Below are 223,641 nucleotides of genomic sequence, written 5' to 3'. Positions count from 1 at the left end.
CAAATGGCCTTGCCCAGCGCATGGCGGTAGGTCAGCGGCTTTCCCGAATGGTGGCGAAGGGCGCTCACGGGCTTCGGCCGTTTGCCGCGCAGTTTGAATATCGCCCGGCGCAGACGCCCGCGCCACGCCATCCAGGCACCGTCGTTCGAGCCGAGGTAGACGGAATCGCACCGGAACTTGCGCCCGATAACCTCGCGCAGGCGGCGTGCCTGGGTCGACTTGCCGACACCATCCGGGCCGATCAGCGCAATTATCGCGCCGCGCGGCAGCAGCCTGCGCTTGGAAATGTCGCGTGTCGAAGAGCCGCGCGTCAAGCGCCGCCCGATTGCAAAGGCGGCCTTGCGCAGGCCGGAAACAAGCGGATCGATTGCCGGCAGCAGCAGACGGCCCGTCACGCCATAGCCGGCAGCGGACCGCACCGCCGAACGCATCGCCCGCACCGCGCTCGCCGGGATCTCGAAGCCGCTGTAACTGCGGCGAACGGGACACGCGATGCTGGCATCCCCGATCTGGTAGATGAAGTCGTCAATCTCGGCGCCCGGCGGGGCCGATGAATTGATCAGGCCTGCAGTCACGCGGTCCAGCCAGACCCAGCCGGTCACGCTGTAGGCAGGCAGCCGGAAGATCGCGCGCAAGATGGCAATCCGTGCCGCCTCGCGCGGCGAGACCACGGGTATCTGCGCCCCGACCACATTCACGGTCTGCCATTCGGCGATATCGGCATGGTCCAGGGCCAGATAGTGCTTGTGAAACTTCGGCCCGATCCGCAGCCCGAAGGATACGTCAAGGTGAACGGCGGTGCCTTTGGGGTCGGGCACGAACCAGTCCTCCCGCCCCGGGACCGCGTTGTCATAGAGCGGGTGGCAGGTCCCCTTGATCGCGCAGAGCCCATCCATCGCGGCAAGAAAACCTTCCCGGTCTTCGGGATCGACAATCAGATCGAAATCGCCGTCGCCTGCCGCATCCCGCGTGAGCTGCTTGACGTTCTTGTAGACGCCGTAGCGCACGTCTTGCGCCGCCAGTTTCTCGACCAGCTTCCTGACGATGGCGGCGGGCTCTGTCCTGATCATCGGCGCAGCTTCCCCAAACGCTCGATGATGAGGTTGTGCAGCCAGTCGCCGATATCGCCCAGCAACCTGCGGAACACGAACCAGATTACCGCGACCACCGCAGCAGCCACCAGTCCGCAGATGGCGAGGATGACAAAGTCCGACAAGCTGGCCCGGCGGGCCGCCTCGGCCGCTAGCCAGACCGGCAGACAGACGAGGATCGCGGTTCGCAACTGCTGCAAGTGAACCTGCAGGTTCTCCCGCCAGCTGACATTGAGGATGCTCTGGGCGAGTTGGTGCATCATCAGAAAATTGCCCAGCACCGCAAGGCCAACACCGGTCGCCACCCCGGTCAGCCCCCAGCGTGCACCAACTACCGCACCCGTCGCCACCAGACCGGCATAAATCCACTGCCGAATGGCTCGTGCGCGCATCGAGCCCATCGCCAGCGAGACGGAATCGCCAATCTTGTAGCCTGTCCGGAACAGCAGCGAGGCGATCAGGATCTGGAACGGCAGGATCATCCCGATCCAGCTGTCGCCCAGAAGAAAGCGGACCAGTTCGGGCGCGATGATGATCAGGATACCGCTGGTCGGCAGCGTCAGCAGCGCGATCATGCCCATGGCGCGCAGATAGGCGCGGGCGACGCGGTCCTTCTCGTTCTGGATCGATGCCATTGTCGGGAACAGCACCGAGGTCAGCGCCTTGCCGAACATCAGCGCGGGCAGCATCAGGAACTGGTAGGCGCGGTTGTAATAGCCCAGCGCCTCGGCCCCGAGCATCCGGCCCACGATCAGGTTATCGACCTGGGTGGCGACGAAATTGCCCGTCTGCCCGAGCGAGAAGCCCACCCCGGGGCGGAGCAGATCGCCCATCACTGCCTTGTCTGGCCAAAGCGAAATCGGATGGCGCTTGATGATGAATAGCGTTGCCGTGCGCCATACCACCTGCACCATCGACCCGATCGCCAGCGCCCACGGCCCGTAACCGTAATTCGCCAGCGCCAGCGCCACCACGCCGAAGCCGACCAGATAGCTGCCGATATCGGCCAGGCTTAGCGCCTTGAAGCGCAGCTCGCGTTCGAGCAGCGCGAGCGGGATCGACGCGACACTGCCAAGCAGCAGCGTGAACGACAGGAACTGGACAAAGGGCGTCAGTTCGGGCGTGCGCATCCAATAGGCGAACAGGTCTGCGCCGAGAAAGATCGGGACGATCAGCAGGCAGCCGGCCCAGAAAGCGATCGCGAAGGAGGAACTGATGTGGCTGCGGGTCAGATCCTGTCGCTGCACCAGCACGCGGTTCACACCGATCAGGCCAACGCGCTCGGTCAGGCTGAGGATCACCGTGGCGGCCGCGATGATGCCGAAGTCGCGCGCTTCGAGGCTGCGGGTCAGCAGGATCAGGATCACGCCGCGCATGAGGAAGTTTCCGCCGACAGCAAAGAACTGCCAGGCGATCCCGTTGACCGCACGGTCGGTAAGCGACTTGCGGCTCATCCCGGTTGTCTCTTGTGCCGTGGCCAGCCGCCGCCGCTCATCGAAATTCCAGAGCCCCCAATGCGATCGGCCCACCAAGCGGTAGGATCACGAAACAAATGAACCAAAGCTGCGCCCTGCGCTCTCATAGCCCGATGTAAGGGCGAGTCCACCAGTCCGATTGACCGCCAGTGCCAAGCTGGGACGCGTGCCACGTATAGCGCGCCCCGTCATATCACCTAAATGACTTATCTGCCGTTTTTTGTCATATTTGTCAGATAGCTTAAGGCGCTCCGCAGTCGCCCCTTGGGGAATGCTGTCCATCATACCCCCATGCTCCCGCGCAGATTTATTCGCAGTTAAGCCAAAGTTAGCTACGCTTGTTTGGGCCGGATTAACCCAATCCGCCAAGAATCAGCGACGAACCATAAAAGGATCGCTGTCATGCAAGTGTCAAACATCGCCAAGGGCCTTTGCGGCATCGCTGCCACCGTGATGGTGATCAGCCCGTTCGTGACCGAAGCCAAGCCGCGCCGGATTGCGGTCAGCAGCGACGGGACCGGCACCACCGTTACCGACACCAGCACCACGACAACGACGAGCACTTCGACTTCGACTTCGACCTCGGGCACCACCACGACCGATACCGCGAGCACCTCGACCTGGACCAGCGGCACGGTCGACAACAAGTATTACCCCACGCTCAACCCCACCCTTACGCCCGCCGAAATGTCTTTCGCCGGCCGCCGCTGGCGCACCAATATGGGCGCTTCGTGGATCACGGATATGCCGCACTCGCTGCGGATGAGCAGTTCGGGCAGCCGCGTGCGCTTCGAAGTCCGCAACACCGCCAATGATCGTTCGATCAACGATTCCTCCGACAAGCGCCGCGCCGAACTGAGCGGCAGCCTGCTGGGCGACAGCACCCGCCTGCCCAACGGCCAATCGCTGTGGGGCGCGTTCTCGACCATCCATGCGCCGTGGGCGGACCCTGCGGGCATGAGCAAGCTTACCGGCGGGGTCTATGGCCAGATCCACATGGGCAGCTTCGGCGGTTCGCCCGCGGTCGCCTTCCGCCGCCGTCAGGACGGCAGCTTCCGCATTACCACCCGCGGCGAATTCAACACCGCCGGCACGGTGCGTTACCAGGCCCCGCTCACGTTCGGCGAAGTGCATGACATCGTCTACAACGTGGTGCTCCACCCGACGGCAGGCAGCCTCAAGGTGTGGGTCGATGGCCGCCAGGTCGTCAACGTCGCCAACGTCTCGATCGGCAGCACGCAGGGCGGCAGCTACTGGGCGTTCGGCGCCTATTTCGCCGGCGGCGTGACCAGCCCGGTCGTCGCCGAATATGCCAACCACGTGTACCCCTCGACCACCAGCCTGAGCGGGCGGGTCACCAGCCGTCCGGCCTGGCCCACCAGCTGATCGCGTTTACCCCTCCCCGCCCCCTGCCCCACTCCGGGGCAACCCGCGCGCCGCCATGTTGCCAACCGCCAAGGTTGGTCACATAGTGGAGACCCGCCGGGAAGCCCCGGAGCAGAGCGCATGGGGAGCGCGTTTTTGGTGATCACCTTGATACTTGCGGGCCTCGCAGTGCTGAGCCTCGCGATCTTCCTCTATCCCTATCTGATTTACCCGCTGGTGCTGCGCCGTTTGCCCCAGCGCCCCGTGGCGCAGGCCGAGGTGCCGGTGCGCCTGTCGCTGCTGTTCTGCGCCTATAACGAGGCCGCCTCGCTGCCCGAAAAGCTCGCCAATCTGCGCGCGCTCAAGCAAGCCCACCCGACCATCGAGATCCTCGCCTTCGACGACGGCTCGGCTGACGGCACCGCCGATCTGATCGCGGCCCAAGGCGATCTCGTCCACCTGATCCGCGGCGGCGGGCGCAGCGGCAAGGCCTGCGGGATGAAGCAGCTCGCTGCCGCCGCAACCGGCGACATCCTCGTCTTTACCGATGCCAACGTCATCCTCGATGCGACCGCGCTCGAAAAGCTGGTCCCCTATTACGGCGATCCGGCGGTCGGCGGGGTCTGCGGCACGCTCGTCTATTCCTCCGACCCCGGCAGCGCGACCGCCGAAGTCGGCTCGCTCTACTGGCGGCTGGACGAGATGCTGCGCGGGCTGGAATCGCGCACAGGCAACGTGATGGGCGCAGATGGTTCGATCTTCAGCATCCGCCGTTCGCTCTACCCGACCTTCCCCGACACCGTGCTCGACGACTTCACCGTGTCGATGAGCGTGGTCTTCGCCGGTTTCCGCCTGATCAAGGCGCCCGACGTGATCGCCTACGAAAAGAGCGTGTCGCGCCGTGACGAGGAACTGCGCCGCAAGATCCGCATCGGCGCACGCTCCTATCACACCCATGCCTACCTGCGCCCGCAACTGCGCCAGATGAAGGCGATCGACCGCTTCAAATACACCTCGCGCAAACTGCTGCGCTGGTTTGGCGGGGTGTTCCTTGCGCTGTCCGGTGTGCTGGCGCTGGCGGCACTGGCGAGCATTTCCTTCGCGCTGGCGGCGGCGGCGCTGGCGTTGGGCGCGGTGGTCGCGGCGGCGGCGCTGCGCATGGAGCGCGGCCCGCTCGCCAAGATCGGCGACGCGGTGCTGGCGACCTTCGCGACGCTGATCGGCATCATCAAGGGGATGCGCGGGCAAACCATGGTCACCTGGGCGCCTGCCAAATCGCGATGAGCAGCCCTGCGCCGGGCACGCCTGCGGCCCCTCTCACCATCAGCTACGCCTTCTCGCAGTTCCCGCTGCCGACCCAGACCTTTGCGATATCCGACATCGCCGCCTTGCAGGAGCTGGGGCACAAGGTGGTGGTGCACACCATGAAGCCGCAGGGCTCGGCGGGGGTTATGGCCGGCGCGCTGGCCGCGTTGCCACAGCCGCTCGCAATCCTGCGCCCGAACTGGCGAGCCGCGACGCGTTGGCCTGCCCTGCTATGGCGTTACCGCGCGGCGGTGTGGCGGCTGGCGAGGCTGATCCTGCCGCAGCTGCGCCGTGCACCCGTGGCGGCTCTCACTGCGCTCGCCTGCATGCCGCGCGCGCTCGAACTCGCCGAGGAGGTGCGCGCGCATGACAGCGCGGTGCTCCACCTGTTCTGGTCACGCCACGCCGCGCTCGCCCTGTCGGTACTGCGGCAGAGCGGCTGGACGGGGGTCCGCACGGCCTTTGTCGGGGCCTATGATCTGGTCGCCGACGATTTCCTGATGCAGCTCGCGCTTGACGAGGCCGAGGCCGCCTTCAGCCACGCCGAAGCCAATCGCGATTTTATCGAAGCGCGCGCCCGCCCCGGCCTGCCGCTCCACATCATCCATCGCGGCATACCGCTGCCGCAGCTCGATCCCGCCACCCCGCGTGACGAGACGATGTGGCTGACCGCATCGGCGCTGGTGCCCGAAAAGAACGTCGAAGCGGTGCTGCGCCTGTTTGCCGAAGCGCGCCGTCAGCGCCCCGAATTGAAGCTGACCGTGTGCGGCGACGGGCCGGACCGCGCACGTTTGGAAGCGCTGGCGATCGAGCTGGGCTGCGAGGCGGCGGTGCGCTTCGCCGGACACGTCGACCGACAGGCGCTGTTCGGCCTGATGCACCGCGCAGGCACCTTCCTGCTGCTCTCCAAGAAGGCGTCCGAACGTCTGCCCAATGTCATCAAGGAAGCACTGTGGAGCGGCTGTGCGGTGATCGTCTCGCCGTCAGAGGGGATCGAGGAGCTGGTGCCTGATCGCGGCATCGGGCTGGTGGTCGATCCCGATGATGCGACCGCCTGCGCGCAGGCGGTATCAGTGGTGCTGGAAGAAAGCCCGGAGGCCGCTGCCGCCCGCCGCGAACGTGCCCGTGAGCTTATCTCCAGCCGGTTCTCGAACATCGACAGCATGGCGCGCTATGTCGCCGCGTGGCAGGCGCTCGGTGCGCCTCGGACGATCGGTCAGCGCCAGCCGTAACTGTATTGCCCGGTCTCCTCGTCGGCGGGAAAATCGGTCTCATCGCCCTCTTCAAAGTCCGTAATCGCCGTGCCATCCCGCGACAGCAGCGGCGCGGCGAGCGCGGCGACGGTGAACCAGAACGGAGTGTCGTTCCAATACGGCCCGAAGTTATGGAACATAATGTGGATGATGTACGGGATGAAGAAGATGATCACGTGCCGCGATCGCAGCAGCAGGTGCACAGCCAGCGGCATGACCAGCAGCAGACCGATACCGTAGACGTTGAGCATGTTGAGCACGTAATTGTGCAGCTGCGTGTCCTTCAGCACCGACGGGTTCTCCATCGTGTAGAGGTCCTGCCAGAACTTGGTCCAATGGTCGGTTGGATTGAACCCGAAGCCGTAACCCAGCGGGTTGTCGGCAAACAGCAGCAGGCCCATCGCGAACAGCGAACTGCGCCCGGTGGCGGAATTGTCGTCGGTCCGCACGATGCGCGGCTGCGCGGTCTGGAACGCATCGAGCAGCATCGGCCCGACCAGCACCAGCACAACGCCGCCCAGCATGATCATGAACGCCAGCCATGATCCCGGACGGCGCACCGCATAGACAAGGAAGAACAGCGCCGCACCGAGGATCGGCGATCGCGTGCCCGAAACAAACGCAGCAATGCACATCACGCCGAGCGCGCCAATGATGATCAGATCGGCGCTCGGCAGGCCCTTGGTCAGGCGATGTTCCTGCTCGCGCGCGGCAGCAAAGACCGCAAAGGCGAGGCACACATGGTTTGAAAACTGGATCGGCGAATAGGCGACGCCGACCGGCCGGCCACGCAACAGCTGCGACAATTCGAACGGGTCTTCGCGCTGGAGCCGGCCGAGCGTTTCGCGCAGATTCCACGCCGCATCGATATCCAGCAGCTGCATCAGCGCGATCAGCGCACTGCCGCCGACCACCGCGGCGAACATCAGCGCGGTGGCCTTCATGCCTGCGATTTCCGCCAGTACCACCGCGGCCAGCACGGTGATGGCGATCTGGATGTGAACTTCGCTCACGGACTTGATGATCGCGTCGATCTCCACGCCGTTCGCGAGGCTGACGAAACTGCCCAGCAGAGCCAACCCCGCCGCCAGCCAAAGCACCGGCGCGAACCGGGCGATCGCCTGCTTGATGCGCTCGGGGTAGATCACCACCATCAGGCCCAGCAGCCCGGCGGTAAGCACCGCACGCACCGGCAGACCGGCCACCTTCCACGAAATCAGCCCGACATTGAGCGCCAGCAGCACGCCGATGATGACGGCTGCAATGTTGCGCTCAAGCGGCGTTACGTGCGCTGGCACAGGCGCTGACCAGGGGGCCGCAGTGGCCATGTCAGTACTGGTAATAGCCCCGGCTGCCGTACTTCACACCGGCTTCGCGGGCCTGGAACTTCGTCAGGATCGAAGCGGTCGGCACATTGGAAGGCAGACGCGAAACGGCGATGCGCGCCTGTTCGGTCTCGATCCGTCCGGCTTCGATCACGAACACCGCCACCTCGGCGTGACCGGCCAGCAGGATCGCATCGGCGATCCCCAGCACCGGCGGGCCATCGATGATGATCACATCATAATGCTCGCCCAGCGCCGCCAGCGTCGCGCCGACAGTATCGGACGAAAGCAGCCCGACCGGATCCTGTTCGGACTGGCCGGCGATGATCAGATCGAACCGCTGATCATCAAGCTTCTGCACCGCGCCTTCGATCGTGGTCGTGCCCGCCAGCAGATCGGCCATGCCCGGCCCGATCCGCGCGCCCAGCATCGCCGCGAGCGAGGGGCGCCGCAGATCGCCATCGATCAGCAGCACGCGGTCGCGCATCGCGCCATAGCTGCGCGCCAGGCCGATCGACGTGGTCGACTTGCCTTCACGCGGGGTGCAGCTGGTTACCAGCACCACCTTGGGCAGCTTGTTGCCCGCCAGCTGGTGCAGCGCCACGGCAGCCGAATAATAGGCTTCCGACTGCGGCGAACGCGGGTTGAGCATCTCGACATCGACCCGCTGCTTCAAGGGGACGGCCGGAACCATGCCGATGTTCGGCAGATCAAGCGCATGCTCGGCTTCGTCGGCCGTCCGCACCACGCTGACCGAGCGTTCGCGCAGCAGGCCCACGCCCATCGCCGCCGCCAGACCGAGCACCGCGGCCAGCGCCATGTTGCGCGGAATATTGGGCGAGCTTGCGTTCTTGGGCGGTTCAGCGCGGTCAACCACGAGCACGTTCTCGCCCGGCGAGCCCGATGCTGCGGCCACCTGCTGGTAGCGTTGCAGCAGCCCGTCATAGAAAGCGCGATTGGCTTCAACTTCGCGCTCGAGCGCATTGTAATCGACCGAACGCTCGCGCTCGGACATGGCCGAGTTGCGCAGCGCGTCGACCGCCCCGGCGAGCTGGCGTTCGGCACGCGCAGCGGCGTTGTAGCGCACTTCGTAACCGCGCTTGATGTTGCTCGCGAGGCGATTGATCTCGGCGTCGATCTGTTCGATCTTGGCGGCGGTTGCCGTGACGCCAGGGTACTTTTCGGTATAGACGTCGGTCTCGGCCGCCTTGACCGCCTCGAGCTCGCCGCGCTGGCGGATCAGATCCTGCATCGCCCGGTTGTCCTGCACTTCGGGCAGTGCCAGCGCCGGGGTCGCCTGCACCTGCGACCACGCCTGCTGCGCCTCAATCCGGCGCGAGGTGGCAAGCGCCAACTGGTCGGCCAGCACGCCGGCCTGCTGCGCGCGCAGCGAACCGCCGCGATCCTGCCCGGGGACGATCGCCGTGGTCAGATCGGTGCGCCGGGCATAGGCCAGCATCGCACGTTCCGAATCCTGCAGCTTGATCTTGGCTTCGGCCAGCTGGGTTGCGAGGAACTGTTCTGCCTGGGATGCGGTGGTGCTCTTGTCGACCAGATTGGTCGACGACAGCGCATCGGCATAGGCATTGGCGAGCTGCGCCGAAACAACGGGATCGCGGCTGGAAACCGAAATCCGCGCGAGGCGGGTGTTGACCCCGAGTTCGACCGACACGTTCTCCTGGATCGCGTCAATCACATCATCGCGGCCGAGATCCGCGCCCTCTTCAAGGCCGAGCGCCTCGAGAATGCGCGGCGTGGCGCTGGCGCGAACACTGGCTTCGACCGTTTCAGCCATGCTGTGGCTGAGAATGCGGTCGACCTGGGTCTGGAGAAAGCGTTCCGATTCCTGCACCGCGGGTTCGGGATCGAGATCACGGTCAGGCAGAACGCGCGGCACCTGCTGGTTGAGCTGCACGGCCGCCGTGGCGCTGTAAGTGCGCGGGGTCAGGAAAGTGACGAGCGCGCCCAGCGCCAATGCCACGCCCAGCACCCCGAGCAGCACCATCCGCTGCCGATACGCACCGGCCATGATCTTGGCCATCGAGAAGGCCGGCGCGGCAGCACGGCGGCGACTGGCGCTGCCCTGCGTGGTGTTCGGAAATCGCGTTGCCCCGCTATTCATTACAGTCTCCTGGTGATCCCGGTCGTCACAATTGCCACGGATGGTCAGTCAAGGTTGAAACGGAAAACATTAAAGATCGGCTGTTGGACGTAGGTGCGCCAGGCCGACGCAACGTTGTCGAGCCCGACGACAACCTTGTCGCCCGCGATGATCGCCGGATCGGGATCAAGCCCGGCACGGATGCGACGCAGATTGAAGCGCGCACCCTGCTCCCGCCCGCCGACAGTCCGGAACACGAAGATCTGGTCGCTATCGCCGAACTCGCTCGGGCTGCGCGCCATCGCCAGCGCTTCAAGCAGCGTAGTGTGGCCGCGCAGGTCATAGACGCCGGGCTGCGCAACAGCGCCTTCGACGATGACCTTCTGGGTGATCGAATTGACTGCCACCGACACCTTGGGATCGCGCAGATATTCGCGCAGCGCCTGCGTGATCTCGGCCGCGACCGTCTCGCCGGTCTTGCCGTGCACCGACACCGTGCCGAGCAGCGGCAGGGCAAGCTTGCCCGACGGATCGACCTGGGCATCGACGACGCTCAGGTCAGGCTGGCGGAACACCACCACGCTCACCCGGTCCAGCGGCCCGATCTTGTACTCGCTCTGGTCGAGCGGCGCGGCGGCGGCCGGGACGATCGCATAGGCCGCGGCCCCGGTCGGAAGCTCGCTCTTGGTGGCACACCCGGTGACCAGCACGGCCCCCGACAGACACAACACAAATCGCTTCATTGTCATCCCAGAATCCCGACTAGCTGGCATCACGGCGTGCGCCATGGACTGCCCCTTGAACGTCCACCAAACCCAATTTCCCAACCCAGAGACCTCAACGAGCGCCATGCGCTTCTTATTGTTGAAACTTGGTCAATGCGCCCCGTCGGCTTTCAGCACGGCAGGGATCGTCTTGAGCAGGATCCACAGATCCAGCGCAAGACTGGCGCGGCGACTGTAACAGACGTCTAGCGCCACTCTGCGGCGATAGGTCGTCCCGTTCCGCCCGCTGACTTGCCACATCCCGGTCAGGCCTGGCTTCACGCGGCAATAGGCGGCGATGCGGTGGCCATACATGACCGCTTCCGAAGGCACGATCGGACGCGGACCGACGATGCTCATGTCGCCGATCATCACGTTGATCAGCTGCGGCAATTCATCAAGGCTGCTGAGCCGCAGGAACTTTCCGAGCAAGGTAATGCGCGGATCATGGGTGAGCTTGCGGAGCGTCTCCCACTCGAGCCGCGCGACCGGATCGGCCGCCAGCAGATCGGCGAGCCGTTGCTCGGCATCGACCGCCATGGTGCGGAACTTGTAGACATGGAACAGCTTGCCGTCGCGGCCGATCCGCCTTTGCTTGAAGAACACCGGACCGGTCATTCGGATCGCGATCGCGATCAGCAACATCAGCGGCGCAAAGAAGGCCAAGGTCGCCACGCAGATCAGCAGATCGAGCGCGCGCTTGGTGAACGAGCCGGCATAGCCATTGTCGCCCGGCGGCCGCGCAGGATCGAACGCGTTTTTCGCAGTCATCGCCAGACGATCGGCATGATCGCCGTCGTCGCTGGCTGCTTCGATGAACTGAGTAGGCGCATTAACACTGAACAAACCGCGCACTCCCCCCTATCACCGCTCCATATTAGTGAAATTTGGCCAACTGTCTTCCCCCCATGCGGCAAAACAGTGGCAAACTTCACCCGGCGCGGCGGGTCAGTTGCGGTAAAAACAGCGACGCAAACGGACCCCATTGCCCTGATGAAGGGGTATTAGCATCGCCAAGTTGCATGGCAGATGAACCGCCTGCAAAGAGTGCTGAAGGAGAGTTAAATTACGCCTAATCAGCGGGTTACACCAGAGCTGTGGCACGCCCGATATCGGCCGCCGGGCAAAGCACCCCCGCCTCGGGCAAGCCCGTGGTGGCGAAGGTGCACGCTGCGTGACGACCATTTTCCGGACATGGCGGCTTGTGAGCCGTTGTCCCATCTTTGGACAACCGGCGGTTAACCGGTTTACCGGAAACCGGTCCGAGACCCCGCCAGCGGCAGGAGTTTACAGCTGGATGCGGGAAAGAATCGCGAGCCAGACGCTGGCCCCGAAGCTCAACGCAACCACGAATCGCATGGGACGCGGCCACTTGGGGGCATCCGGCGAATCATTCGCCCCGATGAGCGGCCCCGAGCCGCGATATTGTCCGATGGTGGCGGCGAGTCTGCTCGCTCCGAAACCGCCAACGCGCGCAAATGTCGTGCGGCGCACGTAATCCTTGCTCATTCCTAGGCTCCCCGATGCGCCGATCTTTGTTTTTACATGGCAACTGACCATGCTTGCCGGCTGTATCTTTTGCTTTTTACCGAATCATTACACGACGATAAAGTTCCAACTCCACCGCAGATTTTCTGCCTCGCCTGGCGATCTTTTCCATTAGCCCGCGAAGAAATCGAGACATTTTGCGAAGCCTAACCATGCGGGCCACGCACTTTTGAGAACGTTCAACAATGGGACTGGGAATAAACTGATTCCTCTTATCAGGGAAGAGCGGGTGACAAAGACTTGCAAATAATCGAGTGTCAGCGGCACATGTCGTTGAAAGGGGGGCAATCTTGCCATGGAAAGCGTTGGTGCCGCATCGTGCACGCCGTCGTCTGCCGACGATAGCGAAAGCGTTGCCCGCCAGCAGCCTCCCCTGCCGCGCCGAATCTCGGTGGTTGGCGCGTCCGGCAGCGGGAAGTCCTACCTCGCCCGGAAGCTCTCGCACGAACTCGGCATCCCGCACTATGAGCTCGATCGTCTCCGCAACGACGTGGACGGCACGCGATTGAGCGATGACCGGTTTGCCGCGCGGGTTGCCGAGCTGCTCACGCAGGACGAATGGATCATCGACGGCCACTACCGCAGCGTGCGCCAATTGATCTGGAACCGCTCGACCTCGATTGTGTGGCTTGATTACCCGCTCAGCCTTATCGGAGCGCGGCTGCTGGACCGCTATCGCAACAAGCGGCGGCGGGCGCAGACCCAAACCTCCGAAGCGCCCGTAGGCGAGCCGGCCGAGTTTGCGAGCTGGTCGAGCCGGATTGGCCGCCTGTTCCGCGCTCTCAGGGAGCCGCGGGAATATGCAAGCCTGTTGGATGCCGCCGAAGCGCGCGGAAGCCACATCATTCGTGTGCGCCAGCCCGAACAGGCAGAGCAGCTTCCGGCCTCGTTGGCCCTGCTCGGCCGCAAACAGCTCGCGCCGCTCGGTCGCTGGGATCTCCGGCAACAGCGCATGATCGAGCTGTTGGGCGTTCCCGGCTCCGGCAAGAGCACGATCGGCGACAAGCTGGTGTCCGACCTGCAATGCCGCGAACGCCGGAACATCGTGGAAGAGTGGCGCAGGCAATCGCTGCCGGTGATGGTGTGGTATATTCTGCGCGGCTTGCTGGATATTCCCGCAGTGGTGGGTGCGGTCAAATTTGCCCGATGCGCCGGATTGACTTCGCACAGCGCGCTGGGCCGGTTGGTGCGGATGGTGGCCAAGCGCCACTGGGTGCGAACCCGCGAAGGTACCCTGCTACTCCATCAGGGATATCTGCAGGACATCTGGTCGATGCTGACCTTCGACGAGGGCAAGCCGATCGACAATCTCTGTATCGCCCGGTTCCTGCGCGCGATGTATCGCGGTACCGATCCGACCTTCATCTACCTCGACATCGATGTCGACACGGCGACCCAGCGGATCGTTGCGCGCCAGCATGGCAACAGCCGCCTTGATGGGTTGGCGAAAGACGATATCCGCAGGCGCCTCAATGACCGGATCTGGGTGGCTGATATGATCTACACAGCAGCCGAAGCCTCCGGCATGTCCACGCGGCGGATCGACGGACAGTCGAGCGTCGAGGCCGTCTACACCGAAGCGATGCGCGCACTGGCAGCCCGGGGCTTCGCTCCCCCCGTCGCGAAAAACGCACAACAGGCTTGAAGCCCCCCCCCCCTTCGGCTGCGTTTAAAGCGGCATGACACGGGTTTCCTTTCCGCTTTCCCGCCGCAGCCTGATGCTGAGCGCTGGCACCGCTTCGGTATTTACCGCGTTACCTATTTTAACGGGCCTTTCGCGGTCTCGATCTCAGCCCATCGCCATCGGCCGGGCCGCCATCCATAGCGCCATCGCAATCATCATGAGGTTCTCTGTCAGCGATATGAAGCCCAGGGGCACGTTACTGTCGCCGCCGACGCAGGCGCACTTGAGCTCGCGGCGGTCGATGTAGACGGCCTTGAACACGCTCGCCGCGCCCACCGTGCCGATGAACAGCGCCAGCGGGATCGACAGCCAGTCGAGCGCGCCCGCCACCATCAGCACGCCGGCGGTTCCTTCGGCAAAGGGATAGATCCGGCCATAAGGCACCCACCGCTTCGCCAGCAGGTCGTAATTGAGGAACATGGTCGCGAACTTCTCGACATTCTGGAGCTTGAGGAGCGCCAACACGACCATCGAAAAGGCGACAAACCACTCGGCGACCCGCAAGGTGAATAGGGTGCCATCCACCGCATAGCCCGCCGCCGACGCCATCAGCGCAGTCATAGAGAAGAGCGCGATCACCGGGCGGTAGGTGGTGGCAGAGGGGTCTGCGACCTTTAGGCCGAAATAGCGGCGCAGATCATCATAGCCGCCGATCCGCTCACCATCGATGAAAGTCTGCGGCGTTGTCGCAACCCCGTGCTCGTCCTTGAAACGGTCGGTTTCCACGCGTGAGGTGAGGTGGTGATCCTCCACCGTATAGCCTCTCGATTGGAGCAGATGCTTCGCCTTGAGGCCATAGGGGCAGGTGTGGTCAGGCATCACCATGCGGTGAAGGACGGCGGTTTTCGCTGTTTTGGTCATGGCATTTGTTCCCTTGAAGTTTGCCGGATGACCCGTATATAAGTCCCGTACTGTAGTACGGTTTCAAGAGGCAATCATGAAAATCGGTGATCTGGCGCGTTCGGGCGGTGTTTCTGTCGAGACAATTCGCTTCTATCAGCGTCGCGGGCTGCTTTCCGAGCCGCCACGCGGTAGTGGGGCACGGCGTTATACGCTAGGAGATCTGGAGCGGCTGCGCTCGATTCGCGCGGCGCAAACGGCGGGCTTCACGCTGGAGGAGATCGCCACGCTGCTCGATCTGGACCACGATGATCGCGCCGCCGCCCGCGCGCTGGCCGAAGCGCGGATTGCCGCGATCGACGAGAAGATCGCAACGCTGAAGACGATGCGCGCCGCGCTCAAGAATCTTGCGGCGGACTGCGCCAAAAGCGGGGACGGGCCATGCCCGATCCTCGATGCCTTCAGCATTCCGCCCAAACCCAATTCGGGTGGCAACCAGACCCGTAGCCGCAGCGTATAAGTCACCATGACCATTCCTTCTCTCTCACGCCGCAGCTTTGTCAGGGCTGCCGGAGCCGCCTCGGCCTTTGCCGCTATGCCCGCCTGGGCGCAGGGGCATTCGCTGCACGCCATGAAAGGCGGCGCGCCGATCCGCGTCGGTTTCGACGAGGTGCGCGGCCCTGTGATCGATCTGTCGGTCGGCCACGGCCCGCGCGTGGTTCAGGGGCGCAAGGGCCACGGCATCGCCGTCAATGGCAGCGTGCCGGGGCCGCTCATCCGCCTCACCGAAGGCCAGAACGTCCGCCTCAACGTCACCAACAATCTGGACGAGGATACCTCGATCCACTGGCACGGACTGCTGCTGCCGTTTCACATGGACGGAGTGCCGGGGATCAGCTTCCCGGGGATCAAGCCGGGGCAGACCTTCACCTACGAATTCCCGATCCGGCAGACGGGCACCTACTGGTACCACTCGCATTCCGGTCTTCAGGAACAGCAGGGCCATTACGGCCCGCTGATCATCGATCCCGCAGGGGCCGAGCCGGCGGAGTATGACCGCGACTACATCCTCGTCCTGAGCGAGTTCACGCCGCTCCATCCGCACTTCATCATGGACCGGCTGCGCAAGGGCGAAGGCTATTTCAACTACCAGCAGACCAGCTGGAGCGACGAATATCCCCTCACCGCGGCAGACCGGCGGATGTGGGCCGAAATGCGGATGCCCGCGACCGATATCGCCGATGTGACCGGCTCCACCTACACCTACCTCGCCAACGGACGCGGGCCGAAGGAAGGGCTGGAATACCTGTTCAACCCCAGCGAGCGTGTGCGCCTGCGCGTCATCAACGGTGCGGCGCAGACCTTCTTCAACCTGCGCATCCCCGGCCTGCCGATGACGGTGATCGCCGCCGACGGCCAGAACGTGAAGCCGGTCGAGGTTGACGAATTCCAGATCGGCACGGCGGAAATCTACGACGTGATCGTCACCCCGCGCGCCGAGGATGCATACACCATCATCGCCGAGAGCATGGACCGTTCCGGCATGGCGCTGGCGACGCTCGCCAGCCGCCCCGGTGCGCGTGCAGCCATCCCGCCGCCGCGCAAGCCCCCGCTGCTTAACATGGGCGATATGGGGATGAACCACGGGGACATGGGCGAGGGCCACAGCATGGACGGCATGAAAATGCGCGACACGCTGCTCCTGCCGCCCGATGTCGAAATCGGCCCCGGGATCGACATGGTTGCGATGGCGCCAGTCGACAAGCTGGGTGACCCCGGCCTCGGGCTGCGCGATGTGCCCCACCGCGTGCTCAACTACCGAATGCTCAGCGCGCTGGAGCCCAACCGCGACACGCGCGAGCCTTCACGCCTGCTGGAGCTGCATCTCACCGGCAACATGGAACGCTACATGTGGTCGTTCGACGGCAAGATGTATTCCGCCGTCAGCGACGATCCGATCCGCTTCGCGTGGAACGAGCGGGTGCGGGTCAAGCTGATCAACAACACCATGATGGCGCACCCGATCCACCTGCACGGGATGTTCTTCGAGCTGGTGAACGGCGAGGATGCCGCCCATCAGCCGCGCAAGAATGTAGTGATCGTAAAGCCGGGGGCGAGCGCCCAGTTCGATCTGACCGCGAATGAGCCGGGTGACTGGGCCTTCCATTGCCACCTGCTTTACCACATGCACGGCGGGATGATGCAGACCGTCACGGTCTTGGGGCCGGAGGGCGCGAAGTGAGAACCGCCCTTGCCTTTCTGGCGCTGACCGGCGCAGGCCCGCTCGCCGCGCAGGATGCCCATCAGCATCACGACCACGCGCCGCCCGCGCAAGCCGATCCACACGCCGGCCACGACATGGGCGAGCCGGCCCCGCCCGCCTCCCCCGGCCCGACGATGGAGACCCCGCCCCCGCCCGAAGCCGGCAGCGGCCCGCCGCGCGCGGCCGATGCAATCTGGGGCGCAGAGGCGATGGCCGCCTCGCGCGAGGAGCTGGCCAAAACCCACGGCGATTTCCCGGTGTTCTGGTTCCAGGGCGACCGCATGGAGGCGCAGGTGCGCGAGGGCACGGATGCCTATCTCTGGGACATTCAGGGCTACTACGGCGGCCCGACAGAGCGCCTGTGGTTCAAGAGCGAAGGCGAAGGCGCGTTTGGCAGCAAGCCCGATGATGCCGAGGTGCAGGCGCTCTATGCCAAGGCGTTCATGCCGTTCTGGGACTTTCAGGCCGGCATACGCCACGACATTGCCGGGCCGGACACCACCCATGCCGTGATCGGCGTGCAGGGCCTTGCGCCCTACATGTTCGAGGTGGACGCCGCGCTGTTCGTGAGCACCCGCGGCGATGTGACCGCGCGGATCGAGGCAGAGGTCGACCAGCGCATCACCCAGCGCCTGATCCTCCAGCCACGCGTCGAGGCGAACCTCTCAGCGCAAGACATTCCCCTGCTCGGCGTCGGCGCGGGGCTCGACCAGATCGAAATCGGCGCACGGCTGCGTTACGAGTTGAAACGCGAATTCGCGCCCTATATCGGCATCGAGCAATCATGGCGCACCGGCAACGGCGCTGATTTCGCCCGCGCGCGCGGCGAGGATCCGTCGGTCACCAGCCTGGTTGCCGGCATCCGCTTCTGGTTCTGATTTACCCCCGAGGACACTTCCCCCATGCGTATCCCCGCTTTCGCCGCCGCTCTCGCGCTCGCCGCGCTGGTTCCTGCCGGACTTGCCGCCCAGGTGCAGATGGCTACGACCACCAGCCCCGAAGCGGGCTCGACGGTCAAGGCGCCCAAGACTGTCGCGATCACCTTCGCCAAGCCGGTCAATCAAAGCACGGCGGCGGCCAGCATCATCATGACCGCGATGCCGGGCATGGCGAACCACGGCGAAATGCCGATCCGCAACGTCACACCTAGCTGGAGTGCGGACGGCAAGACGCTGACGCTCACGCTCAGGAAGCCGCTGCCCACCGGCACCTACGAGGTGCGCTGGCAGGCGACGGGGACCGACGGCAAGCGCTTGAACGGCGCCTTCACCTTCAAGGTGAGCTGACGCGCCGCAGCCCCGTGCGGCTTACTTCGCGCCCATGATCGGCGGCGCGGCCGGAACCGGCGTTCCGGTCAGGATCGCGGTTTCCTCGTTGGCGAGGATGCCCACCACCTGCGTCCACACCGCGACATTCTGGCGCAGTTGCACCGGATCGATCTTGTCGAGCGTGTCGTCGGGCGTGTGGTGCAGGTCGAAATAGCGGGTGCCATCCTGCTGGAGATCGACCAGCGCGCCCTTCTGGTCACGCACAATGTTGAGATCGGCCCCGCCGCCCGCGACATCGGTGCCGCTCGAAACGCCGAAGCGCACGACGGCAGCGGCGATTTTCTTGTGCAGCGCCGGATTGCTGGTGCGGAAATTGCTGTCGAAGCGCCAGATGCGGTCCGCGCCGAAATCGCTTTCGAGGCCGACCGCGATCGGCTCGTCGATATGCGCCTTGCTATAGGCGACCGAGCCGAACAGCCCGACCTCCTCGGCACCCGCGAACAGCACGCGGATGGTGCGCAGCGGTTGGCCGACCACGCTCACATTGCGGGCAGCGGCAGCGATGATCCCGCAGCCAGCGCCATCATCGATCGCGCCCGTGCCATTCCACCAGCTGTCGAGGTGACAAGCGAGCAACACGGGCGGAAGCGTGGGATTGCGCCCCACGATCTCGCCCACCACGTTGCCGCTCTCGGTTTCCCCAAGGAAACGCGGGGTCAGCACCAGCTTCATCGTGATCGGCTTGCCATCCGCACGGCGAAACATGCGTTCGAGGTTCGCCGCATCGGGATTGCTCAGTGCGCCTGCGGGCGTGGGCTTTACGCCTTCGGGAAAGTCCGTGCCGCCGGTGTGCGGATTGCGGTGGCTATCGGTGCCGACCGACTTGATGACGGTCGCGACCGCCCCCTTGCTCGCCGCGATACCCGAGGCGACCCAGCGCGTGGGGCCAGCAAAGCCGTACTGGCTGCCGTCCTGCGTGCGGGTCATCGTGTTGCTAACGAAAGCGATCTTGCCCTTCAGGCTGCCCTCGGGCGCGGCGACCAGATCGGCGACGGTCTTGAACATCACCACCTCGGCGGTGATCCCGTCCGGCCCAGTCGAGGCAGTGTCACCCAGCGGCGCGATGGCGAAGCTCTGCGGAAAGGGGCTGACGATCTCCGCCTTGCCCGGCTCACCCGGCACCCAGGTCGACATCATGAAGGGTTCGATCGCGATGTTCTGGAAGCCCTTGCGCCGCAGCCATTCGGCAGCCCATGCACGCCCACGCGCTTCGGCCTCGGTTCCGGCCTGCCGCTGACCGACTTCGGTGGTGATCCCTTCAACGAAATCCCACGCGTGGACGTCTCCGCCCAGCGCATTGTCGGCAGCCTGTTCCAGCGTCGGGCGCGGGGATGGCGTGTTGGCGAAGGCCGGAGCGGCGAGCGAGAGCGCGATCAGCGCAGCAAGAGGCTTGGTCATGGCCGCAGGTGCTAAGCCTGCCCCGCGAGCCTGTCTAGCCGCTTGCCCTTGTCCCTCCCCTTCCCTATCTGCGCTTCCAAACCTCCCCACCCGATTATTCGATCCCGAAGGACTTAACCGATGGCCGCGCAATACGCCTTTGTCATGAAGGGCATGACCAAGACCTTCCCCGGCGCCCAGAAACCGGTGCTGAACAACATCTCGCTCCAGTTCTATCAGGGCGCGAAGATCGGCATCGTCGGCCCCAATGGCGCGGGCAAATCGACCCTGATCAAGATCATGGCGGGGATCGACAAGGATTTCACCGGCGAGGCTTGGCCGGGCGAGAACATCACCATCGGCTATCTCGAGCAGGAGCCCGAGCTTGATCCGACCAAGACCGTGCTCGAAAACGTCAAGGACGGCGCGCGCGGGATCGCCGACATGGTCGATCGCTTCAACGAGATCTCGGCGTTGATGTGCGAGCCGGATGCCGATTTCGACACGCTCGGCGCGGAAATGGGCGAGCTTCAGGACAAGATCGACGCGGTCGATGGCTGGACGCTCGACAACCAGCTCGAAGTGGCGATGGAAGCGCTGCGCTGCCCGCCGGGCGACTGGCCGGTGAAGGACCTGTCGGGCGGCGAGAAGCGCCGCGTCGCGCTCACCCGCCTGCTGATCCAGAAGCCCTCGATCCTGCTGCTGGACGAGCCGACCAACCACCTCGATGCCGAAAGCGTCCTGTGGCTGGAAAACCACCTCAAGGAATATGCCGGCGCGGTGCTGATGATCACCCACGACCGCTACTTCCTCGACAACGTGGTGGAGTGGATCCTCGAGCTCGATCGCGGCTCCTACTATCCCTACGAAGGCAACTACTCGACCTATCTCGAGAAGAAGGCCAAGCGCATGGAGCAGGAAAGCCGCGAGGAATCCGGCAAGCAGAAAGCGCTGCAACGCGAACTCGAATGGATCCGGCAGACCCCGGCCGCGCGCCAGACCAAGTCCAAGGCGCGTATCCGCAAGTTCGAAGAGCTCCAGAACAGCCAGGAAAACCGTCAGGTCGGCAAGGCGCAGATCGTCATCCAGGTGCCCGAGCGCCTTGGCGGCAAGGTGATCGAGGCCAAGAACATCTCGAAGGCCTATGGCGACAAGCTGCTGTTCGAAAACCTCAGCTTCACCCTGCCCCCCGGCGGCATCGTCGGGGTGATCGGGCCAAACGGCGCGGGCAAGTCGACCCTGTTCAAGATCCTCACCGGCAAGGAACAGCCCGACAGCGGCACGATCGAGATCGGCTCGACCGTGCGGCTGGGCTTTGTCGACCAGAGCCGCGACCATCTCGACCCGACCAAGAACGTCTGGGAGGAAATCTCCGACGGGCTCGATTATATGAAGGTCAACGGGCAGGACATGAGCACGCGCGCCTATGTCGGCGCGTTCAACTTCAAGGGCGCGGACCAGCAGAAGAACGTCGGCAAGCTATCGGGCGGTGAGCGCAACCGCGTGCACATGGCCAAGATGCTTAAGGCCGGCGGCAACGTGCTGCTGCTGGACGAACCGACCAACGATCTCGACGTCGAAACCCTCGCCGCGCTTGAAGACGCGATCGAGAACTTTGCAGGCTGCGCCGTGGTCATCAGCCACGACCGCTTCTTCCTCGACCGTCTGGCAACCCACATCCTCGCCTTCGAAGGCAACAGCCATGTCGAATGGTTCGAAGGCAACTTCGAAGCCTACGAGGAAGACAAGCGTCGCCGTCTGGGTGATGCGGCGGATCGTCCGACCCGCCTCGCCTACAAGAAGCTGACCCGCTGAGCTTCCGGTTACCCCTGCGCCAAGGCGCGGGGGTGATCCTGTGGCCGGTTTACGGCGAGACCCAGCGCCCCTGCCATTCGTCGCTCGTGCGCGTGAACTGTGCGCGGACGTGGCCGGTGTGGGCGAGATAGAGCCAGTCGAACGCGGTCAGCGTGATCATCAGCAAGGCGAAATTCTCGCGGGCGGGAATGATCTGTTCGTCGTCCGGCTCCACGCCCTCGAATTCGGCGGGCAGGCCCGATGTCGGCACATCCGAAGCCGTGCCTGGCCCGTCACCCAGATAGCAGCGCCGCGCGAAATTGGTGCTCGCCGCCCAGGCCGCATCGACCTGCGGGCCGGTGGTGAGGATCTGGCCCTCGCCGTGCGCGCGGATCTGGATCTTGGCGCCCTTGTCATAGAACAGTACCGCCATGCGCGGATCGGCGGCGATCACCTGCGCCTTGGGCGAGCGAAGATCGGTGTGTAGCCGCAAGGTCCACGCCCGGCTGTCGAAGGCACGCAGCACCATCACCCGCGCATCGACATCGCCCGTCACGATCACCGGCGTATGCATCGGCGACTTGCGGTCTTTGGCTGCGCGGATCAGGCGGTTGGTGCAATCGGCGCGGACATCTTCGAGCGTTTCGAACATGGCCGCCCCCTTCTCCGTTATCCCCTGCCAGTCAAGCGCGACCACCCGCCGCGCCGTGTGCGTTCATTATTTCGACGATTTTTCTGAATTTCGGCAAGCCGGTTCATCCGCGCGACAGTCTGTGCAGGTTAACTCCGACTCCTCAACTAGCCGCTTGTGGTGGGCCGGCGATTCTGGAGGCACACTCGATGATGAAACTTTATGCCAAGGGCGGATCGCTGGCGGCGCTCGCTGTCGCGCTGGTCGCCGCGATCCCGGCAGCGCCACTCGCAGCACAGGATATCTCCAATTCGGCCATCGAGGCGCGCGCGCAGGCGCGGGCCGACCGGCAGCAGATGCGGATGGACAGCCGCGTGGTGCGCGAAGCCGCCCGCGCCGAACGTCCCGCGCCGCCCCCGCAGCAGCAGCGTTCCGCGCCGGCACCGTTCGAAGCGCGCCCCAGTGCTCCCGCTCCGCGCGGCTTTGGTGGCGATGTGATTGCGCGCGCCCAGCGTGCCGACCGCGCCCAGCCGGCCGAACGTGCCGAGCGGATCGACCGGCGCAGCGAACGCCGTGCCGATCAGGTCGAACGCCGCAGCGAAGATCGCGCCGAGCGGGTCGAATGGCGCGGTGATCGCCGCGCCGATGTGCTCGACCGGCGTGGTCGCGACGTCGCTGCCGACCGGGTCGAGCGGCGGGCCGATGATCGGGCCGAAGTGATCGAACGTCGGGGTGACCGCAGGGCCGACCGCGTCGAGGATCGTGGTGACCGCCGGGCTGACCGGGTCGAAGATCGTGGTGATCGCCGGGGTGATCGCGGCTTCGGCAGCGACATCCGCCGCGCAGTGCGCGAGGATCAGGCGCGTGATGCCCGCGGCTATATCGTGCGCGATGCGCGCGGTAATATCGTGCGCGATGGCCGCCGCGACGACGACCGCCGGGACGGCTGGCGCCGGGATGGACGCCGCGACGACTGGCGCGGTGATCGCCATAACTGGCGGCGCGATGACTGGCGCTGGGATTGGCGCGGCTATGACGGCTGGGACCGGCGCGATTTCCGTCGCTGGGATCGCCGCTGGCGGGGCGACCGCCGGTACGATTGGTCCGATTACCGTCGCGACCATCGCTTCCACTATCGGCCCGGCCCCTATTTCGCGCCGTTCCGTTCGCACCGCTACAACCGTCTGGACATCGGCTTCTATCTCGACAGCCTGTTCTTCCAGCCGCGGTTCTTCATCAACGACCCGTGGGCCTACCGCCTGCCGCCGGTTTACGGGCCGTATCAGTGGGTGCGCTACTATGACGACGTGCTGCTGGTCGACATCTACAGCGGCGAAGTGGTGGACGTGATCTACGACTTCTTCTGGTAGATCATCGCCAGACAAGAAAACCCCGCCGGAGCGATCCGGCGGGGTTTTTCTTTGGGCGCTCAGCCCTTGGCGGTGCCGAAGGGCAGCATCCGGAAGAGCGTGCCGTCCTTGTCGATCAGCGTGTGCTTGAGCGTTGCCAGAATGTGCACCGCGATCAGCACCAGCAGTGTGGTGCCCGCGAGCGCGTGGGTTTCAAAGATCTGTTCGGCCATCGCTTCGTTGGGCGCGACCGGCAGTTTGGGCACTTCGACGATGCCCCATACGCTGATGCCGCTGTCGAACATCGACATTGCCAGCCAGCCCGCGATCGGCATCACCAGCAGCAGGGTGTACATCGCAAGATGCGTAACCTTGGCGAGCATCCGTTCCCACCCTGCATGACCTGCCACCGGCGGCGGCGGCGGGTTCATCAGCCGAGAGGCCAGCCGGACAGCCATCAGCGTGAAGATCACCACACCCAACGCGAAGTGGTTGCCCATGATCTGGCTTCCTTCCTCGCGCGTGGCGGCGTGTTCGGCAGCTTCGGCGATCCGCCAACTGGCAATCACCGCGATCCCGACCAGCCAGTGCAGCGTCATCGCCAGGCCCGAATACTTGGTTTTGGTATTGAGGCTCATCCCGTCCCTCCGTGTTCCTCGGTGGTCGAGACTAGCATTCGGCCACCGGAGCGCAAGGGAGCGCGAGGGGCTCAGGCTTTCGCCAGCGCCTCGGCGATCAGCTGGCGGGTCGGCGCAATCCCGTAGAGCGCGATAAAGCTACCCATACGCGGGCCTTGCTCGGAGCCGAGCAGGGTTTCGTAGAGCGCCTTGAACCAGTCCCGCAAGTTCTCGAACCCGAACTCGGGCTGCTTGCCGATTTCATAGACGATGGTCTGCAAATCCTCGGCGCTCATGTCGGCAGGCGCTTCGGCAAGCGCGGCATCGAGCGCCCACAGCGCCTGCACCTCGCCATCCACCGGCGCACGCTTGACCAGCGTCGAGGCGACGAAATCGCGGTTATAGGCCAGCGCCTTCATCACCAGCGTATCGAGCGCCGGGTGCGCGGCCGGATCGGCATCGGCGACATAATTGCCGAGGTACGACCACACCGCCTCGCGCGTCGCGCCCGCGCCGAGCACGCCGACGAGGTTGAGCAGCAGGCTGAACGGGACCGGCAGGCTGTCACCCGCGCCCGGCGCTTCGGCGCCTTCGTGGTGCGCGTTGGTGCGCAGCAGATGCCACACCGGATTGCCGAGCTGCTTGTCGATATCCTGCCCCGGCAGAGCGGCGCGGAACTGCCAGTAATCGTCGATCGCCTTGGGGATCACGCCCGCGTGGAGCTGCTTGGCGCTCTTAGGATTGGCGAAGATGTAATAGCCGAGGCTCTCCTCGCTGCCATATTCGAGCCACTGCTCGATCGACAGGCCGTTGCCCTTGGACTTGGAGATCTTCTCGCCCTTGGCATCGAGGAACAGCTCGTAGATCAGGCCTTCGGGCTTGTGGCCACCGAGCACGCGGGCGATCTTGCCCGACTGGATGCCGGAATCGGTCAGATCCTTTCCGTACATTTCGTAATCGACGCCAAGCGCCACCCAGCGCATCGCCCAGTCGACCTTCCATTGGCACTTGGCCATGCCGCCGAGGGCCGATTGTTCGACAACGGAGCCGTCCTCGTCGGTAAAGCGGATGATCCCGGCGGCGGCATCCACCACTGCGATCGGCACCTGCAACACCGCGCCGGTGGTGGGCGAAATCGGCATGACCGGCGAATAGGTCTGGCGGCGTTCCTCGCCCAGCGTCGGCAGCATGATGTCCATGATCGCGCCGAAATTGGCGAGCACGCCCTTCAGAGCCTCGTCGAACCGGCCCGAATTGTAGCAGTCCGAGGAGCTGACGAATTCATACTCGAACCCAAAGCGGTCGAGAAAATCGCGCAGCATCGCGTTGTTGTGCGCGGCAAAGCTTTCGAACTTCTCGAACGGATCGGGGATGCGCGACAGCGGCTTGCCAAGGTTCGCATCGAGCAGCGCCTTGTTGGGCACATTGTCGGGTACCTTGCGCAGGCCATCCATGTCATCGCTGAAAGCCACCAGCCGGGTCGGCTGGCCGGTCAGCGCCTCGTAGGCGCGGCGGACCAGCGTAGTGCGCAGTACTTCCTGAAAGGTACCGATATGCGGCAGGCCCGAGGGGCCATAGCCGGTTTCGAACAGCACCCCGCCCGGCTTGCCCTGCGGCATCCGCTTGGCGAGGCGCTGGGCCTCCTGAAACGGCCAGGCCTTGGAATTGTGGGCAGCGGTGATGAGGGCGTCAGCTGAGATCGTCATAACGAGGCGGCTATTAGGGATAGCGGACAGCCATGCAAGCGTGCGTTTACATCGCGCGCGCGCTCGCCCATCGTGGGCGGCGTGACTGCCCCCGCTTCGCTCCCTGATCCGCTCAACCTGCCAGCGCTCCATGCGAGCCACGGCGGGCACTGGCTACGCGCCTCCGATTGCGTGACCAATGCCGTGTCGAAAGGCGATGCGATCATGGCTGCCGCCGATACGCCGGTGCTGCTGATCAATGCCCCGCTGGTGGCGAGCCGTCTGGGCTATCCCGATCTCTCCGGCCTCGATCTGCTCGAAGCCTTCGCCTTCATCCACCCCGCAAGGTTCTGTGTGCCGACCCCGCGCGGGCTGGCCGAGGCGCTCGACCTGCCAATCCCCGATGGCGATGCGGCGGTGCCTGAATTGCTCCAGCGGGCGGCGGGCGCGCTGATTGCGGTGTGCCGTGATCCCGAATGGTTCGAGCGCGAAGGCGCTTGGAGCGCGCTCCAGACGCTCGAGCGGCTGCGCTGGCCCTGGGCGCAGGTGTTGAAGCCCCACATCGCCAAGCCCGAGAAGGCCGAGCGCTGGCTGTTCTCCCGCTTGCCCGAGTGGGAAGAAGCGGGCGAGCGGCCCGCCCCGCAGCAGGTCGAACTCTCTCCCGAGACCGTGCAGGCCCAGCTCGCGCGGCTCACCGGAGAGGGTGCCGAACGGCGCGAGGGCCAGCGCGCCTATGCTGCCGATGTCGCACGCATCTTCGCAGCACGACCCGCGCCGGGACGGCCGTTTCTGGCATTGGCGCAAGCGGGCACCGGGATCGGCAAGACGCTGGGTTATCTCGCCCCGGCCTCGCTGTGGGCGGAGCAATCGGGCGGCACGGTTTGGGTGTCGACCTTCACCAAGAACCTGCAACGCCAGCTGCGCGCCGAAAGCCGCCGTGCATGGCCCGCCCGCCGCGCCGACGGCACCCCGCCGGTGGTGGTGCGCAAGGGCCGCGAGAATTACCTCTGCCTGCTCAACCTCGAAGACGCGCTGCAAGGCGGGTTTGCCGGACGCGCGGCGATCCTCGCGCAGTTGGTAGCGCGCTGGGGCGCCTATACCCGCGACGGCGACATGATCGGCGGCGATCTGCCCGGCTGGCTCGGCACGCTGTTCCGGAAGCGCGGAATTGCTGCCCTCACCGACCAGCGCGGCGAATGCGTCTATGCCGGCTGCCCGCATTACCGGAAGTGCTTCATCGAGCGCGCTGCAAGGGATAGCGCACAGGCCGATCTGGTGATCGCCAATCACGCGCTGGTGATGGTCAACGCCGCGCGCGCCCGCGATCCGAACCAGCGCCCCACACGGCTGATCTTCGACGAAGGTCACCACGTGTTCGATGCGGCGGATTCGACCTTCGCGGCCACGCTCTCGGGGCAGGAGACCATCGAACTCAGGCGCTGGATCATCGGCCCCGAACGCGAGGCGCGCGGCCGCCGGCGCGGGCTGTCCGCACGGCTGGCCGATCTGGCGAGCTATGACGAAGCCGGAGCCGAAGCGATCACGGCCGCGTGCAAGGCCGGGCAGCTCCTCCCGTCGGACGGCTGGCTCCAGCGCCTCGCCGAAAACAGCCCCTTCGGCCCCATCGAAGCGCTTCTCGCAGCCGTCCGCACCGCGACCTATGCCCGCGATGAAAGCGGCGGGATCGAAGCCGGATACGGGATCGAGACCGAGGCGGCGGGCCTGCCGGGCGAAGTGATCGAGGCCGCCAGCGCCGCAGCCGAAGCGCTCGCCAGCATCCGCGTGCCGCTGATCCGGCTCGGCGGACGGCTGGAGGCGATCCTCGCCGATCCGCCCGACTGGCTCGACGCGCAGGGCCGCGCCCGCATCGAAGGCGCGCGCTTCGCGCTCACATGGCGGATCGATCTCCTCGCGGCATGGGAAGCCCTGCTCGACCGGCTCGGCGGGCCAGCTGATCCGGAATTCGTCGATTGGCTCGCGGTCGATCGCTCCGAAGCGCGCGAGTTTGATGTGGCGATCCACCGCCGCTGGCTCGATCCGATGAAGCCCTTCGCGCGCGTCGTGCTCGAACCCGCGCACGGCGTGCTGCTGACCAGCGCCACCCTGACCGACCGCACGCATGATGACGACCCCTGGGCGAGCGCCATCGCCCGTTCGGGCGCGGCGCATATCGAAAGCGCGCCGCTGCTGTCTTCGGCGAACAGCCCGTTCGATTATGCTGCACGCGCCGAGGTGCTGATCGTCACCGATGTGAAGAAGGGCGATCTGCCTGCGCTCGCCGGTGCCTATGCGCGGATCATCGAGGCGTGCGGCGGCGGGGTGCTCGGCCTGTTCACCGCAATCCGGCGGCTGCGCGCAGTCTATGGCCGGATTGCCGACCGGCTCGCGCGGGCGGGCCTCCCGGTCTATGCCCAGCACGTCGATCCGATCGACACCGGCACGCTGGTCGATATCTTCCGCGATGATCCGCGCGCCAGCCTGATCGGCACCGATGCCCTGCGCGACGGGGTAGACGTGCCGGGCCATTCGCTCAGATGCGTCGTGATGGAGCAGGTGCCATGGCCGCGCCCCGACATCCTCCACAAGGCGCGCCGCGCGGCGGGTGGCGGCGCTGCCTATGACGACCGGATTATCAGAGCCAAACTGGCGCAGGCCTTCGGGCGGCTGATCCGCAGCAAGGACGATGCGGGCCATTTCGTCGTGCTCTCGCCCGCCTTCCCTACCCGCCTGCTGTCGGCCTTCCCCGATGGCACGCCCGTCTTGCGCGTAACCCTCGATGAGGCTTTACAACGGATCGCGGAAGGTGTTGGGGGCAGGAACGCCCTCCACCCCTCGCCCGACGCTCAGGGAGCCGATTTGCTGTGAAAATCCTTGGTCTCCTGCGTCACGCCAAGTCGGACTGGGACGATCCGCATCAGCGCGATTTCGATCGCGGGCTGAACGCGCGGGGACGCAAGGGCGCCGAGTTAATCGGGCAGCATATCCGCGATCACGGCATCAAGTGGGATCGGCTGATCGCCAGCCCCGCAGTGCGCGTGGTGCAGACGCTGGAAGCCGCGCTGCCGGATCATCCGGTGATCTACGACCAGCGGCTCTACCTCGCCAGCTTCGACACCATTGTCGAGACGATCGAGGCCCACGCGGGCAGCGGCGATGATGAAGCCAAGGCGATCCTCATTTCCGGCCACAATCCCGGCCTGCAGGACGTGCTGCTGGAGCTGGTCGCACCGGGCAAGGAAAACGCCCTGTTCAAGGAAGCGGTGGTGAAGTTCCCGACCGCCGCCTACGCCGTGCTCGAATGCGAGATCGAACATTGGGCCGATCTCAAGCGCTATTGCGCCGAGGTGGTGCATCTCGCCCGCCCGCGCGATCTCGATCCGGAATTGGGACCGGAAAACTAGACCAGCTTGCGCGGGCCGGGGCCTTCGCCAGCCAGCACGTCGTCGGGATTCCAGATCGCGCAGTGCGAGAGGCTGAGACAGCCGCAGCCGATGCAGCCGTCCAATCGGTCGCGGGTGCGTTCCAGCTCGGCGATGCGGCGATCAAGGACATCGCGGATCGCGCGGCTGATCGCCTGCCAGTCCTTGGCCGTGGGGGTGCGCCCCTGCGGCAGCTTGGCAAGCTCCGCCTCGATCTCGCCGAGCGTCAGGCCGAGCCGCTGGGCGATCAGGATGAAGCTCAGCCGCCGGATATCGGAACGCAGGAAGCGCCGCTGGTTGCCGCCGGTCCGCATCGGCTCGATCAGACCGCGCTCCTCGTAAAAGCGGATCGCCGACACGCTGAGCCCGGTGCGGCGCGCGATTTCGCCGATGGGAACAAGGTCTGACGGCTTGAGGCGGACGGACATGAGGGGTCTTCCGATAAGAGCTTGACCTCAAGTTAGGTTGAGATTGCACCTTGGGCAAGGACAGTGATTCGCACGGCCAAGCGGGCGGCGGATTACCCAATCGAACCGGAAGGATAGAATGCCATGCCCACAGGCCAGCTTGAACACGTCAACATCACCGTCAGCGATCCCGAACGCGCGTCCGCGCTGCTCCAGCGGCTCTGCGGCTGGCACGAACGCTGGCGCGGCCCATCGCAGCTCGGCGGCTGGACCATCCATGTCGGCGGAGAGCTCGATTACATCGCCGTCTACACCAAGGGTGCGCCGGTCGAACGCTTCGGCAAGGGCGCGCCGCTCAACCATGTCGGGCTGGTGGTCGATGATCTCGACGCGGCCGAAGCGGTGGTGGTGGAGGCCGGGCTCGTCCCCTTCAACCACGCCGATTACCAACCTGGCCGCCGGTTCTATTTCTTCGACTGGGACGGGATCGAATTCGAAATCGTGAGCTACGGCTAGAACAGCCCCGGCTGGTGGGCCGCGCCCTTCGCCCAGGGCTGGCTGGTGCGGTCAATCGTGATCGCACCCGCCCACGGCCGGCACAGCGCCAGCGCATCCTGCGGCGCGCCCGACAGCCAGCTTGCATGGTCCTGCGGGGCGAGCAGCACCGGCATACGTTCATGCACGCTTGCCGCATCGGTGCCTTCGCTGTGCGTCATGACCATCGAATAGCAATCGCCCCACTCGTCCGAGGATCGCCACACGCCCGCCGCGGCGAACAGCGGGGTATCGGGCAGCGACAACCAGGTGCGGGTCATCTGCCCTTTGGGTCCTTGCGCTTCGGCCCATGCGGTGATCGGGATCAGGCAGCGGCGATGTTCGAAGGAATGGCGCCAGAAGAAGGTGCCGAGTTTGTCGGTGCGCGCATTGTTCACCGGCTTGGGCTTCAGTTTCTGGCCCTGCTTGCCGGTCAGCACGAGCGGAAAGCCCCAGGCCATCGCCCGCACCTGCCCCTCGGCCACCACCAGCCCGGGATAGCCGGGATAGACCTCGTCCCCGAAATTGGCGCCGCCCGCCGCGTCCACCGCATCGAACCAGCCTGCGACTTCGCTTCGGGTCTTGGTCATGCGGTAGAGGTTGCACATCGCGGCTCAGGTCCCCGCGTTCGCCACCACGAAACACGCCGCCGCCATCAGTGCGCCGGCCCAGCGGTTCGACCGGAACCGGTCGAGCGGATTCGCCGGATCATCCGCATCGAGCGTCGCCACCTGCCACGCCAGATGCCCCGCGACCGGCAGCAGCGCGAGCAGCGCCAGCGGATCGCCGCGGTAAAGCCAGATGCCCAAGGCCCACAGGCCCACCGCCGCCGCGTAGAAGCCCGCGATCCCCGCCTGCACCCGCGCGCCCATCGCCAGTGCCGAGGAGCGGATGCCGACCATCGCGTCATCTTCGCGGTCTTGCAGGGCATAGATCGTGTCGTATCCGATCACCCAGGCGATGCACCCGGCATAGATGCAGGCCAGCGCGTCCCAGTTGTCCCAGCGCAAATGCGTCCAGCCGACCAGCAGCCCCCAATTGAACACCATCCCCAGCCACGCCTGCGGCCACCACGTGATGCGCTTCATGAAGGGATAGGCGGCCACCAGCGCCAGGCTGCCGAGCGCGACAAGCTGTGCCTGCCAGCGCAATTGCAGCAGCACCATAAGCCCGACGAGGCACAGCGCCACCAGCCAGATCCACGCCGCACGCTTCGATACCCGCCCGCTTGCCACCGGGCGCAAGGCGGTGCGCGCCACCTGACGGTCGAGGTCGGCATCGACAATGTCGTTATAGACGCAGCCCGCCCCGCGCATCGCGATGCTCCCCAGCAGCAACCAGCCGAGCAAAGCGAACTGCGGCCCCGCGCCCGCCAGCCACACGCCGAACACACAGGGCCAGAACAAGAGCCACCAGCCGATCGGCCGGTCAAACCGCGCCAGCTGCGCCAGATCGCGGGGAAGCTGCGGCAGCCGCGCCACCAGCCCGCGGTGTTCGCTATCGGGGACGACGTGATCGCTCACGCGGCCTCCTCAGCCCGCGCGGCGCGCCAGCCGACTATCGCCAGCACCAGCATGGTCACGTTCCCGGCAAAATCGAGCATCCCGATGCTGGTCAGCACCGGCACCTCGTAATGGAACCAGTAGTTGAAGCCGAAGAACGGCAGCAGCAGCACGGCGAAAACGGCAAAGCTGCGCGCGTTCCACCGGGTCACCAGCGCCATCAGCCCGAACAGCACCGCCTGCGAGCCGAAGCAGGCGATGGTGAAGCGGTTGATGAAGCTCGTGTCACGGTAGGCCTCCGTGAAGGCGAGTTCGATCACGCTCGCGGGCGCGAACAGCGACCATCCGCCAAGGATCAGGAACACGGCGGCGATCAGGAATTGGGCTGTACGCGCGGACATGACTTGCTCCCTAGCGCCCCGAGCGCCTAGTGCAAAGCCATGCCCGCAACACCCGCATGGCCTCCGAAAAGCGCCCCGCGCCTGTTCCTCGCCGAGGAACTGGGTGAAGGCCGCATGGTCACGATCGATGGAGCGCAGGCGCATTACCTCGGCAAGGTGATGCGGGTGCGCGAAGGCGATGCAGTGATCCTGTGCGACGATGTGACCGGCGAATGGGCCGCGCGCGTGACCGAAGCGGGCAAACGCGACGTCACGCTTGAAGTCGTCCAGCAGCTCCGGGCGCGTGAGGCGGTGCCCGATCTGTGGCTGTGCCCCGCCCTGCTCAAGAAAGACCGTTTCGACCTGATCCTCGAGAAGGCGACCGAACTGGGCGTGGGCCGGATCCAGCCGGTGCTCACCCGTCGCTGCGTCGCCGACAAGCTCAACCACGAACGCGCCCGAGCGATCACCATCGAGGCCGCCGAGCAATGCGCCCGCACCGCGCTCCCGGCACTGGCCGAACCGGTCAAGCTCGATACGCTGCTGGCGGGCTGGCCGGAGGATCGCGCGTTGTTCTTCGCTGACGAGAACGGCGGAGACAATGCCGCCGCCGCCTTCGCCGCCCATTCGGGCGCGGCGGCGATCCTTATCGGCCCCGAAGGCGGGTTCGACGAAGCCGAGCGCGCCGCCATCCGCGCTCACCCGCAGGCACGCACGATCAGCCTCGGCCCGCGTATCCTGCGCGGCGAGACCGCCGCCATCGCCGCGCTCGCCGTTTGGATGGCGCGCGCGGGCGACTGGTAACCACCGGACAGCCCCCCGCGAACCGGCACAACAGTTCCGCTTCACCCCGCCAAACGCGAATTTGCCTTCCCACCGGCAGACCAGTTTTCTAAGGCAACCTTCCAGAGAGGGCCTCATCCTATGAGCACACGCGAAGCCAGCACGGCGGACGATCCGATCATCGAGAGCTTCGACCAGCTACTCACGCCGATGATGCGCGGCGAAAAGCCGCCCGCGGACTGGCGCATCGGCACCGAGCACGAAAAGCTGGTGTTCAAGACCGCCGATCACCGCGCCCCGTCCTATGACGAACCTTGCGGCATCCGCGACCTGCTCAAGGGCATGGAGCAATTCGGTTGGGCTCCGGTCGAGGAAGGCGGAAACGTCATCGCCTTGAAGGGCACGGACGGCGCGGTCAGCCTTGAACCGGCAGGGCAACTCGAACTTTCGGGCGCACCGCTCGAAAACCTGCACCAGACCTGCGCGGAAACCGGGCGGCACCTCGCGCAGGTGAAGCAGGTCGGCGAGAAATGCGGCGTGGGCTATCTCGGCCTCGGCATGTGGCCCGACAAGACGCGGGCCGAGCTGCCGATCATGCCCAAGGGCCGCTACGACATCATGCTGCGCCATATGCCGCGCGTCGGCAGCATGGGCCTCGACATGATGCTGCGGACCTGCACCATTCAGGTGAACCTCGATTACCAGTCCGAAGCGGACATGGTGCAGAAGTTCCGCGTCGGCCTCGCACTGCAACCGCTGGCGACCGCGCTGTTCGCCAATTCGCCCTTTACCGAAGGCAAGCCCAACGGCTTCCTCTCCTACCGCTCGCACATCTGGTCCGATACCGATCCGGCGCGCACGGGGATGCTGCCCTTCGTGTTCGAGGACGGCTTCGGCTATGAGCGCTGGGCGCGATACATGCTTGATGTGCCGATGTATTTCGTCTTCCGGGACGGCAAGTATATCGATGCGGCCGGGCTGTCGTTCCGCGATTTCCTCGACGGAAAGCTCTCGGTTCTGCCGGGTGAGCGCCCGACGCAGAGCGACTGGTGGGATCACCTTTCGACCGCCTTCCCCGAGGTACGGCTCAAGAGCTTCCTCGAAATGCGCGGCGCGGATGGCGGACCGTGGAGCCGGATTTGCGCCCTGCCCGCCTTCTGGGTCGGGCTGCTCTACGATCAGGGCGCGCTCGATGCGGCATGGGATCTGGTCAAGGGCTGGACGATGGAAGAGCGCGAGGCGCTGCGCTCCGCCGCGCCGAAGATGGCGCTCGATGCGCCTGTCCCTGGCGGCCACACCCTGCGCGATATCGCCCGCGAAGCGCTGAAGATCGCCCACAGCGGGCTCGCGGCGCGCGCACGGCTGAATGCGGCGGGCGACAACGAGACCGGCTATCTCGATACGCTCGACGAGATCGTTGCCAGCGGCAAGGTGCCCGCCCAGCGGCTGCTCGATGCCTATGACGGCGAGTGGAACGGGGATATCACCCGCGTCTACGAACAATCATTCTGACGGGAGGAGAGGCACGATGCTGATCGTATTGGCCAAGGCGCAGGTGAGCGCCGACGGACTGGCAGCGGCAAAGGCGGCGATTGCCGACATGGTGGTGGCATCCAACGCGGAGGACGGCTGCATCGCCTATGCCTTCACGCAGGACCTTGGCGACCCGACGATCATCCACATCGTCGAGAAGTGGCAGGATGAAGCCGCGCTCGCCGCGCACTTTGCCACGCCGCATATGGCCGCCTTTGGCGCAGCGATTGCGGGGCTCGATTTCAAGGTGATGGAAGCGGTGAAGTATCACGCCGATGATGGCGCGCCGGTGATGTAATCCTACTCCGCCGGGAAGGGGTGCGCCTCTTCCGGGCGGGTTGCGGGATGGCGGGAAATCATCCGCCGCAGCCTCACGAGCGGCGCGGTGATCGGGCCGTGGACTTCCATCCACGCGTGATAGGCGCGGTATTTGGGGTCCTCGGCGAGCAGGTGCGCTTCTTCGGTGCGCGCGCGCCAGTAGTAGATCGCGTTGACGATCAGCAGGCAGACGCAGTTACGCAACCCATCTAGCATTGATCCCGAGGTCACCAGGAAGGGCAACACCGAGGCCCACCAGAACAGGTTCTTCGACAGATAGGCGGGATGGCGGGTGAAGCGGTAGGGGCCGTTTGTCAGCACCCCGCGGTAGGTCAGATTGGAAAAGCGGATCCCGAAAGCCACCGTTGCCCAGGCGTAAATGCCTGTAAGAAAGACCAGAAGTCCGCCCCACGCCCACAGCAGGATCTCGCTCCCGGCGAACCAGTGCGCCCAGCCGGGGGTGGCGATTTCATAGCTCAGCACCTGATCATTGGGGCCAATGATGCCGAGCACGAAGGGCGGATAGCACATCAGCGCCGCCAGCCATCCGGCGAGCAGCGGGTTGCCCGAGCGGATGTGCGCGTCGAGCGGACGCAGGGTGAAAAGGTAGCCCACCGTGCCGATCATCACGTCGATCAGGAACAGCGCCGTCACCAGAAGCATCGCAAATTGCACAGGATTTCCAAGGAATTGCGCGGGGTCTGCGGAGACCACCTGGGCAAACCCTGGGGGCAGGATCGAGATCATGAAGGCCCCGAAAAAGCCCTTGATCGCCCAGGCGCGCCAGTGCTTCGCGATTGGCGCGGCATCCCATGTCTCGCGCCCGATCACGCCCAGCCCGAGCAGGCAGGCGCCGAAATGCCACGTCCCGTCGCGCGGTTCGACAAGGTGGCGATCGAGCCAGATTACGTAAGGAATCGAAAGCACTACCATCGGCACCAGCGCCGCGGCGAGCACCTCCATCGCGAATTCGTAGGCCCCGTTCCAGTACCAGCGGGCAAGGCCATAGAAGGCGGCGAGCAGCGCCCATGTGGCCCATAGACCCACCAGCTTGACCACCGAGATCGGCATCGCTTCGGCCGGGGGGCGTTTCAGCTGCCAGTCGATCCCGGTCGAAGGGCGCAGATGCACCTTGTCCACCAACACCGACCAGACCGCCATCGGCACAGCACAGAACAGCAGCCCCGCCAGCGCCGCGTAAGGCCCGGACAGCACCCCGCGCTCACCTGAGAGCGGCCCGCCCAATCCCAAAGCATCGGCGATGGCAGGGTAGGATCGGCACACGGCAATCCATACCAGCAGCCCCGCCAGACCGACCAGACCGACCCCCGCCGAAACATCGCTCTGGGGCGGTGCGGCAGGCACGGTTGGATCATCAGGGCGCAAGGCGGACATCATGGCCCCGCCCTACCGCAAAAGGGTTAACAGCTTGGGCCCCGTCGCGGCAAAACGCGGCAAGGCCAGCCTAAGGGGGGTCTAGCAGGGGTCTAACCCGGGTCTAACCGGGGTTTGCGGGGGTCTGCAGGCACGCGTCCTACAGACCCCTGTAGGCGATCACTTCCAGGCGTGGATCGTGCCGCTGTCATCCAACAGGTAGAGCATCCCGTCAGCCACCACCGGCGCGAGGCTGACCGGCTGGCCGATATCGGCGAACATCTGCGCCGAGCCTTCGCCCGCGCTCACCCGCCACACCTCGCCGCGCGAGCTTGCCACCCACAGCTGGCCGCCGGCGAGCACCGGGCCGGTCCAAAAGATCGGGCCCTTCTTGTCTTCTTCGTCCTTGTAGCGCTGCAGCTGGGTGATCCAGCGCACCCGACCGCTCGACCGGGCAATCGCCAGCAGGCGCGCGTCATCGGTCAGGGTGAAAATCCATTCGCCCGCAATCGCCGGCGTGGAGATGCCCGCGAGATTCAATTCCCAGATACGCTGGCCGGTGATCAGTTCATAGGCGGCCATGCGCCCGCCCTGCCCGAGCGCATAGACGCGGCCGGAATCGATGATCGGATCGGCATCGATATCGGTGATCGTGCCGACCGTGGTCGAAATGTTGGTGCGCGCCAGCGCGTCCGACCAAAGCGTGCGGCCGTTTTCATAGCGATAGGCCGACAGCTCGCCACTGGAATAGCCCGCAACGATCGTGCCCTGACCCGCAGCGGGCGCAGCCACGCCGAACACGCCCGACTGGGTCGTCGACCCGGATTCGTCCCACACCAGCGATCCATCGTTCATGTTGAGCGAAATCAGCTGGTTGTCCTGCGTCATTACGAAGATCTGGCCGAAGGCGATGGTCGGCGAACCGCGCAGCGGGCCGGCCGGCTTGACCTTCCACAGCACTTCGCCCGTATCGGCGTTGAGCGCCTTGACCTCGCCCACGCCGTTGGTGGCGTAGAGCTTGCCCGCTTCATAGCTGACACCGCCGCCGAACGCGGACGGGGTCTGATCCTTGGTCATTTCCTCATCGTCACGCGACCACAGCCGCTCGCCCGTGTTCTTGTCGAAAGCGACAATCACCCCGTCGGTGCCCTCGGCGAACAGCTTGTCGCTGCCCACCACAGGCGAGGCGGCAAGCCGCATCCGGTTGCTCGACCCGGCGACCTGCGCGGTCCACACCTTGGCCGGGTTTTCCGCCAGCGACAGGTGGCCGTAGGACTTGCTGGCCGAACCGCCGGGCTGTGCCCATTCGGTGTTGGTGCGCGCGGGCGGCAACACCACGGTGATTGCAGCCAGCGCCGGATCGACCTCGGCCCCGCTTTCGATGCGCGAGAGGATCGGCAGGCGATTGCCGATGGTCGGCGTGGTCTTATCGTCCCCGCCGCCGAACAGGCCGCCTTTGCAGCCCGTCAGGCCCGCCGCCATGATGCCCGCCAACAGGGCAGCGCGCGCAAGTTTCATCTGTCTCATCCCGTCCGTATATCCCGATCCGTCGCCTTACTCGGCAGCGCCAGCCGCCGCAGCGGCTCCGGCCGCCCCGTCATTGCCCGAAGCGGTTTCCACCCCTTCGTCCTTCAGCAGTTTCTCGACATCGACCACCGCATCAACGCCCATCAGACCCGCCATCTGGCGGCTGCGCGAACGCAGCGTTTCGGGCAGATTCTCGTCCTTCGCGATTGCGGCGAACAGGCGCCCGGCTTCGGCGCGGTTGCCGTTTTCGAGGTGCGCCATTGCCACCATTTCCGCAGCGCTGCCGAAATAGGGATTGCCCGGCTTGGCGAGCGGGCCAAGCTCGGCGATCACGGCGGCGGGCTTCATCGTGTCATACCCGGCGCTCACAGCGCGCACGCGGGCCAGATCGCGCAGCGCGGGCGGCGTATCGGCATCGGCGGCAATCGCCTTGTAGAGCGCGATGCCCTTGGCCGTATCGCCCTCTTCCAGCGCAGCCGCAGCCTGCACAAAGCGCGCAGCAGCCCGCGCACCGGCGGACGAACCATCGGCCAGCAGCGGCGCAACCTTCTCGCTCGCGGTCTTGAAATCCCGCTGGTCGGCCGCATCGAGCGCCGAAATCAGGGTTTCGCCCTGCTTTTCCAGATCGGCTTCGCGGTAGTGATCCCACACCAGATAGCCGCCCAAGCCGGCGACCAGCAGCATGATGCCGCCAAACAGCTTGACCCCGTGGTTCTTGAGGAAGCCGAACAGCGCATCCTCGCGCACCGCCTCGTCGATCTCACGGATCAGAACCTCGTCCTCGTGCGATGGGGCCGGAGTGCCGGCGGGAGGGGTGGGAATGCGCGCCATGGGGGCCAGTGGTCCTCGTTCAAATAAAGGCTGCGCGTGGCGCAAGCCGGTTAACGCGGCTCTTTAGGCAGGTGCCGCCGCCGGTGCAATGGCGGGCGCGCTCCTGTGCCCGATGCCGTGCCGATCTGGCGCGGTGCGATTGAACCGCAGATGAAGCGCCGTTGCTCAGAAGTCGCGCCCTGCCGCAGCCGCATAGACGGCATGGTAGCGCGCCTGCATCGCGGCGAAATCATATTCCGCGCGCGCCCGTTCGCGGTTGGCGGTGCCGAGCGATGCCCGCAAGGCGGGATCGGCGGCAAGGCGGGCGAGGATTTCGCCCAGCGCCGCAACATCGCCGCGCGGAGTTATGAGCGCGCGGTTGGGCTCGGCCAGCATCGCGCGGATATCGCCGACATCGGGCGCGGCCACGGGAAGCCCCGCCGCCATCGCCTCGACCACGGACAGCGGGAACTGTTCCGATTGGCTCGACAGCGCAAACATATCGAACAGGCCGACGACACCCGCCGGATCAACATTGCCAGGCAGATGGACGCGAGCGGCGATGCCGAGTGCTTCGGCCTCGGTCAGGATCGCCTCGCGCTCCGGCCCTTCGCCGCAGATGACGAGGTGCCATTCGGGCGGCAGGCTCTCGAACGCCGCGACCAGATCGCACAGGTTCTTGACCGCGCGCAGGCCCGCCAGCGTGCCGACCCAGAATTCACCCTCCCCCTTCCTGATCGGAAGGGCCGAGGGATCGGGCTTGCGGGCGAAGGCGGCGGTATCGATCCCGTTGGCGATCCGTTCGAGTTTCGACGGCGGCACGTGCCAGACCTCGCGCGCGGTGCGCTCCAGTCCGGTCGAAGGCACCATCACCCGCGCCGCTCCGGCCAGCGCTGCACGGCGGTAGAGGTTGCGGGTGGGCTTGAGGCGGTCGGCCTCGTCGGCGTTGAAGCCGTCTTCGTGATGCACCAGCGGCGGCAGGGCGAAGCTCGCGGCGAACAGGCGGTGGGCCATCACCGCATCCATCGCGCCCCAGTTGTAGGTGCACACGAGGTCAAACCCGCGCATAGCCCGCGCGATTCCCGCCAGCCTGCGGGGCGTCGGCCAGCCGGTGAGCGAGGGGAAATCGGCAGGGAAGTGCGCGCCCACATTGGGGTCGATCAGCGCCCGCGCTCCCAACGCCTGCGGCATGGCCGAGACGATGGTGTGCTGCGCCCGCCCGCCCCAGGCGTTCATCAGCCGGACCGCGCGCACCTCCTTGCCCCCGGCATCGAAGGTCGAATGACAATGGAGGACGCGCAAGGGAGCGGCGGGCGTTCCGCTCATTCCACTCCGTCCAGCAGCGCGTGGATGGCGCTGCGCACTTCGGGCTCGTCAAGCGTCGGGGCATGGCCAACGCGCGGCACGGTGATCGCCCGCATGGCCGGATTGCGCGTGCCCATCTGCTTGACTGTCTCCTCGCTCAAGAGATCGGACAGCGCCCCGCGCACCAGCAGCATCGGCACGCCCTTGAGCGCGTCAAAGGCCGGCCACAGGTTCGGCGGCGCGGCATTGCCGGGCCGTGCGAAGGGCTCGGCAATCGCCATGTCATAGTCGAAGCTGATGCGCCCGTTCTGGGTGACCACCATAGTGCGCTTGGCCATTTCGAGCCACTGGTCGAGATCGAAATCGGGGAAGGCCGCGCCGTGCGCCTCGGCCAGCCCGCGCGCGGCGTGGACCCAGGTGGGATAGCTCCGTCCCTGCCCGACATAGCCCGAAATCCGCCCGATCCCCGCCGGATTGAGCTCGGGGCCGATATCATTCATCACCACCGCCGCGATCCGCCCGGGCCTGGCCGGTGCCATCAGCATCGTCATCAGCCCGCCCATCGAGGTGCCGATCGCGATAAAGCGGTCGATCCCCTGTTCGGCGAGCAGCTTTTCGACATCGGCGACATAGGTCACCGGCGAATAGGTGTCCGAATCCTTCGCGTAGTCGCTCATCCCGCGCCCGCGCATCTCGGTCACGATCACCCGGCGGGTGGCGGCGAGATCCTCGGCCAGCGATGCGAAATCGCGCGCGTTGCGGGTCAGGCCGTGCATGCACAGCACTGGCAGCTTGGTGCTGCCCTCGGGCCCGGGATAGTTGCGGTAATGCAGGGTCAGCCCGTCATCGCTGGTCCAGTACCGGTCTTCGTAAGTGGCGGCCATGAGCCCTGATGCTTCCCTGTGATCCTGTGACCGGAGCGCCTTGCACCCGGCCCTGCTTGCCTCCACTATCGCGGGATGAGCGATGCTGTGCAACACCCGGATTTCCCGCCCGCCTATCGCGCCGATCCGGCGATCCTGTCGCTGGCGGACTGGCTGGGCGATCCCGTTGCCGCCGCAGACTTCCCCGAAACCCGCCTGCGCTTCCGCAATGACCGCGCCGCCGCGAGCGTCGGGCTGGCGGGTCTGACGGACGAGCAATGGACCGCCCACTTCGGCCGCTTCACCCCGTTGCCGGGCAACCTCCCCCAGCCCCTCGCGCTGCGTTACCACGGCCACCAGTTCCGCGTGTACAATCCCGAGATCGGCGACGGGCGCGGGTTCCTGTTCGCCCAGATGCGCGGGGCCGATGGCCGGTTGATGGACCTTGGCACCAAGGGTTCGGGCCAGACCCCGCACAGCCGCAGCGGCGATGGCCGCCTGACCCTGAAGGGTGCGGTGCGCGAAATTCTTGCCACCGAAATGCTCGAGGCGCTCGGCGTCAACACCTCGAAAACCTTCAGCGTGATCGAGACGGGCGAGCCGCTGTGGCGCAATGACGAGCCTTCGCCCACCCGCTCGGCCGTGATGGTGCGCCTGTCGCATTCGCACATCCGCATCGGCACCTTCCAGCGGCTGCTGGCGATCGAGGATGCCGACGCGATGGCGCAGCTCATCAGCTATTGCCTCGCCCAGTTCCCCGGCCCGCCCCCGCCCGCAGATGCCCCTGCGCGCGAGGAACCGGCGATCCGGCTGATGCATAATGTGGTCGAACGCATGGCCGATCTCGCCGCGAGCTACATGGTCGCAGGCTTCGTCCACGGCGTGCTCAACACCGATAACATGAACATCACCGGCGAAAGCTTCGACTATGGCCCGTGGCGCTGGCTGCCCGCGTGGGAGCCGGGCTTTACCGCAGCCTATTTCGACCACGGCGGGCTCTACGCCTTTGGCCGCCAGCCCGAAGCGCTGCACTGGAACTGCGGCCAACTGGCCGTCGCGCTGCGCCTGCTGGCGGACACCGCGCCGCTGGTCGCCGCGCTCGAACGCTTCGGGCCGCTCTACATGGAGGCAGTGGCGCGGCGCTGGTGCTGGCGGCTGGGCGTGAAATCGCGGGGGATCGAGGAAGACACCCAGCTCGTCGCCGGATGTGAGGCGCAGATGCGCGCCGGCGCGGTGCAACCCGATGCCTTCTTCTTCGCCCATCGCGGCGGGCGCGGCCTTGCTGAAGCGCTGCACGATTACGAGCCGGTCGAGGATACGCATGACTACTGGGCCGACCCTGCCCCGCAGTCGATGCTGATCGAAGAGGTCGAGGCGATTTGGGCGGCCATCGACGAGGGTGACGACTGGGCGCCGCTCCACGCCAAGGTTGCCGCGCTGCGCCGCATGGGCGCCGCCCACGGCACGCCGCCCCGCCCCGCAGGAGATGCTGCCGGGCACGTCGACCTCGGTTAACGTCCTTATCCGTCTGACCCCTATCTTTTCAGATGCATCCGCGATAACCCGCCGCGCGGGATCGGCAACGATTGGGGCAGGCGGGACTCGGCGGCGTGAGCGACAACATCCTCGTTTCTTATGAACCGGCGAGCGGCGAAGAGCTGTGGCGCGGCGAAATCAGCGATATCGACGCGGCCGTCAGCACCGCGCGCCGTGCCTGGCCGGGCTGGGCTGCGCGTCCGCTGACCGAGCGGATCGAGGCGCTGCGCCTGTTCGCCAACGAAGTCCGCCGTCAGGGCGATACGCTTGCCGAAATGATCGCGCGCGAAGCGGGCAAGCCCCTGTGGGAAGCGCGCACCGAAGTGGACGCGGTGGTCAACAAGGTCGATATCTCGGTGCAGGCCTATGCCGAACGCACCGGCAAGAAGAAGTTCGACGCCGGGCTCAATGCCAGCGCCGCTGTGCGCCACAAGCCGCACGGGGTGATGGCGGTGCTCGGCCCCTATAATTTCCCCGCGCACCTGCCCAACGGCCACATCGTGCCCGCGCTAATCGCGGGCAATGCGGTGGTGTTCAAGCCTTCGGAAAAGACCCCAGCGGTGGGCGAGGCGCTGGTCGCCTGTTTCCACACCGCCGGCGTGCCCGAAGATGTGATCCAGCTGGTGGTCGGCGGGCCGGAAGAAGGCAAGGCGCTGGTCGCCCATCCGGGTATCGACGGGGTGCTGTTCACCGGATCGGCCAACGCCGGGATCGCGATCAACCGCAAGCTCGCCGCCAATCCGGGCAAGATTGTCGCGCTGGAAATGGGCGGCAACAATCCGATCGTGGTGATCGACACGCCCAAGCTGGCCGATGCTGCCGCACTGATCGTGCAGAGCGCCTTCACCAGCGCCGGACAGCGCTGCACCGCCGCGCGCCGGTTGATCGTCAAGGACAGCGTCTATGATGATCTGATGGCCGCGCTGCTGCCGCTGACCCGCAAGCTGATGGTCGGCGATCCGCTGGGCGAGCCGCAGCCCTTCATGGGCCCGGTGATCGACAATGATACCGCCGATCTGCTCGCCGAAAGCTTCGTCGCGCTGATGACAGCGGGGGGCCGTCCGCTGCTGCACATGCGCCGCACCGTGCCCGATCTGCCGTTCCTCACCCCCGGCATCATCGATGTGACCGACGTGCCCGACCGGCCCGACATCGAACTGTTCGGCCCGATCCTGCAAGTGATCCGCGTGCCCGATCTCGATGCGGGCATTACCGAGGCGAACAATACCCGCTTCGGCCTTTCGGCCTCGCTGATCGGCGGCAGTCCGGATGATTACGGGCGGTTCTGGGCCAATATCCGCGCCGGGATCATCAACTGGAACGGGCCGACCAACGGGGCCTCGTCCAAGGCGCCGTTCGGCGGGATCGGGCTTTCGGGCAATCACCGCCCAGCGGCCTATTACGCCGCCGATTACTGCGCCTATCCGGTCGCCAGTACCGAGATGGATCAGCCGCGCGCTTCGATCAACGTCGGCTTGCGACCCTGACCAGCCGGTCTGCCGGAGCGCGGTAGAGCAGGTCGACCCCGCTCATCCCGTTGGCCAGCGTGCGGGCGTGGACCACCAGCGTTTCGCCGGCGCTGTTGCGTGCAATGAGGCTGTCCTCGGGCTGATCGAAGCGCGCAGCCGACAGCCCGCCGCGAACCGCGCGGGCATAGTGGTATTGCAGCACATCCTCGGGCAGCGCCGGGGTCTGGTATCGGATGATGCGGATGCGGCACCCGGCGGTGTCGGCCCCGCCCGCCTGCACGACCATGCCGCGCGGCATGATCGCGGCGACCTGCGGGAGCGTCGCGGCGAGCGCGAAGTTCTCGTCCAGCCCCGCCGCGCAATCCTCCGGTGCGCCGAGCGCCGCCATCAGCGCCGCCGGGCTCGCTTCGGGGCCCAGCCGTTCCCCGCCCGGCACCGGGCTGGGCTGCGGCAGATCGGGAATGGTGCCCTGTTCGAGCAGCTCGAGCCGCGCCGCCGCGCGGGCATCGGCAGCGGCGCTATCATCGGCGGGGAACACCGGAAGCGCCGCTGAATCGATAAAGCCGATGGCGGCATTGGCTTCGTTGCGGCTGGCAAGATCGGGGTCGCTCATCAGCGGATCGTGGAGCGCGCGGGCGATCACCGGATCGACCGCAAACACGGCGGCCTGGACATCGGGCTGGGCTTTGGGCTCGGCGCAGGCAGCCGCCAGCGGCAGCAGCAGCGCTGCCGGGATCAGGTTCAGCCAAGAGGAACGACGCCGGCACATAGGCCAAGGCTGCCCTAGGAGAGTTAATTTCGGCTTATCGGGCATGGTAAAACGCCTCCGGAATCCCAGGGGAATCCGGAGGCGCCGTTTCGCAGGGCGGCAGCCCCGCGCCCGCGACCATTTGGTGGGAATGGCCGCAAGTCGTTGTCGTTCACCTATAGAGCGTCCAATCTGAACGAATCGCCCGCATGGCTGACAGCCGTGGTTCATTTGCCGCTCGGCTTGCGCGGCACGGCGGCGCGCCCTACGGGCAGCCGACCATGAGCGCATCTTCCCCCAACTCGACGCCCCCCGCCGCGTCCGGCCTGCTGCCGGCGATCGGGGCCTATGTGATCTGGGGCTTCCTGCCGCTCTACCTCATCCTCGTGAAGAGCGTGCCGGCCTTCGAATTCGTCGGCTGGCGGATCATCTGGACGCTGCCGCTGTGCCTTGTGATCGTTGCCGTGCGCCGCCAGTTTCCCGAGCTGCTCGCCGCGCTCACGTCGCCGCGCAGCCTGCTGGCGCTGCTGGCGAGCTCGGTGCTGATCGGGATCAACTGGTTCGTCTATATCTGGGCGATCATGGAGGGTGAGGTCTATGCGACCAGCATCGGCTATTACCTTAACCCGCTGATCAACGTGCTGCTGGGCACGCTGCTGCTGGGCGAACGCCTGTCGCGCCGCCAGTGGCTGGCCGTCGCCATCGCCGCAGCCGCGGTGGTGCTGCTGGCATCCGGCGCGCCCACCAGCCTGTGGATCAGCCTGACACTCGGTTTCAGCTTCAGCCTCTATGGCCTTGTTCGCAAACAAGTTTCCGTCGGATCACTGCCCGGCCTGACAATCGAGAGCGCGATCCTGCTGCCGATCGCCGCGAGCATCGCGGGCTGGTATGCGCTGAGCCCGGCAGGTTCAGCCTTCGGGCAGGATGCGTGGATGAGCGGGCTGATCATCTTCTCGGGCGTCGTCACCGCAGTGCCGCTGCTGCTGTTCGCTATCGCCGCGCGGCGGATGGATTATTCGACGCTGGGCTTCATCCAGTATCTTTCGCCCACGATCGTGTTTTTCCTCGGCCTGTTCGTGTTCCACCAGCCGCTCGCGCCCGCCAAGCTGGCGAGCTTCGTGCTGATCTGGGTAGCAGTGGCGATTTTCGTCTTCGACCTCTGGGCCAAGCGGCGCGGCGCTTAGCCGAGGAACTTCCACCCCAGCGTCTGCCCGGCGTGCCAGGGGACGATTTCCTCGCCGGTCACGTGCAGAACGGGCGGCACAGCCACTTCGGCACGCTCCAGCGTCACCCTGTCTTCATTGACCGGCAACTTGTAGAACGCCGGGCCGTGGAGCGAGGCGAAGCCTTCGAACTTGTCGAGCGCGCCTTCCTCGTCGAACACGGTGATATAGCTTTCGAGCGCATAGGGCGCGCCGAAGATCCCCGCACAGCCGCAGGCGCTTTCCTTGTCCTTCCTGAGATGCGGCGCGGAATCGGTGCCGAGGAAGAACTTGGCGCTCCCGCTCGTCGCCGCCGCGCGCAGGGCTAGGCGGTGCGTCTCGCGCTTGGCGACCGGCAGGCAGTAATTGTGCGGCTGGATCCCGCCCACCAGCATGGCGTTGCGGTTGATGTGGAGATGCTGCGGGGTGATCGTCGCCGCGACATTCGCGCCCGCCGCCATCACGAAGTCCACCGCGTCGGCGGTGGTGATGTGTTCGAACACGATCCGCAGCTTCGGGAAGGCGGCAACAATGCCGCGCAAGTGCCTCTCGATGAATTCTTTTTCGCGGTCGAACACGTCGACCGAATGATCGGTCACCTCGCCGTGGATGCACAGCACGATGTCTTCTGCCTCCATCCGCGCAAGCACCGGATAGAGCTTCTCGACATTGGTCACCCCCGCCGCCGAATTGGTGGTGGCGTTGGCGGGATACATCTTGGCGGCGGTGAACACCCCTTCGCCCGCGCCGCGCGCCAGATCATCTGCGTCGGTGTTGTCGGTGAGATAGCAGGTCATCAGCGGCTCGAACCGCTCGCCTTCCGGCACGGCGGCGCGGATACGGTCGCGATAGGCCGCGCCCAGTTCGGTCGTGGTCACCGGCGGGGTGAGATTGGGCATTACAATCGCCCGCGCGAATTGCCGGGCCGTATAGGGCACAACATCTTGCATCACCGCGCCATCGCGGAAATGGAGGTGCCAGTCGTCGGGGCGGCGGATCGTGAGGCGGTCGGTCATGCCTTCCCCTTAGCCACGTGCCGCCCTATCTGTCACGCATGAGTGCAAGCCTTCTCACATCCCGCGCGCTGATCCGCCTCTCCCCGCTCGACGAGAGCGAGGATGTTGCTGCCTTCCTGCAAGGCCTCGTCACCAATGACGTGAAGGGCCCGCTGCCCTGCTATGCCGCGCTGCTGAGCGCGCAGGGCAAGCACATGTTCGATTTTCTGGTCTGGGGCGATGGAGCCGATCTGCTGCTCGATTGCGAGGCCGCCCATGCCGACGAGTTGGTGAAGCGCCTGTCGATGTATCGCCTGCGCCGCAGAATCGCGATTGCGCGTGACGAGGCGCTGGGCGTCCACTGGAGCCTTGTCCCGCATGGCAGCGCCCTCCCCGATCCGCGCCTCGCCGCGCTCGGCCACCGCTGGCTCGGCGCACCGCAAGGCGAAAGCGCCGATTCCACGTGGACGGCGCACCGCCTGTCGCTCGGCGTGCCCGAGGGGCGGGCCGAGCTGGGCGATATCCTGTGGCTCGAGACCAATGCGGTCGAGCTCAACGGCGTGAGCTTCACCAAGGGCTGCTATGTCGGGCAGGAGAACACCGCGCGGATGAACTGGCGGCAGAAGGTCAATCGCCGGCTGGTGGTGGTGCCGCTGGCAGCATCGGACGAAGCGCGGCGCTTGACGGCCTATCCCGAGCTTGGCCTTGCCATCGATCACCTGCGGGTGGAGAGCCTCGATCCTGCCAGCCTGCCCGAATGGCAGCGCGCAGGCGTGCTTCCGGCCGAAAACTAGGCCTGTAGCTGTTCGGCGAGGCTCGCTTCGAGCATGTCCGAGGCGCGTTCGCGCGCCGCATCACGCGGCAAGCCAAGCGACTTCGCCAGCGCCCCGCCGATCAGCGCATCGCCCAGCGCCATCAGCACCAGGGTCAGCGTGTCGCGGTGGATCCGCTGGTCGCCGCTGGCGTGATCGGCTTCGCCCGGCGCGAGTTCATCGACAAGCTCGTGAATGGTCGAGATGATCGGATCGAGCGCATCCTCGTTGCCGGTCAGCAGCATCCAGCTGGTGAGGGCGCCCGCACCCTCGCGGTCGAAGGCATCGAAAGCGAGATCGACCACCTCGCGCGGGCTGCCAAGGCCTGCGCGGCTGGCGCGAACGGCTTCGATGATGGTCTCGCACACGGTGCGCGCAAGATGTTCGGCGAGGGCCTTTTGGAGCCCCGAGGCCGATCCGAAGTGGTGCAGCAGATTGGCATGGGTACGCCCGATCCGCCCGGCGACCGCCTTCAGGGTTACCGACTGCGGCCCCGTCTCGATCAGCAGCGCGCGCGCTGCCTCCAGCGCCGAGCTGCGCGATTCCTCGGGCGTTAACCTCTTGCGCTGAACCATACGGCCTTGCCCCTAGTCGCTTTTGCAGGTGCGAACAAGCCGCACCCCCGCCCGCCCCGCTCAGGCGGCGCGGGCGAAGGTGGCCGGGTCCATGTCAGCCTCCAGATCGAGCGCATATTCGACCGAATCGACCATGCCTCCGCGCGCCAGGCTGTGGCGCTTGGCGATCTGTCCGGTGGGCGCAAAGCCGAGCTTCCTCAGGACCTTGCCCGATGCCGGATTGTCGATGAAGTGGCCCGCAACCACGCGGCGGTGGCCGAGCGTGCGCGCGATCTTGAGCACCGCGCCCGCCGCTTCGGTGGCGTAGCCGCGCCCCCAATGCTCGCGCGCGATCCAGTAGCCGAGCTCGGGCTGGCCGTCATGCTCGCCCATTCCGGCGCTGCCGATCACGCCCTTGCCGGGGATCGTGACGAGGAAGTGCGGCAGGCGCGTATCCTGCGGGAGCGCGGCAAAGGCGCGCGCATCATCGATACGATAGGGCCACGGCGCGCGCGCAAGATTGCGCACGATGCCCTCGTCGCCGATCCCTGCGAGAATCGCGCCGCAATCCTCGGGGAAAGCGGGTCTCAGGAACAGTCTTTCGCTGCGATGGAACACAAGCGTTCTCCCTACCTCGCCCCGCGCTGCCACTAGCGACAGCGCGTGACACTTTCATTGCCGCGAACCTTTGGAATTCCGCGGTTTTTCGAGGGAGAATGCAAAAAGGGAGACGGACCCCCTCTGGTGAGGACGGTCCTGTCTCCCTCAAGTGGTCGGTCTTTCACCGACCGGGACCGTCCTTACCGGACGATCCCTTTATCGAATCGTCCGCTTACTCTGCGGCTTCGGCCATCGCGTCTACGCTGACGTATTTGCGGCCGAGCTTGCCCGAGTGGAATCGCACCACGCCGGCATCGAGCGCATAGAGGGTATGGTCCTTGCCCATGCCCACGTTCACGCCCGGGTACACGCGGGTGCCGCGCTGACGGATAATAATGTTGCCGCCGATCACTTCCTGACCGCCGAACTTCTTCACGCCAAGGCGACGACCGGCCGAATCACGACCGTTACGCGACGAACCGCCTGCTTTCTTATGTGCCATGGTTCAGTCGCTCCTTATTCGGCCGAGGCAGCCGCTTCAGCGGCTTCGGTCTTGGTCTTCTTGGCAGCGGCCTTCTTGGCCGGCTTCGCTTCGCCCGCGCCAACGGCGGTGATGCGCAGCAGGGTCATCTGCTGGCGGTGGCCGTTCTTGCGACGATAGTTGTGGCGGCGACGCTTCTTGAAAACGATCACCTTCTCGCTCTTGGCCTGCGCGATGATTTCCGCCGAAACGGTCACCGACTTGGCATCGGCAAGGGTCTCGCCTTCACCGGCCAGCAGGACATCGCCCAGCGTGATGGTGTCGCCGGCTTCGCCCGCGAGCTTTTCAACGGCAATCTTGTCTCCGGCGGCAACCCGATATTGCTTGCCGCCAGTGCGCACTACAGCGAACATGGCTTTATACTCTCAAGTCTGTGCTGGTCCGGATGGTCAGGCAATGCCTTGCCAACCGAACGGCAATGCGAGGCTTGCGAAGGTGCAGCCCCGGAAAGATGCGTGCCGTTAGGGGAAAGGCGCTGCCAAGTCAACGCCCGAGCGGGCCGTCCGATGCCAAAAAGTAGGATGCCGGATTCTGACAGTCGCCTTTGCCAATGGCAGGTGGCATGGTAACGCAATACGGGATCTTTATGAACGCGCGTCTGAAACATTTTGCGATTGTCGGGCTGATGGCGGGCCTTTCGGCCTGTTCGGCCAATGGCGACCGCTATCCCTCGCTTGCGCTCCGCCCGTTCGAGACTGCGCCGCCCGCGCCGCCCGCTGCAAAGCCTGCCGAACCGATTCGCCCGCTGATCGACGATGCGGGCCTTACCGCGATCCTTTCGCGTGCGAGCAGCGCCCATGCCGCCTTCTCCGGCAAGGAAGCCACCGCCCTGCGACTCGCGCGCGCTGCCACCGGACAGTCGATCGAGAGCAACGCCCGCGCCGCCGCGCTGGTTGCGATGGCTGAACTCGCCTCCGCCCGCGGGACGACCGCAACCGTTCTCGCCGAACTCGACGATCTGGCCGCCCGCAGCGCCACGACCTTTGCGCCGACGCAGGGGATTGATGCCGCCCGCGCGCAGGTCACCGCCATGGTCGCCGCCGAAGACGCGGCGATGGCAAAGCTCTGGGAGGTGATGGGAACGTGAACCTCGCGTGCAGCACCTGCCCCGTCAAGGACACCGCCGCCTGTGCGGTGCTGACCCCTGAAGAACGCGAAGCCATGGCTGCCGCCGGGCGCACGCGTGTGCTCAAGCGCGGCGAGATGCTGTTCGCAAGCGGCGACGAGGAAGCCGCCTGTGCCACCCTGCTGACCGGCGCGCTCAAGGTTTCGGCGGTCGATCAGGACGGCAACGAACAGATCCTCGCACTGGTGCACCCGGCGGGTTTCATCGGCGAGCTGTTCGCGCCTTTCGCGCATCACGATGTCGTGGCGCTGACCGAAAGCCGGCTGTGCACCTTCGCGCGCCGCGATATCGAGCGCGCCATCGAAGATTATCCCGCGCTTGCCCGTGCGTTGCTGCGCCGCAGCCAGGCGGATCTACTCGCCACCCGCACGCTGCTCGAATTGACCGGCCATGCCAGCGCGGAGGCGCGCCTTGCCGCCCTGCTCCACGATTTCGCCGCCGCCGCGAGCGACAGCTCGTGCCATCTTGCCCCCGCCTTCGAATTACCGCTGACCCGCGGCGAGATTGCCAGCATGCTCGGCCTGACGATCGAAACCGTCAGCCGCAAGCTCGGCGAATTGGAGGACATGGGTGCGATCCGGCGCGAAGGCAAACGCGGTATCGTGCTGTGCGATGCGGCGCTGCTCCACGAAATATCGGGGCGGTAAGCCAAGGCCCACCGCCCCGCAGTCGGGGAGCAAACTTGTAGAGCGCCGGTCAGGCGACGATTGCGGCGATCACCGCGATCGACAGACCCCAGACCACCAGCAGCACCGGCAGGATCAGCACCTGAATGGTCGCATCCTTGGGAGCGAGACGGCCGGTGTGGGTCATCACGCCGCGCGTTTCGAATTCGCCGAGCGTCTGCGGTTCGGACGCATTGCCCGCCAGCCGCGTCCAGATCGCCGGAACGCCGAAGCCCGCAGCAATCAGCAGCACGATGATCGCCATCGGGATTGCCAGCACCGGATTGGCAAAGGCGCTGCCGACGATCACCAGAAAGCCGAGATAGCAGGCAATGGTCGCGGCATAGAGCGCGGTCGGCAGGCCGAAATTGCGGTCCTTCTCGACCTGATGGCGCGCCGCGACTTCGCCCGGCTGGCCCACCAGGCGGGCCTCGCCGCGGGCGAGATGATCGTGAAGCATGTGGCTCATGAGTGATCCTCCTTGTGTTGGAGGATGATTAGCGGGCCGGCGGCGGGCCTGCTTTGACGCGGATCAAATCACCGCTGCCAGCGCGCCAGATCGCTATGATCCTGTTCGCGCGGCTCGATCCAGTGCCAGCCGTCCGCCCGCTTCTCGCGCTTCCAGAACCAAGCGGCGCTTTTCAGGTGATCCATGCAGAAATCGACCGCGTCGATCGCGTCGCGGCGGTGGAGTGCTGCGGCCGAGACACAGACGATTGGCTCCCCCGGGCGCATCATCCCGACCCGGTGGACCATCAACAGCCCCATCAGATCGAATCGCTCGAACGCACGGTCGGCCAGTTCGTGCATCCCCGGCAGGGTCAGCGGTTCGTAATGCGTCAGTTCCAGCGCCTCTACGCCTTCATCGTAGCGAACCTCGCCAACGAAGGTGCACACCCCCCCAAGGCCGGGATTGGCATTGGTGAACGGCCCGATCAGCGTGCCGGGAATGAACATCTGATCGAGCAGGCGGATATCGCGCATCGGCATAGAGTCAGCCACCCGAAACGGGGGGCAGCAGGGCGATCTCGTCGCCCGCGCTGGCCTGCAATGCGCTCTTGTCGGCCACCAGCGCGCCGTTCAGCGCCGCACGGTTCCTCGGATCATCCAGCACCGCCGCCAGGGCTTCGGGAAGGCCTGCCTTGAGGCCCGCCCAGTCAAGCGGCGCAGCAAGCTGGAGCGTCGGCGCGCCCGCCAGATCGGCAAGCTTGCCAAGCAGCACGATGGTGACCACGCGTCCTAGCCCCCCGTCATCGACATATGCCGCGCCAGCGCCGGATCGGCCCCGCGCGTGTCCATGCGGAAGTGGTGCATCTCGGGCTTGATCCTGAGCGCTTCATCGAGCGCGGCGGCGAGGTTAGCCTCCGGCGCGTCAGACCGCAGCGCGGCGCGCAAATCGACCCGCTCGCCCCCGCCGAGGCAGGGATAGAGCTGGCCGGTGGCGGTCACCCGCAGGCGGTTGCAGCCCGAACAGAAATTGCCCGTGTGCGGCGTGATGAAGCCGAGCCTGCCGCCGGTTTCGGCGATCTCATCATAACGTGCCGGCCCGCCGGTCGAATAGGCAAGCGGCTTCAAAGTCCAGCGCTCCTCAAGCCGCGCGCGCACGGTATCGAGCGGGAGATACTGGTCGAGCCGTTCTTCCTCGACATCGCCCAGCGGCATGACCTCGATCAGGGTCACGTCATGGTCCTGCTGATGCGCCCAGGCGATCAGATCGGGCAGCTCGTGCTCGTTGGTGCCTTTGAGCGCCACCGCGTTCAATTTGACCTTGAGCCCCGCCGCCTTGGCCGCAGCAATCCCTTCGAGCACCTGCGGCAAGCTGTCGCGCCGGGTCAGCGCGGCGAAGGTTTCGCGGTCGAGCGTATCGAGCGAGACATTCACCCGCTTCACCCCGGCCTTGGCCAGCGCCTCGGCATGGTTCGCAAGCTGGGTGCCGTTTGTGGTCAGCGTCAGCTCGGTCAGATCATGCCCGAGCCTGCGGCCGAGCGCGGTGAACAGATCGATGATGTCGCGCCGCACCAGCGGCTCGCCGCCGGTGATGCGGATCTTGGTCACCCCGCGGGCGATGAAGCCGGTGGCGAGATCATAGAGCTCCTCGAGGCTCAGGACTTCCTTCTTGGGCAGGAAGGTCATGCGCTCGGGCATGCAATAGGAACAGCGCAGGTCGCAGCGATCTGTCACCGACAGGCGCAGATAGGTGATGCGCCGCTGGAAGCGGTCGATCAGCGGCGGCGCGGCCTCGGCGGCATCGCGCAGCACGATCAGATCAGGCTTGCGGGGAGAAACAGGCGGCACATTATCATTCATGACACACGAGATAATGCCCTGTCACGCCCGGCGCATCTGACAAAAAGCGTAACGTTGCCTCAAGCGCTTCGCCGGGATTGCCCGCAACCACATTGACCCGCTGCGGCGTGGCGGCGCGCGCCAGATCGCGGGCCAGCGCGAGGCGCCAGTCGCGGTGATCATGGGCGGCGGGCGGGAGGATGATTGCCAATGCGCTCACCCCCGGCTCGGTCAAGGCGTCGCGCGCAGCGACGAGGTGGTGCATCATGAAGGCTTCGGCCGCATCGATGGCGGCCTCGGGCAGCGCGGCGATGGCGATCTGCCGCATCATCGCCTTATGCGCCGTGGCCTGCCGGGCGTTCGCGGTGGAGGGTAATACCGATCTGCTCGCCCGCTTCGGCAATCGCCAGCTTGACGATCTTGACCGTCACCGCCTCGACCTTTGCGTCCTGCACGAACAGCGTCTGGCAGATGTGATCGGCGACCGCCTCGATCAGCGTGAAATGCACGCCCTTGGGCAGCCCGCCTGAGGCCGCGAACTTCAGGTCCATGTAGTTCTTGGACGCATCGAGCGGCGTTTCGGGATCATAGCGATCCGCGATCGCATAGCGCGCCGCAATCGAGATGCGCAGCGGCTGCGGCTTGCCGGTTTCTTCCGAATAGATGCCGGTCAGCACGTCGACGACGAGATCGTTGACTTCAAGGGTAAGCGAATCACTCATGGGGGGCCTTTAGCGGGGATTGCTCCAACGCGCGAAGATTGCGGTCGGCAGCAGCCTACCGCCCTCTCCTTCCTCCCGCACCGCAAGGTCGCCGTGTTCGATCTGGCCGGGCAGACCACGCAGCGCCTCTTCCAGAAGCCCGGCAATCGCAAGGCTGCTCATCCGCACGGCATAGACGGTGAGGAAGAGGAAGCGGCTCTCGCTATCCAGCAGCTTGGCGCAATCGGCGATAAGGCCGGGGAGGTGTTCCTCCAACCGCCACACCTCGCCATCTGGCCCGCGCCCGAACTTGGGCGGATCGAGGATAATCCCGTCATAGCGCCGTTCCCGCCGCACCTCGCGCGCGGTGAACTTCGCTGCATCGTCAGTGAGCCAGCGGATCGGGCGGTCTGTCATGCCGGACAGCGCAGCATTCTCGCGCGCCTGCGCCACAGACTTTTTCGAGGCATCGACGTGCGTCACCTTGCCGTGGCGCGACAGCGCCAGCGTGCCGAGGCCGGTATAGCCGAACAGGTTCATGGTCTCGGCAGCGTCCATCCCGTCGATCTGGCCGCGCATCCAGTCCCACACCGGGGCCATGTCGGGGAAGAATTGCAGGTGACGGAAGGGAGTCGGGCGGGCGGTGAAGTGCACCTCGTTCCACGCCAGCTTCCAGCCTTCATCGGGCAGTGAATGCGTAAACTGCCAGCGCCCGCCGCCGTCCTCGTCCGATCCGGGGATGAACTCGCCCGCCGCCGGCCATTCCGGCAAACGCGGTTGCCACATCGCCTGCGGTTCGGGGCGGATGAAGCTGTAGGGGCCGAACGCCTCCCACTTGCGCCCCGCCCCGCTGTCGAGGAGGCGGTAAGAGTCCCACCCGGTGCATTCCATCACCAGCGGTTGCTGGATGAGGTGTGCCATCAGCGCTGTGCGCCCGCCGCGTGGCCCAGCACGTGATCGCGGGTGGCGGCATAATCGCCCGCCAGCTCGACCATGCTCTCCTCGCGCCCGAACAGGTCGCCGACCCGCGCGGGCAGCGCCGGACGGACGCCGGTGGCGCGTTCAACCGCATCGCGGAACTTGGCGGGGTGTGCGGTGGCAAGCGTTACCAGCGGCACGCCTGCCGGCACGCCGCCCGCGCCTGCGATCACCTGCGCGCAGTGCAGGCCAACGCCGGTGTGCGGATCGATCACCTGCCCCGCATGGCGATAGGCCCATTGCAGCGCCCGCGCGGTTTCGGCTTGGTCGGCCCGCGCGCTGGTGAACAGCGCTGCGGCACCTTGTCCTTGCGCATTGGTGAGCTGCATCGTCTTGGAGGCTTCGAAGGCGCGCATCTGTTCGGCCAGAGCCGCGCCATCGCGTCCGCCGCAATCGAACAGCAGGCGTTCAAAGTTCGAGGACACCTGAATGTCCATCGAGGGGGTGATGGTCGGGGTTACGCCGCCCGCCGAATAGTCCCCGCTCGAAAGCGCGCGGTGGAGAATGTCGTTGATGTTGGTGGCGACGATCAGCCGCTCGATCGGCAGGCCCATCTTGGCCGCGACATAGCCCGCGAACACGTCACCGAAATTGCCCGTCGGCACCGAATAGGCGACCGTGCGGTCAGGCGCGCCCAGTTGCAGCGCGGAGGCGAAGTAATAGACCACCTGCGCCATCAGCCGCGCCCAATTGATCGAATTGACCGCGCCGAGGTTGAGGGTCTGCGTCACGTCCGGATCGGTGAACATCCGCTTCACGTGCGCCTGCGCGTCATCGAAGCTGCCCTCGATCGCGAGGTTGTGGACGTTGGGCGCGAGCACCGTGGTCATCTGGCGGCGCTGCACATCGCTCACCCGGCCCTTGGGATGGAGCATGAAGATTTCCACGCGGTCGAGCCCGGCCACCGCCTGGATCGCGGCCGAGCCGGTATCCCCGCTGGTCGCGCCGACGATGGTCAGCCGCTCGCCCCGGCGTTCGAGGAAGGTCTCGAACAACCGCCCGAGCAGTTGCAGCGCCACATCCTTGAAGGCCAGCGTCGGACCGTGGAACAGTTCGAGCAGCCAGTGCTGCTGATCGAGCTGAACCAGCGGGGTGACAGCGGCATGGCCGAAGTCGCCATAGACCTTGTGGCACAGGCCGAGCAGCTCGTCCTCGGTCAGGCTGCCCGCCACGAAGGGTGCCATGATCCGTGCGGCGAGATCGGGATAGGCAAGGCCGCGCATCGCCCTGATCTCGGCTGCGCTGAAACGCGGCCATTCGACAGGTACATAGAGGCCGCCATCGCTGGCGAGGCCCGCCAGCGTCACCCCTTCGAAATCGAGCGCCGGCGCGCTCCCGCGTGTCGAGACGTATTGCATGGGAGCGCCGGTTAGCCGCGACGGCGCCTTAATGCCAGCACGTAGATGACCAGAGCGGTCGCGGCGAAGAAGAACCACTGCACGGCATAGGCGAGGTGGTTGTTAGGCAGATCGCCCGGATCGGGGGCGGCGTTGGCTTCGAGGCCAGCGAGCGGCGGATCGGCGACGATCTTGAATCCGAGCTCACCAGTCGGAACGACGGTGCCCGCGACGAAGCCGCCTTGCCACTCCACCGCATCGGGCGAGCGCGACCAGCCAAGCACGACGTCAGCGGGCGCAAGGACATAGTCCGGCAAGTCAGGAGCAGTCTTTGCAACCTCGGCGAACTTGGCGATTTCCTCATCAGTCATGCGTGCCGAACCCGAGTGCTTCGCGAACACCTCGTCAAATTCTCTGGCGGCGTCTTCGGTCGTTGGCCATTTTCCTCCGATCGTGCAGCGCGCAACATGCACCCAGCCATTCTGGCCTTTTGCGTTACGGCCAGACACCGTCGTTTGAGCGGTGGGATCGGCGCAGTATTGGATCGTTTTGGTGAAAGCCGCTTCGGGCGAGGGAGGCGAGATGAACTGAAACCCTTCCTGCGCCTGCGCCGCCTCATACCGCGCGATCAGCGCCTCTTTCTCGGTTTTGCGCTGGAGCTGCCAGATGCCGAGCCCCACCATCGTCAGCGCGGCGGCGATCACCACGATCGTCGAAAATATCGGCACACGGCGGGCGGTCATTGGGCGCGTTCCTCGTATTGGTGATAGACCCACATGGTCTTGTAGAGCCTGAGACCCCCGATCACGGTGCCGACTGTCAGCGGTGCCCAGAACACGAGGCTGGCCCACAACGGCGGGCGGAGCCACTCGTCAACGCCCAGCGCGGCGAGGATCAGCACCAGCGCCAGCACCATCGTCACCACGCCGACGAACCGGCCGCCCCGTTCGAGGCCCAAGATGTCGAGCCGGCAGGCCGAGCATTCGTCGGCAAGCTGTGCGGGTCCCTGAAACAGCGTCGGCGCGCCGCAGCGGGGGCACAAACCGGAAAGGGCAGCCGAGACCAATCCCGGCTGCCCCTTCTGTTCATCCGGACCGGAAGGCCCAGCGTTCATCAGTGGTATTGGGCGCCCCAGCCGCCCCACACGTAGACGGCAACGAACAGGAACAGCCACACCACGTCAACGAAGTGCCAGTACCACGCGGCCGCTTCGAAGCCGAAGTGCTGGCGCGGGGTGAAGTGGCCCTTGTAGGCGCGGAACAGGCAGACCGAGAGGAAGATCGTCCCGATCAGCACGTGGAAACCGTGGAAGCCGGTCGCCATGTAGAAGGCGCTCGAATAGGTGTTGCCGCCGAAGCCGAACGGCGCGACCGAATATTCGTAAGCCTGGATCGCACTGAACAGCGCGCCGAGCGCGATGGTCGCCCACAGGCCCTGCTTGAGGCCGGTGCGGTCACCATGGATCAGAGCGTGGTGCGCCCAGGTCACCGTGGTGCCCGAGCACAGCAGGATCAGGGTGTTGAGCAGCGGCAGCGCGAAAGGATCGAGCACTTCCATGCCTTCGGGGATGAACTGTGCGATCGCCCCATCCTGACCGAACAGGCTGGTGGTCGCACCGGTCTCGTGATCGAACTGCAGCGCGGTCGGGAACAGCGCGAAGTCGAAGAAGCTCCAGAACCAGCCGACGAAGAACATCACTTCGGAGGCAATGAAAAGGATCATCCCGTAGCGCAGGTGCAGCTGCACCACCGGAGTGTGATCGCCGCGCTGGGCTTCGTTCACGATGTTCTTGAACCACATGAAGAAGGTCGCGATCAGGCCCGCAAGGCCTGCCCACATCACGACGCTGGAGGCCGCACCGAACAGGTCGGGGTGCCAGCTAAGCACCATGCCGCTGGTGAAGGTGAGCGCCGAAATCGAGCCGATCAGCGGCCAGATATCGGGTTCAAGAATGTGGTAATCGTGGTTTGCCTTGCCAGCCATTGGTCGTTCCCGTCCCTGGGTTGTGCGTCAAAGGTTCAGTTGGTGCCCGAGGCCGCCGGGTTTACCGGCTCCTTGGTGCGGTGAAAAGTGTAGCTGAGCGTGATCTGCTCCACGCCCTTCATGTTCGGATCATCCAGCATCGCCGGATCGACGAAATAGAGCACCGGCATGGTCACTTCCTGCCCGGGTGCGAGCGTCTGCTCGGTGAAGCAGAAGCACTGGATCTTGTTGAAGTACTTGCCGGCCTGCTCGGGCTCGACATTGAAGGTCGCCATGCCGGTGATCGGCTGGGTGCTGACGTTCCTGGCGACATAGGTCGCAATATCGCGCTCGCCGATGGTGACCGTGTCGGTCGCCTGCGAAGGCTCGAAGCGCCACGGCATATCGCTCGCGGTCGAAGCGTCGAAACGGATCGAGATTTTTTGCCCCGTTGCCGCTGCCGCCGCGCTTGCCGCCTTGCTCTCGCTTGCGATCATGGTCGTCCCGCCGAAGCCGGTGACCTGGCAGAACAGACGGTAGAGCGGCACCGAGGCATAGCCGAGGCCGAGCATCGCCAGCGCGCCCGCAAACGCCATCAGCCCGACGCGCAGATTGCGCCGGGCGGTGTCGTCAGCCACGGGTGCGAGGCTCGCCATCAGCCGCCCTGCCCGATCCGGACCATCGTGATCGCGTAGAACAGGATCACGAAGAACAGCAGCGTGCCCGCAACCACCAGGTTGCGCGCCTTGCGGCGGCGGAGGAATTCGGCCTCTTCTTCGGGCGTCATGCGATCCACCCCTGATAGGCGGCGATGCGGTCGGCCACGAGCGCGGCGAACAGCACGAAGAGATAGACGATCGAATACTTGAACAGCCGCTTTTCGGGCAGCATCGCGTCGGTCTCGGCGCGCATCCGGGTCGCAACCGGCAGCGCCAGCGCGACGAACAGGGCCGAGAGCACCACAGCGACCGAGCCGTAGATCCAGCTCGTCCCGCCAATCGCCCAGGGGGCAATCGCGATCGGGGCGAGCAGCAGAGTGTAGATCATGATCTGGCGGCGGGTAACCTTCTCGCCCGCGACCACCGGCAGCATCGGGATGCCGACCTTGGCGTAATCCGACTGCACGAACAGCGCGAGCGCCCAGAAGTGCGGCGGGGTCCAGAAGAAGATGATCGCGAACAGCAGCAGCGGCATTGCCGTGATGTCGCCGGTCACCGCAACCCAGCCGATCAGCGGCGGGAACGCGCCCGCGCCGCCACCGATCACGATGTTCTGCGGGGTGCGCGGCTTCAGCCACATGGTGTAGATGACAGCGTAATAGATGATCGCGCCCAGCAGCAGCGCGGCCGCCAGCCAGCCCACGGCAAGGCCCATCAGCACGATCGACACGCCCGACAGGAAGATGCCGAAATCGCGCGCATCCTCGCGCCGCATGCGCCCGCCCGGAAGCGGACGGTTCATGGTGCGCTTCATCCCGGCGTCGAGATCGGCTTCCCACCACATGTTGAGAACCGCCGAACCGCCCGCACCCATGGCGATGGCGAGGATGGCGGTGAAGCCCAGCACCGGATGGATGTTGCCGGGAGCCGCCAGCACGCCGCAGATCGCGGTGAAGATCACCAGCGTCATCACCCGCGGCTTGGTCAGCGTGAAGAAATCACGCCACTCCGTGGGCATCATCGCGGCAGTCTGGGGGGCAGTGCTGGCCATGTCCGTGTCGGTTCCATTGCGAAGGAGCGCGAGACCAAGCCCGCGCCCCTCCCGTTTGCTTTTGCTCCCGTGAAGGAGCCGATCAGGCCCCGTCCTTAAGCAGTCGCCGGACGGTGATCGTGATAGTCGTGCGCGTCGGTGATCACCGGCAGCGTTTCGAACTGGTGGTAGGGCGGCGGGCTCGGCAGGGTCCATTCGAGCGTCGTCGCGCCTTCGCCCCACGGGTTGGCTTCGGCCTTCTTGCCGGCAACCAGCGCGTAGAGGATGTTGACGAAGAAGAACACCATCGAGCCGGCCATGATGTAGTACCCGTAGGTGCTGATCTGGTGCCAGAAGGTGAAGGCTTCTGCGTAGTCCGGATAGCGGCGCGGCATGCCCTGCATCCCGAGGAAGTGCTGCGGGAAGAAGATCACGTTCACGCCGATGAAGAAGGCCCAGAAGTGCAGGTGCGAGAGGAACTCGCTGTGCATCCGGCCGCTCATCTTCGGGAACCAGTAGTAGAAACCGGCGAACAGCGAGAACACCGCACCCATCGACAGCACGTAGTGGAAATGCGCCACCACGTAGTAGGTGTCGTGCAGGTTGTCGTCGATGCCGCCGTTGGCGAGCACCACGCCGGTCACGCCGCCCACGGTGAACAGGAAGATGAAGCCCATCGACCACACCATCGGCGACTTGAACTCGAGGCTGCCGCCCCACATCGTCGCGATCCAGCTGAAGATCTTCACGCCGGTCGGCACCGCGATCACCATGGTGGCAGCGGTGAAGTACATCTTCGTGTTCACGTCGAGGCCCACGGTATACATGTGGTGCGCCCAGACGATGAAGCCGACCACACCGATCGCGACCATGGCGTAGGCCATGCCGAGGTACCCGAAGACAGGCTTGCGGCTGAAGGTGGCGACGATCTGCGAAATCATGCCGAAGCCCGGGAGGATCATGATGTAGACTTCGGGGTGGCCGAAGAACCAGAACAGGTGCTGGTAAAGCACCGGATCACCGCCACCGGCCGGATCGAAGAAGGTCGTGCCGAAGTTGCGGTCGGTCAGCAGCATGGTGATGGCCGCGGCCAGCACCGGCAGTGCCAGCAGCAGCAGGAAAGCGGTAACCAGCACCGACCATACGAACAACGGCATCTTGTGCAGGGTCATGCCCGGCGCGCGCATGTTGAAGATGGTGGTGATGAAGTTGGTCGCCCCCAGGATCGAACCGGCGCCTGCAAGGTGCAGCGAGAAGATCGCGAAGTCGACTGCCGGGCCAACCGACCCGCTGGTCGACAGCGGCGCGTAGACCGTCCAGCCGGTGCCCGCACCAGGGCCGGAACCGCCAGGGACGAACAGCGAGAACAGCAGGCTGAAGAAGCCAGCCACCGTCAGCCAGAACGAGATGTTGTTCATGCGCGGGAAGGCCATGTCCGGCGCGCCGATCATCAGCGGCACGAACCAGTTGCCGAAGCCCCCGATCATCGCCGGCATGACCATGAAGAACACCATGATCAGGCCGTGCGCGGTGATGAACACGTTCCACATGTGGAGCGCGGTGTTCAGATCGTTGCCGCCACCCATGAACTGGGCCCACCATTGCAGGTACTGGATGCCGGGCTCGGCCAATTCGACGCGCATGATGCCCGAAATCGCGCCCCCCACGATCCCCGCGATGATCGCGAAGATCAGGTACATCGTGCCGATGTCCTTGTGGTTGGTCGACATGAACCAGCGGGCGAAGAAGCCCGGCTTGTGATCGGCGTGATCGTGGGCGTCGTGCCCGTGATCGTGGCCGTGGGCGTCGAAGCCTTCTGCGGTGGTTGCCATGGTCAGCTACTCTCTGGGTTTATTCGTATGTCGGGTTCAGCGGGCGGCGGCCGGAGCGGCAGCAGCGGTCGCGGCAGCGGGCGCCGGAGCGGCCGCAGCATCGGCCGGCGCAGCAGCAGCGGGAGCTGCGGCTGCTTCGCCGGGCATGGAGCCGCCCTGCGCCTTGACCCATGCGGCGAACTCGGCGGGCGGCAGCGCCTCGACCGCGATCGGCATGTAGCCGTGACGTGCACCGCACAGCTCGGAGCACTGGCCGTAATAGACGCCCGGCTCCTTGATGGTCAGCAGCTTCTCGTTGAGACGGCCGGGAACGGCGTCCATCTTGAACCACAGTGCCGGCACCGAGAAGGCGTGGATCACGTCGGTCGCAGTGGTCTGGATACGCAGCGGCACGCCCGCAGGCACGACCATGCGGTTATCGACCGCCAGCTGGTGCGGCTCACCGCGCTTCAGCGCCTCGGCCTCGTCCAGCATGTTCGAGATCACTTCGATGTCGCCGTGATCGGGGTAGGTGTAACCCCAGTACCACTGGTAGCCGGTCGCCTTGATGGTGACGGCATCGGCCGGCGGGGTTTCGTACTGGCGCGCAAGCAGCGTGATCGAAGGCACGGCGATGATCACCAGGATGATCACCGGCACAATCGTCCAGACGACTTCGATCAAGGTGTTGTGCGTGGTCTTCGACGCCACCGGATTGGCGCGGCGGTTGAAGCGCACCACCACGTAGAGCAGAAGGCCAAGAACCAGCAGGCTGATCACGGTGATGACCGGCATCAGGATGACGTCGTGCATCCACAGCGCGTATTCGCCGTTGTCCGAATACTGGTCCTGGAAGGTCATGCTCTTGATCGGGTCGTCCGCGTAGGACGTCGGCATGCCCTTGCCCTCGGTCGGGGCCATCGGGGTGTAAGCGCTCGCGGCATCGGCCGGAGCGGCAGTATCGGCAGCGGGAGCCGCAGCGGCGGGCGCAGCCGTCGCTTCAGCGGTGGCCGCAACCGGAGCGGGCGCGGCGGCATCCTGCGCCGCCACAGTCATCGGCGCGAACGCCGCGAGCCCGGCAGCAACCGCCGCCAGAATAGCCTTTTTCATACGGGTGTCCCTCTGACCCATGATCATGTGTCCAAGTGGTTCGAATCTGATCCCATACTGCCCACCGCTCGGCCCCCTCGAGACCCACCGCAGACAGCGTTTGGCCGACCCTAGGGTCAGCTTCATCGTCGCCCTTAGCCGCGCTTGCCGAGGGCCTCAAGCGCTTCTAGGGAGAAAATTATGCAAGGAGCCATGTCCGGCGCGCAAGTCGGCAGCTTTCCGTATGTTTCTTAAGGAGTTCGCTAGTGAATCAAGATGAAGTCCTGGCGGAATTCCGCAGCTCCGGTGCGCTGCTGGAAGGCCATTTCAAGCTCTCATCGGGCCGCCACAGCGGGCATTATCTGCAGTGCGCCCGCGTGTTGATGAACCCCGCGAGGGCCGCGCGGCTGGCCGAAGCGGTGGTCGCCGGCATCCCCGCCGAAGTGCGCGAACAGATCGATGTCGTGGTCTCTCCGGCGATGGGCGGGATCATCATCGGGCACGAAGTCGGCCGCGCGATGGGGCTCGATGCATTGTTCCTCGAACGGCCCGACGGCGTATTCCACCTGCGCCGCGGATTCGCACTGGCCAAGGGCGCCAAGGTGCTGATGGTCGAGGATGTGGTCACCACCGGCCTTTCCAGCCGCGAAGCCATCGCCGCCGTGGCGCGCGAAGGTGGCGAAGTGATCGCCGAATGTGCGATTATCGACCGTTCGTGCGGTTCGGTCGATCTGGGCGTGCCGTTCTACCCGCTGCTCGCCATTGATTTTCCGACTTATGACGAATCCGACATCCCCGAGGCGCTGGCGGCCGTACCGGTAACCAAGCCCGGTAGCCGGAAGGAATGATTCTGACCCACGCCCCCTCCCACCTGCGCCTCGGCGTCAACATCGATCACGTCGCGACCATCCGCAACGCGCGCGGCGGGGATCATCCCGATCCGGTGCGTGCGGCGGAGATTGTTGCGGCAGTCGGCGGCGACGGGATCACCGCGCACCTGCGCGAAGACCGTCGCCATATCCGCGACGAGGATCTGGCACGCATTCAGGCGGCGACCAATCTGCCGCTCAACCTCGAAATGGCGGCAACGCCCGAGATGCTGGCCATCGCGCTGCGCCACAAGCCGCATGCGGCCTGCATCGTCCCCGAAAAGCGCGAGGAGCGCACCACCGAGGGCGGATTGGACGCGGCGGGGATGCACAACACGCTGGTGCCGATCGTCGAGGAACTGCGCGCCGCCGGCATCCGCGTCTCGCTGTTTATCGAGGCGGACGAGCGCCAGCTCGATGCCGCGCTACGGCTCGGCGCGCCGGTGGTGGAATTCCACACCGGCGAATATGCCCACGCCTTCCTTGATGGCGATGCCGAGCGCGTGACGCGCGAGTTGCGCCGCATCACTGACATGGCTGCGCTCGCCGCCAAGAACGGGATCGAGCCGCACGCGGGTCACGGCCTCACCTTCGAGAACGTGCAACCCATCGCCGCCATTCCCCAGATCGCCGAACTCAACATCGGTCACTATCTGATCGGCGAGGCGGTGTTCGTGGGCCTCGAAAACGCGATCCGCCGGATGCGCGAGTTGATGGACGAAGCCCGTTGAGCGATGCCGATCTCCCCGCCCTGACCGGCGAGCAGAAGCGCTGGGCCTTTGCGGCTGCCGCGCTGTTCCTGCTCGCTGTCGGATTTCTCGGCTTTGCCTTGAACACCGGGGTGATGGTGGTGTTCGCGGTCGGTTGGATCGCCTTGCAGATCTTCGGCTATGTCGGCGCGCTCAAGTTCGCCAAGGGCGATTTCGCGCATCCCCTGTTCAAGTCACAGGTGATGCTCCACGTCATGGCGCTGGGATTGCTGGCGGCGGTTATCCTGAGGGCGGTGCGATGAGCGAAAGTCCCAGGGCAAGGCGCCGTCGGCAAGTCGTGGAGAACTGGCGACTTGTGCAAAATGTGCTCTTTGCCGGGATGGTCATGCCGTTGGTCATGCCCTTCCTGTGGGGCTGGCCGGAACTGGTGGCGAAAGGTGAGATGACCTGGCTCCACATAGTCAAGATAGCGGCTGCGTTCTGGGCGTTCAGCGCGTTTGGTGGCGAAATCATCCGCCGCAAGTGCAACTGGGAAATCGGCGAACCCGCCTGCAAATGGATCTGGCAGAAATGATCATCGGCTTCGGATCAGACCTGTGCAGCATCGAGCGGATCGGCAATTCGCTGGCCCGCTATGGCGAGCGGTTCGAGAACCGCGTGTTCACCGATGTCGAAATCGCCAAGGCGCGCCGCCGGCCCTACACCATCGCCGGAACCTACGCGAAACGCTTCGCCGCCAAGGAGGCCTTTTCCAAGGCGGTCGGCACCGGCTTCAGGCGCGGCGTGTTCATGAAGGACATCGGCGTGGTCAACGCCCCATCGGGCGCGCCGACCCTCGCGCTCACGGGCGGGGCGGCAAAGCGGCTTGAAGAAATCACGCCAAAAGGCCATGAGGCGCGCATCCACCTCTCTCTCACCGATGATCACCCTTGGGCGCAGGCCTTTGTGATCATTGAAGCCATCCCTCTCTGATCGGCCCGGTATCATGGAAACCACCCACACCACGCACGCTCCCGAAAAGGTCAACTGGCTGGCGGAAATCCGCGGGCTTGCGATCATGCTGCTGGCGGTGCTCGCCTTCCACAGCCTCGTGGCCAAGCCGTTCTACATCCCCTCGACCTCGATGATGCCGACCCTGTGGGTGGGCGACCGGCTGGTGGTGAGCAAGTATCCCTATGGCTGGTCTTGGGCTTCGGCGAGCTTCCACCTGCTGCCGCGCAGCAGCTGGCGGGTGTGGGGCTCCACGCCGGAATATGGCGATATCGTGATTCCCGTGCACCCGACCCGCGACGAGGATTATATCAAGCGCGTGGTCGCCCTGCCGGGCGACACGATTGAAGTGCGCGGCGGCCAGATCATCCTCAACGGCAAGCCGATCAAGCGCGAGGTGGTGCCGCCTGTGCACCTGCCCTTCGAGCCCGAGCTGATGTGCCGCGGCGTGCCCTGCCTGTCCGCCTTCGATGCCTATCGCGAGTTCGGCCCCGACGGGAAGGAATACTTCGCCCCGCCCACCTGGCGCGAAACCCTGCCCAACGGCGCGACCTATCTGACGATCGACTACACCGACCAGCGGCTCGACAATTACGGGCCCAAGACCGTGCCTCAGGATGCCGTCTTCGTGATGGGCGACAACCGCGACGAAAGCGCGGACAGCCGTGCAGCAGCGGAGGAAAGCGGTCTGGGCGGGCCGGTGCCGCTGGCCAATATTGGCGGACGTGCGGAGTTTCTGACCTTCAGCCTCGACGGGTCGACCACCTGGAACCCGGCGACGTGGTTCTCGAGCCTGCGCGGCGATCGGGCCTGGACCACCTTGCGTCCGGCATTGGCCGAGGGTGCCGCGACCAAGTGAGCTGAAAAGGCGCGCAGCAATGGCCCGCAAGTTCCTCTATTTTGTTGCCTTCTGCATCGTGCTCGTGATCAGCGGGCGGATCGTCTACGAGCTGTTCCAGGACGATCTGGCCGAAATCGCGCTGGTGCCGACAGGACCGTTCAAGCCGGTCAAGCCGCTAGAAGCCAACGCCTACGAGGATACCAAACTGTGGTATTCGCGTCCCGGCATCGGGGTGAAGGACCCGACGCGCTGGCAGCCGGCCTATGCGAATGATCGCGGCCTGCTGCCCACCCCGGCCGATCCGCCCGCACCGCGCTTTGCCGTATTCTTCCTCCACCCGACCAGCTACTTCAACCGCACCAGCTGGAACGCCCCGCTCGAAAACGGCGGCGATCCCGAAGCGGAACGCATCGCCCGCACCTACCTGCGCGGCATGGCGAGCCTATTCAACCCGGCCAGCGAAATCTGGGCGCCGCGCTATCGCCAGGCGACGATGGGCGCGTTTCTGACCGATGCTCCGCAGGCGACGCAGGCGATCGATGCCGCATATGCCGATGTGCTCGAATCATGGCGCTTCTTCCTTTCGAGCGTCGATCCCAAGACGCCGATCGTGCTCGCAGGCCATTCGCAGGGCGCACTGCATCTCAAGCGCCTGCTCGCCGAACAGGTACGCGGATCGGAGGCTGCGAAGCGGCTGGTCGCTGCCTATGTGATCGGATGGCCGGTCAGCCTCGAACATGATCTGCCGGCGATGGGCTTTCCCGCCTGCGCCGGGCCGGAGCAGACCGGCTGCGTGCTGAGCTGGTCGAGCTTTGCCGAACCGGCCGATCCGGCCAGCGTGCTCGGCTATTTCGCTGCATCGACCGCGCTTGACGGGAAGCCCGCGGGCAACGGCCCGATCCTGTGCAGCAATCCGCTCACCGGGGGCTATGGCGGCAACGCCCCTGCCAGCGCGAATCTCGGCACGCTGGTGCCCGAGGACGGCATGGAGGGCGAGCTTGTGCCCGGCCTGGTCCCGGCGCGCTGCGACAAGCGCGGGCTGCTGCTGATCGGCCCGTCGCCCGAAATGGGCAGCTATGTGCTGCCGGGCAACAATTACCACGTCTATGATTACCCGCTGTTCTGGGCCAACACCCGCGCTGATGTGATCCGCCGCACCGCAGCCTGGGGGAAGCCCGAGTGATTTTCGAGGATGCCCGCGCCTTTGCCGGGGCCGTGGGTGAAAGCGGCGGGGTACTGCTCGGCCTCGATCTCGGCACCAAGACCATCGGCACGGCGACTTGCGATGCCGGCTGGCGGTTTGCCACCAACGGCACCACCATCCAGCGCGGCAAGTGGGGCCGCGACCGGGAGACGCTGGCGGAGTTGATCAAGACCCGCAGCGTGCGCGGCATCGTGCTCGGCCTGCCGCGCAATATGGACGGCTCGGAAGGCCCGCGCGCGCAAGCATCCCGCGCCTATGCCCGCAACTGCGCCGAAGCCTTCGGGCTCCCGGTCCTGCTGTGGGACGAACGCTGGTCGACCCAGGCGGCAGAGGCCGCGATGATCGGACAGGACATGAGCCGCGCCAAACGCGCCGCCGCGATCGACAGCCATGCCGCTGCGGTGATCCTGCAAGGTGCGATCGACCGGCTGGCGGGGGGCGTTCTCTAGGTCTGCGCCAGAGCTGCCCGCCGCGCGCGCGCAACGCCTGCCACCATCCGGCTGCCCGATAGCTCGCCTGCCCGCCAAAGCGCGTCCGCTGCTGCCGGATCGTCCGGCAAATCCGCCCGCGCCGCAAAGCTCGCCAGCCGCATCCGGTCACTGGGGTGCCGCGCGCCGACTTGCTCGGCATAGTCGAGCGCATTGGGTGCCCCGCTCGCCACCGCCACGCGCAGGAAGACTTCGCTGACGTTGGGATTGAGCAGCCGCGCCACGGTGCCGCGCTCCAGATCGAAGCCGTATTGATCGAACCACGCCTGCGCCGGATCGAGCCGCATGACATTCACCGAGACCGAAAGGCTTTCGGGCGGGAGCTGGCTGTGCACATCGACATGGCGGCGATAGAGCATCAGCTTGCCTGGCGAGAGGGTGCTGCGCTCGACAAACTGCAGCCGCGCATCCTCGCCCGGATATCCGGCGACGCCCGCGTAGTCATATTCGTAGTAGTCGCTGGCATAGCCCGGCCCGCAATATCCCACGGTCAGAAAGTCGAAATTGTGGTCGTGCGGCGCGTCATAGACGAAGCTTGCCGCGCCGCTGGTCTGGAACACGTGATCGCGCGGGGACGGCCAGATCGCCGCGCGCAGGAAGGCAGCGTTGGCGCGGTTGTCCTTCGGACGGCCGAGGATGATCGCCTGCGGGCCGTAGCCCGAAGCCATCTCGTCCCCTGCCCGCCCCGCCAACCGGTCGATCAGCAGGTCGCCGAGGAACGTACGGTTGTTCGCCAAGCGCCGCAGCCACAGCGCCGCCGCCGCCGTGCTGGCCGGATCATCGGCATCGAACCCGATTTCGCCCAGCGCCTCGATGCATTCGGGCAGCGAGCAGGTTTCGTCGGAGCGGTTATCGATCACCAGCGGCATCACGCGGTCTCCGGTAGCAGGGCGGCCAGATCGGGACGCGTGGCAAGCAGATCGCGGCGCAAGGCGGCTGCCGGAGCGCCGATTGCATCATCGGCCCGCTCGGCCAACCGCGTGAGCAGCGCGAGGCCCTCTGACGCATCGAGCGCCAGCGTCTGGCGCAGCGCCTCCCAGCGCAGATCGCGCGTCGCTTGAGGGTCTTCAGCCAGCCCCGTCATCGTTGCCAACGCAGAACGGTGGCCGAGCGCGCCGAGCACGCCCAGTGCCATCATCTGCTGGCTGGTGCGTTTGCAGCCGCTGATTGTCTTGAGCAGCCGCAAGTCAGCCAGCGCAATCTCGCGCGAGGGTTCCGGACGCGCTGCCTCGCAGGTCAGCTGCAACAGCACCAGCGGACGGGTGATCGCGATGATCTGGCGTGCATCCCGCGTACCGAGCCGCGCCAGCTTGGTGCCCGGCACGCAGGCGATTTCATGACTTTCCAGCCCGTTCGCCGAGAGGTGGTGGACCAGCACCTGCCCCGCGCCAGCGATCGCGATTTCGTGTGCCTCGCCATCCTCGAACAACGCGGCGGGCGGAACGCTGCGCGGCCGCGGCGCAAGGACTGTCAGCGACAGGCCTGCGCGGGCGTGGCCCAGCAGCCGCAGCCGCGCCATGCCCGGCGCTGCCGAGAAGCCGAGGGGCAATTGCGCCAACGGCTCATCTGTAAGCGCGCCCAGCAGCGGAGCGATGAAGGCTTCCGCAAAACACGAGGCTGCAGACAAGTCCGACACCAGCCGGGCCAGCGCAGGCAAGGCGGCAAGCGGCACGCCGGTCTGCCACTGAGCCAAAGCCGCGCTAACTGCAACGACGTCAGGCGAGGCCCGCCAGCGCGCCAGTGCGGCATCGGTGGCAGGTTGCGGAGCAGGCTCGCTCCGCAACCGCACCAATTCGGGGTTGATCTGCATGGTGCAGCTTGCCCCTTGTGCTCCTCAGACCAGCGCCTCGGGCGGGATGATTTCGTAGAGATACATCATGATCTCGACGATCCGGTCGTCATTGGTGCCACCAGCCTGAAGCACCGCGCCGAAGAGCGCCTGCGCGCCCTCCAGCCCGGGGATCTGATCGAGTGCGATCGTGGGAAAATTCATGTGATTGCTCCCCTTCATGAAACAGCGCCCTGCCCCTTGCCGGACGCTGTGACAAAGGTGAGGGCCGCGTCGCTTCCCGCGAAATTAAATGATTGTAACCGCCGCGCTTGCGCTCCTATGCAGCCCGGCATGAACACACCACCTGCCCGGTTCGACGCGCGCGAGGCTTCGCGCTGGTTCTTCCGCCACGGCCATACCGGCTGGCTTGGCCTGAGGTTCACCGATCAGGGCGACAACTGGGTCGAGCTTGAACTGCCGTGGCGCGAGGATCTGATCGGCGATCCCACCCAGCACGTGCTCGCTTCGGGCCCGATCATTAGCCTGATGGACATGGCGAGCGGCATGGCGATCTGGCAAACGCGCGGGACCTTTGAGCCCGTGGCGACGCTTGATCTGCGCGTCGATTACCAGCGCCCGGCGCGCGAGCGGGCGAGCGTTAAAGGCAGGGTCGAATGCTACCGCATCACCCGCTCCGCCGCCTTCGTCCGGGGCGTAGCCTATGACGATGATCTTGACGATCCCGTGGCCCATGTTGCCGGCTGCTTCATGACCATTGGCGCAGATCCGCGCACCGAGAACCCCGCGCTGAAGGGAGCGCTCGGCGATGCCTGATGCAATTGAGCTGCCCGCCTATGCCCGCTCGCTCGGCATCGTGGCCTGCGGCGAGGATGAAGGCGGCATGCCAGTGCTGACGGTCGATTTCGGCCCCAACGTCGAAGGTCGTCCCGCGCATTTCCATGGCGGGGCGACCGCCGGGTTGCTCGAGAATGCAGGCTATGCCGCGCTCCGCTCCGCGCTGACAGCGGCGGGGCGCGATCCGCTGCTCAAGCCGATCAACATCACCGTGCAATATCTCGCGGCGGGCAAATCGCAGGCAAGCTTTGCCGTGGGGCGCATCACCCGGTTGGGGCGGCGCAATGCCAATGTGACGGTCGAGGCATGGCAGGATGACCGCACCCGGCCGATCGCCACGGCGGTGATGAATATCCTGATGGTTTGACGTTCCGACCGCTAAGGCGGTGTCGGACTTGGCGAAGGCACGGGCTTGACCACCACCCCGCCCTGATCGACCCGAAGTTCGACCGGCACCCCGTCCTGCGACAGCGTGACGCCATTGCCGTCAATGCTGAGCGTCGCACCGTCCTGCCCGAGCGGGATCTCCCCGCCTTCGATATCGAGCTGCTGGATCGGGCCTTCGGGATCGGGGGTTTCATCGGCCTTGGGGCGCGGCGCGGCTTCGATCTTGAGCGCACCGCGCATGAAATCGCGCCAGATCCGCGCAGGCGTGCTGCCACCGGTGACACCGCCAAGCGGCGAATTGTCGTCGTTGCCGATCCACACGCCCACCACCAGATCGCCCGCATAGCCCACGAACAGCGCGTCGCGGTAATCCTGCGTAGTGCCGGTCTTGCCGAAATTGGCGATCGGCAACACAGCGTTGCGGCCCGTGCCCCGGTTGATCGCGGCGCGCAGCATCTCTTCCAGATCCTCGTGCGTGCCGCGCGACAGGCTGTCCGAACGCGTGGTCAGCCATTCCCACCAGCTCCGCTCCCCGCGCGGGAAGGCATGGGGTTCGACCGGATATTCGTTGGCGGCGATCCCCGCATAGGCCGCGGTCAGCTCCATCAGCGTCATCGCCGAGGTGCCGAGGGCGAGGCTCGGATCGCCTTCTGCCATCGGCGCGGTGATGCCGAATTCGCGCGCGGTACGGATCACCTTGTCGCTCCCCACGGCCTGCAACAGCCGCACGGCCGCGACATTGCTCGACTGCGCGAAGGCATCCTTCAGCGTGATCTTCTCGGAATAGGATCCGCGCGCATTTTTGGGGCGATAGCTGCCTTGCGTGATCTCGGTATTGGGAATGGTATCGTCGGGTTCCCACCCGGCTTCGAGCGCTGCGAGATAGACGAAGGTCTTGAAGGTCGAACCCGGCTGGCGGCGCGCCTGCGTGGCGCGGTTGAAGGGCGATTTGCCGTAATCGCGCCCGCCGACCATCGCCACGACCTCGCCATTGCGGCGCATCGCCACCAGCGCGACCTGCGCGCCGCCGAGCGGGGCCCGAGCCACCACCCGGTTGGCGAGTGCCTGCAACCGCGCATCAAGCGTGGTCCTCAGCACTTGCCGCGAATAACTCGCCTCCATCCCCTCGCGCGCCAGCGGCAGCGCCCAGTCGGCGAAGTAGGTGCCAGTCGGCAGATTATCGTCGCGCGTCCGCACGTCGATGCGCGGATCGGGCAGCGCGCGCGCCTCAGCCGACGTGAGGTAACCGACATCGACCATCGACTTGATGACAAGGTCCATGCGCGCCTTGGCCTTGTCGTAATGCTTGGTCGGCGCATAGCGCGAGGGTGCCTGGAGCAACCCTGCTAGCATCGCCGCCTGTTCGGGCCGCAGCTTTTCGGGCTGGCGGTAGAAGTAGTGCAGGCTCGCGGCGCGCAGGCCATACTGGTTGTCGCCGAAATAGGCGTTCGAAAGGTAGCGTTCGAGGATCTCGTCCTTGGTCAGCCACGCTTCCAGCCAGAACGCGATCAGCGCCTCGCGCGCCTTGCGGCTGAGGCTCTGCTCGGGGGTGAGGAAAGTGAACTTGGCGAGTTGCTGGGTAATGGTCGAACCGCCGCCATATCCCGTCCACGCTGCGCGGGCGATGCCGCGCGGGTCGATCCCCCAATGCGAATAGAACCGCCGGTCCTCGATGGCGAGGAAGGCCTGCACCACGTGCGGCGGCAGATCGGCAACCTTGACCGGCTCCTCGACAATCGCGCCGCTGCGCGCAATCGGCGTGCCGTCGCTGGCGAGCAGCGTGACTTGCGCGGCGGCGATGGGTTCAAGGCTTTTGGACAGCGGCGCGGTGACTGTCAGCCAGCCGACCAGCACAATGAACAGCGCCAGCGCCGCCATGATCCCGCGCCCCGTCCACCACAGCCGCGAACGATCCCGCCAGTAATCGCGCTGCCACCACCGGAGGCGGCGGCGCTGCTCGACATGGAGCGCCTCGTCCACCAGACCGAGCTTGGCATCCCACGCCGCAAAGTCCGGCTTGCTCGACGCGCGCGGACGGCGCGGCAGATCGTCATCCTCGTCCGGATCGATCGGACGCATCGATTCGTAAAGCGGGTAGAAGCCCGCAGGCAGTTGATCACGCCCACGGCGCTTGGCGCGAAACCGCGAGCCTCTCCAGAATCGGTCGAACAACGCCATGTTGCTGCTGTGTTATCAGCCTAGGACAGTGTCGGGCAAGCGGTCAGAACGATTCCATGAGGCGGCGATAGGCATCCGGCTCTTCAACCTCGTCCAGCATCGGCTTGGCCGGCGTCTTGCGGCAGCGCTTGATCAGGTCCGCCCACATTTTCTCGCGCTTCTGGCGACTGTTGAGCATCGATTTGCGATCGGGCGAAATCCCCGACCGCATCGCTTCTATCGAGGCGAGCGAGGTGTAGGCATTATGCGGCCAGAACAGTTTCCGCCGTCCGGCGTTGGCGGCAGTGAACCAGTCCCACTCGCGCACCAGATCGCCGCAGGTATAGGTTTCAAGCCCGCCGCCGGGGCTGCGCCGGTCGTAGTGGGCATATGCCCCCCGCACCTCGGCGGTGCCTACGATCTTGTTCCCGTCCTTGTCGGTGGCGGCGAAGTAGTAGAGCTTCTCCGCCTGGGCCTTTACCGCGGCATCGATGGCGGGGGACATGCTGCTTTCCTTGAGCCTCAGCGCGATCAGCTTCCCGTCTGCCCCAACCTCGGCGATGTACGTGGCAGAGCCGTTGTGCCCTTCATCCTTCGCGGCTTGCGGGATGTCGATGCTATCGAGCCGCTCGGCGCGGGCTGGTCGCGGGTTTGGCACGGCCAGCATCGGCGCTGGCCTGACGATCGGTGGCTTGGGAAGCGGGGGCGCCTCCTGCGCAGCGAGCGGACAGGCCGCTAACGCCAGCAAGAGAAGCGCACCGCGCATCACCCTACCGCTTCTTCGCTGCGCCTTCGGGCAAGTCCTGGCCGAACACGCGCTGGTAGTACTCGGCCACCAGGGTGCGCTCCGCCTCGTCGCACTTGTTGAGGAACGAGAGACGGAAGGCGAAGCCGACCGAATTGAAGATCGCCGCGTTCTGCGCCCAGGTGATCACGGTGCGCGGGCTCATCACGGTCGAAATGTCGCCGTTGATGAAGCCCTGACGGGTCAGCTCGGCGACCTTGACCATATCGGCGATCAGCTTGTCGTCGGTCTGGGGGGTCTTCGACTTCACGATCTGCTGTTCGACCTCAGGGGCGAGGTAGTTGAGCGCCACGACAATGTTCCAGCGGTCCATCTGCGCCTGGTTGATCGCCTGCGTCCCGTGATACAGGCCCGAGGTGTCGCCAAGGCCGACGGTGTTGGTGGTCGCGAACAAACGGAAATACGGGTTGGGCGTGATCACGCGGTTCTGGTCGAGCAGCGTCAGACGGCCATCGAACTCAAGCACGCGCTGGATCACGAACATCACGTCCGGGCGGCCGGCATCATATTCGTCGAAGGTCAGCGCCACCGGGTGCTGGAGCGCCCAGGGCAAAATGCCTTCCTTGAACTCGGTGACCTGAAGCCCGTCCTTGAGCACGATCGCATCGCGCCCGACGAGATCGATACGGCTGATATGCGCGTCCAAGTTGACGCGGATCGAGGGCCAGTTGAGGCGCGCGGCGACCTGTTCGATATGGGTCGACTTGCCGGTGCCGTGATAGCCCTGCACCATCACCCGGCGGTTGTGGGCGAAGCCCGCAAGGATCGCCAGCGTCGTGTCCGGATCGAACACATAGGCGCCGTCAGTCTCGGGCACGTGCTCATCCTTCTGCGAGAAGGCAGGCACTTGCCAGTCGACATCAATGCCGAACATCTCGCGGACGTCGACGGTGGTGTCGGGCTGCGTGGGCATGGCGTTTTCGCCGGTGACATTGGTCTTGGGAGGGTTTGTCATCGCGGCGTTCGGTTAGAACGCATGGCGCGCGGCTGCAAGCGGTGGTTTGCCCCGTCGCCCTCGCAAATTGACGAGCGCGTCTTCCGCGTCCCCGGTTCGTCCCTATATTCGCATCATGCCCGATCCGGTCGAATCGCTGCGCTTGAAGCTGGTGTCCCAGGTGCGCGGCGTGTTTCACGATGCGGCCAAGGGGCAGCAACCCACCCCGCCTTCGGACGAGGCGCTGTTCATACGCGATACGCCGATCCGGCAGGTGCACGCCGATCTGGTCGGGATGATGACTGGCGGGGTGCGCGCGCTGCTGCTCCAGATGCTCCACCCCCATGCGCTGCAAGGCGTGCTCGACCATTCCAACTTCCGCGAGGACATGCACGGCAGGCTGCAACGCACTGCAAGGTTCATCGCAGTGACGACCTTCGGCCACCGCGACGAAGCGGCAAAGGCGATCGAGCGGGTCAATCGCATCCACGCGCATGTCGGCGGCACCCTGCCCGATGGCACGCCCTATCAGGCGACCAACCCGCGCACCCTTGCGTGGGTTCACGTGACCGAGGCGCAGAGCTTTCTCGCCGGTTACCTGCGCCATGTCCGCCCCGGAATGCCGGGGCACGAGCAGGACGAATATTACCGCCAGTTCGCGGTCATCGCCCGCGCACTTGGCGCCGACCCGGTGCCGGAAACGCGGCTGGAAGCTGACAGGATTTTCCGTGAGTTGCGGCATGATCTTGCCACGTCTGCGCAAGCACGCGAGGTCGCCCAACTGGTGCTGAGCCAGCGGCCGAAGGGCACGCCCCGCGGCGTCCAGACGATGATCACCGCCGATGCCGTGGCGATGCTGCCCGATTGGGCACGCACCATGCTCCATCTGCAACGCCCGGTGCTGACCGCCCTGCCCGCACGCGCAGCTACATGGGGCATGGGCCGCACGCTGCGCTGGGCCTTTGGGCAGGCACCTGCGCGCAAGTAAAGTCTTCGAGGGAGAGGATAATGGCCGAATTCACCTTCTACACCGTCGCCATGAGCCGCGGGCAAATATCGCGCTGGGCGCTGCACGAGGCGGGCGCCGATTACGAGCACGTGGTGTTCGACTGGGCGACGCGGCCGGCCCACTTCAAGGACATCAATCCGATGAACAAGGTGCCCGCGCTGGTGCACCATCATGGCGGGCACGACCACGTCGTCACCGAATGTGCGGCGATCAACCACTACCTCGCCGAAACCCACCCGCAGGCTGGCCTGCTGCCCGACGCGCACGAGAAGGCCGCCTATTTCCGCTGGTTGTTCTTCGCCGCCGGGCCGTTGGAGCAGGCGGTGGTCGGCAAAGCGATGGGCTGGGAAGTGCCCGAGGGCAAAACCGGCATGGCGGGCTTCGGCAGCCTCGACCTCGCGCTCGATGCGCTCGACGGATGGCTATCGCAGAACGACTTTGTGGCGGGAGGCCGCTTCACGATGGCCGACACCTATGTCGGCAGCCAGTTCGTGTGGGGCCTGCGCTTCGGCTCGATCCCCGAGCGCCCGTCGTTCCGCGCCTATGTCGACCGGATCATCCAGCGCCCCGCCTATGCCGAGGCCAATGCTATCGACGCGGCGATTATCAAGGCGGCGCAAGAGAGCGCATGAAAATCCGGCCGGCCCACGAAGGTGACCTTGCGGAATGGGCCGCATTGCGCGCCGCGCTTTGGCCGGATGACGATGCTGCCGCGCACGCCGAAGACATCACCGCAACTTTCCTGACGGGTGACCCCGATCAGGTTGCCTTTGTGGCGGAGGGCGAGGACGGACGGCTACTCGGCTTTGTCGAGGCGAGCATCCGCCGCGACTATGTCGACGGGTGCGATACCTCGCCCGTAGCCTTTGGTGAGGGGGCTTTCATCCTCCCCGAATGGCGCGGCACCGGCGTGGGCCGCGCGCTGGTCGAGGCGGTGGCCGAATGGGGCCGCGCCCGCGGATGCAGCGAGCTCGCCTCCAACGCGCTGCTCGAGAACACGGCCAGCCATGCTTTCCACGAGGCGGTGGGGTTCGAAGAGACCGAGCGGGTGGTGTTCTTCCGCCGGATGCTGTGAGGATTCAGGCCAGCACCGCGCTCTTTCGGAGCAGCTGATAGGCATCGACCACGGCTGTCAACTGCGCCTCATGCCGCCGATCCCCGCCGTTGCGATCGGGGTGATAACGGCGGACAAGTTCGGAATAGCGGCGCCGCAGTCGCGTGCGGTCCGTGTCGGAGCCGAGCCCCATCACCTCGAGCGCCTGCGCTTCCTCACGGCTGAAGCGGCCGGACATGGCATTGCGCGCCTCGCGTTCGGCGCGCGATTTGATGCCGCGGGCACGGGCCGAAATGGCATCGAGCGGATCGGCATAGTCGGCCCAGCGCGGCGTATCGTGGATGCCGGCGGTCGGCCGGAAAGTGCGGCTTTCGGTCTGCCAACCGGCAATCGGCGACTGCGCGAACAGGATTTCCTCGGCGCTCATCCCTTCGAACCAGTCATAGCCGGCGTTGAATTCGCGCACGTGCTCAAGGCAGAACCAGCGCCATTCGCCCGGCCCGTCAAACCCGTGCGGCATCCGGCCCGGCGCGCGGAATTCGCCCGCCTCGCGGCAGGCCGGCGCCTCGCATCGGCGCCCTTCGCTCTCGACGCGGCCATGGAATCGTGGTGAAGGCATTGGCCTTGAGAATGGCGATTGGGCTCCCAAGTTCCAAGCCCGATCTGCCCTTGATCGCTTGCAAAGAAGGAAAGACCCGATGTCCGTCGCCGAGGAAATGCGTGATCTGCTGACGGCGGCCTTCGCGCCGACCCGCCTTGCGATCATCAACGATAGCGCCAAGCATTCGGGCCACATGGGCGACGATGGTTCGGGCGAATCGCACTTCACAGTGGAAATCGAAGCTGCCGCCTTCGCTCCGATGAACCGCCTTGCCCGCCAGCGCGCCGTGATCGCGGCGCTCGGCGACATCGTCGGCCAGCGGGTTCACGCGGTGGCGATCAAGGCGAGCGTGCCGGGGGCGTGAGGATGGTACTACGCATTCTTGGAAGCCTTTTGTTCCTATCGGCAGCGCTTTTCTTTCTATTTGGCGCTTGGATGTCACAGAATCCCGACTTCTACCGGGACTCGCTAGAGAACAGCCGTGTAATCCTCGCCGACATGAGGTTGCTCGGCGAAAAAGCCAGTGCGTTCGAGGGAAATACCGGTCGCTTCCCGACCGTCGCCGAACTGCAAGATCGTGTCGATCCAATGGCACTCCAGTGGATCGGCCCGCAACGTTGGGGGCGAGTTCGCAATGATTGGAAGCTTTCTGGCGCCATAAGCATCGCGTCGCCGCAAGAGACCTGCGCACTTGGCGAGGAAACCAGACTGTCGAAGGACGCACTCCGTTACTACCGCCTTTGTTATTGGCGCGGCGAATGGTTTGAAGAATATGTACCCGCAACCGGCGAACACAGCCTTCCCACTAGCCTTGAGGATTATCTGGCATCACCGTGGCAAACTGCGGCAATTGCCATGCTGGGGCTCGGACTGTTGGCGTGCGCCTACGTGTTGGTGTTCCGTCGTCGCCGTTTGAAAGCTGCCAGATGACCACCCTCAACCCCGCCCTGCGCCTGCGCCGTGCAGCGCGGCTGATCGTGATCGACCCCGATCTGCGCGCACTGATGTTCCGCTATGACGTGCCGGGGCGCGCTCCGTTCTGGGTGACGGCCGGGGGTGAATGCGAACCCGGCGAAAGCTTCGAGGATGCCGCCCGGCGCGAACTCCTGGAAGAAACCGGCATCATCGCCGATCCGGGGCCGCAGATCGCGCGGATGACGCCGGAGTTCATCACAGTCGAGGGCGAGCCGGTGCAGGCCGACGAACGCTTCTTCCTCGTCCGCGTGGACGAGGCGCGGATCGACACCAGCCGCCACACCGCGCTCGAGCAGGCGCTGATGACGCAGCACCGCTGGTTCACGCTCGAAGAGCTGGAAGGCTGGCACGAGGCGGTGTTCCCGGTGGAACTTGCCGACATGATCCGGTCCCAAACAGCAACCTGATTGCCCTTGCCGCACACGCTCGCTAGTCCTCTTGCCCAAACGGGAGAGAGACATGGACTATGCTGGCAAGGTCGCCTGGATCACGGGCGCATCATCGGGCATCGGCGCGGCGCTGGCGCGCGAACTGGCGGCGCGCGGCGCTCACGTGATCCTCTCGGGCCGGGATTCGGCGCGGCTGGCCGAAGTGGCCGCCGATTGTGGCGAAACCCTCATCCTCGCTTTCGACGTGCGTGACGAGGCCGCTCTGGCTGACGCGACCGCCAAGGCCATTGCCTGGAAGGGCCATGTCGATATCGCTTTCGCCAATGCCGGTATCTCGCAGCGCAGCCGCGCGCTCAACACCGACATGCAGGTCTACCGCGACATCATCGCCATCGACCTCCTCGCGCAGATCGCCTTCACGCAAGGGCTGATCCACCACATGACAGAGCGCGGATCGGGCGCGCTCGGGTTCATCTCATCGATCGCGGGCAAGGTCGGCGTGCCGCTGCGCACCGCCTATTGTGCAGCCAAGTTCGGCCTTGCGGGCTATGCCGATGCGCTTCGGGCGGAGCTGTCGCAGACCGGCGTTACCGTCCACACCATCTATCCGGGATCCGTCGCCACCAATGTCTCGCGCAATGCGCTGACCGGCGCAGGCGTCCGGCGCGACCGCTCCGACAAGGCGATCGACAACGGCATTCCGGCGGACGAGGCGGCGCGCACCATGCTCGACGGAATCGCTTCCGGCACGCGCGAAATCATCGTCGCGCAAGGCATGGAAGCGGGCATGGGCGAACTGCGCCGCACCCCGGATTCGCTGTTCGATTCGGTCGCGGCGATGGTCGCGAACGGTTACATGGACAAGCTGGAGCACGAATGATGAGCTTCGACCTCAAGCGGGTTCAGCTGCCCAACGGCATCTCCCTCAACTTCGTCGACGAAGGTCCGACGGATGCGCCGGTGCTGATCTTCCTCCACGGCTTTCCCGAAAGCCACCGCACGTGGCGGCACCAGATCGCGCATTTCTCCGACCGTTACCGCTGCATCGCGCCCGACCAGCGCGGCTATCGCGGCTCGTCGAAGCCGCAGGAAGTCAGCGCCTACACGCCCGACAAGCTGATCGGCGACATCTTCCTGCTGGCCGACGCGCTGGCGATCGGCAGCTTCACCATCGTCGGTCACGACTGGGGCGGCGCGATCGCCTGGGGCGTGGCAATCGGCGGGCAGCACGCACGGGTGAACAAGGCCATCATCGCCAACGCGCCGCACCCGGCGATCTTCCAGAAGCTGCTCTACACCCATCCCGGCCAGCGCGAGGCAAGCCAGTATATCCGCGGCTTCCGCGATCCCGCCAACGACGCGCTGGTCAAGGAGCACGGGCTCACCGCCCTCCTCCTGAAGGAAGTGAAGTGGGATCGGCCCAGCGCAATGGAGCCCGAGGAACGTGACCAGCTGCTGCTCGACTGGCAGAACCGCGATGCCGCCTTCGGGATGCTCAACTACTACCGCGCCAGCCCGATCGACGTGCCGACGATGGACGCGCCCTTTGAAATCCCCGCCGGCTACACGCCGCCGCAGCTGCCCAAGCTGACGATCCCGACACTGGTGATCTGGGCGCTCGACGACCTCGCCCTGCCCCCAGAAAACCTCGAAGGGCTGGAGGACATCATCGATCCGCTCACCATCGTGCGCGTGCCAGATTGCGGCCACTTCGTACCGTGGGAAGCGCCCGATGCGGTCAACGCGGCGATGGAGGCGTTCCTCGCGGGCTAGCCTGCCAGCCACTCCACCCACGCACCATGCGGATGGGCGTGGGACAACAGATGCTCTTCGCCATGATGCACGGCGCCATCCCACAGTCTAACCTTCAATTCGTGCCGGAAGGTCGCGGGGTCTGTCTCAAGTGCGACCCAGCCGATCGGGGCATCAGGCGTTGCCTGCTCGCCCGCGGCCTCGAACGCGGCTGTGATCCGCGCTTGCGTTGCGGCGGGGAGGTATTGCCACATGATCGAATGGAACATCACCCGCGCGCCGCCCGGCTGCGGCGGCCGTGCGAGCATATCGACAGCGAAATCGCCCGCATCGGCGGCGACCAGATCGGGTGGCTGAAGGCCCGCCAGAGCAATCGCCGCATCGATCCGCGTGAGCCGCTCGCCTGCATCGGGCCAGACATAGGCCTTGAGCCGCAACGCACTGGCCGCATCCGCCAGATCGATCGGTGCGATATCGCAGCCTTTCACCGCCGTGATCGCAAAGCCGGAAGGCGGCGCCGGCGGCGATGCGCCGCGCCATTCGGGGATGATCCGCATCGGCGAGCCCCTTGGCCCGACTTCGGTTTCGCCAAGCCGGAAGAAATAGCGATCGAGCATGGTGTTGACGCCCGCGCTCGCCCCCAGTTCGAACAGATCGAAGCGCGGCATCTTTACCCGCTGCGCCAGCCACACCAGCCCGGCCATGATGCTGGCGGCCCGACCTGCCTCGTTGGTCTGCGGAGGCCCGTCGAGCCAGGGTAGCAACTGCGCGTCGAACCGCTCGGTCAGGTCGAGCACCAGCGCATCTACCTGCGCCTGATCGGTGATTGCCCCCGTATAGACCTGCGCCAGCCGGGTGTCGGCGCCCGTCAGCAACAAGTGATGAAAGCCCCCTGCTATCCGCAACGGCATGGCATCTTTCAGCGTCAATCCGGGCCAGTTGGCGATCCGTGCGCCTGTGGCAGTGTTGCTCATCCGCACCCCGGCCAACGCGCGGATCACCCGGGCGGTAGCGGGCGCTCCGTTTTCCTCGGCGTGGCGCGCCTGCCATTCGAGCGCGGCGTTGAAGTCTTCCAAGGCCATGATTCCCGCCTCGCCAGCCGCCATTTCCATTGCCCTTTCCGCCCGTGGCCCCTAAGTGCGCGGGCAATCATGACCATAAGCGGTACTCACGACAATCCCGGACAGCTGACCTTTGCTGTACCCAAGGGGCGCATCCTCGACGAGGCGCTCCCGGTGATGGCGCGCGCCGGGGTGGAGCCCGAAGCGGAATTCCACAATCCCAAGAGCCGTGCGCTGTCCTTCGCCTGCACGCGCCCCGATATGCGCCTGATCCGCGTGCGCGCCTTCGATGTGGCGACCTTCGTCGCCCACGGCGCAGCGCAAGTCGGCATCGTCGGCTCCGATGTGATCGAGGAATTCGACTACGCCGATCTTTACGCGCCGGTCGATCTCGGCATCGGCCTGTGCCGCCTGTCGGTCGCCCGTCTGGTGGACGGCGGGGAAGAACCGCAAGGCGCGAGCCACCTGCGCGTCGCCACCAAGTATCCGAACCTCACCCGCCGCCATTTCGAGGCTGCCGGGGTGCAGGCCGAATGCGTGAAGCTCAACGGTGCGATGGAGCTTGCCCCCTCGCTCGGCCTTGCGCGCCAGATCGTCGACCTCGTTTCGACCGGCAAGACGCTCAAGGAAAACGGGCTGGTCGAAACGGCCACGATCCTCGAGATTTCTGCCCGCCTGATCGTCAACCGCACCGCGCTCAAGACCGACCCCCGGGTCGCCGCGCTCGTCGATGCGTTCCGCCGCGAAGCGGAAAGGCTGGCCGCATGACCCCGATCCTGTCCACGCTCCAGCCCGATTTCGCGCAGAAATTCGCGCGCATCGTCGATGCCCGGCGCGAGGCCGACAGCGATGTCGCGGGCCAGGTATCGAGCATTCTTCAGGCCGTGAAGGGACGCGGCGACGCCGCGCTGGCCGAATTCACCCAGCGCTTCGATGGCTATGCCCTTGCCGACGATGCCGACTGGATGATCACGCGCGAGCGCTGCGAACAGGCCTACAACGAGCTCGCGCCCGACCTGCGCGACGCGCTGGAACTCGCCGCCGCGCGCATCCGCGCCTATCACGAGGCGCAGCTGCCGCAGAACCGCGACTACACCGACGCTGCCGGCGTGCGGCTGGGGGCGATCTGGCGGCCGGTCGATGCGGCGGGCCTGTATGTGCCGGGCGGCCGTGCGGCCTATCCCTCCTCGCTGCTGATGAACGCTATCCCTGCGCGCGTCGCGGGGGTCGAGCGGCTGGTCGTCGTCACGCCGACACCCAAGGGCCAATCGAACCCGCTGGTGCTCGCGGCCGCGCATATTGCAGGCGTGGACGAGATCTGGCGCGTCGGCGGCGCGCAGGCTGTGGGTGCGCTCGCCTATGGCACGCAGCGCATCCGCCCGGTCGATGTCATCACCGGCCCGGGCAATGCCTGGGTCGCCGAAGCCAAGCGCCAGCTGTTCGGCGTGGTCGGTATCGACATGGTGGCCGGGCCTTCGGAGATCCTTGTGATCGCCGATGCCAAGAACGATCCCGACTGGATCGCCGCCGATCTTCTCAGCCAGGCCGAGCATGATCCGACTTCGCAATCGATCCTGATCACCGATGATGCCGGTTTCGCCCGGCAGGTCGAAGACTGCATCGATCTCCAGATCGGCCAGCTTACCACCGCCAAAACTGCGCGGGCGAGCTGGGAAGCGCACGGCGTCATCGTCGTCGTCAACGACCTGCTCGCCGAAGCCCCGGCGCTTGCCAACCGGCTGGCCGCCGAGCACGTCGAGATCGCGGTTGACGATCCCGAGCCCTATCTCAAGGCGATACGTCACGCGGGGAGCATCTTCCTCGGCCGGATGACACCCGAGGCGGTCGGCGACTATGTCGCCGGGCCGAACCACGTGCTGCCCACCGGCCGCCGCGCGCGCTTTTCGAGCGGGCTTTCGGTGCTCGATTTCATGAAGCGCACCAGCTTCCTAGGCCTCGACGAGGCCTCCTTCGCCGCGATCGGCCCCGCTGCCGCCACGCTGGCCCATGCCGAGGGCCTGCCCGCGCACGCTCGATCGGTCGAATTGAGGATCAAATGACCACTCCCGCCCGTTCCAAAGCCCGTTCGGCTGCGCGTCTCGCCGCCGTGCAAGCGCTGTATCAGCAGCACATGGAGGGCACCGCGATGGCGCGGCTGCTCGACGAATTCCACCAGCACCGTCTCGGCCGCGCGATCGATGACGATGCCTTCGGCGATACCGAATATGCCGAGGCCGAAGTGCCGTTTTTCGACGACATCGTGCGCGGCGTCGATGCCCGCCGTGACGAGATCGACACGCTGGTTTCCGGCAAGCTCGCCGGTGGCTGGAGCCTCGCCCGGCTCGACAAGGCGATGCTGCAAGTGCTGCGCGCCGGCACCTACGAACTGCTCGCCCGCGCCGATGTGCCGGTCGCGGTGGCGATCAGCGAATATGTCGATGTCGCCAAGGCCTTCTTCGACGATGGCCAGGCCAAGTTCGTGAACGGAATCCTCGACGCCGTGGCCAAGGACGCGCGGCCGGGCTAACACGCGTTCATGCCCATGAACGAAGCCGAATTCATGTCCGCGCTGCGGGCGCTGCCGCTACATCCCGGGGCGCGCAATCTGGATGATGATTGCGCGCTGATCACGATCGGCGGTGAAACGCTGGTGATCAACCACGAGATGATGGCGGAAGACACCCACTTCCTGCCCGATGCCGACATGGCGGATGTGGCGTGGAAGCTGGTGGCCACCAATCTTTCCGACCTCGCCGCCAAAGGCGCGGAACCGATCGGGGTGCTGCTCGGCCATTCGCTCGGGCGCGATGATGCGCGGTTCCTGAAGGGCCTGCGTGAGGCGCTCGAGACCTATGACATCTCCCTGATGGGCGGCGATACTGTCGCAGCGACGGGGGCCAGCACCTTTGCCATGACCGTGTTTGGCCGCGCCACCCACCATCCGGTGCCAGCCCGTCGCGGCGCGCAGGAGGGCGATGAGGTCTATGTCACCGGAACGATCGGACGCGCGATGCTCGGCTTCGAGGGCGTGAGCGAACACCGCGCTGCCTTCAACCGCCCAGAGCCGCGCCTTGCCGAAGGTATCGCGCTTGCACCGCTGGTCAGCGCGATGATGGATGTTTCGGACGGGCTGCTGCTCGATTGCTGGCGGATGGCGCACCTCAACCGCGTGACCTTCGTGATCGATGCCGAGGCGATCCCGGTTGCCGATCCGGCGCGGCGGGATGACTGCATCCGCTGGGGCGATGATTACGAGCTGCTGTTCACCGCGGCGCCCGATGTCGCGCTGCCCTGCCCCGCCACGCGCATCGGCATGGTGCAATCCAGCGGGATCGCACCGCTGGTGCTGGGCGTGACCCCGCTGATCAGCCCCGATACGCTGGGCTATCAGCACGGCTAGCGGTCATACCTGCCAAAACTGCTGAAACCCGCGCAAAACCGCGCTTTCAGGCGGCAGGAAGGCTTGCCAGCCCTTGCCGAGGCCGTATGACTGTGCGCCTTGCGCCGCGGGGATCGTTCACGGCGCAGCTTTCCCTGCGGGAAAACCATAAGACGAGAGGGGATTACTCGTGGATTTATTGCTCATTTCGATTGGGCTGGGGGTGCTTGCCATTATCTATGGCTTCGTCACCAGCCGGCAGGTGCTCGGCGCGGATGCCGGCAATGCCAAGATGCAGGAAATCGCCGCCGCCATTCAGGAAGGCGCGCAAGCTTACCTCAAGCGCCAATACACCGCGATCGCCATTGTTGGCGTGATCGTTGCGGTGATCGTGGCGATCACGCTCGGCGGGATCCCGGCGATCGGCTTCGCGATCGGCGCGGTGCTTTCGGGCGTGGCCGGGTTCATCGGCATGAACGTGTCGGTGCGTTCAAACGTCCGCACGGCAGCAGCCGCGCAGGTCGGTCTCCAGCAGGGCCTGACCCTCGCCTTCCGCGCTGGCGCCATCACCGGCATGCTGGTGGCGGGCCTCGCGCTCCTCGCGATCGCAGTTTTCTTCTGGTACCTCACCGGTCCTGCCGGCCTTGCGCCGGATAGCCGCCCGGTGGTTATCGGCCTCTCGGCCCTCGCGCTCGGTGCCTCGCTGGTTTCGATCTTCGCACGTCTCGGCGGCGGGATCTTCACCAAGGCAGCAGACGTCGGCGCCGACCTTGTCGGCAAGGTCGAAGCGGGCATCCCCGAGGATGACCCACGCAACCCGGCCGTGATCGCGGACAACGTTGGCGATAACGTCGGCGACTGCGCCGGCATGGCTGCCGACCTGTTCGAAACCTATGTGGTCACCGTCGGTGCCACCATGGTGCTCACCGCCCTCCTGATGAAGGGCGCCGAAAACCTCGCTGCGCTGATGGCGCTGCCGCTACTGATCGGCGGCGTCTGCATCGTCACCTCGATAATCGGCACCTATTTCGTCCGTCTGGGTGGCAGCAACAACATCATGGGCGCGATGTACAAGGGCTTCCTTGTCACCGCCGTGCTGTCGGTGCCGGCGATCTGGTTTGCCACTAGCTTCGCGCTGGGCGACATGGAAACCGCCATTGCCGGTCAGGCCTTCAACGGTCGCACCCTGTTCTATTGCGGCTTCCTCGGTCTGGTCATCACCGGCCTGATCATCTGGATCACCGAGTATTACACCGGCACCAACTACCGTCCTGTCCGCTCGATCGCCAAGGCTTCGGAAACGGGCCACGGCACCAACGTGATCCAGGGTCTCGCCATCAGCATGGAAGCCACCGCGCTCCCCACGCTGGTGATCTGCGCGGGCATCATCATCGCCTACCAGCTGGCAGGCCTGATGGGCATCGCCTATGCCGCAACCGCCATGCTGGCGCTCGCGGGCATGGTCGTGGCGCTCGACGCCTATGGCCCGGTTACCGACAACGCCGGCGGCATTGCCGAAATGGCCGGCCTCGATGACTCGGTGCGCGAAAAGACCGATGCGCTTGACGCCGTGGGCAACACCACCAAGGCCGTGACCAAGGGCTATGCCATCGGTTCGGCCGGTCTTGCCGCGCTGGTGCTGTTTGCGACCTACACCGCCGACCTGCGCGAGCTGTTCGAAGGTGTGACCGTCGATTTCAGCCTCGAAAACCCCTACGTCATCGTCGGGCTGCTGCTCGGCGCGTTGCTGCCGTACCTGTTCGGCGCGATGGGCATGACGGCAGTGGGCCGCGCGGCGGGCGAAGTGGTGACCGACGTGCGCGACCAGTTCGCCAAGAACCCGGGCATCATGACCTACGAGACCAAGCCGGACTATGCCCGCACGGTCGACCTGGTGACCAAGGCGGCTATCAAGGAGATGATCATCCCCTCGCTGTTGCCGGTGCTTGCCCCGATCGTGGTCTACTTCGTCATCACTGCGGTCGCGGGTCAGGCGAACGGTTTTGCCGCGCTTGGTGCGCTGCTGCTGGGCGTGATCGTCGGCGGTCTGTTCGTCGCGCTCTCGATGACCTCGGGTGGCGGCGCATGGGACAACGCCAAGAAGTACATCGAAGACGGCAACCACGGCGGCAAGGGCTCGGAAGCCCACAAGGCTGCGGTGACCGGCGATACGGTCGGCGATCCCTACAAGGATACCGCCGGTCCGGCCGTGAACCCGATGATCAAGATCACCAACATCGTCGCGCTGCTGCTGCTCGCGGCGCTGGCGGCGGGCGCGGCCTGATCCGCATCATTTGATCTGAAACCCTAAACCCCGCCGGGAGCAATTCCGGCGGGGTTTTTCTTTGCCCGCACCCCTGTCTCGCTGCCGGACAGCCCCCGAGCCTGCTGAGGCTTTGTTAACAGCCGTGTGGCATCAGGCTCCCCGAACCCGCGCGGTTACGCGGGGCACAGGGGTTAACGGCGATGGACATGGCCAGTGCGAACAGCTTTCGCACCCGCGCGCGCGGCGACGGCGATCGCATCGCTCTGCTGACCCTTGCCGATATCGAACAGCCCGAATTCATCACCGCTTGGCAACAGCTGGCGCACCGCGCGTGCGAGCCCAATCCGTTCTACGAACCGTGGTTCCTGATCCCCTCGCTGCGTCTGGGCAACATGGCCGAGAAGGTCGTGATCAAGGCCTGGTATCACGCGGGCAGGCTGCGCGGGCTGCTGCCCACATTGCGCAGTGCCGATTATTACGACCACCGTGCGCCCCATGCCGCAGGCTGGCTGCATGCCAACGCTTTCTGCGGGGTGCCGCTGATCGCTGCGGGACATGAAGAGCCGTTCTGGCAGGCATTGCTCAGCCATTTCGACCGGACGACCCGCCGCGCCCTGTTTCTGCATCTGCCGCTCATGCCCGCCGATGGCCCGGCCTTTGCTGCGCTGACCAAAGTCCTCGCCGCCAGTGGTCGTCCGCATTACGCCGCCGCAGAGCACAGCCGGGCGCTGCTTGCGGGGGGAGGCACTGCGGAAGCCTATCTTGCCGAGGCGATGAGCGCGAAGAAACGCAAGGAACTGCGCCGCCAGCACGCCCGCCTTGCCGAAGAAGGCGCGCTGACCTTCGAACGTCTGGCAGGTAACGAGGATCTGGCCGGCTGGACGGACGAATTCCTCGCGCTCGAAGCCGCCGGGTGGAAGGGCGAAGCCGGCTCGGCGCTCGCCAGTGCTCCGGGAACGCGCAGGTTCTTTGCCGCGACGCTGGCACAGGCTGCCGCTGCTGGCCGGCTCGAACGGCTGGCGCTGCGGCTGGATGGTCGGGCCATCGCGATGCTGGTCAACTTCATCACGCCGCCCGGGGCCTACAGCTTCAAGACCGCCTACGACGAGAGCTTTGCACGGTTCTCTCCCGGCATGCTGCTGCAACTGGAAAATCTCGCCCTGCTCGATCGCCCCGACATCACGTGGGCCGATAGCTGCGCGGTCGAAGGACACCCGATGATCGAACGCCTGTGGCGCGAAAAGCGCCGGATGGTGAGCTGCAACATCGCCATCGGCGGCTCTGCGCGGCGGGCATTATTCCGCCTGTTGATGGCCTACGAAACCCGCCCGAGGACACAGTCATGAACGCCCCCGCCCGCTTTGCCGATTCCACGCCCGCTTCCGCCGTCTGGGATGCGCCCGCCCGCGCGCGGTTCGCCGCCAACTATCCCGAAACGCCGCATATCCTTTCCCACAATCTCACCAGCCACCCGCTGCTCGAGCTTGAAGCGCTGGCCGATCTGGCGGAGCGGCTGCCCGTCACCAGCGTCGAGTACAATCGCGGCGATCTGCCGATCGGTGTGGACGGCAAGCCTGCATCCAATGGCCTCACCATCGGGGAGACCATCCGCAAGGTCGCCGAGGCGCAAAGCTGGGCGGTTCTGAAGAACATCGAACAGGTTCCCGCCTACGAGGCGCTGCTGCTCGGCCTGCTCGAGGAAATTCGGCCCGAGATCGAAGCAGCGACCGGCGCGATGCTGACCCCGCAGGGATTCATCTTCGTCTCCAGCCCCAATTCGGTCACGCCGTTCCACTTCGATCCCGAACACAACATCCTGCTCCAGATCCGCGGGAGCAAGGTGATGACCCAGTTTCCGGCGAGCGACACCCGCTTTGTGCCGGATGAAGCGCACGAGGCCTACCATACCGGCGGCCCGCGCGAATTGCGCTGGGACGAGGGCTTTCTCGCGCACGGCAAGCCTTTCCCAATCGGCCCGGGCGAGGCGCTGTTCGTGCCCGTCATGGCGCCGCATTTCGTGCAGAACGGGCCTGCTCCCTCCGTTTCGCTGTCGATCACCTGGCGCAGCGAGTGGAGCTACCGCGAAAGCGATGCGCGGGCATTCAACGCGATTCTGCGCGCACGAGGCTATAAGCCCAAGGCACCGGGTCGCTGGCCGACGGAGAATTTCGCGAAGGCCTATGCCTTCCGGCTGCTGCGCAAGCTGGGATTGACCAAGGCGTAAACCCGCCGCATGGCCTCCTGCCATGACTGACACGCCCACCAATGCCGAACTCGTTGCAGGCCTCATCCGCCTTCTCACCGTCGAAAAGCGCGCTGCCGATGTCTTTGCCGGCCCGCCGCAGGCCGACGGGATCGGACGCGTGTTTGGCGGCCAGGTGCTCGCGCAGGGGCTTCAGGCAGCACAGGCGAGCGTGACCGACGGCAAGCGCGCGCACTCGCTTCACGCCTATTTCCTGCGCGGCGGGCGCGAGGGCGCACCGATCGAATACCGCATCGAACGCGACTTTGACGGGCGCAGCTTCGCCAACCGCCGCGTGGTCGCAAGCCAGGAGGGTGAAGACGGCACGCCGGTTCCGATCCTCAACCTCACCGCCAGCTTTCAGCAGCCCGAAGAGGGGCTGGAACACATCGATTCCCCGATGCCCGATGTCGCACGGCCCGATGACCTGCGCCCAGACATGGAGCTGCGCCGCGAGATCGCCGAGCAGTGGGGCGACAAGTTGAGCGAGCAGCAGCGCCGCATGATGCTGCGCCCGCGCCCGATCGAGATGCGCACCATCGATCGCCTCCACTGGATGAGCCGCGAGCCGCGTGAGCCGCGCGCGCATACCTGGTTCCGCGTCGCCGCCCCGATCACCGGCGCGGACGATACGCCCGAGCTGCACCGTGCGATCATCACCTATGCCAGCGACTACACCCTGCTCGGCACCAGCGCTTTGCCGCATGGTTTGAGCTGGATGCGCAACGAGCTGGTCGGCGCGAGCCTCGATCACGCAATCTGGTTCCACCGTGATGCGCGCGCGGACGAATGGCTGCTCTATGCGACCGACGCTCCGTGGAGCGGCGGCGGGCGCGGCTTCAACCGTGGACGGATCTTCAACCTCGCGGGCGAATTGGTCGCCAGCGTCGCGCAGGAAGGCATGATGCGCAAGCGGGTGCTGCGAAATTGAAATCCCTCGGCGCACAGCGCCGCAAGGCCGAATGGCCGCCGCGCCTTATGGCGCGAAAGCCAAGGCGGACGGACGTCCGCCGCCCGGCGTCTGAGGGCGCAAAAAGCTAGTGCGCCAGCAGGATCGGCAAGGGCGGCTCGGTCAGCATCTGCCGTGTCACCCCGCCGAACAGCAACTCGGTCAGGCGTGTATGCCCGAACGCACCCATCACCATCAGCCCGCAATCGCGCACCTGCGCCGCTGATACGAGCGTGTCCGCGATCTTCGCTTCGCCGCGCGGGATTTCGACCAGCTCGCAGGCGATCCCGTGGCGGCTGAGATAACGCGCGCCTTCGGTCGAAGGCAGGTCGAAGCGGGGCTTGTCCTGCTCCTCGGCGATACTGGCGAGCGTCACCTTGCACGAACATGCCAGCAGCGGAACGGCGCCGCGCACCGCATGGCACGCCTCGGACGAGCCGTTCCAGGCGATCAGCGCCGGCGCGCTCACATCGAACCCGGTGGCTTCAGCCGGCACCACCAGCACCGGCGCCCGCGATTTGAGCACCAGATCGCCGACCAGCGCCGAGGGCCCATGCTCGCTCTCGCCGCTCGCGGCGGGACCGACAATCACGATATCGGCCAGCGGCGAATATTCGAGCAAGCGCTGCGCGGCCATCCCGTAGACAAACCGCCAGTCCCACGACACGCCCTCGTGCTCGAGTTCGGTTTCGATCTCGGCGCGCAGGTTCTCGGCGTTTTCCTTGATCACGGGGATCGCGGCAGCCATCGCCGAGCCGTAGATATCGCCGGGCGCGAAGACGGCATAGCTGACAGCTTGCAGGCAGGTGATGTGGCCGTTGTTGGCCCGGGCAATATCAAGCGCCACCTGCAACCGCGCTTTGAAGCCGCGGTCGTGATCGACGTGAAGCAGGATCGATTTCATGGCATGTCTCCCAATGGTGGCCCCATGTATCGGCCTCGCCCGGGCCGCCGTCCTTGATCGGGATCAAATTCGAGCAAAGCGAGGCGTACATCATACCAGCTTGCCAGCGCGCCGCCCCTTGCTAGTCTTGACCGGAGGGAGAGGGACTCATGCAGATCACGCGCCATCCGCCGGTCAGGACGTCACTGGAACCATCGAACCACCCCTATCTGACGGGCCCGTGGACCCCGCTCCATGAGGAAGTGGATGTGGCCGAGCTGCCGGTGATCGCAGGCGAAATTCCGGCCGACATTGACGGCATCTATCTTCGCAACACCGAAAACCAGGTGCACCAGCCGCTCGGCCGCCATCATCCCTTCGATGGCGACGCGATGATTCATCAGGTCAATATTTCGGGCGGCAAGGCGAGCTATCGCAACCGCTTCGTGCGCACCCACTGCTTCGAGGCCGAGCAGATCGCAGGCCAATCGCTGTGGGGCGGGCTTATGGACCCGTGGGGCACATCCAAACGCCCGGGCTTCGGCGCGCATGGCGGACTCAAGGACACCGGATCGACCGATATCATCGTCCATGCCGGCACCGCCTATGCCACGCTCTACCAGTGCGGCGAGGCGTGGATGCTCGATCCGGTGACGCTCGGCAGCCGCGGCAAGGCGCCGTGGGTGCCGCTCGACGGCATCTCGGCCCACCCAAAGGTCGACGAGGACACCGGCGAGCTGATGTTCTTCAACTACTCCAAGCACGCACCTTTCATGCATTACGGCGTAGTCGACCGCGAAGGGCGGCTGGTGCACTACGTCCCTGTGCCGCTGCCGGGACCGCGCCTGCCGCATGACATGGCGATCACCAAGAACTGGTCGATCCTGAACGACATGCCGCTGTTCTGGGATGGCGAACTGCTCGAACGCAACATCCACGCCGCGCGGCTCCATCCGGGCGTGCCTACCCGTTTTGCGCTGATCCCGCGCCATGGCAGCGCTCAGGACATCCGCTGGTTCGAGGCCGAGCCGACCTATGTGCTGCACTGGACCAACGCATGGGAGGAAGGCGACGAGGTGATCCTTGAAGGCTACCACCAGTCCAAGCCCATGCCCGATCCGCTCGAGGAGATGGGCCGCTACAGCCACATGATGGCCTATGTCGACGAGCACTCCTTCCAGAGCCGCCTGCACCGCTGGCGCTTCAACCTCAAGACCGGCGAGAGCCGCGAGGAGCGCCTCAGCGACCGGATTGTCGAATTCGGCATGATCAATCCGCGTTTCGCCATGCACAAGAGCCGCTACGTCTGGTCGACCACCAGCCGGCCCGGCTGGTTCCTGTTCAACGGCTACGTCCGCCACGATACCCAGACGGGCGAGGAACAGGTCTACCGCCTGCCCGAAGGTGTGTACGCCAGCGAAAGCCCGATGATCCCGCGCAAACCCGCCTCAAGTAGCGGAGCGGTAGGGGAACAAGAACTCCGCGAAGACTCCGGCTACCTCGTGACCTTCCTCATCGACGAGAACACCGGCACATCGGAATGCGCAATCCTCGATGCGTCCGACGTCACCAAGGGTCCGATTTGCCGCCTCGCGCTGCCGCACAAGATCTGTTCCGGCACCCATTCGGTGTGGGTCGAAAACGATCAGCTACGGGCCGATGCGGCGTTTCATGCAAGGCGGTTTGCCGCAGCCACATGACACCCGTCGAAGCGCCTGCGTCGCTCGTCGCCGCCGCGCTTGCGCCCGCCCAACCCGCAGCCTAGCCCCCGCGACTTATTCTAGCCGGGGGCTGTTGCCATGAAACTTCGTCTTGCTCTTGCCGCGTCGAGCGCGCTGCTGTTCCTCGCATCGCCGGCGTTTGCCGATCACCACAAGGCAGACGAGGCGGTGACCGCACCGGCCATCCAGTCAGAGCATGACAAGCTCTTCGCCCTGTTCGATGATGCCGATGCGCGCGAACTTGCGCTCAGCCCGCTCAGCCGCCTGTTCCGCGGGGACGACAAGGATGCCGACCGCCTTGGCGATCTGCTGACCGATTCCTCCTTCCTCGCGGCGCGCACCGACACCCAGCTGAACCTCGCGCTGCTGGCCCAGATCGACCGCGCCAAGCTGTCCGAAACCGATCAGCTGGCTTATGATGTGTTCAAGTATTCCGAGGAACAGGCGCTCAAGGGTGCGAGCGACGAGATCCGCGCGCTGACCGAAGTGCGCCCGCTCAACCACTTCTTCGGCCTTCACACCTTCTACCCCAACTTCGCCAGCGGCAAGGGCGTGGCACCCTTCAAGACGCTCGCCAATTACGAGGACAACCTCAAGCGGCACGATGACTACATCACCTTCGTCGACCGGGCGATCGGCCGCTTCCGCGAAGGCATGGCGAGCGGCGTTGTCGAGACCAAGCTGAGCATCGGCATCGTCGTCACCCAGCTCGACACCCAGATCAACCTGCCGATTGCGGATTCGCAGTTCATGGGACCGGTCAAGGAATTCCCGGCGGATTTCTCCGATGCCGACAAGTCACGCCTGACTGCGGCCTACGAAGCCAAGACCCGCGACATCTACGCCGCCAACACCCGCTTGCGCGATTTCCTGCGTGACGAATACCTGCCGGTCGCGCGCGAAAGCATCGGCCTGTCGCAGATGAAGGGCGGCGCTGCGCTTTACGCAATGATGGTCGAGGAATCGACCACGCTGCCGCTCGATCCCGAGACGATCCACCAGCTCGGCCTGAGCGAAGTGGCGCGGATCAAATCGGACCTCGAAAAGCTCAAGAAGGAAGTGCGGTTCAAGGGCACGCTGACCGAGTTCTTCGACTATGTCCGCACCGATCCGAAGTTCCAGCCCAAGACCCGCGACGGGCTGACGCAGGACTACTACCGCATCGGCCGCGAGGTGGACGCCAAGATCGGCGATTATTTCTCGCTGCTGCCCAAGTCGCCGCTGGAAATCCGCCCCTATGACCCCTCGGTCGAGAAGTTCGAAGCCGGTGGCTCCTACCAGTCGGGTTCGCCCGACGGGTCACGGCCCGGGGTGTTCTATTTCAACGCCTATGACCTGCCCAGCCGCCTGACGCCGGGCAATGTCACGCTCTATCTCCACGAAGGCGCGCCGGGGCACCACTTCCAGATCAGTCTGGCGCAAGAGAACGAGGCCCTGCCCGCGTTCATGCGCTATGGCGGGACGACCGCCTATGTCGAAGGCTGGGCGCTTTATGCCGAAACGCTCGGCTACGAGATGGGCTTCTACAAGGATCCTTGGAACCGCTACGGCACCCTGCAGGACGAACAGCTGCGCGCAATGCGACTGGTGGTCGATACCGGCATCCACGCCAAAGGCTGGACCCGCGATCAGGCGATCGACTTCATGATGAACAATTCGGGCATGACCCGCACCGAAGTGGTGGCCGAAGTCGACCGCTATATCGCGATCCCGTCGCAGGCACTGGCCTACAAGATCGGCGCGCTCAAGATCCAGGAGCTGCGCAAGCGGTCCGAAACCGCGCTCGGCAAGAAGTTCGACATCAAGGCGTTCCACGAACAGATTCTCAACACCGGCGGCCTGCCGCTGGCAGTGCTTGAGGCCAAGATGGACCGGTGGATCGCCAGCCAGAAGAGCCGCTGACACCCCACGAAGGACGGATCGCCGTCCTTCAACTCGTCGCATCCCTTGCTCCGGCTGCCCGCTCCTGTGGCGGCCGGAGCAATCCTGTTCATCTGCCAGAAAGGTTTCGGTGAACACGCAAGGCTGGCATTCCATGCAACCCGGGCCTTCCCCCGATTTTCCGGCCCGACCACAGGAGAACGACCGCCGTGTCCACCAAGTTTACGCGCAAGATCGCCCTCATCGCGCTCGCCAGCGCCACCGCGATGACCAGCCTTTCGGCACAACAGACCAGCCCCAACGATAATGGCCAGGTTCTGACCACCGTCTACGGCACCATGCCCTCGATGAGCGAGATGGCCGAAGGCCCGAAGATCACCGGCATCATTACCGCTCGTCAGGGCCAACGCCTGCAGGTGACCGCCAATGACGGCAGTGTCACAAACGTCACCCTGCACCCCGAAACCGAAATCCGCACCCGCGGCGGGTTCCTCGGACTCAGCAACAAGAAGTTCGATCAGACCGTGCTGATCAACGGTCTGGCAGTGGTGGTGAAGACTTCGCAGTTCGGCGGCGGTCTGGTCGCCAGCGAAGTGCGCTTCACCAGCGACGATGCGCAGATTGCCCGCATGATCCGTGGCGGCACGCAGCAGCAGTTCGGCGAGCAGGGTGCGGCCATTCAGGCCAACGCCGCCGCAACCGAAGCGCTGCGCGGCCGTCTGGGCGATATCGACAAGTACAACCTCAAGGGCACCACCAACGTCTATTTCGACACCGGCAAGTATGTCCTGACCCCGGAAGCCAAGGCCGAACTGTGCGCCGCGGCTGATCAGGCCAACGCCAACGAAAACTCGCTGATGCTGGTGCTCGGCTACACCGACTCGACCGGTTCGCAGGAAGTGAACCAGACGCTCAGCGAAAAGCGCGCTGCCGCAGTGGTCAACCACCTCCAGCAGGTGTGCAAGTGGAAGCCCTACCGCATGCTGACCCCGACGGGCATGGCGACCGCCGATCCGGCCGCCGACAATAGCACCCCGGAAGGCCGCCGCCAGAACCGCCGGGTGTCGGTCAATGTGCTGGTGAGCAAGGCGCTCGACGGCCAGTCGTAAGCATCAGTCGCATGAAAATGCACGGGGGGCGGGCGCTGCGGCGTCCGCCCCTTTTTCTATGCGGCTAGAGGCCGGGCAGAGCAGTCGGCGACGCCGGCGGGTGCGGCAGACCCAGCAAATCGTTCACCGATCGGCGCAGTGGGTTGGTGCAGCGCGGAGGCCCACCAATGTAGTGGATATGGCCCTCCAAAGTGCCCGGCACGCCGCCGCGCCGCAGAATGACGCGCCCCTTGTCCCCCACGTCCTCGGGCAGAACGATCGGATCGCACGGGCGCAGGGTCAGACCGCCCTCGCCTCCCGGCCCCTCGATCGCCGCGCACACGAAGGGTTCGATATAGCCGTAGCGACGGTGAACCCAGTCGGGAATGGGATCGCCGGGGCGAAGCTCCCAGCGCGGGTCCATCCGGCGCTCGTCGAGCGCGCCAGGCTTGATGGTCACATTCGCGATTGGCGTGCCGAAATACTCGGCGACCTGTTCAGGTAGCGGCTTGCGCCATGGCGCCCTTGCGAACCATGCTTCCAGCCGCGCATCGGATCCGAACTGGACATTGGGCGACCAGTTGACCTGATTTGACCAGCAGTCTCCCAATCGTCCGCCCCGCTGGCTGGCAATCTCCACATCCTCGGGCAGCCCCAGCCCTCCGCCGAGCAGGTCGCGTCGATCATCGTAATGATCGCCCTGACCGTCAATCAGCATGGCGCCCACCGGGACAGCGATGACGCCGAGAAACAGTATAGTGGCAAACATCTGCACCGGGCGCTGGCGGAGCATAGGCGGCGGCAGGAACTTGCCCAGCAGCGCCAGCAGGGCGATGATCGCCAGTGGAATGACCAAGAGGGTCAGCATGGCGAACTGTTTGACTTCCATCGCGGCTGTGTAGCGCCCTCAAGGTTATTGCGGAGTTGCGGCCTCTTTATATCCCTATGTGTGATAGAAATCATAGACCTTGCGCGCTACAGTGGCACTGACACCGGGCGCACGTTGCAGGTCTTCCAGAGCGGCCGCGCGCACTTTCGACGCTGTGCCGAAATGCAGCAGCAAAGCCCGTTTGCGGGCGGGGCCAATACCCGGAATCTCGTCCAGCGGCGATGTGGTGATCGCCTTCGATCGCTTCGCCCGGTGTGCGCCGATGACATAGCGGTGCACCTCGTCGCGCAGGTTCTGGAGGTGGAACAACAGCGGCGAATTGACAGGGAGCATCTTCTCGCGCCCGTCGGGAAAGTAGAACACCTCGCGCCCCTCCCGCCCGTGATGCGGCCCCTTGGCGATACCGATCACCGCCACGTCATCGGCAATCCCGATCTCTTCCAGCACCGTCATCACGCTCGAAAGCTGGCCCTTTCCTCCGTCGATCAGGATGAGATCGGGCAACACGGTTTCATGCCCGCCGGGCTTGGCTTCGGGACTTTCCTCGCCTTCCGCGAAGTTGCGGAACCGCCGCGCCATGACCTCGCGCATCATCGCGAAGTCATCATTGCTCTGCGCCTCGCGGATGTTGAACTTGCGGTACTGGCCCTTTTCGAACCCGTCCGGCCCGGCGACCACCATCGCACCCACGGCCTTGCTGCCCTGGATATGGCTGTTGTCGTAGACCTCGATCCGCTCCGGCGGGCTGTCGAGTTCCAGAAACTCGGCCAGTTCGCGGTTGATCTTCGCCTTGGTGCCGGTTTCCGCCAGGCGCCGCTCCAGCGCCTCGACCGCGTTGCGCTGCGCCTGCGCCATCAGCTTGCGCCGGTCACCACGCTCGGGGACCGAAAGACGCACCTTGCGCCCCGCCAGTTCTGACAGCGCCGCCTCGATCAGCTCGGCTTCGGGCAGAGCGCGATCGATCAGCAGGGTCGGCGGCGGCGGCACTTCCTCGTAGAACTGGAGCATCACGTCGGCGAGCACCTGCGCCTCGTCCACCTCCGCGGTGTGGCGCGGAAAGAAGGCGCGATGGCCCCAGTTCTGCCCGCCGCGGATGAAGAAGGCCTGCACGCTGACCTGACCGCCCTTCGACGCAAGCGCGAAGACATCGGCATCGCCCAGCCCCTGCGCGTTGATCGCCTGCGAGCCCTGAATGAAGGTCGCCGCGCGCAGGCGGTCGCGCAGCATGGCTGCGGTCTCGAAATCGAGGTTTTCCGCCGCCTCCGCCATTTGCCGTTCGAGATCGGCCTGCACCGCGCCCGACTTGCCCGACAGGAAATCCTTCGCCTGCCGCACCAGCGCGTCATAGCCCGCCTCGTCGATCCGCCCGACACAGGGCGCCGAGCAGCGCTTGATCTGATAGAGCAGGCACGGGCGGTCGCGGTTGTTGAAGAAGCTGTCGGTGCAGCTCCGCAGCAGAAACAGCTTTTGCAGAGCGTTCAGAGTCGTGTTGACGCTACCCGCACTCGCAAACGGCCCGTAGTAATTGCCCTTGGCGCGCCGCGCGCCGCGATGCTTCTGGATGCGCGGAAAAGCGTGATCGGCGCGCAGCAGGATGAAGGGGAAGCTCTTGTCGTCGCGCAGCAGCACGTTGAAGGGCGGGCGGAAGCGCTTGATGAGCTGCGCCTCCAGCAGCAGCGCCTCGGCTTCGGAGTTGGTGGTGATGATCTCCATGCTGCGGGTCTGGCTGACCATCCGCTGGAGCCGCCCGGACAGCCCGGCAATCTGCGTGTAATTGGCGACCCGCGCCTTGAGACTGCGCGCCTTGCCCACATACAGCACCTCGCCCCGCGCATCGACCATCCGGTAGACGCCGGGAACGGGCTTGAGCACCTTCACCGTCTCGCGGATTGCCGCCACCCCGCCCTCCAGATCGGGCTTGGCGCTGGCGACGGTATAGGCGGCGCGCTCCTCGTTGAAGCGATCGCTGCCGCGCGGATCGTGGGGTGTGCCTGCGGGAGTTCGGGCCATGCCCGCCAGATAGGGACAGGCAGGGGCGATTGGCAATTCCTGCGGGAGGCCCTTATGGGCGGGTCTGTGGAATTGAGCGACGTCATCATCATCGGCGCAGGCGCGGCCGGACTGTTCTGTGCGGGACAAGCCGGGCAGCGCGGCTTGCGGGTTGCGCTGCTGGAGAAGGCCGAGGCGCCGGGCAAGAAGATCCTGATTTCAGGCGGCGGGCGCTGCAACTTCACCAATCTGGGTGCAGGACCGGCCAACTATCTCTCGGCCAATCCGCACTTCGCGAAGAGCGCGCTGGCCCGCTACTCCCCGGCGGATTTCATCGCGCTGGTCGATCGCTACGGGATCGCTTGGCACGAAAAGACGCTCGGCCAGCTATTCTGTGACGGGTCGGCCAAGCAGATCGTGGCGATGCTGATGGACGAATGCCCGCCCGACATGGTGACGCTGACCTGCGGAGTCGATGTCGCCAGCGTGGCGCGCGATGCCGAGGGGCGCTTTACCGTTACCGCTGCCGATGGCCGCCAATGGCAGGCCCCGGCGCTCGTAATCGCGACGGGCGGGCCATCCATCCCCAAGATGGGCGCGAGCGATTTCGCCTATCGGCTGGCGCGGCAGTTCGGATTGAAAGTGGTCGAGCCTCGTCCCGCCCTTGTCCCGCTGACGCTGGGCGGAGAGGACGCGCTGTTCCGCGAATTGTCGGGCGTAGCCGCACCGGTGCTGGCTCGCGCCGGGAAGGCAGAGTTTGCCGAGGCCGCGCTGTTCACCCACAAGGGCCTCTCCGGCCCCGCGATCCTTCAGGTTTCGAGCTATTGGCGGCATGGCGAACCCGTCGGCATCACCTTCCTGCCCGATGCCGCCACCGACTGGCTGGTCGAGGCCAAGCGCGATCGCCCGCGCGCGCATCTTCGCACCCTGCTGCGCGAACGCCTGCCCGACCGGCTGGCCGATGCCCTTGCTGACCGCTTGGGGCTGGAGCGCGAGCTCGGCAATTGCTCCGACAAGGATCTGCGCGTCGCCCAAGCCAAACTCGCTGACTGGCGCTTCGCCCCGAACGGCACCGAAGGCTATGCCAAGGCCGAAGTCACCGCTGGCGGCATCGCCACCGCCGAACTGTCCAGCCGCACCATGGAGGCCGCGAAGGTGCCAGGGCTCTACGCCATCGGCGAGGCGGTGGACGTCACCGGCTGGCTCGGAGGCTACAATTTCCAATGGGCCTGGGCGAGCGGTCACGCCTGCGCTGAAGCGCTCGCCGTGTAAGATTATTACGCTTGAGCTTCCCTAGGGGAACGAATTGCCGTGCGGGTCAGCTTGTCACGCTGCCCGATTGCTCCTAGCCTCGCCCCCATAAGCCCAAAGACGGGCCGCACGCCGCCGGCGTAGGCGGCGCAGCAGGAGGGGATATTGCGACAGCTGCAAGGCATGGATTCCTCGTTCGTCGCGATGGAATCGCCCAATTCGCCGATGCATATCGGCTCGGTCCTGATCTACAATCCGGCGACCGCTCCGGGCGGCTTCGTCCGTTTCAAGGACATCTTGCAGTTCATCGGCTCGCGCATGCAGCTGTCGCGCACCATGCGCCAGCGGCTGGTGCGGGTTCCGTTCGATCTCGACTATCCGTACTGGGTCGAGGATCCCGATTTCGATCTGGAATACCATGTGCGCCACGTCGCCTTGCCCAAACCGGGCGACTGGCGGCAGCTGTGCATTCAGGCTGCCCGAATTCATGCGCGCCCGCTCGATCTCAATCGCCCCCCGTGGGAATTCACCGTGGTCGAGGGGCTCGACGCAGTCGAAGGCTATCCGCCGGGCTGTTTCGCCTTCGTCACCAAGGTGCACCATGCCGCGATCGACGGAATGAGCGGCATTGACCTGATGGAGGCGTTGCACACGCTCACCCCCGATGCCGGGCCGCCGTCCAAGCCGGATAGCTGGAAGCCGGAGAAGATCCCCGGCCCGGTCGAACTGCTGGGTAAATCCTATGTCAACGCCCTGCTCAATCCGCTCAAGCAGGCGCAGGTCGCCGCTAAAGCGCTGCCGGGCGTTGCCGGGGTAATCAAAGGCCTCGTATCACGCGATTTCAAACTCAGCACTGATCTGGTTCCCCCGCGCACCCGCTTCAACCGCACGATTTCTCCGCACCGCGTGGTAGAGGGCCGCACCTTCGATCTGGCGCAGTTCAAGTCAATCCGCGCGCTGCTGCCCGAGGCCAAGGTCAACGACGTCGCGATTGCGGTGATCGGCGGTGCTCTGCACAAATATCTCTCCGCGAAGAATGATCTGCCCAAGACGACCATGACAGCGATGGCACCGATTTCGGTGCGGTCTTCCAACGAGAAGGGCGACATGGGCAACCAAGTCGCTGCAATGATCGCCCCGCTGGGCACGCATATCGCCGATCCGGCCGAACGCCTCGCCTATGTCTACAGCCAGACCAACAACTCCAAGGCAATGACCAATGCCCTGGGTGCACGGCGAATGACCGAGGTGAGCAAGGTCAACCCGCTGTTCTACATGGCCTTGGGCGCGCAGCTTTTCAGCCGGGTCAGCCTTGCCCACCGGCTGGCGATGCCGTTCAACACGGTGGTCACCAACGTCCCCGGCCCGCCGGTCCATATCTATTCCTCGGGTGCGCGGCTGGAGAGCATGTCGCTCTCGCTGATCTGTCTGACTGACGGGCTGGGCCTTGCCCACGTGGTGCAGTCCTATGTCGATGAAGCCTATATCAGCTTCACCGCCTGCCGGAACATCATGCCGGATCCCGAATTTTACTCCCAGTGCCTGCAAGACAGCTTCGAGGAGCTGCTGGCAGCGGCCAAGGCTGTAACCGCGAGCGCACCGGAAAAGGCGGCAAGCAAAAAGGCAGCGAGCCCCGCCTCGAAGCCCACCAAACCCAAAGCGAAAACGGCAACACCCAAGATTGCCGAACGCAAAAGCAAGAGGAAAGCATGATGGCGAGCGTCGCGATGGACCGAATACCCCCCAAAGAAGATTCGCCGGCGCGCCCGCCCAACCGCTTCTGGACGCTCGCGGAAGGCCGCGCGATGTTCGAACTCGGCGCGTTTTTCGCCACGCGCCCTTTGCTCGGAACGCTGCCGCGCGGCGATGGCCACGCGGTCATCGCTCTCCCCGGCTTCATGGCCTCGAACGGCTCAACCCAGCCGATGCGGGGCCTGCTCGAAAGCCTCGGCTATGACGCGCATGGCTGGAATTCGGGCCGCAACATCCGGGTCGACGAACAGCTCCTCTCGCGCCTCGAAACCCAGCTTGCGCGGTTGAACGACGATAGCGGACGCAAGGTCTCGCTGGTCGGGTGGAGCCTTGGCGGAGTGCTGGCGCGCGAGCTGGCGAAGATCCATCCAGAAAGGGTGAGGCAGGTCATCAGCCTCGGCAGCCCGATTTCGGATGATCGGGGCCACACCAATGCCGCGCGGCTGTTCGCCTATTTCAACGGCGACGAACCCGAGCAACTGCGGGGCGGGCAGTTCCGCGGGCTCGATATCGCGCCCCCGGTGCCGACCACCTCGATCATCACCAAAACCGATGGCGTGGTGCATTGGCGCGGCAGCGTGCAGCATCCAGAACGCACCGCCGAAGGTCAGCCGAGCGAGAATATCTTCGTCTACGCGAGCCACTGCGGGCTTGGCGTCAACCCGAGCGTGATGATCGCCATCGCCGACCGGCTGGCCCAGCGCGAAGGGACATGGAAGCCCTTCGCGCCGAACCTTTACCAGTCGTGGATGTATCCCTCGGTCGACGTCGGCGACTAGAACAGCTTGCGCAGATCGATCCCGAGATAGAGCCCCAGCGGGTCGATCACGAAGGGATTGTAGTTGTTCGGCGTTACCCCGTTCTGGTCGCGCACGCGGCGCTGCGCGTCGAACAGGTTGTCGGCCACCAGACTGATCCGCAAATCCTTGAACGCACCTTCGTTCTTGCCCGTGATTTCGCCCATGTTGGCGAACAGGCGCAGATTGAAGGTCACGATGTCATCGAAGAACAGATCGGTGCTGCCCGGCAGGCCCGAGCCATCGAGGCGCGTCTCGCCGGTGTAGATCCCCGACAGGCGCAGGCCCATGCCCTTACCGAACAGTCCCGCTTCCAGCCGGCTCGCATGGCGCGGCTGGCCGAAGGCGCCGGTCGCCTGCCCGTCGAGCTGATCGAGCGGGGCAAGGCCGGGAGCGATCAGGATCTCGTTGGCCAGCTCGATCGTGTGCGTGAGGTTGGCGAAGTAACGCCAGCCTTGGAAATTGCTGCCACCGGCAAGCGGATTGAACGCCGGGCCACCCGCCGGTGCGCCGCCGCCAGCCGCAGCCGGACGACCAGCCGTCTGCCCCGCAGGCGCTGCCGCGCAGAAGCGTTGCTGGAACTGCGCCAGCGCCTCGGGTGGAATATTGCCGTTGGCATCGCGTGACCGGTCGAGCGCCATCTTGATGAACGCCGGATCAACCCCGGGAAGCTCGGCCGAGACATCCTCGCCCCGATCGATCTTGGCGACCAGCGCGGCAATCGCGGCGGTGCCATCCGGGCCGCAAGCGCGTTCGCGGAAGGCAGCAAACTGGGGCGGCATACCCTGAGCCGGAGCACCCGGAGCAGTTCCGGGAGCGCCGCCGGGTGCACTGCCGGGTGCGCCGCCGCCCATCATTGCAGGATCAAAGCTGCAAATCCGGGTGCGGAATTGGGCAAGGCGGGCAGGATCGATCTTGCCGTCTTCGCCCCGGATGCGCGACAGCATCGGCGCGAGCCGTGCGGGGTCGATGCCCGGAAACTCGGCCGAGATGTCCGCACCGCTATCGATCGCAGCGACCAGCTTTTCGAGGAAGGCCTGCCCGTCATCGGCACACAGGCGCGCGCGGAAGGCCATGAACTGCTCGCGCTGCTCGGGGGTGGGCATTCCGCCTCCGAAGCGCGCCCCGCCCTGACCGCCCGGGCCAGCCTGCGCTGCTGGAGCAGGCGCCGTGGTCGGCGGTGCCGGTGAAGCGGCGGGAGGGGCACCTGCGCCGCCACCGAACCCGCGTCCCCCGCCCGGCCCGCCAAAGCCGCCCGGCCCGCCCGCCGGTGCGCCAATGCTGCCGTTGGTCGAGAAAGTGAACTGCAAACGGTCCGCGCGCGTCTCGGCGAAGCTCACCGAACGCCGGTCAACCGCGATCAGCCGGCCGGTGGCATCGCGGGTAACGCGGCCAGGGAAGGCCGCCTCGATACCGGGCGCGATCTGCGGGAAGGCGCTCACCACATTGTCTGATCGGTTGCGGATGTATTCGACCGTAAGCCGGCTGCCTTCCCAGAACGGCAGTTCCCAATTGGCCGCAAACTTCCAGTCGCGCTGGGTTTCCGGCGGGAGAGCGGGGTTGCCGCCCGTGGTCACTTCCGCCAGCACGGTCTCGCCGCGGACGAAATCGAACACCGGCACGTTGAAATTGGTAATCTGCGGATCGCCAAGGTTCGACAGCGACGGCGCAACTTCGCGCCAGATATAGGTCGCCGAAAGGTCGAGCCCGCGGAACGGGGCCCACGTCAGGCCCGCGTTCCAATCGCCGAGTGTGCCGAAGTCGCTGAGATCCTCAGCCCCGGCCTGAAGATTGAGCGTGAACGAGCCGAGCGCATCGGCAAAGCCTGCGCGCGTACTCGTCAGCGGCACAACGAGATTGGTTCCGGTCGCAAGCCGGCGGCGGGTCAATTGGGCACCTTGCGCGCTGCGCGTGTCGCTGCTTTCGATCTGGCGCCAGTCGAAGCGGAGATTGAAGGTCGTCAACACCTCGCCCGCCGGCAGGGTGGCCAGCGCGCCCTGGAGCGTCGTCTGGGTTTCGGTCGAGATTGTCCTGCGCCGCGCGAGGTCAAAGCCATTGTCGGCGCTGTCCGGCAGCGCGCCGTCGAGAGCGAGCGCGCCAGAGAGGGCGGCCGCCCTGAGCGCAGTGGTGTCAAACCGGCGGTCAATCGCGGTTTCGGATTCGGTGAAGGAGCCGTCGAAGGTGGTCGTCAGGCGGAAGTTGTTCACCGGGCGGTTGACCGAACCCGCCGCCGACAGGGTGTCGCTGCTGGTGCGACGTTCCAGCGGGGTGGCCGCGCCGAAGGTGCGCGTGGCGCTGGTTCCGGTCGGCCCCGTCAACACAACCGCGTTGAGCCCGTCAAGGCTGCGCCCTTCGTCACGCTGGTAATTGAGGTTGGCGCTGAGAGATGTTCCGCTGTCGATGATCGCCTTGGCCCATGACACGTTGCCCTCAATACCGAAGGTGTCGGCTAGCAGGCTGCGGAAGGAGGCCTGACGGGGATCGCCCGCGACGGCCGAAACCGAGCCGGGGGTCTGCGGCACATCGCGCTCGTCTTCGGTCAGCAGGCTGGCGTCCTGCACCTGGATACTGGCGTTGATCCGTGCACCGTTGGCGATCTTGAGCAAGCCGAGCTGCTGCTCGTTCCGCATCATGCCTCCGCGCGACGGCGTCTCGAATTCGAGGTCGAGCTGGCGGTTGGCGTAATTGTCCTTGAGGATCAGATTGATCACGCGGCGATCAGGCGGAAATCCGAAGCGCTGCGCGACTTCCTCGGGGAACACCTCGACCCGCGCAAGCGCCTCGGGCGGGTAGTTCGCGAATTCGCGGAAGGAACCGATGCGGATGCCGTTGATCAGAATGACGGGCTGCCCGCCGCCACCGCGTCCGCGCGCCGAACCGGTGCGGGCGCTGATCTGCGCGATCAGATCGGTGATTGAGGTCACGCCCTCGGCAGAGATCGCCTGCTCGTCGAGCTGGAGCAGCGGGGCCTGATCGACCACCAGCTGGCCCTTGAGCCGACCGGCGCGGACGATGATTTCGCCATCTGCGGCCTCGGCCTCCTCGCCGTCCGCCACCTGCGCCGCCCCGCTCGCGGTCACGTTGTCATCAGTCCGCGGCACTGTCGTCGGCTGCGGCTGCGCAAGCGTGCTGTCATTGGCCAGCAGCGGCATGGTCGCAGCCAGACTGGCAGCACAGGTCCCGGCGCGCAATGCTGCGCGGAGAAGCGGGGAGAGGTTCATTATGTCCCTTTACATCAAATACTTTGACGGGCCAGCTTGTTGCCGGCCCGGATCACCAACCGGAATACGGACGCGCCCGCAGCCCGGAGGCAATACCCTGTCAGAACAAGGTTGCGGTCACCTAACGCACGAGCCTTCCCTTTTGGTTCCCACATCGCTAAAGCGCAGCCGCACATCGACGGGCGTATTGTGCGCCGCAACAGGACAAAAGGAATTTCATGGCCAAGGAAGAACTCCTCGAAATGCGCGGGCGCGTGGTTGAATTGCTGCCCAATGCGATGTTCCGGGTGGAGCTTGAGAACGGTCATGAAGTGCTCGGCCACACGGCGGGCAAGATGCGCAAGAACCGCATCCGCGTACTGGTGGGCGATGAAGTGCTGTGCGAACTGACCCCGTATGACCTGACCAAGGCGCGCATCACCTATCGCTTCATGCCGGGTCGCGGTGGCCCCGGCCCGCAATAATCGCTCGCTGCCCTGATGGGCGCGCCGCACCTCACACTGGCATCAGCCTCGTCCAGAAGGCGCGAATTGCTCGCGCGGCTTGGCCTTGCGCCCGATGCGGTGACCCCTGCCGACATCGACGAAACCCCGCTGAAGGGTGAACGCCCCCGCGCCTATGCCCTGCGCATGGGGCGCGAAAAGGCGTTGGCGGTGGAGGCACCGGGCTTTGTGCTGGCGGGCGATACGGTGGTCGCTGTCGGACGGCGCATCCTGCCCAAGACGGAAACCGAAGAAGAGGCACGCGCCTGTCTCGAACTGATGAGCGGGCGGCGGCACCAGGTGCTCTCCAGCGTCGTGCTGCGCGCGCCCGACGGCACCTTGCGCGAACGGCTCGATGAAACCGTGGTATGCTTCAAGCGGCTGTCGGCAGAGGAGATCGCGGCCTACCTCGCAGGCGGCGAATGGCGGGGCAAGGCCGGTGGCTATGCCATCCAGGGCGCGGCCGAGGGGCTGATTGCGTGGATCCGGGGCAGCCATTCGGGCGTGATGGGCCTGCCGCTGTACGACACGCGGGCGCTGCTCAAGGCGGCGGGTTTCGCCATTGGCTGAGTGGCTGATCGAAGAAGGCATAGGGGAAACCCGCGCCTTGCTGGTCGAGGGCGAACAAGTGCTCGCCGTTCGCTTGATGTGGCCGGGAAACATTGCCGCGGGCACGCATTGCTCTGGCAGGCTTATCGCGAAGCTCCAGGGCACACGGCGCGGCGTGGCGCTGCTCGATGATGGCACCGAGACGCTGGTCGACCACCTGCCGCCCACGGCGACCGAGGGGCAAACGCTGGATCTCGTCATCACCCGCGCGCCGCTTGCCGAACGTGGTCGGTTGAAGCGGGCACAGGCCCGCATTGCCGGCACCGAAGCGCCCATCCCTTCCTTCCCCGAAGGACGGACTGTCCGCCAGTTTCCTTCCGGTTCGTGGGAAGACGTATGGCACGCCGCATCCGCTGGCAGCCTCGATTTTCCCGGCGGCGAGATCATCGCGAGCACCACCCCCGCAATGACGCTCATCGACATCGACGGCATCGGATCGCCGCGCGATGTCGCGCTCGCGGCGGTGCCTGCCATTGGTCAGGCGCTGCGGTGGTTCGATATCGGCGGGAATATCGGGATCGACTTTCCGACCATCACCGACAAGCAGGCGCGCAAGGCTGTGGACGCCGCGCTCGAAGCCGAGCTGGCCGACTGGCCGCATGAACGCACGGCGATGAACGGCTTCGGCTTTGTCCAATTGGTCGCGCGGCTGGAAGGCCCTTCGCTGCTGCACCGCTTCGCCACCTCGCGCGTGGGGATGTGCGCGCGCATGGCGCTGCGCGTGGGCGAGCGTGCCGAGGGCCACGGCCCTGTTCTCGAACTGCGAATCCATCCCGCGCTCAAGGCCAAGCTCAAGGACGAATGGCTGACCGAGCTGGCAAGGCGCACGGGCAAACAGGTGCGGATCACGACCGACCCGGGGCTTGCACTTGAAGCGCCTCAGGCCCAGATTCTCGCATCATGACCTCCGCCGCTTTCAAGCCCTGCCCGATCTGCCGCAAGCCGCGCCATCCGGACCATCATCCCTTCTGTTCGGAGCGGTGCCGCGACCGCGATCTGGCGCGCTGGTTCTCCGATTCCTACGCCGTCCCCGGCCCTCCAGCGGACCCGGAAGAGCTGGCGCGCGAGGACTGGCGCCAGCAGGATTAAGCGGCGCAGAACATTCCTGCGTGGAAGGCAACAAAACCCCCTTGCCAACCCCCGCCGCCTTCGCCATAGGGCCGCTCTCATTTGCTCGCCGGGGTAGCCATATGGCTTCATCCCGTTGCTTGCAGCGAATGCCCGGGTAGCTCAGGGGTAGAGCAGCGGATTGAAAATCCGCGTGTCGGTGGTTCAAATCCGCCCCCGGGCACCATTCGCTAAAAGGCAGGAGCCGAGCTGGGAGTGCCATCCTTATGACCCGCCGCACCAAGATCTACGAAGGCAAGGCCAAGATCCTCTATGAGGGTCCCGAACCGGGCACGCTCATCCAGTATTTCAAAGATGATGCCACCGCCTTCAATGCCGAGAAGAAGGGCACGATCAACGGCAAGGGCGTGATCAACAACCGCATCAGTGAACACGTGTTCACGCGGCTGGGGCATATCGGCATCCCGACCCACTTCATCCGCCGCCTCAACATGCGCGAGCAGCTGATCCGGCAGGTCGATATCATCCCGCTCGAAGTGGTTGTGCGCAATGTCGCCGCCGGCTCGATCTCCAAGCGCCTCGGGATCGAGGAAGGCGAGCCGCTGCCGCACACCCTGATCGAATATTACTACAAGGACGATGCGCTGGGCGATCCGCTGGTCGCCGAAGAGCACATTGCCTGCTTCAACTGGGCTTCGAACGAGGAGATGCACGACATTTCCTCGATGGCGATCCGGATCAATGATTTCATGTGCGGGATGTTCGCCGCGATCGACATCCGCCTGATCGATTTCAAGCTGGAATTCGGCCGCCTCTACGATGGCGATTACAGCCGCGTGATCCTCGCCGACGAAATCAGCCCCGATGGCTGCCGTCTGTGGGACATGGCGACAGGCGAAAAGCTCGACAAGGACCGCTTCCGCCGCGATCTGGGCGGCGAGGAAGAAGCCTATCGCGAAGTGGCGCGACGTCTCGGCCTCCTCAACGAGGAAGACAACGGCCCGGGCGAGGTGTTCGATCTGTCGCACGCGCGCAGCCGCCTGCGCGGCCCGCCGCCGCTCAAGAAGTAACGCGGCTCAGGCAGCAAAGCCCTTTTCGGTAGGATGAGCGTCGCCGGGACTGTTAAAGTCCCCGGCGCTCTTTGCCGTGTGCTGCTCCCAAGGCACGACACAAACATGCGCAGACAAAAGAAAAAGCCGGCAGGTCGCCCCCTGCCGGCTTTCCCGTCTTGGCGCCCCCGAAAGGGGGCTAACCGTCAGTACTTGACGCTGAACATCGCGCCGATGATGCGCGGATCGTTCACGTAAGCGGTGTTGTTATTGAAATCGATCACGCCGAGGACGTTGTCTTCATCGGTGATGTTGCGCGCGAATGCGGCCAGTTCCCACTGCCCATTGCCACCCGAGTAGCCAACCTTGAGACCGCCTTCGAAGCGGCTCGAAGCGTTGAACTCCTCGCTGGCGTACAGCAGGAAGTTGGTGTCACCCAGATAGGTCCAGTCGGTGAAGATGAAAAATTCGCCGCTGTCGCCCACCGGGATGCCGTAACGGGCGGTGAAATCACCGCTCCATTCCGGCGCGTTCGGGAACGGATTGCCGTTGATCAGCGCACGGGTGTTGCCGCCGATCACCGTGGTGGGATCGGTGACGGTGCACTGCGCGCAGATGCCCACCGCCAGGGTGCTGTCCTGGATTTCGGTGTTGTTGTAGGCGACGCCGAGAGTGATCAGGAATTCCGGAGTGATCTGGAACGCGCTGTCGAGCTCCATGCCCCAGGCTTCGCCCTTATTGGCATTGATGAGCTGGACGAGGTTGCCCGCACCACCCACAGCGGTGAACTGCGGATCTTCGACGGTGTAGTAGTAGACCGCACCGTTCAGACGCACCTTGCGATCGGCCAGCTCGCTCTTGAAGCCGACTTCATAGGAGGTGATGTTTTCCGACTGCGCCACCGAAGGAGCGGCGAAGAAGGCAACGTCACGGCCCTGAATGGTCGGCCCACGGAACGAATTGGCGACCTTGGCATAGACGCTCGCATCGTCCGACACGTCAGCGAAGAGGCTGATGTCCCAATCGAACTGTTCGTCACCCACGCTGCGCGGCTGGGCCGGCGCGCCCGAACGCACGAAGAAGTCCTTCTGGTCGTCGGTGTAGCGGATGCCGCCAGTGGCGCGCAGGGTATCGGTAAGCTCGTACGAGACCTGACCGAACAGCGCCCAGGCTTCGTTGGTGTGGTTGACGGTGACCGGCGGCGGGAAGCTGAAGCCGACGGTGGTGACGTCGAAATCGCTGTCGAAGTAGAAGCCGCCGACCTGCCAGCTGAGCGGGCCTTCGGTGGTCGAAGCCAGGCGGATTTCCTGCGTCGTCTGCTTCAGATCGATCGAATCCTGCGTGTCAGCCGGGAACGGGATGAAGCCCGGGCCCATAACCGGCAGGAACGAGGCGCCGAAGCCGCCGTCGATGTCACCGCGGCTAGAACCTTCGCTGGTCCAGTGGCTGGTGATCGAGGTCAGCGTCATGCCGTCGAATTCGTAGGCCGCGGTCAGCGTGGCACCGAACTGGTTGTAGCTGGCATCATTGCCGCCACCGCCATCATAGAACACCGTGTTGCGGTCGTAATTGTCGTTGAGACCGTTGGTGTTGTTCGGCTGGGCGGTCGTCGGCCCGAGCACGTTGGCACGGAAGAAGGTCGATGCGCCCTGCAGGTCACGGAAGTTGACCGCCGCGTTGATGCTCGCCCGGTCGCTCGGGGTGAACAGCAACTGGCCGCGCACGGCGACATCGGTGTAGCCGCCGAGCGAGTTCTCACGGCCGGTGAAGCCGTTGTCGATCCAATCGCCACGGGTCTGCAGCTGCGCTGCAACGCGGAACGCGAGCACATCCTTGGCGATCGACCCGCCGACCGCGCCGCTCAGGTTCATCGTGTCGAGGCTGCCGAACGAAAGCGAGGCATTGACCGAGGTGTCGTGGCTCGGCTTGATCGAATCGATCTTGACGATGCCCGCCGGGGTGTTGCGGCCGAACAGCGTGCCCTGCGGGCCGCGCAGGATTTCGACGCGCTCGACGTCGAAGATCGGGAAGCTCTTGAGCGTGACGTTTTCCATCACGACGTCATCAAGCACGACCGAAACGGGCTGCGAGGCAGCAAGGTCGAAGTCGGTATTGCCCAGGCCGCGGATGTAGAAGCGCGGGGCCACGCGGCCGTTCGAGCTTTCGACGTTGAGGCCCGGCGCGGTGCCGGCCAGCGCGGTCACATCGCCCGCACCGCTGAAGATCGCGCCGATGCGTTCCTGATCCAGGATGTCGGCCGAAACCGGAACGTCCTGCAGGTTTTCCTCGCGGCGGTTGGCCGTAACGATGATGGTGGCCAGCTGGCCATCGGTTTCGGAAGCGGTGGTGCTGTCCTGCGCGGCGGCAGGTGCAGCAAAACCGAAGGCGGCTGCGGCGAGCACGGTGGAACCGGCCCAGGCAGCGCGAATGGCGGTAAAGCGGTTAGACATCGAACAAACCCCCTTATTTGTGACGAATGGAGAGTGGGTGTGATCGGGCCGGTGACAGTTTTGCATGATTCGCGCGAGTTTTCGCGGCGCGAATGCGGTTCGAAAGTTGCCGATTGGCCGCAAACCTGCCTCAGTTGTTGCACGAAAGTTACATTTCCCAGGGTTTGGTGACGCGATTGCGACAAGGCCTCCGTTCCGATCCCGTGGTTGAGAAGCGGCATCAGCGCGATTGCGTGCGCGGGCGAGGACGCTATAGCGGCGCCAAACAGGCGCACCTCTCTGCCCCGGCGCGCCACAGATGACGGAGCAAGAATCCATGCAAGTGCGCGTCCTCGTCCGATTGAAGCCCGGTGTTCTCGATCCGCAGGGCCGCGCGGTGCACCATGCTCTCGAAGGCCTCGGCTATACCGGCGTTGAAGACGTGCGGATCGGCCGTCTGATCGAACTCGATGTCGCCGACGGCACCGACCACGCCACGCTGACGGCGATGTGCGAAAAGCTGCTGGCCAACACCGTGATCGAAAGCTTCACGATCGAAACTCCGGGGGCTGCGGGCTGATGGCGTTCCGGGCGGCGGTCATCACCTTCCCGGGCTCCAACTGCGACCGGGACATGGCAACAGCGCTAGAGGCGGTGTCGGGCACTGCAGCGATCCGCGTCTGGCACGGCGACGCCGATCTGCCCGACCGGCTCGACCTGATCGCGCTGCCTGGCGGCTTTTCTTACGGCGATTACCTGCGTTCAGGCGCGATGGCGGCGACCAGCCCGATCATGCGCGCGGTGGTTGCGGCGGCAGGCCGCGGCGTGCCGGTGCTGGGCGTGTGCAACGGCTTCCAGGTGCTGACCGAGGCGCAGTTGCTGCCCGGCGCACTGCTGCGCAATGCCGGTCAGCGCTTCATCTGCCGCACTGTCAGCCTGACAGTCGAGAACACGGCATCGCCCTTCACCGCAGGCTACACCAAGGGCGAGCAGATCCGCATTCCCGTCGCGCATCATGACGGCAACTACTATGCCGATGCCGAAACGCTGGATCAGCTCGAAAGCGAAGGCCGCGTGGCGTTCCGCTATGCCGAGGCCGTCAACGGCTCGGCGCGCGATATTGCGGGCGTGGTCAGCGCCAATGGCCGGGTGCTGGGAATGATGCCGCACCCCGAACGCGCGATGGAGCCAGCGGCCGTTTCGGCGATGGGCGGAGCGGACGGGCGGCGCATGTTCGAAAGCATCCTCACTGCCTTCGCCAGCGCCTGAGGTCTGATCAGGCGCGCATTTCGCGCAAGGTCGTGAACAGGCGGCGGGCTTCGTCGGCGGTCATCGGGCGGCCGAAGTAATAGCCCTGGATCTTGTCGCAGCCGAGGTTGCGGATCAGTTCGGCTTCCTCGGCGGTTTCGACCCCTTCGGCGGTGGTCGACATGTTGAGGCTCTTGGCCATCGCGACCACCGCATTGATGATCGCAAGGCTTTCCGCCGCACCCTGCGCTGCCCCTTGCACGAAGGTCCGATCGACCTTGATGGTCGAGAAGCGCAGCTTGCGCAGGTAACCGAGCGAGGAATAGCCGGTGCCGAAATCGTCCAGCGCCACCGAGCAACCGAGTGCCATCACCTGTTCGAGCGCGTTGCGGGCAATGCTGGCATCGCGCAGGAAAATGCTCTCGGTCACTTCCACCTCGAGCCGTTCGGGCCTGAGACCGGTCGCTGCCAGTGCTTCCACCACATCGTCATGGAAGCCGGGTTCGAGCAGCTGTTCGGGCGAGACGTTGACGTTGACCTTGACGTTCTCGGGCCAGTGCCGCGCTTCCTCGCAGGCCTTGCGCATCACCCACTTGCCGATCGGTACGATCAGGCGGGTGTCCTCGGCCAGCGGGATGAATTTGCCGGGGCTTACAAAACCGTGGTCGGCACTGTTCCAGCGCACCAGCGCTTCGAAGCTGACGACCTTCTCGCTGCGGGCATCGACCACCGGCTGATAGTGCAGCAGCATCTCGTCGCGGCCCAATGCCTTGCGCAGCGCCACTTCGAGCTGGCGGCGTTCTTCGGCCGAGGCGTGCAGCACCGGTTCGAACCGGCAATGTTCGCCGCCGCCCATGTCCTTGGCGCGGTAAAGCGCAAGGTCGGCGTTGCGCATCAGCTCTTCGACGCTGTTGCCATCGCGCGGGCCTTCGGCCGAGCCGACGCTGGCGCCGACATAAAGCGTGTGGTGATCGACCTGATAGGGCTCCGACAGACGATCAATCACGCGGCGTGCCAGTTCGCGCACAGCGCCGTGCGCGGTGACATCGCGGATCACGATCGCGAATTCATCGCCGCCCAGCCGTCCGCACATGGCCTTGTCGCCCATCAGCGACTGAAGCCGCGCGGAAACCTGCGCGAGCAGCTTGTCGCCGGTGAGGTGGCCGAGCGAATCGTTGACCGCCTTGAACCGGTCGAGGTCCACCATCAGCAGCGCACACCGCGAATGCCACTGGTTGGCATAGCGCAGCGCCTCGCCCAGCGCCTCGGTCACCTGCAGGCGGTTGGGCAATTGGGTCAGGGGGTCAAAGCGCGCCAGATAGGCGATCTTCTCGGATGATTTGCGCTGCTCGGTCACATCCGAGCCGACACCGCGGAAGCCGGTGAAATTGCCGTTTTCGTCGCGCATCGGGGTGCCTGAAAGCTCCCACCAGCGCTCCTCGCCAAGGATCGTAACCTGCACCAGCAGGTTGGAGAAATTCTCGCGGTTCTTCAGCCGCTCGGCCAGATCATGCAGGCTGGGCGGGAACTTGCCGTCCTCCCAATTGCGCCCCGCGATCATCTCGAGCAGCGGCCTGCCTTCGATCGCGGACTGCGCGCGGCCCAGGGCAAAGGCGAAACGCGGTGACACAGCACGCAGGCGGCGAGCCGGATCAATCTCCCACAGCCAGTCGGCCTCGTTCTCTTCAAACTCGCGCAGCAGCAGCGAGACGACCTCGTCCTTTTCGGTCACCGCCGCTTCGGCCATGCGCGCGGCGAGATAGGTGCGCCCGACCTCGATCGTGCCGAGCATCGCAGCCATCAGGAACAACAGCACCGCGCCGACCGCGAGCCAATATCCCGCCAGCCCGAGATGGATCATGGCCGCCGCGCCGACAATCGCGCTGAACCACATGATCCCGAGCGGGGCCGCAGTGTAGAAGAAAACCGATCCGGAAATCATCAGCGCGACCACGATCAGCATCGCCATCAGATCAGCATCGCTGCCGAAGAACGGGAACACCAATACCGCACCGCCCCACACGACAGCGGACATCACCGCAGTCATTGTCTGGCGGTTGAGCTCGCTCCGGGTAATCCGCCGTCGCTGCGTATCGGCAAGCGACAGATCGAGCCGGTAGCCACGGGCATGCACCGCTGCGAGCAGCACCATCCATACGCCGATCCCGGCAAAGCCGACCTTCTCCAGGTAGATCTGCGCCACGAACACGGCGAGGATGGCATGCGAAAACACCCGGTAGAACGCCACCTTGGCGAGCGCCGAGTATTGCAGACCGCGCAGCCGCGCCCAATCCAGATCACCCTTTTCGGACAGCCCGAGGACTGCCGAGACCGGGAGATCGTCCGGACGCGCTGGCAAAGAAGAGGCAGGTAACTCTTTCACAGTCTCGGCCCTTAACCGCCAAAGGTTATGGCGCGGTAAAGGCGAGGAAAATCTTCGGAAAAATTTCGGTTAATCAGGAGGGCCGCAAAACGCCTTGGTCAGCGCTATTCGACGGTCACCGATTTGGCGAGATTGCGCGGCTGATCGACATCGGTGCCTTTGACCACGGCGACGTGATAGGCGAGCAATTGCACTGGGATGGCATAGACCAGCGGCGCAATCAGGGGGTGGACCACCGGCATTTCGATCGTGGCGATGCAGCCCTCGCCCGCGTGGGCCAGGCCCTCGGCATCGGAAATCAGCACCACCTGCCCGCCGCGTGCGCGCACTTCCTCCATGTTCGACACGGTCTTTTCGAACAGCGGCCCCGAAGGCGCGATCACCACCACCGGCACCTTGTCGTCGATCAGTGCGATGGGGCCATGCTTCATCTCGCCCGCGGCATAGCCTTCGGCGTGAATGTAGCTGATTTCCTTGAGCTTCAATGCCCCTTCCAGCGCCAGCGGATAATCCTGCCCGCGCCCGAGATAGAGCACATCGCGCGCCGGAGCGATGAGATGCGCCATCGCCGCGATGTCATCATCATGAGCGAGCGCGGCGTTGAGCGCGGCCGGCGCTTCGAGCAGGTGACGCACAATCTCCGCTTCCTGATCGCGCGTGAGGCGGCCCTTGGCGACCGCCATATGTGCGGCCAGTGCAGCCAGCACCGCCAGCTGGCAGGTAAAGGCCTTGGTCGAGGCGACGCCGATTTCCGGCCCCGCGTGGGTCGGCAGCAACAGATCCGCCTCGCGCGCCATCGTGCTGGTCGGCACATTGACCACAACCGCGATGGTCTGCCCTTCGGCCTTGCAATGCCGCAGCGCCGCGAGCGTATCGGCCGTCTCGCCGCTCTGCGAGATGAACAGCGCCAGGCCGCCCTCTTCCAGCACCGGCTGGCGATAGCGGAACTCCGAGGCGACATCGATGTCCACCGGCACGCGGGCGAATTGTTCGAACCAGTACTTCGCCACCATCCCGGCATAAAACGATGTGCCGCAGGCGACGATGGTCAGACGGCGAATGCTCGACAGGTCGAAATCGATCTGCGGCAGCGCCACCGAATTGTCCGAACGGCGCAGGTAGGAAGCGAGCGTTTGGGCCACCACTGTGGGCTGCTCGTAGATCTCCTTCTGCATGAAGTGGCGGTAATTGCCCTTCTCTACCGCCGCTGCCGAGGCGCCCGAGGCGCGCACTTCGCGGGTTACGGGGTTGTTCGCAGCATCATAGATCTGCGCAGAATCGCGCCGGACCACCACCCAGTCGCCTTCTTCGAGATAGGCGATGCGCTGGGTCAGCGGGGCAAGCGCCAGCGCGTCGGAACCCAGATACATTTCGGCATCCGCGCCTTCGGGGCCATATCCCAGAACCAGCGGCGAGCCGAGCCGCGCGCCGATCAGAAGGTCAGGGTGTGCGCGGAAGGCGATGGCGAGCGCAAACGCGCCGCGCAGGCGGGGCAGCACTTCGCGCACCGCCTCGACCGGATCGGCCCCGGCCTCGACCTCGGCGGAAATCAGGTGGGCGACCACCTCGCTATCGGTCTCGCTCTCGAACACCCGTCCCTTGCCGGCGAGGTCAGCGCGCAGCTCCTTGAAGTTTTCGATGATCCCGTTGTGGACGATCGCAACTTCTCCGGTCGCATGCGGGTGCGCATTGGCCGCAGTCGGTGCGCCGTGGGTGGCCCAGCGGGTATGCGCAATCCCGACATTGCCCGGCGCCGGATCGCCGGCCAGAACGGCGACAAGGTTGGCAAGGCGCCCTTCCGCGCGGCGGCGCACCAGCGCGCCATCATGCAGGGTGCAGATCCCGGCGCTGTCATAACCGCGGTATTCCATGCGCTTCAGGCCATCGACCAGCCGGTCGGCCACGCTGGAATTGCCCACGATCCCGATGATGCCGCACATTGCCTGCTATTCCCTTGTCGATGCCGTCTCACGCTCTAGCCGCAAGCGCCTGAACGGCAAGCCCTGGATCATGAAGCCCCAAGCGAACTCGCAGGTCTGCCCGGCAGTTTTTCGTCAACGGATCGGTGAGCGGCCGGTTTGGTTTAGGAAAAAAAAACCATTCTTGCCTATCTCCCGTGTTTCGAGACGCCCCGTTCACTCGGAGGGGGCGACACAGGTTAGATGGTTAACAGCCTCGGGGGCTAGGAATGAGCGCATTCGGCAAAAAGGGCAACGTGGGCGGGCTGAAGCCCGGCGGACGACCTGCCTTTGGTGTAGCCCGTCCGATGAAGGGCGGGATGGCTGGAGCACCGCCGCGCGGCGGCGAGCAGTTCCCGCCGATCCCGGGCGATGCAGCACCCGCGCGCCCCGCGCCTGTCCCTGCTCCCGCACCGAGCCGTCCGACAACCAGCGCCGAGGCGATCGATCGCCTCAATGAACGCATGGCTTCGGTCAACAGCGGCGATTCCGAAGTCGGCGGCTTTGAAGCAAGCGTCCATAAGATCAAGGAACAGGTGCTCCCGCGCCTGCTCGAACGTGTCGACCCCGAAGCGGCCGCGACGCTTTCCAAGGAGGAACTCTCCGAGGAATTCCGTCCGATCATCATGGAGGTGCTGGCCGAGCTGAAGGTCACGCTCAACCGGCGCGAACAGTTCGCACTGGAAAAGGTGCTGATCGACGAACTGCTCGGCTTCGGCCCGCTCGAAGAGCTGCTGAACGATCCGGACGTGTCCGATATCATGGTCAACGGGCCGGACCAGACCTACATCGAAAAGAAGGGCAAGCTGCAACTCGCCCCGATCCGCTTCCGCGACGAACAGCACCTGTTCCAGATCGCGCAGCGCATCGTGAACCAGGTCGGCCGCCGCGTCGACCAGACCACGCCGCTGGCCGACGCCCGTCTCAAGGACGGCTCGCGTGTGAACGTCATCGTGCCGCCGCTCAGCTTGCGCGGCACCGCGATCTCGATTCGTAAGTTCTCCGAAAAGCCGATCACCATCGATATGCTGCGCGACTTCGGGTCGATGTCGGACAAGATGGCGACCGCGCTGAAAATCGCCGGCGCGTGCCGGATGAACATCGTTATCTCGGGCGGTACCGGTTCGGGTAAGACGACCATGCTCAACGCCCTGTCGAAGATGATCGACCCGGGCGAGCGCGTGCTGACCATCGAAGACGCGGCCGAACTTCGCCTGCAGCAGCCGCACTGGCTGCCGCTCGAAACCCGTCCGCCGAACCTTGAAGGCCAGGGTGCGATCACCATCGGTGACCTTGTGAAGAACGCCCTGCGTATGCGCCCTGACCGCATCATCCTGGGCGAAATTCGCGGCGCGGAGTGTTTCGACCTTCTCGCCGCGATGAACACCGGTCACGATGGTTCGATGTGTACGCTCCACGCCAACAGCCCGCGCGAATGCCTTGGCCGTATGGAAAACATGATCCTGATGGGTGACATCAAGATCCCCAAGGAAGCCATCAGCCGCCAGATCGCCGAATCGGTCGATCTGATCGTGCAGGTGAAGCGTCTGCGCGACGGTTCGCGCCGCACCACCAACATCACCGAGGTGATCGGGATGGAAGGCGACGTGATCGTGACGCAGGAGTTGTTCAAGTTCGAATACTTGGACGAAACCGACGACGGGAAGATCCTCGGCGAATTCCGCTCGTCGGGCCTGCGCCCCTACACGCTCGAAAAGGCCCGCCAGTTCGGCTTTGACCAGGCTTACTTGGAAGCCTGCCTTTAAGGCAGGCGCCCTCAAACGCCGGACGGCGGACATCCGTCCGCCTTGGCTTCGCGGCATAAGCCGCGGCACGCGTTCGCGCTTGCGAACCCTTCGGGTTCGTTTTGCCCTGTTGTCCCGAAGCTAACGCGCGGCCAGGGCCATCATCAGGAGGCCGCCGCCTAGCATGGCGGCGCCCACCAGCAGTCCGGTCCACGGCATCCAGCCAACCTGTTCGAGCCGCGCGACATCGCGCCGCTTTGCGCGCCGACGCTCCATCAGGCCCGCAAACACCGCCAGCGCCCAGAAAAGGCCGCCGACCACAGCCAGCTGCCCGGCATCGCTGAGCAGTTCGAATTGGGCGATGATATCCATGCGCGGCGCATATGGGGGGTACGGCGGCTTGCGCAATCCCCCCGCCTCGGCCAAGCCGTTGCGTGATGGATGGCTCGATCGCCCGCCCCCGCCCGCTGCTTGCGCTTGGCCTCCGGCTGCTGACGGCGCTGGCGCTGACGACAATGGCGATGCTGGTGAAGCTCGCCGGGGAACGCGGCGTGCATCTGATCGAGCTGATCTTCTGGCGGCAAGCGCTCACCGCGCTGCTGATCGGCACGGGGCTGGCGGCAGCGGGACGCATATCGCTGCTCAGGACGCAGCGCCTCAAGATGCATTCGATCCGCTCGGGGACCGGGCTGTTCGGGATGCTGTTTACCTATGGCGCGGTGCTGCTGCTGCCCCTCGCCGAAGCGACCACGCTGGGCTTTACCGCCCCCATCTTCGCGGTGCTGATCGCGCTGGTGATGTTCGGGGAGAAGATCGGCCCCTATCGCTGGGCCGCGGTCGTGATCGGCTTTGCCGGCGTGCTGGTGGTGATGCAGCCGGGCCTTGAGAGTTCGGGCGGCGAGGTGACGATGTTCGGGGTTGCGGTCGGCCTAATTGCGCCCTTCATGGTCGCGATCATCAGCTTCCAGATCCAGGACCTCAACAAGACCGAGAACCCGTGGAGCATCGTGTTCTGGTTTGCAGCGCTAAGCGCGCCGGTGGCAGCGCTCGGCCTGCCGTTTGTCGGGGCGGCGCATGATGCCCAGACGTGGATCACGATCGCCGCGATGGCGCTGATGGGGGTGCTGGCGCAGATCCTGCTCACCACCTCGTTGCGGTTCGGATCGGCGGCGGTGATCCTGCTGATGGATTATACCGCGCTCTTGTGGGCGACATTCTACGGATACGCCGTGTTTGACCGCGCCGCGCCGACCACCCTGTGGCTTGGCGCGCCGCTGATTATTGGTGCCGGGCTGCTGATTGCCTGGCGCGAACGACAGCTGGCCAAGGCGAAACGTGTCGCTTCATCGGCGAGTCAGGAATAGATATGCAGTCTCATGCGTTGAATGCGACAATCATCAGAGGAGTCCCAACATGATTCGCAAGACCATCATCGCCGCCGCGCTGGCCGCCATCACGCTGACCGCCACCGCCTGCAACACCGTCGAAGGTCTGGGTGACGACATCAAGTCGGTCGGCCGCGCCGGTGAACGCGCGATCGACTAACCAGCTCGATACACCAGCATGATGTTATTGGCCGGGAGCGCGTAACGTGCGCTTCTGGCCAATCCGTTTTGGGCTGCCAGCCGGTCAAGCGCCTCGGCCTCGCGCAGGCCCCAGAGCGGATTGCGCGCCTTGAGGCTGGCATCGAATTCGAGGTTCGAGGGCGCGGTTTCGACACCCGCTTCGATATACGGCCCGTAGAGGATCAACGGCCCACCCGTCGCGCCAAGCAGTCGCGCCGCGCCCGCCATCAGGCCCTCGGTCGCCTGCCACGGGCTGATGTGGACCATGTTGATGCACACGATGGCATCGGCGGCTGTCACCGGCCAGCTATCCGGCGCCGCAGCATCGAGCAGCAGGGGCGCGGCGAGGTTCGTGCCGGCATAGTCTTCCCGATAGGCCGCAATCGAGGCCAGCGCCTCGGCCGAGGGATCGGTCGGCTGCCATGCCAGCGCGGGGAAATGTTCGGCAAAGAAGACCGCGTGTTCCCCCGTCCCTGCCGCAATTTCGAGCACGGAGCCACTTGCAGGCAATTCGTGCGCGAGCACCTCTACAATCGGTTCACGGTTTCTGAGGGTGGCGGGGGCGTGCTGCTTCACCTTACGAGACCTGCCGCTCCTGCCCTTCCCAGAAGGGCGCGCGCAGCTCGCGGCGCAGGATCTTGCCGCTGGCGTTGCGCGGCATCACCGGGATGACATCGACGCTCTTGGGCGCCTTGAACGCCGCGATCCGTTCGCGCGCCCAAGCGATGACGTCGGCTTCGTCAACCGTCATGCCCGGCTTGGCGACGACGCAGGCCTTCACCTCTTCGCCCCATTTGGCGCTCGGCACGCCGATGACGGCGACCTCGGCAATCGCGGGGTGGCCGTAGATCGCACTCTCGACTTCCGCCGGATAGACGTTCTCGCCGCCGGAGATGATCATGTCCTTGATGCGGTCCTGGATGTAGACATAGCCGTCCTCATCCATCACGCCCGCGTCACCCGTGTGGAGCCAGCCGTCCGGGTCGATGGTCTTGGCGGTCGCCTCCGGCAGCTTCCAGTAGCCTGCCGTGTTCGAGGGCGAGCGAATGCACACCTCGCCGATATCGCCGCGTGGCACTTCCACATTATCAGCCCCGCGCACCTCGATCTCGACGCCGGGGCACGCCTTGCCCGCCGAGCGCATCCGCTGGTTGCCTTCGAGGCTGTGATCCTCGGGCGGCAGGATCGAGATCGTGCCCGATGTTTCGGTCATGCCATAGGCTTGCAGGAACTTCGTGGTCGGCATCGTCCGCACCGCTTCCTTGAGCAGCTCGAGCGGCATCGGCGCGGCGCCGTACATCAGGTATTTGAGGTTCGAAAAATCGGTCGTCGGTGCGCGCGGGTGCTGGACCACCATCTGCAAGGCGGCGGGCACAATGAACATGTGCGTCGCCCCCGCCTCGATCGCCTCGATCACACCCACGGGGGTGAATTCGGCCTGCACCAGACTGCGCACCCCGTTCGAAATCGCGATGTTCACAAGGCCCGTGCCGCCGATATGCGCGCAGGGCATGGCCACCAGCATGCAATCGCCCGGCTCGTAGAACTGGTAGTCGAGCCCCGCTTCGCAGCCCGCATTGCGCAGGCCGAGAAGGTTGGCGTTCGACAGCATCGCCCCCTTGGGATTGCCGGTGGTGCCCGAGGTATAGAGCTGGAGCACCGGATCATGCTGCGACGGCGCGGTGTAGTGCGCCGGTTCGAAGCCCGCTGCCGCGGTGCGCGCGGTCTCGGCCTCGATCACTTCGGGATTGGCGGGAACCGTGCCCGCCACCTGATGCGCGGTTTCGACGAACTCGGCATCGGCGAACAGCAGCTTCGCGTCGGTATCGGTGAGGATATAGGCGATTTCGCGCGGGGCGAGCCGCCAGCCGATCGGCACCATCACCGCGCCCATGCGCGCCGCGGCGAGATAGAGCAGGAAGTAGATATCGCGGTTCTTGCCGAGCCACGCGATCCGGTCGCCCGGCGCAATGTCGCGCGCCTGGAACAGCGCCACCAGCTGGCGGGTCAGCAAGTCAGCCTCGGCGTAGGACGTCACCCGCCCGTCCTGATCGAAAGCCGGACCGTCAGGCCGCTCCTTGGCCCAGAAGGTCAGGATTTCATCGAAGGTCGAAAAGTCGTGAAAGGCGTTTCTCGCCATGGCCGTGCTCTCTCCAGCAAGCTGTGTTGGGGAGAGTTATGCCAAGTATGACGCAGCGGTCTACCTGCGATTTACTGGAAACGCCCCTGCTTGCGCGCCGCCGGCTCGCGCACGAGCAGCCAGATGAACAGGCCCAGCGGCCCGGCCATGAAGGTCGCCAGCAGGATCGGGGCCTGGATCAGCCGCGAGATGTTCTTCGCATCGCCGTCGCGCGCGATCCACAGGCCCACGAACAAATCGAAGGCGAGGTAATGGGTCCAGCCGATCGTCACGCCGGCATCACTGGCGAAAATCGCGCGCACGCCTTCGATCGTGGTGAAATCCGCGCCCCCGCCGTCGGGGTTGGGGATCAACCCGCTGACCACACCGATCAGACACGCACCATAGATCAGGCACAGCAGGCCGACGCCGCCATAGAGCAGCGCCGCCAGCAGCGTCGGCCAGCGCGGCAGCAGGATCAACGAGACCCAGGCGATCATCGCCAGCAGGTTCACCATGCTGAACAGCGCAGCCCAATCGATCATGCGGAATCTCCCATCTCGCGGGTGCGGCGCCATTCGCGCGCGGCGCGGCGCATCGCCTCGTTATCGTGCGTGAAGCGCCCGCCCGCACGGCGCAGCGCGAGGCCGAGCGCGGCCTCGGCCACCAGTTCGGCATCGATCGAGCGGAACCGCTCCCAATTGCCCGACAGCAGCGGATCAATCAGTGGCGCGGCGATGATCGCGGCCCTTTCGGCAAAGCGCAGATCATCGACCCGCTCGCCGCGCAACAGACCGGGGTGGAGAATATCGAGCCGCTTGAACCCGACCTTGGACAGCGCTTCCTCGGTCTCGCCCTTGACCCGCATGTAGAAGCTTTTGCTGCGCGCATCGGCCCCGGCAGCGCTGACCACCACCATGTTCGGCACGCCCGCGCGCTTGGCGGTTTCGGCGGTGGCGAGCACCAGGTCCTGATCGACCGCGCGGAACGCCGACTGATCGCCGCCCGCCTTCTTCATCGTGGTGCCGAGCGCGCAGATCAGCGCACGCGGGCGCACCGCTTCGAGCACTTCGCCCCACTTGTCGGGCTCGGCAACGAACATTTCCATGCGCGCGCCGGGCGGCAGCGGTGCCTCGCGCCGGGCGATGCCGACGATCCGCGCTTCATCGCCCGCGCTGGCGACTTCGATCACCTTGCGCCCGACAAGACCGGTCGCGCCCACCAGCGCGATCCGCACCGGGCCGACAGATTGCACGCGATCAGACATGGATCAGCCCCACCGGACTGGTGCCGTAAATCTCGCGGCACGCCTGCATGGCGAAACGATCGCTCATCCCCGCGATGAAATCGGCGATCACTCGGGAACGCTGGGGATCCTGCGCGGGCAGGCGCGCCTGCCAGTCATCGGGCATCAGCGTTGCATCCTGCGAATAGGCCGCGAACAGCCGCACTACCACATCACGCGCCCGCTCGGCCGCGCCGAGTTGTTCGGGGTGGTAGTAGAGCCGCTCGTACATGAAGGACTTGAGGCGCCGCTCCTGGGCCGCCATCGCGGGCGAGAACCCGGCGAGCTGGCGCCCCGCCTCGCGCACTTCGGCGACCGAGACCAAGCCCTTCACTTGCCCTGCGGTGTGTTCGAGCACGTCGTTGACCATCAGCCCGATCTGGTCACGGATCAGCTCGCGCAGCAGCCGTTCGCGCGAAGCATGGGGGTGCCGCTTTTCCACCGCGTGCCACTGGTCGGCGAGGAAATCGAGCGTCAGCAGATCATCGAGTTCGAGGAACCCTGCGCGCAGCCCGTCGTCGATATCGTGATTGTCATAGGCGATGTCGTCCGCCACCGCGGCGATCTGCGCTTCGAGCGAGGGCCAGGTGCCCAGCATCAGCGGGAACGCCTCGTCCAGCTCCGCCAGCGCCCAGTTGGGGGCGATCACCGGCCCATTGTGCTTGGCGAGGCCTTCGAGCAGGTCCCAGGTGAGGTTCAGCCCGTCATGCTCGGGATAGGGGCTTTCGATCCGCATCACCGTGCGCAGCGCCTGCGCGTTGTGATCAAAGCCGCCGTGGCGCTCCATCGCCTCGGACAGCGCGGTTTCCCCCGCATGGCCGAACGGCGGGTGGCCAAGATCGTGCGACAGGCACAGGGCTTCAGTGAGATCCTCATCCAGCGCCAGCGCACGCGCCATCACCCGGCCGATCTGCGCGACTTCAAGGCTGTGGGTCAGTCGGGTGCGATAATGATCGCCGTCGGGGGCGATGAAGACCTGCGTCTTGGACTTCAGCCGCCGGAAGCTCATCGAATGGATGATGCGGTCGCGATCGCGCTGGAATTCGCTGCGCGGCCCGCGCTGTGCGCCGGCGACAGGTTCCCCCCATTCACGTCCGCCATGGGCAAGCGGGTCGGAGGCATAGGGAGCGCGGGACATCACGAGGGAGCGATTAGGGCAGACGGTGACGCTTCTCAACCGGAATAGGCCAGCAATCTGACACAAAGCCACCGTTCAATGGCTCTCGGGAGAGGCTACTGGGGCCGCCTTCCGGTGTTGGGGGGGAGGAAGGCGGCCCCAAGGGCCTATCGGCGCGACCCGAAGACCCCGGATATTGTCCGATCGGATGACCCGACAAAATCCTCATCGCCAATATCTGCAAACGATTACAAATGCACCCTAAAAATTGACTAGGTGCGACAGGACGCCCGCCTATGGGGATCAGGCGAGGGCTAACCCACAGTTTCCTGTTCAAGAATCCAGTCCGCGGCGGCCTCGCAATGGATGCGCGTGCTGTCGAAAATCGGCAGGACATTGGCATCGACATCCACCACCAGCGCCAGCTCGGTGCAGGCCAGCACGATTGCCCCCGCGCCTTCCTGCGCCTTGTTGGTGATGATGGTCTTCATGGTGCGTTCGGCCTCGCGCGTGACCTTGCCGACCATCAGTTCATCATAGATGATTCGGTCGAGCATCTCGACATAATCGAGGTTGGGCGGCAGCAGATCGATGCCGTGCGCGACCAGCCGCTTGCGGTAGAAGCTTTCGGTCATCACGTTCCGCGTGCCGAGCAGCGCGGCGTTATTCTTGCCCGCGCGCTTCATCGCAAGCCCGACATATTCGGCGATATGCAGGATCGGAATGTTCACCGAAGCGGCGACATCGTCGTAAAGCCGATGCATCGAATTGGCGCCGATGATCAGCGCTTCTGCCCCGGCGCCTTCCAGCCGCCTGGCGCTATCGATCAGCACACTCGCCGCGCGCTGCCAATCGCGTTCCTGGGTCAGGGCGTAGAGCTGGCAGAAGTCGAGGCTTTCGATCAGCAGCGGCGCGCTCGCCATCGGCGCGGCGCGTTTCTGGACGATGCGGTTGATACGATCATAATAGGTCGCGGTCGATACCCAGCTCATGCCGCCGATGATCCCGAGTTTGCGCAAAGCGGGCCGTCCTTTTCGATTCTGTGTGCAGTTGCGAAGAGGTGTAGGGCGCAAGCCGTCGGCGCGTCCAGAGCGCACAGCGCTCCGGCCTTGAATTATGGCGTCTTTGTCGCCGGTGCGTGTTCGGCAAGCCACGGCTGGAGATCGCCGAGCGTGGCGGCAACCGCCTCTTCCTGCGGCAGGTGGCCGACCTTGGGATAGATCACGAGCTGGTTGCTGGGCATGGTCTTGGCCAGCCACTGTCCGGCTTCGACCGGGATAAGCCGGTCTTCCTCGCCCCACAGGATCAGCGTCGGCGCGGTGATCACCGCGATCTGGGCCTCGGTGAGCGGGTCATAGGGCAGGCTGAAGCGGATGAAGGTCGCACGGCGGTTGCCGGGATAGCGCAGCAGCTCCCAATAGCGGTCGATCATCGCCGGGGTGACGATGCTCTTGACCGAAACGGTCTGTTCGAGGCTCTGCGCGATCAGGCTGCGCGGGGTGATCTGTTCGGCCAGCAGGTTGATCCCCGGCATCCGGGCAATCTTGAAGCCGATATTGCCGCTGTCCTCGTCCTCCTTCTTGGCCGCCAGCTTGAGCATCGGCCCGCCGCCACTGTCGACTAGCACAAGGCCCGCCACACGCTCGGGATGCGCTGCGGCAAAGGCCAGCGCGTGCTTGCCCCCCATCGAATTGCCGCCGAGGATGAAGCTTTGCAGGCCGAGTGTGTCGGCGACCTGAAGGATGTCCTCGACATAATTGTCGCGGCTGTAATCGTCCTTGGGATCGGGGCCGGTGAGGCCATGGCCGACCTGATCGAAGCGGATCACCCGGTACTGGCCTTTGAGCGCCTGCACCCATGGCTCCCAGGTGTGCAGATCGGCATTGGAGCCGTGGAGCAGGACGATCGCCGGAGCATCGCGCGGTCCCTCGTCGCGCAGGTGCACCTTCACCCCGTCACCGATTGTGACGAACTGCGAAGGCGGCGCGCCGTACTTCGCGCGCATTGCCGCCGGATCGGTATCAGGTGTGCGGAAGATCAGGAAGGCGATCAAAAGGATGCCGAGAAGCGCCAGCAATCCGCGCCAGATCCACTTTTTCATTTCATCTCCGCAATCCAGCGCCGCACCACCGCAACGCCTTCTGTGTCGACGCTCGCCTTGCCCAGTTCAGGCATGGCGATGCCGGGTTCGGCGCTTTCCATCCGGTAGAGCAGGATCGATTGGTCGGGATGGCCGGCGACGATCGAGAAGTCCATGTCCCCTGCCCCGCGCCCAGCCGCGACCGGACGTTTGCCGATACCATAGGCGTGGGGATCGGCCTGTTCCCAGCGCAGATCGAGCCCGCTGTTCGATGCCCCCCCGCCCGGCTGATGGCAATGGGCGCAGTTTACATCGAGATAGGCGCGGGCGAGCGGCGCGGCGGCATCCCCAGACTTGCGGGCGGCCCAGACCGGCAGGCGCTCGGCCACCTGCGGCACACGGTCGAGCGTGCCGCTTGCCGCCATGCCGCTCAGCCAATCAGCGGAAAGATTGCGCGCCTTGGGGCCGATCGGGATTACCTGCCCATCCTTCGAATGGCAGGTCTTGCACTGGTTCTTGTTGGGGATCGCATAGGAGATCGCCTCGCCCGCAGGCGTCACCAGATCGAGCCGCCCCCCCGCCAGCGCGAGGGTCGCATCGGTCTGCTCGGCGTTCCAGCGATAAGGCAGCGCCACCCAGCCATCCGCGCGGTGCAGCAGCACGCGGGTTTCGATCAGCCGGCGATCCTGCCCTTCCCCGAAGGCAAAGGTCTTGATGATCGCCGCGCCGACCGGAAACGTCAGCAGCCCCCCTTCGTCCCTGGCGCCATCGGCCACAAGCTGCGTGCCTTCGGGCAGGTAGATGAAGCGCAGCTTCTCCGCCCCGTCCGACCACAGCGGCGTATTGAGCGCGTAAGGATGGACGCCGGTGTTGGGAGATTGCCGCGCGCCATCGGCAAAGAAGCGAAACTGGCTCAGCTTTTGCGGAAAGGCCGCGCCGGTCACCGCGACGTCATTGACGGCGGGCGTGTCGATCACCGTCGCATGGCCGAGCGCCGCGCCGAAAGTGGCGCAGGCGAGCGCAAGGAGGCCGAAGCCGCGCCTCACTGCACCCGCGCCTCCAGCTCTGCCGGTGCGCCGACTTCGGGGAACTCCCATTTTTCGAGCGGGGTCAGATTGAGCGGGCCGGGCTGGGCTTCGGCAAGGCTCTGGCCCGGCTTGGAGAGGTTGAGGCTCCAGCCCGTCACCCCTTCAGCGATCATCAACCCGTTGCCGTCCTCGGCAATCCCGTCCCACAGCACCGGCGGCAAGGCCCCGCCAAAGGCTTCAAGCAGCGCTTCCTTGCCATCGAGTTGCGGATCGTATCCGCCGCGTCCGAAGGCGTTGGTGCCGACGATCACGTTGCGCGCATAGGGGTTGTAGCGCGGATCATCGAACGGCTGGACATAGGCGATCACCATGACATGCGCGGTCGCATTGTTGGCGAAGGCGTTGTCGTCGATCAGCACGCCGTCATTCGCCATCACCAGCACGCCGGTGCCGCGCCGCACAGAAGCGACGATATTGCCCGGCGGCGCGAAGTTGGGGGTGTCGTTATCGGCCACCACATTGCCGCGCAGGATCACGTTGCCGCCGCCCATCACCGGCAGGCCCGGCAGGTCGAACACCAGCAGGCCGCCGGTGTTGCGCGTGGCGACATTGCCCGCGACCAGCGCATTGCGGCTGTTCTCGATCTCGATCCCGGCGACGTTGAGCTGCACGATATTGCCGCGCACGGTGATGTCGCGGCTCTGGCCGACATAGATGCCTGCGTCCGATGCGCCAGAGACCATCGATCCCTGCACCAGCACGCCAGTGCTCTCGACCGGATAGATGCCATAAGCGCCATTGGTCGCCTTCGGCCCGCCGGTCCATTCGACCCGGATGCCCGAATAGACGATATTGTCCGCGCCCTTGGACTTGATGCCGTCACCCTTGGGGTTCTCGACCGCGAAATCGAGCAAGGTGACATTGTCGGAGGTGACCAGCAGCCCCTCGCCCGCGCCTTGCTGGGCGGTGAAATCGAGTATGGTGCCGCCGTCGCTGTCCATCCCCGCGCCGCGCACCGTCACACCGTCCACATCGAGGCTGAGCCCGTCGGTCAACACAAAGCGGCCCGCGGCGAGTTCGATCACGTCGCCGGGTGCAGCGAGGATCAGTGCTTCCTGTAGCCGTGTGCCCGCGCCCTCGCCCGGTTCTACGCGGTGGGTTTCAGCGGCGAGCGGCGCAGCAGTGGCGAGCAGCGCGGCGGCAAGTGCCAGTCGTTTCATGATTGTCTCCCTCTCCGTTGCGCAGTGTGGCGCAAGGGAGGGAGAGATTGCAAGCGTCTAGCCGATGCCCAGCGTGCACAGGCCGGCGCTGGTGGTCAGCACCGCCACAGCCTCGCCATCATCGACCCGGCGCAGGCGCTTGATCAGCTCGCCGAGGCCATAATCGCCTTCGGGTTCGCCTTCCTGCGGGGCCATGCCCTGCCGCAGCTTCCACAGCTGGCCGATGGTGAGGCGGTCAACCATGCGGCCCGCCATGCATCCGGCGCGCTTTTCGCCGATGCCGGATTCGACCAGAGCGCTTTTGACCTGCATTTCGACGAGCGGGTTGGCGAGGCCGGTGAACAGCGCACCGGCCCCCAGAACCACGATCAGCAGGAGTCCGAACAGCAGTTTGCGCAAGGGTTCAGTCCAACGACTTGACGATTTCCTCGACCATCTTTTTCGCATCCGCGAGGAGCATGACGGTCTGGTTCATGTAGAACACGTCATTGTCGACCCCGGCATAGCCCACCCCGCCCATCGAGCGCTTGATGAAGAACACCTGCTTGGCCTTGTCGACATCGAACACCGGCATGCCGTAGATCGGCGATGACTTGTCGGTCTTGGCCGCGGGGTTCACCACGTCGTTCGCGCCGATGATGAAGGCGACATCGCACTGGGCGAATTCCGAGTTGATGTCCTCAAGCTCGAAGACTTCATCGTAAGGCACACTGGCTTCCGCGAGGAGCACGTTCATGTGCCCCGGCATACGGCCCGCGACGGGGTGGATGGCATACTTCACCTCCACGCCCTTTTCCTTGAGCTTGTCGCCCATTTCGCGCAGCGCGTGCTGGGCCTGCGCCACCGCCATCCCGTAACCGGGGATGATGATGACCTTTTCGGCCTGCTCGAGCATATAGGCGGCGTCTTCGGCGCTGCCCTGCTTGTAGGGACGCTGTTCACGCGCACCGCCAGCACCGCCAGCCGCGCCCGCATCGCCGCCGAAGCCGCCCGCGATTACGGAAATGAAACTGCGGTTCATCGCGCGGCACATGATGTAGCTGAGGATCGCGCCCGACGAGCCGACCAGCGCGCCGGTGATGATCATCGCGGTGTTGCCGAGAGTGAAGCCCATCGCCGCCGCGGCCCAGCCCGAGTAGGAATTGAGCATCGAGACGACCACCGGCATATCCGCGCCGCCGATCGGGATGATCAGCAGGAAGCCGATGATGAAGGCGAGCACCGCCACGGCGAGCACCATCCAGCCCTCGCCCGCGCCGCCAACCGGCGACACGGTGTAGGCGGCGATCAGGCCGAGGATTGCGGCGAGCGTGCCGAGGTTGATGACATGGCGGCCCGGCAGCATGATCGGCGAACCGCTCATCCGGCCAGACAGCTTGAGGAAGGCGATGACCGAGCCCGAGAAGGTGATCGCCCCGATGGCGATACCGAGGCCGAGCTCGACGCGGCTGACGGCAAGGATCTGCCCCGCGCCATCGACAATGCCGAAGGACTGCGGATCGAGCCATGCGCCGAAGCCCACCACTACCGCGGCAAGGCCGACGAGCGAGTGGAAGCCTGCGACCAGTTCGGGCATCGCGGTCATGGCGATACGGCGGGCAACGACCACGCCGATCGCGCCGCCGATGCCGACCGCGATCAGGATTTCGACGATGTTGGCAATGTCATGGGTGACGAGCGTCGTCCCCACGGCCAGCGCCATGCCGATCATGCCGTTGCGGTTGCCGGTGCGCGAGGTGGCCGGGCTCGAAAGTCCGCGCAGCGCGAGGATGAAGAACACGCCCGCGACGAGATAGGCGAGCATCGCCCAGGCCGGGGTGCCGCCGCCGTGTGCCGCTGCGGAAAGGATGGAGAAGGTCATCTCTTACTTCTCCTTCTTCTTGTACATCGCGAGCATGCGCTCGGTCACCGCGAAGCCGCCGAAGATGTTGATGCTGGCAAGCACCACCCCGAACAGGCCGAGATACTTGGCGATCGGGCTCGCGGCCTCGGCCGAAGCGATCAGCGCGCCGACGATGATCACCGAGGAGATCGCGTTGGTTACCGCCATCAGCGGGGTGTGCAGCGCCGGGGTCACCGACCACACCACGTAATAGCCCACGAAACAGGCCAGCACGAAGATCGAAAGGATTGAGATGAAGTCCATGGGCTCTCTCTGGTTAGCGCAGCAGAAACGCAAGATTGCGCTGGGGCTGCGTCAATTCGTAGGTGATCTGGCCTGGGCCCGCCGCATTCGCGGTGAGCTTCATGCCGAAGAATTCGACAAGGTTCTCGCTTTCCTTGGGAAACAGATCGAACTGCCGCCCGTAAGTCAGCGTGGCGGAGCCAAGCGGGTTGCCGTTGGGTTTAGTGATGCCGAGCCCGATATAGACCCGGCAGCGCAGCCGCGGCTTGGTCTTGCGGTCGATCTCCTTGCACTTCTGCGCGGTGACCGACCATGTCAACTTGCCGTCCATTTGGGTGTTGTCAGTCTTGGCGTACTTGCCGCCGGTCAGCACCGCCAGCTCGGCCGGCATCGTCTGGAAGGCATTGAAAAAGCCCTGCTTGTCGCCCTGCCGGAAGAAATACTTGTCGAAGGTGCCGTCCTGGCCCTCGTCCACAAAGCACAGGTGGCGATCCGCGCCCCAGGCCATGATCGCGGCGCCTGCGGCGAGCTTGGGCGGGAAGATCGCGCAGGCCCCGCCGCGCACGAATGCGAGACCGACCAGCTGCGTCCCTGCCGGTGCGGCAATGCGGCCGTTATCCTGGAACACATCCTCCGAGAGGGTGAACATCGTTGCCGGCAGCATCGGCACCGCGAACAGCTGGCCCGCAAAATCGTGCGCCACATTCGTCGGAGCGGTCGGCTGGTAATCGGCCATGGTCCAGAACGGCAGCAGCAGCCGCGCCTGCGCTGCGGCAGGCATGAACGCCGCGAGCATCGCGGCGAAGAGCCACGTGAACGTCTTCACCCCAGCAGCCGTTCGTTGACCACCTTGCCGCCCTGCGTCAGCCGGATCGCATTGCCGATTTCCTCGTCGAGCACGGGCTTGCCCTGCTCCTTGTCCCAGAAGGCGCTGAGGAAGTTGTAGTGGTTGCGCGCAAACAACGCCGAGGCGTCGGCGGGGAGCGCGGCGGGGGTGTTCGAATAGCCGATGATCTTGACGCCGTGCTTGATCACGACCTCGTCCGCCTTCGAGCCTTCCACGTTGCCGCCCTGCGCCACCGCGAGATCGAAGATCACGCTGCCGGGCTTCATCGTCGCGATCTGTGCGTCGGTGATGAGGCGCGGCGCGGCGCGGCCCGGGATCAGCGCTGTGGTGATCACGATGTCCTGCTTGGCGATGTGCGCGCTAACCAGTTCGGCCTGCGCCTTCTGGTATTCCTCGCTCATTTCGGTGGCATAGCCGCCCGAACCTTCGCCTTCGATGCCAGCGACATTCTCGACGAAGATCGGCTTGGCACCCAGCGACTGGATCTGCTCCTTGGTGGCCGAGCGCACGTCGGTCGCGGAGACCTGTGCGCCCAGGCGCCGCGCGGTGGCGATTGCCTGAAGGCCGGCAACCCCCACACCCATGATGAAGGCGCGCGCGGCCTGCACTGTGCCGGCTGCGGTCATCATCATCGGGAAGGCGCGACCATAGGCATCCGCTGCCGCCAGCACCGCCTTGTACCCCGCAAGGTTCGACTGCGAGGAGAGCACGTCCATCGACTGCGCGCGGGTGATACGCGGCATGAATTCCATGCTCAGCGCCTCGAGGCCCGCCGCCGCATAGGCATCGACCACGTCACGCTTGGTGAAGGGATCGAACAGCGCCGCCACCCATGCGCCGGGCTTGGCGCCCTTGAGCAGCTTCACATCGGGGGCCTGAATGCCCAGCACGATATCGGCATCCTTGACCGTCGCGGCTGCGGTGCCGAGGCTCGCGCCCGCTTCGGCATAGGCCGCGTCTTCGACCGACGCGGTCTCGCCCGCGCCTTTCTCGACCGCGACCTCGAGGCCGAGGGCAGCAAACTTCTTCACCGTTTCCGGCGTGGCGGCGACGCGCGTCTCGCCCGAGGCGCGCTCCTTGAGGATGGCGATCTTCACGTGCGCTGCGGCTTATTCAGCGATCAGCGCGACGACGACGAAAGCGATGACGGCGATCAGCGGCACCGTCCACTTCAGCGTCGCGATGAAGCCACCGTAAGTCGCTTCGGCCTTATCCATATCTTGAGCGGTCATGATCTCTTCCCCTTGGGCTGTTGAACACCGCAGGCCGCAATTAGTTGCAGCAAAACTGGCGGTGATGATTTTTCTGCCTGCCCCCGTATCGAAGCACAGCCGCCCGCTCAAGTCACCTTTAATGAGAGGCTGGCACAGCGCCCGATCCGGCCACCCCTGCACCACCTGCCAACAGCCTTAATCCCGTCTTTACCTCCGCGCTCTATGCACAAGCGATTGGGTCATCCCCGGATTGAACGCCGGGCGAAGGAGAAGCGAGCGGCAGGACCGATGGCAGATATGGATTGCCACCCCGATGCGCACGCCGATGCGCGAATCGTGTTGCTCATCGATGATGAGCCCGCACAGTCGCGCCTGATCACCGCCATCGCCGCGCGCGAAGGCTGGCGCACGATCGTTGCCACCGATGCCGATACCGCGATCGCCGTGCTGGGCACGCGCGAAGGGATGCAGCTGTCCGCGATCCTGCTCGATCAGTGGGTGCCGGGCGATGATGCCTGCACGCTGATCGCCGAACTGAAGGCCCGCCGCCCGGCCCTGCCGATCCTGATGCTCACCACCAGCGCCTCGCCGCTGCTCGCGGTTGAAGCGATGCGGGCGGGCGCGAGTGACTATCTGGTCAAGCCCGTTTCGCCCGACAGGCTGATGGATGCGCTGCGCGCCGCCACCACCCGCCAGACCGAGCGTGACGAGCTCGCCCCGCTGACCGAGAAGATGTCGGCCAGCCTCGATTTCGATGCGATGATCGGCACCGCCCCGCCGTTCCGCGCCGCGCTGGCGCAGGCCGCCAAGGCCGCGCGCGGCCACGGCCATGTGCTGATCGAAGGCGAAAGCGGCACCGGCAAGGAAATGCTGATGCGCGCGATGCACAGCGCATCCCCGCGCGCCAAGGAGCCGCTGCGGATCATCAACCTCGCCTCGATCCCGACCGGCTCGATCGATTCGGTGCTGTTCGGGCACGAACCCGGCAGCTTCCCCGGCGCGTTTGATCGCCAGATCGGCGCGTTCCAGCATTGCGACGGCGGCACGCTGGTGCTCGACGAGATCGACCGGCTTACTCCCGCGCTGCAACAGCGCTTGATCGACGCGCTGACCAGCGGGATCATCCGCCCGGTGGGTGCGACCTATGGCTTCCGCGTCGATGTGCGGCTGCTCGTCACCAGCAATGTCGGGCTCGACCGGATGGTTGAGGCCGGCCAGTTCGACGCCGATCTGGCGAGCCGCCTCAGCGCGACCCGCATCGTGCTGCCGCCCTTGCGCGAGCGCACCGGCGATATTCCGGCGCTGACCCGCCATTTCCTTGCCCGCATCGGCGAACAGCCGGGCCTCAACCACCTTTCGATCTCCGAAAGCGCGCTGGGCCTGCTGGCCGCCTACGACTGGCCGGGCAATGTCCGCCAGCTGCAATCCGTGCTGTTCCGCGCGGCGGTCTATTGCGAAGGCAACACGCTCACCGAGGAAAGCTTCCCGCAACTGTCCGAAATGCTCGGCGAGCAGAGCGGCGCGAGCCATGCGAACACGCACGAAGGCGTGGGCATCATGCTCTACACCCCCGACGGCAACCTGCGCCCGCTGGAAGAGATCGAGGCTGACGTGATCCGCCTCGCCATCGGCCATTACCGCGGCCGCATGACCGAAGTGGCGCGGCGCCTCGGGATCGGGCGTTCGACGCTCTACCGCAAGCTCAGCGATCTCGGGATCGACAACGCGGCTTGATCGGCGGGCCGTGCGCGCCTAGCGCGCCGGCATGACACAGATTCAGGACTTTGCAGGGCGCTCGGCGCTCGTCACCGGGGCGGCTTCGGGAATCGGGGCGGCGTGTGCGCGGGCGCTGGCGGCGCGGGGTGCGGCCAAGCTGATCCTCGTCGATGTCGATGGTGCGGGGCTGGATGCGCTCGAGCTTCCGGGGTGCGAAGTGCACCGCGTGGTCGGCAGCGTCGCCGAAGAGGCGCTTTGGGTGGGTCTAGACCCCCTCTTGACCGGTCTAGACCATGCCGTGGTCAACGCAGGTATCGGTTCGGGCGGCCCGATTGCATCGATTTCCTTCGCTGAATGGCGCCGTGTGATGGCCGTGAACCTTGATGGTGCGTTCCTGACGCTGGCCGCCGCCTTGCGGGCCATGGCAGCGCGCGGCGGCAGCGCGGTTGTCGTCTCCTCGACCACCGGATTGAAGCCGGTGCCGGGCATCGGCCCTTATGGTGTCGCCAAGGCGGCCGTCGCCCACATGGCGCGCATCGCCGCTGCCGAGAGCGCCAAGCACGGCATTCGCGTCAATGCGATAGCGCCCGGCGGCGTCGATACCGCGATCTGGGACGGGGGCGAGGATTTCCGCGCCTCGGTCGAACGGATCGGGCGCGAGGCGACCTTGAAGGCGATGTCCAAGACCACGCCGCTCGGCCGTTTCGCCACCTCGGACGAGATGGCGGACAGCATCCTCTACCTGCTGAGCGACGCCAGTTCCAACATTACCGGCCACGTGATGGTTTCAGACGGCGGGTTTACCCTCTGAAATAACAGAGGTTTTTTGCGCCATTCCAACATCGCCGAAAATGTTCCACGTGGAACATTTGCAAAACATTACCAGCTGAAGCGCTGCTCCGCCAGCGTCGCGCTGGTGTTGCCCTTGAGCGTCATGGTCAGGCCCTTGCCCTTCCAGTCGATGTCGATCAGCCCGTAATTCTCGATCGGGAAGAAGGGCGAAATGCGGGTCGGATCAGGCTCGCGCGCGGTGCTGCGTTCGGTATCGCTGCCGAACGTGAGGTTGAGCGACGAGCTGGTCAGCTCCCACATCGTCTCGCCCTTGTGTTCGGTCTTGTAGATGCCCGCCGCATGGCGATCGCCCGAGAGGATCACCAGCCCGCTCGCCTCGCGCCCGGCCAGCATGTCGAGCAGCCTGGTGCGTTCCGCCGGGAAATTGGTCCAGCCTTCGAACTGGTGCGCCTGGGTGATCACCTGCGTCGAAGAGACGACGATCCGCACATCGGCAGGCTTCGCCAGCTCAGCCGCCAGCCACGCCCATTGATCGGCGCCGAGCACGGTCTTGCCCGCGCTGTCATCGGGCAGATAGCCGCCCAGCGGCGGGCGATCTTTGGTCCATGCCATGCGCTTCAAATCCGAGCGGAAGAAGCGCGTATCGAGCAGGATCACCTGCACGCGCTTGCCCTCAGGCCCTGTGATGGTGCTGTCGTAGATGCCCGGACGCGCGCGCACCGCATCGGATGATCCCCAGAAGCTCTCGAACAGCTCCTCGGCCCAGCGGCGCATCGGGAAACTGCCGCCTGCATCGTTGAGGCCGAAGTCGTGATCGTCCCAGGTCGCCATCATCGGGTGCTTGGCGCGAAAACCGGCGAATTCGGGGTGCGAAGCCTGGAGTGCATAGGAGGCGCGCAGGCTCTCAAGCCCGGCATCGCCATCCCAGCCGTTGTCGCCATAGACATTGTCGCCGATCATCAGGAACAGCTGCGGATTGGCCGAGGCGATCTGCGCCCACATATGCTGCGGCGCGGACTGGTGGTTGCAGCTGCCAAAGGCGATGCGGGTCAGCGTCGTCGAGGGGCTGAGAGCGGGGTTCGGCCCGGCTTCGGGCATCGCCACCTTCTTGCGCAGCTCGGCATAATAGGGGGCGAGCAGCTGGTCGGGCGAGAGGCTGACGCTATCGGGCACATCGCTCCGGGCTGCGTGGTTATCGGCCAGCAGCGGCGCGGCAGCAAATCCGGCGGCGGCAAGAGCGGTGGCGGCAAGCAGCGACAGGCGCATCGGGAAACTCCTCGGGGATTCGCTAGAACGGCGATGTTCTGACCGCGCTCCATGACACAGCCGCGACGGCCGCGAAAGGCCCGGTCAGAGCGTGTCAGAGCGGGGGGAACTGGCTGAAATCGGTCAGCGCCGCATCGCGCAGGCCGCGCCACACGTTGCGCGCCTGCACCGTCTCGCCCACGTCATGCACGCGCAGCAGGTGGACGCCCGCCTCCATGCCCTTCACCGCCAGCGCAATCGATCCGGCAAGCCGCGCATCGGCGTCCTCCTCGGCTGAGAGCGCGCCGATCATGCGCTTGCGGCTCACCCCGAGCAGCAGCGGGCTGCCGAGCGCATGGAACAGCGGCAAGGTATTGATCAGAGATAGGTTTTCAGCGAGCGATTTGCCGAAGCCGATGCCGGGATCAAGGATGATGCGCTCCTCGGCGATGCCCGCGGCGATGGCGCGGGCGCGGGCATCCTTGAGGAAGTCGAACACCGTGCTCACCACGTCGGAATAGTCGCCGCCCTTGTGCAGATCCTCGCCTGCGCCCGGCGCGTGCATCAGCACCACCTGGCAGGCGCTCGCTGCCACCACCTCGATGCTGCGCGGGTCATAACGCAATGCCGAAACGTCGTTCGCCATATGCGCGCCTGCCCCCAGCGCCGCCTGCAACACGCCCGCGCGCCGGGTATCGACGCTAATCGCCGCGCCCATCGCAGAGCAGTATTCGACTGCGGGCAGAACCCGGCGGATTTCTTCGTCCTCGAAGGTGGCCGAGGCACCGGGCCGCGTGCTTTCGCCCCCGATATCGATGATCGCCGCGCCCGCCTCAAGCATGGCTGCGGCATGGGCGCGCCCTGCCTCGGCGGCCTCGTGCTGGCCGCCATCGGAGAAGCTGTCAGGCGTGACGTTGAGGATGCCCATCACCTGCGGCTGATCGAGCCGGATAGTGCGTGCGCCCAGTTGCAGCGGGGCATGAACCCTCGCGAGGTTGGCCCATTGCTGGCGGGCTTCTGCCGCCAGAGCATCGGGGAGCGGGGCAATCGCCTGTTCGAAAGCCTCGGGCGTGAACACCGTGCGCCCCGTCACCGCACAATCCGCGCTTCGCACCACCAGCGCGAATTCGCGGGCATAAGCCATCGAGCCGCCCAGCCGCACCGCGCCGCCCTCCACCGCCTGCGGGCCTGAGACGAGCGTGATCGGCTGGAGATAGACGGAGGCGGCCATGTCATTCCCCTAGGGGAATCAGTCCTCGCTGGCGAGCAGGTAGAGCTGACGCGCGGCATCGATCGGCTGGACATCGCCCCGGGAAACCCCCGGCACTTCGTAGTGCCAGAAGGCCCAGCCATTGCATGAAGGCGCACCCTGCACCTCCTTGCCGAGGCCGTGGATCGATCCGGTCTTGCCGTCGCATTCGAGGCTGCCATCGGCGCGCACCGTGGCAATCCAGCGGCGCTTCTTGTCGAAAACCTTGGAACCCGGCGGGATCAGCCCGTTCTCGACCACCGCGCCGAACGCCACCTTGGGCGCGGTGCGGGCCGATTGCATCGTGGTGAGCGCGCTTTCATCAAGCGGCAGTTCGCGCGCGATCCGCTTTTCGGCGACGCCGCGATAGAAGTCCTCACGCTCGCAGCCGATCCATTCGCGGCCCAGACGCTTGGCGACGGCGCCGGTGGTGCCGGTGCCGAAGAAGGGATCGAGCACCACGTCGCCCTTCTCGGTCGTCGCCAGCAGCACGCGATAGAGCAGCGCCTCGGGCTTCTGGGTCGGGTGGGCCTTCTTGCCATCTTCCTTCAGGCGTTCACCGCCCGAGCAGATCGGCAGCACCCAGTCCGAACGCATCTGAAGCTCGTCGTTGAGCGTCTTCATCGCGCGGTAATTGAAGTGGTAGCGCGACTTCTCGCCCATGCTCGCCCAGATCAGCGTTTCATGCGCGTTGGTGAAGCGCGTGCCCTTGAAATTGGGCATCGGATTGGTCTTGCGCCAGACGATATCGTTGAGGATCCAGAAGCCCAGATCCTGCAAGATCGCGCCGACGCGGAAGATATTGTGGTAGCTGCCGATCACCCACAGTGCGCCATCGGGCTTGAGCACGCGGCGCGCCTCGGTCAGCCATTCGCGGGTGAACTTGTCATAGGCTGCCATGCTGTCGAACTGGTCCCAGTGATCGGTCACCGCATCGACATGGCTTCCATCCGGGCGATTGAGATCGCCGCCAAGCTGGAGGTTATAGGGCGGATCGGCGAACACGAGATCAACGCTGGCCGAGGGCAGCGAACGCATCGCCTCGATACAGTCACCCGGCAGGATACGGCCCAGCGGCAGATCGAGCGCGGGCGCAATTTTTGGCGCTTTTACAGCGCTTTTTTCCCGCAACTTCGTCTTTTCTATCACGCTCACGCTGGTGGCTCCGCCTGGTTTTGCTTGCAACTTATCCACAGGCATGAGTCTTCGAGGAGTCCGCGTCAAGCGCCTAATTTTGCGCCGCTTATGGTTAACGCCGTGTAAAGAGCGCGGAACGAAGCAGGACCGGCACAAGATGTTGAGTCCGCTCCACCCCCGGGGACTCGATATGCAGCGGTGTGGCGCGCAGGACTCACCCGCAGGCAATCATCGGCGAAAAATTGCGATCAGATCAGCGGCAACTGCGATACCGGCGCAAAGCTGCGGCGGTGGAGCGGAGTCGGGCCGTGGAGGCGCAGCGCCTCGATATGCTCGGCGGTGCCGTAACCCTTGTTGCGCTCCCAGCCGTAGTGCGGGTGCTGGCTGGCTGCTTCCAGCATCATCCGGTCGCGCCATTCCTTGGCGATGATCGAGGCGGCGGAGATCGCCGGTTCGATCCCGTCCCCGCCGACAATCGCGCGCGCCGGCCAGCACCAATCGGCGCAGCGTCCGGCGGGGGTCATGTTGCCATCGATCAGCACCTCGCCCACCGCCGCATCGAGCGCCGCAGTGAGGCTGGCGACCGCGCGGGTCATCCCCAGCATGGTCGCCTGGAAGATATTGAGCCGGTCGATCTCGTCGGCCTCCACCACCGCCAGGGCCCAGCAACAGGTCTCACGGATCGCCAGATCGAGCACAGCGCGGCGTTTGGCGGAAAGGCGCTTGGAATCGTCGAGCCCCGCAGGTATCGCGCCCCCCAGCACCACCGCCGCAGCCACCACCGGCCCGGCGAGCGGCCCGCGGCCCGCCTCGTCGACCCCGATGACGAGCGGTTCGCTCGCAACCATGAAACCCGGAGTGACCCCTAGCATGATCCGTTCTGCCCGTTTGATTGCTGCTCTTTCTCTCCCCGCCATGATGGTGGCAAGCTGCGCGAACGCCGAAACGGGGGAAACCGCAGCCGCGGTTGCCGCCGATGCAGCGCCCTTCGAAGTGACCGATGTCGCGGGCTTCGAGGAACCCTGGGCGATGGCCTTCGCGCCCGGGACGTCGGTGCTGTTCGTGACCGAAAAGGCGGGCGCGGTGAAGTTCATCGATACCGCCACCGGCACCACCGGCACGGTGACCGGAGTTCCGACGGTCGCCTATGGCGGTCAGGGCGGCCTGGGGGACATCGCCTTCCTGCCCTCGGAAGCATCCGATCTTCTCTATCGCCGCACGATCTACTTGAGCTGGGCGGAAGCCGGCGAAGGCGATCTGCGCGGCGCGGTGGTCGGCAAGGGCACGCTCGTGTGCGAGGAGCCCAACGCCTGCACCATCGACGATCTCGCGGTGATCTGGCGCCAGACCCCAAAGGTTTCCGGGCGCGGGCACTATTCACATCGCCTCAGCATCTCGCCCGATGGCAAATATCTCTATGTCGCCAGCGGCGAGCGGCAGAAGATGCAGCCGGCGCAGGATACAGGCACCACGCTCGGCAAGATCGTGCGCCTCAACCTCGACGGCACGCCTGCTGCGGGTAATCCGATGGCAGACAAGGGCGGCATCACAGCGGAAATCTGGTCGATGGGCCACCGCAACATCCTCGGGATGGACTGGGACGCCAAGGGCCGGCTGTGGGAAGTCGAGCATGGCCCGGCGGGCGGGGACGAGCTCAACCTCGTCAAGGCAGGCGCGAACTACGGCTGGCCGCTGCGGTCGAACGGCGATCACTACAATGGAGATCCGATCCCCGATCACGAGGCCAGCGACGGCTTTGCCCAGCCTGCAACGAGCTGGACCCCGGTGATCGCGCCCGGCGATATGCTGTTCTACACCGGCCCGATGTTCAAAGGCTGGCGGGGTCACGCGCTGATCGCCGGGCTTGGCGCGCAGGCGCTGGTCGATGTTGCGATCGATGGTGGAACCGCCCGCGAAGTCACACGCTACACCTTCGACAAGCGGCTGCGCTCGCTCGCCGAGGGACCGGACGGCGCGCTGTGGGTGGCTGAAGACGGCAAGGGCGCGCGGCTGCTGAAGCTCACCGCGAAATGACCGACGCGGCGACCGCCACCATCATCCCGCTCGAGGCGGTCGATCCCGCGATGATCGAGGAAGTGCTCGATCGCGCCTTCGGGCCGGATCGTCACGCGCGCACTGCCTACCGGATCCGCGAAGGGATGGACTGGCTGCCCGGCCTCAGCCTCGCCGCGCTCGATGCGGACGAGATGCTGGTCGGCACGATCCAGTGCTGGCCGATTGCCTTGCAGACCAAGGACGGGCCGGTGCCGCTGGTAATGGTCGGGCCGGTCGCCGTGGTGCCCGAACGGCAGGGTGAAGGCTTCGGCATCGGGTTGATGAGCGCGATGATAGCCGAGGACGCGCGGCTTGCTGCAGGCGGGGGTCTCGCGCTTCCGCAGGTGCTGATTGGGGATGCGGAGTACTACGGACGCTGGGGCTTTTCCGCAGCGATGACAGGCGGCTGGCGCTGCCCCGGCCCCTATGAACAGCATCGCCTGCTGGCCCGTGGCCACGGCCTTGCCGCCATGCCGGCGGAAGGCATGCTGGGGCCTTGGCAAGGTTAAATAAGGTAACCCCTTCACCTCGCCCGCCGCATCTGCCATCCCCGCAGCAATGCCTTACGAACCGCCGCCCTACCTTGCCGAACTGACGCTCGCGGAGATCGCCGAGCTGGTGGCGCAGCGCAAACTGCCGCCGGTCGAAGGCTGGGCGCCGCAGCGTAGCGGCGACAGCATGATGCGCATCGCGGCGGATGGCACCTGGTATCACGAAGGCGAACCGATCCGGCGCGAGGCGATGGTGCGGGCCTTTGCCGGGCTGCTCAAGCGTGACGAGACAGGGCAGCACTGGCTGGTGACCCCGTTCGAACAGCTCACCATCGAAGTTGAAGACGCCGCCTTCATCGCGGTCGATTGCGTGCGCGCCGACGATGCTCTGGCGTTCCGGCTCAACACCGATGATCTGGTGATCGCGGGGCCTGATCACCCCCTGCGCGCGGCGGGCGATGCCGATAATCCGGCGCTCTATCTCCACGTGCGGCGCGGGTGCGAGGCGCGGCTCAACCGCTCGACCTGGACGCAGCTCGCCGAGATCGCGCTCGCCGAGGGGGCCGAAGACAAGGGCTGGCAGATCGCCAGCAAGGGGGCGCAGTTCGCGCTGCTGCCATGACGTCTGCCCCGAGCCTTTACGAACCGCTCGCCCGCGCCTTTGCCGAAGGCCACCGCGAAGCCGTGCCCGATCTGATGAGCGACGCGCACTTCGCGATCGAAGGCCGCGCCACGCCGGCAGCGGTGCTGATCGCGATCACCGATGTGCCGCGCGATCCGCAGGTGATCCTCACCCAGCGCCCGCGCGCGATGCGCGATCATCCCGGGCAGGTCGCCTTTCCCGGCGGCAAGATCGATCCCGGCGAAGATGCAATCACCGCCGCGCTGCGTGAAGCCGAGGAGGAGCTCGCCCTGCCGCGCGATGCGGTGCGGGTGATCGGCACCAGCGATGTCTATCACACCGGCACCGGTTTTCTGGTGACACCGGTGGTCGGCGTGGTCCCGCCGGGCCTCGCCCTCACCCCCAGCCCAACCGAAGTCGAAGCGTGGTTCGAAGCCCCGCTGGCGATGCTGCTCGACCGGACAAGCTGGACCGTCAACGAGGTGTTCTGGCGCGGCGCGAACCGGCGCTATCTCGAGCTCGAATGGCAGGGGTTCCGCATCTGGGGCGTGACTGCGGCGATCATAGCCAACCTGTCGCGCAGGATCGCGCTGGAGGGCTTGCGCGATGCTGCGTGACCTCGCTGAGGCCGATTGGCCGCACCGCGCGGGCCTCAAGGCGCTGACCGCTGCGCTGGGGGCCGAGAACATCCGCTGGGTCGGCGGGGCAGTGCGCGACGGGCTGCTGGGCGTGCCGGTCAACGATGTCGATTGCGCCACGCTGCTGATGCCGGCCGAGGTCATCGCTCGCTGCGGCAAGGCGGGGATCCGCACCGTGCCGACCGGGATCGAGCACGGCACTGTCACCGCGATCCTCAAGGATGGCCCGGTCGAAGTCACCACGCTGCGGCGCGATGTCGCCACCGACGGACGGCGGGCCACGATCGCCTTTGCGAGCGACTGGCCGGAGGATGCCGCGCGGCGCGATTTCACCATCAACGCGCTCTATGCCCATCCCGAAACGCTGGAGATTGCCGACTGGTTCGGGGGGCTCGACGATCTGCGCGCGGGCCGAGTGCGCTTCATCGGTGATGCCCGCCAGCGGATTGCCGAGGATCACCTCAGGATCCTGCGCTACTATCGCTTCCAGACCCGCTTCGGTGCGGCGCTGGACGATGTTGCGGAGGATGCCTGCGCCGAACTCGCGCACACCCTCAAGGGCCTCAGCCGGGAACGCATCGCGGCCGAATTGCTGGCGCTGCTCGCCCTGCCCGATCCGCACCCTACGATTGCGCGGATGCGCGCACGCGGCGTGCTCGGGGTGATCCTGCCCGAAGCCTGCGCGCCGCAAGTGGCACTGCTGGAGCAACTGATCGCGGCGGAACGCACACAGGGCATCGCATCTGATCCGGTGCGCCGCCTCGCCGCGCTGCTGCCGCCCTCGCCCGATGTGGCCGAAACGGTCGCCGCGCGCCTGCGGCTCTCCAAAGTGCAGCGCGGACGGCTGGTATCGGCGGCCGAGCGCAGCGCCGAAGATACGGCCGATCCGCACAGCCTTGCCTACCGCCTCACCACCCCGCTTGCCATCGACCGCCTGCTGCTGCTTGGCGGCGATGCGCGCAGACTGGCGGACTGGACCGTTCCGGTCTTCCCCTTGAAGGGCGGCGCAATCGTCGCCCGAGGAGTCACCGCAGGGCCGGATGTGGCGCGCCTGCTCCAGACCATCGAGGCGCGCTGGGTCGCCGAAGGCTTCCCCGATGCCGACCGCGTCAACCAGATGCTCGCCGAGGAACTAGGAACCAGCGCCTTCCGCTTCGATTAGTCGAAACGGTTGTCCTTCGGGAAGCCCTGCGGCGGCATTCGGCCGGCGGCGCCGCGGGCGACCTTCCACATGCGGATTTCAGTCTCGGTGCGGGTGCGTTCGCCGGAGCCGCCCATCTGCCAGCTGAGGCCGTCCGCCAGCACGAAGGTCGTCGCATCGGACATGCCGCCGTCGCGGTAGCGTTGCAGCTGCACCCCCTGGCCACGCGCCATGATCGGCAGTTCTTCCAGGTTGAAGACCACCAGCTTGCGGTTGTCGCCGACGCAGGCAACGTGATCGTGCCCCTCGGCAATCGGGCGGATCACGCGCAGCACCGCGCCGTCTTTCAGGTTCACCACCTGCCGGCCTTTGCGGGTTTCGGCGAGCAGTTCGTCCATGGTGGCGACGAAGCCCTTGCCGTGGCTGGATGCGAGCAGCAGCTTGCCGCCGGGCTTGTGCACCATCAACGCCGCGACCGATGCCTCGCTTTCGAGATCGATCATCGTGCGGAGCGGCTCGCCGAACCCGCGCGCTCCGGGCAGCTTGTCGCAGCCGAGCGTGTAGAACCGTCCGTCGGAGGCAGCGAGCAGCAGCTTGTCGGTGGTCTGTGCGTGGAGGATGAAGGCGAGGGCATCACCCTCCTTGTACTTGAATTCCTGATCGAGCGGCACGTGTCCGCTCGCCGCCCTGATCCAGCCCTTCTGGCTGAGGATCACAGTGACGGGCGCCTTTTCGATCATCGCATCCATGCTGAATTCGACCACCGGCGCGGCCTCGGCAATCAGCGTGCGGCGACGGCCCAGCGGGGTGTCCTCCGCATAGTCCTTGCGCAGATTGCGCAGATCGCGCTTCAGCCGCGTGCGCTGCTTGGCCGGGCTTTCGAGCAGGGCGTTGAGATCGGCCTCTTCGGCCAGCAGCTCGTCCTGCTCCTTGCGCAGCTGCATCTCCTCCAGCTTGCGCAATGACCGCAGCCGCATGTTGAGGATCGCCTCGGCCTGCCGGTCGGTCAGCTCGAACTCGGCCATCATCACCGGCTTGGGTTCATCCTCTGTGCGGATGATCTCGATCACCCGGTCGAGGTTGAGGAAGGCGATGATGTAACCGCGCACCAGCTCCAGCCGCCTCTCGATCTGGTCGAGCCGGTGGCGGGCGCGGCGCTGGAGGATGTCGATCTGGGCGACCGTCCAGCTTTCCAGCAGCTCCTTCAGCCCCATCACCATCGGGGTGCGCCCGAAACCGGGGCGCGCATCAAGCACGTTGAGGTTGAGGCTGAAGCGGGTTTCGAGATCCGTCAGCTTGAACAGGCTCTCTTTCAGCAGCTCCGGATCGACATTGCGGCTCTTGGGCACGAGCACGATGCGGATCGCTTCGTCGCTTTCGTCGCGCACGTCCTCGAGGATCGGCAGCTTGCGGTCGGCGATCAGCTGCGCGATCTGTTCGATCAGCTTGGACTTGGGCACCTGATAGGGGATTTCCGAGATGACGAGTTGCCACTGACCGCCGCCCAGCCGCTCGATTCCCGCTTCGATATCAGCGGTATCCTTGACCTCGGGCGCGTGGAAGCGGCCGCGCAGGCGGAACGATCCGCGCCCGGTGCGATAGGCTTCCGAAATCGCCGCCGCGCTGTCCACCACCTGCCCGCCGGTCGCAAAGTCCGGCCCCTTGAACAGCGTCATCAACTGTTCGTGCTCGACATGGGGATTGTCGATCAACTCCAGCGTCGCATCGATGATTTCCGCGACATTGTGGCTGGGGATGGAGGTCGCCATGCCCACCGCAATCCCGCTCGACCCGTTGGCGAGCAGGTTGGGGAACAGGCCGGGGAAGATCTCGGGTTCGATCTCCTCGCCGTTGTAGGTGGGAATGAAATCGACCGTGCCTTCATCAAGCCCGGACATCAGTTCCAGCGCGGTCTTGGTCAGCCGTGCTTCGGTGTAGCGGTAGGCCGCGGCGTTATCGCCATCGACGTTCCCGAAGTTGCCCTGCCCCTCAACCAACGGATAACGCAGAGAAAAATCCTGCGCGAGACGCACCATCGCGTCATAGACCGAGGCATCGCCGTGGGGGTGATACTTGCCGATCACGTCGCCCACGACGCGGGCTGATTTCTTGAAGGCGCTCGACGGATCGAGCTTCAGCTGCCGCATCGCCCACAGCAGGCGGCGGTGCACGGGCTTCAGCCCGTCGCGCAGATCGGGCAGCGAACGGGCGGTGATGGTCGAGAGCGCATAGACGAGATAGCGCTCGGACAGCGCGGCATCGAAGGGTGCATCGACGATGGCATCGAAGCCGTCATCGGGCTCCTGGGTGGTATCGGAAACGGACATGCGCCCCATCTAGCAACCTGCGCCCGCGCGAGGGAGAGGCGTTTCCACAGGCTTGAGCGGGGTTACATCCGGCGCAGGTCGTTGCTTTCCTTCGGCACGCTGACGGTCAGCCCGTCCAGCTCCGCCGTCAGCTCGATCTGGCACGACAGGCGCGAGGTGCGGCGCGCGCCGGCGGCGAAATCGAGCATGTCTTCCTCTTCCTCGGACGCGTGCGGCAGGCGGTCGAACCATTCTGCGGCGACGATCACGTGGCAGGTCGAACAGGCCATCTGTCCTTCGCAGGTGCCTTCGAGCGGAAGCCCCGCAGCTTGGCCGACGCGCAGCAGATTGTCGCCGGGTTTTGCTTTCGTTTCAATGGCTTTTCCGTGCGGATCGAGGAAGGTGATGGTGATGCTCACAAGCCCTGCTCCTTCGCGGCCGCATTGATCGTCGCGGCGGCGGTCTCGATGTCCTGCGCGCTCGTATAGCGCCCAAATCCCAGACGGATAGAGGACTTCGCCTGAGCGTCAGTCAGACCGATGGCACGCAGCACATGGCTCGGGCGGCCCGATCCGCTGGCGCAGGCAGAACCAGCCGAAAACATGATGTTACGGCAATCGGACATGAGGCGCGCAACGTCGAGGCCGTCCTTGCGGATGTTGAGGTTGCCCTTCCAGCGGTGTTCGGCACTGCCGTTGAGTTCCCACCCGGCAAAGGCATCGCGGGCCAAGTTCCATAAATGTTCCACGTGGAACATTTGTGCCTCGCGGTCCCCGGCGGCGAGCCTGGCGGCGGCCCCGAAACCGGCGCAAAGGGCGGGCGAGAGGGTGCCTGAGCGCAAGCTGGCCTCCTGTCCGCCGCCGTGAACCAGCGGTGCGGGCAGCGGCGCGTCAGGGCCGATCCACAAGGCCCCGATCCCCTTCGGGCCGTGGATCTTGTGGGCCGAAGCGGCGACATAATCGGGGCCTAGGGGGGGTCTAGAGGGGGTCAAAGCGAGCCTGGAATAGGCCTGGACGGCATCCACCAGCACCCGCGCGCCCGCTGCATGGGCTATCGCAATCGCCTCGGCGAGCGGATGCATCACCCCGATCTCGTTGTTGACCGCCATGATCGCGACCAGCCCGGTTGCGGGAGTAATCGCGGCCCTGAGCGCCTCCAGATCGGCGCGGCCATCGGGGAGGACAGGGAGCACGGTGAAGCGCCGCCCCTGTGCCTCGACCGCGCGCTGGCAATCGAGCACCGCGGCGTGCTCGGTGGCGAAGGTGATAACATCGCCCGAGGTGCCGAGCAGCACCATGTTGAGCGCCTCGGTCGCGCCGCTGGTGAAGATGGTCTTGCCCCCGGACGGCATCAGCGCAGCGACATTCTCGCGCGCGACCTCGATAGCGGCGGCGGCCATGCGGCCCATGCGGTGCGGGGAATGAGGGTTGCCGAAAGTGTCGCTGTCCGGCCCGCCCAGCCAGCGCAGCATTGCCTCGCGCGCCTCGGGCGCGAGCGGAGTGGTGGCCTGATAGTCGAGGTAGATCATGGGTTTAGAGCCAAGTTTCCTACACTCGTCATGCTGAACTTGTTTCAGCATCCATCCTTCGGGTTCGAGCCTCTGCTCCATGCGGAAGAATGGACCCTGAAACAAGTTCAGGGTGACGAAAGTGGTTCAAGAAAGCGACGCCCACGCATCTGCAAACCGCTCCAGCTCCTCGGGCGTGGTCGACCACCCGAGGCTCACCCGGATCGTTCGCGCGGCGACATCATCCGGCACCCCGAAGGCATCGAGCACCCGGCTTTTCTTGAGGGTGCCCGACGAACACGCACTCCCCGCCGAGACGGCAAAGCCCATGGCGTCGAGGCGGATCAGCAGGGCTTGGGCGCTCATGGTGGCGTGGGCCACGGCGAAAATATGCGAGCATTGAGAGCCCGGCGAAATCACCTGCCCATAACGGAAAAGGGCTTTCCTGAAGGCAAGGTGCTCTTCAACCGTGGTTGCCCAGCTATCCAGTCCTCCGGCCTCCAGTGCCGCCGCCATACCGAGCGCAGCAGGCAGGTTCTCGGTGCCTTGTCGATAGCCACGCTCATGCCCGCCGACCGGTTCGAGCAGTGCAAATTCGCGCACCAGCAACGCGCCGATTCCGATCGGGCCGCCGAACTTGTGCGCCGAGATTACCAGCATGTCGGCATCCGGCAGTTTCGTCTTGCCCGTGCTTTGCGAACAATCGACGAGCATCTGCCCGCCGCGCTCCCGGACGGCTTCGAGCAGGGTGTTGCGCACATAAGGCAGCAGGATTGTTCCGGCTTCCGAATTGATGTGCTGGACCGCCACCAACGCCCCCGCGCAATCGGGCAGGCGATCTAGGTCGATCTCGCCATCGACCACCGGCACCACCGCCGCATCCGGAGCGGCGCGGAACACCGCGTCGTGCTCCACCGCGCTAACGATCTTTCGCTCGACCTTCGCGCGGTTGAGCGCAATCCACAGCGCCTCGCTCGCGCCGGAGGTGAAGATTACCTCCCCGCTCCACCCCAGCGCGCGCTTCACCCGCTCGCGCGCATCTTCCAGCGCGGCCTTCGCCTTGCGGCCTTCCGCATGGGGACTGGACGGGTTCGCCCAGATGGCAAAGCCCTCTTCCATCGCCGCCTTAGCTTCGGGGCGCAGGGGCGAGGTGGCGGCGTGGTCGAGATAGATCCGCTGCGGAATGGCGGGATTCCTCACAATAATTGCGATTTTCGCGAGTGTCCCTATATAGGCCGCGCAATTCCGGCGCCACCCGGCGCGGCACACCGTGTTTCATAAGGTCCAGCGATGCCCTCAGTCATCTTCCCCGGCCCCGAAGGCCGTCTCGAAGGCCGTTTCTCCCCGCCCCCGCGCCCGCGCGCACCGGTGGCGATGATCCTGCATCCGCACCCCGAAGGCGGCGGCACGATGAACGACCGGATCGTGCAGCGGCTCTACAAGACGTTTGCCGACCGCGGCTTTGCCACGCTGCGCTTCAACTTCCGCGGCGTGGGGCGCTCGCAAGGGTCGTTCGACAGCGGGATCGGCGAACTGTCCGACGCGGCGAGCGCGCTCGACTGGGTGCAGTCGATCCATCCCGAAGCGCAGAGCACCTGGATCGCGGGTTACAGCTTCGGTGCCCTTATCGGCATGCAGCTGCTGATGCGCCGCCCCGAAGTGCGCGGCTTCATCTCGGTCGCGCCGCCGGCGAACATGTATGATTTCAGCTTCCTCGCGCCCTGCCCTGCCAGCGGCATCTTCGTGCAGGGTGCAGCGGATACGGTGGTGCAGCCCAATGCGGTGCAGAAGCTGGTCGACAAGCTGCGCACCCAGAAGCACATCACCATCCACCACGAGGAAATCCCGCGCGCCAACCACTTCTTCGAGAACGAACTCGAAGAGCTGATGGCCTCGGTCGACAACTACCTCGACTTCCGGCTGAGCCCGGACTGCCCGATCAAGTGATGTTTCCTCCGCCCCGGACTCGATCCGGGGCCCCGCTTTCCGAGTCGAGGAGAAGCGTAGCGGGATCCCGGTTCAAGCCCGGGACGGGGAATGGTGGGTATGGCAATTTCTTTGGACCGGCAGAGGCCCGTGACTGCGACTTTGGCCGAAGTTCCTTGTTTTTCTAGCCTTTCTCTACCAATCCAGTTGCAAAAATTACAGTATTGAAAAGCAACGCGAAAGTTCTTCGCGCCTAACAAAAGTCATAGTACTCTCATCATCGAGCGGGGCCGGAGTGCCAAGCTTGTGACAAGGTGCTCCGGCCGCCGCTCCCACGAAGATGGAGAGAGGAGCCCCTATGACCTACGCATCTGCCAATCGTCGCCCCAATCCCGCAGCCATGATCGGCGCGCTCGGCATCCCCGGTGCCTTCGGCGTTCTGCTGGTGGCCGGTCTTGCGGTGACAGTGGTGACAGTGCCCAAAGCACCGAACCCGAAAGCCACCCCGATCGCCCAGATCCCACTGCCCCCGCCGCCTCCGGCCGATCCCAAGCCGCGCGACAAGGTGACCCAGAAAGACACCACCATCACCAACACCAAGCGCATCGATATGCTGCCGGTCGATCTCGGCAAGACCGATACGGTCATCACCCTGCCCCTCGGCGGCGATCTGACCGGACCGCTGACCGGGCCGATCGATCTCGGCATCCCCGGGCCAACGCCAAGCGCATCGCCCTTCACCCCCGTCGGCGCGGTGCCGCGCGGCAATCCGGGCAAGTGGGTGACCGATGCCGATTACCGCACCCGCTGGATCAACGAAGGCCTCTCGGGCAGCGCGCGCTTCACGCTCGCGATCGACGCGCGCGGCGGCGTGACGAACTGCTCGGTCACCCGTTCGACCGGCCATGCCGTGCTCGATGCCGCGACCTGCCAGCTGGTGACCCGCCGCGCGCGGTTCGATCCGGCGCGCGACAGCACCGGAAAGCCGGTCGCGGGCAGCTATAACGGCAGCATCAACTGGAAGATCCCCGAGTAAGGGCGGCGCCGGGGGAGGTCTTCAGCCTTCCCCGGCGGCTTTGACCTGCTCGATCGGTGCGGTGCCATCGGCGGTCGGCACGGTCCAGATCAGCACGTTCACCACCGCGATCACCGCCAGCAGCACCATCAGCGCGGGGTTCTTGATCTCGCCCGTGCGGCACCACAGCACGACAGCCCCGGCGACCAGCGCAAGCGCGGCGAGCATCACGATCGAAAGCACGATATCGGTCATGGCGCGCGCTGTAGCGGGAAAGGCCGCACTCCTGCAATTGACTTGAACAACCCGCCTCGTCACACCTTGCGGCCATGAGAGAGAGCACCTTCAACTTCACCCGCCGCCAGACGCTTGCCGGGCTTGGCGGCGTATCCACCCTCGCACTGCTGCCTGCCTGTGCGGCTAAGACCGGCGCACCCGGCACCGCCGCGCCGATCAGGTCGCTCGCGCCCGATGCCGCGCTCGATGCGATTGCTTACCGGATGCTGGCGCACGAGCCGGGCCGGGCGACGGGGCTTGGGGTCGATACCGGTGAATATGCCGCGTGGCGCTCCACCTTCGGCACGCCGGGCGAAGCCGGGCGGAGCGAATACGCCGCGACACTCAAGGACCTCGTCAAGGAAGCGCGCGCCTATCCCAAGGCGGGCCTGACCGACGATCAGGAAATCGGGTTCGAAGTGGTCGAGACCGCCTTTGCCAAGGCGCTCGAAGGCATGGCGATGCCCTATGGCGATGTCGCGGTCGGCAGCTGGCGCAACGCGCCCTATGTCGTGATCCAGAATGTCGGCGGCTATATCGATATGCCGCGCTTCTTCGGCTCGACCCAGCCGCTCACCGGTTCCGGCGACCTCGCGCCCTATATCGACCGCCTGACCGAAGTGCCCGCGATCCTCGATGGCGAGCTTGACCGCATCCGCGCCGCGCACGGCATGGGCGTGGTGCCGCCCGCCTTCCTGCTCGACAAGGCGATCGCGCAGATGGAAACCAGCATCAAGGGCGCGAAGGAAAGCTATGTCGAACCGCTCACCGCCTCGCGCATTGCCGGAGCGGACGGCGCGGCGGGGCAGGCCGAACGGATCGTGGCGAGCGGCATTGTCCCCGCGCTCGAACGCCAGCTTGCCGAGCTGAAGTCGCAGCGCGCCGTGGCCAAGGACAGCGCGGGCATGTGGGCGCAGCCGATGGGTGAGGAATACTACGCCTGGGCCGTCAGCGCATCGACCACCACCGCGATGACGCCCGACGAAATCCACCGCCAGGGCCTTGCCGAGCTCGAAGACATTCACGGCCGGATGGACCCGATCCTCAAGGAAATCGGCTACACCAAGGGCAGCGTTGGCGAACGGATGCGCGCGCTGGCCGAAGACCCGCGCTACCAGTTTGCCGAGGGCGATCCGGGGCGCGCGGAAATCTTCGCCTTCATCAATGATCGCCTCGCGTGGATCCGCTCGCAGATGCCGCGTGCGTTCAACACGCTGGTCAATCCCAATATGGAAGTGCGCCGCCTGCCGCTCGCCGAAGAGCCGGGCGCGCCAGGTGCCTATGGGGGCGCTGGCAGCAAGGACGGGTCGATCCCCGGCCGGTTCTGGATCAACCTTCGCACCACCGATCTGCACCGCAAGTATGATCTGGCCGACCTCACGTTCCACGAGAGCATTCCCGGCCACGTGTGGGAGGGCGAGTTTTCCAACCGCCTGCCGCTGATCCGCTCGATCCTCGCCTTCAATGCCTTTAGCGAAGGCTGGGCGCTCTATGCCGAACAGCTCGCGGATGAACTTGGCGCCTATGACGATTTCAAGGTCGGGCGGCTGGGCTATCTGCAAAGCCTCGCCTTCCGCGCCTGCCGGTTGGTGGTCGACACTGGGCTGCACTCCAAGCGCTGGACGCGCGAACAGGGCCGCCAGTTTTTCGTCGAGCGCAACGGATCGAAGGTGGAAGAGGTCGCCTCGGAGGTCGATCGCTATTGCAGCTGGCCGGGTCAGGCCTGCGGCTACAAGATCGGCCACAGCGAAATCGTGCGCCAGCGCACCCGCGCGCAGAAGGAACTCGGCAGCGCTTACGACTTCAAGGCGTTCAACACCGCCGTGGTGCTGGGCGGCAACGCGCCGCTCTCGGTCGTGGCGAACACGGTCAGCCGCTACATCGCGGGCGCGAAGGGGTAAGCCGGAACGCGTCACACGCCCCATTGGCATTCCCCACCCCTGACCCCATCTTGCAACCTTCCGCAGGCAGGAGGCAGGCATGGAAACGCTGGGACAAGACCTTGAAACCATGCGCCGGGTGCCGCTGGCGCCTGCCCATGTCGATGCCATCTGCCAAATCGGCGGCGAGAAGACCTATCCCGCGGGAAGCATCGTGCTCGACATCGGCGAGCGGCACGACAGCTTCGTCTACATCCTCGAAGGCGAGATCGAGGTGGTCGATCCGATCACGGGCGAACGGATGCTCCCGTCCACCCTCGGCCCCACGCAGTTCATGGGCGAGATCGGCTTCCTCAATCGCAGCACCAACATCATGCGGATGCGCGCGGCGGTCGACACGCGCGTGATCGAAGCCCCGCGTGAGGCCATGCTGGAACTGATGAGCCGGGTTCCCGAACTCAGCGACCACATCATCACGGTGTTTGCGGCCCGGCGGCGGCGGCAGTTCGAAGCGCGCAACGCGTCCATCAAGGTCATCGGCGCGGATCGCGATGCCAATGTGCAGGCTATCGAGCAGTTCCTGTCGCGCAACCGGATCCCCTTCCAGAGCTACGACATGAATGCGACCGATCGCGATACCTCGCAGCTTTGCGATCTCACCGGACACGAGCCATCGGTGATCCTCGGTGCGGCGAACCGGCTGGCCGACCCCACTCCGCGCAAGGTCGCGCAATATCTCGGGCTCGATCTCGGCATCTGTGCCCAGCGCACCTATGATCTGGTGATCGTCGGCGGCGGGCCTGCGGGCGTGGCGGCGGCGGTCTATGCTGGCAGCGAGGGGATCGAGGCACTGGTGGTCGAGGATACCGCCGTGGGCGGGCAGGCCGGCACCTCCAGCCGGATCGAGAATTACATGGGCTTCCCGACGGGGATCAGCGGCACCGATCTGACCTTTCGCGGACAGGTGCAGGCGATGAAGTTCGGCACCCGCTTCATCATGCCGCGCCGGGTCGAAGGCCTGTCGCGCCGCGAGGATGGCACCTATTGCGTGGTGCTCGACGATGATGACGAAATCTGCGCCCGCGCGGTGCTGGTGGCGACCGGCGTGCAATATCGCCGCCTGCCGCTCGACCGGCTGGACGCGCTCGAAGGCGCCGGCATCTTCTATTCGGCGACCGAAATGGAAGCGCGCTTCTGTTCGAAGACCGAGGCGGTGGTGATCGGCGGCGGCAATTCGGCCGGACAGGCGGCGATGTTCCTCAGCCGCGCGGCGGCGCACGTGCATCTGGTTGTGCGTTCGGGCAGCTTGGCTGAATCGATGTCGAGCTATCTGATGCAGCGGCTCGAAGCCGATCCGCGCGTCACCATCCACTACCACTCGCAAGTGACCGCGCTGCACGGCGAAAGCTGGCTTGAAGGCATCACGCTCAAGAGTTCCGGCAGGACCGGCGACAGCGCGCGGCGCATCGATGCCCGCGCGCTGTTCATCATGATCGGGGCTGCGCCCAATACCGGCTGGCTTTCCGGCCTCGCCGCGACCGATGCCAAGGGCTTCGTGCTCACCGGCGCTGCGGCGGGGCAAACGGATGATTACGCCACCACCGCCGAGGGTATCTTCGCCGTCGGCGACGTGCGCGCCGGATCGATCAAGCGCGTGGCAAGCGCCGTGGGCGAAGGATCGGTCGTGGTCAGCCGCATCTGGCAATATCTCGAGGATACGCGCCCGGCCACGACCTGATTTTGCGCGCACAAGCCTCTTGCCAAGAATAGAAAAATATCTATGATGGCTGAATTCGCATTGCAGTCGCAGGCACGGCGAAGGGGGCTCAAAACGTGAAATCCGTGTTTTATCGCATCGCCGTTGCGATCTTCGCGCTGCTGGGGGCGCAGCCCGCCTTCGCCGAATGGCAAAAGGCCGAAAGCGATCGCTTCGTCATCTATTCAGACTCAGACGCGGAAGACCTCGCCGATTTTGCACGTATGCTTGAGCGCTATCATGTGGCGATGGAGCTGGAGAGCGGGCGGCGCATTCCCGTGCCGAGCCCGTCGAACCGGCTGACGGTCTATCTAGTCGGCAGCGTCGAGGAGCTGCGCGTGCTCTACGGCGCGCCCAATTCGTCGATCGGTGGGTTCTACATCCCGAATGCCAACGGCTCGGTCGCTTTCGTGCCCAATGTCCGCATTCGTTCGTTCGATGGCAGCCGAGGTGAGACAGGCACCAGGCGACGCCGCGGCACGGGCGACACGCTGTCCCGCGAACTCGACACACTCCTGCACGAATATGCCCACCACTTCCTGATCGGCACTTCGCGCCACGCGATGCCGCGCTGGCTGAGCGAAGGGGCGGCGGAGTACTTTTCCTCGGCCCGGTTCAATCCGGACGGGTCGGTCGATCTGGGTCTGCCGAACAATGATCGTGCCTGGGAAATCAGTCAGGCCGCACAGGTATCGCTCGAAGAACTGCTCGATTACGAAACCTACCGCAAAAACCGCGGGTCGCGCTATGATGCCTATTACGGGCGGAGCTGGCTGCTGTTCCATTATCTGCGCTTCAACCCGGCGCGAGCGGGCCAGCTTACAGGTTATTGGCAGGCCGTCGCCAACGGGGTCGACAGCCTCAGCGCTGCTCGACAGATTTTCGGCGATCTCGATGCGCTTGAAGCCGAGCTCAAGGCCTATGGTCGCCAGCGCAGCATGTCGGGGATGCGGTTTGCTGCTGACAGGATCCGCATCGGCAAGGTGAGCGTCGCCCAGCTCAGTCCGGGCCATGCGGCGATGATGCCGGTAATCATGCGCTCGAATCGGGGAGTCAACAAGGAACAGGCTGCCGAGGTTGTGACTGAAGCACGGCGCATTGCCACGCGCTTTTCCGGCGACAGCGCCGTATTGTCCGCGCTGGCGGAGGCCGAATATGATGCGGGCAATGATGATGCGGCCATCGCTGCCGCCAATGCCGCCATCGCCGCCGATCCGAAAGCGATCGATGCCTATGTGCAGAAAGGCTATGCGCTTTTCCGCAAGGCCGGCACGGCCGAAGACAAGAGCGCGGCCTATCTCGCGGCAATGCAGCCGTTCGAAGCGCTCAACGCGATCGAAGCCGATCACACCCAACCGCTGATCTACTATTTCCGGAGTTTCGCCAATCGCGGCGTCTCGCCGCCCGACGGGGCACGCCAGGCGCTGGAGCGGGCCAGCGAACTGGCCCCGTTTGATCAGCAGCTATCGATCGAGGTGGCGCTGCTGAAGGTTTCGGAAGGCGAACACAGCCTTGCGCGCTTCATGCTCGCTCCGGTCGCGGCCGACCCGCACGGCGGCAAGCGCGCGGCAGCCGCACGCACCCTTATCGAAAGGCTCAGCACGGTGCCGGACGGTCGGGCAATCGACCTGTCCGGCGTTGTTTTCGGTTCCGACGGTGATACCGGAAACACTGATGGAGATGGTGAAGGCGAGGGGGACGGTTCCTGAAAGGTACCGACCTTCGCCCCGCCCCGTTCAGCTCTTGCCGAACAGCCCCTTGGCCATGCCCATCAGATCATCGAGCGGATTGCCGTCGCCATCCTTGTCGATCATCGAGGCGAAGTGGGTGAGCGAGCCTTCGCCGCCGATCGCGCCGACGATCTTGTTGAGGATGTCGGGTGAAAGGCCCGTCTTTTCCGCGGCCAGCGTCACGGTATCGCCATCAAGCTGATGGGTGCGGCCAAGTGTTGCAATCGCCTGTTCGAGCATCGCGGGATCAAGCCCGACCTGCTTGGCGAGGTTCACCACATCATCGGGCGCGCCGCCGATGTTCTTCAGGATGCCGTCGAGAATGCTCATGTCGTCTCTCCTTTCGAGTCGGGACCGATAGGAGTGTGACGCGAAAGTGCGGCGTTTCAAAATAAAAGGCCCCGCTCCGGTCTTGCGCCGGGCGGGGCCCCTCTCCCAAACTTCAAACGATCAGGCGGCGACCGGAGCCGGTGCGGCCTGGCGCACGCCTTCATCGACGTGGGCTTCGAACTGCGCAAAGTTGTCGATGAACAGTTGAACCAGCTTCTTGGCGGTCGCGTCGTACTCGTCACCGTCAGCCCAGGTGCTGCGCGGATCGAGAATGGTCTGGTCGAGACCCGCTTCGGCAAGCGCGGGCACGAACACCGGCACTTCGAAGCCGAAGTTCGGGTCCTTGCGGAACTCGACCGCGTCCATCTTGCCATCGAGCACGGCATTAAGCAGCGCGCGGGTGGCCTTGATCGGCATGCGGTTGCCAGTGCCGTACTTGCCGCCGGTCCAGCCGGTGTTGACCAGCCAGCAATCCACCGAGCCCTTGGCGATGCGCTCCTTGAGGAGGTTGCCGTAAACGCTCGGGTGGCGCGGCATGAAGGCGGCGCCGAAGCAGGTCGAGAAGGTGGCTTCGGGCTCGGTCACGCCGATTTCGGTGCCGGCGACCTTGGCGGTGTAGCCGCTGAGGAAGTAGTACATCGCCTGATCCGCCGTCAGCCGCGCGATCGGGGGCAGCACACCGAAGGCATCGGCGGTAAGCATGATCACGTTCGAGGGCGCGGGGCCGAGGTTCTTCTCGCTCGTGTTCGGGATCGATTCGATCGGATAGGCGCCGCGAGTGTTCTCGGTCTTCGAAGCATCGGTGAAGTCGAGCTCGCGGGTTTCCTCGTCCATCGCCACGTTTTCGAGGATGGTGCCGAACATCTTGGTGGTGGCGTAGATCTCCGGCTCGCCCTCTGCCGAAAGGTTGATCATCTTGGCGTAGCAGCCGCCTTCAAAGTTGAAGACCGCGGTGTCCGACCAGCCATGTTCGTCATCGCCGATCAGGGTGCGACTGGCATCGGCCGACAGCGTGGTCTTGCCGGTGCCCGAGAGGCCGAAGAAAATCGCGCTCTTGCCGTCCTTGCCGATGTTCGCGCTGCAATGCATCGGCATCACGCCCTGCGCGGGAAGCAGGTAGTTCAGCAGGCCGAACACGCCCTTCTTCATCTCGCCCGAATATTCGGTGTTGCCGATCAGGATCAGCTTTTCGGTGAAGCTCACTGCGATCACCGTGTCGCTGCGGCAGCCGTGGCGTTCCGGGTTCGCCTTGAAGCTCGGCAGGTTGATGATGGTGTATTCGGGGACGAAGCTCGCCACCTCTTCAGCCGTGGGGCGCACCAGCAGGGTACGAATGAACAGGTTGTGCCACGCCATCTGGGTGATGACGCGCACGTTCACGCGGTATTCGGGCTGCGAGCCGCCGAACAGGTCGGCGACGTAGAGTTCTTCCTGCCCTTCGAGCTCCTTGAGGAAATCCGCCTTAAGCGCGGCGAAATGCGCCTCGCTCATCGGCTGGTTGATCGTGCCCCAGTTGATCGTGTTCTCGGTCTCCGCATCGCGGACAATGTACTTGTCCTTCACACTGCGGCCAGTGAACCTGCCTGTGTCGACCAGCAAAGCGCCATGCTTGGTCAGCTTGCCTTCGCCCTTCTTCAGCGCGTGTTCGACCAGCGCCGAGGTGCCGAGGTTGGCGTGGATTTTGGCTCCGGTCTTGAGGTTCTGGGCGGCCAGCGGGGTTGCAAGCGAGGTCAACATTCGTCTCCTGGGCGAGGCGGCAGAGTGGTGCGAGAACGCGTGGATCGATCCGGGAACGCCAGCGTCAGCGGACGAATCCATGCCTGTGTCCGTAGCATCCGCGCATACGTATGCAAAGACAGTCAGGCACGGCGCCTGTTCGCAGCCGATCCCATGTCCCGCGCCATAGTTTGACCCTGCGCGAGCGTCAAACCGCCTATCCCATAGCAATTCTGATGGGCGGCCAATCGCGGCTTTAGAGCCTGTCCTGTAGAGGTGGGGGCATTGGCACGGTGTCGATTTTGGCTCAGCGTAAGGAGCGAGGAGGGAGCGATGCTTGCCCATCGTGACCGACGAGCGACGTGGCGCTGGGCCAAAATCGGCCCGCCCCTTCGGGGTCGTGTCAAAAGGCCCGCTGGCTTCGTCGCGGCACTTGCAGGGGCAACCAGCCCCTGCTGCGCCCCACTCCTGTCCAGCGGGCCTTCTGACACGATGCGAATGTCCCCACCTCTACAGGACAGGCTCTCGCGCAGGCGATTGTCTCGCGCGGGCGTTGGCGCTACCCATTGGGATAGGATAAGGCGGCGCCCGGGGAGATCAGTATCATGTCCGACAGCACCACCGAACCGCCGGCCTCCGTGGCGGAGCATGATGGCGTGGATGGCCGCACCATGCAGATCGCGCTGGTGGATGATGATCGCAATATCCTCACCACCGTATCGATCGCGCTGCAGGCCGAAGGCTTTGCCACCCGCCTCTATTCCGATGGCGAGACGGCGCTGAAGGCGCTGCTCGAAAATCCGCCCGATCTTGCGGTGTTCGACATCAAGATGCCCAAAATGGACGGGATGGAGCTGCTGCGCCGCCTGCGCGAACATTCGCGCCTGCCGGTAATTTTCCTGACCAGCAAGGATGACGAGAGCGACGAGGAAGCGGGCCTTGAACTGGGCGCGGATGATTACATCGCCAAGCCCTTCAGCCTGCGCCTGCTGGTCGCCCGCATCCGCGCGATCCTGCGCCGTGCCGAGCCGCTGCAAGCCGATGCCGATGTCACCACCCAGCCCGAACCGGCGCCGGCGACCTTGGCCCGCGGCCGCCTGTTCATGGACCCCGCACGCCACCAGGTCACCTGGGATGGCCAAGCGGTCAGCCTCACCGTCACCGAATTCCTGATTCTGGAAGCGCTGGCGATCCGTCCCGGCGTGATCAAGAGCCGCAACCAGCTGATGGACGCAGCCTATCCCGACGATGTGTTCGTCGATGATCGCACGGTCGACAGCCACATCAAGCGGATGCGGCGCAAGTTCAAACTCGTCGATCCGGCGTTCGACGCGATCGATACGCTCTACGGCGCGGGCTACAGCTTCACCGATGGCTGAAACGGGCGGTTCGGCCACGGCGGGCGAACGGCTCAGCGCGACCGGACGGTTTGCGCTCACCGCGCGCATCCTCGCGGTCAACATCCTGCCGCTGGCGATCATGGGCGGCGCGCTGTTCTACCTTGATGGTTATCGCACGCAGCTGATCAACGAGCGCTTCAAGCTCGCCCGGATCGAGGCGCAGATTACCGCCGAGGCGCTCGCCGGGGCCAGCCGCGAGCGGCAGGAGGCGCTGCTGGTGCAGATCGGCAAGGAACAGCGCATGCGCCTAAGGATGTTCGATGCCGAGGGCAAGCTCACCGCCGACAGTTTCGCGCTCGCCGATCCCTCGTTCCGGTTCAACGACATCAATGATGACGACTGGGAACAACGCTTCGCCCGCTGGCTCGATCGCACGGTGGACACCATCGTCAGCGCCGAGGCGGTTCAGGACTATGTCGAGCCCGAAGCACAGGACGCCAATGCCTGGCCCGAACTCGCCCGTGCGCGCGAGCTCGGGCTTTCGCAGGTGCGACTCTATGACTGGAGCGACGGCACGCCGGTGATCACCGCCGCCGCGCCTGTGGGCCTGCAAGGCGCAACCTTGCTGACAGTCCGCAACGCAGTCGACATCACCGAAAGCGTGCGAGAGGCCCGCACCACGCTGTTCTTCGCGATGTTGCTGGTGCTGGGCGCATCGGCGCTGCTTTCGTTGTTCCTCGCCCGCACGATCGTCACGCCGCTGCGCCAGCTGGCCAAGGCCGCGGTGCGCGTGCGGCAGGGGCGCGAGCGCGAGGTCGAAGTCCCCCGACTGCCGCAGCGCAGCGACGAGATCGGTCTGCTCGCCCGCGCGGTCTCGGACATGACCGGCGCGCTGCGCCAGCGGATCGACGCGGTCGACAGCTTTGCGGCGGACGTGGCGCACGAAATCAAGAACCCGCTCGCCAGCATGCGGAGCGCGATCGAGTCGCTCCCGCGGGTGGAAGACCCGGCGCTGCGCAGCGAGCTGATCGCCATCGCCACCCATGACGTGCGCCGGATTGACCGCCTCGTGAGCGAGATTTCCGATGCCAGCCGGATCGACGCGGAAATGAGCCGCGCCACGCTCGAGACGATCGATCTGGCCGACCTCGCCCGCGCGATCATCGGCGGACGCGAGAACCGCGCCGAGAACGAAGGCCGCCGGATCGAGCTGACGAGCACCGGCCCGGCGGCGCGGGTGCGCGGGGTGGGCATGCGGCTCGAACGCGTGATCGAGAACCTGCTCGATAACGCAGTGTCCTTCTCCCCGCCCGATGCGCCGATCGAAGTGATGATCCACCGCGAAGGCCGCTCGGTCAGTCTGTCGGTCTGCGATCACGGCCCCGGCATTCCCGAGGAATCGCGTGAAAAGGTATTCCAGCGATTCCATTCGGTGCGCCCCGATGCCGAAGCCTTCGGCAATCATTCGGGCCTCGGCCTCGCCATTGGCCGCGCGATTGCCGAGGCGCATGATGGCACGCTGACCGCCCACGCCCGGCCTGACGGAACGCAGGGCGCGTGCCTGCGCTTGCAGCTCCCCGCAGCCGCATGAGCGCCGGGCACCCCATCGTGATGCAGGCGAGCGCGGTCGTCATCGGGGGCCGTGCGCTGCTGATCGAAGGGCCGCCGGGTAGCGGCAAATCGAGCCTCGCACTGGCGCTGATTGATCGCGGGGCGGCACTGATCGGCGATGACGCGGTGACGCTGACGGCGAGCGACGGGCGTTTGATCGCCGCACCCCCGCCCAATATCGCCGGCCTGATCGAGGTGCGCGGGGTTGGACTGATCCGCCTCCACGCCGTCTCCGACATACCTATCGCCCTAATCCTATCTCTTGGCGGCGCTACGCCTGTCCGCCTGCCCGAAGTGCCCCTGCCCTACCGTACAATCGCAGGTGTGGCCATTCCGGTGCTCGCTTTCGATCCCGGCACAATCGCGCCCGCGCTGCGCGCAGAACACGCGCTGTCCTTGCACGGACTGGCGATCAATCCTGCTTCCCTTTGCGGCGCATCCGCGCAAGATATCGCGCCATGACCGACGCGCCCGCCCCCGCCTCCACCGATACGCCAGCCCAGCAACAGCTGCTGCTGGTCACCGGCCTTTCGGGCGCGGGCAAATCGACCGTGCTGGCGGTGCTCGAGGACATCGGCTGGGAAGTGATCGACAACTTCCCGGTGCGACTACTCAAGCGGCTGGTCGCCAAGCCCGAGGAGCCGCGCGGCCCGCTTGCCATCGGCTTCGATTCGCGCACCCGCGGCTTCGTCCCCGCCGATGTCATCGCGCTGGTGAAAGAGCTTGCCGCGCGTCCCGATATCGCGCTGACCTTCCTATTCCTCGATTGCGCGGGAGGCGAACTGGAGCGCCGCTTCAACGAAACCCGCCGCCGTCACCCGATGGCCGCTGGCCGCCCGGTGCTGGAAGGGATCGCGGCCGAGCGCGAATTGCTCGAACCGCTGCGCCGCTGGGCCGACATGGTGATCGATACCAGCGCGATGACCAGCAACGATCTGCAAGGCCAGGTCCGCACCCTGTTCGGCACGGACACCGATGCCGCCGCGATGACGGTGACCTTGTCGAGCTTCGGCTTTGCCCGCGGAATGCCGCCGCTCGCCGATCTGGTGTTCGACATGCGCTTTCTCGACAATCCGCACTGGGTGCCGGAATTGCGCGAGCAGACCGGGCAGGATGCTGCCGTGGGCGAACACATCGAACGCGACCCTGCCTTTGCCCAAGCCTTCGTCCGGATCCGCGATCTGCTGCTCCTTCTGCTCCCGCGCTATCAGGCGCAAGGCAAGCCCTATGTTCATATCGCCTTCGGTTGTACCGGCGGGAGACACCGCTCAGTCTACACCACCGAACGCATGGCCGAAGGCTTGCGCGCCGCAGGGTTTTCGCCCACTGTCCGGCATCGCAATCTGGGCTCGCGCGCGGCGGATGAAATCGAACGTGATCGGCGTTAGGCGCAACCCGGTAGGTCTGGCATTGTCCAGACGAGTGGAAACGCGTAAGGGTCGCTCCCCCGCGGCCAAGCAACGGACCCTTTTTCGCACATGATCGGCTTGATCCTGGTTACTCACGGTCGTCTCGCGGACCAGTTTGTCGAGGCGATGGAACACGTTGTCGGCCCGCAAAGCGGCATCGTCACCGTGTGCATCGGCCCCAATGACGACATGGAACAGCGCCGCACCGATATCGCCGAGGCGATCACTGCGGTCGATTCCGGCAGCGGCGTCATCATCCTCACCGATCTTTTCGGCGGCACGCCTTCGAACCTCGCGATCTCGCTGCTCGAAGCCGGGCGGATCGAAGTGATCGCAGGGATCAACCTGCCGATGCTCATCCGCCTCGCCGGTGCACGCAAGGCGATGGATGTCACCGCCGCCGTCCATGCGGCGCGGACTGCGGGGCGCAACTACATCACCATCGCCAGCGAACTTCTGGGGCAGGACAGCCCCCCGGTGCGGGCCAAGGCATAGGGAGCCTGATGGTGGGGGAGGCACGGCAGAGCGTTCTGATCGTCAACCGGCGCGGCCTGCACGCCCGCGCCAGCGCCAAGTTCGTCGGCGCGGTCGCGGGCCTGCCCGAAGGGGTCAAGGTCACCGTCAGCAAGGCCCCGCACAGCGCCGCAGGAGGATCGATCCTCGGCCTGATGATGCTCGGCGCGGCCAAGGGTGACACGGTTGAAGTCGCGGTCGAAGGCACCGATGCCGAAAACGTGCTCGGCGAACTCGTCGCGCTGATCGAAAACGGCTTCGGCGAGGATTGACGCGCGGCCACCCGCCCCGCCCACAGAATTCGCCATGCGCAAGCACATCACCGGCTTTTCCAACCCGACCGTCAAATATCTGCGGTCCTTGCGCGACAAGAAGCATCGCAAGCGCGCGGGCCAGTTCCTGGTCGAAGGGCTGCGCCTGATCGAGGACGCCCGCGCCTGCGGACGTCTGCCGCAAACGCTGGTGATGGCCGAGGGGCGCGAACATCCCTTGCTCGAACGGCTCGAAGCCGACGTCATGGCGGCAGGCGGCGAAGTGATTGCGACCACGCCCGACATCCTCTCCAAAATCACCGGCAAGGATAACGCGCAGAGTGTGGCCGGGGTGTTCGACGAGTGGGACACCTCGCTCGCCGCCCTCGACCGCAACGCCGCGCCGATTTGGCTCGCGGCGCAGGCTCTGCGCGATCCGGGCAATCTCGGCACGATGCTGCGCACCTGCGACGCGGTGGGCGCAGGAGGCCTGATCCTGATTGACGACTGCGCCGATCCGTTCAGCGCCGAGGCCGTGCGCGCGAGCATGGGGGCGGTGTTCACTGTGGGCGTGGCGCAGGCACGCTGGGACGAATTCCTGCCGTGGCTGCGAAGCGGGAGCGGGCAGTTGGTCGCCGCGAGCCTGCGCGATGCCGTGCCCTATCGCGGCGCGGCCTATCAGGCACCCTGCTTCATTCTGGTGGGCAACGAATCGCAAGGGTTGCCCGAGGAATACGAAGCCGCCTGCGACCTGCGCGTCACCATGCCGATGAAAGGCCGCGCGGATTCGTTGAACGCGGCGGTGGCAGGAGCGGTGCTGGCTTACGAGGTGCTGGCGGCGCTGGAGACGTAATTACTCCGCCGCGTCCTTGCGATCTTCGAGCGCGGGGTATTCTGCCTCGACCTCTTCAGCGTCAGCCGCATTGTAGCGCGGGGCGCTTTCCACCAGCGGCACGTCCTCGATCGCGCGCTTGCCGATTTCGACGCCCTTGTCCGCCAGCCGGCGGCCCGAGGACAGCACATTGCGTTCAAAGCTGCCGACGAACTTGTTGTAATTGTTGACCGCGCTTTCCAACCCGCCGCCGACGCGCTTGAGGTGCTCGGCAGCCGTGGCGAGGCGATCGTAGAGCTCGGCGCCCATGCGCCCGATTTCCTGCGCTTCCTTGGCGAGGCCATCCTGCCGCCACACCTGCGCAACAGTGCGGGCGATGGCGACGAGGTTGGTCGGGGTAGCCAGCAGCACGCGCTTGTCGAAGGCGAAGTTCCACAGATCGGGATCGGCTTCGAGCGCTGCGGCGACGAAGTGTTCGCCCGGCACGAACATCACCACGTAATCGGGCGCTTCTTCAAATTGCGACTGGTAGCTCTTGGCGCCCAGCGTCTGCACGTGATTGCGCATCGAGCGCACGTGATCGGACAGCGCCTTCGCCCGCGCATCCTCGTTCTCGGCCTCGAACGCCTCCTGATAGGCGTTGAGCGAGACCTTGGAATCGATCACCAGCACCTTTCCGCCCGGGATCCGCACGATCGCATCGGGCCGCAGCCGGCCATCCTCAGTATCGACCGAATGCTCCATGACGAAGTCGGTATGCTGCGCGAGCCCGCATTGTTCGAGCAGGTTCTGGAGCGCCTTTTCTCCCCAGCGCCCACGCGCCTTGGGCGCATTGGTGAGCGAATTGCCGAGCCGCTGCGCCTCGCGCTTAACCTCGTCCTGGCCCTTGCGCATTTCCTCGATCACGCCGGCCAGCTGGCCGAAGGCATCGACGCGCTTTTCCTCCAGCGCCTTGACCTGCTCCTCGTAGCTCTTCAGCCGGTCCCCCACGGGGGCAAGCAGGGCCTTGAGCTTTTCCTCGCTCGCCTTTTCGGAATAGCCGAGGCGTTCCTCGGCGCGCTTGAGGAAGGCTTCCTGCGCGCGGTTCAGAACCTGTGCGCCAGTATTCTCGAACTCCTTGAGGAGATTGCTCCGCGATTCTTCGAGCAACCGCTTCTGCTCCTCGAACGCAGCGCGCTCGGCGCGAAAGCGGGCGTTTTCCTCGCGCGCGGCATCGAGCTGGGTCGCGAGTCCATCGGCCCGCGCGGCGCGTTCGGACATGGTAGCAAGCTCGGTCACGGCCGCGCGGAACTTCTCATCCAGCGTCTTGGCCCCGTCCTCAGCCTCGGCCAGCCGCGCACGCAGATCGGCCAGCGGCCGCGAGGCAAGAAACCATCCGATCGCGGCACCGACGGCGAGAGCGAGAATCGCAAGAATTGCAGGGTCCATCACACACTCCTACACGGAACGTATAGGGAACGCTAGGGCGTTGCTCGTCTTTCCAACAGGAAAGCGGGGCCCCGGATCCAGTCCGGGGTGACGAAAGGAGAAAGCTTTAGCCCGAAGGGCCACGAGCGCACGCGCGCGAGCCACAGGTGCCCCGTAGCGAAGCGAAGGGAATAGCACCGAGGATGTGCCCGCGGAGGCGGGCACACAAACAGACTACGCCGCCCGTCTGATCTTTTCGAGCTTCTTCAGCACCATCGCGCGCTTCAGCCGCGAGAGGTGGTCGATGAAGAGGATGCCTTCGAGGTGATCCATCTCGTGCTGCAGGCAGGTCGCCAGCAGGCCTTCGAGCGCTTCCTCGTGGGTGTTGCCGTCGAGATCCTGGTAGCGGACCTTGCAGGTCGCCGGACGATCAACGTCGGCATAGATCTCGGGGACCGAGAGGCAGCCTTCCTGATAGGTCGAAAGCTCGTCCGCCGGATCGAGGATCACGGGGTTCACGAACACCCGCGGTTCCTTCTTGGTCGCGGGGTGCGTGTGCTTGTGGCCGTTGTGGTGGCATTCCACCGGCTCGGCATCCGGGTCTTCGGGCTGGAGATCGATCACCAGCACGCGCTTGGGCACGCCGACCTGGATCGCGGCGAGGCCGATGCCGGGGGCATCGTACATCGTCTCGAACATGTCTTCGACGAGGCTGTTCAGCTCAGGGCCGAACTCATGCGGTTCGACCGGAGTCGAGATGGTCTTCAGCCGGGGATCCGGCACTTCGAGGATTTCACGGATAGCCATAGCGGCTATTTAGGCGAGGGACGCGCGAATATCAACGCGGGGCGCGGGCAAACAGCTTGCGCGCCACCGGCCCCCATCCCAGCCAAAGTTCCGTCACGATGATCGGGAGGGTCAAAGTCAACCACTCCTTGGTCGTCTCCTGCGTGTCCTCGATTGGAATGAAACCCAGCAGATCGCTTTGCGCCTGATTGATCAGCCGCACCCACACGAAGGCACCACCGAGCGCGAAGGCGCGGATGGCGAAGCGGCGGTGATTGGCAAAATCGCGACGGCGGGCGGCCTGCCATGCGATCGCCGCGAACAGGAACCACAGCGCCCCAAGGATCGATAGCGGGATGCGCGATCCGGGCCACTGTATGGTGCTGCCAAGATAGATGCCAAGGATGGCTGCCACCATGCAGTTGGCCAGAAACACGCGGCCGAGCCAGCGATGCAGCTGCGGGCGGTTTTGCCGCAACCCCGGCACGAACTGGAACGGCGCGATGACCAGTATCGGTAGGGCCACAACCGCGTGGGCGAGATACCAGACGGTGTGGTTCCAGAGGGTTGATCCGGGCTGCATTTCCGGCTCAGGCAGGGCGACAATCGACTGTCCGAGAAAATATAGGCTGGCAACCACAAAGCCCGCCCAGAACGCATACCAGACCGGGTGGACCCGGTGCCTTGCCTGAGCATTTGCCTGTGTCGCCATTGCCGACAATCCCCCCGTCCCGACGCGGGAGCAAACTACCCCACCGGTCGCCGCGCGCGCAAGGCCTGCGCCAGCGTGCCTTCGTCGAGGTAATCGAGCTCGCCGCCGACGGGCAGACCATGGGCAAGCTGGGTGACGCGCAGGGGGAAGGCTTCCAGCCGCTCCGCGAGGTAGTGCGCGGTGGTCTGGCCTTCGAGCGTCGCGTTCATGGCGAGCACCACCTCGTCGACCCCGCCCGCTTCGACGCGTGCAAGCAGGCTGGCGATGTTGAGGTTCTCCGGCCCCACCCCGTCGAGCGCCGACAGCCGCCCGCCGAGCACGTGGTAGCGCCCGGGGAATAGCCGCGCGCGGTCGAGCGCCCAGACGTCCGAGACTTCCTCAACCACGCACAAGCTGCGCGCATCGCGGCGCGGATCGGCGCAGATGCCGCACGGGTCGCGCGTGTCGACATTGCCGCAGGTCTGGCATTCGACCAGCGTTTCGGAGACCGCAGCCAGCGCTTCGAGCAGCGCGGGCAGCGCGCTTTCGCGATGCTTGACCAGCCACAGCACCGCCCTCCGCGCCGAACGCGGCCCCAGGCCCGGCAGACGGGCGAGCGCAGAGCTGAGGGCTTCGATCTCTTGCGATGCCATAGCGGGGGAGATAGGGCCTGCGGCTCGCTTCACAAAGGCTTCGGGCAAACCTTATGCGCATCATCTTCATGGGAACGCCCGAATTCGCGGTGCCGGCGCTGACGGCATTGCATGATGCGGGACACGAGATCGTGTGCGCCTACACCCAGCCGCCGCGTCCGGCGGGGCGGGGGAAGAAGCTGAGCCCCTCACCCGTAGCGCTCGAGGCCGAGCGGCTGGGGGTGCCAGTGCGTTCGCCCGTGTCGCTGCGGAATGCCGAGGCGCAGGCCGAGTTCGCGGCGCTTGATGCCGATGTCGCGGTAGTTGCCGCCTACGGGCTGATCCTGCCGCAGCCGGTGCTCGATGCGCCCAAGCATGGCTGCCTCAATATCCACGCCTCGTTGCTCCCCCGGTGGCGCGGGGCGGCGCCGATCCACCGGGCGGTGATGGCGGGCGATGCCGAGACGGGCGTCACGATCATGCAGATGGAAGCCGGACTCGATACCGGTCCGATGCTGCACAAGGTCACTGTTCCGGTCGCGCGCAAGACAACCGGCGAGCTGTTCGTCGAACTCGGCGCCGTCGGCGCGGCGGCGATGGTGGAGGTGCTGGCCGATCTTCCTGCCTTCCCTCCGCAAGTGCAGGACGATGCGGCGGCAATCTACGCGCCGAAGATCGACAAGGCCGAGGCCAAAATCGACTGGAGCGAAGCCGCCGATGTGATCGAGCGGCTCGTGCGCGGCCTCGCCCCCTTCCCCGGCACATGGTTCGAACTCGAAGGCGAGCGGGTCAAGCTGCTGCTGGCTGAGGCGGTGGATGCACAAGGGGCGTCCGGCACGGTGCTGGACGATGATCTGACCATCGCCTGCGGGAGCGGCGCGATCCGGCCCCTCAAGCTCCAGCGCGCGGGCAAGCCGGCGCTCGAACGGCCTGAGTTCCTGCGCGGACGGCCCGTGGCTGCGGGGACGCATCTCGCGTGACCCGTTTCGCGCTCACCCTCGAATTCGACGGCACGCCGTTCTTCGGGCTGCAACGCCAGAGCCACGGGCCGAGCGTGCAGCAATCGGTCGAGGATGCGCTTCAGCGGATTACCGGCGAGAACGTGGTCATGCATTCGGCAGGGCGCACCGATGCGGGCGTCCACGCGCTGGCGATGCGCAGCCATGTCGATATCGAGAAGCCCTTCGATCCGTTCCGGCTCGCGGCAGCGCTTAATGCCCAGCTTCGCCCCGATCCCATCGCGGTCACCGCCTGCGAGGTGGTGGCGGAGGATTGGCACGCGCGCTTTTCCTGCACCGGGCGGCGCTATCTCTACCGCATCGCCAACCGCCGCGCGCCGCTCACCCTGACGCGTGACCGCGCGTGGCATGTGCCCCAGCCGCTCGACGCCGCAGCGATGCACCGCGCCGCGCAGGCGCTGGTGGGAAGACACGATTTCACCACCTTCCGCTCGGTCCATTGTCAGGCTGCCGATCCGGTGAAGTCGCTCGATCTGCTCGACGTGGAGCGTGTGGGTGAGGAAATCCACATCCACGCCGCCGCGCGCAGCTTCCTGCACCATCAGGTGCGCTCGATGGTGGGCTGCCTCAAGCTCGTGGGCGCAGGCACCTGGCCCGAAACCCGCATCGCCGAAGCGCTTGAAGCGCGCGACCGCAACGCTTTGGGGCTTAACGCGCCCCCTCACGGCCTCTACTTCGTCGAGGCAACCTACCCGGATTCGCGAGAGGAAAAACAATGACCACCACCGGAAAGCAGCTCTTCACCACCCTCACCGCCGACGGCAAGCTGACGCTGGAGGTGGCGACAAGCCAGTTCCCCGCGCCCACCGGCAATCAGGTGCTGGTCAAGATGGAAGGCGCGCCGATCAACCCCAGCGATCTCGCGATCCTCACCAGCGCCGCCGATTTCGAAAACGCCGAATACACCCCCGGCAAGGTCGTCGCGGTGATGCCCGAGCCCTTCCTCACCGGTAACAAGGGCCGCCACGGCCAGCGCCTGCCTGCCGGCAACGAGGGCGCGGGCACCGTTATCGCGGCGGGCGAGAGCGACATGGCGCAGGCGCTGATCGGCCAGCGCGTCGCGTGCGTGCCGGGCAATGCCTTCAGCCAGTATGCCATTGCCGATGCGATGATGTGCCTGCCGCTGGGCGATCATTCCTCGGAAGTGGGCGCATCGAGCTTCGTCAATCCGATGACCGCGCTCGGCTTTGTCGAGACCGCGAAGATGGAGGGCCACTCGGCCATCGTCCACCTCGCCGCTGCCTCGAACCTCGGCCAGATGCTCAACCGCATCTGCATCGAGGACGGCATGAAGCTGGTGAACATCGTCCGCAAGCCCGAGCATGTCGCCATGCTCAAGGCGCAGGGCGCGACCTATGTCGTCGATAGCTCGGCCCCGACCTACATGGCCGATCTGCGCGCCGCGATTGCCGAAACCGGCGCTTTCTTGGGCTTCGATCCGATTGGCGGGGGACAAGCCTCGGACGGGGTGCTCAAGGCGATGGAGCAGGTCGCTGCGAGCCAGATGGGCGAATTCTCGCGCTATGGCTCGAACCAGCAGAAGAAGATGTACATCTACGGCCGGCTCGACCTGTCACCGACGATCCTGACGCCGTCTTACGGCCTGCAGTGGAGCATCGCCGGATGGCTGCTCACCCCGTTCCTCCAGCGCGCGGGAATGGAAACCGTCGTACGGATGCGCCAGCGCGTGCAAGTCAACCTCACCACCACCTTCGCCTCGCATTACAAGGCCAAGGTGACGCTGGAAGGGATGCTGGAGAAGGACAACCTCCTCGACTACCGCCAGATGAAGACCGGCGAGAAATATCTGGTCACGCCCTGGGGGTGAGGCCCGATAAGCCACAACCCGTCATCCGTGCTTGACACTGGGTTGGGCTTCTTTTCGCAGTGTCTGAAGGAAAGTAGCCGAGTCCCGTGTCAAGCACGGGGCGACGGGTCGGGCGGTATCTCGAACATAAGCGGATGGCCGCTTTCAGCGTTCGAGAAGTAGGGCGCGAATGGCGGGAGTTGGGTGGAAAACGGACGCTACCGACAGCCTATGTTCTCTAGTCGCCCGTCGAGACCAATGCGAAATTGGCCGCAACCATAGCCAGTCGCTCCAGTCATCGTTGATACGGTGTAGGTAATCCCGGTTCGCAGCTTTTTCGCAGTAATCGAAACAGCGGGAGTGCCGATCATCGGATCGGGAACGCCAGCTTTATCGTAGCCATAGGGTTGGCCCCGAAGAGGCTGCCCATAAACTATTGGAAATTCGTTCTCGCAGCTGTCGTCGTAAGAGATCGTCTGTTCCCAGACTGTTGCCATGTCATCTTCTTCCGCTCTCACCTCTACAGAGCGAACACAGTCGGCACCCCATTGCGGATTAGCCTCGAATATCAAGCGTCCGTCTGACCACTTCGCTTGCACGTCGTAAGAATATGAGCAGCCAGTCAGTGAAACGATGCACAGCGTTAAAAGTGAGACTCGCAACATGTCCTTGAGAAATGCCCCAATTGGCAAATGTCAGCAATGGGGTCGCTTCCCGAACGTCAGCTTTTGTTGCGACAGAGCAAAAACCCGCCCTCACCCATCAAACGCCGCCTGCACCGCCGCCGCGTCCGTAACCCCGTTCGCAATCAGCACCATCAGCAACACTCGCGCCTTGGCCGGGCCGAGCGCCCTGGCCGCCACCAGCCCCAGACCGTCGTCATCCACCTCGACATTGCGGTCGACGAGCCCCTCGTCGACGCGGGTCGAGCGGACGACTGGCACGCCGTTCGCTGCGGCGCGGGCGAGCGTCTTGATGACGCGGGCGGGTGCATTGCCCTGCCCCATGCCGGCCAGCACGAGCCCCACACACCCGATGCCGAGCAGAGCTGCCACGGGCTTTTCGTCCATCCCCGCGCCTGCCGTGAGGATCCCCACGCGCGGCAGCTCCGCCGGGAAGGCGTAGCGTGCCGCTTCGCCTGCGCGGTGCGGCGGGCCGAACCAGTCGAGGCTCGACGGCGTGACCCGCGCCAGCGGTCCGCGCGGGAAGCTGCGGAAGGCATCGATCTGCGCGGTCGCCGCCTTGCGGGCATCGCGGGCGGCGAGCACGGCATCGCCCATCACCAGCATCACGCCTCGCCCGGCTGCCGCCGGATCGCCCACCACCTTCACGGCGTTGACGAAGTTGCGCATCCCGTCCGCGCCCACCGCGTCCGCAGGCCGCATCGCGCCGACCAGCACGATGGGCTTGGTGGTCGGCAAGGTCAGATCGAGCAGGAAACCGGTTTCCTCGGCCGTATCGGTGCCGTGGGTGATGATCACCCCGGTGATCGCCGGATCGGCCAGCGCGCGGGTGCAGGCGGCGTGCAGCACCTGCCATTCGGCCCAGCCGATATCCTGCGATCCGATGCGCGCAATATCCTCGGGCACCAGTTCGGCAGCGAGGCCGAGGGCATCGAGGTGCGCGATCAACACCTCCAGCCCCAACCCTCCCGGGCGATAGGCAGCACCCGTCGCATGCGCGCCCGCGCCTGCAATCGTGCCGCCGGTACCCAGAACCAGAATGCGCGGATGTGTCATGCCGCATGCCCTACCCACCCGCCGCTCGGAGCGCCACAGGACAATTGCATTTGCGCGGCGAGGCGCTAGAGAGCGCTCCCACGCCGTGGGGCGGTTAGCTCAGTTGGTAGAGCATCTCGTTTACACCGAGAGGGTCAGCGGTTCGAGCCCGTTACCGCCCACGGCGCGAGCCTCCGGACAGACCGGAGCGCCGCGCGAGGGGACAGCCGATGGATCTCCAGCTTCAGGGAAAATCCGCTCTAGTGCTCGGCGCGAGCAAGGGCCTCGGACGGGCCATTGCCGAGGCGCTGGCGGCCGAGGGCGCCGAGGTTATCACCGTCGCGCGTTCGGCCAGCACCACGCCGCAACTGCGCCACATCACCGCCGATCTCGATGATCCGGCCGCGCCCGACGTCATTATCGCCGCAGTTCGCGAGCTGGGCCTTGCGCCCGATATCCTTGTACTCAACAGCGGCGGCCCGCCGACGGGGCCTGCGGCGACCACCACGCCGGCTGATTTTTCCGCGGTGATGGGCCGGATGTTCAATTCCCAGCTGACGCTGGTGCAGGCGTTCCTGCCCGAAATGCGGGCGCGCGGGTTCGGACGGATCCTTGCGGTGGCCTCGACCAGTCTGATTACCCCGATCCCCGGCCTCGTGCTCTCCAACGCGGTGCGCGCGATGCTGGCATCGTGGTGCAAGACCCTCGCCGCCGAAGTCGCGGCTGACGGGGTCACGGTGAACCTGCTGCTGCCCGGCCAGATCGCCACGGACCGCCTCACCAGCCTGCACGCCGCGATGGCTGCCGGTAGCGGGATGGCGGCGGAACAGGTTACCGCCCGCTCGATCGCAGCGATCCCTGCCGGGCGATTAGGCCGGCCCGAGGAGTTCGGTGACATGGCCGCCTTCCTCGCCTCGTCGCGCGCGGGCTTCATCACCGGCTGCGCCATCAAGGTCGACGGCGGGCAGACCGCGACGCTCTGACGCGCCGCGCCGCGCGGCTCACTTTGAAGCGAGACTTTCGCGGATCATGGCGATGGCTTCGGGGCTATCCCACTCATAACCACCCGCCACGCGCAGCACTTCCTTGCCGGTCGCATCGAACAGGATTGTCAGCGGCAGCACGCCTTCGGGCGAGAACTGCGCGGACATCTGCGTGTCGGGATCAAGCCAAGGCTCGAGACGTGCGAAGCCCTTCTCGGCAAAGAACGGCGTCACCGCGTCGGCCCCGGTCAGATCCTGACTGATGGTGATGACCCGCACCTCGCCCTCAAGCTCGCCCGCCAGCCTGTCGAGCTGCGGCATCTCGATCACGCACGGCCCGCACCAGGTGGCCCACAGGTTGACCAGCACCGGCCCGTCCTGCGCACCCAGATCGAGCACCTTGCCGGCCGGATCGCGCAACTGCAGCGCGGGCAGCGGCGTGCCGGCGAACTTGCGCTCCACCACGCCCGCCGGCGTCTTGCTTCCTTCGGCTGCCTCGCCCGGTTGCGCTGGCGCGTCGGCGGCCCTATCGCATCCGGCGAGGATCAGGAGCGGCAGTGCAAGGATGAGCGACAAGCGGGACATGACAGGCTCCGGGAATAACAGCACCAACGCGATGTGGGGCGGGCGCTTCGCCGATGGCCCTAGCGCGATCATGCGTGAAATCAACGCCTCGATCCCGTTCGACAAGGCGCTGTGGCGGCAGGATATCGCCGCGAGCAAGGCTCATGTGGCGATGCTCGGCGCGCAGGGCATCATCGCCGCCGATGATGCGGCCACGATCAGTGCCGGGCTCGATCTGGTTGCCGCCGAATACGAACGCAACGGCGTGCCCGAAGACTGGGACCGCGAAGACATCCATATGACGACGGAAGGCAGGCTGGCCGAACTGATCGGGCCGGTCGCGGGCCGCCTGCACACCGCGCGCAGTCGCAACGATCAGGTGGCGACCGATTTCCGCCTGTGGGTGCGCGATACCATCGACGCGATGGACGAAGGGCTCGCCGGCTTGCAACGTGCGCTGGTAAGCCGCGCGGCCGAGCACGCCGACAGCATCATGCCCGGCTTCACCCATCTCCAGACCGCGCAACCCGTGACCCTCGGCCACCACCTGATGGCCTATTACGAGATGTTCCGGCGCGACCGTTCGCGCCTCACCGATGCGCGGGCGCGGATGAACGAATGTCCGCTGGGCTCGGCCGCGCTGGCGGGCACCGGCTTCCCGATCGACCGCACGGCAACAGCCAGCGCGCTAGGGTTCGATGCGCCCACCGCCAACTCGCTCGATGCCGTGTCCGACCGCGACTTCGCACTCGATTTCCTCTACGTCTGCTCCGGCACCGCGCTGCACCTCTCGCGCCTCGCCGAAGAGCTGATCTTGTGGGCGAGCCAGCCCTTCGGCTTCATCCGCCTGCCCGACAGCCTCTCGACCGGCTCGTCGATCATGCCGCAGAAGAAGAACCCCGATGCCGCCGAATTGGTGCGCGGCCATTCGGGTCGGGTTATCGGCGCGCTCACCAGTCTGATGATCACGATGAAGGGCCTGCCGCTCGCCTATTCCAAGGACATGCAGGACGACAAGCCGCCGGTCTTCGAAGCCGCCGGCCTGATGGCGCTGAGCATCGCGGCAATGACCGGAATGATCGCCGACGCGACCTTCAACACCGCGCGGATGCGGGCAGCGGCCGAGCTTGGCTATGCCACAGCGACTGACCTTGCCGACTGGCTGGTGCGGGTGCGCGGGATCCCGTTCCGCGAAGCCCACCACATCACGGGCAGCGCGGTAAAGCTCGCCGAAAGCCGGGGCGTCGCGCTCGATGCCCTGCCGCTTGCCGATCTGCAGGCGATTGATGCGCGGATCGACGAAAGCGTCTATGCTGCGCTGTCGGTTGATGCCTCGGTTGCGGCGCGCACATCGCTTGGCGGAACCGCGCCCGATCAGGTCCGTTTGCAAGTCGCCCATGCGGCCCGGATGCTGGGGATGGAGGAATGATGCGGATTGCGATTGCCCTAGCCGGTGCGCTTGTCCTTGCCGGATGCGGTGCCAGCGCGCCGCTGAAACCGCCCGCAGGCGCCAGCATGCCGACCGCGCCCTATGGCGCGCAGAGCGAGCCGACCGCCGATGAACTCCTCCGCCGCGATGCCCTCGCCGCACCCGAACGCAGCGTCGAACTGCGCCGCCGGTCAGAAGAACGCCAGGACGATCCCTTCGATCTGCCGCCCGAATAGAAGCGATACCAATGGACCATTTTGCCTATCGTGACGGCGTGATGCACGCCGAAGACGTCCCGCTGCCGCGCATTGCCGAAGAGGTCGGCACCCCCGTCTATGTCTATTCGCGCGCAACGCTGGAACGCCACGCGCAGGTGTTCCGCGCCGCGCTGGAGGGCGTGCCCGACAAGCTGATCGCCTTCGCGGTGAAGTCCAATCCCAACCTCGCTGTGCTCAAGGTGCTGCAACGGCAGGGCATGGGCGCTGACGTGGTCTCGGTGGGCGAGATGCGGCGCGCGCTGGCGGCCGGAATTGCGCCGGAGATGATCGTCTTCTCGGGCGTGGGCAAGACGGCCGCCGAGATGATCGCCGCGCTTGATGCCGGGATCGGCCAGTTCAATATCGAGAGCGAGGAAGAAGGCGTCGAGCTGGCAGAAATCGCCGCGGCCAAGGGCATGACCGCCCAGTGCACGCTGCGGATCAATCCCGATGTCGATGCCGGCACGCACGACAAGATTTCCACCGGCAAGGCCGACAACAAGTTCGGCGTGCCGATCAGCGAGGCAGGCCAGATCTTCGGCAAGCTGGCGGGTCTGCCGGGCGTCAACCTGCGCGGTGTGGCGGTGCATATCGGCAGCCAGCTTGCCGATCTCGCGCCGCTTGAAGCTGCCTTCGAAAAGCTTGGTGCTTTGGTCGCTGCCTTGCGGGGTGCAGGCCACACCATCACCCATGTCGATCTCGGAGGCGGATTGGGCGTGCCCTATCGCGTCGGCGAGGTGCTGCCCGCGCCGGCCGAATATGGCGCTATGGTTGCGCGGGTGACGAAGGACTGGGGCGTGAAGCTGATCTTTGAGCCCGGTCGCGTGATCGCGGGCAATGCCGGGGTGCTGCTGACCCGCGTCGTGCGGGTGAAGCGCGGCATCAACGATCCCTTCGTGATCGTGGACGCGGCGATGAACGATCTCGCCCGGCCGGCGCTTTACGGCGCCTATCACCACTTCGAAGCGGTAAACCCGGGCGGTGCGCAGATGACCGCGAACATCGTCGGCCCGATCTGCGAAACCGGCGATACCTTCGCGATGGGCCGCGAATGCGACGCCTTGGAAGCGGGCGATCTCGCCGTGTTCCGCACTGCGGGCGCCTATGGTGCGACAATGGCCTCGTCCTACAATTCGCGCGGTTTCGTGGCCGAAGTGCTGGTCAATGGCGACAAGTTCGCGGTGGTGGCTGACCGGATCGAGGCGGGCGCGATCATGGACGCCGAACGCGTTCCGGACTGGCTGGCGTAACCCGCGCCATGAGCACCATCGCCAGCCTGCCACTGTTCCACCGGATTGCCGGGCAGAAGGTGTTGGTGCTGGGCGATGGCCCCGCGGCAGAACCCAAGCGGCGACTGGTCAAGCGCGCGGGGGGCGTGGTGGTGGATGACCTCGCCCGCGCGGTGGATGAAGGCGTGCGGCTGGCCTTCATCGCCTATGATGATGCGCAGGCCTGCGAAGTGGCGGCGATCAATGCGCGCTGTGCGGGAATGCTGGTCAATGTCGTTGACCGGCCAGAATTATGCGATTTTACAACACCTTCCATCCTTGACCGCGATCCTCTGCTGATCGCGATCGGGACGGGTGGGGCGTCGGCGGGCCTGGCGAAGCATGTGCGGCTGCGGCTGGAGCGGGTGTTGCCGGATTCGCTGGGGCTGCTTGCAAAGGCGCTCGAAGCGGTGCGCCCTGCCCTGCGCGCGCGCTTTCCCGACGGGGCTGACCGGCGGCGCGCGGTCGACGCGGCGCTGCGCGAAGGCGGCGCGCTCGATCCACTTGATTCCGATGCTTTTCAACGCGTTGATGCGTGGATTGGGGGCGAGATGCCCCCCACCCAAGGCGCTGTTATCGAGCTTGTCCTGACCAGTGAAGACCCTGACGAGTTAACCCTGCGACAGGCCCGACTGCTGGGTGAGGCGGATGTCCTGTGGCTCGATGGCGCGGTGCCTTCGGCACTCCTCAGTAGGGCACGGGCGGACGCTGAACGGCGGGTCTGGACGGGGTCAAGCGGGGGTCTAGCAGGGGTCAAGGAGGGGTCTGGAGGGGGTCTGGAAGGGGCCAAGACCGCACCTGATGCGGGGTTGAGCCTGATCCTGCGCTGGCGGCCCGCAAACCCGTCCGAAGTCCGCTAGGCCGCGAGCTCGACCGGGGTCCGCAGGCTCGCAAAATAGCCCGCCATTGCCGCCATCGCCTTGTCGCTCAGCGCAATGAAGGCGCGGCGGCGGTCGGCCGGATCGGGCACGCGCAGGAAGATCCCGCTTTCGACCATCTGGGTGAGCCAGCGCAGCGCCGTGGTCGCCGGAACGCCTGCCGCGATGCACAGCGAAGTGACCGACACCCGCGCGCCTTCGCCGTGCGCGGCGGTCAGATCGAGGAGCATATCCCACGCCGGATCGCCGAACAGTTCGGCATCGAAGAACCGCGCGCGCGCCTGGCGGTTGACGATCAGCTGGCGCACCTGCTGCGGTGCGGGCAGGCGCGGACGCGCATCGCCCGCAAGGTCGGCACCCCAGCCGATGCCGGAACGCGCGGTGTGGTAATCCGGTTTGCTCTCCCCAAGCGCGCGGGGACCTGCGGCAGGCTGCGGCGCTTTCGTCATCCGGTCGAGCGAATGGGCGATGGCTTCAACCTGCTGCGAAAGGCGGAGCAGCGCCAGCCGGTCTTCCTCGGCCATTTCGCGCACCCGCGCCGCGCCCGCCTCACCCATCACGCGCCCCACCGCGATCACGCGTTCGGCGCGGCTGGGCGCGACGAGGATCTGCGGGTTCGACTGATCGAGCACCGCAAAGACATCATCCAGACCAGCTAGATCGGTCGCCACGATCAGCTTTGCACCCGCGCGCGCCACGCGCATGTCGAGCCGCGCCAGCCCTGCCAGCGTCATTCCCCCAAGGCCGCCGCTGCCGGGCGACGGGCAATCGACCATCACCACATCGCCGAGCAGCGCAATCGGCCCGTCGATCAGCCCGCCCACCGGCCCGCCATCGATCGTGCGGAAACCCGCCCCGCCCAGATCGGCCGCCGCCTGCGCGCGCGCGCCCGCATCCTCGCCAAAGATCGCCACCCGCGCGGGGCAGCCACCGCCATCGCGCGCGAGATCATAGGAAAAATCGGCTTGGTTCGACGGGTGGGCCAGCATCGACTCGACTCCAACAATGTTGGAACGAGAGTAGAACAAAAAAGGATCAGGTCAAGTAAATCTGCGTATTAGGGCCTGATTTCAATCACCGTTCCATCCGGCACGATCCGCCACAATTCCTCCATCTCGGCGTTGGAAAAGGCGATGCAGCCGTCAGTCCAGTCACCCGGAATCCTGCCGAAGGGCAGGCTGTTGGGCTGGCCGTGCAGGAAGATATCGCCCCCCGGCGAGCGGCCATACTGCGCGGCAAAGGCGCGGTCGGCGGAGTTGGGGTAGGAGACTTTGAGGCTCAGGTGATAGGCACTGCCCGGATTGCGCCCTTCGATCACATAGCGGCCTTCGGGCGTGCGCTCGTCACCTTCAAACTGCTTGTGGCCCTCGGGCGCGTCGCCCAATTGCAAGCCGCGCCAGGCCTTGACCGGCTGGCCGCCCGCATAGGCGATCATCAGCCGTTCGGACTTGTCGACGATGAGGTAATCGACGGTACTGAAGCGCCGTTCGGGCACAATCCGCGCCGCCTCGCGCGCCAGTGGCGGCTGGGAGGACGGTCCCTCGGCCACCTCAGGCGGGGGATTGGCGCAGCCGGCGAACGCCAGCAGCGGCAGGAGGGCAAGGCGCTTCATTGCCGCCAAGGATAACCCTTTGGCAGCCTTGCAATCAATCCACGAAAGGATCGCGCATCAGGATCGTGTCGTCCCGCTCGGGCGAGGTCGAAACCAGCGCGACGGGGCATTCGATCAGCTCCTGGATGCGCTGGATATACTTGATCGCGTTTGCCGGCAGATCGGCATAGCTGCGCGCACCGGCCGTGCTTTCGTGCCAGCCGTCCATTTCTTCGTAGATCGGCTCGCATTCGGCCTGATCGGCGGCGTGACTGGGGAGGTAATCATAGACCTTCCCGCGCAGGCGGTATCCGGTGCAGATCGCGACCTTCTCCAGCCCGTCGAGCACGTCGATCTTGGTGAGCGCGATGCCGGTGACACCGCTGATCGCGCAGGACTGGCGCACCAGCACGGCATCGAACCAGCCGACGCGGCGCTTGCGGCCCGTCACCGTGCCGAACTCATGCCCGCGCTCGCCGAGGCGCTGGCCGATTTCGTCTTCCAGCTCGGTGGGGAACGGGCCGGAGCCGACGCGGGTGGTATAGGCCTTGACGATGCCGAGCACGAAGCCGGTCGAATTGGGGCCGAGGCCGGAGCCCGAAGCCGCCGTGCCGCTCACCGTGTTCGACGAGGTGACGAAGGGATAGGTGCCGTGATCGACATCGAGCAGCACGCCCTGCGCGCCTTCGAACAGGATCTTGGCGCCCGCACGGCGGACCTTCTTGAGGCGCTTCCACACCGGCTGGGCGAACTTCAATACGAAAGGCGCAATCTCGCGCAGTTCCTCGAGCAGCGCGGCACGATCGACCGGCGGCTGACCGAAGCCGGCGCGCAGCGCGTCGTGGTGCGCGCAGAGGCGATCGAGCTGCGGCTCCAGCGTGTCGAGGTGGGCAAGGTCGCACACGCGGATCGCTCGGCGGCCGACCTTGTCCTCGTAAGCCGGGCCGATGCCGCGCCCGGTGGTGCCGATCTTGCCCTTGCCCGCAGCCGTTTCGCGCAGGCCATCCAGATCGCGGTGCAGCGGCAGGATCAGCGGGCAGTTGTCGGCAATCGCGAGGTTCTCGTCGGTGATCGAAACGCCCTGCCCTTCGACCTTGGCAACCTCGTCCCGCAGCGCCCAGGGATCGAGCACCACGCCGTTGCCGATCACCGAAAGCGTGCCGGACACGATGCCCGAGGGCAGCAGCGAGAGCTTGTAGGTCTTGCCATCGATCACGAGCGTATGGCCGGCGTTATGCCCGCCCTGAAAGCGCACCACCACATCGGCGCGGCTGGCGAGCCAATCGACGATCTTGCCCTTGCCCTCATCGCCCCACTGGGCACCGATCACGGTAACGTTGGCCATGTCTATCCTTATCCGGGTGGCGCTCAGAACCGCGGCGGGGCCTAGGCGCTTGGGGCGTTTGAGGCAAGGGCGCGCGCAGGACGAACGAAGGGTTTTGACCGGTGCTGCGTTATGGAGGCAGAGACCCTGACAAGGACATTGCCATGAACACCGCTTCCAAAGCCCTGATTGCCGCTGGCGCTGCCGCGCTGCTCGCCAGCCCCATTCTGGCCCAGCGCCAGGGCGAACGCCTGCCCGCCGACTGCCGCGAGGAGATCATCAAGCTGTGCGGCACGGACCGCGCGCAGATGCGTAGCTGCTTGCGCGAGAAGGCCGCTCAGCTGTCCGAAACCTGCCGCACCGCTCTTCGCGAACGCATGGAAGCGCGCGGAACTGGTGAGGGCGGACGGCGCGGCGCTGCCGGTTCTGCAATCGGCGCCCGCCCGCAGACCATGAGCTATGGCAGCGATACCTTGCAGGCACTCGACCTGTGGGTGCCGCAGGGCGCGAAGAACGCGCCGCTGGTGCTGTTCGTCCACGGTGGCGGCTGGAAGCGCGGGTCCAAGAACAACGCGATGGGCCGCGCCATGCCCGAACACATGATGGCGCAGGGCTATGCCTTTGCCTCGATCGATTACCGGCTGGTGCCTTCCGCCACCGTTGAGCAGCAGGCGGCGGATGTTGCCGCGGCTCTGGCCTATCTGCTCAAGCGCGCCGACGCGCTCGGGATCGACCGCAGCCGCGTGGTGCTGACCGGCCATTCGGCTGGCGCACATCTGGTCGCGCTGGTGGGGACGGACGAGCGCTATCTGAAGGCGGCAGGCCTCTCCTTTGCCGATATCGACGGGGTGATGCCCAATGATGGTGCGGCCTATGATGTGGCCAAGCAGATCGAAGGCGCAGGGCGGATGATGCTGGAAACCTATACGCAGGCCTTCGGCACCGATCCGGCGCGGCAGAAGGCGCTCTCGCCGACCTTGCAGGCGGCTGCGCCCAATGCTCCGGCCTTCCTGCTGATCCATGTCCAGCGCGAGGACGGGGTGGCGCAGAACAAGGCGCTCGCCGAAGCCCTGAAGCGCGCGGGCACCAAGGTCGAAGTCGGCAGCTTCGAAGGCGAAGGCCTGCGCGGCCACATGGAGATCAACCGCAAGCTTGGCGAGCCCGATTACCCTGCGACTCCGGTGATGGACGCGTGGCTGAAAAAGGTCATCGGCTAGCGGCCTAAACCGCTGCGATCACGTCAATCTCGACCATGAGCTCGGGGAGCGCGAGGCTGCGCACTTCCAGCGTGGTGTCGGCCGGATACGGCGGTGTGAACCAGCGCTTCCTCGCCTCGACGATCTTGGGGAAGTTGCCCATGTCGGTGAGGTAAATCGTGACCTTGACGATCTTCGACAGGTCGCTGCCCGCCGCGGCGAGCACGGTCTCGATATTGGCGAAGGTCTGGGCGAGCTGGGCGTCGAAATCGCCCTCCCCCACGATGCTGCCATCCGCGCCGATGCTCGCCTGCCCTGACAGGAACAGCAGATCGCCGACTTGCCAGGCGGGCGCGATGCAATAGGGCGCGAGAGGATCGTCGGGCAGAGTGATCGGCTTGATCAGGTCGGTCACGCGCCCGGCTCTAGCTCTGTGGGGCCGCCATCGGTGAGGATATGCGTGCAGCCCAGCATCGCGGGATCCTCGGCTTCGGCCAGCTGGGAGAGAGTGCGTGCACCGCCCGCTCGCAGCGCCGCAGCAGCGGTCCGGTCATGGCCGAACGGCAGCCAGATCAACGGCTTTGCTTCCGGCTGCGGCGCAATATCGGCGAGGCGATCAAGGTAAAGCGTAAAGCCGGTCGCAGGCTCGTTACTGCCCGCGATGCGGTAGGTGCCGCCCCGCCCCGCCGCACGGCGAAGGCCTTCGGCATAAAGGGTAAAGCCGAACCACGACTGGTATTCGAACCCGTGGCGCTCGGTCGGGTCGAGAGTGATGCGCGCCGCATCACCAATATGCGCTGCGATCGCCTCCAGCCCGTCGAGCCGCGATTTGAGCGCCCCGCCCGCATCCACATCGCGCAGCGCGGCGAGTGCCGCCGCGAACGGCCCGGTGGCATAGAGCAACGGCAGATAGGCCGCGCCGCCCGCCGCCTTCAGCCCGCCCGCATCCTTGGTATCCAGCTCGCGCCGCACCGCCTCGATCTGTTCGGGATCAAGCGAGAAGGCTTTCTCTGCCAGCGTATCGACCAGATCGGGGAGCGTGAAATCGACCGAGATGCCGGTCAGGCCCGCAGCCTTGAGCGCCTCGATCGCCAGCATCACCGCCTCGCCTGCCGCCGCAACGCTATCAGCGCCGATCAACTCCGCGCCCAGTTGCAGCCGTTCGCGCGCAGGGTCGAGCTGGCTGGCCTTGATCACCACCGTATCGCCGCAATAGGCGAGCCGCAGCGGACGCGGCGCGGTGGCGAGGCTGGTGGCAGCAATCCGCCCGATCTGGGGGGTCATGTCCGAACGCAGCGCCAGCGTGCGCAACGACGCCGGATCGACAAAGCGGAACATCGCCCGCCCTTCGCCCGTGACCGCGCCTGCCATCCGGCCGGCCAGCGAGGCTTCGAACTCGAGCAGCGGCGGGCGCACCCGGTCATAGCCATGCGCACCCAGCACATCGAGACAGGCGCGCATCGCCGCCGTGATCCGCGCCGCTTCAAGCGGCAAGCGGTCCTCAAGGCCTTCGGGAAGGAGATCGTTGGGTTTGGTCATGTCACTCACACGTCATCCCGGGCGTGACCCGGGATCGCTATCGTCTGGCACCCGACTGACCCGACAGCGGCCCCGGGTCAAGCCCGGGGCGACGCCATCTCGATCAGAACGACAGCGCCTTGACCATCTTCACGCCTTCGACCTTCTCGGCCTCGGCGATGACTTCGGGGGTCAGGGCATCGTCGAGGCTCAGCAGCAGCACCGCTTCCCCGCCCGCTTCGCGGCGGCCGAGGTTGAAGGTGCCGATGTTGATCCCGTGGCTGCCCAGCAGCGTGCCGATGCGGCCGATGAACCCCGGCTTGTCGTCGTTGACGATGTAGAGCATGTGCCCGGCCAGTTCGGCTTCGATCCCGATGCCGAAGATTTCGACGAGACGCGGCGCTTCGGTACCGAACAGCGTGCCGGCCACCGAACGCGGCCCCGCGGCGGTTTCCACCGTCACGCGCACCAGCGTGTTGAACGGGCCATCGCGGTCATGCCGGATTTCGCTGACATCAAGCCCGCGCTCCTTGGCGAGGAACGGCGCGTTGACCATGTTCACCGTGTCCGAATAGCGGCGCATGAAGCCCGCCAGCACCGCCGCAGTGATCGGCTTGCCGTTGAGTTCAGCCGCCGCGCCTTCGCGCTCGATGCTGATCTTGGTGAGGTTGCCATGTGCGAGCTGGCCGACAAGGCTGCCGAGCTTTTCGGCGAGCGCCATGTAGGGCTTGAGCTTGGGGGCTTCCTCGGCCGACAGCGAAGGCACGTTGAGCGCGTTGGTGACCCCGCCATTGACGAGGTAATCGGCCAGCTGCTCGGCGACCTGAAGCGCCACATTGACCTGCGCTTCGGTGGTCGAGGCGCCAAGGTGCGGGGTGCAGATGAAGTTCGGCGCACCGAACAGCGGGTGGTCGGCAGCCGGCGGTTCGGTTTCGAACACGTCGAGCGCCGCGCCTGCCACCTGACCGCTTTCGAGGCAGTCCTTGAGCGCCGCCTCGTCAATCAACCCGCCGCGCGCGCAGTTGATGATGCGGATGCCCTTCTTGGCATTCTCAAGCCGTTCGCGGCTGAGGATGTTGCGGGTCTCCTCGGTCAGCGGGGTGTGCAGCGTAACGAAATCGGCGCGGCTCAGCAGCGTGTCGAGATCGACCTTTTCGATGCCGAGTTCGATGGCGCGGTCTTCGGTGAGGAAGGGATCATAGGCGATCACCTTCATCTTGAGGCCGAGCGCGCGGCTGGCGACGATCGAGCCGATGTTGCCGGCGCCGATCAGGCCGAGCGTCTTGCCGGTCAGTTCGACACCCATGAACCCGCTCTTGGGCCACTTGCCGGCCTGGGTCTGCGCGTTGGCTTCGGGGATCTGGCGGGCGAGCGCGAACATCAGCGCAATGGCGTGTTCGGCGGTGGTGATCGAGTTGCCGAACGGGGTGTTCATCACCACCACGCCCTTCGAAGAGGCGTAGGGGATGTCGACGTTATCGACGCCGATACCGGCGCGGCCGATGACCTTGAGGTTGGTGGCGGCATCGAGGATCGCCTTGGTCACCTTGGTCGAGGAGCGGATGGCGAGGCCATCATATTCGCCGATGCGCGCGATCAGCTGTTCAGGCGTTTCGCCGGTGATCACATCGACATCGCAGCCACGCTCTTCGAAAATGCGGGCGGCGTTGGGATCCATCTTGTCGGAAATGAGAACTTTGGGCTTCGTCATGGGGAATTCCTTGCGCGCTCCTGCAACAGCAGGAGCCCAGAAAAAGGGGGGGACCGTGGGCAATGGGCTCCTGCTTTCGCAGGAGCGCACATCGCGGCGGCAATCAGCCGTTCTTGACCTTCTCGTAGGCCCACTCGATCCACGGCAGCAGACGCTTCACGTCCTCCTGCTCGACGGTCGAGCCGCACCAGATGCGCAAGCTCGGCGGCGCATCGCGGTAGCCGTTGAAGTCGTAGCCGACGTTGCGCTCTTCGAGCAGCTTGACGATCTTCTTCGGCACGGCGGCCTTATCTTCGGCCGAGAGGCTGTCGTACCAGTCGCCCTGGAACACCATGCAGACGCCGGTATTGGTCTGCTGGGCCGGGTTGGGCACCATGTTGCGCAGCCACGGGGTGGCCTCGATCCAGTCCTTGACGATCTTGGCGTTCGCATTGGCACGCTCGACCAGCGCCTTGCGCCCGCCGATGCTTTTGGCCCATTCCAGCGCCGCGATGTAATCTTCGGTGGCCAGCATCGAAGGGGTGTTGATCGTTTCGCCCGCAAAGATGCCGGCGTTGATCTTGTTGCCCTTCTTCATGCGGAACAGCTTGGGCAGCGGCCATGCCGGATCGTAGCTTTCGATCCGCGCGACCGCCTTGGGGCTGAGGATCAGCATCCCGTGCTGGGCTTCCGAACCCATCACCTTCTGCCACGAATAGGTGGTGGCATCGAGCTTCGACCAGTCCATTTCCTGCGCGAAGATGGCGCTGGTGGCGTCGTTGATGGTGATCCCTTCACGGCCCGGCTCGAGCCAGTCGGTGTTGGGGATCATCGCGCCCGAAGTCGTGCCGTTCCAGGTGAACACCACGTCGTTGCGCTGGGGAATGGTGGTGAGATCGGGGATCTCGCCGTAATCGGCGGTCAGCACCTGGAGGTTCGGCAGCTTGAGCTGCTTCACCGCGTCCTGGATCCAGATATTGCCGAAGCTTTCCCACGCCGCGACCGTCACCGGGCGCGCGGGATCGAGCATCGACCACATGGCGGCTTCAATCGCGCCGGTGTCCGACGCGGGCATGATGCCGACCAGATAATCGTCAGGAATGCCGAGCAGTTCGCGGCTCAGATCGATCGCGTATTTGAGACGCGCCTTGCCCAGCGCCGAACGGTGCGAACGACCGAGCGATTCTGTCTTGAGCTTGTCCAGCGACCAGCCGGGGAATTTTGCCGTGGGGCCCGAGGAAAAGAAGGGGCGCTCAGGCTTAAGCGTCGGCTCGTGTGCGAGCCCGCGTGCATACTCAGTCATGTATTCTCTCCTTGCAGAGAGCTCGCGCGGCGTTGGGACCGCGTGGCCCGTGGGCGGCACTAGAGTTGCGCGGCAAAGAGTCAACGTGAAATATCGCGGATGCGACCGATTGACCCGCAGCAACGATCAGTTTGCGCCCCCAGACCCCTCGCCAAGCGAAACGAATGTTACTAAACGGGCCGCTCCATGGACGTCTCCGATCTTCGCATTGCCCTGTTCAGCGGCAACTACAACTACACCCGCGACGGGGCCAATCAGGCCCTCAATCGCCTTGTCGGTTCGCTGCTCTCAAAGGGCGCGAAGGTGCGCGTCTATTCTCCGAAGGTCGCCAATCCGGACTTCCCGCCGACCGGCGATCTCGTCGGGGTTCCCAATGTGCCGATGCCGGTCAAGGGCCGCGGTGAATACCGGATGCCGACCCATCTGGGCGCAGAGGTGAAGCGCGATCTGGCCGCCTTCGCGCCCAATGTCGTCCACCTCTCTTCGCCCGATCCGGCCGCCCATGCGGCGCTGCGCTGGGCGCAGACGCACGACATTCCGGTGCTCGCCTCGGTCCACACCCGGTTCGAGACCTATCCGCGCTATTACAACATGGCGTTCCTTGAGCCGCTCATCGTGTCGATGCTGCGGCGCTTCTACAACCGCTGCGATGCTCTCGTCGCGCCCTCGCAGTCGATGATCGACGAGCTGCGCGCGATGGGCATGCACGAGGATATCGGTCTGTGGAGCCGCGGTGTTGATCGCACGATCTTTTCCTCCGCGCGCCGCGACATGGCGTGGCGGCGCGAAATCGGGCTGGCCGACGATGATGTCGCGATCGTGTTCCTTGGCCGGCTGGTGATGGAAAAGGGGCTCGACGTCTTTGCCGAAACCATCGCCCGCCTGCGGACGCGCGGCGCGCGGCACAAGGTGCTGGTGATCGGCGATGGCCCGGCCCGCCCGTGGTTCGAGGCGAACCTGCCAGACGCAATCTTTGCCGGGTTCAAGACCGGCGATGCCCTCGGCCAGGCGCTCGCCAGCGGCGATGTGTTCTTCAACCCCAGCGTGACCGAGACTTTCGGCAACGTCACGCTCGAAGCAATGGCCAGCGGACTGCCGGTGGTGGCCGCCGGAGCGACCGGCAGTGCCAGCCTCGTCGCCGACGGGATTACCGGCCGGCTGGTAGCACCTTCGGGCAGCAAGCAGACCGATGCCGCCGCCTTCGCCGAAGCCCTCGCGCCCTATTGCAGCGATGCCGCCCTGCGCGCCGATCACGGCGCTGCCGGAGAGGCCCGCGCCTGCGAATACAGCTGGGAGGCGATCAACGCGGTCGTCGCCGAGACCTACATCAGGCTGGTCGGGAACCGCGCGAAGTAATCAGCGCAGCACTCCGGCTGCCGCCATGCGGCGCGTGTAGAACAGCAGGAACAGCGTCGAAATCCAGATCGCGGCCTTGAGCCCGAGCGGTGTTGCCATATCGGCGGGCACATCCAGCACGACGTTCTCGGCTATGGTCACACCGATCAGGCCGATCAGCGCAACCACCATCGCGGTCACCGCCGATTTCGAACGCAGCAGCAACAGCACCGATCCGGCGAACGCGCCCCAGACGCCCATCGCCCAGACCGCCGAGGCCCAGGCCGGATAGCTTTCCATGAAGGCGATCTGATCGGGTGTCATGCCCGCCTCGGCCATGTAGCCGAGCTTGGCGGTCAGATAGCTGATGATCCCCATCGCATTGAACAGCAGCGTGGCGATGCCGACCAGCCAGAGGTGGACCGGCGTGTGCATCCGGCCTTCGGTGATTGTCGTCATGGGCTTCCCCTCCCCATCCGGTGCGACCCGGAAGGGGAAGGGATACGCCTCATCGGCGTCAGCGGCAATCGGGGGCGGTTACAGCCGCTCGATGCGCTTGGCCATCTCGTCGATCATGTCGACGATCTCGTTGATGGTCGCCTCGTCGAGCTTGCCCGCCTTGGCGCGGTTCTTGAGCACCGAGCCGAGGTTGCCCATCGCCCGGAACACATCATGCGAGCGGACGGTGGTGGTGCGTTCGGCGTGACGACCGAGGCGGCGCATCAGCTCCTTGACCTCGTCCTTGCGGTCTTCAAGCTCTTCGAGACCCTGCGCGGTCGCGGCAAAGGGCTTCTTCGCGCCTTCGGCCTGCGCCTCCTCGATCGAGCCCTCGTCTTCGAGCAATTGCAGCGTCGGATAGACCGCACCCGGGCTGGGGGCGTAATCGCCGCCGGTCATTTCCTCGATTGCCTTGATCAGTTCATAGCCGTGCGAGGGGTTCTCGGCGATCAGCGCCAGCAGCGCGAGGCGCAGTTCGCCCTGGCCGAACATCCGGCCGCGACGGCCGCGCCGACCACGGAAGCCTTCACCGCCGCGTTCTTCGCCCTCAGCTTCGGGGCCGCGCGGAAAATCATCGTCGAAACGCGCGCGCATCTTCCAGTTCGGGCCGCCGAAATTGACGTTCCCGTTCATGGCCATCGTCGCCATAGCTTCAGCCAGCTTTTCCCAACCGCCGCCGCGACCATACCGGTTCCAGCTCATATCCAATCCTCCTCACAACACTTGCGATACATCCAAGATATATCTTAGACCTATCGTAACAAGGGGTCGAGCGCTTGGCGGTTCCCTTTTCCGATGACTTGCCTATCACGCCCGATGAATGACTGATCTGTTCGGACAAGATGCACCCCTGCCCCGTGCGAGCGCGCCGGACGCCGATGCGCCGCTGGCCGACCGGCTGCGTCCGCAGAGCCTATCCGAGGTGGTCGGGCAGGAGCACCTGACCGGGCCGGAAGGCGCGATCGGGCGGATGGTGGCGGCGGGCCGCCTTGCCAGCATGATCCTGTGGGGGCCGCCGGGCACCGGCAAGACCAGCATTGCCCGCTTGCTCGCCGATGCCGTGGGCATGCGCTACGCCGCGATCAGCGCGGTGTTTTCGGGTGTGGCGGACTTGAAGCAGGCCTTTGCCGAGGCCGAGAAAATGGCCAAGGCGGGGGTCAAGACGCTGCTGTTCGTGGACGAAATCCACCGCTTCAACCGCGCCCAGCAGGACGGCTTCCTGCCCTTCGTCGAGCGCGGAGTGGTGACGCTGATCGGCGCAACGACCGAAAACCCGAGCTTTGCCTTGAACGCCGCGCTCCTCAGCCGCGCGCAGGTGCTGGTGCTGAACCGGCTGGACGAGACGGCGCTGGCGGCGCTGCTCGACAAGGCGGAGGGCCTCGAAGGCCCGCTTCCCGTTACGCCCGAGGCGCGCGCGGCGTTGATCGCGCAGGCTGATGGCGACGGGCGCTTCCTGCTCGGTCAGGCCGAAACACTCTATGCCGCAGGCCTGACAGAACCGCTCGATCCCGCAGGCCTCGGCAGCTTCCTGCAACGCCGCGTCGCTGTCTACGACAAGGACCGCGACGGGCATTACAACCTCATCAGCGCGCTCCATAAGTCCGTACGCGGTTCTGATCCGCAAGCGGCGCTTTATTGGCTCGCGCGGATGCTGGTGGCGGGAGAGGAACCGCTTTTTCTTGCCCGGCGGCTGGTGCGGATGGCGGTGGAGGACATCGGCATGGCCGATCCACAGGCGCTCCCGCAATGCATGGCAGCGATGGAGGCCTACCGCTTCCTCGGCAGCCCCGAGGGCGAGCTGGCGCTGGTGCAGGCCTGCCTCTACCTCGCCACCGCCCCCAAATCGAACGCGGTCTACATGGCGCAGAAGGCCGCATGGAAGGCCGCGAAGGAGACCGGCAGCCTCGCCCCGCCCACCAACATCCTCAACGCGCCGACCAAGCTGATGAAGGACATCGGTTACGGCGCGGGCTACACCTATGATCACGACGCGACCGAGGGTTTCTCCGGCGACAATTACTGGCCCGAAGGCATGGCCGCAGAGCAATTCTACGCCCCGGTCGAACGCGGATTCGAACGCGAGGTGAAAAAGCGCCTCGAATACTGGGACAAGCTGCGACGGGAGCGGGGGTGAGCCGCTTCACTCATTTCCTCGCAGTCGATTGGTCCGGCGCGAAGGGACCGAGGCAGAAGGGGATCGCCTTGGCCCTCGCCAAGGCCGAGGGCGGCGCGCCGGTGCTCCTCACCCCGCCCGAACCCAAGGGCTGGGCGCGCGCCGAGGTGCTGGCGTTGCTGGCTGGCCTCGAAGCGCCGACGCTCGTCGGGCTCGATCTTGGTATCGGATTGCCCTTCGCCGATGCGGGCGCCTTCTTTCCCGGATGGGATGCCTCGCCCGCCGATGCGCGCGGGCTGTGGGCGTTGATTGACGCGCTGTGCGCCGATGATCCGCATCTGGAGGCAGGCGGGTTCGTCACCCACCCGCAAGCTTCGCGCTACTTCCGCCACGGCAAGGGAATCGAGGGCGACCGCTTCCTGCTCCCCGGCGCGGCCAGTCGCGAAGGCCGCTTCCGCGTCGCCGAGACAGCCCAGCGCAGCGCAGGCGTGCGTCCGGTGAGCAACTTCAACCTCGTCGGCGCGGCGCAGGTGGGCAAGTCGAGCCTGACGGGTATGCGGATGCTCCACCGCTTGGGCCAGCGCGTGCCGGTATGGCCGGTCGATCCGCTGCCGGAGGAAGGCTCGGTCGTGACCGAGATCTATACCTCGGTCGCGGCAAGGCTCGGCGGGGTGACGGGCGCGGCGACAAAGATTCGCAGCTTTGAGGCGCTGAACGATGCACTCGACCTGCTCGGATCGCCGCCGGTATCGGGCAGCGGGCCGATTGACGATCACTCCTCCGACGCACTGCTCACCGCAGCATGGCTGCGGCGCGTGCATACGGAGCGCGATCTGTGGAACCCGCCCGCGCTTACGACCGACATCGCGCGCACCGAAGGCTGGACTTTCGGCGCGCTCTAGGGTTAGGGCGCAGCCGCGGTCAGCCGGCTTAGCTCAGTTGGTAGAGCAGTTGATTTGTAATCATCAGGTCGTTGGTTCGATTCCGACAGCCGGCACCGCACCTCCCGCCGATTACCCCAGCTTCAGGAAGAACTCCTCGCGCTCGCGGCGCAGTTCTTCGGGTGTCAGGGCGGCCAGCGCATCAAGCTCCGCCCGAAGCGCCAGCGTCATCCGCTTGACCATCTCGTCGGGATCGCGGTGCGCGCCGCCGCGCGGTTCGTAGACGATGCGGTGGATCACGCCGAGCTTGAGGAGATCGCCCGCAGTCACCTTCATCGCTTCGGCCGCGTCGGGCGCCTGTGCGCCGCTGCGCCACAGGATCGAGGCACAACCTTCGGGGCTGATCACCGAATAGACCGCGTGTTCGCACATCAGCACCCGGTTTGCCGCCGCCAGCGCGACTGCGCCGCCCGATCCGCCCTCGCCGATGATCACCGCGATGAGCGGCACGCCGAGCGAAAGGCACATCTCGGTTGAACGGGCGATGGCTTCAGCCTGCCCGCGCGCTTCGGCATCGACCCCGGGAAAGGCGCCAGGAGTATCGACCAGCGTCACCACCGGCAGACCGAAGCGGTCGGCCAGTTCCATCAGCCGGATCGCCTTGCGATAGCCTTCGGGCCGCGCCATGCCGAAATTGTGGCGGATGCGTCCGGGCGTATCCTCGCCCTTCACATGGCCGATCACCACCACCTTGCGGCCTTCGAACCGGGCAAAGCCGCCGATGATCGCCTCGTCCTCTCCGAACACACGGTCGCCCGCGATCGGCAGGAAGTCGGTGAACAGCCCCGCGACCAGTTTTTCGAAGCGGGGGCGCTGCGGATGGCGCGCCACCAGCGTGCGTTCCCACGGGGACAGGCGCGCATAGGTATCCGCGAGCAGCTTGTCCGCCCGCTCGCGCAGCATCCGCGCCTCGGCTGTGCCCTCGGCATGGGCGGCAAGCTCCGCCACATGCTTGTCGAGCGCCTCTATCGGCTTTTCGAACGGCAGATACTGGATCATTGCTGACGCAGTATCACACCGTCATCGACATGCCGCGATAAATCCGCGCCCGGTACCGCGAGTCCTCGGCATCGGGCAGCGGTGCGCCGACCAGCAGCACCGCGCGGGCGAAGCGGCGGACCTCTTCGAGATGCTCGTCGAGATCGCGCGGTTCTTCCGATTGGACACGGCGGGTCAGGTTGATCTGGTTGACCGGCACATCGTGGACCAGCCGCTCGTTCTCCACGGCGAGCGTCGCGGTGAAGGCGTGGAGCGTGGTCTTGATGAAGTTCGCCAGCGCGAAGGCGGGCGACTTGTCGCCCATCGGCACGTCGGGCGAGGTCAGGACCAGCTGGCAATCGTCATAGAGCGAGGCCCGGCGCGAAACGCGGAAGTGGTGGGTGAGATTGTCGGCCACCACGGCGCGGAACTCCTCCGGGGTGAGCGGATCGTCGGTCGCAAACAGCTTGCCCGGCAGCGCGGCCATCGGGGTGGAGAGGATCGTCGTCGGCTTGCCCCACAAAGTCAGCGCCTCGTCCATCGCAGCTTCGATGTCGGAGGTCTTGACCAGCGAGGTCAACGACGCGGCGATTTCGGGCTCGAGCTGTGCCTTGATCGCATCGAACGCTTCAGCGGTGCGGGTGATGGCCACCACATTGGCCACGCCGCAATCCTCGATGAAGGCGCGGGCTGTTTCTGCGAGGTAATCGGCGAGGTGTTCGCCGATGATCCACACCGTACGCCCACGCATCTGGTCGAGCCGTTCCTGCTTGGGGCTGCCGAACAGCTCGCGCTCGGTGGTCGAACGCTCGACGCTGAGGCCGCCCGAGGGCATGAAGGTCTCGCCCGAAACCGCGCGGTCGGCGAGGAAGAACACCGTCGCCTGCGCCACGTCATGCTCGGTCGGCATCTTGCCGAGATAGAGCTTGGACAGCACGCCGGTGCCGACCTTCTTGGCCTCGACCGCAATCTTGTCGGCGGGCAGGAAGGGCGCATCTTCGGGCGGCACACGCATCAGCCAGTCGGCATCGGCCTCGGGCGTCGCGGGGCGATCGGCCCACTCGGGTGCATCGAGGAAGTATCCGCCCTGCCGCAGCCGCCCGATCAGCCCAGCGGCGATCGAGGGGGTGAGCAAATACTGGTCCCAGGTGCAGGTGCCATCGCCTTCGCGCGCACAGGCCAGCGCCAGTTCGCGCAGTTCATGCGGGTTGTTGGTGTCGTGGCTCATCTTGACGGTGTCGTTGCGCGCCAGCCGGGCGAGCAGCGCTTCGACCCGCACCCCGCGCCGCAGCGCCTTGATGCTGGCCGCGTGGACCGCGTTCAGGCGCTTGTTTTCAAGAATGAGCTTCCCGCGCCGTTCGAACAGCCCGGGCTTGCCGCCGGTGCCCGACAGGCGGTCACCATCCACGGGGCCAGGCGCGATCGCGTTGAACTGCACCTCGGGGCCGAGATAGCGCGCCATGCTTTCGACCATCGCGCGCTGCCCGGCCTTCGACACGGCGTAATCCGCGCGGTTGGGGTAAGCGACCGCGAGATATTTCTCCCCGCCGAAATAGGACGAGACGTTGAGGATGTAGCCCGATCCTTGCGCCTTCATCAGCGGCGCAACATGGTGCATCAGGAAGTAGTTCGACACGAGGTTCGCATCGAGCGTGTAGTTCCACGCATCGACCCCCATGTCGACGACCATGTCCTCAGCACCGGCAACGCCCGCGTTGTTGATGAGGTAGTCGATCCGGCCGAAAGCCTTGAGCGTCGCGTCGACCGCGCCCTTGAGGCTTTCGAAGTTGCTGACATCGACATTGGCGAGGGTCTGCACCCGCCGCTCGACACCCGCAAAGCCGATGTCTTCAAGCTCGCTGACGATCTTGGCGCGGGCGACCGCGAGTTCGCTTTCGCGGCGTGCAACCATCATTACCTTGCCGCCGGCCAGCGCCAGCAGGCGCGCGACCTGTCCGCCGATCCCGGCAGACCCGCCGGTGATCAGCGCGACCTTGCCGAGGTGCAGGCCGGTGATGTTCTCCGAGAACCCCGGCATGGCCTTGCGCGCACCCGTCGCCTCGCCGATGTTAGACGGGACATAGAGCGTGATCTCGCCGAGCTTGCTTTCCTTGAGCAGGATGCGCGCGGCGTGGCCCGCGGTGAAGCGGATGTTCTCGGCCTCGGTATTGGTGAAGCGCACGATCTGGTTGCCCCACTCGGCCTGACGGCGGCGGCCATGCGCGGTGTCGATCTCGCTTTCATCGCGCCAGATGCGGATCAGCTGCTCGGTCGCGGCGCGCAGGATGTGGCCGTAGATATCGCCCTTCCCGTCGCTCTTGTGGCTGACGAACACGAAGCGCGGCGGCTGCATCAGGTTGTCGTGCCGCTTCCAGTAACGGCTCATGGTGCGCGCTAGCGCCATGTTGCCTGCGAGTTCGGCGTCCATCAGCGATTCGACCACGCTGTCGTCTGCCGTGGTGATCGCGCCCGAAAGTTCGCCCGCACCCAGCGCGGGGAGGAACAATGCGCCGCTGACCGGCGTGCCCTTCCTGGTGTAATCCTCCAGCGCGGCTTCCATGCCTGCCGGATCCTTGCGGCTGAAGCGGATGATGCTGAGCTTGTCGCCAAGGCCCAGCGCGGCGCAGCGCTTTTCGGCAATCGCCACATCGGCCGCGCGCGGCAGGCCGAGCACGACTTCGGCCCCGCAGGCGAGTTGCACCTGCGCGATTTCGAGCGCCTCTTCCCAGTCATCTCCCGCCGCGATCAGCACCGAAAGGCCGGTGCCGTCCATCGAGCGCATGGTGGGCCGCGCAAGGTAGGTCGAGCGCTGCTCCTTGCGGACGCTCATACCGTGGGTGACCTCGAAGTCGTGACCGTTATAGGCCGCGCTTTCATCCGAGCCGAGGAACACGCAGGTGGTGGCAATGTCGGTCGGGGTCGGGAAGGTCTTGGCCTTCTCCTTGCCGCCGGTGGCGCGCTCGAGGCTCATCATGTCGAAGAACTGGGTCGCGGTGGTCCCCGCCGCATCGCCGCGCGCGGTGTCCATCGCGGCGAAGACATTGCGGATGCGCTCGCTCTCGATCGGGCCGGGGTAGACGAGGTTGACGCGGATGCCCTTGGGGCCAAGCTCAAGGCTGAGCTCGCGGCTCCACGCATTCATCGCCGCCTTGGGCACCACATAGGCCGCGCGCGCATAATAGGGCGTACGGCTGAAGATGGTCGAGACGTTGATGATCGAGCCGCCTTCGGGGATGTGCTCCGCCGCAACCCGCGCGACGTTCCACGCGACACCGAAGATGTTGCGCAGCGCATCGGCCACGGTCTCGCTGTCGGTTGCGCCCTTTTTCTGGAGCGCGGCGAGCTCTTCGGCAGAGAGCGGGAGGTTCTCGATCGGCTGCTTCGGCCCCGCGCTTCCGGCGTTGTTGACCAGAATGTCGATCCGCCCGAACTGCTTCACCACATCGGCAATCGCAGCGCGCACCGAGGCGATGTCGCCGCCATCAAGCGCGACAGTGGCAAGCCGCGCCGGGTCTGCGCCAGTCGCCTTGAGCAGCGCGTCAGCCGCAGCCTTGGTGCGATCGGGCGTGCGGCCCGTCATCACCACGGTTGCGCCTTCTGCAAGATAATGGGTGACGATATGTCCGCCCAAGTTCCCGGCAGCGCCGGTCACAACGGCGATCTTGCCGGCGAGGCGGCCCGGGATATCGCCTTGCAGAGCAGGCGCAGCGGCAACGGCTTTCAACTTGGCCATGACTCTCTCCTCACAGAATTACCGCGAAGCTGTGCTTCGCTTTATGTTTCGTTCAAACCCTGGGGAGGAGAGCTAAGAACGTTTCAAAAATCGCAACGCGCGGATTATGTTTCCGGTTCCCCGGCCGTGTTAGCCGACCCCATGGCCGACCACGCTTCGAGCAGCGCGTCGCGGCTTCTGAGGCCCAGTTCCGGCAGCGCGTGGTTGACCACATAGGTCGAGCCGGTGTGCCGGTTGTCCCACATCGCCTGGTGCGCTTCGGGCAAGCCTTCCCACGAAACGACCTCGGGCTCGGTCACTTCGAGCAGCCCGGCAGCGATCATGTCGTTCATCCGCGCGACCTCGAAGGCGTTGCACAGGTGCGTGCCGAAGATGTTGGCGGTCGGCATGTAGATGCGGCGCTGGCGGGTCCAGACCTGCGGGGCGTAGAAGGTGAAGCGGCACCCGCTGAGATCTTCGGCGAAGATCACCCGCCCGGTGAAGGGCTTCACCAGCGAAGTCGAAATGCCGAGCGTATCCTGCCCGGCCCGCTCGAACACCAGATCGGGGCTGCCACGCGGATTGTCGGGCGAGCGCAGGATCTTGCCCACCGCCGAACCGAAGGGCTTCATCACCCGGTCCTGATAGTCGCGCACCGCCGCCTTGAAGACCTCGATATCGGCCTTGGCATCGGGCAGGCGGGGCATGGTGTCGGGCCAGTGGAAATTCGCGCCTTCGCGGCGGCGGATGCTTTCGAGGGAGACAATTCCCTCGATTGCATCTTCCAGCCCCAGCGATTGCAAGAATTCTCGCTGGCCATCGGTGGTGGTGGCGATGACGGACTTGGCATTGAACCGCCGTGCGGCTTCGATCATTTCGAGCCCGGTTTCGTCGAGCAGGTCGCTCGATCCCGGCCCGTAGAAGATCAGCACCGCCTCGCCGCCCCTGAGCTGCGCCCGGCGGAGCATCTCTTCGGGGCTGGCCGTGCCCGGCTTGCCCATGAAGCTGAAATGGTAGCCGGATGATGCGCCGTAGAAGGCCAGCGTCCCGCCCTCGGCCAGCAATTGGAACGAGCGCGGGAAGGCGGTTTCGCCCGCGTGGCTGACCACGTAATCGGCCAGCTTGCCGCCGTTCAAGGCCTTGTATTCGGCAACCAGCGACGCGCCTGCGGCTTCCCAGCCTCGCGCCTCCGCCTTGTCTTCCGGCACGACCGAATAAAGATCGGCGAAGCGCGCATCCTTGCGGTTGATCGCACCCACCGCGCCCTGCACCTTGGTGATGAAGCTCGCGCGTTCTTCCGAGGACACGAGGCCTGTCACCTGCAAGCCCGTCCGCACCGAGGAGCGCAGGGCATCAAGCCCCGTCCCCGTCGCCGCGCCTTCGACGAACAGCGTCCGTCCGGGTGCGATTTCCAGCGTCGTGAACAGGCAGCGCGCGATGGTGCCGAGGTTGAGCACATAGCTCCCCGCCTGCTCCAGCGTCAGATCGGGCGGCACCTTGTGCATCTGAGGAGCCTGCACGGTGAGGAACTGCGCGTGGCTGCCGGTTTCGGTCTCGTAGCCTTGAATGCTGAAGTCGGCATACATCGGATCATTGCCGACCATCGGCGAGAGCAGGTCATTCGTCCCCGAATAGACCGTCACCAGATCGCCAACCTTGATCCGCCCCTGAGCGCGGGTTTCGCTGCCAAGCGCCGCAACCAGCGCGATCCCGCCCGATCCGGTGATCTGGACGTCTTCCTCGTGGCTGTCGAAGGGCGAGACGGGGATGCCGGTCAGCGCCCAGATGTCGTTGAAGTTGACCTCGCTCGTCAGCATGTAGAGCAGCGCCTCGTTCGGCGCAGGCTCGGGAGTTTTGACGATCAGTTCCTTCTCGTGGCTCGCGGGCGGGCCGAAGCGCGGCTGGCCGGTGTCGGGATCGCGGGCGATGCCGAAGGCGTATTGGTGGCGCGGGATCGGGGTCACGCCGGGATAGAACGGCGCTCCCACAGGAAGCAGCTCGCCTGCCGCCTCCAATGCCTGAGCACGCATTTCATGCTCCGCATCAATCCACACGCCGTCGCGCCGCACCGGGAGCGGGGGCGCAACCTTGTCGATGAACTGCTTGATGCCGGTCTTGCCGCCTTCGGGATCAACGATGGCTTCGGCGAACAGCTTGGCTTCGCGCTGCGTTCCGGCGGTGATGCCCTGTTCGAGCCCGACCCGCACCGCTTCGAGCGCACGCGCACCCGCTGGCCCGCGTCCCGCCCAATCGAGCTGGCGCAGGATCCGCTGGAGGAAATCGTCCTCCATTACCGCGTCGAGGCTGACATCGGCCGCCGTCTCCCAGCGCGCCGCCGCCGCCTGCCGCTCGGCAAAGGCCTGGCCGAGCGCGGAATTGGCGCCATGCTTCATATAGTCGCGCACAGCCGCGTGGGCCGCCGAAAGCGCATCATTCGCGCCGCTCACCAGCGCATCGACCACGCCGATATCCGCTGCCGCATCAGCCGTGATGCTGCGCCCGCCCAGGATCAGATCGAGCGCATCGCGCACGCCTTCCGCCCCGCGCCGGTCGAGCAGCAGGCGCGGCAGGCGCTGCGTGCCGCCATAGCCGGGCAGCAAGCGCAGGCGGATTTCGGGTTGGCCGAAGCGCGCGGTCGGCTCGGCAATGCGGTAATGGCACGCGAGCGCGAATTCCATCCCGCCGCCCAGCGCCACGCCCTGCACCGCCGCAACGCAGGGCTTGCCCATGCTCTCGATGGTGCGGAAGGCGAGGTGCGCGTTGTTGGGCAGCACCATCGCTTCTTCGGCGGTGTGGATTTCCTCGAGCATCTGGCGAATGTCGGCACCCGCGACGAAGGACGAAGTGCCCTCGCCGGTGAACACCACCGCCACGACATTGTCGTCGCGCGCGAGGGTGGAGGTGACCAGCACCAGCTCGTCAATCGCGCGTTCGTTCAAGGCATTGACCGGCGGATTGGTGACCGTGACGGTCGCCACCTGCTTGCCCGGCGCAACCGTGTTGTACTGGACGAGGAAGTAGCGGTGGCGATCGAACAGCGCCTGTTCGTCGCTCATGCGCTGCTTGCGCTGCCAGTCGGCGATGACCTTGCGCAGTTCGTCCAGCGCCTCGGGATTGCGGAGCGTGGTGACATCGCCGACGTCCTCGCCCACCACCAGCGCGCGGACCATGCGGCGCATATATTTGCCGCTGCGGGTTTCGGGGAATTGCGAGACTTCGATGAAGTCCGCCGGCACCGCAACCGCGCCCTTTTCGGTGCGGACGAGGTCGAACAGCCGACGCTTGTCCTCGTGCGTGAGCTTGCGGCCTGCGACCGGCACCACGAAGGCGAGCGGGGTCAGCCCCTTCTCGCGGTGGGGCGCGCCGACCACCAGCACATTGCCGACCGGGCTATCGGCGGTGAGCGTCTTGTCGCGCAGCACCGCGCCCTCGATCTCCTCGGTCCCCATGCGGTGGCCCGAGACGTTGATCACGTCATCCGAGCGGCCATGAAGCGAGAACGATCCATCAGCATGGGCAATTGCGAAATCGCCCTGGGTATAGGCCCAGGCGCCCTTCCAGCGCCGCCAATAGCCATCTTCCCACCGCGCCGCATCGCCGCGCCAAGCGGGATCGACCCGGCCATCTTCAACCTTGAAGCTCGCGATATCGCCCCAGATGGTTCGCGCGAGATAGGGGTAAGGCGCGGCGATCACGATCTCGCCCTTCTCGCCCACTTCCGCCTTGCGCCACGGCACGCCGCCCGCATCGGCGCGCGTGAAGGGCACCTGCGCAGCGCCCCCCGCCTCGTCCTCGACCCAGACATCGCCAACGATCCACGGCAGCGGATAGGCGTGCGCGTCGGGGCGCAGCGGGAAATCGTCGTTGCCGAACATGTGCGTCCAGGCGATCCCGCCATGCTCGGTCGCCCAGTAGGAATTGATGTAGCGCGGGGTAACGTGCTCCATCCCGAAGGCCTGCACGGACGGGCTGACCGGCTCGGCGCAGAAGGTCGCCACGCGCAATCCGCTCATGTCGTAGCGTTCGACCTCGGCGAGGTTCGCCGGATCGGACATGATCGACTTGAGGAAGGTCACACCCGCCTTGAAGATCGTCACATTGTGCCGCTCGATCATCGAGGCGAAGCGGCCGGCGTGGGGGAACACGGGCGAGCCTTCGCTCACCAGCGAGGTCACCCGCGTCATCAGCGGGGCGCAGATCAGGTAGCTCTGGCCGGTAATCCAGCCCGGATCGGCGACCACAAACAGCGTATCACCCGGGCGCGCATCAAAGCTCGCCGCCATGGTCTCGGCCACGCCTGCGGCATAGCCGTGCGAATGGACGATCCCCTTTGGCTTGCCGGTCGAACCCGAGGTGTAGATGAAGAACATCGGATAATCGGCATCGACCGGCATCGGCTTCGACGAGGCCCAGATCGCGCGGACGAAATCGCTGTCAGGCAACGCCAGCAGGTCAGCTTCGGATGCGACGTTGAAGCCCGCCCCGCGCGCCTTCTCCAGCACGGCGACGAGCGCCGCGTCGGTTAGTTCATGGCTCCAGCGGTCGCGCTCCTCGCGCCAGATCATGTCGGGCTGGTGGGTGTGGCGGCACACGATCACCGCCTCGACACGCGGCGGCAGGGTGACGAGGCTGGAGGCGATCGCGATCCGCACCCGCGCGGCATCGGCGCTGGTGATCCGGCCCTCGGCGCCAAGATTGATCAGCGCCCGGCCCACGCCGCGCATCACGTCCGACCGGTCAACCGTAATCTCGCCCGCCAGCGCCTCGCGCACGGTATCGAGGATGGTCGCAGCGTCAGCTTCGGGCAGGCCGAGGTCGAGGCCCGAGAGGATCTCAAGCGCGGTTGTCACCGGCACGAAATTGTCGAGCGCTGGGTCGGTATAGGCGTTCTTGAAGGCGGCGACCTGCGCGTTGCGGTAGCTGCCGTCGGAGGTGACGATTACCCGCGCGCCGGTATCGGCGATGCGGTCGGACAGGGTCTTGTCCGAGAAGCCGCCGAACACTGCGGTATAAACCACGCCCATGCGCTTGGCCGCTTCGGTCCAGTAGATCTGCGGCACGATACTGGGCATGTTCAGCGCCATGCGATCGCCGGGCTTCAGCCCCAGCGCTTCAAGCGCAACCGCGCACTTGGCCACTTCGAGCAGCAATTGCTTGCGGCTTACGGTGAAGCAGTCGATCGGCGCGCCCTTGCCGCCGCTGGCGGACATATCCCAGCGGTCGCCTTCGAATATCAGCGCGGCTTCATCGCCGTGGCCGGCGAGCACGTGGCGATCGAGTTCGGAGAAGGCGGCATTGGTGCGCCCGCCCACGAACCAGCGCCAGTGCGGCGGGTTGCTGCCGTCGAAGCCGGTGTGCCACGGCGTGAAGCCGGCGGACAGATCGGGGCTGACGGGCGCAGCGCTCGCCGCATCCCAGCCGTGCCAGCGGCCATCTTCGCCCCGTGCGATCCACGCGCCCGAGGGGCCGATATCGGCCACGAACCAATGCATGTTGCGCCCGGCAATCTCGCCGTGGAAGGCGCCCGGATCAGCCAGAACAGCCGCACGCATCGCGTCCCACTGGGCGCGGGTTTGCACGCGATTGGTACGGACAGCAGGCGCGGCCTCGCGCAGGATCTCTTTCAGAATGACACCGTCCCCAGACTGTCGCCAAACCTGCGATGCGCGATCCCGAACGCCCGCAGTGATGTAGCAAAATTACGTCGAGCATCCGCCTTTGGCATCATTATGCCAAGGCGGGCACACAGTCCGATAACGCGGTTGCTGCCAATCCGTTCCAGCCCCCTTTGCGCATCCCGACGGGGCACGCGGATGGGTAACGAATCCTCAATTCCCTCGCTCTAAGAGGATCGGCTCGGGCCGGCGGGCCCAGGCAAAGGGCCACGCGACCCACGGCACAGGGCCCAACCGCGAAGATAACGAGGATAGCCAATGGCGTTGGGGTTTCGCAAAAACGGACGGAAGAAAGCCGCACATGCCGGCAGTGGCTCTGCTGCGCCTGCATTGCGGGTCGACCGGACTGCGGTGCTCGGTGACGTCGAGGAACTCGGCATTGGCATGTTCTGGGCCACTGACGCCGATGGCAAGCTGGTGTTCCTCTCATCGCGCGCCATTCAGGATATCGGCGCCGACGCGGGGACTCTGATCGGCAAACCGATCGAAGAGGTCTTCCAGGATATTGAAGAAGAACCCGGCGCCCCGACCCAGCGCGCCCTTTCCTTCAAGCTGCGCACTCGCTCCAAGCTCGAAGAGCAGATCGTCGCCATTCCCACCGCCCATGGCACCACCCGCTGGTGGCGGCTCAACGCCCGTCCGCTGCTCGATGCGGAAGGCGCGTTCTGCGGCTATCGTGGCAGCGCGGTCGATATCTCGGCGCAGTACACCTATGAAACGCAGGTCGCACGCCAATCGCAGGTCGATGAACTGACCGGCCTCGCCAACCGCCGCAAGCTCAGCGAACGGCTCAATGCGACGCTCTCTGCCTTCCGCCAGAGCCAGCGCAGCTGCGCGCTGATGATGCTCGATCTCGACCGCTTCAAGCAGGTCAATGACACGATGGGCCACCCGGCCGGCGACGAGCTGCTGCGCCAGGTTGCCAAGCGCCTCGCCTCGATCGTCAAGGACCATGGCGAGGTCGGCCGTCTGGGTGGGGACGAATTCCAGGTGATCCTGCCCGACATGGACGATCGCGGCACTCTGGGCGAGCTGGCCAACCGGATCGTCCAGTCGATTTCCCAGCCCTACCAGATCAATGGCCGTCGGGCGATCATCGGCACCTCGGTCGGGATCGCGATTGCGCCCTATGACGGGATCGACGCCGACGAGCTGACCCGCGCGGCCGACATGGCGCTTTATTCCGCCAAGGAAACCCGCAGCGGGACCTTCTGCTTCTACACCAGCGATCTGAGCGAGGCGGCGTCGAAATCGGCAGTGCTGGGCGACCGGTTACGCGACGCGCTCGACAGGAACGAGCTGAAGATCGCCTATCAGCCGCTCGTCAATCCCGACACCAACGAGGTGAAGTGCTTCGAGGCGCTGCTGCGCTGGCAGGACGAAGAGGGGACGGAAATCTCGCCCTCCGACTTCATCCCGATTGCCGAGAACGATGATCTCATCATCAAGCTCGGCGAAATGGCGCTGCGGCAGGCGTGCAAGGACGCGATGGAGTGGCCGGATTCGATCCGCGTCGCGGTCAATGTCTCGGCCAAGCAGTTCATCCACAACGGCTACCGCAAAACCGTCGCGGCGGCACTCGAAGCGTCGGGAATGTGCCCTTCACGGCTGGTGCTGGAGATCACCGAAAGCGTGTTCGTCGGTGATCTCGAGAAGGTCGATGCAATCTTCCGTGATATCAAGAAGCTGGGCGTCAGCCTGGCGCTCGACGATTTCGGCACGGGCTATTCCTCGCTCGGCTATCTCAAGCACGGCCATTTCGACAAGATCAAGATCGACCAGAGCTTCGTGCGCGGCTGCACCGAGAACGGCGACATCAACCCGGCGATCATCACCGCTATCGTCGCGCTGGCCAAGGCGCTGGGGATGGAGACCGTGGCCGAGGGGGTCGAGGCGATGGACGAACTCGCGCTGGTGCGCGAGCGCGGCGCCGATCTGGTGCAGGGCTATATCTATTCGCGCCCGCTGTTGCAGGACGAGGTGTTGAAGCGCTTTGCTAACGGGGCGATGAACGTCGCGCCGAGCGGCCCGCCGCGCCACCGCGCCGACCGCATCACGATTTTCAAGCGGGTCGGGCTGATCAACGAAGACCACTATTACGACGTGATCCTGCGCAACCTGTCGAAGACGGGCGCGCGGATCAACGGGCTCGCCGGGGTGCCGGTGGGGACCGATGTGGTGCTCGATCTCGGGCATGGGCAGCTGGTGGTGAGCCAGGTGGTCAACGCCTCCGAGAGCTCGCAGGGGCTGAAGTTCGAAACGCCGATGATCAGCGACGGCACGGGCGGGTTCATGACCCGGCACCGCATTTCGCCTTATGCGCTGGCGGAGGCGGGGATCCCGCTGGCGGCGCTGGGGCCGGGGGCTTTCCCGCTCGCCAAGTGGCGCGAGGCGAACAAGACCGTGCCGCGCTTCCTCCAGCTCGATCTGGCGATGTAACCACCCCGCCAAACGGGGATTGTTCCACGTGGAACATCCCCGCTTTGCCGGCCTAAGGGGGGTCTAACGGGGGTCTAGAGGGGGTCTAACCGCCCCGAAACCCCGTCAGCCGCGACCGCGATAGGGCGATACGCCCTGATCGGGCAGCCACAGATCAGCCGGCGGCGCGCCCGATTGCCAGAACACGTCGATCGGGATGCCCCCGCGCGGATACCAGTAGCCGCCGATGCGCAGCCACTGCGGACGCATCTCCTCGAACAATCGCACCCCGATGCCCACGGTCACATCCTCGTGGAAGCCGTTGTGGTTGCGGAAGCTCCCGAGAAACAGCTTGAGGCTCTTGCTCTCGACGATCGTTTCGCCCGGCACGTAATCGATCACCAGATGCGCGAAATCGGGCTGGTTCGTCACCGGACACAGCGAGGTGAACTCCGGCGAGACGAACCGCACCAGATAGGTCAGGCCCGGACGCGGATTGGGCACGTAGTCGAGCACCGCCGTTTCGGGCGACGTCGGCAGCGGCGTCTCCTTGCCGAGGAACTGGGGCGAGCGGGCGGGCTGATCGGGTGTCGATTCCATGCGGCGCTGTTGCCCCGAATGAAAAGCCCGCGCAAGCGCCGAACGCGCGCTGGCATGAGGCGGACGGTGGCAGCGAGGCTGGACGCACGCGCGCCCCCGCCCCTAATGCAGACAGCGCCGGTTCACCCCCGCTATGCCACATCCCCTGCTGCGCCATGATTGCCCGACCCGCCCGTCACCCCTTCCGCCATTCTGCCGCCGCGCTGCTGCTGGCGCTGATGCCGCTTGCGCCGCTCGCCGCGCAGGATGCGCCGACCGGCTTTTCGCTGCCCCAGCCCACCCCGACGCCGACACCTGCCCCGGCAGGCCCGGCAGACGAGCGCGCGGGCGTGGCGATCCCCCCGCGTGCCGCCCCAACCGCCGAGCCAACTGGCACGCCGCGCATTGCGCCTGCCCCGGTGCTGACATCGGAACCCGACGCGGGCGACCAGCCGCGCCCCGCCACCTCACCTGCCCGGCGCGCAGCGGCCCGCACGCCGCCGCCTGCCGCCAGTGCCGTGCCAGCTCCTCCGCCTGCCGCAACCGCAGCGCCGGTCGATCCGCTGACGCTGCCCGCAACGCTCCCCAAACCCCAACTGGCCCCCGCGCAGGAAGCGCCCGCTGCGGCGAGCGCGGCCCCTGCCCTTCCCGCCATCGGTGACCTCGCCGGAGGCTGGCCTGCATGGTGGCCGTGGGCCGCTGGCGGCGCGGGTGCGATTGTGCTGCTGCTCGGCGGGTTTGCACTATGGCGTCGGCGCAAGCCCAAGGTGCTCCGCCTCGCGACCCCTGCCGAAGCGGAAGCCGAGGACGGCCTCCTGCCCGATCTCCCGCTGATCGACGTTGGGCTCGAAATCACCGCCGCGACCCGCAGCCTGATGATGTTCACGCTGCAGTACCAGCTGACCTTCGCCAACCGCGCCGGGCAGGCCGTGACCGATATCAGCGCCGCCGTGCAGCTTGTCAGCGCGCGGCGCGGCGATGGGAATGCTGCTTCGCCCGGCGCAGCGCAGGAATTGTTCGGGATCGACCGCATCGGCCCCAGTCAGAGCCGCATCGTCGCCGGCGAAGTGCGTCTGCCCCTGACCGAAATCGCCGTGCTGCGGCAGGGGCGCGCGGCGCTGTTCATCCCGCTGCTGCACGTCACGCTGGAAGGGCGCGGGCAAACCACGCTGACCCGCAGCTTCGTGATCGGCACACCAAGCACGCTGCGCACCGGGCGGCTGCATCCGATCCTGCTCGACACCGCGCCGGGATCGGTCACCGGCCTGACCGCCAAGCCGATCAGCGTGCCGGAGATTTTGGCCGCCGCTTGACCGCGCACGCTTTGCGGCAAGGAGCGAGGGCGCTAGGGTGGCGCCCATGACCCAATCTCACAGCGATCTGGTTTCGACCGAATGGCTCGCCGCTCGCCTCGCCGGGCCGGGCCTTGTGGTGCTCGATGCCTCGTATAACCTGCCCGCAGCCGCGCGCGATGCGGCGGGCGAATTCGCCGCCGCGCATATCCCCGGCGCGCGCTTCCTCGACCTTGCGAGCCTGTTCGATCCGGGTTCCCCAGTCCCCTATGCCTTCCCCTCCCCAGATCAGATCGCGGCGCGGCTGGCGGGCCTCGGTGTCGGGGCCGATGACACGATCGTGATCTATGATGACAGCGCGATCCGCACGTCCGCGCGGGCGTGGTTCGTGCTCACCGCCAGCGGGCGCGGCAAGGTGGCGATCCTCGATGGCGGGCTTGCCAAGTGGCGCGCCGAGGGCCGTCCGCTGGAAAGCGGCACGCCGGCTGTTACCCCTGCTACACCTGCCGCTTTCACCCCGACCACACGGGTGCGCACCAAGGCGCAGATGCTCGCCAATATCGATAGCAAGGCCGAACAGGTGCTCGATGCCCGCAGCGCCGACCGCGTCTATGGCAGCGGGATCGATCCGGTGCATGGCGGGCAGAACGGGCGGATTCCCGGCGCGCTCAACCTGCCCTTCAGCGCGGTGTTCAACGCTGACGGCACATGGAAATCGCCCGAGGAACTGCGCGCGCTGTTCGCCGCCGCCGGGATCGATCTGGCCCGCCCGATCACCACCACCTGCGGCAGCGGCGTGACGGCGAGCGTGCTGCTGTTCGCTCTGCACCTCCTCGGCGTGGACAGCGCCGCGCTCTACGATGGCAGCTGGAGCGAATGGAGCGCCGATCCCGCCACCCCCAAGGCGCAAGGGCCTGACGCATGAGCGGCGGCGGCGATGAGAAGCATCTGAAGCCCGCAACCCGCCTTGTGCGCGGCGGACGGCGCAAGGAATGGACCGGGCCGGTGGTCAACCCGCCCGTGTGGCGCGCCTCGACCCACCTCTATGACAAGGACGCCGATCGCCACGCGGCGGGCGGCAACAATGCCGACGGGCAGTTCTTCTATGGCCGCCGCGGCGCGCCGACCCAGTGGGCGCTGGCCGATGCGCTGACCGCGATCGAGGCGGATGCTTATGGCACAGTGCTCTATCCCAGCGGGGTGGCGGCGATTGCGGGGTGCATGCTCGCGGTTCTGAAGCCGGGCGACCGGCTGCTGATGGCCGACAACGCCTATGATCCCTCGCGCAACATGGCGACGGGGCTGCTGACGCGGATGGGGGTGGAGACGACCTTCTTCGACCCGCGTGATCTGGAAGGCTTCCGTGCGCTGTGCAGGCAAGGCGCGAAGGCGGTGTGGCTCGAGTGCCCCGGCAGCCTGACCTTCGAGGTCAGCGATATCCCCGCGCTGGCCGCCATCGCCCGCGAACATGGCGCGGTGAGCATGGTCGACAACACGTGGGCGAGCCCGCTCGGCTTTTCGGCCCTGACGCACGGCTGCGACATCGTGATGATGAGCCTGTCGAAGCATGTCGGCGGGCATTCCGATTTGATGATGGGCAGCGCGAGTGCGGGCAAGCGCTGGTACACCGCGCTGCGACGGGTCAGCCAGGAGCTGGGGCAAGTGGTCTCGCCCGATGATGCCGCACTCGCCGCGCGGGGTCTCAGGACGATGGGCATCCGGCTGGAAGCGCAGACCCGCTCGGCGCTGGCAATCGCGACACGGCTGGAGGCCCAGCCGCAGGTCGCGCGGGTGATGTGCCCGCTGCTCCCTTCCGATCCCGGCCACGCGCTGTGGCGACGCGATTTCACCGGCGGGTGCGGGCTGTTTTCCTTCGTGTTGGCGAGCGATGATCCGCAGGCTTCGGCCCGCGTGGCCGACGCGCTCGACCTGTTCGGCATCGGATACAGCTGGGGCGGGTTCGAAAGCCTCGCCCTACCGATCCGGCCGGAGGATTACCGCAGCTGCATGCAAGGCACCGACGGCAAGCCCGCCATACGCCTCTCGATCGGGCTGGAGGACACCGCCGATCTGATCGCCGATCTCGCGCAGGCCCTGGCGCGGGTATAGTTCCGCTTCATCGCTGCCAATCCATTCTCGCTGGCGCCTCTGGGCGCGCTGGCCCATCTGCGGTGCCATGCGAAAGACTGGCACCATTTATCTCGTCGGCGCGGGGCCGGGTCCGGTGGACCTGCTTACCCTGCGCGCTGCCCGCCTGATCGAGCGGGCCGAAGTCATCGTTCATGACGGGCTGATCGGCCCCGATATCCTCGGCCTTGCGCGGAGCGACGCGCGGCTGATCTCGGTCGCCAAGCAACGTGCGCGCCACACCTTGCCGCAGGAAGAGATCAACGCGCTGCTGGTGCGCGAGGCGCTCAGTGGCCGCGATGTCGTGCGCCTCAAGGGCGGCGATCCCTTCATCTTCGGGCGCGGGGGCGAGGAAGCCGAAACCGCGCGCGCCGCAGGTGTCCGTGTCGAGGTGGTCCCCGGCATCTCCGCCGCCAATGGCGCCGCCGCCGCCGCCCAGATCGCGCTCACCCACCGCGATGCCTCGAGCATCGTCAGCTTCGTCGCGGGCCAGTGCAAGGGCCTGTCCGAACAGGACTGGTCGGGCCTCGCGGGCAAGGGCCGCACGCTGGTGATCTACATGGGCGTCTCCACCGCCGCGCAGATCGCCGACAAGCTGATGGCCGACGGTCTTGCCCCCGACATGCCCGTCGCCGTGATCGAGAACGCCGCACGCCCGGAAATGCGGGTGCTGCGCGGGCTGCTCGCCGCGCTCCCCGATCTGGTCGAGGCGGAAGCGGTGAAGAGCCCCGCGCTCATCGTCATCGGCGAAGTTACCGCGCGCGATGACATCGCCGTCGCCGCGCTGGCCGAGGAGGCTGCCCGATGAAAATCCTCACCGGCAACGATCTGCGCTCGGGCGCTGTCACCTGGTGGAACGGCAGCGGCTGGTCGCTCCACGTCAATGATGCCGTCGATGTCGGCGAAGACGCCGAGGAAATCATGGCGCGCGAAGTTGCCGCGCGGCGCGTCAACGTGCCCTATGCGATCGAGGCAACCCGCACCATCGACGGCGTGCGCCCCGCCCACATCAAGGACCGCATCCGCGCGCTCGGCCCGACCGTGCGGCCCGACCTCACGCTCAAGCCGCAAGACCCCCAAGCCATTGACTGGGTGATCTGACATGTACCGTTACGATTCCTACGATCAGGCGATGGTCGATGCCCGCGTGGAAGAATTCCGCGATCAGGCCCGCCGCCGCCTCGAAGGCAAGCTCACCGAAGACCAGTTCAAGCCGCTGCGGCTGATGAACGGGCTCTATCTTCAGCTTCACGCCTATATGCTGCGCGTCGCGATCCCCTATGGCACGCTCGACAGCCGCCAGATGGACATGCTCGCCGACATCGCCGAGAAGTATGACCGCGGCTACGGCCACTTCACCACCCGCCAGAACATCCAGTACAATTGGATCAAGCTGGAAGACTGCGCCGATGCCCTCGCCGATCTGGCGACGGTCGAGATGCACGCCATCCAGACCAGCGGCAATTGCATCCGCAACATTAGTTCAGATCATTTTGCGGGCGCAGCCGCCGACGAGGTGGTCGATCCGCGCCCCTATGCCGAGCTGATGCGCCAGTGGTCGAGCTTCCACCCGGAGTTCACCTACCTCCCCCGCAAGTTCAAGATCGCGGTGATCGCATCCGAGAAGGACCGCGCGGCGATGCGGCTGCACGATATCGGCGTGCGGATCGTGAAGAATGACGCGGGCGAAGTGGGCGCGCAGTTCTATGCTGGCGGCGGTATGGGCCGCACCCCGATGATCGCGCCCCTCATTCGCGACTTCGTGCCGATCGACCAGTTCATCACCTATGCCGAGGCGTGCCTTCGGGTCTACAACCGCTACGGTCGGCGCGACAACAAGTACAAGGCGCGGATCAAGATCCTCGTCCATGAACTTGGCGCGGCGGAATATATCCGTCAGGTCGAAGAGGAATTCGCGCACCTGCTGTCGGTCGGCGTGGAACCGCCGCGCGAGGAGCTGGCGCGGATTGCCGAGCATTTTGCCGATCCCCCGTTTGTTGACGGGCCGAAGACACTCGATCGTTCCGATCCCGATTTCGCACTGTGGGTCGACCGCAACACGCACCGCCACAAGCATGACGCCTACGTCTCTGCCGTCATCAGCCTCAAACCCGCAGGCGGCATTCCCGGCGATGCCACCGCCGAGCAGATGCGCGTCGTGGCCAAGCTCGCGCGTGACTACAGCTTCGACGAGCTGCGCGTGATGCACACCCAGAACCTGCTGCTGCCCCACGTCCGCATCGCCGATCTGCACGCGGTATGGAGCGCGCTTGACGCAGCCGGCCTCGGCGCACCCAACATGGACACGATCGAGGACATCATCGCCTGTCCGGGACTTGATTACTGCTCGCTAGCCAATGCCCGGTCGATCCCGCTGGCCCAGCGCATTTCAGAGCGTTTCGCGGCAACCGGACGCACCGAAGTGGTGGGCGAGCTGAAGCTGAAAATCTCCGGCTGCATCAACGCCTGCGGGCACCACCACGCAGGCCACATCGGCATCCTCGGCGTCGACAAGAAGGGCACCGAGAACTACCAGCTCTCGCTCGGCGGATCGGAGGCCGAGGACGTCAGTCTCGCCAAGATCACCGGCCCCGGCTTCGACGAGGACGGCGTGATCGCTGCGGTCGAGAAGGTCACCGACGTCTACCTCGCCGCCCGCGCCGATGGCGAACGCTTCCTCGATACCTACCGCCGCATCGGCATGGAGCCGTTCAAGGAGGCGCTTTATGGCTAAGGACATTGGCACCTCACCCGACGAAGTGCAGTTCCGCTTCCGCGACGACGAGCCGGTCGATCACGCGACCGTCACCGTCGATTCCTGCTGCGACCAGACCAACGCCACCGCCGTTCGCATCGAGCCGGGTGACGATGCCCGCGTGCTGCTGCCATTCCTTGACCGGCTGGCGCTGGTCGAGGTCAACTTCCCCGGCTTCGGCGACGGTCGCGGCTACTCCGCCGCCCGCATCCTGCGCGAAGCGGGCTACACGGGTGAATTGCGCGCGGTCGGCGATGTGCTGATCGACCAGCTCAGCCATATGCGCCGCTGCGGGTTCGACAGTTTCGCCCCCGACAAGCGCCTCGACGAAGACGACGCCAAACGCGCCTTTGCGACCTGGGAGAACGTCTACCAGCGCGCTGCCGATGCGCGGCGGACCGTCGCGGATAAGCGCCATGAAGCCTGAACTCGGGATCGCTGCCAACGGGCGTCAACGCGATGCGCTCGACCTCGCGCCGCGCTTTACCGAGCATGATGCGGTGCGGCTCAACCGCATGTTTCGCGGCAGCACGACGCACGAAATGCTCGAAAGCGTGATCCGTGATGGCCTCGCGGGCGATCTCGCGGTGGTTTCCAGCTTCGGTGCGGAAAGCGCCGTTCTGCTGCATCTGGTCGCCAGCGTCGACGCATCCGTGCCGGTGCTGTTCCTCGACACCGGCAAGCACTTTGCCGAAACGCTCGCCTACCGCGATCTTCTGGTCGAGCGGCTCGGGCTCAATCTGGTGGTGCTGACCCCTGATGCGGCCGAGCTCGCCAAGAAGGACGAAACCGGCCTCAGGTGGTCCTACGATCCCGATGGCTGCTGCGAAATCCGCAAGGTGCGTCCGCTCGAAAAGGCGCTGGCGGGGTTCGATGCGAGCTTCACCGGGCGCAAGGCGTTCCAGGCGGCGACCCGCGCCAACCTGCCGCGCTTCGAGGTGGATACCTCGGACGCACAGGGGCGGCTTAAGATCAACCCGCTGATCGATTGGTCGGCAGAGGACATCAACGCCTATTTCACAGCCCACGATCTGCCGCGCCACCCGCTGATCGCGCAGGGGTATCCCTCGATCGGCTGCTCGCCCTGCACCACCCAGGTCGCGCCCGGCGAAGACCCGCGCTCGGGCCGCTGGAAGGGCTGGGACAAGACCGAATGCGGCATCCACAAGCCGGGCGAGGAACCGTTCCTCTAGGCGGTCAAAGCCACCCCTCGCGCCGGTACCATTCGGCGGTCGATTTCAGACCTTCCTCGCCGGTGATACGCGGTTGCCAGATGCCCGGCGGCACCTTGCGGTCGAAGCGCGACACCCAGTTGGGATGCGCCATGTAGCCCACGCGGTCGGGCGTGAGCTTGGCGCGGTCGCCGCGGGCGATCCGGTCGGCGGCAGCGGCAGCATCGAGCACCGCGCGCGGCAAGTGCGGTGCGAAGACGCTCTGCTTGCCGACGGCGCGCCCAATCGCGGCGGCGAGTTCCTTGTGGCTCCACCCGCCCTCGCGCCCATCGTCGGGCTCGTAGACCTTCTTCTTCGTCGGCGCGGCATTGCCAGCGGCCAGCACCACCAGCAGGCTCGCAAGGTCATCGGCATGGATGATCGAACTCGCCCCGCCCGGCGGCAGCGGCACGAAGCCCCATTTCGCGGTGCGGAACATGTCGAGGTAATCGATATCGCGCGGGCCATAGACGCCGGGCGGACGCACCGTGGTCCAGTCGAGTCCGCTCGCTTCCACCAGCGTCTCCGCCCGCGCTTTCGATGCGCCATAGGCCGACAGCTTCGGCTCGCGCGCGGCGAGCGAGGAGACGAACACCAGCCGCCGCACGCCCGACCCGGTCATCGCCGCTAGCACATTGGCGGTGCCGGTGACATTGGCGGCCTCGAATTCCGCCGGATCGGGAGTGTTGGTCAGGCCCGCAACATGGACCACCGCATCCGCGCCAGCGACCAGCGCCGAAAGCGCCGCCTTATCGCCCAGATCGCCGCGCACCCATTCGACCCCGCTGCGCGCCGCCTGTTCACGGCGGGCGAGTGCGCGCACCTGATGGCCCTGCGCCAAGGCTTCGTTCAGCACCGCGCTCCCGACGAACCCGGTCGCGCCGGTGATCGCCAACAGGCTCACAGCAGCACCATGTGATCGCGGTGGATCACGCAGGAGCGCGGGGCATAGCCCAACCGCTCGGCCTGATCCTCGGCGCGCTTGCCTGCGATCAGCTGCATGTCTGCTGCGTCATATTCGGCGAGACCCTGCGCCAGCCGCTCGCCCTTGAGGCTGAGGACACTGACCAGATCGCCGCGCCGGAAGGTGCCGGACACGCCGACCACGCCCGCTGCAAGCAGGCTCGCCCCGCCCTTCAGCGCCTCGGCACAGCCCTTGTCGACCCGCAGCTCGCCCGCCGGCGCGAGCCGCCCGCCGAGCCACGCCTTGCGGGCGCTGTCGGCGCGAACGGGCAGGAACAGCGTCCCCGTGCCCGCAGCAAGCGCATGGGCAATCGGCGCATCATGCGTGCCGTTAAGGATGGCGAGCGCAATTCCGGCGCGCGTCGCGATCTGTGCGGCTTGCAGCTTGGAAACCATCCCGCCCGAGCCGAGGCCGGAGGACGAGGCCCCGCTCGCCATCGCCATCACTTCGGGCGTCACGGCGTCAACCACGGGAATGAGAGTCGCACCTTCCGCGCGCGGATCGCGGTCGTAGAGCCCGTCCACATCGCTGAGCAGCAGCACCAGATCGGCATTGGCCGCCTGCGCCACGCGCGCGGCCAGCCGGTCGTTATCGCCGAAGCGGATTTCCTCGGTGGCGACGGAGTCGTTCTCGTTGATGACGGGGATCGTCCCCGCCTCCAGCAGCCGGTCGAGCGTGGCCGAGGCGTTCAAATAACGCCGCCGGTCTTCGAGATCGCCCAGCGTCAGCAGCATCTGCGCCGCAGTGATGCCTTCGCTTCCCAGCGCGCGGCTCCACAGGTCGGCGAGCGCGATCTGGCCCACGGCGGCGGCAGCCTGCGCGTCGGCAAGGCTCCCGCGACCGCCCTTGGGCAAGGCCAGCCGCGCCGCGCCCAGCGCAATCGCGCCCGAACTCACCACGATCACCTGCGCGCCGTTCGAGCGCAGCGCCGCCAGATCGCCCGCCATGCGCGTCAGCCAGCCCTCGCGCGCCTGCCCGCCGCCGACCAGCAGCGCCGATCCGATCTTGACCACGATCCGCCGCGCGGCGGCAATGTCCGAAAGGCGCGTCAGCATCGGCAGATCAGATCGGCGACCACTCGCTGGCGCCGTCCTCGTCCTCGATTTCAACCGCCTTGGTCTCGGTCGAGGTGGACGCGGGCAGGTAGGCGAGCACGGCATCGAGCAATTCGGGAATCCCTGCGCCGGTCGCACCGGACACGGCGAACACCTTGTCGGCCCCCGCCGCCAGCAGCTCCTCGCGGAAGCCTTCGACCAGCTCGGCATCGGCGAGATCGAGCTTGTTGAGCACCACCAGCCGCGCCTTGTCCTCGAGACCCGCGCCATAGGCCGCCAGCTCGTCCTCGACGATCCGCATGGCTTCCACCGGATCGGCATCTTCGGTGCCGGTGATGTCGATCAGGTGGATCAGCACGCGGCAGCGCTCGATATGGCCGAGGAAGCGGTCGCCAATGCCCACGCCTTCCGCCGCGCCTTCGATCAGGCCGGGAATGTCGGCCAGCACGAATTCGCGGCCCTTGTGGCGCACCACGCCCAGCTTGGGCACCAGCGTGGTGAAGGCATAATCGCCGACCTTGGCCTGCGCGTTGCTGACCGCGTTGATGAAGGTCGACTTGCCGGCATTGGGCAGGCCGACAAGGCCCACGTCCGCCAGCAGCTTCAGCCGCAGCCACACCCACATTTCCTCGCCGGGGATGCCCGGCTGATGCTGGCGCGGGGCGCGGTTGGTCGAGGTTTTGTAGCTGGCGTTGCCGCGCCCGCCCATCCCGCCTTCGAGGAAGGTCACGCGCTGGCCGACTTCGGTGAAGTCCGCGAGCACCTCTTCCTTGTCTTCGGAAAGGATCTGCGTGCCGACCGGCACCTTGATGACGAGCGGCTTGGCCGAGGCGCCGGTGCGGTCCTTGCCCATGCCGTGCCCGCCGCGCGGGGCCTTGAAGTGCTGCGAATAGCGGAAGTCGATCAGCGTGTTGAGGCCGGCCACGGCTTCGAACACGATGTCGCCGCCGCGTCCGCCGTCACCGCCGTCGGGGCCGCCGTATTCGACATATTTTTCGCGGCGGAACGAGACAGCCCCAGGGCCGCCTCCGCCGGACTTCACATAGATCTTGGCTTGGTCGAGGAAATGCATGGGTGCCCCTTATGCATTTCCTCTCCCAAAAGCGAGGATTGGTTAGAACCTCGCTTCAATCCCTACCGCCGCCGAGCGCCCCGGCGAGACAAAGCTGAACACCTGTTCGTAGTCCTCGCCGAGGATGTTCTCCATCCGGGCGAAGGCGTTGATGCCGTCGGTCAGCCGCACGCGGGCGTTGAAGTTGACCAGCGTGTAGTCATCGAGGCTCACCCGCACCGGCACGAAGCTGGGGTCGGTGAAGGCGACGTCGGGGGTCTCGCCGTTATAACGCACCACCAGCGTGGCCGAGGCCGCATCATCCGGCGCGGCCCAGGTCAGCGCGGCGCTGGCAATGTGGTTCGGGCGGCGCACTTCCTCCACCCCGTTCTCCTCTGCATCGAGGTAGGAATAGGCCGCATCGAGGGTCCAGTGATCGGCCAGCCTTGCCGCGAGCGAAACCTCGACCCCGCGCTGCCGGCTTTCCGTGGTGCGGTTGGCGGGAGTGGCGATGAAGGTCGGGGGCGGGAAGGTCGTGAAGATCTCGCCCTCCAGCTCGCTGTCGAAATATGTCAGCGAAACGCGCGCGGCAGTGCCGAGGTCCTGATCGATCCCGACTTCCCACCCGGTCGACTTCTCAGGCCGCAGCGCCGCATTGCCGATGAAGCGCCCGTCGACAAAGCCGTAGAGCTCGAAGAAGCCGGGGTTCTTGACACCCGATCCTGCGGCGGCGCGCAGGCGGGTGGTGTCGGTGACGCGGTAGCCTGCGCCCACGCGGAAGGTGGTCGCATCGCGGAACAAGTCATTCATGTCGTGACGGATCGCGGCGGAGACATCGAACGCCTCGGCGGCGTAGCGATATTCGCCCACCAGCCCGACCTGCTCGATCTCGCGCCGGCCGGTAAAGGCAAAGCCGCCCGGGGTGGTGTTGCGGAAGCCTTCCTGCTCCCAGTCTGCGGCGAAGGTCAGGTTGTGTTCGTCCGCCAGCTTGAAGCCGCTGACATAGGACGCCTTGAAGCGGTCACCCTCGCTGCCCGACGCGCGCCCGAAGGCGGTAAAGCCGTCGCGCGTCACATCCGCGATCTGGGCCGACAGGTCATGCGTCCAGCGCCCGTCCAGCGTGTCGAGCTTGGCACCCACCAGCGCATAGAAGGCCTCGTTGGTGTAGCGCGTGCCGGGGCTGTCGATGGTAAAGCCGAAGGTCGGGCTGGTGAAGTCGAAGTCGCTGTCGTTGAACTGGCCTTCGGTGCGGATGAAACGGGCAGCCGCGCGCAGGGTGAGATTGTCGCTCGCATTGACGCTGCCCTTGCCCGCCAGCGTGTAGCTGTCGCGTCCGATGTCGCGGGTGCCGCCGCGTGCGTTGGGCTGACCATCAGTGCTGACCACGACGGCAGAGAGTGCCGCGTCCCATCCGTCGCCATTTGCCCCGTAGCGCGCTGCGCCGTTGACGGTCCCTTGCGTGCCGCCTTCGATCCGCGCGCCGAAGCCATCGCGGGCCGCGCCGCTCGCGGTTTCATAGGCGATCACCCCGCCGATCGCATCGGGGCCATAGAGCGCCGATTGCGGCCCGCGCAGCACCTCCAGACGCGCGCCGATATCGGCTTGCAGCGTGCCGATATCGAACTCGCCGGCGAAGGGATCGGAAACCTCGATCCCGTCGACCAGGATGAGCACGTGGTTGGCTTCGGCGCCGCGCAGGCGGATCTGGGTCTGGCCGGGGATGCCCGCCACCGCCACGCCCGGCACATCGCGCAGCACATCGGCGATATCGCGGGTCTGGCGGTCTTCGAGTTCCTCGGCGGTTATGACCAGCGACGAGCCGGTGTAGTCATCACGCTCCAGAGCCGTATCACGGCTGGCGGAGACGAGGATACGTTGGCGACCCGCGCCGATGTCGTCTTCCAGAGCTCTTTCGTAGCTACCGTCATAGAGCGGCTCGCCCGCGTCGTTCTCGTAGCTGTTATCCTGCGCCCACGCAGGCACGGCCCACACCAGCGCCGCTCCTGCGACGCTGCTCAAAAATGCAAAATTCTTCACGGATTCCTCCCGTCATCGGCAACATGGGGGCTGAGAGGGGATCCCATCCCTCACAGCCCGGCGATGTCGCTCACAACGAAAGTCTTGTTCCGCGCCTGGCCAACCCCTGAACCAAGCAAAGAGCGACACGCCCCGGTCGGTCTCCTGGCTCGCGGGTCAACGCATGGGATGCTCACCTTCCCGGGTGGCCCGAAGACCCCCAGTGGCTGCCCTTCGAAAAGGGAGCGCACTCCACACTCACCGCTTACAGTTGCAGGGACAGCTGCGGAATCGAACCGCATTCCCGTTACCGAAACGCGGGGAAACGCTTAGCGTCAGGCGAAACTGACGACAAGGGGCGTCCAGCAAAGCTAGATTGATAGGACTGTAACGGCGCGAAGCGCCGCAAGGCCGAACGGCCGCCCGAGCTTATGCGAGGAAAGCCAAGGCGGACGGACGTCCGCCGCCCGGCGTCTGAGGGCGAAAACAAAAAAGAAAACTGGTGGAGCCGAGGGGGATCGAACCCCTGACCTCGTCATTGCGAACGACGCGCTCTCCCATCTGAGCTACGGCCCCGTTCCAGCTTTTCGGCCCGCATGGGTCCCTCTCGGGGAGCAGGCGAGCGCGCGCATTAGCGAGAACAACCGGCGCTTGCAACGCAGATTTTGTCCGCGCCGAGGCCTGCCAGCAGGCGGCGCGCCGCTCAGCGTGCGGCGGTCGTCGTGCCCGAACGCGCCTGCTGCACCGCCACCCAGCCGGGTTGCGACGGGCCATACTTGGCGCCGTACTTCGCGTCCCATTCAGCCGAGGCCACCTGATAGGCTTCGTATTCGGTGAAGAACTGGTCGAACGGCGCGAGCAGCCCGTCGAAATTGGCGCGGGCAAAGGCCAGCGGGTCCTTCGGCGGAGAGGCCAGCGCGCGCTTCGACATGTCGAGCGCGGCGTTGCAAAAGCCCGAACGGGCCGGCGGCAGCGAGAAGAAGTTGTAGACCTTGGTGGTGTAGCCATCGCGCGCCACGATCGCATCGCGCCGCGCCTTGAAACGGCTGTTGTAGCTGCGCTCGAGCCGGTCATTCACGCCCTTGAGCGAGGAAACGTTGCGATTGAGGAACGCCTTGTAGCCATCGAGGATCGGCTGGTATTCGGGCGAGAGGCAGTTGAGCGCCGCGACGTTCCAGGCCGAACGCAGGTTCCAGACCAGCTGGTCATCGGTGAGAGCGGTATTGACCGTCAGCCAGCGCCCGTCCGCGCCGCGACCGGGAATATCCATCACGTAATGCGCGCCGCCCGGCGGCACGGGGCGATAGGGGACGGTTTCGACCACTGGCGCCGACGGCGCCTTGGGGACCGAGGCAACCTTGGGCTTGGGGGCCGATGCCCCGCAGGCCGCCAGCGCAAGGCTTCCGGCAACCAGCACGCTGGCCGTGAGCAGCGACCGCGTGCGCGATCCGCGCGTGCCGAGCGGTTGCGGGGTGGAAAGCGTGTGCGATACCGCGCTCATGGTGTGTTCGACCTCTCTAGCTTAAGCGGCCAGTCCCGGGCCGCGCCCCGGTTCTCGCCGCCATATCCTTTATTTTATCTTAAGCGCCGTGGTTAGCGCGGCGTTGCGATAAAGAAAATGCCCGAAGCCTGTGGTGGGGCTCCGGGCATCTCAATTCATGCACGTATCGCGGGTTGCCCCGCGGGCTTACTCGCGGTTGCCGAGGAAGCTGAGCAGGAACTGGAACATGTTGATGAAGTCCAGATACAGCGACAGCGCACCAAGGATCACGGCCTTGCCGGCAAACTCGGTGCCGCGCAGGTAGGTATATTCTTCCTTCAGGCGCTGGGTGTCATAGGCGGTCAGACCGGCGAAGATGAGCACGCCGATGAAGCTGATCGCATAATGGAACCCGGGCGACTGCAGGAAAATGTTGATGATCGAGGCTACGATCAGCCCGATCACGCCCATGATCAGGAAGCTGCCCATGCCCGACAGGCTCTTCTTGGTGGTGTAGCCCCACAACGACAGGCCGGCGAAGGCCGCCGCGGTGGCGAAGAAGGTCGTGGCAATCGAACCGCCGGTGTAGATCAGGAACACCGACGAGAGCGACAGGCCCATCAGGGTCGCGAAACCCCAGAACATCGCCTGCAGCGTGGCAGTGCTGAAGCGGTTGGCGCCGAAGCTCATCGCCATCACGATGGCGAGCGGCGACAGCGCCACGATCCAGCGCAGGATACCGCCGGTGAAGATCGTCGCGGCCAAACCGCTGGTGAAGGCCAGCAGCGCAACAATCCCGGTCAGCAGCACGCCCGAGCTCATGTAGTTGTAGATCGAGAGCATGTGCTTGCGCAGGCCCTCGTCATAGCTCACCCGGCCGGCGACATCGCCTCCGGCGCGGGGCACGGAGCCAAACCGCTGCGCGTTGCGCGAGGAGTCATTCCAGTCAGCCATTGTGAAACCCTTAGCCTTTCCACATCGGAGCGCGGAAACGCCCGCGCTCTCCATGGGTGCGAATATCGGTGTTTCATCGGGGCATTTCAAGCGAAACCGGATTGCAAAGCGCGCAATCTGTTCAGCTTAACGGCCGTTAATCTTAAGCGCCCTTTGAAAGCGCCGCGCCCTTGTCGCGCGTGGCGCGAAGGGTTGCGGTCAGCAAGGCGCGCAAGGCATCGCCGTTGTCGAGCACGTTGAGCCCCTCGCGGGTCATGCCGCCGGGGCTGGCGACGCGGTCAGCGAGCGTGGCGGGGCCAACATCCGCCGCCGCCGCCAGCGCCGCTGCGCCCTCGACCGTCGCGAGCGCCAGACGGGCGGCAGTGGCGGCATCCAGCCCCAGATCCGTGGCCGCGCCTGCCAGCGCATCGATGAAGCGGTAGACGAAGCCCGGCCCCGATCCGGCGAGCGCGGTGACGAGATCGAACTGCGCCTCGTCCTCCAGCCACACCGCACTGCCGAGCTGGTCGAACAGCGCAAACACGCCAGCGCGCTCCGCCTCGCCGCCAAGGCCGCGCTCGGCGAGGATCACCGGCGACTTACGGATCGCAGCGGCCAGGTTGGGCATCACCCGCACATGCGCGCGCGCCTGCGGAAAGGCTGCGGCCAGCTGATCGAGCGTAATCCCGGCGAGCAGCGAGAACACGCTCACCCCGCTCCCCGTCAGGCCCTGAAGGCCCGGCCCCAGCGCGCCAAGCTGCTGCGGCTTGAACCCGAGCAGCACAGCGTCATGCCCGGCCTCCGCTGCGGCGTCGGCGCTGCGATAGAGCGTCACGCCTGCGGGTGCTTGCGGCAGCGCGGGATCGAGCACGCTGATGCGCGCCGGATCGACCCCGGCCGCGAGCCACCCGGCGAGCATCGCCCCGCCCATGTTGCCGCAGCCGATGATGAGAAGGTGGTTGATCATGCCGAGGCGCAGGCTCTCAGGCCTCGCCCGCCGCGTCAACCATTGCCGCTTCCAGCGCCGCGCGCGGGCTCTTGCCGCCCCACAGCACGAACTGGAATGCGGGGTAGAAGCGGTCGCATTCGTCGATCGCACATTCGACCAGCGCCTGCGCCTGCGACAGGCTCAGCCGCCCGTCATCGCCCAAAAGCGCACCGTGGCGGTAGAGCAGCACATCGCCGTTCGACCAGATATCGAAATGCCCCAGCCACATCTGTTCGTTGACCAGGCACAGCAATTCGTAGGCTGCGGTGCGCTTGTCATCGGTCACGCGGATATCGGGCAGGCACAGGAACTGGAGCACCGAATCTTCCGCCCGCCAGATCGCGCGCAGCTGGTAATTGGCCCAGCTGCCCTGCACCTCGCCGCTCATTTCATCGTCCGAGACCATCTCGCACGGCCAGCCGCGCGCCGCGAACAGGCTGGCGAGCATTTCGACGGGGGCGGCATCGTCCTCGGCGGAATAGTCCATGTCGCTCACTCTCATCGGCCGTCTTTCGCTTGGGACAGGCACTTGTGCACCATCCGGGGCACGTTTGAACGGGGAGCAAGGCGCTTGGCAATGCGGGCCGGATGAGCGGCTGGGGAGAACCGGACAGACCTGTGCAAAGCCTGTGCAAAGAAAGTGGGGGAGAGCGCGCCCAGTCTATTTAACCGGCTGAATTTCTTCGCCTTCGGGGCTGACGTAAAGGAAGCTGTCAACGCCCTTGCTCTTGAGCTCGCGCACCAGTGCCTGCGCCTTGTCGCGGCTGTCGACCGGGCCGGCCAGCAGGCGGTTCGCTTCGCCCCAGCGGGTGGTGTGCGGCTTCAGCTTGGCGAGCGGCGCGCCGCCTTCCTTCGATATCCGCTTCCAGTCGGTGCCGAGCGCCTTCAGGTTCTTGCCGGTCGCCACCTGCACCCAGATGCGGCTGGGGTGGACGGGCTTGGGCGGCTCCTTGGGCTTGGCCTTCTCTGGCGGTGGCGGCGGGGCCTCGCGCTTGATGGTGATGCGGCTGATATCGACAGCATCGCCGCGCACATTGGCAGCGGGCAGCGCGTCGGTGCTGAGATCGGCGAAAGCATCGGCGACGCGCGCGGGCCGTGCCGGAGCGGGTGCAGGTGCGGGTGCGGGTGCGGAGGGCGGCGCTGCCGTAACCACCGGGGGCGGCGCTGCACTGGCGACCTGCACCGGAGCCGGCTTCGGCGCGGGCGGGGTCGGCGTCGGCGCGGGAGTCGGGGTTGGCTTGGGGGCAGGCGTTGCCGGAGTCGCCGGCTTGGGCGGCACCAGATCGGCCAGCGTCGAGGGCGGCTTGGTCCGCACATCGAGCGGCAGGCCCGATGGCGCCAACTTGCTACCGGCACGCTCTTCCTGTGCCAGCCGCGCCAGTCGCGGATCGTCGCGCCCGATATCGGCCGCGCGCGGGAACAGGCCGAGATTGGCGGCGGCAGCCTGCTGCGGCTTGGTGAGGCGCGGCATATAGCCGAAATAGGGCACCAACCGCGTCGCCAGATCGCGCGGCATCACCTGTTCGACAATCGCCGCCGCGCGGTCGCTTTCGCCGAGGATCGCAAGGCCGAAGGCGCGCGAGCGCTGCGCGGCCATATCCCGCCGGTCGAGCAGCGGGCGCAGGGTTTCTTCGAACTTCGCGCGGTTGCCCGAAATCGCATAGCTGATCGCGAGGCGGCGGCGCGCTTCGTCTTGCGCGGGGTCAAGCTCCAGCAGGCGGCGATAGGCCGTCTGGGCGGAAGCCTGTTCGCCCACCAGATCGAGCGAAAGGCCTTGATCGGCGAGCACATCACGCTCCGGCACGCCCGCTTGCAGTGCGCGCTCGAACTGCACCAGCGCCTCGCCCGCGCGGCCCGAACGCAGATAGACCTGCCCCAGCCCGAGCGCGACGCCGGGATGGTTGGGATCGATATCCGCAGCCCGCCCGAAGAAGCCGATCGCGGCTTCCAAATCATCCACCCCCATTGCCGCATTGCCCGCTTCGAGCAGGGCGTCCCGGTCGCGCGGGGTCTTGGCGAGCGCTACCAGCGCACGGTTCAATCGCTGGACTTCGGGCGAGGGGAGCGCCTGCACCACCGGCTGGGAAACGACATCCTGCGCCGCCGCCGGAGCAACGCCGCCGGTGGCGACAAGCACCGCCAGCGCCGAAGGCACACAGGCAAGCAGCGAAGTTTTCATCAGCCTATCTTTCCTGCGCCGGACGCGGGCCGCCAGAGGCCGACCGGCTGCTTGCGGCAAAGCGCACCAACGCCGCGCCGGACCGCCAAGGCGGCGGCGCCGCGAGGAGGTTACTGGTTGTTCTGGCGACCGAGGAAGCGCGGGATGCTGAGCGCCGGGCCACCGTCGCCGTCATCATCGTCTTCTTCCTCGCGCGCGGTGCTGCGCGACAGGTTGGCCATGCGTTCGAACAGCGTGCTTCCGCCCGAGGGCGCGCCTCCGCCGCCGGTGCCGCCCGCGGCTTCGCCGCTGTCACCATCACCGCCGCCGAGAATGCCGCGCCGGCGTCCGCCGCCCAGCCGCGCTTCGACCGGGCGATCATCGGCCGCAAGCCGATCAGCGCTGGCGAGAAGATCGTCCTGCGCAGGGCCGGTA

218 protein-coding genes, 4 tRNA genes and 1 riboswitch (2 of these 223 cut by a window edge) are annotated in these 223,641 nt (G+C 65.8%); of the genes, 107 read left to right on the top strand and 115 right to left on the bottom strand.

What is annotated here, in order from left to right; translation table 11 throughout:
* A protein-coding gene (locus tag BG023_RS07470; protein ID WP_150122820.1) for a hypothetical protein crosses the window boundary here: on the bottom strand, positions 1–1,007 show its 5' portion. It extends 553 nt beyond the left edge of the window; only the first 1,007 of its 1,560 coding nucleotides appear in the window; the start codon lies at positions 1,005–1,007; the stop codon falls past the left edge of the window.
* Positions 1,008–1,066: 59 nt separating this feature from the next.
* Positions 1,067–2,545, bottom strand: coding sequence for a lipopolysaccharide biosynthesis protein (locus tag BG023_RS07465; RefSeq protein WP_069309905.1), 1,479 nt, complete (start codon positions 2,543–2,545; stop codon positions 1,067–1,069).
* Between the two features lie 423 nt (positions 2,546–2,968).
* Here BG023_RS07465 and BG023_RS07460 point away from each other — a divergent pair, with 423 nt between their 5' ends.
* The 3 genes from BG023_RS07460 to BG023_RS07450 all read left to right on the top strand — a co-directional run bounded on the left by BG023_RS07460 (position 2,969) and on the right by BG023_RS07450 (position 6,468).
* The gene (locus BG023_RS07460; protein ID WP_069309904.1) at positions 2,969–3,952 is read left to right on the top strand and encodes a heparin lyase I family protein; all 984 of its coding nucleotides are present in this window, start codon (positions 2,969–2,971) and stop codon (positions 3,950–3,952) included.
* 120 nt (positions 3,953–4,072) lie between these two features.
* The gene (locus tag BG023_RS07455) at positions 4,073–5,215 is read left to right on the top strand and encodes a glycosyltransferase (RefSeq protein ID WP_069309903.1); all 1,143 of its coding nucleotides are present in this window, start codon (positions 4,073–4,075) and stop codon (positions 5,213–5,215) included.
* Positions 5,212–6,468, top strand: a complete 1,257-nt coding sequence (locus BG023_RS07450) for a glycosyltransferase family 4 protein (protein ID WP_069309902.1) — start codon at positions 5,212–5,214, stop codon at positions 6,466–6,468. Before BG023_RS07455 ends, BG023_RS07450 begins: the two co-directional genes overlap by 4 nt.
* Here the strand turns inward: BG023_RS07450 and BG023_RS07445 are convergent.
* From BG023_RS07445 to BG023_RS07425, 5 genes are all read right to left on the bottom strand, one after another.
* Entirely contained in the window at positions 6,453–7,817 is a 1,365-nt protein-coding gene (locus BG023_RS07445) for an O-antigen ligase family protein (RefSeq protein WP_069309901.1), read from the bottom strand. The genes BG023_RS07450 and BG023_RS07445 overlap by 16 nt on opposite strands.
* A 1-nt stretch (position 7,818) precedes the next feature.
* Entirely contained in the window at positions 7,819–9,936 is a 2,118-nt protein-coding gene (locus BG023_RS07440; protein WP_069309900.1) for a GumC family protein, read from the bottom strand.
* Positions 9,937–9,980: 44 nt separating this feature from the next.
* On the bottom strand, positions 9,981–10,658 hold the full coding sequence (locus BG023_RS07435; RefSeq protein WP_190315734.1) for a polysaccharide biosynthesis/export family protein: 678 nt from the start codon (positions 10,656–10,658) through the stop codon (positions 9,981–9,983).
* Between the two features lie 132 nt (positions 10,659–10,790).
* The gene (locus BG023_RS07430; protein WP_233992953.1) at positions 10,791–11,534 is read right to left on the bottom strand and encodes a sugar transferase; all 744 of its coding nucleotides are present in this window, start codon (positions 11,532–11,534) and stop codon (positions 10,791–10,793) included.
* A 432-nt stretch (positions 11,535–11,966) separates the two neighbouring features.
* Positions 11,967–12,188, bottom strand: a complete 222-nt coding sequence (locus tag BG023_RS07425) for a hypothetical protein (RefSeq protein WP_069309898.1) — start codon at positions 12,186–12,188, stop codon at positions 11,967–11,969.
* Between the two features lie 334 nt (positions 12,189–12,522).
* Here BG023_RS07425 and BG023_RS07420 point away from each other — a divergent pair, with 334 nt between their 5' ends.
* Complete coding sequence (locus BG023_RS07420) at positions 12,523–13,872, top strand: hypothetical protein (RefSeq protein WP_069309897.1); 1,350 nt, start codon at positions 12,523–12,525, stop codon at positions 13,870–13,872.
* 144 nt (positions 13,873–14,016) lie between these two features.
* On the opposite strand, the gene BG023_RS07415 is transcribed toward BG023_RS07420, so the two are convergent.
* Positions 14,017–14,772 carry a MauE/DoxX family redox-associated membrane protein gene (locus BG023_RS07415; protein ID WP_069309896.1) on the bottom strand — a complete coding sequence of 252 codons (756 nt, stop codon included), beginning with the start codon at positions 14,770–14,772 and terminating at the stop codon, positions 14,017–14,019.
* A gap of 76 nt (positions 14,773–14,848) precedes the next feature.
* Between BG023_RS07415 and BG023_RS07410 the strand changes: the two genes are divergently transcribed.
* From BG023_RS07410 to BG023_RS07395, 4 genes are read left to right on the top strand one after another with little or no spacing between them, the layout of a single operon-like run.
* Positions 14,849–15,271, top strand: a complete 423-nt coding sequence (locus BG023_RS07410) for a MerR family transcriptional regulator (RefSeq protein ID WP_069309895.1) — start codon at positions 14,849–14,851, stop codon at positions 15,269–15,271.
* 6 nt (positions 15,272–15,277) lie between these two features.
* A complete protein-coding gene (locus BG023_RS07405; protein WP_083234598.1) occupies positions 15,278–16,993 on the top strand; it encodes a copper resistance system multicopper oxidase in 1,716 nt (571 codons plus the stop codon).
* Positions 16,990–17,892, top strand: a complete 903-nt coding sequence (locus tag BG023_RS07400; protein ID WP_233992952.1) for a copper resistance protein B — start codon at positions 16,990–16,992, stop codon at positions 17,890–17,892. The genes BG023_RS07405 and BG023_RS07400 overlap by 4 nt, the downstream gene beginning before the upstream one ends.
* A 24-nt stretch (positions 17,893–17,916) precedes the next feature.
* Positions 17,917–18,300, top strand: coding sequence for a copper resistance protein CopC (locus BG023_RS07395; RefSeq protein WP_069309893.1), 384 nt, complete (start codon positions 17,917–17,919; stop codon positions 18,298–18,300).
* Between the two features lie 21 nt (positions 18,301–18,321).
* Here BG023_RS07395 and BG023_RS07390 read toward each other — a convergent pair whose 3' ends face one another.
* Positions 18,322–19,740, bottom strand: coding sequence for a M28 family peptidase (locus BG023_RS07390; RefSeq protein WP_069309892.1), 1,419 nt, complete (start codon positions 19,738–19,740; stop codon positions 18,322–18,324).
* 120 nt (positions 19,741–19,860) lie between these two features.
* Here BG023_RS07390 and ettA point away from each other — a divergent pair, with 120 nt between their 5' ends.
* The gene (ettA, locus tag BG023_RS07385; protein ID WP_069309891.1) at positions 19,861–21,534 is read left to right on the top strand and encodes an energy-dependent translational throttle protein EttA; all 1,674 of its coding nucleotides are present in this window, start codon (positions 19,861–19,863) and stop codon (positions 21,532–21,534) included.
* Between the two features lie 49 nt (positions 21,535–21,583).
* On the opposite strand, the gene BG023_RS07380 is transcribed toward ettA, so the two are convergent.
* Positions 21,584–22,165, bottom strand: a complete 582-nt coding sequence (locus BG023_RS07380; protein ID WP_069309890.1) for a pyridoxamine 5'-phosphate oxidase family protein — start codon at positions 22,163–22,165, stop codon at positions 21,584–21,586.
* A 188-nt stretch (positions 22,166–22,353) separates the two neighbouring features.
* On the opposite strand from BG023_RS07380, the gene BG023_RS14960 reads away from it, so the two are divergent.
* Entirely contained in the window at positions 22,354–23,514 is a 1,161-nt protein-coding gene (locus BG023_RS14960; RefSeq protein WP_233992951.1) for an RcnB family protein, read from the top strand.
* 59 nt (positions 23,515–23,573) lie between these two features.
* Here BG023_RS14960 and BG023_RS07370 read toward each other — a convergent pair whose 3' ends face one another.
* Positions 23,574–24,131 (bottom strand): cytochrome b, encoded by a 558-nt coding sequence (locus tag BG023_RS07370; RefSeq protein ID WP_069309889.1) that lies wholly within the window; start codon positions 24,129–24,131, stop codon positions 23,574–23,576.
* A 71-nt stretch (positions 24,132–24,202) separates the two neighbouring features.
* Positions 24,203–25,816, bottom strand: coding sequence for a lysine--tRNA ligase (locus tag BG023_RS07365; protein WP_190315733.1), 1,614 nt, complete (start codon positions 25,814–25,816; stop codon positions 24,203–24,205).
* Positions 25,817–26,020: 204 nt separating this feature from the next.
* Between BG023_RS07365 and BG023_RS07360 the strand changes: the two genes are divergently transcribed.
* The gene (locus BG023_RS07360; protein WP_233993098.1) at positions 26,021–28,660 is read left to right on the top strand and encodes an ATP-dependent DNA helicase; all 2,640 of its coding nucleotides are present in this window, start codon (positions 26,021–26,023) and stop codon (positions 28,658–28,660) included.
* On the top strand, positions 28,657–29,196 hold the full coding sequence (locus BG023_RS07355) for a SixA phosphatase family protein (RefSeq protein WP_069309888.1): 540 nt from the start codon (positions 28,657–28,659) through the stop codon (positions 29,194–29,196). Before BG023_RS07360 ends, BG023_RS07355 begins: the two co-directional genes overlap by 4 nt.
* Here the strand turns inward: BG023_RS07355 and soxR are convergent.
* A complete protein-coding gene (gene soxR / locus BG023_RS07350; protein WP_069309887.1) occupies positions 29,193–29,642 on the bottom strand; it encodes a redox-sensitive transcriptional activator SoxR in 450 nt (149 codons plus the stop codon). The genes BG023_RS07355 and soxR overlap by 4 nt on opposite strands.
* A gap of 123 nt (positions 29,643–29,765) precedes the next feature.
* Between soxR and BG023_RS07345 the strand changes: the two genes are divergently transcribed.
* Positions 29,766–30,137: a VOC family protein gene (locus tag BG023_RS07345; RefSeq protein WP_069309886.1), complete on the top strand. Its 372-nt coding sequence runs from the start codon at positions 29,766–29,768 to the stop codon at positions 30,135–30,137.
* On the opposite strand, the gene BG023_RS07340 is transcribed toward BG023_RS07345, so the two are convergent.
* The 3 genes from BG023_RS07340 to BG023_RS07330 are packed head-to-tail and all read right to left on the bottom strand — an operon-like array spanning position 30,134 to position 32,058.
* Positions 30,134–30,763, bottom strand: coding sequence for an SOS response-associated peptidase (locus BG023_RS07340; RefSeq protein WP_069309885.1), 630 nt, complete (start codon positions 30,761–30,763; stop codon positions 30,134–30,136). The two genes, BG023_RS07345 and BG023_RS07340, sit on opposite strands and share 4 nt — an antisense overlap.
* Before the next feature lie 6 nt (positions 30,764–30,769).
* A complete protein-coding gene (ubiA, locus tag BG023_RS07335; protein WP_069309884.1) occupies positions 30,770–31,678 on the bottom strand; it encodes a 4-hydroxybenzoate octaprenyltransferase in 909 nt (302 codons plus the stop codon).
* Positions 31,675–32,058 carry a hypothetical protein gene (locus BG023_RS07330; RefSeq protein ID WP_069309883.1) on the bottom strand — a complete coding sequence of 128 codons (384 nt, stop codon included), beginning with the start codon at positions 32,056–32,058 and terminating at the stop codon, positions 31,675–31,677. The genes ubiA and BG023_RS07330 overlap by 4 nt, the downstream gene beginning before the upstream one ends.
* Positions 32,059–32,097: 39 nt before the next feature.
* Between BG023_RS07330 and BG023_RS07325 the strand changes: the two genes are divergently transcribed.
* The 3 genes from BG023_RS07325 to BG023_RS07315 all read left to right on the top strand — a co-directional run bounded on the left by BG023_RS07325 (position 32,098) and on the right by BG023_RS07315 (position 34,651).
* A complete protein-coding gene (locus BG023_RS07325) occupies positions 32,098–32,841 on the top strand; it encodes a 16S rRNA (uracil(1498)-N(3))-methyltransferase (RefSeq protein WP_069309882.1) in 744 nt (247 codons plus the stop codon).
* A 120-nt stretch (positions 32,842–32,961) separates the two neighbouring features.
* On the top strand, positions 32,962–34,332 hold the full coding sequence (locus BG023_RS07320; protein WP_069309881.1) for a glutamate--cysteine ligase: 1,371 nt from the start codon (positions 32,962–32,964) through the stop codon (positions 34,330–34,332).
* Positions 34,333–34,348: 16 nt separating this feature from the next.
* The gene (locus BG023_RS07315; RefSeq protein ID WP_069309880.1) at positions 34,349–34,651 is read left to right on the top strand and encodes a putative quinol monooxygenase; all 303 of its coding nucleotides are present in this window, start codon (positions 34,349–34,351) and stop codon (positions 34,649–34,651) included.
* Positions 34,652–34,653: 2 nt separating this feature from the next.
* Here BG023_RS07315 and BG023_RS07310 read toward each other — a convergent pair whose 3' ends face one another.
* The 5 genes from BG023_RS07310 to BG023_RS07290 all read right to left on the bottom strand — a co-directional run bounded on the left by BG023_RS07310 (position 34,654) and on the right by BG023_RS07290 (position 40,571).
* Complete coding sequence (locus tag BG023_RS07310; protein ID WP_069309879.1) at positions 34,654–36,069, bottom strand: methyltransferase family protein; 1,416 nt, start codon at positions 36,067–36,069, stop codon at positions 34,654–34,656.
* Between the two features lie 156 nt (positions 36,070–36,225).
* Entirely contained in the window at positions 36,226–37,563 is a 1,338-nt protein-coding gene (locus tag BG023_RS07305; RefSeq protein WP_069309878.1) for a PQQ-binding-like beta-propeller repeat protein, read from the bottom strand.
* Positions 37,564–37,599: 36 nt separating this feature from the next.
* The gene (locus tag BG023_RS07300; RefSeq protein WP_069309877.1) at positions 37,600–38,403 is read right to left on the bottom strand and encodes a tetratricopeptide repeat protein; all 804 of its coding nucleotides are present in this window, start codon (positions 38,401–38,403) and stop codon (positions 37,600–37,602) included.
* A 165-nt stretch (positions 38,404–38,568) separates the two neighbouring features.
* Positions 38,569–39,708: a glycosyltransferase gene (locus tag BG023_RS07295; RefSeq protein ID WP_069309876.1), complete on the bottom strand. Its 1,140-nt coding sequence runs from the start codon at positions 39,706–39,708 to the stop codon at positions 38,569–38,571.
* Complete coding sequence (locus BG023_RS07290) at positions 39,705–40,571, bottom strand: alpha/beta fold hydrolase (RefSeq protein WP_069309875.1); 867 nt, start codon at positions 40,569–40,571, stop codon at positions 39,705–39,707. The genes BG023_RS07295 and BG023_RS07290 overlap by 4 nt, the downstream gene beginning before the upstream one ends.
* A 75-nt stretch (positions 40,572–40,646) precedes the next feature.
* On the opposite strand from BG023_RS07290, the gene BG023_RS07285 reads away from it, so the two are divergent.
* Positions 40,647–42,065 (top strand): protein adenylyltransferase SelO family protein, encoded by a 1,419-nt coding sequence (locus tag BG023_RS07285; protein WP_069309874.1) that lies wholly within the window; start codon positions 40,647–40,649, stop codon positions 42,063–42,065.
* Between the two features lie 95 nt (positions 42,066–42,160).
* Positions 42,161–43,573 (top strand): succinylglutamate-semialdehyde dehydrogenase, encoded by a 1,413-nt coding sequence (astD, locus tag BG023_RS07280; protein ID WP_069309873.1) that lies wholly within the window; start codon positions 42,161–42,163, stop codon positions 43,571–43,573.
* Here the strand turns inward: astD and BG023_RS07275 are convergent.
* Positions 43,551–44,324 carry a hypothetical protein gene (locus BG023_RS07275; RefSeq protein ID WP_069309872.1) on the bottom strand — a complete coding sequence of 258 codons (774 nt, stop codon included), beginning with the start codon at positions 44,322–44,324 and terminating at the stop codon, positions 43,551–43,553. The two genes, astD and BG023_RS07275, sit on opposite strands and share 23 nt — an antisense overlap.
* 260 nt (positions 44,325–44,584) lie before the next feature.
* Between BG023_RS07275 and rarD the strand changes: the two genes are divergently transcribed.
* Positions 44,585–45,487 (top strand): EamA family transporter RarD, encoded by a 903-nt coding sequence (gene rarD / locus BG023_RS07270; protein WP_069309871.1) that lies wholly within the window; start codon positions 44,585–44,587, stop codon positions 45,485–45,487.
* On the opposite strand, the gene pyrC is transcribed toward rarD, so the two are convergent.
* Positions 45,484–46,521, bottom strand: a complete 1,038-nt coding sequence (gene pyrC, locus BG023_RS07265; RefSeq protein WP_069309870.1) for a dihydroorotase — start codon at positions 46,519–46,521, stop codon at positions 45,484–45,486. The two genes, rarD and pyrC, sit on opposite strands and share 4 nt — an antisense overlap.
* Before the next feature lie 38 nt (positions 46,522–46,559).
* On the opposite strand from pyrC, the gene ygfZ reads away from it, so the two are divergent.
* On the top strand, positions 46,560–47,294 hold the full coding sequence (gene ygfZ / locus BG023_RS07260; protein ID WP_069309869.1) for a CAF17-like 4Fe-4S cluster assembly/insertion protein YgfZ: 735 nt from the start codon (positions 46,560–46,562) through the stop codon (positions 47,292–47,294).
* Here the strand turns inward: ygfZ and BG023_RS07255 are convergent.
* From BG023_RS07255 to rplU, 4 genes are all read right to left on the bottom strand, one after another.
* Positions 47,291–47,887 (bottom strand): TetR/AcrR family transcriptional regulator, encoded by a 597-nt coding sequence (locus tag BG023_RS07255; protein WP_069309868.1) that lies wholly within the window; start codon positions 47,885–47,887, stop codon positions 47,291–47,293. The two genes, ygfZ and BG023_RS07255, sit on opposite strands and share 4 nt — an antisense overlap.
* Before the next feature lie 60 nt (positions 47,888–47,947).
* A complete protein-coding gene (locus BG023_RS07250) occupies positions 47,948–48,484 on the bottom strand; it encodes a GNAT family N-acetyltransferase (protein ID WP_069309867.1) in 537 nt (178 codons plus the stop codon).
* Positions 48,485–48,698: 214 nt separating this feature from the next.
* Positions 48,699–48,968: a 50S ribosomal protein L27 gene (rpmA, locus tag BG023_RS07245; RefSeq protein WP_066532346.1), complete on the bottom strand. Its 270-nt coding sequence runs from the start codon at positions 48,966–48,968 to the stop codon at positions 48,699–48,701.
* A gap of 14 nt (positions 48,969–48,982) precedes the next feature.
* Positions 48,983–49,360: a 50S ribosomal protein L21 gene (gene rplU, locus BG023_RS07240; protein WP_069309866.1), complete on the bottom strand. Its 378-nt coding sequence runs from the start codon at positions 49,358–49,360 to the stop codon at positions 48,983–48,985.
* A gap of 233 nt (positions 49,361–49,593) precedes the next feature.
* Here rplU and BG023_RS07235 point away from each other — a divergent pair, with 233 nt between their 5' ends.
* Together BG023_RS07235 and BG023_RS07230 are read left to right on the top strand one after the other, a co-directional pair.
* A complete protein-coding gene (locus BG023_RS07235; RefSeq protein WP_150122818.1) occupies positions 49,594–50,094 on the top strand; it encodes a hypothetical protein in 501 nt (166 codons plus the stop codon).
* Positions 50,091–50,780: a Crp/Fnr family transcriptional regulator gene (locus BG023_RS07230; RefSeq protein WP_069309864.1), complete on the top strand. Its 690-nt coding sequence runs from the start codon at positions 50,091–50,093 to the stop codon at positions 50,778–50,780. The genes BG023_RS07235 and BG023_RS07230 overlap by 4 nt, the downstream gene beginning before the upstream one ends.
* A 49-nt stretch (positions 50,781–50,829) precedes the next feature.
* Here BG023_RS07230 and BG023_RS07225 read toward each other — a convergent pair whose 3' ends face one another.
* The 16 genes from BG023_RS07225 to coxB all read right to left on the bottom strand — a co-directional run bounded on the left by BG023_RS07225 (position 50,830) and on the right by coxB (position 62,672).
* Positions 50,830–51,267: a hypothetical protein gene (locus BG023_RS07225; protein WP_069309863.1), complete on the bottom strand. Its 438-nt coding sequence runs from the start codon at positions 51,265–51,267 to the stop codon at positions 50,830–50,832.
* 68 nt (positions 51,268–51,335) lie between these two features.
* Complete coding sequence (locus BG023_RS07220; protein ID WP_069311191.1) at positions 51,336–51,782, bottom strand: molybdenum cofactor biosynthesis protein MoaE; 447 nt, start codon at positions 51,780–51,782, stop codon at positions 51,336–51,338.
* A 10-nt stretch (positions 51,783–51,792) separates the two neighbouring features.
* A complete protein-coding gene (locus BG023_RS07215; RefSeq protein WP_069309862.1) occupies positions 51,793–52,032 on the bottom strand; it encodes a MoaD/ThiS family protein in 240 nt (79 codons plus the stop codon).
* A 5-nt stretch (positions 52,033–52,037) separates the two neighbouring features.
* Positions 52,038–53,105: a GTP 3',8-cyclase MoaA gene (gene moaA / locus BG023_RS07210; protein WP_083234597.1), complete on the bottom strand. Its 1,068-nt coding sequence runs from the start codon at positions 53,103–53,105 to the stop codon at positions 52,038–52,040.
* Complete coding sequence (locus tag BG023_RS07205) at positions 53,098–53,415, bottom strand: Rossmann fold domain-containing protein (RefSeq protein ID WP_069309861.1); 318 nt, start codon at positions 53,413–53,415, stop codon at positions 53,098–53,100. The genes moaA and BG023_RS07205 overlap by 8 nt, the downstream gene beginning before the upstream one ends.
* A gap of 4 nt (positions 53,416–53,419) precedes the next feature.
* A complete protein-coding gene (locus tag BG023_RS07200) occupies positions 53,420–53,806 on the bottom strand; it encodes a dihydroneopterin aldolase (protein WP_069309860.1) in 387 nt (128 codons plus the stop codon).
* Positions 53,807–53,815: 9 nt separating this feature from the next.
* Positions 53,816–54,706, bottom strand: a complete 891-nt coding sequence (locus BG023_RS07195) for a class I SAM-dependent methyltransferase (RefSeq protein WP_069309859.1) — start codon at positions 54,704–54,706, stop codon at positions 53,816–53,818.
* On the bottom strand, positions 54,706–56,121 hold the full coding sequence (gene thrC / locus BG023_RS07190) for a threonine synthase (RefSeq protein ID WP_069309858.1): 1,416 nt from the start codon (positions 56,119–56,121) through the stop codon (positions 54,706–54,708). Before thrC ends, BG023_RS07195 begins: the two co-directional genes overlap by 1 nt.
* Before the next feature lie 11 nt (positions 56,122–56,132).
* Positions 56,133–56,843 carry an SURF1 family protein gene (locus BG023_RS15060; RefSeq protein ID WP_150122817.1) on the bottom strand — a complete coding sequence of 237 codons (711 nt, stop codon included), beginning with the start codon at positions 56,841–56,843 and terminating at the stop codon, positions 56,133–56,135.
* Positions 56,840–57,214, bottom strand: a complete 375-nt coding sequence (locus tag BG023_RS15125; protein ID WP_069309857.1) for a DUF983 domain-containing protein — start codon at positions 57,212–57,214, stop codon at positions 56,840–56,842. The genes BG023_RS15060 and BG023_RS15125 overlap by 4 nt, the downstream gene beginning before the upstream one ends.
* Positions 57,214–58,083, bottom strand: a complete 870-nt coding sequence (locus BG023_RS07175) for a cytochrome c oxidase subunit 3 (protein WP_069309856.1) — start codon at positions 58,081–58,083, stop codon at positions 57,214–57,216. The genes BG023_RS15125 and BG023_RS07175 overlap by 1 nt, the downstream gene beginning before the upstream one ends.
* A 35-nt stretch (positions 58,084–58,118) precedes the next feature.
* Positions 58,119–58,718 carry a cytochrome c oxidase assembly protein gene (locus tag BG023_RS07170; protein ID WP_069309855.1) on the bottom strand — a complete coding sequence of 200 codons (600 nt, stop codon included), beginning with the start codon at positions 58,716–58,718 and terminating at the stop codon, positions 58,119–58,121.
* A complete protein-coding gene (locus BG023_RS15120) occupies positions 58,718–58,849 on the bottom strand; it encodes a hypothetical protein (protein ID WP_257784894.1) in 132 nt (43 codons plus the stop codon). Before BG023_RS15120 ends, BG023_RS07170 begins: the two co-directional genes overlap by 1 nt.
* Positions 58,846–59,772 (bottom strand): heme o synthase, encoded by a 927-nt coding sequence (locus BG023_RS07165; protein WP_069309854.1) that lies wholly within the window; start codon positions 59,770–59,772, stop codon positions 58,846–58,848. Before BG023_RS07165 ends, BG023_RS15120 begins: the two co-directional genes overlap by 4 nt.
* A gap of 95 nt (positions 59,773–59,867) precedes the next feature.
* A complete protein-coding gene (ctaD, locus tag BG023_RS07160) occupies positions 59,868–61,583 on the bottom strand; it encodes a cytochrome c oxidase subunit I (RefSeq protein ID WP_069309853.1) in 1,716 nt (571 codons plus the stop codon).
* 36 nt (positions 61,584–61,619) lie between these two features.
* Entirely contained in the window at positions 61,620–62,672 is a 1,053-nt protein-coding gene (gene coxB / locus BG023_RS07155; RefSeq protein ID WP_069309852.1) for a cytochrome c oxidase subunit II, read from the bottom strand.
* 245 nt (positions 62,673–62,917) lie between these two features.
* Here coxB and pyrE point away from each other — a divergent pair, with 245 nt between their 5' ends.
* Genes pyrE through ruvX form a run of 8 tightly spaced genes read left to right on the top strand, consistent with a single transcriptional unit; the run spans position 62,918 to position 67,714 of the window.
* The gene (gene pyrE / locus BG023_RS07150) at positions 62,918–63,499 is read left to right on the top strand and encodes an orotate phosphoribosyltransferase (protein WP_069309851.1); all 582 of its coding nucleotides are present in this window, start codon (positions 62,918–62,920) and stop codon (positions 63,497–63,499) included.
* Complete coding sequence (locus tag BG023_RS07145; RefSeq protein WP_069309850.1) at positions 63,496–64,251, top strand: pyridoxine 5'-phosphate synthase; 756 nt, start codon at positions 63,496–63,498, stop codon at positions 64,249–64,251. Before pyrE ends, BG023_RS07145 begins: the two co-directional genes overlap by 4 nt.
* The gene (locus BG023_RS07140; protein ID WP_069309849.1) at positions 64,248–64,532 is read left to right on the top strand and encodes a pyridoxal phosphate biosynthetic protein; all 285 of its coding nucleotides are present in this window, start codon (positions 64,248–64,250) and stop codon (positions 64,530–64,532) included. The genes BG023_RS07145 and BG023_RS07140 overlap by 4 nt, the downstream gene beginning before the upstream one ends.
* Entirely contained in the window at positions 64,529–64,804 is a 276-nt protein-coding gene (locus BG023_RS07135; RefSeq protein WP_150122816.1) for a hypothetical protein, read from the top strand. Before BG023_RS07140 ends, BG023_RS07135 begins: the two co-directional genes overlap by 4 nt.
* Positions 64,801–65,202 carry a holo-ACP synthase gene (gene acpS, locus BG023_RS07130; RefSeq protein ID WP_069311189.1) on the top strand — a complete coding sequence of 134 codons (402 nt, stop codon included), beginning with the start codon at positions 64,801–64,803 and terminating at the stop codon, positions 65,200–65,202. Before BG023_RS07135 ends, acpS begins: the two co-directional genes overlap by 4 nt.
* 13 nt (positions 65,203–65,215) lie before the next feature.
* The gene (gene lepB, locus BG023_RS07125) at positions 65,216–66,079 is read left to right on the top strand and encodes a signal peptidase I (protein ID WP_069309847.1); all 864 of its coding nucleotides are present in this window, start codon (positions 65,216–65,218) and stop codon (positions 66,077–66,079) included.
* Positions 66,080–66,098: 19 nt separating this feature from the next.
* Entirely contained in the window at positions 66,099–67,244 is a 1,146-nt protein-coding gene (locus BG023_RS07120) for a DUF3089 domain-containing protein (protein ID WP_069309846.1), read from the top strand.
* Positions 67,241–67,714: a Holliday junction resolvase RuvX gene (ruvX, locus tag BG023_RS07115; protein ID WP_150122815.1), complete on the top strand. Its 474-nt coding sequence runs from the start codon at positions 67,241–67,243 to the stop codon at positions 67,712–67,714. The genes BG023_RS07120 and ruvX overlap by 4 nt, the downstream gene beginning before the upstream one ends.
* Here the strand turns inward: ruvX and BG023_RS07110 are convergent.
* From BG023_RS07110 to BG023_RS14865, 3 genes are read right to left on the bottom strand one after another with little or no spacing between them, the layout of a single operon-like run.
* Entirely contained in the window at positions 67,711–68,622 is a 912-nt protein-coding gene (locus tag BG023_RS07110) for a hypothetical protein (RefSeq protein ID WP_069309844.1), read from the bottom strand. The two genes, ruvX and BG023_RS07110, sit on opposite strands and share 4 nt — an antisense overlap.
* Positions 68,622–69,563, bottom strand: coding sequence for a hypothetical protein (locus BG023_RS07105; protein ID WP_069309843.1), 942 nt, complete (start codon positions 69,561–69,563; stop codon positions 68,622–68,624). The genes BG023_RS07110 and BG023_RS07105 overlap by 1 nt, the downstream gene beginning before the upstream one ends.
* A gap of 24 nt (positions 69,564–69,587) precedes the next feature.
* Positions 69,588–69,746 (bottom strand): hypothetical protein, encoded by a 159-nt coding sequence (locus tag BG023_RS14865; RefSeq protein WP_190315732.1) that lies wholly within the window; start codon positions 69,744–69,746, stop codon positions 69,588–69,590.
* A gap of 129 nt (positions 69,747–69,875) precedes the next feature.
* Here BG023_RS14865 and BG023_RS07100 point away from each other — a divergent pair, with 129 nt between their 5' ends.
* Entirely contained in the window at positions 69,876–70,358 is a 483-nt protein-coding gene (locus BG023_RS07100; RefSeq protein WP_069311188.1) for a PaaI family thioesterase, read from the top strand.
* Positions 70,351–70,746 (top strand): PaaI family thioesterase, encoded by a 396-nt coding sequence (locus tag BG023_RS07095; RefSeq protein WP_069309842.1) that lies wholly within the window; start codon positions 70,351–70,353, stop codon positions 70,744–70,746. The genes BG023_RS07100 and BG023_RS07095 overlap by 8 nt, the downstream gene beginning before the upstream one ends.
* Before the next feature lie 11 nt (positions 70,747–70,757).
* Here BG023_RS07095 and BG023_RS07090 read toward each other — a convergent pair whose 3' ends face one another.
* The 3 genes from BG023_RS07090 to cobS form a co-directional block, all read right to left on the bottom strand.
* On the bottom strand, positions 70,758–72,944 hold the full coding sequence (locus BG023_RS07090; protein WP_190315731.1) for a transglycosylase domain-containing protein: 2,187 nt from the start codon (positions 72,942–72,944) through the stop codon (positions 70,758–70,760).
* A 43-nt stretch (positions 72,945–72,987) separates the two neighbouring features.
* Positions 72,988–73,590: an energy transducer TonB gene (locus BG023_RS07085; protein ID WP_150122814.1), complete on the bottom strand. Its 603-nt coding sequence runs from the start codon at positions 73,588–73,590 to the stop codon at positions 72,988–72,990.
* 103 nt (positions 73,591–73,693) lie between these two features.
* Positions 73,694–74,683 (bottom strand): cobaltochelatase subunit CobS, encoded by a 990-nt coding sequence (gene cobS / locus BG023_RS07080; protein ID WP_069309840.1) that lies wholly within the window; start codon positions 74,681–74,683, stop codon positions 73,694–73,696.
* A gap of 115 nt (positions 74,684–74,798) precedes the next feature.
* Here cobS and BG023_RS07075 point away from each other — a divergent pair, with 115 nt between their 5' ends.
* From BG023_RS07075 to aac(6'), 3 genes are read left to right on the top strand one after another with little or no spacing between them, the layout of a single operon-like run.
* Complete coding sequence (locus BG023_RS07075) at positions 74,799–75,650, top strand: oxygenase MpaB family protein (protein ID WP_069309839.1); 852 nt, start codon at positions 74,799–74,801, stop codon at positions 75,648–75,650.
* A 20-nt stretch (positions 75,651–75,670) separates the two neighbouring features.
* A complete protein-coding gene (locus tag BG023_RS07070) occupies positions 75,671–76,303 on the top strand; it encodes a glutathione S-transferase family protein (protein WP_069309838.1) in 633 nt (210 codons plus the stop codon).
* Positions 76,300–76,746: an aminoglycoside 6'-N-acetyltransferase gene (gene aac(6'), locus BG023_RS07065; RefSeq protein WP_069309837.1), complete on the top strand. Its 447-nt coding sequence runs from the start codon at positions 76,300–76,302 to the stop codon at positions 76,744–76,746. Before BG023_RS07070 ends, aac(6') begins: the two co-directional genes overlap by 4 nt.
* 4 nt (positions 76,747–76,750) lie before the next feature.
* Here aac(6') and BG023_RS07060 read toward each other — a convergent pair whose 3' ends face one another.
* The gene (locus tag BG023_RS07060; protein ID WP_069309836.1) at positions 76,751–77,344 is read right to left on the bottom strand and encodes a DnaJ domain-containing protein; all 594 of its coding nucleotides are present in this window, start codon (positions 77,342–77,344) and stop codon (positions 76,751–76,753) included.
* A gap of 79 nt (positions 77,345–77,423) precedes the next feature.
* Between BG023_RS07060 and BG023_RS07055 the strand changes: the two genes are divergently transcribed.
* The 5 genes from BG023_RS07055 to BG023_RS07035 are packed head-to-tail and all read left to right on the top strand — an operon-like array spanning position 77,424 to position 80,463.
* On the top strand, positions 77,424–77,690 hold the full coding sequence (locus tag BG023_RS07055) for a BolA family protein (protein ID WP_069309835.1): 267 nt from the start codon (positions 77,424–77,426) through the stop codon (positions 77,688–77,690).
* 2 nt (positions 77,691–77,692) lie between these two features.
* Positions 77,693–78,256 (top strand): hypothetical protein, encoded by a 564-nt coding sequence (locus BG023_RS07050; protein WP_150122813.1) that lies wholly within the window; start codon positions 77,693–77,695, stop codon positions 78,254–78,256.
* Positions 78,253–78,708: an NUDIX hydrolase gene (locus BG023_RS07045; protein ID WP_069309833.1), complete on the top strand. Its 456-nt coding sequence runs from the start codon at positions 78,253–78,255 to the stop codon at positions 78,706–78,708. Before BG023_RS07050 ends, BG023_RS07045 begins: the two co-directional genes overlap by 4 nt.
* 52 nt (positions 78,709–78,760) lie before the next feature.
* Positions 78,761–79,570: an SDR family NAD(P)-dependent oxidoreductase gene (locus BG023_RS07040; RefSeq protein WP_069309832.1), complete on the top strand. Its 810-nt coding sequence runs from the start codon at positions 78,761–78,763 to the stop codon at positions 79,568–79,570.
* Positions 79,567–80,463 (top strand): alpha/beta fold hydrolase, encoded by an 897-nt coding sequence (locus BG023_RS07035; protein ID WP_083234595.1) that lies wholly within the window; start codon positions 79,567–79,569, stop codon positions 80,461–80,463. Before BG023_RS07040 ends, BG023_RS07035 begins: the two co-directional genes overlap by 4 nt.
* On the opposite strand, the gene BG023_RS07030 is transcribed toward BG023_RS07035, so the two are convergent.
* Complete coding sequence (locus BG023_RS07030) at positions 80,460–81,554, bottom strand: DUF2332 domain-containing protein (protein WP_335673826.1); 1,095 nt, start codon at positions 81,552–81,554, stop codon at positions 80,460–80,462. The two genes, BG023_RS07035 and BG023_RS07030, sit on opposite strands and share 4 nt — an antisense overlap.
* A 39-nt stretch (positions 81,555–81,593) precedes the next feature.
* On the opposite strand from BG023_RS07030, the gene hisG reads away from it, so the two are divergent.
* The 8 genes from hisG (at position 81,594) to BG023_RS06990 (ending at position 90,321) form a co-directional block, all read left to right on the top strand.
* Positions 81,594–82,271 carry an ATP phosphoribosyltransferase gene (hisG, locus tag BG023_RS07025; RefSeq protein ID WP_069309830.1) on the top strand — a complete coding sequence of 226 codons (678 nt, stop codon included), beginning with the start codon at positions 81,594–81,596 and terminating at the stop codon, positions 82,269–82,271.
* Complete coding sequence (gene hisD, locus BG023_RS07020; protein WP_069309829.1) at positions 82,268–83,563, top strand: histidinol dehydrogenase; 1,296 nt, start codon at positions 82,268–82,270, stop codon at positions 83,561–83,563. The genes hisG and hisD overlap by 4 nt, the downstream gene beginning before the upstream one ends.
* Complete coding sequence (gene nusB / locus BG023_RS07015) at positions 83,560–84,030, top strand: transcription antitermination factor NusB (RefSeq protein WP_069309828.1); 471 nt, start codon at positions 83,560–83,562, stop codon at positions 84,028–84,030. The genes hisD and nusB overlap by 4 nt, the downstream gene beginning before the upstream one ends.
* Positions 84,031–84,045: 15 nt before the next feature.
* Positions 84,046–84,903: a thiamine-phosphate kinase gene (gene thiL / locus BG023_RS07010; RefSeq protein ID WP_069309827.1), complete on the top strand. Its 858-nt coding sequence runs from the start codon at positions 84,046–84,048 to the stop codon at positions 84,901–84,903.
* 169 nt (positions 84,904–85,072) lie between these two features.
* On the top strand, positions 85,073–87,166 hold the full coding sequence (locus BG023_RS07005; protein WP_069309826.1) for a sodium-translocating pyrophosphatase: 2,094 nt from the start codon (positions 85,073–85,075) through the stop codon (positions 87,164–87,166).
* Positions 87,167–87,354: 188 nt separating this feature from the next.
* Positions 87,355–88,494, top strand: a complete 1,140-nt coding sequence (locus tag BG023_RS07000; RefSeq protein WP_233992949.1) for a GNAT family N-acetyltransferase — start codon at positions 87,355–87,357, stop codon at positions 88,492–88,494.
* Entirely contained in the window at positions 88,491–89,372 is an 882-nt protein-coding gene (locus BG023_RS06995; RefSeq protein ID WP_069309825.1) for a cupin-like domain-containing protein, read from the top strand. Before BG023_RS07000 ends, BG023_RS06995 begins: the two co-directional genes overlap by 4 nt.
* A gap of 22 nt (positions 89,373–89,394) precedes the next feature.
* Positions 89,395–90,321 carry an acyl-CoA thioesterase gene (locus tag BG023_RS06990; protein WP_069309824.1) on the top strand — a complete coding sequence of 309 codons (927 nt, stop codon included), beginning with the start codon at positions 89,395–89,397 and terminating at the stop codon, positions 90,319–90,321.
* Positions 90,322–90,427: 106 nt separating this feature from the next.
* Here BG023_RS06990 and BG023_RS06985 read toward each other — a convergent pair whose 3' ends face one another.
* Complete coding sequence (locus BG023_RS06985; RefSeq protein WP_069309823.1) at positions 90,428–91,243, bottom strand: universal stress protein; 816 nt, start codon at positions 91,241–91,243, stop codon at positions 90,428–90,430.
* A gap of 149 nt (positions 91,244–91,392) precedes the next feature.
* Between BG023_RS06985 and BG023_RS06980 the strand changes: the two genes are divergently transcribed.
* From BG023_RS06980 to BG023_RS06970, 3 genes are all read left to right on the top strand, one after another.
* The gene (locus BG023_RS06980) at positions 91,393–92,922 is read left to right on the top strand and encodes a carotenoid oxygenase family protein (RefSeq protein ID WP_069309822.1); all 1,530 of its coding nucleotides are present in this window, start codon (positions 91,393–91,395) and stop codon (positions 92,920–92,922) included.
* Between the two features lie 99 nt (positions 92,923–93,021).
* Positions 93,022–94,845, top strand: a complete 1,824-nt coding sequence (locus tag BG023_RS06975) for a DUF885 domain-containing protein (protein WP_069309821.1) — start codon at positions 93,022–93,024, stop codon at positions 94,843–94,845.
* Between the two features lie 188 nt (positions 94,846–95,033).
* The gene (locus BG023_RS06970; protein WP_069309820.1) at positions 95,034–95,933 is read left to right on the top strand and encodes an OmpA family protein; all 900 of its coding nucleotides are present in this window, start codon (positions 95,034–95,036) and stop codon (positions 95,931–95,933) included.
* 64 nt (positions 95,934–95,997) lie between these two features.
* Here BG023_RS06970 and BG023_RS06965 read toward each other — a convergent pair whose 3' ends face one another.
* Positions 95,998–96,780: a hypothetical protein gene (locus BG023_RS06965; RefSeq protein WP_150122812.1), complete on the bottom strand. Its 783-nt coding sequence runs from the start codon at positions 96,778–96,780 to the stop codon at positions 95,998–96,000.
* Positions 96,781–96,855: 75 nt separating this feature from the next.
* Positions 96,856–98,811: an excinuclease ABC subunit UvrC gene (gene uvrC / locus BG023_RS06960; protein ID WP_069309818.1), complete on the bottom strand. Its 1,956-nt coding sequence runs from the start codon at positions 98,809–98,811 to the stop codon at positions 96,856–96,858.
* A gap of 54 nt (positions 98,812–98,865) precedes the next feature.
* Here uvrC and BG023_RS06955 point away from each other — a divergent pair, with 54 nt between their 5' ends.
* The 3 genes from BG023_RS06955 (at position 98,866) to BG023_RS06945 (ending at position 102,572) form a co-directional block, all read left to right on the top strand.
* Complete coding sequence (locus BG023_RS06955; RefSeq protein WP_069309817.1) at positions 98,866–100,062, top strand: NAD(P)/FAD-dependent oxidoreductase; 1,197 nt, start codon at positions 98,866–98,868, stop codon at positions 100,060–100,062.
* 162 nt (positions 100,063–100,224) lie between these two features.
* A complete protein-coding gene (locus BG023_RS06950; RefSeq protein ID WP_150122811.1) occupies positions 100,225–101,754 on the top strand; it encodes a WS/DGAT/MGAT family O-acyltransferase in 1,530 nt (509 codons plus the stop codon).
* Between the two features lie 14 nt (positions 101,755–101,768).
* Entirely contained in the window at positions 101,769–102,572 is an 804-nt protein-coding gene (locus BG023_RS06945; protein ID WP_069311184.1) for an alpha/beta fold hydrolase, read from the top strand.
* Here the strand turns inward: BG023_RS06945 and BG023_RS06940 are convergent.
* Positions 102,569–105,811: a hypothetical protein gene (locus BG023_RS06940; protein WP_069309815.1), complete on the bottom strand. Its 3,243-nt coding sequence runs from the start codon at positions 105,809–105,811 to the stop codon at positions 102,569–102,571. The two genes, BG023_RS06945 and BG023_RS06940, sit on opposite strands and share 4 nt — an antisense overlap.
* 218 nt (positions 105,812–106,029) lie before the next feature.
* On the opposite strand from BG023_RS06940, the gene infA reads away from it, so the two are divergent.
* The 6 genes from infA (at position 106,030) to purC (ending at position 109,040) form a co-directional block, all read left to right on the top strand.
* Entirely contained in the window at positions 106,030–106,275 is a 246-nt protein-coding gene (gene infA / locus BG023_RS06935) for a translation initiation factor IF-1 (RefSeq protein ID WP_007163491.1), read from the top strand.
* 15 nt (positions 106,276–106,290) lie between these two features.
* Positions 106,291–106,863 carry a Maf family protein gene (locus BG023_RS06930; RefSeq protein WP_069309814.1) on the top strand — a complete coding sequence of 191 codons (573 nt, stop codon included), beginning with the start codon at positions 106,291–106,293 and terminating at the stop codon, positions 106,861–106,863.
* The gene (locus tag BG023_RS06925) at positions 106,856–107,806 is read left to right on the top strand and encodes a ribonuclease (protein ID WP_069309813.1); all 951 of its coding nucleotides are present in this window, start codon (positions 106,856–106,858) and stop codon (positions 107,804–107,806) included. The genes BG023_RS06930 and BG023_RS06925 overlap by 8 nt, the downstream gene beginning before the upstream one ends.
* Positions 107,803–107,991, top strand: a complete 189-nt coding sequence (locus BG023_RS06920; protein ID WP_069309812.1) for a DNA gyrase inhibitor YacG — start codon at positions 107,803–107,805, stop codon at positions 107,989–107,991. Before BG023_RS06925 ends, BG023_RS06920 begins: the two co-directional genes overlap by 4 nt.
* A 130-nt stretch (positions 107,992–108,121) precedes the next feature.
* Positions 108,122–108,196: transfer RNA gene (locus BG023_RS06915), tRNA-Phe, on the top strand.
* A gap of 40 nt (positions 108,197–108,236) precedes the next feature.
* Entirely contained in the window at positions 108,237–109,040 is an 804-nt protein-coding gene (purC, locus tag BG023_RS06910; RefSeq protein ID WP_069309811.1) for a phosphoribosylaminoimidazolesuccinocarboxamide synthase, read from the top strand.
* 185 nt (positions 109,041–109,225) lie between these two features.
* Here the strand turns inward: purC and BG023_RS06905 are convergent, their stop codons facing one another.
* Positions 109,226–111,469 carry a TonB-dependent receptor gene (locus tag BG023_RS06905; RefSeq protein ID WP_069309810.1) on the bottom strand — a complete coding sequence of 748 codons (2,244 nt, stop codon included), beginning with the start codon at positions 111,467–111,469 and terminating at the stop codon, positions 109,226–109,228.
* 316 nt (positions 111,470–111,785) lie between these two features.
* Between BG023_RS06905 and purS the strand changes: the two genes are divergently transcribed.
* Positions 111,786–112,028, top strand: a complete 243-nt coding sequence (gene purS / locus BG023_RS06900; RefSeq protein ID WP_069309809.1) for a phosphoribosylformylglycinamidine synthase subunit PurS — start codon at positions 111,786–111,788, stop codon at positions 112,026–112,028.
* On the top strand, positions 112,028–112,717 hold the full coding sequence (gene purQ, locus BG023_RS06895; RefSeq protein ID WP_069309808.1) for a phosphoribosylformylglycinamidine synthase subunit PurQ: 690 nt from the start codon (positions 112,028–112,030) through the stop codon (positions 112,715–112,717). Before purS ends, purQ begins: the two co-directional genes overlap by 1 nt.
* 7 nt (positions 112,718–112,724) lie before the next feature.
* Here the strand turns inward: purQ and BG023_RS06890 are convergent, their stop codons facing one another.
* Both BG023_RS06890 and glmS read right to left on the bottom strand, forming a co-directional pair.
* Positions 112,725–115,079, bottom strand: a complete 2,355-nt coding sequence (locus BG023_RS06890; protein ID WP_069309807.1) for a putative bifunctional diguanylate cyclase/phosphodiesterase — start codon at positions 115,077–115,079, stop codon at positions 112,725–112,727.
* A gap of 104 nt (positions 115,080–115,183) precedes the next feature.
* Positions 115,184–117,019 (bottom strand): glutamine--fructose-6-phosphate transaminase (isomerizing), encoded by a 1,836-nt coding sequence (glmS, locus tag BG023_RS06885; protein ID WP_069309806.1) that lies wholly within the window; start codon positions 117,017–117,019, stop codon positions 115,184–115,186.
* Positions 117,020–117,267: 248 nt separating this feature from the next.
* On the opposite strand from glmS, the gene BG023_RS06880 reads away from it, so the two are divergent.
* Positions 117,268–118,803: a CpaF family protein gene (locus BG023_RS06880; protein WP_069309805.1), complete on the top strand. Its 1,536-nt coding sequence runs from the start codon at positions 117,268–117,270 to the stop codon at positions 118,801–118,803.
* Between the two features lie 120 nt (positions 118,804–118,923).
* Here the strand turns inward: BG023_RS06880 and BG023_RS06875 are convergent, their stop codons facing one another.
* Positions 118,924–119,154: a hypothetical protein gene (locus BG023_RS06875; RefSeq protein ID WP_069309804.1), complete on the bottom strand. Its 231-nt coding sequence runs from the start codon at positions 119,152–119,154 to the stop codon at positions 118,924–118,926.
* Positions 119,155–119,219: 65 nt separating this feature from the next.
* Here BG023_RS06875 and BG023_RS06870 point away from each other — a divergent pair, with 65 nt between their 5' ends.
* Both BG023_RS06870 and BG023_RS06865 read left to right on the top strand, forming a co-directional pair.
* Positions 119,220–120,146: a DMT family transporter gene (locus tag BG023_RS06870; RefSeq protein WP_069309803.1), complete on the top strand. Its 927-nt coding sequence runs from the start codon at positions 119,220–119,222 to the stop codon at positions 120,144–120,146.
* A 49-nt stretch (positions 120,147–120,195) separates the two neighbouring features.
* Positions 120,196–120,327, top strand: a complete 132-nt coding sequence (locus tag BG023_RS06865) for an Entericidin EcnA/B family protein (protein WP_069309802.1) — start codon at positions 120,196–120,198, stop codon at positions 120,325–120,327.
* Here BG023_RS06865 and BG023_RS06860 read toward each other — a convergent pair.
* The 15 genes from BG023_RS06860 to BG023_RS15115 form a co-directional block, all read right to left on the bottom strand.
* A complete protein-coding gene (locus BG023_RS06860) occupies positions 120,324–120,923 on the bottom strand; it encodes a DUF938 domain-containing protein (RefSeq protein WP_069309801.1) in 600 nt (199 codons plus the stop codon). The two genes, BG023_RS06865 and BG023_RS06860, sit on opposite strands and share 4 nt — an antisense overlap.
* Position 120,924: 1 nt before the next feature.
* Positions 120,925–122,487, bottom strand: a complete 1,563-nt coding sequence (locus BG023_RS06855) for a long-chain-fatty-acid--CoA ligase (RefSeq protein WP_069309800.1) — start codon at positions 122,485–122,487, stop codon at positions 120,925–120,927.
* Between the two features lie 71 nt (positions 122,488–122,558).
* Positions 122,559–123,011 carry an ABA4-like family protein gene (locus tag BG023_RS06850; protein ID WP_069309799.1) on the bottom strand — a complete coding sequence of 151 codons (453 nt, stop codon included), beginning with the start codon at positions 123,009–123,011 and terminating at the stop codon, positions 122,559–122,561.
* Positions 123,008–123,733, bottom strand: coding sequence for an NAD(P)H-binding protein (locus BG023_RS06845; RefSeq protein WP_069309798.1), 726 nt, complete (start codon positions 123,731–123,733; stop codon positions 123,008–123,010). Before BG023_RS06845 ends, BG023_RS06850 begins: the two co-directional genes overlap by 4 nt.
* A complete protein-coding gene (locus tag BG023_RS06840) occupies positions 123,726–124,889 on the bottom strand; it encodes a deoxyguanosinetriphosphate triphosphohydrolase (protein WP_069309797.1) in 1,164 nt (387 codons plus the stop codon). The genes BG023_RS06845 and BG023_RS06840 overlap by 8 nt, the downstream gene beginning before the upstream one ends.
* 293 nt (positions 124,890–125,182) lie before the next feature.
* The gene (locus tag BG023_RS06835; RefSeq protein ID WP_069309796.1) at positions 125,183–125,887 is read right to left on the bottom strand and encodes an aspartate/glutamate racemase family protein; all 705 of its coding nucleotides are present in this window, start codon (positions 125,885–125,887) and stop codon (positions 125,183–125,185) included.
* A gap of 95 nt (positions 125,888–125,982) precedes the next feature.
* Positions 125,983–126,969 (bottom strand): alpha/beta fold hydrolase, encoded by a 987-nt coding sequence (locus BG023_RS06830; RefSeq protein WP_069309795.1) that lies wholly within the window; start codon positions 126,967–126,969, stop codon positions 125,983–125,985.
* Positions 126,966–127,994 (bottom strand): SO2930 family diheme c-type cytochrome, encoded by a 1,029-nt coding sequence (locus BG023_RS06825; RefSeq protein ID WP_069309794.1) that lies wholly within the window; start codon positions 127,992–127,994, stop codon positions 126,966–126,968. The genes BG023_RS06830 and BG023_RS06825 overlap by 4 nt, the downstream gene beginning before the upstream one ends.
* Positions 127,991–129,196, bottom strand: a complete 1,206-nt coding sequence (locus tag BG023_RS06820) for a parallel beta-helix domain-containing protein (protein ID WP_069309793.1) — start codon at positions 129,194–129,196, stop codon at positions 127,991–127,993. The genes BG023_RS06825 and BG023_RS06820 overlap by 4 nt, the downstream gene beginning before the upstream one ends.
* A 57-nt stretch (positions 129,197–129,253) precedes the next feature.
* Positions 129,254–129,595: a hypothetical protein gene (locus BG023_RS06815; RefSeq protein ID WP_083234593.1), complete on the bottom strand. Its 342-nt coding sequence runs from the start codon at positions 129,593–129,595 to the stop codon at positions 129,254–129,256.
* 4 nt (positions 129,596–129,599) lie between these two features.
* Positions 129,600–131,057 carry an NAD(P)(+) transhydrogenase (Re/Si-specific) subunit beta gene (locus BG023_RS06810; protein ID WP_069309791.1) on the bottom strand — a complete coding sequence of 486 codons (1,458 nt, stop codon included), beginning with the start codon at positions 131,055–131,057 and terminating at the stop codon, positions 129,600–129,602.
* A 3-nt stretch (positions 131,058–131,060) separates the two neighbouring features.
* On the bottom strand, positions 131,061–131,342 hold the full coding sequence (locus tag BG023_RS06805; protein WP_069309790.1) for an NAD(P) transhydrogenase subunit alpha: 282 nt from the start codon (positions 131,340–131,342) through the stop codon (positions 131,061–131,063).
* Positions 131,343–131,355: 13 nt separating this feature from the next.
* Positions 131,356–132,147 carry a hypothetical protein gene (locus BG023_RS06800; RefSeq protein WP_069309789.1) on the bottom strand — a complete coding sequence of 264 codons (792 nt, stop codon included), beginning with the start codon at positions 132,145–132,147 and terminating at the stop codon, positions 131,356–131,358.
* On the bottom strand, positions 132,144–133,265 hold the full coding sequence (locus tag BG023_RS06795) for an NAD(P) transhydrogenase subunit alpha (protein WP_069309788.1): 1,122 nt from the start codon (positions 133,263–133,265) through the stop codon (positions 132,144–132,146). Before BG023_RS06795 ends, BG023_RS06800 begins: the two co-directional genes overlap by 4 nt.
* A gap of 12 nt (positions 133,266–133,277) precedes the next feature.
* Positions 133,278–133,400, bottom strand: a complete 123-nt coding sequence (locus tag BG023_RS15115) for a hypothetical protein (protein ID WP_257784910.1) — start codon at positions 133,398–133,400, stop codon at positions 133,278–133,280.
* A 279-nt stretch (positions 133,401–133,679) separates the two neighbouring features.
* Between BG023_RS15115 and BG023_RS06790 the strand changes: the two genes are divergently transcribed.
* Both BG023_RS06790 and BG023_RS06785 read left to right on the top strand, forming a co-directional pair.
* Positions 133,680–135,116: a sigma-54-dependent transcriptional regulator gene (locus BG023_RS06790; RefSeq protein WP_069311183.1), complete on the top strand. Its 1,437-nt coding sequence runs from the start codon at positions 133,680–133,682 to the stop codon at positions 135,114–135,116.
* A 31-nt stretch (positions 135,117–135,147) separates the two neighbouring features.
* Positions 135,148–135,909: an SDR family NAD(P)-dependent oxidoreductase gene (locus BG023_RS06785; protein ID WP_069309787.1), complete on the top strand. Its 762-nt coding sequence runs from the start codon at positions 135,148–135,150 to the stop codon at positions 135,907–135,909.
* A gap of 68 nt (positions 135,910–135,977) precedes the next feature.
* Here the strand turns inward: BG023_RS06785 and BG023_RS06780 are convergent, their stop codons facing one another.
* The 4 genes from BG023_RS06780 to BG023_RS06765 all read right to left on the bottom strand — a co-directional run bounded on the left by BG023_RS06780 (position 135,978) and on the right by BG023_RS06765 (position 140,393).
* Positions 135,978–137,156, bottom strand: coding sequence for an alkaline phosphatase D family protein (locus tag BG023_RS06780; protein WP_069309786.1), 1,179 nt, complete (start codon positions 137,154–137,156; stop codon positions 135,978–135,980).
* A 94-nt stretch (positions 137,157–137,250) separates the two neighbouring features.
* On the bottom strand, positions 137,251–138,366 hold the full coding sequence (gene folP, locus BG023_RS06775) for a dihydropteroate synthase (RefSeq protein ID WP_069309785.1): 1,116 nt from the start codon (positions 138,364–138,366) through the stop codon (positions 137,251–137,253).
* A gap of 18 nt (positions 138,367–138,384) precedes the next feature.
* A complete protein-coding gene (locus BG023_RS06770) occupies positions 138,385–139,539 on the bottom strand; it encodes a site-specific DNA-methyltransferase (RefSeq protein ID WP_269465922.1) in 1,155 nt (384 codons plus the stop codon).
* 230 nt (positions 139,540–139,769) lie between these two features.
* A complete protein-coding gene (locus tag BG023_RS06765) occupies positions 139,770–140,393 on the bottom strand; it encodes a ribonuclease HII (protein ID WP_069309784.1) in 624 nt (207 codons plus the stop codon).
* Here BG023_RS06765 and BG023_RS06760 point away from each other — a divergent pair.
* From BG023_RS06760 to BG023_RS06740, 5 genes are read left to right on the top strand one after another with little or no spacing between them, the layout of a single operon-like run.
* The gene (locus tag BG023_RS06760; protein WP_069309783.1) at positions 140,392–141,555 is read left to right on the top strand and encodes a PQQ-dependent sugar dehydrogenase; all 1,164 of its coding nucleotides are present in this window, start codon (positions 140,392–140,394) and stop codon (positions 141,553–141,555) included. The genes BG023_RS06765 and BG023_RS06760 overlap by 2 nt on opposite strands.
* Positions 141,552–142,085, top strand: a complete 534-nt coding sequence (locus BG023_RS06755; protein WP_069309782.1) for a GNAT family N-acetyltransferase — start codon at positions 141,552–141,554, stop codon at positions 142,083–142,085. Before BG023_RS06760 ends, BG023_RS06755 begins: the two co-directional genes overlap by 4 nt.
* Before the next feature lie 49 nt (positions 142,086–142,134).
* The gene (locus BG023_RS06750; RefSeq protein ID WP_069309781.1) at positions 142,135–142,689 is read left to right on the top strand and encodes a DUF1285 domain-containing protein; all 555 of its coding nucleotides are present in this window, start codon (positions 142,135–142,137) and stop codon (positions 142,687–142,689) included.
* Complete coding sequence (locus BG023_RS06745; RefSeq protein ID WP_069309780.1) at positions 142,686–143,306, top strand: CoA pyrophosphatase; 621 nt, start codon at positions 142,686–142,688, stop codon at positions 143,304–143,306. The genes BG023_RS06750 and BG023_RS06745 overlap by 4 nt, the downstream gene beginning before the upstream one ends.
* The gene (locus BG023_RS06740) at positions 143,296–144,489 is read left to right on the top strand and encodes a CCA tRNA nucleotidyltransferase (RefSeq protein ID WP_069309779.1); all 1,194 of its coding nucleotides are present in this window, start codon (positions 143,296–143,298) and stop codon (positions 144,487–144,489) included. The genes BG023_RS06745 and BG023_RS06740 overlap by 11 nt, the downstream gene beginning before the upstream one ends.
* Here the strand turns inward: BG023_RS06740 and parC are convergent.
* The 4 genes from parC to BG023_RS06720 form a co-directional block, all read right to left on the bottom strand.
* A complete protein-coding gene (gene parC / locus BG023_RS06735) occupies positions 144,486–146,795 on the bottom strand; it encodes a DNA topoisomerase IV subunit A (RefSeq protein WP_069309778.1) in 2,310 nt (769 codons plus the stop codon). The two genes, BG023_RS06740 and parC, sit on opposite strands and share 4 nt — an antisense overlap.
* A gap of 62 nt (positions 146,796–146,857) precedes the next feature.
* Positions 146,858–147,187 carry a 2Fe-2S iron-sulfur cluster-binding protein gene (locus BG023_RS06730; protein WP_442956781.1) on the bottom strand — a complete coding sequence of 110 codons (330 nt, stop codon included), beginning with the start codon at positions 147,185–147,187 and terminating at the stop codon, positions 146,858–146,860.
* 2 nt (positions 147,188–147,189) lie between these two features.
* Positions 147,190–148,302: a cysteine desulfurase family protein gene (locus tag BG023_RS06725; protein WP_069309776.1), complete on the bottom strand. Its 1,113-nt coding sequence runs from the start codon at positions 148,300–148,302 to the stop codon at positions 147,190–147,192.
* A gap of 126 nt (positions 148,303–148,428) precedes the next feature.
* Positions 148,429–149,400, bottom strand: a complete 972-nt coding sequence (locus tag BG023_RS06720) for an aminotransferase class V-fold PLP-dependent enzyme (RefSeq protein WP_233993096.1) — start codon at positions 149,398–149,400, stop codon at positions 148,429–148,431.
* 171 nt (positions 149,401–149,571) lie between these two features.
* Here BG023_RS06720 and BG023_RS06715 point away from each other — a divergent pair, with 171 nt between their 5' ends.
* On the top strand, positions 149,572–150,228 hold the full coding sequence (locus tag BG023_RS06715) for an alpha/beta hydrolase (protein ID WP_069309774.1): 657 nt from the start codon (positions 149,572–149,574) through the stop codon (positions 150,226–150,228).
* 337 nt (positions 150,229–150,565) lie between these two features.
* A complete protein-coding gene (locus tag BG023_RS06710; RefSeq protein ID WP_069309773.1) occupies positions 150,566–151,243 on the top strand; it encodes a TonB family protein in 678 nt (225 codons plus the stop codon).
* Between the two features lie 21 nt (positions 151,244–151,264).
* Here the strand turns inward: BG023_RS06710 and BG023_RS06705 are convergent, their stop codons facing one another.
* On the bottom strand, positions 151,265–151,477 hold the full coding sequence (locus tag BG023_RS06705; RefSeq protein ID WP_069309772.1) for a hypothetical protein: 213 nt from the start codon (positions 151,475–151,477) through the stop codon (positions 151,265–151,267).
* 74 nt (positions 151,478–151,551) lie between these two features.
* Here BG023_RS06705 and BG023_RS06700 point away from each other — a divergent pair, with 74 nt between their 5' ends.
* The 3 genes from BG023_RS06700 to BG023_RS06690 all read left to right on the top strand — a co-directional run bounded on the left by BG023_RS06700 (position 151,552) and on the right by BG023_RS06690 (position 156,843).
* On the top strand, positions 151,552–153,399 hold the full coding sequence (locus BG023_RS06700) for a DUF885 domain-containing protein (RefSeq protein ID WP_069309771.1): 1,848 nt from the start codon (positions 151,552–151,554) through the stop codon (positions 153,397–153,399).
* Between the two features lie 79 nt (positions 153,400–153,478).
* Positions 153,479–155,116 (top strand): FAD-dependent oxidoreductase, encoded by a 1,638-nt coding sequence (locus BG023_RS06695; protein ID WP_069309770.1) that lies wholly within the window; start codon positions 153,479–153,481, stop codon positions 155,114–155,116.
* 95 nt (positions 155,117–155,211) lie between these two features.
* Positions 155,212–156,843, top strand: coding sequence for a DUF1570 domain-containing protein (locus BG023_RS06690; protein ID WP_069309769.1), 1,632 nt, complete (start codon positions 155,212–155,214; stop codon positions 156,841–156,843).
* A gap of 27 nt (positions 156,844–156,870) precedes the next feature.
* Here BG023_RS06690 and BG023_RS06685 read toward each other — a convergent pair whose 3' ends face one another.
* Positions 156,871–157,194, bottom strand: a complete 324-nt coding sequence (locus BG023_RS06685; RefSeq protein WP_069309768.1) for a hypothetical protein — start codon at positions 157,192–157,194, stop codon at positions 156,871–156,873.
* A 120-nt stretch (positions 157,195–157,314) separates the two neighbouring features.
* The gene (locus BG023_RS06680; protein WP_069309767.1) at positions 157,315–158,931 is read right to left on the bottom strand and encodes a phosphoenolpyruvate carboxykinase; all 1,617 of its coding nucleotides are present in this window, start codon (positions 158,929–158,931) and stop codon (positions 157,315–157,317) included.
* A 650-nt stretch (positions 158,932–159,581) separates the two neighbouring features.
* On the opposite strand from BG023_RS06680, the gene BG023_RS06675 reads away from it, so the two are divergent.
* From BG023_RS06675 to BG023_RS06645, 7 genes are all read left to right on the top strand, one after another.
* Complete coding sequence (locus BG023_RS06675; protein WP_150122927.1) at positions 159,582–160,289, top strand: response regulator transcription factor; 708 nt, start codon at positions 159,582–159,584, stop codon at positions 160,287–160,289.
* Positions 160,282–161,841 carry a sensor histidine kinase gene (locus tag BG023_RS06670; protein WP_069309766.1) on the top strand — a complete coding sequence of 520 codons (1,560 nt, stop codon included), beginning with the start codon at positions 160,282–160,284 and terminating at the stop codon, positions 161,839–161,841. The genes BG023_RS06675 and BG023_RS06670 overlap by 8 nt, the downstream gene beginning before the upstream one ends.
* Entirely contained in the window at positions 161,838–162,323 is a 486-nt protein-coding gene (locus BG023_RS06665) for an HPr kinase/phosphorylase (protein ID WP_069309765.1), read from the top strand. Before BG023_RS06670 ends, BG023_RS06665 begins: the two co-directional genes overlap by 4 nt.
* Complete coding sequence (gene rapZ, locus BG023_RS06660) at positions 162,320–163,249, top strand: RNase adapter RapZ (protein WP_069309764.1); 930 nt, start codon at positions 162,320–162,322, stop codon at positions 163,247–163,249. The genes BG023_RS06665 and rapZ overlap by 4 nt, the downstream gene beginning before the upstream one ends.
* 90 nt (positions 163,250–163,339) lie before the next feature.
* Positions 163,340–163,765 (top strand): PTS sugar transporter subunit IIA, encoded by a 426-nt coding sequence (locus BG023_RS06655; RefSeq protein ID WP_069309763.1) that lies wholly within the window; start codon positions 163,340–163,342, stop codon positions 163,763–163,765.
* An 11-nt stretch (positions 163,766–163,776) separates the two neighbouring features.
* Positions 163,777–164,055, top strand: a complete 279-nt coding sequence (locus BG023_RS06650; protein WP_069311180.1) for an HPr family phosphocarrier protein — start codon at positions 163,777–163,779, stop codon at positions 164,053–164,055.
* A 34-nt stretch (positions 164,056–164,089) separates the two neighbouring features.
* Positions 164,090–164,887, top strand: coding sequence for a TrmH family RNA methyltransferase (locus tag BG023_RS06645; protein ID WP_069309762.1), 798 nt, complete (start codon positions 164,090–164,092; stop codon positions 164,885–164,887).
* Here the strand turns inward: BG023_RS06645 and BG023_RS06640 are convergent, their stop codons facing one another.
* From BG023_RS06640 to recR, 4 genes are all read right to left on the bottom strand, one after another.
* The gene (locus BG023_RS06640; protein WP_069309761.1) at positions 164,888–166,294 is read right to left on the bottom strand and encodes a DNA recombination protein RmuC; all 1,407 of its coding nucleotides are present in this window, start codon (positions 166,292–166,294) and stop codon (positions 164,888–164,890) included.
* A gap of 213 nt (positions 166,295–166,507) precedes the next feature.
* Positions 166,508–167,080 (bottom strand): peptide deformylase, encoded by a 573-nt coding sequence (locus tag BG023_RS06635; protein WP_069309760.1) that lies wholly within the window; start codon positions 167,078–167,080, stop codon positions 166,508–166,510.
* Positions 167,081–167,111: 31 nt separating this feature from the next.
* Complete coding sequence (locus tag BG023_RS06630) at positions 167,112–167,771, bottom strand: DUF2306 domain-containing protein (RefSeq protein WP_069309759.1); 660 nt, start codon at positions 167,769–167,771, stop codon at positions 167,112–167,114.
* 35 nt (positions 167,772–167,806) lie between these two features.
* Positions 167,807–168,403, bottom strand: a complete 597-nt coding sequence (gene recR / locus BG023_RS06625) for a recombination mediator RecR (RefSeq protein WP_069309758.1) — start codon at positions 168,401–168,403, stop codon at positions 167,807–167,809.
* Between the two features lie 53 nt (positions 168,404–168,456).
* Between recR and fmt the strand changes: the two genes are divergently transcribed.
* Genes fmt through BG023_RS06610 form a run of 3 tightly spaced genes read left to right on the top strand, consistent with a single transcriptional unit; the run spans position 168,457 to position 171,229 of the window.
* Positions 168,457–169,362, top strand: a complete 906-nt coding sequence (fmt, locus tag BG023_RS06620; protein ID WP_069309757.1) for a methionyl-tRNA formyltransferase — start codon at positions 168,457–168,459, stop codon at positions 169,360–169,362.
* The gene (truA, locus tag BG023_RS06615) at positions 169,359–170,120 is read left to right on the top strand and encodes a tRNA pseudouridine(38-40) synthase TruA (RefSeq protein ID WP_069309756.1); all 762 of its coding nucleotides are present in this window, start codon (positions 169,359–169,361) and stop codon (positions 170,118–170,120) included. Before fmt ends, truA begins: the two co-directional genes overlap by 4 nt.
* Entirely contained in the window at positions 170,117–171,229 is a 1,113-nt protein-coding gene (locus BG023_RS06610) for a zinc-binding dehydrogenase (RefSeq protein ID WP_069309755.1), read from the top strand. Before truA ends, BG023_RS06610 begins: the two co-directional genes overlap by 4 nt.
* A gap of 734 nt (positions 171,230–171,963) precedes the next feature.
* Here BG023_RS06610 and BG023_RS06605 read toward each other — a convergent pair.
* Entirely contained in the window at positions 171,964–172,947 is a 984-nt protein-coding gene (locus tag BG023_RS06605) for an asparaginase (RefSeq protein ID WP_069309754.1), read from the bottom strand.
* 88 nt (positions 172,948–173,035) lie between these two features.
* Between BG023_RS06605 and BG023_RS06600 the strand changes: the two genes are divergently transcribed.
* Both BG023_RS06600 and BG023_RS06595 read left to right on the top strand, forming a co-directional pair.
* Positions 173,036–173,108, top strand: a tRNA-Val gene (locus BG023_RS06600).
* A 48-nt stretch (positions 173,109–173,156) separates the two neighbouring features.
* Positions 173,157–173,909, top strand: coding sequence for an SDR family oxidoreductase (locus BG023_RS06595; RefSeq protein WP_069309753.1), 753 nt, complete (start codon positions 173,157–173,159; stop codon positions 173,907–173,909).
* A gap of 18 nt (positions 173,910–173,927) precedes the next feature.
* Here the strand turns inward: BG023_RS06595 and BG023_RS06590 are convergent, their stop codons facing one another.
* Positions 173,928–174,494: a TlpA family protein disulfide reductase gene (locus tag BG023_RS06590; protein ID WP_069309752.1), complete on the bottom strand. Its 567-nt coding sequence runs from the start codon at positions 174,492–174,494 to the stop codon at positions 173,928–173,930.
* A 31-nt stretch (positions 174,495–174,525) separates the two neighbouring features.
* Between BG023_RS06590 and argH the strand changes: the two genes are divergently transcribed.
* From argH to BG023_RS06570, 4 genes are read left to right on the top strand one after another with little or no spacing between them, the layout of a single operon-like run.
* The gene (gene argH, locus BG023_RS06585) at positions 174,526–175,902 is read left to right on the top strand and encodes an argininosuccinate lyase (protein ID WP_069309751.1); all 1,377 of its coding nucleotides are present in this window, start codon (positions 174,526–174,528) and stop codon (positions 175,900–175,902) included.
* Positions 175,899–176,138: a hypothetical protein gene (locus BG023_RS06580; RefSeq protein ID WP_190315824.1), complete on the top strand. Its 240-nt coding sequence runs from the start codon at positions 175,899–175,901 to the stop codon at positions 176,136–176,138. The genes argH and BG023_RS06580 overlap by 4 nt, the downstream gene beginning before the upstream one ends.
* An 11-nt stretch (positions 176,139–176,149) precedes the next feature.
* Positions 176,150–177,409 carry a diaminopimelate decarboxylase gene (gene lysA / locus BG023_RS06575; protein WP_069309750.1) on the top strand — a complete coding sequence of 420 codons (1,260 nt, stop codon included), beginning with the start codon at positions 176,150–176,152 and terminating at the stop codon, positions 177,407–177,409.
* An 8-nt stretch (positions 177,410–177,417) separates the two neighbouring features.
* Positions 177,418–178,287: a precorrin-2 dehydrogenase/sirohydrochlorin ferrochelatase family protein gene (locus tag BG023_RS06570; protein WP_069309749.1), complete on the top strand. Its 870-nt coding sequence runs from the start codon at positions 177,418–177,420 to the stop codon at positions 178,285–178,287.
* Here the strand turns inward: BG023_RS06570 and BG023_RS06565 are convergent.
* From BG023_RS06565 to BG023_RS06555, 3 genes are all read right to left on the bottom strand, one after another.
* On the bottom strand, positions 178,284–179,294 hold the full coding sequence (locus BG023_RS06565; protein WP_069309748.1) for a MarR family transcriptional regulator: 1,011 nt from the start codon (positions 179,292–179,294) through the stop codon (positions 178,284–178,286). The two genes, BG023_RS06570 and BG023_RS06565, sit on opposite strands and share 4 nt — an antisense overlap.
* A 68-nt stretch (positions 179,295–179,362) precedes the next feature.
* The gene (locus BG023_RS06560; RefSeq protein WP_069309747.1) at positions 179,363–179,917 is read right to left on the bottom strand and encodes a L,D-transpeptidase family protein; all 555 of its coding nucleotides are present in this window, start codon (positions 179,915–179,917) and stop codon (positions 179,363–179,365) included.
* 34 nt (positions 179,918–179,951) lie between these two features.
* The gene (locus tag BG023_RS06555; RefSeq protein WP_069309746.1) at positions 179,952–181,241 is read right to left on the bottom strand and encodes an adenylosuccinate synthase; all 1,290 of its coding nucleotides are present in this window, start codon (positions 181,239–181,241) and stop codon (positions 179,952–179,954) included.
* 143 nt (positions 181,242–181,384) lie between these two features.
* Between BG023_RS06555 and BG023_RS06550 the strand changes: the two genes are divergently transcribed.
* Positions 181,385–182,437: an alpha/beta hydrolase gene (locus tag BG023_RS06550; protein ID WP_069309745.1), complete on the top strand. Its 1,053-nt coding sequence runs from the start codon at positions 181,385–181,387 to the stop codon at positions 182,435–182,437.
* Between the two features lie 4 nt (positions 182,438–182,441).
* On the opposite strand, the gene BG023_RS06545 is transcribed toward BG023_RS06550, so the two are convergent.
* The 4 genes from BG023_RS06545 to BG023_RS06530 all read right to left on the bottom strand — a co-directional run bounded on the left by BG023_RS06545 (position 182,442) and on the right by BG023_RS06530 (position 186,927).
* On the bottom strand, positions 182,442–182,831 hold the full coding sequence (locus tag BG023_RS06545; protein ID WP_069309744.1) for a RidA family protein: 390 nt from the start codon (positions 182,829–182,831) through the stop codon (positions 182,442–182,444).
* On the bottom strand, positions 182,828–183,955 hold the full coding sequence (locus BG023_RS06540) for an ATP phosphoribosyltransferase regulatory subunit (RefSeq protein ID WP_069309743.1): 1,128 nt from the start codon (positions 183,953–183,955) through the stop codon (positions 182,828–182,830). Before BG023_RS06540 ends, BG023_RS06545 begins: the two co-directional genes overlap by 4 nt.
* 103 nt (positions 183,956–184,058) lie before the next feature.
* A complete protein-coding gene (gene serA / locus BG023_RS06535) occupies positions 184,059–185,645 on the bottom strand; it encodes a phosphoglycerate dehydrogenase (protein ID WP_069309742.1) in 1,587 nt (528 codons plus the stop codon).
* A gap of 103 nt (positions 185,646–185,748) precedes the next feature.
* On the bottom strand, positions 185,749–186,927 hold the full coding sequence (locus BG023_RS06530) for a phosphoserine transaminase (RefSeq protein WP_069309741.1): 1,179 nt from the start codon (positions 186,925–186,927) through the stop codon (positions 185,749–185,751).
* 186 nt (positions 186,928–187,113) lie between these two features.
* Between BG023_RS06530 and BG023_RS06525 the strand changes: the two genes are divergently transcribed.
* A complete protein-coding gene (locus BG023_RS06525) occupies positions 187,114–188,283 on the top strand; it encodes a glycosyltransferase family 4 protein (protein ID WP_069309740.1) in 1,170 nt (389 codons plus the stop codon).
* Here BG023_RS06525 and BG023_RS06520 read toward each other — a convergent pair whose 3' ends face one another.
* Positions 188,284–188,721, bottom strand: a complete 438-nt coding sequence (locus tag BG023_RS06520) for a hypothetical protein (protein ID WP_069309739.1) — start codon at positions 188,719–188,721, stop codon at positions 188,284–188,286.
* A 78-nt stretch (positions 188,722–188,799) separates the two neighbouring features.
* Entirely contained in the window at positions 188,800–189,462 is a 663-nt protein-coding gene (locus tag BG023_RS06515) for a PadR family transcriptional regulator (RefSeq protein ID WP_069309738.1), read from the bottom strand.
* Between the two features lie 118 nt (positions 189,463–189,580).
* Between BG023_RS06515 and BG023_RS06510 the strand changes: the two genes are divergently transcribed.
* From BG023_RS06510 to BG023_RS06500, 3 genes are all read left to right on the top strand, one after another.
* Entirely contained in the window at positions 189,581–190,894 is a 1,314-nt protein-coding gene (locus tag BG023_RS06510) for a replication-associated recombination protein A (RefSeq protein ID WP_069309737.1), read from the top strand.
* Positions 190,891–191,775 (top strand): hypothetical protein, encoded by an 885-nt coding sequence (locus BG023_RS06505; protein WP_069309736.1) that lies wholly within the window; start codon positions 190,891–190,893, stop codon positions 191,773–191,775. The genes BG023_RS06510 and BG023_RS06505 overlap by 4 nt, the downstream gene beginning before the upstream one ends.
* Positions 191,776–191,797: 22 nt before the next feature.
* Positions 191,798–191,870: transfer RNA gene (locus BG023_RS06500), tRNA-Thr, on the top strand.
* Positions 191,871–191,886: 16 nt separating this feature from the next.
* On the opposite strand, the gene BG023_RS06495 is transcribed toward BG023_RS06500, so the two are convergent.
* The 3 genes from BG023_RS06495 to BG023_RS06485 form a co-directional block, all read right to left on the bottom strand.
* Complete coding sequence (locus tag BG023_RS06495) at positions 191,887–192,813, bottom strand: acetyl-CoA carboxylase carboxyltransferase subunit alpha (RefSeq protein WP_069309735.1); 927 nt, start codon at positions 192,811–192,813, stop codon at positions 191,887–191,889.
* Positions 192,814–192,826: 13 nt separating this feature from the next.
* A complete protein-coding gene (locus tag BG023_RS06490) occupies positions 192,827–196,525 on the bottom strand; it encodes an SDR family NAD(P)-dependent oxidoreductase (protein ID WP_069309734.1) in 3,699 nt (1,232 codons plus the stop codon).
* A 104-nt stretch (positions 196,526–196,629) separates the two neighbouring features.
* Positions 196,630–202,083, bottom strand: coding sequence for an AMP-binding protein (locus BG023_RS06485; RefSeq protein WP_269465921.1), 5,454 nt, complete (start codon positions 202,081–202,083; stop codon positions 196,630–196,632).
* A gap of 354 nt (positions 202,084–202,437) precedes the next feature.
* Between BG023_RS06485 and BG023_RS06480 the strand changes: the two genes are divergently transcribed.
* Positions 202,438–204,618 carry a putative bifunctional diguanylate cyclase/phosphodiesterase gene (locus tag BG023_RS06480; RefSeq protein WP_083234589.1) on the top strand — a complete coding sequence of 727 codons (2,181 nt, stop codon included), beginning with the start codon at positions 202,438–202,440 and terminating at the stop codon, positions 204,616–204,618.
* Positions 204,619–204,723: 105 nt separating this feature from the next.
* Here the strand turns inward: BG023_RS06480 and queF are convergent, their stop codons facing one another.
* Positions 204,724–205,197, bottom strand: a complete 474-nt coding sequence (gene queF / locus BG023_RS06475) for a preQ(1) synthase (protein ID WP_069309731.1) — start codon at positions 205,195–205,197, stop codon at positions 204,724–204,726.
* Positions 205,198–205,352: 155 nt separating this feature from the next.
* On the opposite strand from queF, the gene BG023_RS06470 reads away from it, so the two are divergent.
* The 8 genes from BG023_RS06470 (at position 205,353) to BG023_RS06435 (ending at position 212,543) form a co-directional block, all read left to right on the top strand.
* On the top strand, positions 205,353–206,489 hold the full coding sequence (locus BG023_RS06470; protein ID WP_069309730.1) for a hypothetical protein: 1,137 nt from the start codon (positions 205,353–205,355) through the stop codon (positions 206,487–206,489).
* A gap of 46 nt (positions 206,490–206,535) precedes the next feature.
* Positions 206,536–207,393 carry a sulfurtransferase gene (locus tag BG023_RS06465; protein ID WP_069309729.1) on the top strand — a complete coding sequence of 286 codons (858 nt, stop codon included), beginning with the start codon at positions 206,536–206,538 and terminating at the stop codon, positions 207,391–207,393.
* Positions 207,390–208,577 (top strand): cystathionine beta-lyase, encoded by a 1,188-nt coding sequence (gene metC, locus BG023_RS06460; RefSeq protein WP_069309728.1) that lies wholly within the window; start codon positions 207,390–207,392, stop codon positions 208,575–208,577. The genes BG023_RS06465 and metC overlap by 4 nt, the downstream gene beginning before the upstream one ends.
* Positions 208,578–208,644: 67 nt before the next feature.
* A complete protein-coding gene (cobA, locus tag BG023_RS06455) occupies positions 208,645–209,403 on the top strand; it encodes a uroporphyrinogen-III C-methyltransferase (protein WP_069309727.1) in 759 nt (252 codons plus the stop codon).
* Positions 209,400–209,696, top strand: coding sequence for a DUF2849 domain-containing protein (locus BG023_RS06450; RefSeq protein ID WP_069309726.1), 297 nt, complete (start codon positions 209,400–209,402; stop codon positions 209,694–209,696). The genes cobA and BG023_RS06450 overlap by 4 nt, the downstream gene beginning before the upstream one ends.
* Position 209,697: 1 nt before the next feature.
* Positions 209,698–211,329, top strand: a complete 1,632-nt coding sequence (locus BG023_RS06445; protein WP_069309725.1) for a nitrite/sulfite reductase — start codon at positions 209,698–209,700, stop codon at positions 211,327–211,329.
* Complete coding sequence (locus BG023_RS06440; RefSeq protein WP_069309724.1) at positions 211,322–211,777, top strand: DUF934 domain-containing protein; 456 nt, start codon at positions 211,322–211,324, stop codon at positions 211,775–211,777. The genes BG023_RS06445 and BG023_RS06440 overlap by 8 nt, the downstream gene beginning before the upstream one ends.
* Positions 211,767–212,543: a phosphoadenylyl-sulfate reductase gene (locus BG023_RS06435; protein ID WP_069311178.1), complete on the top strand. Its 777-nt coding sequence runs from the start codon at positions 211,767–211,769 to the stop codon at positions 212,541–212,543. Before BG023_RS06440 ends, BG023_RS06435 begins: the two co-directional genes overlap by 11 nt.
* A gap of 4 nt (positions 212,544–212,547) precedes the next feature.
* On the opposite strand, the gene BG023_RS06430 is transcribed toward BG023_RS06435, so the two are convergent.
* The 11 genes from BG023_RS06430 to ftsZ form a co-directional block, all read right to left on the bottom strand.
* Positions 212,548–213,465, bottom strand: a complete 918-nt coding sequence (locus BG023_RS06430) for an NAD-dependent epimerase/dehydratase family protein (RefSeq protein WP_069309723.1) — start codon at positions 213,463–213,465, stop codon at positions 212,548–212,550.
* The gene (gene proB, locus BG023_RS06425; protein ID WP_069309722.1) at positions 213,462–214,580 is read right to left on the bottom strand and encodes a glutamate 5-kinase; all 1,119 of its coding nucleotides are present in this window, start codon (positions 214,578–214,580) and stop codon (positions 213,462–213,464) included. Before proB ends, BG023_RS06430 begins: the two co-directional genes overlap by 4 nt.
* Before the next feature lie 7 nt (positions 214,581–214,587).
* Complete coding sequence (gene cgtA, locus BG023_RS06420) at positions 214,588–215,652, bottom strand: Obg family GTPase CgtA (protein WP_069309721.1); 1,065 nt, start codon at positions 215,650–215,652, stop codon at positions 214,588–214,590.
* Between the two features lie 42 nt (positions 215,653–215,694).
* Positions 215,695–217,668, bottom strand: coding sequence for a TonB-dependent receptor plug domain-containing protein (locus BG023_RS06415; protein ID WP_069309720.1), 1,974 nt, complete (start codon positions 217,666–217,668; stop codon positions 215,695–215,697).
* Between the two features lie 117 nt (positions 217,669–217,785).
* Positions 217,786–217,977: riboswitch (cobalamin riboswitch) on the bottom strand.
* Positions 217,978–218,147: 170 nt separating this feature from the next.
* Positions 218,148–218,223 (bottom strand) — tRNA-Ala (locus tag BG023_RS06410).
* A 127-nt stretch (positions 218,224–218,350) separates the two neighbouring features.
* Positions 218,351–219,148, bottom strand: coding sequence for a hypothetical protein (locus tag BG023_RS06405; RefSeq protein ID WP_083234588.1), 798 nt, complete (start codon positions 219,146–219,148; stop codon positions 218,351–218,353).
* 186 nt (positions 219,149–219,334) lie between these two features.
* Positions 219,335–220,081, bottom strand: coding sequence for a Bax inhibitor-1/YccA family protein (locus BG023_RS06400; protein ID WP_069309719.1), 747 nt, complete (start codon positions 220,079–220,081; stop codon positions 219,335–219,337).
* 142 nt (positions 220,082–220,223) lie between these two features.
* Complete coding sequence (gene proC, locus BG023_RS06395; RefSeq protein WP_069309718.1) at positions 220,224–221,027, bottom strand: pyrroline-5-carboxylate reductase; 804 nt, start codon at positions 221,025–221,027, stop codon at positions 220,224–220,226.
* Positions 221,028–221,043: 16 nt separating this feature from the next.
* Positions 221,044–221,535 carry a YbjN domain-containing protein gene (locus BG023_RS06390; protein ID WP_083234587.1) on the bottom strand — a complete coding sequence of 164 codons (492 nt, stop codon included), beginning with the start codon at positions 221,533–221,535 and terminating at the stop codon, positions 221,044–221,046.
* A 174-nt stretch (positions 221,536–221,709) separates the two neighbouring features.
* Positions 221,710–223,227: an SPOR domain-containing protein gene (locus BG023_RS06385; protein ID WP_069309716.1), complete on the bottom strand. Its 1,518-nt coding sequence runs from the start codon at positions 223,225–223,227 to the stop codon at positions 221,710–221,712.
* Between the two features lie 110 nt (positions 223,228–223,337).
* Positions 223,338–223,641: the end of a cell division protein FtsZ gene (ftsZ, locus tag BG023_RS06380; protein WP_069309715.1), read on the bottom strand. Its footprint extends 1,436 nt past the window's final position; 304 of the gene's 1,740 nt are visible here — the last part of the coding sequence; its start codon lies beyond the right edge, outside the window; its stop codon occupies positions 223,338–223,340.

The sequence above is a fragment of the Porphyrobacter sp. LM 6 genome, from assembly GCF_001720465.1.
Classification (GTDB): domain Bacteria; phylum Pseudomonadota; class Alphaproteobacteria; order Sphingomonadales; family Sphingomonadaceae; genus Erythrobacter.
The sequence above is the reverse complement of the archived record's forward strand: the minus strand, read 5'-3'. Positions and strand labels throughout refer to the sequence as shown.

Excerpts from the sequence above, each read along its gene's own strand:
- BG023_RS07465 (WP_069309905.1), bottom strand. The coding sequence starts at position 2,545 with ATGAGCCGCAAGTCGCTTACCGACCGTGCGGTCAACGGGATCGCCTGG.
- BG023_RS07460 (WP_069309904.1), top strand. The coding sequence starts at position 2,969 with ATGCAAGTGTCAAACATCGCCAAGGGCCTTTGCGGCATCGCTGCCACC.
- BG023_RS07455 (WP_069309903.1), top strand. The coding sequence starts at position 4,073 with ATGGGGAGCGCGTTTTTGGTGATCACCTTGATACTTGCGGGCCTCGCA.
- BG023_RS07450 (WP_069309902.1), top strand. The coding sequence starts at position 5,212 with ATGAGCAGCCCTGCGCCGGGCACGCCTGCGGCCCCTCTCACCATCAGC.
- BG023_RS07445 (WP_069309901.1), bottom strand. The coding sequence starts at position 7,817 with ATGGCCACTGCGGCCCCCTGGTCAGCGCCTGTGCCAGCGCACGTAACG.
- BG023_RS07440 (WP_069309900.1), bottom strand. The coding sequence starts at position 9,936 with ATGAATAGCGGGGCAACGCGATTTCCGAACACCACGCAGGGCAGCGCC.
- BG023_RS07435 (WP_190315734.1), bottom strand. The coding sequence starts at position 10,658 with ATGAAGCGATTTGTGTTGTGTCTGTCGGGGGCCGTGCTGGTCACCGGG.
- BG023_RS07425 (WP_069309898.1), bottom strand. The coding sequence starts at position 12,188 with ATGAGCAAGGATTACGTGCGCCGCACGACATTTGCGCGCGTTGGCGGT.
- BG023_RS07420 (WP_069309897.1), top strand. The coding sequence starts at position 12,523 with ATGGAAAGCGTTGGTGCCGCATCGTGCACGCCGTCGTCTGCCGACGAT.
- BG023_RS07415 (WP_069309896.1), bottom strand. The coding sequence starts at position 14,772 with ATGACCAAAACAGCGAAAACCGCCGTCCTTCACCGCATGGTGATGCCT.
- BG023_RS07410 (WP_069309895.1), top strand. The coding sequence starts at position 14,849 with ATGAAAATCGGTGATCTGGCGCGTTCGGGCGGTGTTTCTGTCGAGACA.
- BG023_RS07405 (WP_083234598.1), top strand. The coding sequence starts at position 15,278 with ATGACCATTCCTTCTCTCTCACGCCGCAGCTTTGTCAGGGCTGCCGGA.
- BG023_RS07395 (WP_069309893.1), top strand. The coding sequence starts at position 17,917 with ATGCGTATCCCCGCTTTCGCCGCCGCTCTCGCGCTCGCCGCGCTGGTT.
- BG023_RS07390 (WP_069309892.1), bottom strand. The coding sequence starts at position 19,740 with ATGACCAAGCCTCTTGCTGCGCTGATCGCGCTCTCGCTCGCCGCTCCG.
- ettA (WP_069309891.1), top strand. The coding sequence starts at position 19,861 with ATGGCCGCGCAATACGCCTTTGTCATGAAGGGCATGACCAAGACCTTC.
- BG023_RS07380 (WP_069309890.1), bottom strand. The coding sequence starts at position 22,165 with ATGTTCGAAACGCTCGAAGATGTCCGCGCCGATTGCACCAACCGCCTG.
- BG023_RS14960 (WP_233992951.1), top strand. The coding sequence starts at position 22,354 with ATGATGAAACTTTATGCCAAGGGCGGATCGCTGGCGGCGCTCGCTGTC.
- BG023_RS07370 (WP_069309889.1), bottom strand. The coding sequence starts at position 24,131 with ATGAGCCTCAATACCAAAACCAAGTATTCGGGCCTGGCGATGACGCTG.
- BG023_RS07365 (WP_190315733.1), bottom strand. The coding sequence starts at position 25,816 with ATGACGATCTCAGCTGACGCCCTCATCACCGCTGCCCACAATTCCAAG.
- BG023_RS07360 (WP_233993098.1), top strand. The coding sequence starts at position 26,021 with ATGGCTGCCGCCGATACGCCGGTGCTGCTGATCAATGCCCCGCTGGTG.
- soxR (WP_069309887.1), bottom strand. The coding sequence starts at position 29,642 with ATGTCCGTCCGCCTCAAGCCGTCAGACCTTGTTCCCATCGGCGAAATC.
- BG023_RS07345 (WP_069309886.1), top strand. The coding sequence starts at position 29,766 with ATGCCCACAGGCCAGCTTGAACACGTCAACATCACCGTCAGCGATCCC.
- BG023_RS07340 (WP_069309885.1), bottom strand. The coding sequence starts at position 30,763 with ATGTGCAACCTCTACCGCATGACCAAGACCCGAAGCGAAGTCGCAGGC.
- BG023_RS07330 (WP_069309883.1), bottom strand. The coding sequence starts at position 32,058 with ATGTCCGCGCGTACAGCCCAATTCCTGATCGCCGCCGTGTTCCTGATC.
- BG023_RS07325 (WP_069309882.1), top strand. The coding sequence starts at position 32,098 with ATGCCCGCAACACCCGCATGGCCTCCGAAAAGCGCCCCGCGCCTGTTC.
- BG023_RS07320 (WP_069309881.1), top strand. The coding sequence starts at position 32,962 with ATGAGCACACGCGAAGCCAGCACGGCGGACGATCCGATCATCGAGAGC.
- BG023_RS07315 (WP_069309880.1), top strand. The coding sequence starts at position 34,349 with ATGCTGATCGTATTGGCCAAGGCGCAGGTGAGCGCCGACGGACTGGCA.
- BG023_RS07310 (WP_069309879.1), bottom strand. The coding sequence starts at position 36,069 with ATGATGTCCGCCTTGCGCCCTGATGATCCAACCGTGCCTGCCGCACCG.
- BG023_RS07305 (WP_069309878.1), bottom strand. The coding sequence starts at position 37,563 with ATGAAACTTGCGCGCGCTGCCCTGTTGGCGGGCATCATGGCGGCGGGC.
- BG023_RS07300 (WP_069309877.1), bottom strand. The coding sequence starts at position 38,403 with ATGGCGCGCATTCCCACCCCTCCCGCCGGCACTCCGGCCCCATCGCAC.
- BG023_RS07295 (WP_069309876.1), bottom strand. The coding sequence starts at position 39,708 with ATGAGCGGAACGCCCGCCGCTCCCTTGCGCGTCCTCCATTGTCATTCG.
- BG023_RS07290 (WP_069309875.1), bottom strand. The coding sequence starts at position 40,571 with ATGGCCGCCACTTACGAAGACCGGTACTGGACCAGCGATGACGGGCTG.
- BG023_RS07285 (WP_069309874.1), top strand. The coding sequence starts at position 40,647 with ATGAGCGATGCTGTGCAACACCCGGATTTCCCGCCCGCCTATCGCGCC.
- BG023_RS07275 (WP_069309872.1), bottom strand. The coding sequence starts at position 44,324 with ATGTGCCGGCGTCGTTCCTCTTGGCTGAACCTGATCCCGGCAGCGCTG.
- rarD (WP_069309871.1), top strand. The coding sequence starts at position 44,585 with ATGAGCGCATCTTCCCCCAACTCGACGCCCCCCGCCGCGTCCGGCCTG.
- pyrC (WP_069309870.1), bottom strand. The coding sequence starts at position 46,521 with ATGACCGACCGCCTCACGATCCGCCGCCCCGACGACTGGCACCTCCAT.
- ygfZ (WP_069309869.1), top strand. The coding sequence starts at position 46,560 with ATGAGTGCAAGCCTTCTCACATCCCGCGCGCTGATCCGCCTCTCCCCG.
- BG023_RS07255 (WP_069309868.1), bottom strand. The coding sequence starts at position 47,887 with ATGGTTCAGCGCAAGAGGTTAACGCCCGAGGAATCGCGCAGCTCGGCG.
- rpmA (WP_066532346.1), bottom strand. The coding sequence starts at position 48,968 with ATGGCACATAAGAAAGCAGGCGGTTCGTCGCGTAACGGTCGTGATTCG.
- rplU (WP_069309866.1), bottom strand. The coding sequence starts at position 49,360 with ATGTTCGCTGTAGTGCGCACTGGCGGCAAGCAATATCGGGTTGCCGCC.
- BG023_RS07235 (WP_150122818.1), top strand. The coding sequence starts at position 49,594 with ATGAACGCGCGTCTGAAACATTTTGCGATTGTCGGGCTGATGGCGGGC.
- BG023_RS07225 (WP_069309863.1), bottom strand. The coding sequence starts at position 51,267 with ATGAGCCACATGCTTCACGATCATCTCGCCCGCGGCGAGGCCCGCCTG.
- BG023_RS07220 (WP_069311191.1), bottom strand. The coding sequence starts at position 51,782 with ATGCGCGATATCCGCCTGCTCGATCAGATGTTCATTCCCGGCACGCTG.
- moaA (WP_083234597.1), bottom strand. The coding sequence starts at position 53,105 with ATGAATGATAATGTGCCGCCTGTTTCTCCCCGCAAGCCTGATCTGATC.
- BG023_RS07205 (WP_069309861.1), bottom strand. The coding sequence starts at position 53,415 with ATGATGCGGCAGATCGCCATCGCCGCGCTGCCCGAGGCCGCCATCGAT.
- BG023_RS07200 (WP_069309860.1), bottom strand. The coding sequence starts at position 53,806 with ATGAGTGATTCGCTTACCCTTGAAGTCAACGATCTCGTCGTCGACGTG.
- BG023_RS07195 (WP_069309859.1), bottom strand. The coding sequence starts at position 54,706 with ATGGCACACCTCATCCAGCAACCGCTGGTGATGGAATGCACCGGGTGG.
- thrC (WP_069309858.1), bottom strand. The coding sequence starts at position 56,121 with ATGCAATACGTCTCGACACGCGGGAGCGCGCCGGCGCTCGATTTCGAA.
- BG023_RS15060 (WP_150122817.1), bottom strand. The coding sequence starts at position 56,843 with ATGACCGCCCGCCGTGTGCCGATATTTTCGACGATCGTGGTGATCGCC.
- BG023_RS15125 (WP_069309857.1), bottom strand. The coding sequence starts at position 57,214 with ATGAACGCTGGGCCTTCCGGTCCGGATGAACAGAAGGGGCAGCCGGGA.
- BG023_RS07175 (WP_069309856.1), bottom strand. The coding sequence starts at position 58,083 with ATGGCTGGCAAGGCAAACCACGATTACCACATTCTTGAACCCGATATC.
- BG023_RS07170 (WP_069309855.1), bottom strand. The coding sequence starts at position 58,718 with ATGGCGAGCCTCGCACCCGTGGCTGACGACACCGCCCGGCGCAATCTG.
- BG023_RS15120 (WP_257784894.1), bottom strand. The coding sequence starts at position 58,849 with ATGACGCCCGAAGAAGAGGCCGAATTCCTCCGCCGCCGCAAGGCGCGC.
- BG023_RS07165 (WP_069309854.1), bottom strand. The coding sequence starts at position 59,772 with ATGGCCAGCACTGCCCCCCAGACTGCCGCGATGATGCCCACGGAGTGG.
- ctaD (WP_069309853.1), bottom strand. The coding sequence starts at position 61,583 with ATGGCAACCACCGCAGAAGGCTTCGACGCCCACGGCCACGATCACGGG.
- coxB (WP_069309852.1), bottom strand. The coding sequence starts at position 62,672 with ATGAAAAAGGCTATTCTGGCGGCGGTTGCTGCCGGGCTCGCGGCGTTC.
- BG023_RS07145 (WP_069309850.1), top strand. The coding sequence starts at position 63,496 with ATGATTCTGACCCACGCCCCCTCCCACCTGCGCCTCGGCGTCAACATC.
- BG023_RS07135 (WP_150122816.1), top strand. The coding sequence starts at position 64,529 with ATGAGCGAAAGTCCCAGGGCAAGGCGCCGTCGGCAAGTCGTGGAGAAC.
- acpS (WP_069311189.1), top strand. The coding sequence starts at position 64,801 with ATGATCATCGGCTTCGGATCAGACCTGTGCAGCATCGAGCGGATCGGC.
- lepB (WP_069309847.1), top strand. The coding sequence starts at position 65,216 with ATGGAAACCACCCACACCACGCACGCTCCCGAAAAGGTCAACTGGCTG.
- BG023_RS07120 (WP_069309846.1), top strand. The coding sequence starts at position 66,099 with ATGGCCCGCAAGTTCCTCTATTTTGTTGCCTTCTGCATCGTGCTCGTG.
- BG023_RS07110 (WP_069309844.1), bottom strand. The coding sequence starts at position 68,622 with ATGCCGCTGGTGATCGATAACCGCTCCGACGAAACCTGCTCGCTGCCC.
- BG023_RS07105 (WP_069309843.1), bottom strand. The coding sequence starts at position 69,563 with ATGCAGATCAACCCCGAATTGGTGCGGTTGCGGAGCGAGCCTGCTCCG.
- BG023_RS14865 (WP_190315732.1), bottom strand. The coding sequence starts at position 69,746 with ATGAATTTTCCCACGATCGCACTCGATCAGATCCCCGGGCTGGAGGGC.
- BG023_RS07100 (WP_069311188.1), top strand. The coding sequence starts at position 69,876 with ATGAACACACCACCTGCCCGGTTCGACGCGCGCGAGGCTTCGCGCTGG.
- BG023_RS07095 (WP_069309842.1), top strand. The coding sequence starts at position 70,351 with ATGCCTGATGCAATTGAGCTGCCCGCCTATGCCCGCTCGCTCGGCATC.
- BG023_RS07090 (WP_190315731.1), bottom strand. The coding sequence starts at position 72,944 with ATGGCGTTGTTCGACCGATTCTGGAGAGGCTCGCGGTTTCGCGCCAAG.
- BG023_RS07085 (WP_150122814.1), bottom strand. The coding sequence starts at position 73,590 with ATGCTGGCCGTGCCAAACCCGCGACCAGCCCGCGCCGAGCGGCTCGAT.
- cobS (WP_069309840.1), bottom strand. The coding sequence starts at position 74,683 with ATGACAAACCCTCCCAAGACCAATGTCACCGGCGAAAACGCCATGCCC.
- BG023_RS07075 (WP_069309839.1), top strand. The coding sequence starts at position 74,799 with ATGCCCGATCCGGTCGAATCGCTGCGCTTGAAGCTGGTGTCCCAGGTG.
- BG023_RS07070 (WP_069309838.1), top strand. The coding sequence starts at position 75,671 with ATGGCCGAATTCACCTTCTACACCGTCGCCATGAGCCGCGGGCAAATA.
- BG023_RS07060 (WP_069309836.1), bottom strand. The coding sequence starts at position 77,344 with ATGCCTTCACCACGATTCCATGGCCGCGTCGAGAGCGAAGGGCGCCGA.
- BG023_RS07055 (WP_069309835.1), top strand. The coding sequence starts at position 77,424 with ATGTCCGTCGCCGAGGAAATGCGTGATCTGCTGACGGCGGCCTTCGCG.
- BG023_RS07050 (WP_150122813.1), top strand. The coding sequence starts at position 77,693 with ATGGTACTACGCATTCTTGGAAGCCTTTTGTTCCTATCGGCAGCGCTT.
- BG023_RS07045 (WP_069309833.1), top strand. The coding sequence starts at position 78,253 with ATGACCACCCTCAACCCCGCCCTGCGCCTGCGCCGTGCAGCGCGGCTG.
- BG023_RS07040 (WP_069309832.1), top strand. The coding sequence starts at position 78,761 with ATGGACTATGCTGGCAAGGTCGCCTGGATCACGGGCGCATCATCGGGC.
- BG023_RS07035 (WP_083234595.1), top strand. The coding sequence starts at position 79,567 with ATGATGAGCTTCGACCTCAAGCGGGTTCAGCTGCCCAACGGCATCTCC.
- BG023_RS07030 (WP_335673826.1), bottom strand. The coding sequence starts at position 81,554 with ATGGAAATGGCGGCTGGCGAGGCGGGAATCATGGCCTTGGAAGACTTC.
- hisG (WP_069309830.1), top strand. The coding sequence starts at position 81,594 with ATGACCATAAGCGGTACTCACGACAATCCCGGACAGCTGACCTTTGCT.
- hisD (WP_069309829.1), top strand. The coding sequence starts at position 82,268 with ATGACCCCGATCCTGTCCACGCTCCAGCCCGATTTCGCGCAGAAATTC.
- nusB (WP_069309828.1), top strand. The coding sequence starts at position 83,560 with ATGACCACTCCCGCCCGTTCCAAAGCCCGTTCGGCTGCGCGTCTCGCC.
- thiL (WP_069309827.1), top strand. The coding sequence starts at position 84,046 with ATGAACGAAGCCGAATTCATGTCCGCGCTGCGGGCGCTGCCGCTACAT.
- BG023_RS07000 (WP_233992949.1), top strand. The coding sequence starts at position 87,355 with ATGGCCAGTGCGAACAGCTTTCGCACCCGCGCGCGCGGCGACGGCGAT.
- BG023_RS06995 (WP_069309825.1), top strand. The coding sequence starts at position 88,491 with ATGAACGCCCCCGCCCGCTTTGCCGATTCCACGCCCGCTTCCGCCGTC.
- BG023_RS06990 (WP_069309824.1), top strand. The coding sequence starts at position 89,395 with ATGACTGACACGCCCACCAATGCCGAACTCGTTGCAGGCCTCATCCGC.
- BG023_RS06985 (WP_069309823.1), bottom strand. The coding sequence starts at position 91,243 with ATGAAATCGATCCTGCTTCACGTCGATCACGACCGCGGCTTCAAAGCG.
- BG023_RS06980 (WP_069309822.1), top strand. The coding sequence starts at position 91,393 with ATGCAGATCACGCGCCATCCGCCGGTCAGGACGTCACTGGAACCATCG.
- BG023_RS06975 (WP_069309821.1), top strand. The coding sequence starts at position 93,022 with ATGAAACTTCGTCTTGCTCTTGCCGCGTCGAGCGCGCTGCTGTTCCTC.
- BG023_RS06965 (WP_150122812.1), bottom strand. The coding sequence starts at position 96,780 with ATGCTGACCCTCTTGGTCATTCCACTGGCGATCATCGCCCTGCTGGCG.
- uvrC (WP_069309818.1), bottom strand. The coding sequence starts at position 98,811 with ATGGCCCGAACTCCCGCAGGCACACCCCACGATCCGCGCGGCAGCGAT.
- BG023_RS06955 (WP_069309817.1), top strand. The coding sequence starts at position 98,866 with ATGGGCGGGTCTGTGGAATTGAGCGACGTCATCATCATCGGCGCAGGC.
- BG023_RS06950 (WP_150122811.1), top strand. The coding sequence starts at position 100,225 with ATGGATTCCTCGTTCGTCGCGATGGAATCGCCCAATTCGCCGATGCAT.
- BG023_RS06945 (WP_069311184.1), top strand. The coding sequence starts at position 101,769 with ATGGACCGAATACCCCCCAAAGAAGATTCGCCGGCGCGCCCGCCCAAC.
- BG023_RS06940 (WP_069309815.1), bottom strand. The coding sequence starts at position 105,811 with ATGAACCTCTCCCCGCTTCTCCGCGCAGCATTGCGCGCCGGGACCTGT.
- infA (WP_007163491.1), top strand. The coding sequence starts at position 106,030 with ATGGCCAAGGAAGAACTCCTCGAAATGCGCGGGCGCGTGGTTGAATTG.
- BG023_RS06930 (WP_069309814.1), top strand. The coding sequence starts at position 106,291 with ATGGGCGCGCCGCACCTCACACTGGCATCAGCCTCGTCCAGAAGGCGC.
- BG023_RS06920 (WP_069309812.1), top strand. The coding sequence starts at position 107,803 with ATGACCTCCGCCGCTTTCAAGCCCTGCCCGATCTGCCGCAAGCCGCGC.
- purC (WP_069309811.1), top strand. The coding sequence starts at position 108,237 with ATGACCCGCCGCACCAAGATCTACGAAGGCAAGGCCAAGATCCTCTAT.
- BG023_RS06905 (WP_069309810.1), bottom strand. The coding sequence starts at position 111,469 with ATGTCTAACCGCTTTACCGCCATTCGCGCTGCCTGGGCCGGTTCCACC.
- purS (WP_069309809.1), top strand. The coding sequence starts at position 111,786 with ATGCAAGTGCGCGTCCTCGTCCGATTGAAGCCCGGTGTTCTCGATCCG.
- purQ (WP_069309808.1), top strand. The coding sequence starts at position 112,028 with ATGGCGTTCCGGGCGGCGGTCATCACCTTCCCGGGCTCCAACTGCGAC.
- glmS (WP_069309806.1), bottom strand. The coding sequence starts at position 117,019 with ATGTGCGGCATCATCGGGATCGTGGGCAATTCCAGCGTGGCCGACCGG.
- BG023_RS06880 (WP_069309805.1), top strand. The coding sequence starts at position 117,268 with ATGAGCGCATTCGGCAAAAAGGGCAACGTGGGCGGGCTGAAGCCCGGC.
- BG023_RS06875 (WP_069309804.1), bottom strand. The coding sequence starts at position 119,154 with ATGGATATCATCGCCCAATTCGAACTGCTCAGCGATGCCGGGCAGCTG.
- BG023_RS06870 (WP_069309803.1), top strand. The coding sequence starts at position 119,220 with ATGGATGGCTCGATCGCCCGCCCCCGCCCGCTGCTTGCGCTTGGCCTC.
- BG023_RS06865 (WP_069309802.1), top strand. The coding sequence starts at position 120,196 with ATGATTCGCAAGACCATCATCGCCGCCGCGCTGGCCGCCATCACGCTG.
- BG023_RS06855 (WP_069309800.1), bottom strand. The coding sequence starts at position 122,487 with ATGGCGAGAAACGCCTTTCACGACTTTTCGACCTTCGATGAAATCCTG.
- BG023_RS06850 (WP_069309799.1), bottom strand. The coding sequence starts at position 123,011 with ATGATCGATTGGGCTGCGCTGTTCAGCATGGTGAACCTGCTGGCGATG.
- BG023_RS06845 (WP_069309798.1), bottom strand. The coding sequence starts at position 123,733 with ATGTCTGATCGCGTGCAATCTGTCGGCCCGGTGCGGATCGCGCTGGTG.
- BG023_RS06840 (WP_069309797.1), bottom strand. The coding sequence starts at position 124,889 with ATGTCCCGCGCTCCCTATGCCTCCGACCCGCTTGCCCATGGCGGACGT.
- BG023_RS06830 (WP_069309795.1), bottom strand. The coding sequence starts at position 126,969 with ATGAAAAAGTGGATCTGGCGCGGATTGCTGGCGCTTCTCGGCATCCTT.
- BG023_RS06820 (WP_069309793.1), bottom strand. The coding sequence starts at position 129,196 with ATGAAACGACTGGCACTTGCCGCCGCGCTGCTCGCCACTGCTGCGCCG.
- BG023_RS06810 (WP_069309791.1), bottom strand. The coding sequence starts at position 131,057 with ATGACCTTCTCCATCCTTTCCGCAGCGGCACACGGCGGCGGCACCCCG.
- BG023_RS06805 (WP_069309790.1), bottom strand. The coding sequence starts at position 131,342 with ATGGACTTCATCTCAATCCTTTCGATCTTCGTGCTGGCCTGTTTCGTG.
- BG023_RS15115 (WP_257784910.1), bottom strand. The coding sequence starts at position 133,400 with ATGACCGCTCAAGATATGGATAAGGCCGAAGCGACTTACGGTGGCTTC.
- BG023_RS06790 (WP_069311183.1), top strand. The coding sequence starts at position 133,680 with ATGGATTGCCACCCCGATGCGCACGCCGATGCGCGAATCGTGTTGCTC.
- BG023_RS06785 (WP_069309787.1), top strand. The coding sequence starts at position 135,148 with ATGACACAGATTCAGGACTTTGCAGGGCGCTCGGCGCTCGTCACCGGG.
- BG023_RS06780 (WP_069309786.1), bottom strand. The coding sequence starts at position 137,156 with ATGCGCCTGTCGCTGCTTGCCGCCACCGCTCTTGCCGCCGCCGGATTT.
- folP (WP_069309785.1), bottom strand. The coding sequence starts at position 138,366 with ATGGCCGCCTCCGTCTATCTCCAGCCGATCACGCTCGTCTCAGGCCCG.
- BG023_RS06760 (WP_069309783.1), top strand. The coding sequence starts at position 140,392 with ATGATCCGTTCTGCCCGTTTGATTGCTGCTCTTTCTCTCCCCGCCATG.
- BG023_RS06765 (WP_069309784.1), bottom strand. The coding sequence starts at position 140,393 with ATGCTAGGGGTCACTCCGGGTTTCATGGTTGCGAGCGAACCGCTCGTC.
- BG023_RS06755 (WP_069309782.1), top strand. The coding sequence starts at position 141,552 with ATGACCGACGCGGCGACCGCCACCATCATCCCGCTCGAGGCGGTCGAT.
- BG023_RS06750 (WP_069309781.1), top strand. The coding sequence starts at position 142,135 with ATGCCTTACGAACCGCCGCCCTACCTTGCCGAACTGACGCTCGCGGAG.
- BG023_RS06745 (WP_069309780.1), top strand. The coding sequence starts at position 142,686 with ATGACGTCTGCCCCGAGCCTTTACGAACCGCTCGCCCGCGCCTTTGCC.
- BG023_RS06740 (WP_069309779.1), top strand. The coding sequence starts at position 143,296 with ATGCTGCGTGACCTCGCTGAGGCCGATTGGCCGCACCGCGCGGGCCTC.
- parC (WP_069309778.1), bottom strand. The coding sequence starts at position 146,795 with ATGTCCGTTTCCGATACCACCCAGGAGCCCGATGACGGCTTCGATGCC.
- BG023_RS06725 (WP_069309776.1), bottom strand. The coding sequence starts at position 148,302 with ATGATCTACCTCGACTATCAGGCCACCACTCCGCTCGCGCCCGAGGCG.
- BG023_RS06720 (WP_233993096.1), bottom strand. The coding sequence starts at position 149,400 with ATGGAAGAGGGCTTTGCCATCTGGGCGAACCCGTCCAGTCCCCATGCG.
- BG023_RS06715 (WP_069309774.1), top strand. The coding sequence starts at position 149,572 with ATGCCCTCAGTCATCTTCCCCGGCCCCGAAGGCCGTCTCGAAGGCCGT.
- BG023_RS06710 (WP_069309773.1), top strand. The coding sequence starts at position 150,566 with ATGACCTACGCATCTGCCAATCGTCGCCCCAATCCCGCAGCCATGATC.
- BG023_RS06705 (WP_069309772.1), bottom strand. The coding sequence starts at position 151,477 with ATGACCGATATCGTGCTTTCGATCGTGATGCTCGCCGCGCTTGCGCTG.
- BG023_RS06700 (WP_069309771.1), top strand. The coding sequence starts at position 151,552 with ATGAGAGAGAGCACCTTCAACTTCACCCGCCGCCAGACGCTTGCCGGG.
- BG023_RS06695 (WP_069309770.1), top strand. The coding sequence starts at position 153,479 with ATGGAAACGCTGGGACAAGACCTTGAAACCATGCGCCGGGTGCCGCTG.
- BG023_RS06685 (WP_069309768.1), bottom strand. The coding sequence starts at position 157,194 with ATGAGCATTCTCGACGGCATCCTGAAGAACATCGGCGGCGCGCCCGAT.
- BG023_RS06680 (WP_069309767.1), bottom strand. The coding sequence starts at position 158,931 with ATGTTGACCTCGCTTGCAACCCCGCTGGCCGCCCAGAACCTCAAGACC.
- BG023_RS06675 (WP_150122927.1), top strand. The coding sequence starts at position 159,582 with ATGCAGATCGCGCTGGTGGATGATGATCGCAATATCCTCACCACCGTA.
- BG023_RS06670 (WP_069309766.1), top strand. The coding sequence starts at position 160,282 with ATGGCTGAAACGGGCGGTTCGGCCACGGCGGGCGAACGGCTCAGCGCG.
- BG023_RS06665 (WP_069309765.1), top strand. The coding sequence starts at position 161,838 with ATGAGCGCCGGGCACCCCATCGTGATGCAGGCGAGCGCGGTCGTCATC.
- rapZ (WP_069309764.1), top strand. The coding sequence starts at position 162,320 with ATGACCGACGCGCCCGCCCCCGCCTCCACCGATACGCCAGCCCAGCAA.
- BG023_RS06655 (WP_069309763.1), top strand. The coding sequence starts at position 163,340 with ATGATCGGCTTGATCCTGGTTACTCACGGTCGTCTCGCGGACCAGTTT.
- BG023_RS06645 (WP_069309762.1), top strand. The coding sequence starts at position 164,090 with ATGCGCAAGCACATCACCGGCTTTTCCAACCCGACCGTCAAATATCTG.
- BG023_RS06640 (WP_069309761.1), bottom strand. The coding sequence starts at position 166,294 with ATGGACCCTGCAATTCTTGCGATTCTCGCTCTCGCCGTCGGTGCCGCG.
- BG023_RS06635 (WP_069309760.1), bottom strand. The coding sequence starts at position 167,080 with ATGGCTATCCGTGAAATCCTCGAAGTGCCGGATCCCCGGCTGAAGACC.
- BG023_RS06630 (WP_069309759.1), bottom strand. The coding sequence starts at position 167,771 with ATGGCGACACAGGCAAATGCTCAGGCAAGGCACCGGGTCCACCCGGTC.
- recR (WP_069309758.1), bottom strand. The coding sequence starts at position 168,403 with ATGGCATCGCAAGAGATCGAAGCCCTCAGCTCTGCGCTCGCCCGTCTG.
- fmt (WP_069309757.1), top strand. The coding sequence starts at position 168,457 with ATGCGCATCATCTTCATGGGAACGCCCGAATTCGCGGTGCCGGCGCTG.
- BG023_RS06610 (WP_069309755.1), top strand. The coding sequence starts at position 170,117 with ATGACCACCACCGGAAAGCAGCTCTTCACCACCCTCACCGCCGACGGC.
- BG023_RS06605 (WP_069309754.1), bottom strand. The coding sequence starts at position 172,947 with ATGACACATCCGCGCATTCTGGTTCTGGGTACCGGCGGCACGATTGCA.
- BG023_RS06595 (WP_069309753.1), top strand. The coding sequence starts at position 173,157 with ATGGATCTCCAGCTTCAGGGAAAATCCGCTCTAGTGCTCGGCGCGAGC.
- BG023_RS06590 (WP_069309752.1), bottom strand. The coding sequence starts at position 174,494 with ATGTCCCGCTTGTCGCTCATCCTTGCACTGCCGCTCCTGATCCTCGCC.
- argH (WP_069309751.1), top strand. The coding sequence starts at position 174,526 with ATGTGGGGCGGGCGCTTCGCCGATGGCCCTAGCGCGATCATGCGTGAA.
- BG023_RS06580 (WP_190315824.1), top strand. The coding sequence starts at position 175,899 with ATGATGCGGATTGCGATTGCCCTAGCCGGTGCGCTTGTCCTTGCCGGA.
- lysA (WP_069309750.1), top strand. The coding sequence starts at position 176,150 with ATGGACCATTTTGCCTATCGTGACGGCGTGATGCACGCCGAAGACGTC.
- BG023_RS06570 (WP_069309749.1), top strand. The coding sequence starts at position 177,418 with ATGAGCACCATCGCCAGCCTGCCACTGTTCCACCGGATTGCCGGGCAG.
- BG023_RS06565 (WP_069309748.1), bottom strand. The coding sequence starts at position 179,294 with ATGCTGGCCCACCCGTCGAACCAAGCCGATTTTTCCTATGATCTCGCG.
- BG023_RS06560 (WP_069309747.1), bottom strand. The coding sequence starts at position 179,917 with ATGAAGCGCCTTGCCCTCCTGCCGCTGCTGGCGTTCGCCGGCTGCGCC.
- BG023_RS06555 (WP_069309746.1), bottom strand. The coding sequence starts at position 181,241 with ATGGCCAACGTTACCGTGATCGGTGCCCAGTGGGGCGATGAGGGCAAG.
- BG023_RS06550 (WP_069309745.1), top strand. The coding sequence starts at position 181,385 with ATGAACACCGCTTCCAAAGCCCTGATTGCCGCTGGCGCTGCCGCGCTG.
- BG023_RS06540 (WP_069309743.1), bottom strand. The coding sequence starts at position 183,955 with ATGACCAAACCCAACGATCTCCTTCCCGAAGGCCTTGAGGACCGCTTG.
- serA (WP_069309742.1), bottom strand. The coding sequence starts at position 185,645 with ATGACGAAGCCCAAAGTTCTCATTTCCGACAAGATGGATCCCAACGCC.
- BG023_RS06530 (WP_069309741.1), bottom strand. The coding sequence starts at position 186,927 with ATGACTGAGTATGCACGCGGGCTCGCACACGAGCCGACGCTTAAGCCT.
- BG023_RS06525 (WP_069309740.1), top strand. The coding sequence starts at position 187,114 with ATGGACGTCTCCGATCTTCGCATTGCCCTGTTCAGCGGCAACTACAAC.
- BG023_RS06520 (WP_069309739.1), bottom strand. The coding sequence starts at position 188,721 with ATGACGACAATCACCGAAGGCCGGATGCACACGCCGGTCCACCTCTGG.
- BG023_RS06515 (WP_069309738.1), bottom strand. The coding sequence starts at position 189,462 with ATGAGCTGGAACCGGTATGGTCGCGGCGGCGGTTGGGAAAAGCTGGCT.
- BG023_RS06510 (WP_069309737.1), top strand. The coding sequence starts at position 189,581 with ATGACTGATCTGTTCGGACAAGATGCACCCCTGCCCCGTGCGAGCGCG.
- BG023_RS06495 (WP_069309735.1), bottom strand. The coding sequence starts at position 192,813 with ATGATCCAGTATCTGCCGTTCGAAAAGCCGATAGAGGCGCTCGACAAG.
- BG023_RS06490 (WP_069309734.1), bottom strand. The coding sequence starts at position 196,525 with ATGGCCAAGTTGAAAGCCGTTGCCGCTGCGCCTGCTCTGCAAGGCGAT.
- BG023_RS06480 (WP_083234589.1), top strand. The coding sequence starts at position 202,438 with ATGGCGTTGGGGTTTCGCAAAAACGGACGGAAGAAAGCCGCACATGCC.
- queF (WP_069309731.1), bottom strand. The coding sequence starts at position 205,197 with ATGGAATCGACACCCGATCAGCCCGCCCGCTCGCCCCAGTTCCTCGGC.
- BG023_RS06470 (WP_069309730.1), top strand. The coding sequence starts at position 205,353 with ATGATTGCCCGACCCGCCCGTCACCCCTTCCGCCATTCTGCCGCCGCG.
- BG023_RS06465 (WP_069309729.1), top strand. The coding sequence starts at position 206,536 with ATGACCCAATCTCACAGCGATCTGGTTTCGACCGAATGGCTCGCCGCT.
- metC (WP_069309728.1), top strand. The coding sequence starts at position 207,390 with ATGAGCGGCGGCGGCGATGAGAAGCATCTGAAGCCCGCAACCCGCCTT.
- cobA (WP_069309727.1), top strand. The coding sequence starts at position 208,645 with ATGCGAAAGACTGGCACCATTTATCTCGTCGGCGCGGGGCCGGGTCCG.
- BG023_RS06450 (WP_069309726.1), top strand. The coding sequence starts at position 209,400 with ATGAAAATCCTCACCGGCAACGATCTGCGCTCGGGCGCTGTCACCTGG.
- BG023_RS06445 (WP_069309725.1), top strand. The coding sequence starts at position 209,698 with ATGTACCGTTACGATTCCTACGATCAGGCGATGGTCGATGCCCGCGTG.
- BG023_RS06440 (WP_069309724.1), top strand. The coding sequence starts at position 211,322 with ATGGCTAAGGACATTGGCACCTCACCCGACGAAGTGCAGTTCCGCTTC.
- BG023_RS06435 (WP_069311178.1), top strand. The coding sequence starts at position 211,767 with ATGAAGCCTGAACTCGGGATCGCTGCCAACGGGCGTCAACGCGATGCG.
- proB (WP_069309722.1), bottom strand. The coding sequence starts at position 214,580 with ATGCTGACGCGCCTTTCGGACATTGCCGCCGCGCGGCGGATCGTGGTC.
- cgtA (WP_069309721.1), bottom strand. The coding sequence starts at position 215,652 with ATGCATTTCCTCGACCAAGCCAAGATCTATGTGAAGTCCGGCGGAGGC.
- BG023_RS06405 (WP_083234588.1), bottom strand. The coding sequence starts at position 219,148 with ATGAGCGCGGTATCGCACACGCTTTCCACCCCGCAACCGCTCGGCACG.
- BG023_RS06400 (WP_069309719.1), bottom strand. The coding sequence starts at position 220,081 with ATGGCTGACTGGAATGACTCCTCGCGCAACGCGCAGCGGTTTGGCTCC.
- proC (WP_069309718.1), bottom strand. The coding sequence starts at position 221,027 with ATGATCAACCACCTTCTCATCATCGGCTGCGGCAACATGGGCGGGGCG.
- BG023_RS06390 (WP_083234587.1), bottom strand. The coding sequence starts at position 221,535 with ATGGACTATTCCGCCGAGGACGATGCCGCCCCCGTCGAAATGCTCGCC.
- BG023_RS06385 (WP_069309716.1), bottom strand. The coding sequence starts at position 223,227 with ATGAAAACTTCGCTGCTTGCCTGTGTGCCTTCGGCGCTGGCGGTGCTT.